At 70.5% G+C, this 200328-nt stretch carries 180 protein-coding genes, 4 tRNA genes, 1 pseudogene and 1 riboswitch (1 of these 186 only partly in view); of the genes and pseudogenes, 90 read left to right on the top strand and 95 right to left on the bottom strand.

Translation table 11 applies throughout. The annotated features are described in order from the left end of the window. The 4 genes from ACIBSV_RS27780 to ACIBSV_RS27795 form a co-directional block, all read left to right on the top strand. A protein-coding gene (locus tag ACIBSV_RS27780; protein ID WP_395867651.1) for a TetR/AcrR family transcriptional regulator crosses the window boundary here: on the top strand, window positions 1-630 show its 3' portion. It extends 75 nt beyond the left edge of the window; only the last 630 of its 705 coding nucleotides appear in the window; its start codon lies beyond the left edge, outside the window; its stop codon occupies window positions 628-630. Between the two features lie 59 nt (window positions 631-689). Continuing rightward, complete coding sequence (locus ACIBSV_RS27785; protein WP_395867653.1) at window positions 690-1577, top strand: LLM class flavin-dependent oxidoreductase; 888 nt, start codon at window positions 690-692, stop codon at window positions 1575-1577. Window positions 1578-1651: 74 nt separating this feature from the next. After that, window positions 1652-2455, top strand: coding sequence for an HAD family hydrolase (locus tag ACIBSV_RS27790; RefSeq protein ID WP_395867655.1), 804 nt, complete (start codon window positions 1652-1654; stop codon window positions 2453-2455). 170 nt (window positions 2456-2625) lie between these two features. Then, window positions 2626-3600, top strand: a complete 975-nt coding sequence (locus tag ACIBSV_RS27795) for a phosphotransferase (RefSeq protein WP_395867657.1) — start codon at window positions 2626-2628, stop codon at window positions 3598-3600. 149 nt (window positions 3601-3749) lie between these two features. On the opposite strand, the gene ACIBSV_RS27800 is transcribed toward ACIBSV_RS27795, so the two are convergent. From ACIBSV_RS27800 to ACIBSV_RS27875, 16 genes are all read right to left on the bottom strand, one after another. Further along, window positions 3750-5345, bottom strand: a complete 1596-nt coding sequence (locus ACIBSV_RS27800; protein ID WP_395867659.1) for a protein kinase — start codon at window positions 5343-5345, stop codon at window positions 3750-3752. A 394-nt stretch (window positions 5346-5739) separates the two neighbouring features. Next, window positions 5740-6876 (bottom strand): protein kinase, encoded by a 1137-nt coding sequence (locus ACIBSV_RS27805; RefSeq protein WP_395867661.1) that lies wholly within the window; start codon window positions 6874-6876, stop codon window positions 5740-5742. A 164-nt stretch (window positions 6877-7040) separates the two neighbouring features. Continuing rightward, the gene (locus tag ACIBSV_RS27810; RefSeq protein ID WP_395867663.1) at window positions 7041-7574 is read right to left on the bottom strand and encodes a bacterial proteasome activator family protein; all 534 of its coding nucleotides are present in this window, start codon (window positions 7572-7574) and stop codon (window positions 7041-7043) included. Between the two features lie 27 nt (window positions 7575-7601). Continuing rightward, window positions 7602-10442, bottom strand: a complete 2841-nt coding sequence (locus tag ACIBSV_RS27815) for an FtsX-like permease family protein (protein ID WP_395867665.1) — start codon at window positions 10440-10442, stop codon at window positions 7602-7604. After that, window positions 10439-11188 carry an ABC transporter ATP-binding protein gene (locus ACIBSV_RS27820; RefSeq protein ID WP_395867667.1) on the bottom strand — a complete coding sequence of 250 codons (750 nt, stop codon included), beginning with the start codon at window positions 11186-11188 and terminating at the stop codon, window positions 10439-10441. The genes ACIBSV_RS27815 and ACIBSV_RS27820 overlap by 4 nt, the downstream gene beginning before the upstream one ends. Beyond that, window positions 11185-11769, bottom strand: coding sequence for a PadR family transcriptional regulator (locus tag ACIBSV_RS27825; RefSeq protein ID WP_395867669.1), 585 nt, complete (start codon window positions 11767-11769; stop codon window positions 11185-11187). Before ACIBSV_RS27825 ends, ACIBSV_RS27820 begins: the two co-directional genes overlap by 4 nt. A gap of 164 nt (window positions 11770-11933) precedes the next feature. After that, on the bottom strand, window positions 11934-12752 hold the full coding sequence (locus tag ACIBSV_RS27830; protein WP_395867671.1) for a hypothetical protein: 819 nt from the start codon (window positions 12750-12752) through the stop codon (window positions 11934-11936). 144 nt (window positions 12753-12896) lie between these two features. Further along, window positions 12897-13634 (bottom strand): hypothetical protein, encoded by a 738-nt coding sequence (locus ACIBSV_RS27835; protein ID WP_395867673.1) that lies wholly within the window; start codon window positions 13632-13634, stop codon window positions 12897-12899. 144 nt (window positions 13635-13778) lie between these two features. Beyond that, the gene (locus ACIBSV_RS27840; protein WP_395867675.1) at window positions 13779-14759 is read right to left on the bottom strand and encodes an NAD(P)H-quinone oxidoreductase; all 981 of its coding nucleotides are present in this window, start codon (window positions 14757-14759) and stop codon (window positions 13779-13781) included. Window positions 14760-14769: 10 nt separating this feature from the next. Further along, window positions 14770-15918, bottom strand: coding sequence for a potassium channel family protein (locus tag ACIBSV_RS27845; RefSeq protein WP_395867677.1), 1149 nt, complete (start codon window positions 15916-15918; stop codon window positions 14770-14772). Beyond that, window positions 15915-17132: a molybdopterin molybdotransferase MoeA gene (locus ACIBSV_RS27850; protein ID WP_395867680.1), complete on the bottom strand. Its 1218-nt coding sequence runs from the start codon at window positions 17130-17132 to the stop codon at window positions 15915-15917. Before ACIBSV_RS27850 ends, ACIBSV_RS27845 begins: the two co-directional genes overlap by 4 nt. Next, entirely contained in the window at window positions 17132-17995 is an 864-nt protein-coding gene (locus ACIBSV_RS27855) for a DUF6457 domain-containing protein (RefSeq protein ID WP_395867682.1), read from the bottom strand. The genes ACIBSV_RS27850 and ACIBSV_RS27855 overlap by 1 nt, the downstream gene beginning before the upstream one ends. Continuing rightward, complete coding sequence (locus tag ACIBSV_RS27860; protein ID WP_395867684.1) at window positions 17992-18744, bottom strand: TrmH family RNA methyltransferase; 753 nt, start codon at window positions 18742-18744, stop codon at window positions 17992-17994. The genes ACIBSV_RS27855 and ACIBSV_RS27860 overlap by 4 nt, the downstream gene beginning before the upstream one ends. 113 nt (window positions 18745-18857) lie before the next feature. Beyond that, window positions 18858-20153: an HTTM domain-containing protein gene (locus ACIBSV_RS27865; RefSeq protein WP_395867686.1), complete on the bottom strand. Its 1296-nt coding sequence runs from the start codon at window positions 20151-20153 to the stop codon at window positions 18858-18860. Further along, a complete protein-coding gene (locus ACIBSV_RS27870; protein WP_395867688.1) occupies window positions 20140-20961 on the bottom strand; it encodes a DUF5819 family protein in 822 nt (273 codons plus the stop codon). The genes ACIBSV_RS27865 and ACIBSV_RS27870 overlap by 14 nt, the downstream gene beginning before the upstream one ends. 228 nt (window positions 20962-21189) lie before the next feature. Then, window positions 21190-22836 carry an AMP-binding protein gene (locus tag ACIBSV_RS27875; protein ID WP_395867690.1) on the bottom strand — a complete coding sequence of 549 codons (1647 nt, stop codon included), beginning with the start codon at window positions 22834-22836 and terminating at the stop codon, window positions 21190-21192. Window positions 22837-22958: 122 nt separating this feature from the next. Between ACIBSV_RS27875 and ACIBSV_RS27880 the strand changes: the two genes are divergently transcribed. Beyond that, window positions 22959-23648 (top strand): PaaI family thioesterase, encoded by a 690-nt coding sequence (locus tag ACIBSV_RS27880; RefSeq protein WP_395867692.1) that lies wholly within the window; start codon window positions 22959-22961, stop codon window positions 23646-23648. An 18-nt stretch (window positions 23649-23666) separates the two neighbouring features. Here ACIBSV_RS27880 and ACIBSV_RS27885 read toward each other — a convergent pair whose 3' ends face one another. Beyond that, entirely contained in the window at window positions 23667-23999 is a 333-nt protein-coding gene (locus ACIBSV_RS27885) for a rhodanese-like domain-containing protein (RefSeq protein ID WP_395867694.1), read from the bottom strand. 269 nt (window positions 24000-24268) lie between these two features. Continuing rightward, a complete protein-coding gene (locus ACIBSV_RS27890; protein WP_395867696.1) occupies window positions 24269-25081 on the bottom strand; it encodes a hypothetical protein in 813 nt (270 codons plus the stop codon). Between the two features lie 182 nt (window positions 25082-25263). On the opposite strand from ACIBSV_RS27890, the gene ACIBSV_RS27895 reads away from it, so the two are divergent. Beyond that, on the top strand, window positions 25264-25851 hold the full coding sequence (locus tag ACIBSV_RS27895) for a TetR/AcrR family transcriptional regulator (protein WP_020557109.1): 588 nt from the start codon (window positions 25264-25266) through the stop codon (window positions 25849-25851). A 63-nt stretch (window positions 25852-25914) separates the two neighbouring features. Then, a complete protein-coding gene (locus ACIBSV_RS27900) occupies window positions 25915-26760 on the top strand; it encodes an ATP-grasp domain-containing protein (RefSeq protein ID WP_395867698.1) in 846 nt (281 codons plus the stop codon). Window positions 26761-26767: 7 nt separating this feature from the next. Here the strand turns inward: ACIBSV_RS27900 and ACIBSV_RS27905 are convergent, their stop codons facing one another. Both ACIBSV_RS27905 and ACIBSV_RS27910 read right to left on the bottom strand, forming a co-directional pair. Beyond that, a complete protein-coding gene (locus tag ACIBSV_RS27905; RefSeq protein ID WP_395867700.1) occupies window positions 26768-28150 on the bottom strand; it encodes a DUF2252 domain-containing protein in 1383 nt (460 codons plus the stop codon). Between the two features lie 121 nt (window positions 28151-28271). Then, window positions 28272-28355: transfer RNA gene (locus tag ACIBSV_RS27910), tRNA-Leu, on the bottom strand. Window positions 28356-28742: 387 nt separating this feature from the next. Between ACIBSV_RS27910 and ACIBSV_RS27915 the strand changes: the two genes are divergently transcribed. From ACIBSV_RS27915 to ACIBSV_RS27950, 8 genes are all read left to right on the top strand, one after another. After that, window positions 28743-29633: an FhaA domain-containing protein gene (locus ACIBSV_RS27915; protein WP_395867702.1), complete on the top strand. Its 891-nt coding sequence runs from the start codon at window positions 28743-28745 to the stop codon at window positions 29631-29633. A 10-nt stretch (window positions 29634-29643) separates the two neighbouring features. Then, the gene (locus tag ACIBSV_RS27920) at window positions 29644-30180 is read left to right on the top strand and encodes an FHA domain-containing protein (protein WP_395867704.1); all 537 of its coding nucleotides are present in this window, start codon (window positions 29644-29646) and stop codon (window positions 30178-30180) included. Between the two features lie 5 nt (window positions 30181-30185). Continuing rightward, entirely contained in the window at window positions 30186-31766 is a 1581-nt protein-coding gene (locus ACIBSV_RS27925; protein WP_395867706.1) for a PP2C family protein-serine/threonine phosphatase, read from the top strand. Window positions 31767-31776: 10 nt separating this feature from the next. Continuing rightward, window positions 31777-33450 (top strand): FtsW/RodA/SpoVE family cell cycle protein, encoded by a 1674-nt coding sequence (locus ACIBSV_RS27930; RefSeq protein WP_395867708.1) that lies wholly within the window; start codon window positions 31777-31779, stop codon window positions 33448-33450. Between the two features lie 34 nt (window positions 33451-33484). Continuing rightward, window positions 33485-35014 carry a peptidoglycan D,D-transpeptidase FtsI family protein gene (locus ACIBSV_RS27935; protein WP_395867710.1) on the top strand — a complete coding sequence of 510 codons (1530 nt, stop codon included), beginning with the start codon at window positions 33485-33487 and terminating at the stop codon, window positions 35012-35014. A 206-nt stretch (window positions 35015-35220) separates the two neighbouring features. Next, window positions 35221-37119: a Stk1 family PASTA domain-containing Ser/Thr kinase gene (gene pknB / locus ACIBSV_RS27940; protein WP_395867712.1), complete on the top strand. Its 1899-nt coding sequence runs from the start codon at window positions 35221-35223 to the stop codon at window positions 37117-37119. A gap of 232 nt (window positions 37120-37351) precedes the next feature. Further along, a complete protein-coding gene (locus ACIBSV_RS27945) occupies window positions 37352-37489 on the top strand; it encodes a DLW-39 family protein (protein ID WP_020557117.1) in 138 nt (45 codons plus the stop codon). 135 nt (window positions 37490-37624) lie between these two features. Further along, window positions 37625-37697 (top strand) — tRNA-Ala (locus tag ACIBSV_RS27950). Between the two features lie 111 nt (window positions 37698-37808). On the opposite strand, the gene ACIBSV_RS27955 is transcribed toward ACIBSV_RS27950, so the two are convergent. Further along, window positions 37809-38411, bottom strand: coding sequence for a DUF5324 family protein (locus ACIBSV_RS27955; protein WP_395867960.1), 603 nt, complete (start codon window positions 38409-38411; stop codon window positions 37809-37811). Between the two features lie 201 nt (window positions 38412-38612). Here ACIBSV_RS27955 and ACIBSV_RS27960 point away from each other — a divergent pair, with 201 nt between their 5' ends. Both ACIBSV_RS27960 and ACIBSV_RS27965 read left to right on the top strand, forming a co-directional pair. After that, a complete protein-coding gene (locus ACIBSV_RS27960; protein ID WP_395867714.1) occupies window positions 38613-39143 on the top strand; it encodes a peptidylprolyl isomerase in 531 nt (176 codons plus the stop codon). Between the two features lie 62 nt (window positions 39144-39205). Beyond that, window positions 39206-40081 (top strand): rhomboid family intramembrane serine protease, encoded by an 876-nt coding sequence (locus ACIBSV_RS27965; protein WP_395867716.1) that lies wholly within the window; start codon window positions 39206-39208, stop codon window positions 40079-40081. Window positions 40082-40264: 183 nt separating this feature from the next. Here the strand turns inward: ACIBSV_RS27965 and crgA are convergent, their stop codons facing one another. Next, a complete protein-coding gene (crgA, locus tag ACIBSV_RS27970) occupies window positions 40265-40516 on the bottom strand; it encodes a cell division protein CrgA (protein WP_020557121.1) in 252 nt (83 codons plus the stop codon). Window positions 40517-40646: 130 nt separating this feature from the next. On the opposite strand from crgA, the gene ACIBSV_RS27975 reads away from it, so the two are divergent. The 7 genes from ACIBSV_RS27975 to ACIBSV_RS28005 all read left to right on the top strand — a co-directional run bounded on the left by ACIBSV_RS27975 (window position 40647) and on the right by ACIBSV_RS28005 (window position 46037). Beyond that, on the top strand, window positions 40647-41396 hold the full coding sequence (locus tag ACIBSV_RS27975) for a DUF881 domain-containing protein (RefSeq protein WP_395867962.1): 750 nt from the start codon (window positions 40647-40649) through the stop codon (window positions 41394-41396). Window positions 41397-41445: 49 nt separating this feature from the next. Continuing rightward, the gene (locus tag ACIBSV_RS27980) at window positions 41446-42138 is read left to right on the top strand and encodes a class E sortase (protein WP_395867718.1); all 693 of its coding nucleotides are present in this window, start codon (window positions 41446-41448) and stop codon (window positions 42136-42138) included. A gap of 88 nt (window positions 42139-42226) precedes the next feature. Beyond that, window positions 42227-42439: a hypothetical protein gene (locus tag ACIBSV_RS27985; RefSeq protein ID WP_395867985.1), complete on the top strand. Its 213-nt coding sequence runs from the start codon at window positions 42227-42229 to the stop codon at window positions 42437-42439. Continuing rightward, complete coding sequence (locus ACIBSV_RS27990; protein WP_395867720.1) at window positions 42436-43074, top strand: aminodeoxychorismate/anthranilate synthase component II; 639 nt, start codon at window positions 42436-42438, stop codon at window positions 43072-43074. Before ACIBSV_RS27985 ends, ACIBSV_RS27990 begins: the two co-directional genes overlap by 4 nt. A 500-nt stretch (window positions 43075-43574) precedes the next feature. Beyond that, window positions 43575-44558, top strand: a complete 984-nt coding sequence (locus ACIBSV_RS27995; protein WP_395867722.1) for a class E sortase — start codon at window positions 43575-43577, stop codon at window positions 44556-44558. Between the two features lie 65 nt (window positions 44559-44623). Next, complete coding sequence (locus ACIBSV_RS28000) at window positions 44624-45403, top strand: class E sortase (RefSeq protein WP_395867724.1); 780 nt, start codon at window positions 44624-44626, stop codon at window positions 45401-45403. A gap of 97 nt (window positions 45404-45500) precedes the next feature. Then, on the top strand, window positions 45501-46037 hold the full coding sequence (locus ACIBSV_RS28005) for a hypothetical protein (protein ID WP_395867726.1): 537 nt from the start codon (window positions 45501-45503) through the stop codon (window positions 46035-46037). Between the two features lie 273 nt (window positions 46038-46310). On the opposite strand, the gene ACIBSV_RS28010 is transcribed toward ACIBSV_RS28005, so the two are convergent. The 4 genes from ACIBSV_RS28010 to ACIBSV_RS28025 form a co-directional block, all read right to left on the bottom strand. After that, window positions 46311-47195: a phosphotransferase family protein gene (locus tag ACIBSV_RS28010; RefSeq protein ID WP_395867728.1), complete on the bottom strand. Its 885-nt coding sequence runs from the start codon at window positions 47193-47195 to the stop codon at window positions 46311-46313. Window positions 47196-47372: 177 nt separating this feature from the next. Next, entirely contained in the window at window positions 47373-48152 is a 780-nt protein-coding gene (locus tag ACIBSV_RS28015; protein ID WP_395867730.1) for a phosphotransferase, read from the bottom strand. 39 nt (window positions 48153-48191) lie between these two features. Continuing rightward, window positions 48192-48368: a hypothetical protein gene (locus ACIBSV_RS28020; RefSeq protein WP_395867732.1), complete on the bottom strand. Its 177-nt coding sequence runs from the start codon at window positions 48366-48368 to the stop codon at window positions 48192-48194. A gap of 412 nt (window positions 48369-48780) precedes the next feature. Next, window positions 48781-49179 carry a recombinase family protein gene (locus tag ACIBSV_RS28025; RefSeq protein WP_395867734.1) on the bottom strand — a complete coding sequence of 133 codons (399 nt, stop codon included), beginning with the start codon at window positions 49177-49179 and terminating at the stop codon, window positions 48781-48783. Between the two features lie 186 nt (window positions 49180-49365). On the opposite strand from ACIBSV_RS28025, the gene ACIBSV_RS28030 reads away from it, so the two are divergent. Beyond that, entirely contained in the window at window positions 49366-50568 is a 1203-nt protein-coding gene (locus ACIBSV_RS28030; protein ID WP_395867736.1) for a helix-turn-helix domain-containing protein, read from the top strand. A 136-nt stretch (window positions 50569-50704) separates the two neighbouring features. Here the strand turns inward: ACIBSV_RS28030 and ACIBSV_RS28035 are convergent. The 9 genes from ACIBSV_RS28035 to dnaA form a co-directional block, all read right to left on the bottom strand. Next, window positions 50705-50778 (bottom strand) — tRNA-Ile (locus tag ACIBSV_RS28035). Between the two features lie 50 nt (window positions 50779-50828). Beyond that, window positions 50829-51251: a DUF3566 domain-containing protein gene (locus ACIBSV_RS28040; RefSeq protein WP_395867738.1), complete on the bottom strand. Its 423-nt coding sequence runs from the start codon at window positions 51249-51251 to the stop codon at window positions 50829-50831. Window positions 51252-51650: 399 nt separating this feature from the next. Continuing rightward, the gene (gene gyrA / locus ACIBSV_RS28045) at window positions 51651-54275 is read right to left on the bottom strand and encodes a DNA gyrase subunit A (protein ID WP_391587269.1); all 2625 of its coding nucleotides are present in this window, start codon (window positions 54273-54275) and stop codon (window positions 51651-51653) included. An 82-nt stretch (window positions 54276-54357) separates the two neighbouring features. Continuing rightward, entirely contained in the window at window positions 54358-56394 is a 2037-nt protein-coding gene (gene gyrB / locus ACIBSV_RS28050) for a DNA topoisomerase (ATP-hydrolyzing) subunit B (RefSeq protein ID WP_395867740.1), read from the bottom strand. A 393-nt stretch (window positions 56395-56787) separates the two neighbouring features. Further along, complete coding sequence (locus ACIBSV_RS28055; RefSeq protein ID WP_395867742.1) at window positions 56788-57315, bottom strand: DUF721 domain-containing protein; 528 nt, start codon at window positions 57313-57315, stop codon at window positions 56788-56790. Beyond that, entirely contained in the window at window positions 57308-58450 is a 1143-nt protein-coding gene (recF, locus tag ACIBSV_RS28060; RefSeq protein ID WP_395867744.1) for a DNA replication/repair protein RecF, read from the bottom strand. The genes ACIBSV_RS28055 and recF overlap by 8 nt, the downstream gene beginning before the upstream one ends. A gap of 18 nt (window positions 58451-58468) precedes the next feature. Beyond that, window positions 58469-59410, bottom strand: a complete 942-nt coding sequence (gene gnd, locus ACIBSV_RS28065; protein ID WP_395867746.1) for a phosphogluconate dehydrogenase (NAD(+)-dependent, decarboxylating) — start codon at window positions 59408-59410, stop codon at window positions 58469-58471. Window positions 59411-59601: 191 nt separating this feature from the next. Continuing rightward, on the bottom strand, window positions 59602-60735 hold the full coding sequence (gene dnaN / locus ACIBSV_RS28070) for a DNA polymerase III subunit beta (RefSeq protein WP_395867748.1): 1134 nt from the start codon (window positions 60733-60735) through the stop codon (window positions 59602-59604). 843 nt (window positions 60736-61578) lie between these two features. Then, window positions 61579-63564 (bottom strand): chromosomal replication initiator protein DnaA, encoded by a 1986-nt coding sequence (gene dnaA, locus ACIBSV_RS28075; protein ID WP_395867750.1) that lies wholly within the window; start codon window positions 63562-63564, stop codon window positions 61579-61581. A gap of 350 nt (window positions 63565-63914) precedes the next feature. Between dnaA and rpmH the strand changes: the two genes are divergently transcribed. The 8 genes from rpmH (at window position 63915) to ACIBSV_RS28115 (ending at window position 69885) form a co-directional block, all read left to right on the top strand. After that, on the top strand, window positions 63915-64052 hold the full coding sequence (rpmH, locus tag ACIBSV_RS28080) for a 50S ribosomal protein L34 (protein ID WP_010849920.1): 138 nt from the start codon (window positions 63915-63917) through the stop codon (window positions 64050-64052). A gap of 16 nt (window positions 64053-64068) precedes the next feature. After that, window positions 64069-64572, top strand: coding sequence for a ribonuclease P protein component (gene rnpA / locus ACIBSV_RS28085; RefSeq protein ID WP_395867752.1), 504 nt, complete (start codon window positions 64069-64071; stop codon window positions 64570-64572). Beyond that, a complete protein-coding gene (yidD, locus tag ACIBSV_RS28090) occupies window positions 64569-64913 on the top strand; it encodes a membrane protein insertion efficiency factor YidD (RefSeq protein WP_020557146.1) in 345 nt (114 codons plus the stop codon). The genes rnpA and yidD overlap by 4 nt, the downstream gene beginning before the upstream one ends. A gap of 2 nt (window positions 64914-64915) precedes the next feature. Further along, a complete protein-coding gene (yidC, locus tag ACIBSV_RS28095; protein ID WP_395867754.1) occupies window positions 64916-66073 on the top strand; it encodes a membrane protein insertase YidC in 1158 nt (385 codons plus the stop codon). Window positions 66074-66141: 68 nt separating this feature from the next. Beyond that, complete coding sequence (locus ACIBSV_RS28100) at window positions 66142-66693, top strand: protein jag (protein WP_395867756.1); 552 nt, start codon at window positions 66142-66144, stop codon at window positions 66691-66693. A gap of 82 nt (window positions 66694-66775) precedes the next feature. Then, the gene (gene rsmG / locus ACIBSV_RS28105) at window positions 66776-67528 is read left to right on the top strand and encodes a 16S rRNA (guanine(527)-N(7))-methyltransferase RsmG (RefSeq protein WP_395867963.1); all 753 of its coding nucleotides are present in this window, start codon (window positions 66776-66778) and stop codon (window positions 67526-67528) included. Window positions 67529-67795: 267 nt separating this feature from the next. Further along, window positions 67796-68728 carry a ParA family protein gene (locus tag ACIBSV_RS28110; protein WP_395867965.1) on the top strand — a complete coding sequence of 311 codons (933 nt, stop codon included), beginning with the start codon at window positions 67796-67798 and terminating at the stop codon, window positions 68726-68728. Continuing rightward, window positions 68725-69885, top strand: a complete 1161-nt coding sequence (locus ACIBSV_RS28115) for a ParB/RepB/Spo0J family partition protein (RefSeq protein ID WP_395867759.1) — start codon at window positions 68725-68727, stop codon at window positions 69883-69885. Before ACIBSV_RS28110 ends, ACIBSV_RS28115 begins: the two co-directional genes overlap by 4 nt. Window positions 69886-70266: 381 nt before the next feature. On the opposite strand, the gene ACIBSV_RS28120 is transcribed toward ACIBSV_RS28115, so the two are convergent. From ACIBSV_RS28120 to ACIBSV_RS28160, 9 genes are all read right to left on the bottom strand, one after another. Then, window positions 70267-71445, bottom strand: a complete 1179-nt coding sequence (locus ACIBSV_RS28120; protein ID WP_395867761.1) for an N-acetylmuramoyl-L-alanine amidase — start codon at window positions 71443-71445, stop codon at window positions 70267-70269. A 238-nt stretch (window positions 71446-71683) separates the two neighbouring features. Next, window positions 71684-72010, bottom strand: a complete 327-nt coding sequence (gene trxA / locus ACIBSV_RS28125; protein WP_395867763.1) for a thioredoxin — start codon at window positions 72008-72010, stop codon at window positions 71684-71686. Between the two features lie 93 nt (window positions 72011-72103). Then, a complete protein-coding gene (gene trxB, locus ACIBSV_RS28130; protein ID WP_395867765.1) occupies window positions 72104-73045 on the bottom strand; it encodes a thioredoxin-disulfide reductase in 942 nt (313 codons plus the stop codon). 166 nt (window positions 73046-73211) lie between these two features. Continuing rightward, the gene (locus ACIBSV_RS28135) at window positions 73212-74153 is read right to left on the bottom strand and encodes an anti-sigma factor family protein (RefSeq protein WP_395867767.1); all 942 of its coding nucleotides are present in this window, start codon (window positions 74151-74153) and stop codon (window positions 73212-73214) included. After that, a complete protein-coding gene (sigM, locus tag ACIBSV_RS28140) occupies window positions 74150-74863 on the bottom strand; it encodes an RNA polymerase sigma factor SigM (RefSeq protein WP_395867769.1) in 714 nt (237 codons plus the stop codon). The genes ACIBSV_RS28135 and sigM overlap by 4 nt, the downstream gene beginning before the upstream one ends. 84 nt (window positions 74864-74947) lie before the next feature. Further along, window positions 74948-77092 carry a protein kinase family protein gene (locus ACIBSV_RS28145; protein WP_395867771.1) on the bottom strand — a complete coding sequence of 715 codons (2145 nt, stop codon included), beginning with the start codon at window positions 77090-77092 and terminating at the stop codon, window positions 74948-74950. A 239-nt stretch (window positions 77093-77331) separates the two neighbouring features. Continuing rightward, window positions 77332-79992, bottom strand: a complete 2661-nt coding sequence (gene murJ, locus ACIBSV_RS28150) for a murein biosynthesis integral membrane protein MurJ (RefSeq protein ID WP_395867773.1) — start codon at window positions 79990-79992, stop codon at window positions 77332-77334. A 52-nt stretch (window positions 79993-80044) separates the two neighbouring features. Continuing rightward, window positions 80045-82426 carry a DUF6049 family protein gene (locus ACIBSV_RS28155; protein WP_395867775.1) on the bottom strand — a complete coding sequence of 794 codons (2382 nt, stop codon included), beginning with the start codon at window positions 82424-82426 and terminating at the stop codon, window positions 80045-80047. Window positions 82427-82461: 35 nt separating this feature from the next. Then, window positions 82462-82923: an NUDIX hydrolase gene (locus ACIBSV_RS28160; protein WP_395867777.1), complete on the bottom strand. Its 462-nt coding sequence runs from the start codon at window positions 82921-82923 to the stop codon at window positions 82462-82464. 129 nt (window positions 82924-83052) lie between these two features. On the opposite strand from ACIBSV_RS28160, the gene ACIBSV_RS28165 reads away from it, so the two are divergent. After that, complete coding sequence (locus ACIBSV_RS28165; RefSeq protein ID WP_395867780.1) at window positions 83053-84540, top strand: CCA tRNA nucleotidyltransferase; 1488 nt, start codon at window positions 83053-83055, stop codon at window positions 84538-84540. A 33-nt stretch (window positions 84541-84573) separates the two neighbouring features. On the opposite strand, the gene ACIBSV_RS28170 is transcribed toward ACIBSV_RS28165, so the two are convergent. The 5 genes from ACIBSV_RS28170 to ACIBSV_RS28190 form a co-directional block, all read right to left on the bottom strand. Then, window positions 84574-85236, bottom strand: coding sequence for a hypothetical protein (locus tag ACIBSV_RS28170; protein ID WP_395867782.1), 663 nt, complete (start codon window positions 85234-85236; stop codon window positions 84574-84576). Window positions 85237-85380: 144 nt separating this feature from the next. Then, window positions 85381-85770: a hypothetical protein gene (locus ACIBSV_RS28175; protein WP_395867784.1), complete on the bottom strand. Its 390-nt coding sequence runs from the start codon at window positions 85768-85770 to the stop codon at window positions 85381-85383. Window positions 85771-86012: 242 nt separating this feature from the next. Next, entirely contained in the window at window positions 86013-87332 is a 1320-nt protein-coding gene (locus ACIBSV_RS28180) for an MFS transporter (protein WP_395867786.1), read from the bottom strand. A gap of 144 nt (window positions 87333-87476) precedes the next feature. After that, the gene (locus ACIBSV_RS28185; RefSeq protein WP_395867788.1) at window positions 87477-88556 is read right to left on the bottom strand and encodes an inositol-3-phosphate synthase; all 1080 of its coding nucleotides are present in this window, start codon (window positions 88554-88556) and stop codon (window positions 87477-87479) included. A gap of 48 nt (window positions 88557-88604) precedes the next feature. Further along, window positions 88605-89264: a PadR family transcriptional regulator gene (locus ACIBSV_RS28190; protein WP_395867789.1), complete on the bottom strand. Its 660-nt coding sequence runs from the start codon at window positions 89262-89264 to the stop codon at window positions 88605-88607. 372 nt (window positions 89265-89636) lie between these two features. Here ACIBSV_RS28190 and ACIBSV_RS28195 point away from each other — a divergent pair, with 372 nt between their 5' ends. After that, window positions 89637-92171, top strand: a complete 2535-nt coding sequence (locus tag ACIBSV_RS28195) for a transglycosylase domain-containing protein (protein WP_395867791.1) — start codon at window positions 89637-89639, stop codon at window positions 92169-92171. A gap of 97 nt (window positions 92172-92268) precedes the next feature. Further along, on the top strand, window positions 92269-93726 hold the full coding sequence (locus tag ACIBSV_RS28200; protein WP_395867793.1) for a glycosyltransferase family 87 protein: 1458 nt from the start codon (window positions 92269-92271) through the stop codon (window positions 93724-93726). Window positions 93727-93854: 128 nt separating this feature from the next. Here ACIBSV_RS28200 and ACIBSV_RS28205 read toward each other — a convergent pair whose 3' ends face one another. Both ACIBSV_RS28205 and ACIBSV_RS28210 read right to left on the bottom strand, forming a co-directional pair. Continuing rightward, a complete protein-coding gene (locus ACIBSV_RS28205) occupies window positions 93855-94886 on the bottom strand; it encodes an alanine racemase (protein ID WP_395867795.1) in 1032 nt (343 codons plus the stop codon). A 133-nt stretch (window positions 94887-95019) separates the two neighbouring features. Continuing rightward, entirely contained in the window at window positions 95020-96138 is a 1119-nt protein-coding gene (locus ACIBSV_RS28210; RefSeq protein ID WP_395867797.1) for a lipid II:glycine glycyltransferase FemX, read from the bottom strand. Window positions 96139-96380: 242 nt separating this feature from the next. On the opposite strand from ACIBSV_RS28210, the gene urtA reads away from it, so the two are divergent. The 5 genes from urtA to urtE all read left to right on the top strand — a co-directional run bounded on the left by urtA (window position 96381) and on the right by urtE (window position 101203). Further along, window positions 96381-97625 carry an urea ABC transporter substrate-binding protein gene (gene urtA / locus ACIBSV_RS28215; RefSeq protein ID WP_395867799.1) on the top strand — a complete coding sequence of 415 codons (1245 nt, stop codon included), beginning with the start codon at window positions 96381-96383 and terminating at the stop codon, window positions 97623-97625. Window positions 97626-97702: 77 nt separating this feature from the next. Continuing rightward, entirely contained in the window at window positions 97703-98596 is an 894-nt protein-coding gene (gene urtB / locus ACIBSV_RS28220) for an urea ABC transporter permease subunit UrtB (protein ID WP_395867801.1), read from the top strand. Next, the gene (gene urtC, locus ACIBSV_RS28225) at window positions 98593-99714 is read left to right on the top strand and encodes an urea ABC transporter permease subunit UrtC (RefSeq protein ID WP_395867803.1); all 1122 of its coding nucleotides are present in this window, start codon (window positions 98593-98595) and stop codon (window positions 99712-99714) included. The genes urtB and urtC overlap by 4 nt, the downstream gene beginning before the upstream one ends. Beyond that, the gene (gene urtD / locus ACIBSV_RS28230; RefSeq protein ID WP_395867805.1) at window positions 99711-100499 is read left to right on the top strand and encodes an urea ABC transporter ATP-binding protein UrtD; all 789 of its coding nucleotides are present in this window, start codon (window positions 99711-99713) and stop codon (window positions 100497-100499) included. The genes urtC and urtD overlap by 4 nt, the downstream gene beginning before the upstream one ends. A gap of 8 nt (window positions 100500-100507) precedes the next feature. Then, the gene (urtE, locus tag ACIBSV_RS28235; RefSeq protein WP_395867967.1) at window positions 100508-101203 is read left to right on the top strand and encodes an urea ABC transporter ATP-binding subunit UrtE; all 696 of its coding nucleotides are present in this window, start codon (window positions 100508-100510) and stop codon (window positions 101201-101203) included. Window positions 101204-101227: 24 nt separating this feature from the next. Here the strand turns inward: urtE and ACIBSV_RS28240 are convergent, their stop codons facing one another. Beyond that, entirely contained in the window at window positions 101228-101554 is a 327-nt protein-coding gene (locus tag ACIBSV_RS28240; RefSeq protein ID WP_395867807.1) for a hypothetical protein, read from the bottom strand. Window positions 101555-101799: 245 nt separating this feature from the next. Here ACIBSV_RS28240 and rpsF point away from each other — a divergent pair, with 245 nt between their 5' ends. The 9 genes from rpsF (at window position 101800) to ACIBSV_RS28285 (ending at window position 108155) form a co-directional block, all read left to right on the top strand. Continuing rightward, window positions 101800-102090, top strand: a complete 291-nt coding sequence (rpsF, locus tag ACIBSV_RS28245) for a 30S ribosomal protein S6 (RefSeq protein WP_020557172.1) — start codon at window positions 101800-101802, stop codon at window positions 102088-102090. Between the two features lie 76 nt (window positions 102091-102166). Further along, window positions 102167-102775: a single-stranded DNA-binding protein gene (locus tag ACIBSV_RS28250; protein ID WP_020557173.1), complete on the top strand. Its 609-nt coding sequence runs from the start codon at window positions 102167-102169 to the stop codon at window positions 102773-102775. Between the two features lie 66 nt (window positions 102776-102841). Further along, window positions 102842-103078, top strand: coding sequence for a 30S ribosomal protein S18 (gene rpsR, locus ACIBSV_RS28255; RefSeq protein WP_020557174.1), 237 nt, complete (start codon window positions 102842-102844; stop codon window positions 103076-103078). 17 nt (window positions 103079-103095) lie between these two features. Then, window positions 103096-103542, top strand: a complete 447-nt coding sequence (gene rplI / locus ACIBSV_RS28260) for a 50S ribosomal protein L9 (protein ID WP_020557175.1) — start codon at window positions 103096-103098, stop codon at window positions 103540-103542. 157 nt (window positions 103543-103699) lie between these two features. Beyond that, window positions 103700-105244, top strand: coding sequence for a phenylacetate--CoA ligase family protein (locus tag ACIBSV_RS28265; protein ID WP_395867810.1), 1545 nt, complete (start codon window positions 103700-103702; stop codon window positions 105242-105244). Continuing rightward, window positions 105241-105696 (top strand): DUF4188 domain-containing protein, encoded by a 456-nt coding sequence (locus ACIBSV_RS28270; protein ID WP_395867812.1) that lies wholly within the window; start codon window positions 105241-105243, stop codon window positions 105694-105696. The genes ACIBSV_RS28265 and ACIBSV_RS28270 overlap by 4 nt, the downstream gene beginning before the upstream one ends. Further along, window positions 105693-106805, top strand: coding sequence for a hypothetical protein (locus tag ACIBSV_RS28275; protein WP_395867814.1), 1113 nt, complete (start codon window positions 105693-105695; stop codon window positions 106803-106805). Before ACIBSV_RS28270 ends, ACIBSV_RS28275 begins: the two co-directional genes overlap by 4 nt. Next, complete coding sequence (locus ACIBSV_RS28280) at window positions 106802-107767, top strand: hypothetical protein (RefSeq protein WP_395867816.1); 966 nt, start codon at window positions 106802-106804, stop codon at window positions 107765-107767. The genes ACIBSV_RS28275 and ACIBSV_RS28280 overlap by 4 nt, the downstream gene beginning before the upstream one ends. A gap of 178 nt (window positions 107768-107945) precedes the next feature. Next, entirely contained in the window at window positions 107946-108155 is a 210-nt protein-coding gene (locus tag ACIBSV_RS28285) for a heavy-metal-associated domain-containing protein (protein ID WP_395867818.1), read from the top strand. A 217-nt stretch (window positions 108156-108372) separates the two neighbouring features. Here ACIBSV_RS28285 and ACIBSV_RS28290 read toward each other — a convergent pair whose 3' ends face one another. After that, entirely contained in the window at window positions 108373-109656 is a 1284-nt protein-coding gene (locus ACIBSV_RS28290; RefSeq protein WP_395867969.1) for an MATE family efflux transporter, read from the bottom strand. A gap of 588 nt (window positions 109657-110244) precedes the next feature. On the opposite strand from ACIBSV_RS28290, the gene dnaB reads away from it, so the two are divergent. After that, on the top strand, window positions 110245-112836 hold the full coding sequence (dnaB, locus tag ACIBSV_RS28295) for a replicative DNA helicase (protein WP_395867820.1): 2592 nt from the start codon (window positions 110245-110247) through the stop codon (window positions 112834-112836). Between the two features lie 65 nt (window positions 112837-112901). Here dnaB and ACIBSV_RS28300 read toward each other — a convergent pair whose 3' ends face one another. Both ACIBSV_RS28300 and ACIBSV_RS28305 read right to left on the bottom strand, forming a co-directional pair. Continuing rightward, complete coding sequence (locus ACIBSV_RS28300) at window positions 112902-113675, bottom strand: hypothetical protein (protein ID WP_395867822.1); 774 nt, start codon at window positions 113673-113675, stop codon at window positions 112902-112904. After that, on the bottom strand, window positions 113662-114573 hold the full coding sequence (locus ACIBSV_RS28305) for an ATP-binding cassette domain-containing protein (protein ID WP_395867824.1): 912 nt from the start codon (window positions 114571-114573) through the stop codon (window positions 113662-113664). Before ACIBSV_RS28305 ends, ACIBSV_RS28300 begins: the two co-directional genes overlap by 14 nt. 576 nt (window positions 114574-115149) lie before the next feature. Here ACIBSV_RS28305 and ACIBSV_RS28310 point away from each other — a divergent pair. The 3 genes from ACIBSV_RS28310 to ACIBSV_RS28320 are packed head-to-tail and all read left to right on the top strand — an operon-like array spanning window position 115150 to window position 117984. Next, the gene (locus tag ACIBSV_RS28310; protein ID WP_395867971.1) at window positions 115150-115974 is read left to right on the top strand and encodes an MMPL family transporter; all 825 of its coding nucleotides are present in this window, start codon (window positions 115150-115152) and stop codon (window positions 115972-115974) included. Window positions 115975-115996: 22 nt separating this feature from the next. Further along, the gene (locus tag ACIBSV_RS28315; protein WP_395867826.1) at window positions 115997-117319 is read left to right on the top strand and encodes a sensor histidine kinase; all 1323 of its coding nucleotides are present in this window, start codon (window positions 115997-115999) and stop codon (window positions 117317-117319) included. Next, a complete protein-coding gene (locus ACIBSV_RS28320) occupies window positions 117316-117984 on the top strand; it encodes a response regulator (protein ID WP_395867828.1) in 669 nt (222 codons plus the stop codon). Before ACIBSV_RS28315 ends, ACIBSV_RS28320 begins: the two co-directional genes overlap by 4 nt. 43 nt (window positions 117985-118027) lie before the next feature. Here ACIBSV_RS28320 and ACIBSV_RS28325 read toward each other — a convergent pair whose 3' ends face one another. From ACIBSV_RS28325 to ACIBSV_RS28340, 4 genes are all read right to left on the bottom strand, one after another. Further along, entirely contained in the window at window positions 118028-118489 is a 462-nt protein-coding gene (locus ACIBSV_RS28325) for an NUDIX domain-containing protein (protein ID WP_395867830.1), read from the bottom strand. Between the two features lie 98 nt (window positions 118490-118587). Further along, window positions 118588-119487 carry a LysR family transcriptional regulator gene (locus tag ACIBSV_RS28330; protein ID WP_395867832.1) on the bottom strand — a complete coding sequence of 300 codons (900 nt, stop codon included), beginning with the start codon at window positions 119485-119487 and terminating at the stop codon, window positions 118588-118590. Window positions 119488-119561: 74 nt separating this feature from the next. Further along, window positions 119562-120683: a cystathionine gamma-lyase gene (locus tag ACIBSV_RS28335; RefSeq protein WP_395867834.1), complete on the bottom strand. Its 1122-nt coding sequence runs from the start codon at window positions 120681-120683 to the stop codon at window positions 119562-119564. A gap of 93 nt (window positions 120684-120776) precedes the next feature. After that, window positions 120777-121154 (bottom strand): phage holin family protein, encoded by a 378-nt coding sequence (locus ACIBSV_RS28340; RefSeq protein WP_395867836.1) that lies wholly within the window; start codon window positions 121152-121154, stop codon window positions 120777-120779. Window positions 121155-121236: 82 nt separating this feature from the next. Here ACIBSV_RS28340 and ACIBSV_RS28345 point away from each other — a divergent pair, with 82 nt between their 5' ends. The 4 genes from ACIBSV_RS28345 (at window position 121237) to thiC (ending at window position 124608) form a co-directional block, all read left to right on the top strand. Further along, entirely contained in the window at window positions 121237-121554 is a 318-nt protein-coding gene (locus ACIBSV_RS28345; RefSeq protein ID WP_395867838.1) for a cupin domain-containing protein, read from the top strand. A gap of 121 nt (window positions 121555-121675) precedes the next feature. Further along, complete coding sequence (gene tenA / locus ACIBSV_RS28350; protein WP_395867840.1) at window positions 121676-122341, top strand: thiaminase II; 666 nt, start codon at window positions 121676-121678, stop codon at window positions 122339-122341. A gap of 144 nt (window positions 122342-122485) precedes the next feature. Beyond that, window positions 122486-122686, top strand: a complete 201-nt coding sequence (locus tag ACIBSV_RS28355) for a hypothetical protein (RefSeq protein ID WP_395867842.1) — start codon at window positions 122486-122488, stop codon at window positions 122684-122686. A gap of 52 nt (window positions 122687-122738) precedes the next feature. Further along, a riboswitch (TPP riboswitch) is annotated at window positions 122739-122847 on the top strand. Next, complete coding sequence (thiC, locus tag ACIBSV_RS28360; RefSeq protein WP_395867844.1) at window positions 122839-124608, top strand: phosphomethylpyrimidine synthase ThiC; 1770 nt, start codon at window positions 122839-122841, stop codon at window positions 124606-124608. (Overlaps the previous riboswitch by 9 nt.) Before the next feature lie 48 nt (window positions 124609-124656). Here thiC and ACIBSV_RS28365 read toward each other — a convergent pair whose 3' ends face one another. From ACIBSV_RS28365 to ACIBSV_RS28380, 4 genes are read right to left on the bottom strand one after another with little or no spacing between them, the layout of a single operon-like run. Continuing rightward, window positions 124657-125343 carry a response regulator gene (locus ACIBSV_RS28365; protein WP_395867847.1) on the bottom strand — a complete coding sequence of 229 codons (687 nt, stop codon included), beginning with the start codon at window positions 125341-125343 and terminating at the stop codon, window positions 124657-124659. Then, window positions 125340-126467 carry a sensor histidine kinase gene (locus ACIBSV_RS28370; protein ID WP_395867849.1) on the bottom strand — a complete coding sequence of 376 codons (1128 nt, stop codon included), beginning with the start codon at window positions 126465-126467 and terminating at the stop codon, window positions 125340-125342. The genes ACIBSV_RS28365 and ACIBSV_RS28370 overlap by 4 nt, the downstream gene beginning before the upstream one ends. Further along, window positions 126464-127183, bottom strand: coding sequence for an ABC transporter permease (locus ACIBSV_RS28375; protein WP_395867851.1), 720 nt, complete (start codon window positions 127181-127183; stop codon window positions 126464-126466). Before ACIBSV_RS28375 ends, ACIBSV_RS28370 begins: the two co-directional genes overlap by 4 nt. Beyond that, complete coding sequence (locus tag ACIBSV_RS28380; protein WP_395867853.1) at window positions 127180-128100, bottom strand: ABC transporter ATP-binding protein; 921 nt, start codon at window positions 128098-128100, stop codon at window positions 127180-127182. Before ACIBSV_RS28380 ends, ACIBSV_RS28375 begins: the two co-directional genes overlap by 4 nt. Window positions 128101-128218: 118 nt before the next feature. Here ACIBSV_RS28380 and ACIBSV_RS28385 point away from each other — a divergent pair, with 118 nt between their 5' ends. After that, on the top strand, window positions 128219-128341 hold the full coding sequence (locus ACIBSV_RS28385; protein ID WP_395867854.1) for a hypothetical protein: 123 nt from the start codon (window positions 128219-128221) through the stop codon (window positions 128339-128341). A 250-nt stretch (window positions 128342-128591) separates the two neighbouring features. Here ACIBSV_RS28385 and ACIBSV_RS28390 read toward each other — a convergent pair whose 3' ends face one another. From ACIBSV_RS28390 to ACIBSV_RS28410, 5 genes are all read right to left on the bottom strand, one after another. Continuing rightward, window positions 128592-130355 (bottom strand): GAF domain-containing protein, encoded by a 1764-nt coding sequence (locus ACIBSV_RS28390; protein ID WP_395867856.1) that lies wholly within the window; start codon window positions 130353-130355, stop codon window positions 128592-128594. A gap of 132 nt (window positions 130356-130487) precedes the next feature. After that, window positions 130488-130697: a hypothetical protein gene (locus tag ACIBSV_RS28395; RefSeq protein WP_395867858.1), complete on the bottom strand. Its 210-nt coding sequence runs from the start codon at window positions 130695-130697 to the stop codon at window positions 130488-130490. Between the two features lie 80 nt (window positions 130698-130777). Further along, window positions 130778-131401: a hypothetical protein gene (locus tag ACIBSV_RS28400; protein ID WP_395867860.1), complete on the bottom strand. Its 624-nt coding sequence runs from the start codon at window positions 131399-131401 to the stop codon at window positions 130778-130780. A gap of 167 nt (window positions 131402-131568) precedes the next feature. Beyond that, window positions 131569-132510, bottom strand: a complete 942-nt coding sequence (locus ACIBSV_RS28405) for a metallophosphoesterase family protein (RefSeq protein ID WP_395867863.1) — start codon at window positions 132508-132510, stop codon at window positions 131569-131571. Window positions 132511-132752: 242 nt separating this feature from the next. Then, on the bottom strand, window positions 132753-133772 hold the full coding sequence (locus ACIBSV_RS28410) for a LacI family DNA-binding transcriptional regulator (RefSeq protein ID WP_395867865.1): 1020 nt from the start codon (window positions 133770-133772) through the stop codon (window positions 132753-132755). 247 nt (window positions 133773-134019) lie between these two features. Here ACIBSV_RS28410 and hisC point away from each other — a divergent pair, with 247 nt between their 5' ends. From hisC to ACIBSV_RS28435, 5 genes are all read left to right on the top strand, one after another. Continuing rightward, complete coding sequence (gene hisC / locus ACIBSV_RS28415; RefSeq protein ID WP_395867973.1) at window positions 134020-135084, top strand: histidinol-phosphate transaminase; 1065 nt, start codon at window positions 134020-134022, stop codon at window positions 135082-135084. Between the two features lie 307 nt (window positions 135085-135391). Next, entirely contained in the window at window positions 135392-136828 is a 1437-nt protein-coding gene (locus ACIBSV_RS28420; protein WP_395867867.1) for a cytochrome ubiquinol oxidase subunit I, read from the top strand. A gap of 11 nt (window positions 136829-136839) precedes the next feature. After that, the gene (cydB, locus tag ACIBSV_RS28425) at window positions 136840-137877 is read left to right on the top strand and encodes a cytochrome d ubiquinol oxidase subunit II (RefSeq protein WP_395867869.1); all 1038 of its coding nucleotides are present in this window, start codon (window positions 136840-136842) and stop codon (window positions 137875-137877) included. Window positions 137878-137933: 56 nt separating this feature from the next. Further along, window positions 137934-141512, top strand: a complete 3579-nt coding sequence (gene cydD, locus ACIBSV_RS28430; RefSeq protein WP_395867871.1) for a thiol reductant ABC exporter subunit CydD — start codon at window positions 137934-137936, stop codon at window positions 141510-141512. A gap of 185 nt (window positions 141513-141697) precedes the next feature. After that, window positions 141698-143077 carry a flotillin family protein gene (locus ACIBSV_RS28435; protein WP_395867975.1) on the top strand — a complete coding sequence of 460 codons (1380 nt, stop codon included), beginning with the start codon at window positions 141698-141700 and terminating at the stop codon, window positions 143075-143077. 73 nt (window positions 143078-143150) lie between these two features. On the opposite strand, the gene ACIBSV_RS28440 is transcribed toward ACIBSV_RS28435, so the two are convergent. Next, window positions 143151-143807 carry a response regulator gene (locus ACIBSV_RS28440; protein WP_395867873.1) on the bottom strand — a complete coding sequence of 219 codons (657 nt, stop codon included), beginning with the start codon at window positions 143805-143807 and terminating at the stop codon, window positions 143151-143153. Between the two features lie 364 nt (window positions 143808-144171). Between ACIBSV_RS28440 and pdhA the strand changes: the two genes are divergently transcribed. The 4 genes from pdhA (at window position 144172) to ACIBSV_RS28460 (ending at window position 149172) form a co-directional block, all read left to right on the top strand. Continuing rightward, the gene (gene pdhA / locus ACIBSV_RS28445; protein WP_395867874.1) at window positions 144172-145299 is read left to right on the top strand and encodes a pyruvate dehydrogenase (acetyl-transferring) E1 component subunit alpha; all 1128 of its coding nucleotides are present in this window, start codon (window positions 144172-144174) and stop codon (window positions 145297-145299) included. A gap of 35 nt (window positions 145300-145334) precedes the next feature. Next, window positions 145335-146300 carry an alpha-ketoacid dehydrogenase subunit beta gene (locus tag ACIBSV_RS28450; protein WP_395867977.1) on the top strand — a complete coding sequence of 322 codons (966 nt, stop codon included), beginning with the start codon at window positions 145335-145337 and terminating at the stop codon, window positions 146298-146300. A 32-nt stretch (window positions 146301-146332) separates the two neighbouring features. Further along, on the top strand, window positions 146333-147721 hold the full coding sequence (locus tag ACIBSV_RS28455; protein ID WP_395867978.1) for a dihydrolipoamide acetyltransferase family protein: 1389 nt from the start codon (window positions 146333-146335) through the stop codon (window positions 147719-147721). A gap of 173 nt (window positions 147722-147894) precedes the next feature. After that, a complete protein-coding gene (locus tag ACIBSV_RS28460) occupies window positions 147895-149172 on the top strand; it encodes a nitrate/nitrite transporter (RefSeq protein ID WP_395867875.1) in 1278 nt (425 codons plus the stop codon). A gap of 16 nt (window positions 149173-149188) precedes the next feature. On the opposite strand, the gene ACIBSV_RS28465 is transcribed toward ACIBSV_RS28460, so the two are convergent. Continuing rightward, entirely contained in the window at window positions 149189-150001 is an 813-nt protein-coding gene (locus ACIBSV_RS28465; RefSeq protein ID WP_395867877.1) for a maleylpyruvate isomerase family mycothiol-dependent enzyme, read from the bottom strand. Window positions 150002-150150: 149 nt separating this feature from the next. On the opposite strand from ACIBSV_RS28465, the gene ACIBSV_RS28470 reads away from it, so the two are divergent. Continuing rightward, window positions 150151-150924, top strand: coding sequence for a carbon-nitrogen family hydrolase (locus ACIBSV_RS28470; RefSeq protein ID WP_395867879.1), 774 nt, complete (start codon window positions 150151-150153; stop codon window positions 150922-150924). A 21-nt stretch (window positions 150925-150945) separates the two neighbouring features. Here the strand turns inward: ACIBSV_RS28470 and ACIBSV_RS28475 are convergent, their stop codons facing one another. The 3 genes from ACIBSV_RS28475 to ACIBSV_RS28485 form a co-directional block, all read right to left on the bottom strand. Then, window positions 150946-151653 carry a hypothetical protein gene (locus tag ACIBSV_RS28475; protein WP_395867880.1) on the bottom strand — a complete coding sequence of 236 codons (708 nt, stop codon included), beginning with the start codon at window positions 151651-151653 and terminating at the stop codon, window positions 150946-150948. Beyond that, on the bottom strand, window positions 151629-152195 hold the full coding sequence (locus ACIBSV_RS28480) for a SigE family RNA polymerase sigma factor (protein WP_395867882.1): 567 nt from the start codon (window positions 152193-152195) through the stop codon (window positions 151629-151631). The genes ACIBSV_RS28475 and ACIBSV_RS28480 overlap by 25 nt, the downstream gene beginning before the upstream one ends. A 94-nt stretch (window positions 152196-152289) precedes the next feature. Next, window positions 152290-152829, bottom strand: a complete 540-nt coding sequence (locus ACIBSV_RS28485; RefSeq protein WP_395867883.1) for an LURP-one-related/scramblase family protein — start codon at window positions 152827-152829, stop codon at window positions 152290-152292. Window positions 152830-153000: 171 nt separating this feature from the next. Here ACIBSV_RS28485 and ACIBSV_RS28490 point away from each other — a divergent pair. Beyond that, window positions 153001-154449: pseudogene (locus ACIBSV_RS28490) on the top strand (thioredoxin-like domain-containing protein); the annotation flags it as partial. 201 nt (window positions 154450-154650) lie between these two features. Here the strand turns inward: ACIBSV_RS28490 and ACIBSV_RS28495 are convergent. The 3 genes from ACIBSV_RS28495 to ACIBSV_RS28505 all read right to left on the bottom strand — a co-directional run bounded on the left by ACIBSV_RS28495 (window position 154651) and on the right by ACIBSV_RS28505 (window position 158372). Continuing rightward, window positions 154651-154941, bottom strand: a complete 291-nt coding sequence (locus tag ACIBSV_RS28495) for a DUF6458 family protein (RefSeq protein ID WP_395867980.1) — start codon at window positions 154939-154941, stop codon at window positions 154651-154653. Window positions 154942-155079: 138 nt separating this feature from the next. Then, window positions 155080-156366, bottom strand: coding sequence for a M18 family aminopeptidase (locus tag ACIBSV_RS28500; RefSeq protein ID WP_395867885.1), 1287 nt, complete (start codon window positions 156364-156366; stop codon window positions 155080-155082). Window positions 156367-156545: 179 nt separating this feature from the next. Then, on the bottom strand, window positions 156546-158372 hold the full coding sequence (locus tag ACIBSV_RS28505) for an acyl-CoA dehydrogenase (RefSeq protein WP_395867887.1): 1827 nt from the start codon (window positions 158370-158372) through the stop codon (window positions 156546-156548). A gap of 217 nt (window positions 158373-158589) precedes the next feature. On the opposite strand from ACIBSV_RS28505, the gene ACIBSV_RS28510 reads away from it, so the two are divergent. Continuing rightward, complete coding sequence (locus tag ACIBSV_RS28510; protein WP_020549161.1) at window positions 158590-158988, top strand: SseB family protein; 399 nt, start codon at window positions 158590-158592, stop codon at window positions 158986-158988. A gap of 327 nt (window positions 158989-159315) precedes the next feature. Here the strand turns inward: ACIBSV_RS28510 and ACIBSV_RS28515 are convergent, their stop codons facing one another. The 4 genes from ACIBSV_RS28515 to ACIBSV_RS28530 all read right to left on the bottom strand — a co-directional run bounded on the left by ACIBSV_RS28515 (window position 159316) and on the right by ACIBSV_RS28530 (window position 164970). Beyond that, the gene (locus ACIBSV_RS28515; protein WP_395867889.1) at window positions 159316-160578 is read right to left on the bottom strand and encodes an ABC transporter permease; all 1263 of its coding nucleotides are present in this window, start codon (window positions 160576-160578) and stop codon (window positions 159316-159318) included. Beyond that, window positions 160575-162236, bottom strand: a complete 1662-nt coding sequence (locus tag ACIBSV_RS28520) for a peptidoglycan-binding protein (RefSeq protein ID WP_395867891.1) — start codon at window positions 162234-162236, stop codon at window positions 160575-160577. Before ACIBSV_RS28520 ends, ACIBSV_RS28515 begins: the two co-directional genes overlap by 4 nt. Before the next feature lie 186 nt (window positions 162237-162422). After that, window positions 162423-164123: an amidohydrolase family protein gene (locus ACIBSV_RS28525; protein WP_395867893.1), complete on the bottom strand. Its 1701-nt coding sequence runs from the start codon at window positions 164121-164123 to the stop codon at window positions 162423-162425. 220 nt (window positions 164124-164343) lie between these two features. Continuing rightward, the gene (locus ACIBSV_RS28530; protein ID WP_395867894.1) at window positions 164344-164970 is read right to left on the bottom strand and encodes a TetR/AcrR family transcriptional regulator; all 627 of its coding nucleotides are present in this window, start codon (window positions 164968-164970) and stop codon (window positions 164344-164346) included. A gap of 235 nt (window positions 164971-165205) precedes the next feature. On the opposite strand from ACIBSV_RS28530, the gene ACIBSV_RS28535 reads away from it, so the two are divergent. Next, window positions 165206-166285: a PP2C family protein-serine/threonine phosphatase gene (locus ACIBSV_RS28535; protein ID WP_395867896.1), complete on the top strand. Its 1080-nt coding sequence runs from the start codon at window positions 165206-165208 to the stop codon at window positions 166283-166285. Window positions 166286-166348: 63 nt separating this feature from the next. Here the strand turns inward: ACIBSV_RS28535 and ACIBSV_RS28540 are convergent, their stop codons facing one another. Then, the gene (locus ACIBSV_RS28540; protein WP_395867898.1) at window positions 166349-168118 is read right to left on the bottom strand and encodes an ABC transporter ATP-binding protein; all 1770 of its coding nucleotides are present in this window, start codon (window positions 168116-168118) and stop codon (window positions 166349-166351) included. A 76-nt stretch (window positions 168119-168194) separates the two neighbouring features. Between ACIBSV_RS28540 and ACIBSV_RS28545 the strand changes: the two genes are divergently transcribed. Next, window positions 168195-168785, top strand: coding sequence for a TetR/AcrR family transcriptional regulator (locus tag ACIBSV_RS28545; protein ID WP_395867900.1), 591 nt, complete (start codon window positions 168195-168197; stop codon window positions 168783-168785). Between the two features lie 45 nt (window positions 168786-168830). On the opposite strand, the gene ACIBSV_RS28550 is transcribed toward ACIBSV_RS28545, so the two are convergent. From ACIBSV_RS28550 to edd, 7 genes are all read right to left on the bottom strand, one after another. Next, complete coding sequence (locus tag ACIBSV_RS28550; protein WP_395867902.1) at window positions 168831-169187, bottom strand: VOC family protein; 357 nt, start codon at window positions 169185-169187, stop codon at window positions 168831-168833. A gap of 224 nt (window positions 169188-169411) precedes the next feature. Continuing rightward, window positions 169412-169711, bottom strand: a complete 300-nt coding sequence (locus ACIBSV_RS28555; RefSeq protein WP_395867905.1) for a hypothetical protein — start codon at window positions 169709-169711, stop codon at window positions 169412-169414. A gap of 229 nt (window positions 169712-169940) precedes the next feature. Beyond that, window positions 169941-170444 carry a nucleoside deaminase gene (locus ACIBSV_RS28560; protein ID WP_395867907.1) on the bottom strand — a complete coding sequence of 168 codons (504 nt, stop codon included), beginning with the start codon at window positions 170442-170444 and terminating at the stop codon, window positions 169941-169943. 130 nt (window positions 170445-170574) lie between these two features. Next, the gene (gene pucD / locus ACIBSV_RS28565) at window positions 170575-172902 is read right to left on the bottom strand and encodes a xanthine dehydrogenase subunit D (RefSeq protein WP_395867909.1); all 2328 of its coding nucleotides are present in this window, start codon (window positions 172900-172902) and stop codon (window positions 170575-170577) included. A gap of 800 nt (window positions 172903-173702) precedes the next feature. Next, the gene (eda, locus tag ACIBSV_RS28570) at window positions 173703-174323 is read right to left on the bottom strand and encodes a bifunctional 4-hydroxy-2-oxoglutarate aldolase/2-dehydro-3-deoxy-phosphogluconate aldolase (protein WP_395867911.1); all 621 of its coding nucleotides are present in this window, start codon (window positions 174321-174323) and stop codon (window positions 173703-173705) included. Next, a complete protein-coding gene (glk, locus tag ACIBSV_RS28575; RefSeq protein ID WP_395867913.1) occupies window positions 174320-175339 on the bottom strand; it encodes a glucokinase in 1020 nt (339 codons plus the stop codon). Before glk ends, eda begins: the two co-directional genes overlap by 4 nt. Beyond that, window positions 175336-177225, bottom strand: a complete 1890-nt coding sequence (gene edd, locus ACIBSV_RS28580; protein ID WP_395867982.1) for a phosphogluconate dehydratase — start codon at window positions 177223-177225, stop codon at window positions 175336-175338. Before edd ends, glk begins: the two co-directional genes overlap by 4 nt. A gap of 230 nt (window positions 177226-177455) precedes the next feature. On the opposite strand from edd, the gene ACIBSV_RS28585 reads away from it, so the two are divergent. The 6 genes from ACIBSV_RS28585 to ACIBSV_RS28610 all read left to right on the top strand — a co-directional run bounded on the left by ACIBSV_RS28585 (window position 177456) and on the right by ACIBSV_RS28610 (window position 183044). Continuing rightward, on the top strand, window positions 177456-178643 hold the full coding sequence (locus tag ACIBSV_RS28585) for an ROK family protein (protein ID WP_395867915.1): 1188 nt from the start codon (window positions 177456-177458) through the stop codon (window positions 178641-178643). Window positions 178644-178982: 339 nt separating this feature from the next. Next, entirely contained in the window at window positions 178983-179939 is a 957-nt protein-coding gene (locus ACIBSV_RS28590; RefSeq protein ID WP_395867917.1) for a pirin family protein, read from the top strand. 499 nt (window positions 179940-180438) lie between these two features. Beyond that, on the top strand, window positions 180439-180711 hold the full coding sequence (locus ACIBSV_RS28595; protein WP_395867919.1) for a hypothetical protein: 273 nt from the start codon (window positions 180439-180441) through the stop codon (window positions 180709-180711). A gap of 6 nt (window positions 180712-180717) precedes the next feature. Beyond that, the gene (locus ACIBSV_RS28600; RefSeq protein ID WP_395867921.1) at window positions 180718-181683 is read left to right on the top strand and encodes a hypothetical protein; all 966 of its coding nucleotides are present in this window, start codon (window positions 180718-180720) and stop codon (window positions 181681-181683) included. A gap of 102 nt (window positions 181684-181785) precedes the next feature. After that, window positions 181786-182079 carry a hypothetical protein gene (locus tag ACIBSV_RS28605; protein WP_395867923.1) on the top strand — a complete coding sequence of 98 codons (294 nt, stop codon included), beginning with the start codon at window positions 181786-181788 and terminating at the stop codon, window positions 182077-182079. Window positions 182080-182264: 185 nt separating this feature from the next. After that, the gene (locus tag ACIBSV_RS28610; protein WP_395867925.1) at window positions 182265-183044 is read left to right on the top strand and encodes an endonuclease/exonuclease/phosphatase family protein; all 780 of its coding nucleotides are present in this window, start codon (window positions 182265-182267) and stop codon (window positions 183042-183044) included. A gap of 409 nt (window positions 183045-183453) precedes the next feature. Here the strand turns inward: ACIBSV_RS28610 and ACIBSV_RS28615 are convergent, their stop codons facing one another. Further along, window positions 183454-183804: a hypothetical protein gene (locus ACIBSV_RS28615; protein WP_395867927.1), complete on the bottom strand. Its 351-nt coding sequence runs from the start codon at window positions 183802-183804 to the stop codon at window positions 183454-183456. 205 nt (window positions 183805-184009) lie between these two features. Between ACIBSV_RS28615 and ACIBSV_RS28620 the strand changes: the two genes are divergently transcribed. Continuing rightward, window positions 184010-184936: an alpha/beta hydrolase gene (locus tag ACIBSV_RS28620; RefSeq protein WP_395867929.1), complete on the top strand. Its 927-nt coding sequence runs from the start codon at window positions 184010-184012 to the stop codon at window positions 184934-184936. Between the two features lie 59 nt (window positions 184937-184995). Continuing rightward, entirely contained in the window at window positions 184996-185286 is a 291-nt protein-coding gene (locus ACIBSV_RS28625; protein ID WP_395867931.1) for an MTH1187 family thiamine-binding protein, read from the top strand. Window positions 185287-185382: 96 nt separating this feature from the next. Here the strand turns inward: ACIBSV_RS28625 and cspE are convergent, their stop codons facing one another. Beyond that, on the bottom strand, window positions 185383-185592 hold the full coding sequence (gene cspE, locus ACIBSV_RS28630; RefSeq protein ID WP_395867933.1) for a transcription antiterminator/RNA stability regulator CspE: 210 nt from the start codon (window positions 185590-185592) through the stop codon (window positions 185383-185385). 174 nt (window positions 185593-185766) lie between these two features. Here cspE and ACIBSV_RS28635 point away from each other — a divergent pair, with 174 nt between their 5' ends. The 4 genes from ACIBSV_RS28635 (at window position 185767) to ACIBSV_RS28650 (ending at window position 189712) form a co-directional block, all read left to right on the top strand. Beyond that, window positions 185767-186282 carry a SigE family RNA polymerase sigma factor gene (locus ACIBSV_RS28635; protein WP_395867935.1) on the top strand — a complete coding sequence of 172 codons (516 nt, stop codon included), beginning with the start codon at window positions 185767-185769 and terminating at the stop codon, window positions 186280-186282. Window positions 186283-186441: 159 nt separating this feature from the next. Continuing rightward, the gene (locus ACIBSV_RS28640) at window positions 186442-187794 is read left to right on the top strand and encodes a hypothetical protein (RefSeq protein WP_395867936.1); all 1353 of its coding nucleotides are present in this window, start codon (window positions 186442-186444) and stop codon (window positions 187792-187794) included. Between the two features lie 581 nt (window positions 187795-188375). Next, a complete protein-coding gene (locus ACIBSV_RS28645; RefSeq protein ID WP_395867938.1) occupies window positions 188376-189170 on the top strand; it encodes a hypothetical protein in 795 nt (264 codons plus the stop codon). A gap of 62 nt (window positions 189171-189232) precedes the next feature. Further along, the gene (locus ACIBSV_RS28650; RefSeq protein ID WP_395867940.1) at window positions 189233-189712 is read left to right on the top strand and encodes an RrF2 family transcriptional regulator; all 480 of its coding nucleotides are present in this window, start codon (window positions 189233-189235) and stop codon (window positions 189710-189712) included. 228 nt (window positions 189713-189940) lie between these two features. On the opposite strand, the gene ACIBSV_RS28655 is transcribed toward ACIBSV_RS28650, so the two are convergent. Next, window positions 189941-191113 (bottom strand): LysR family transcriptional regulator, encoded by a 1173-nt coding sequence (locus ACIBSV_RS28655; protein ID WP_395867943.1) that lies wholly within the window; start codon window positions 191111-191113, stop codon window positions 189941-189943. Window positions 191114-191323: 210 nt separating this feature from the next. On the opposite strand from ACIBSV_RS28655, the gene ACIBSV_RS28660 reads away from it, so the two are divergent. Then, window positions 191324-192400 carry a nitrilase family protein gene (locus ACIBSV_RS28660; RefSeq protein WP_395867945.1) on the top strand — a complete coding sequence of 359 codons (1077 nt, stop codon included), beginning with the start codon at window positions 191324-191326 and terminating at the stop codon, window positions 192398-192400. Between the two features lie 55 nt (window positions 192401-192455). Here ACIBSV_RS28660 and ACIBSV_RS28665 read toward each other — a convergent pair whose 3' ends face one another. Continuing rightward, window positions 192456-193445: a zinc-binding dehydrogenase gene (locus tag ACIBSV_RS28665; RefSeq protein WP_395867984.1), complete on the bottom strand. Its 990-nt coding sequence runs from the start codon at window positions 193443-193445 to the stop codon at window positions 192456-192458. Between the two features lie 488 nt (window positions 193446-193933). On the opposite strand from ACIBSV_RS28665, the gene ACIBSV_RS28670 reads away from it, so the two are divergent. After that, window positions 193934-195361 carry a hypothetical protein gene (locus ACIBSV_RS28670; protein WP_395867947.1) on the top strand — a complete coding sequence of 476 codons (1428 nt, stop codon included), beginning with the start codon at window positions 193934-193936 and terminating at the stop codon, window positions 195359-195361. A gap of 338 nt (window positions 195362-195699) precedes the next feature. After that, window positions 195700-196137, top strand: coding sequence for a helix-turn-helix domain-containing protein (locus tag ACIBSV_RS28675; RefSeq protein ID WP_395867948.1), 438 nt, complete (start codon window positions 195700-195702; stop codon window positions 196135-196137). A gap of 202 nt (window positions 196138-196339) precedes the next feature. Here the strand turns inward: ACIBSV_RS28675 and ACIBSV_RS28680 are convergent. Further along, a tRNA-Gly gene (locus ACIBSV_RS28680) sits at window positions 196340-196410 on the bottom strand. Window positions 196411-196566: 156 nt separating this feature from the next. Between ACIBSV_RS28680 and dcd the strand changes: the two genes are divergently transcribed. Both dcd and ACIBSV_RS28690 read left to right on the top strand, forming a co-directional pair. Further along, complete coding sequence (gene dcd, locus ACIBSV_RS28685; RefSeq protein ID WP_020557430.1) at window positions 196567-197148, top strand: dCTP deaminase; 582 nt, start codon at window positions 196567-196569, stop codon at window positions 197146-197148. A gap of 165 nt (window positions 197149-197313) precedes the next feature. Then, window positions 197314-197811: a phosphoribosyltransferase gene (locus tag ACIBSV_RS28690; protein WP_395867950.1), complete on the top strand. Its 498-nt coding sequence runs from the start codon at window positions 197314-197316 to the stop codon at window positions 197809-197811. A gap of 103 nt (window positions 197812-197914) precedes the next feature. Here the strand turns inward: ACIBSV_RS28690 and ACIBSV_RS28695 are convergent, their stop codons facing one another. Then, on the bottom strand, window positions 197915-198517 hold the full coding sequence (locus ACIBSV_RS28695; protein ID WP_395867952.1) for a bifunctional DNA primase/polymerase: 603 nt from the start codon (window positions 198515-198517) through the stop codon (window positions 197915-197917). Window positions 198518-198921: 404 nt separating this feature from the next. After that, entirely contained in the window at window positions 198922-199596 is a 675-nt protein-coding gene (locus ACIBSV_RS28700) for a Yip1 family protein (protein ID WP_395867954.1), read from the bottom strand. Between the last annotated feature and the right edge of the window lie 732 nt (window positions 199597-200328).

Raw genomic sequence — 200328 nt, forward strand, 5'->3', positions numbered from 1 at the left:
GCCGACGCACCGGCCGCACCGACCGACGCACCGGCCGATCCGGGCACGGTCCGACCCGGCGGACGCACCGCCCGGGTCCGCGAGGCGGTGCTGCGCGCGGCCGGGGATCTGCTCGCCGAGCGCGGCTTCGCCGGTCTCGACCTGGCCGATGTCGCGCAGCGCGCCGAGGTCGGCAAGACCACCGTGTACCGGCGCTGGGGCAACACCACGGGCCTGGTCGCGGACCTGCTGGTGGACATGGCCGAGAGCTCGGTGTCGCGCGCCGACACCGGGTCGCTGCTCGGCGACCTGCGGGCCAACGCGCACCTGGTCCGCCGCACGCTCACCGACGAGCGGCAGGGGGCGCTGTTCAAGGCGGTGATCGCCGCGGCGACCTGCGACGCGCGGACCTCGGAGGCGCTGCACGCGTTCTACGCGACCCGGATCAAGGAGTGGGCGCCCTGCGTCGAGGCCGCGATCGAGCGCGGCGAGGCGCCGCCGGGCACCGACCCGCACGAGGTGATCCGCGCGGTATCGGGGCCGCTGTACTACCGGCTGCTGGCCAGTGGCGACCCGTTGGACGAGGCAAGCGCGGAGCGCGCCGCGACGGCCGCCGCGGCCGCGGCCCGCGCGGGTGCCTACGTCCCGTAGCCGACGGGCCGGCCGGCCCGTCCGCCGGTCCCGCTCGGTCGGGCACGTATGGTCGACGGATGCGTTTGAGCACTGTGATCCTCCCGATCCACCGCTGGACCGAGGGCCAAAAGGTCTGGCGTCGCGCCGAAGACCTCGGCTTCCACGCCGCGTACACCTACGACCACCTGTCCTGGCGCAGCTTCCGCGAGCAGCCCTGGTTCGGCGCGGTGCCCACACTCACCGCCGCCGCGACGGCCACCGAGCGGCTGCGTCTGGGCACGATGGTCACGTCGCCCAACTTCCGGCACCCGGTCACGCTCGCGAAGGACCTCGCGGCGATCGACGACATCTCCGACGGTCGGCTGATCGCGGGCATCGGCGCGGGCGGCTCCGGGTTCGACGCGACCGCCCTGGGACAACGGGAGTGGACCCCGCGCGAGCGCGCCGACCGCTTCGCCGAGTTCGTTCCGCTGCTGGACCGGTTGCTCACCGAGCCGGCGGTGACCGAGCAGGGCGCGTACTACACCGCCCACGACGTCCGGATGATCCCGGCCGGCCGGCGGAGCCCGCGGCTGCCGATGTACATCGCGGCGACCGGCCCCCGGGGCATGCGGCTGACCGCGCGGCACGGCGAGGGCTGGATCAGCTACGGCGACCCCCGCGACCCCAAGGCCGTCCCGGCACAGGACTGCCCCGCCGTGATCGCCGGACAGTTGGCGCGGCTGTCCGACATCTGCGCGGAGGAGGGCCGCAAGCCCGACGAGCTGGAGAAGGTCCTGCTCCAGGGCTCGACGCTGGAGCGACCGCTGGACTCGGTGGACGCGTTCGTCGACTACGCGGGCCGCTACCGGGAGGTGGGCATCACCGAACTGGTGCTGCACTGGCCGGTGCCGGACTCCGTCTTCGAGGCGGACCCGACGGTCTTCGAACGCATCGCGACCGAGGGCCTGGCCCAACTCGACTGAGCCGATCCGTGCCGACGGGTCGGTCGGCCCGGCCCCCCGGACCGGGTGAATCGTTTCTGAGCGAGGATGTACCCGTGACGATCACGAATCGCCCACGCCTAGTGGCCACCGACCTCGACGGCACCATCGTGCGCGACGACGGATCCATCTCCGAACGCACCCTCGCCGCGCTCGAACTCGTCGAGTCCGCCGGCGCCGAGGTGGTCTTCGTGACCGGTCGGCCGCCGCGCTGGATGAGCCGCGTCGCCGAGGTCACCGGCCATCGCGGCCTGGCCATCTGCGGCAACGGCGCGGTGGTCTACGACCTGCGGGCCGAACGTGTGGTGGGCACCCACACGATGGACGTGACCGCCGCGCGCAAGGTGACCCGGCTGCTCCGCGAGGCGGTACCGGACGTGTCCTTCGCGGTCGAGACCGAGACCGGCTTCATGCACGAGCCCGACTACCCCGCGCTGGAGCGCGACGTGTCGATCGTGCACGCGGTCGGTCCGGTCGAGGAGTTGCTCACCGGGCCGGTGCTCAAGCTGCTCGCCCGGCACCACAGCCTGGATCCCGACGTGTTCCTCGCGCTCGCCCGCGACCGGGCCGGCGCGTACGCGGAGTTCACCCACTCCTCCTCGATCGCCCTGGTCGAGATCAGCGCGCTGGGGATCAGCAAGGCCAGCACGCTGGCCTGGTTCTGCGCGCAGCGCGGGATCCGTACCGAGGACGTGGTGGCGTTCGGCGACATGCCCAACGATCTGCCGCTGCTGGCCTGGGCCGGACAGGCGTACGCGGTGGCAAACGCGCACCCCGACGTGCTCGCGGCGGTGATCCGGCATACCGGGAGCAATCAGGACGACGGCGTCGCCCAGGTGCTGGAGAAGTTGTTCGGCTGAGCCGATCGCGCATCGCCCGGTATCGGTGTACGCACCAACCGCCTCCTCGAACGCGTGACAGCAAAGACACGCTTACGCGTGAAGGTTGCACAGAGTAGCAATATGATTGCTTTCCGTGACATAGATTGACGCCCGTGTACATCCCCTCCCGGCCAGGGTCCCCACTGGCTGTGACGATCGATCGCTACCGGGTCGGCAAGGCACTCTCGTTCCGACCCATCGCCGAGGGCCTACTCAACCGAGGCTACGAGGTCGTCACCACCAGGGGACGCTGGTTTCTCAAGCATTATCTGAACCAACGACCCGACACCATCCGCTTCCAGCACCACACCACCCAGCGGCTCGCCGCGTGCGGGATACCCGCGATCCCGCCGGTGGCCGACCGGCACGGGCGCACCGCACTCACCTCGCGCGGACGCTGGTTCGCGCTGTACCCCTGGGTGGACGGCGAGCACCGACGCGGCACGGAACTCGACGCCCGGGGCTGCGCGCGGGTGGGCGCGCTGCTCGGCGGCGTGCACGTGACGCTGCCGAAGTTGTTGCCGCCGATCCAGCAGCCGCTGCTGGTGCCCACGGCCGACCCGCACGAATCACTGGCCACCGTCGAGCGGCTGCTCACCCGGATCCGCGCCCGGCCCGGCCCGAACGCCTTCGACCGGCTCGCCGAGCTGCGCCTGATCGAGCGCCGCGCAATGCTCCTGCGGTACGCGCACCGCAGACCACGAGACCACGAGGCGCCGGGAACCGGCTACGTACACGGCGACTTCCATCCGCTGAACCTGCTGTACCGCGCCGGCGAACCGGTCGCGATCATCGACTGGGACCGGCTCGCGGCGCTGCCCGACACCGAGGAACTGGTCCGGGCCGCGCTGATCTTCTTCACCGATCCGATCTCCGGCACGCTCGACCTCGATCGGGTACGCGGTTTCGTGGACGGCTATCGCGCGGTGTTCGATCCGGGGCCCACCCAGCTCGCCGCCGCCGTGCACCGGCTGTGGTGGGAGCGACTGAACGACTTCTGGATGCTCACCCGGCACTACCTCGAGCACGACCCGCGCTGTGCCCCGCTCTTCCCCGCGTCCGCCGCGCTGATCGTGTGGTGGACGATGGCCTACGACGAGGTCCTCAAGGCGTTCCTGGGCTGACGAACCGGCCCCGCACGAGAAAACCCGCGCGCGCCACCGATCGTGGCTCGCGCGGGTTTCGCGTCTTCGGCCCTGAGGTCTCAGGCCCGCAGGTCGTGCGACCCGAAGGCCGTGCGACCCGGAGGTCGTGCGACTCGGGGGCCTACGACTCAGGGGGTCGTACCGCTGCCGCCCGCCGGATTGCCCCCGGCGGCGGCGCCGCCGGAGTCGGGCGGCTTCGTCTCGCCGCCGCCCTTGGTCGAACCCTGCGGCACGGTGGCCGACGTGCTCGGCCGGCTCGTCTCGGACGGCTTGTTCGACGGGGTCGAGGACGGCGAGTGCGACTGTCCCGAGGTCGTCCCGCCCGGATCGCGCGTGTTGGACGGCGGCGTCGTCTGCCGCCACGTCTGCGTCGGGTTGGACGGGGTCGCGCCCGACGTGCCCTTGGTGTTCGCGTCGGGGCTGGGCTGGTTGTTGTTGTTCCCCGGTTGCGCGCCACTGTCGTTGGTCACCGACACGGCGGGTCCGACCGGATCGTCATCCGAGGGGCTGTCCCCGTCCCCGGGCAGGCCCTTGACCAGGAGCACCGCACCGACCAGCACCAGGATCACCGCGAGCGCGGCCACCAGATAGAGCGGCAGCCTGCGCTTGTGCGCCGGCTCCTGCGGCAGGATCGGCAGTGGCCCGGTGCCGCCGTCGTTGGCCGGCGGACGCTGCTGCGACCCGGTGCCCGACTGCCCCGGCAGCGGTGGCATCGCCGCCGTCGCGTCGGTGGAGCCGGTGTGCCCCGCTGCCGCGGAACCCGCGGCGACCTGGCTCCACGAACCGAACTCGGGCCGGTTCTGCTGGGTGGGCACCCGCGGCGGAACGGCGACCGAGACCTGCTGACCGGCGAGCGCGCGACGGATGTCCATCCGCATCTCGTCGGCCGTCTGATACCGGTCGTCGGGGTTCTTCGCCAGCGCCTTCAACGCGATCGCGTCCAGGTGCGGAGGCACCCGGGGGTCCATCATCGACGGCGGACGCGGCTCGTCCTGGACGTGCTGGTACACCACCGACAGCGGCGTGTCACCGTTGAACGGCGGACGCAGCGCGAGCAGTTCGTAGAGCAGGCAGCCACTGGAGTACAGGTCGCTGCGCGCGTCGACGGTGCGGCCCAGGGCCTGCTCCGGCGACAGGTACTGCGGCGTGCCCATGACCATGCCGGTCTGGGTCATCGTGGTCGCCGCGCTGTGCATCGCGCGGGCGATCCCGAAGTCCATCACCTTGACCGCGCCCGAGTTGGTGATGATCACGTTCGCGGGCTTGATGTCGCGGTGGATGATGCCGTTCCGGTGGCTGTACTCGAGGGCCTCCAGGATCCCCTCCGTGACCCGGAGCGCCTGCTCCAGCGGTATGGGGTTGCCCTCGCCGAGCAGTTCCCGGACCGTGCGGCCCTCGACGCACTCCATCACGATGAACGGCACCAGTTCGTCGCCGACCTGGTCCTCGCCCGTGTCGTAGACCGACACGATCGCGGGGTGGTTGAGCGACGCCGCGTTCTGCGCCTCGCGGCCGAACCGCGAGCGCGCGACCGGATCCTGCGCGAGGTCCGGGCGCAGCGTCTTGACCGCGACGGTGCGACCGAGCCGCACGTCGTGGGCCATCAACACCTCGGCCATGCCGCCTCGGCCGAGTTGGCGACCGAGTTCGTAGCGGCCGGACCCGACCGTCTTCACCTGTGTGCCGGACGTCTCACGTTCGTCCGGTCCCGTCGGCGCGGTCATCGCTCCTCGCCCTGCGCGTCGGGGCGGCCCGTCCGGGGCCGCCGAACTGTGGCGATGGCGTCCGCCGCGAGCAGGGGAGAGCGGAAAGCACCACGGGAGCGGGGGAGCACGACGGTTCCAACGATCGGCCGGCCACAAAGGCACGCCGATTCGGGCGTCAGGGTTGCGGCCGGGGACTCGGAGCTCATCCTCGACAGTCCCCTCACGTGGCGCCGGGGCGTTGGCCCGCGCCGGTGTGCAGATGAAATGTGGCGCATCCTCGCGTCAAGTCCCGAAACGATACCGGGATCAGCGGTACTCCGTGTGAATTGCCCATGGTAACGGGATTCCGGATCCCCGGCCGATGCCTTGTGTGCTCCGGGCACCGCCCACCCGCGGGATCCGGCCGACTCGATCAACGCAACATCAGGATCGAGGCGAGCACCGCCAGCACGCCGAGCACCGTCGCCGCGAACGCGGCGCCCACACCGGTCTTGCGGCCGTACGTCCCCGGCGCGCTGTGCGCGCCCGCCGAACGGGCCCGGGGTCCGAACCCGGACAACACCCGCGCCCACGGCGGACCGCCGGCGGACGGACGGGCGGGCCGCTGCGGCGTCGGCGTCCCCGGCGGCCGCCCGGACTGCGCCGGGACGCCGGCGCCGTACAGGACCGAGTCCCAGACGTCCGCGGGCAGGATCCGACGCACCGACTCGCGCATCCGCCCGGCGGTGTCGAAGCGCAGGTGCGGGTCCTTGCGCAGCGCGTGCAGGACCAGGTCGTCGACCGCGCCGGGCACGTCGGGCCGGTACACGGACGGCGGGGTCGGCTCCTCGCGCATGTGTCGATAGGCGATGTGCACCGCCGTACCGCCGTCGAACGGCGGCACCCCGACCAGCAGCTCGTGCAGCAGGCATCCCACCGAGTACAGGTCGCTGCGGGTGGACGCGGGATGTCCGAACGCCTGCTCGGGTGAGAAGTACTGCGGGGTGCCCATGATCCGACCGGGGTCGGTGAGCGCGCCGTCGGTGACGAACAGCGCACGGGCGATGCCGAAGTCCATCACCTTGACCGCGCCGCCCGGGGTGATCATCACATTGACCGGCTTGATGTCGCGGTGCACCAGGCCGCGGTCGTGGCTGTACTCCAGCGCGTCCAGCACCTTCGCGGTGATCGCGAGGGCACGCGGCCACGGCAGTGGACCGTGTGCCTCCAGCAGATCGCGCAGGGTCAGCCCCTCGATCAGCTCCATCACGATCCACGGCACCAGCACGCCGTCCTCGCCCGGGTCCGCACCGGTGTCGAACACCGAGACGATCGTGGGGTGGTTCAGCGCCGCCGCGTGCTCGGCCTCGCGGGCGAACCGCGAGCGCGCGACGGTGTCCTCGGCCAGGTCGCTGCGCAGGCGTTTGACCGCGACGAGCCGATCGAGCACCAGGTCGTGGGCCTCGTACACCACGGCCATGCCGCCGCCGCCGATCCGGCGCCCGGTGCGATACCGCCCGCCGCCGAAGACACGCCCGTTCGCCCGAGCCGGGTCTCCCGAAACGGTCACCGTCAGGCCGCCCTCCACGCCGCACGACTCGCGCACGACCCCGGCACGAATCGACCTACCGAAAAGCGCTCCCGTCGCACCGCCGACAGCCTGTCAGAGACGCGACGGGAGCGCACCGGGTCGGCGCCATCGAGCACCGCTCCGGGGTACGCCCCTCCCAAACGCTAGAGGTACGGACCCGACTGGGTGTGCGGCGGCTCACCCTGGCCACCGGGGACCACGCCGGGCGGGAGTGCCCGACGCATCGTCTCCAGTTGCGCGCGCGCCGCCATCTGCTGCGCGAACAGCGCGGTCTGGATGCCGTGGAACAGACCCTCCAGCCAGCCCACCAGCTGTGCCTGCGCGATCCGCAGCTCGGACTCGCTGGGTACCGAGTCGTGCGTGAACGGGAGCGAGAGCCGCTCCAGCTCCTCGACCAGTTCCGGGGCGAGTCCCTTCTCCAGCTCCTTGATCGAGCTGGCGTGGATCTCCTTGAGTCGCACCCGGCTCGCCTCGTCGAGAGGAGCCGCGCGCACCTCCTCCAGAAGCTGCTTGATCATGCTGCCGATGCGCATGACCTTCGCGGGTTGTTCAACCATGTCGGTCACCGCGAGTTCACCGCCCTCTTCACCGAGGCCGCCGCCGAGCGCCATGCCATCCGGCCCGACGATCACCACCTGCGGGTTCTCACCATTCGCTTCGCTGTTCGGCGTGTCCATACATCTCATCCTAGGAGCGCCGAGGGCTTAAGCCGTCCTGCCGCGCACCACCGCACGCGATCGTGTCAAAAGCGCCGCGAGCAGGGCCGCGAGGATCGGCAGCACGATCAGCGCGAGGCCCAGTTGCGACCACGGAATCACCAGTTCGGGAGCGTGCAGCCGACTCTTGGCCTCGGCCGGCATCACGTCCCACACGGCCGACTTCTGTCCTCGCCGTACGACCACCCCCGCGAGTACGCCCGCCGCGAGTCCCAACGCGGTCCCCAGGAACGCGATCACCCCGCTCTGGAACGCGGACAACCGGCGCCGCACACTCGGCGGCGCGCCCACCGCACCGAGCGTGGCCAGGTCCTTCTGCGCGTCGGCCAGTGCCAGCCCGGTGGCCACCCCGGACGCGCCGACCGTGACCACCAGCGCGAACACCGCGAGCAACAACATCCGCGCGTCGCTCATCGGCTGGAATCCGCGCTCGACGAAGACGAAGCCCTGCTCGGAGACCTTCGCCACCTGCTCCTCCAGCCGCTGCTTCTGCGCGTCCGAGGGCGAGCGCCCGGCGTCGTAGACCAACCCGGCCGGTTCGACGACGGCCCCGAGCACGCGCGCCGCCTCCGGCGAGGCGAACATGCCGGACAGGCCGAAGGGGGCTTGCACCGACACCGCGGGCAACCGCACACCCGGACGTTCCGACTCTGCCGCTCCCGGGGAGGGCATGTGGACCGATCCGAGGCCGGAGAACACCTCCTGTGACTTGACCTCCGCCTTGCCGTCCGGCCCGACGTACCCGTCCTCGAACAGGACCACCCCGCCGCGGGACAACACCTCGATCGCGCGTGGGTCGTCCGCGCCGGTCAGCTTGCGCAGCAGATCCGCGTCCCCGACCACCGACTGGAAGAAACCGTTCCGGGCCCGGGTCTCGTACCGGCATCTGGGATCGTCACGCCACCGGTCGTCGCCGGGGCGGGCCGGGCAGCGGGCCTCGGGCAACTTCTCCGGCCGGAAGGTGACGCACCTGCCTTCCTGCACACAGGTTCCGCCCAGCGTGCCCAGTGGTCCGCCCTTCGCGTCGGGCAGGATCCGCTCGACCGCCCGCCGGATCTCCTCGGCTCCACGCGTGCTCACCGCCGTCTCGCCCGGCGGCCCGCTCCCCGGCACACGCCCGGGGAAACCGATCAGGACGTGGTTCTCCTGGGCGTTGGGGCGGTACCTGTTCCGTTCGTCCGCGTTCTGGCTCGACCAGACCACCGCGATCACCACCGAACCCGCCACCGCGGCCATCACCGCCGCCACCGCCGGCGCGCTGCGCGGGCGGCTGCGGGCCGCGTCGCGCAGCGCCAATCGGGGGCTCAGCGGCAGGAAGCGACCGAGCTTCGCGGTCGCTCCGATCAGTGCCGGGCAACACGCGACCAGGCCCAGTTCGGCCACCACCACACCCGCGACGATGACCTTGTCGTTCGCGCCGTCCGCGCCGTACAGCGCGATGGCGACGCCGAGCGCGGCACCGAAGACCCCGGCGATCGGCAGCACGCGCGAACCTCGGCGCACCCCTCGGCGGCCGGACAACGACGCGGCGATGTCCTCACGGGCCGCGAGCCAGGCCGGGATCAGCGCGGCGAGTACGCCGACCGCCACCCCGACCGCGCCGATGCCGAGCAGTTCGAGCGCGCGCACGTCGTAGCGGCCCAGCAGCCGGCCGGACTTCTCGGCGAACCACGGCCGCAGCAGGGCCGCGACCGCCATGCCCAGGGCCGTGCCGAGCAGAGCGCCGACCGCGCCGAGCACGACACCACCGCCGAGCACCACCCCGCCGATGTGTCGACGGCTGCCACCCGCGACGCCGATGAGCCCGAGTTCGCGCCGCTTGCGGCGCGCGCCCACCGCGAAGGCCGGGCCGGCGAGCAGGATCATCTCCAGCAGGCCCAGGCCCACGCCGATGCCACCGAGCCTGAGCGCGCGCGAGTCGACCCACTGGCGCGGGGTCTCGTACTGCAACTCGTCGCTCGCGGGCGGATCCTCGAGTACCACGGCGGACTTGACCACAAAGCCCTGCCGGTTGGCCTCCTTGACCTTCGCCCACGACACCCCGCCCGGCACCCGGATCAGCTCGTCGACCTGCTCGGCGAACGAACCACTCGCCCCCGGCAGGGCACGCATCGCGTCGAGCACCGCGCCCGGCCGGCCGATCACCACGGACTTGCGCAGATGGTTCGGCAGATCGACCGTGCCGACGATGCGAAACGTGCGACCGGTGGACTTCTCGGTCAGTCGCCCACCGACCCGGTATCCGCCCGAACGACGCAACTCCTCGGTGACGACCACCTCGTCGAGGGCTTGCGGGGCCCGCCCCCGACGCTGGAACACCATGCCTTCGGCGAGCGGCGCGGTGTAGTCGAACTCGCGGATCTGTACCTCGGTCCGACCGTGCTCCGTGGACACCGTCCCGTACCCGAAGCGGTCGATCAGTCGCTCGGTCACCCCGGGAATCGCCGCACTCGCCGCCCGGGAAGCCGGCCGATCGGGCAATCCGCCGGTCGGCAGCAGTGTTACGGACTGCCCGGGCGGCGGCCGATCCAGGTCGGCCGGACGCCACTCGTCGCCTTCGACATCCTGTCGAATCGCGACCGCGGGCGACGAGGTCCCGTCGCCCTGCCGCTCCGAAGCGGTATCCCGCACCAGGGCGTCCGCCTGCCCCATCGAGCGCGAGATCACCTCGTCGGTGTCCAACTGCACGCTGCGCCAGGACACGTCGGCCGCGCTCATCCCCAGTACCGGAAGCGCGATCATCGCGACGATCAGCGCGCTGCGTCCCTTGGCCCGCAGCGCGTCCCGACGGGCGATCCGCAAGGTCGCCCGCCACGAGCCCACGCTCATCGCGAACCACCCCGGGACAGCAGCGACTCGGCGTCGGCCGTGGAACCGGTGTCGTCCACGAGCCGACCGTCGCGCAGGAACACGATCCGGTCCGCCCACGCGGCGTGCCGGGCCTCGTGGGTCACCAGGACCACCGCCGCACCGGCCTCGCATCGCGCCCGCAGCACCCGCAACACCGCCTCGCCCGTGGTCGAGTCGAGCGCGCCCGTCGGCTCGTCGGCCAGCACCAGTCGGCGCTCGCCGACCAACGCGCGGGCGATCGCGACGCGTTGTTGCTGGCCGCCGGACATGTCGTCGGGAAAGCGGTCGCCGAAGTGTTCGAGACCGACCTCGGTCAGCGCCGCCTGCGCGGCCTGCCGGGCCCGGCGGATCGACACGCCGTCGAGTTCGAGCGGCAGCGCGACGTTCTCCGCGGCCGTCAGTGCCGGGACCAGGTTGAGGTCCTGGAAGACGTAGCCGACGCTGCGCCTGCGCAGCGCGGCCATCCGGCGCCGGTTGAGCCCGCCGAGTTCCTGCCCCTCGACCAGGATCTCGCCGTGGGTGGGCCGGTCCAGTCCGCCCGCGAGCATCAAAAGGGTCGACTTGCCCGACCCGCTCGGTCCCATCACGGCGAGCATCTCGCCCGGCGCGACGGCCAGATCCACCTCGGCCAGGGCTTCGACGCGCACGTCGCCCCGACCGTGGATCCGGCCCACCGACCTGAGTTCCAGTACCGGTTCCACTGTGCCCCCTGTGCCCTTGGTCATCGACGCGCCCCGCGCTTGCGGACGGGTGCGGGTCGCTCGTCCGCGGGAGTCGGTGCCGGCTCCCGCTCGGCTGCCCGGCGGGCCAGCCGCGCCTCGCAGTGGTCGAGCCAGCGAACCTCGGCCTCCGCGTGGAAGATCAGTGATTCCAGGACGAGTTGCCACGCGAGGTCGTCCTCGGCGGCGCGGGTCTTGAGCCGGGTGTAGTCCTGCAACGCCCGCAACGTGTGCGCGCGCTGTCCCTGGACCACCGACCGGACGTCGATCCCGGGCACCGTGACCGCCATCGCGAGCTTGATCGCGAGTTCGTCCCGGGGCGGGCTGGTGCGCGAGACCGGCGCCTCGAACCACTCGCGCAGTTCGGCCCGACCCTTGTCGGTGATCCGGTAGAAGACGTGCCCCTCGTCGTCCTCGCCGTCGGGTGCGACGAGTTCGTCGCGGTCCAGGCGGCCGAGCGTGGTGTAGACCTGACCGACGTTGAGCGGCCAGGTGGATCCGGTCCGGGCCTCGAATTCGGTCCGGAGCTGATAGCCGTATCGAGGGCCCTGATCGAGCAATGCGAGCAGACCGTGCTTGATGGACATACCGAGTATGTATACCCGGTATGCTCAAGAGCGCAAGACCGGCACGCGGTGGGAGCGTCCCGGGAAACCGCCGGCGGAAGGAGGCTTGGTCGCGACCGACGACGAGGCGAACGACCCGCCCGCGGCCGAGCCGAGCCCGACCGGGCTCGACCGGCGAACGAGGGTCAGCGGTCGTTGGAGGGGGAGCCGCCCCGGCAGTTGAAGTTGAACGTGTACCGCTCGGTCTGCGCGTTCGCGACCGGCTGGAGGATCAGCAGTTGCAGGACACCGCTCGCCTCACCGAACAGTTGCGGCGGGATCGCCCAGGTGATCGGGATACTCGCCTGGCGCGGGCCGGAGCCGGTGAAGTGCAGGATGTCCTGCGGGAGCAGCAGCCCTCTCTCGTACACCCACTGGAAGACGATGTCGCCGGGACCCACCCCGTCCACGAGCACCGTTCCGACGAACGTCACCTGATCGAGTCCGTTGCAGCGCACGTAGGAACCGTTGGCGCGGTCGGCGCTGAGCCGTACGTCGCTCACCCGGAACCGCTGACCCAACGGCGGCGGCGGGGTGGGTGTCCGGCCGCCGGAGCCGGTCGTCGCGGCGGCGCCGCCGGATCCACCGGACTGTCCGCCGGGGGCGGGGGTGCTCGTCGTGTTCCCGGTCCGGCCACCGGAACCGGGCGCGTTCCCGGGCGGTGCCGTCACCGTCTCGGTCACGGTCACCGTGGGCACCGGAACGGGCTGCCCACTCGTGGGCGCCGAACCGTCGGGCGCGGGCGTGGCACCGCCGGTCGGTGCCGGGCCGGCCTCGATGCTCTGGTCCTGGGCGGGCAGTTGCGGCGGGATGTCGGCGGGCGAGGGCCCGCTCCGATCGTGTCGGGCCTGCACGCCGGGGCCGGAGCCGCAGATGTTCGTGAGTACGAGCAGCGTGATCAGGGCCAGCGCGATGATCGTCGGGCCCAGCGGTATCCGCCGGTGAAACCCGCCGATCGACCACATCACGCCTCCTTCCCCCACCACCGGTCGGACGTTGCCGGAAGGTACCGCTGTATCACGATTCGCATCCTCGACGAGCCTGCACCCTTCATCCGCGATGCGCCAGACACCCAGTCTGACCGGCGGGACCGACGTCCATCCCGCCGGTCAGCGTCGTCGCGGTGCCGGGAAACACCGGACGAGCAGTCCACCGGCGCAGACGATACCGGCTCCCCCGAGGCCCATCAGAGTCAAATTCACAACGGATGGACCGGTTTTGGGCAGCGTGGGCGGCGCATCGAAGACCGAAGAGGTGACCGGAGCCGAGGGGTCGGTCGGGGCGTGCGGGTCGGACTCCATCAGGTAGCGCGCGACGATTCGGCCGCCGGAGCGCACCGCGTACACCCCGGGTCGATCGTCCTCGGCGACCTCCGCCCCCCAGGACCGCAGCGCGTCCAGGCCGGCGGCGCCGCCGGTGAGCACGAGTTCGTTCTCGACGTCGAGCACCGCCCGGCCCGACTCGTCGGTCACCGGGCGGGCGCCGTGTCGGGCCAGCCGGTCGAGCAGTCGTTCCCACTCCTGCTGCGTCGGCGCGTCCGTGACCGGCGCGGGTCGGGGCGGCCCGGTCGGCTCGGCCGGCGCGTCCACGTGCACCGGCGGATCCGGGCGCAACTCGGGCGCGGCCGGCGGCCGGCCGCGCGGGGACGCCCCCGGGTCCGGCTCGTCGGCCGGCGGCCGTGACCCGTCGACCGCGCCGGCCGAGGGCAGGGGTGACGGGCCCGCGAGCGCCGGGGCATCGGGCAGCACCGACGCGCCGGGGAGCGCCGAGGCACCGGATAGGACGAGGGCCGCCGTGAGCACACACCCGGCAGCCAGTCGACGCGCGAAGCCGCCGGGGGTAGGCATGCGGTCAGACTAAGGAAAATCGACAAAAGACCCGTTCAGCGACATTCGGCGCAATGGAATGGTCATCCGATTTTCATTCGTCCGGACCACACCGCCCGGACCGCGCCGGCGCGTCGTCTGCCGCGCCGGCGGCCCCGGACCGCGTCAACGCACCTTCAGCAGGACCTTGCCGATGTGTCCGCTCTCCTCGAGCACCCGGTGCGCGTCGGCCGCCTCGGCCACCGGCAGCACCCGATCGACGATCGGCTCGACCCGGCCCGCGTCCAGGAGCGGCCACACGTGTTCGCGTACCGCCGCGACGATCGCGGACTTCTCCGACATCGGGCGGGCCCGCAGCGAGGTCGCCGCGATCGCGGCCCGCTTGGTCAGCAGCTTGTTGAGGTCCAACTCGCCACGGGCGCCGCCCTGGAGGCCGATCACCACGAGCCGGCCGTTGACCGCGAGCGCGTCCACGTTGCGATCGAGATACTTCGCGCCCATGTTGTCCAGGATCACGTCCACGCCGGCCCCGTCGGTGGCCTCGCGGACCCGGGACACGAAATCCTCGTCCCGGTAGTTGATCGCGACCTCGGCGCCGAGTTCGCGGCAGCGCTCCAGCTTGACCGCCGAGCCCGCCGTGGTGAACACCCGCGCGCCCGCGGCCGAGGCCAGCTGGATCGCCATCGTGCCGATCCCGCTCGACCCGCCGTGCACCAGAAAGGTCTCGCCCTTGCGCAGGTGGGCGACCATGAACACGTTCGACCAGACGGTACAGACCACCTCGGGCAGCGCGGCGGCCGTGATCAGGTCCATGCCCGCGGGCACGGGCAGCAGTTGGCCGGTGGGCACCCGGACCCGCTCGGCATAGCCGCCGCCCGCCAACAGCGCGCACACCCGGTCACCGACCGCCCAGCCGGACACGCCCGCGCCCACCTCGACGATCCGACCCGACGCCTCCAGGCCGGGGTAGGCCGAAGCGCCGGCCGGCGGCTGGTAGAAGCCCTGTCGCTGCAACAGATCGGCCCGGTTGACCGCCGACGCGGCCACCTCCACCAACACCTCGCCGGGTTCGGGTTTCTCGTCCGGGACCTCGGTCCAGTTCAGTACCTCGGGTCCGCCCGGTTCGGCAATCGTGATCGCAAACATGGCCACCAGCCTATGAGTCGCCCGTCTTCGGCTGCGGCTTATGCGTCTTGATCACCACGAGTCGGTCACCCGCGCCGAGCACCGCCGCCTCCGGGTCGTCGTGCCGCAGCGTGCGGTGTCCGCGCACCACGGCCACCACCAGATCGCCGCACTCGCCCGGCGACTTGCCCGCCTCGCGCTTGTCGATCGGCCGCTCGATCAGGTCCATGCCCTCGCCGTAGTGCATGAGGTCCTCCATCACCTCGCCGACGTTCGGGCTGAGCATGGAGACTCCCAGCAGCCGGCCCGCCGCGCTCGCGGTGGTGACCACCGAGTCGGCCCCGCTCTGCCGGATCAGCGGCGCGTTCTCGTCCTCGCGGACCGCGACCACGATCCAGGCCCGCCGATTCAACTGCCGCGCGGTCAGCGTGACCAGGGCGGCGGTGTCGTCCCGGTTGACCGAGACGATGATGTTCCGGGCCCGCTCCACCTCGGCCCGGCGCAACACCTCGGCCCGGGTGGCGTCGCCGGAGACCACCACGAGCTTGTCGTCGTCGCTCGCCTCGGTGACCGCCTCGGGGTCGGAGTCGACGATGACGATGTTCTCGCGCGAGACCCCCTGCGCCATCAGCGTGTGCACCGCGCTGTACCCGGTCGTGCCGTAGCCGACCAGGATCGTGTGGTCGCGCAACGTGGACCTCCAACGGTTGAGCCGCAACTGCTCCCGCGTGCGCTCGGTGAGCACCTCGAGGGTCGTGCCGACCAGGATGATCAGGAAGATCACCCGCAGCGGGGTGATCACGACGACGTTCACCAGGCGGGCGCCGTCGCTCGCGGGGGTGATGTCGCCGTAGCCGGTCGTGGACAGGGTGACCGTCGCGTAGTAGACCGCGTCGAGCAGCGAGACGTGCTCGTCCACGGTGTCGCGGTAGCCGTCCCGGTCGAGATAGACGACCAGGATGGTGACCGCCAGAACCAGCAGCGCCATCCCGAACCGGCGCAACACCTGCATGAGCGGACCGGGACGGTCCTTGGGGATGTGCACGGTCGCGCCCGCCTGACCGGCCAGGCCCGCCGGTCCGTCGGTACGTTTCTTCAGTGCCGGCAGCGGCCGGGCCAGCGCACCGCGCGGCCCGCGCCGATCGGCCGGTCGGTCGTCGGGGAAGCGCACGGTCTTCATCGCGGCGCCCCGAGCACCTCTACCCGATCGCCCGCGCGCACGCCGCCCGGCGGCACCACCGCGATGCCGTCGGCGACCGCGAGCCCGCGCAGCATCGCCGGGCCGGAGAAGGCCAGCGGCCGATCCGCGCGCATCGGCACCAGCCGAGTGTCCCTCGGGTGGCCGGCGATGTCGGCGCCGACCCGGATCCGGCGCGGGCGCGGCTCCGGGCGGCCGGAGAGCCGGCGCAGCAGCGGTACCGCGAGGGTGAGCATGCCGGCCACCGCGGCCAGCGGGTTGCCGGGCAGGCCGACCAGGTAACGCCCGGCGCCGGGACGCTCGCCGGGCAGGTGCGCGAGCAACATCGGATGACCCGGGCGGACCGCGACGCCGTCCACGAGCACGTCCGCCTCCAGGTCGGCGAGTAGCGGGTGCACATGATCACGCGGGCCGTCGGCGGTGCCGCCCGTGGTGATCACCACGTCGGCGCGGGACGTGCTCACGTGCCCGCGCAGCGTGTCCAGGCTGTCTCCCACCCGGCGCACCCGCAGCAGGTCGGCGCCGAGGGTGCGCAGCCACGGCGTGATCAACGGGCCGAGCGCATCCCGGATCCGGCCTTCCCTGGGCAGCCCGGAGTCGAGCAACTCGTCGCCCAGCACCAGGAGTTCCACCCGAGGCCGGTCGACCACCACCAGTTCGTCGTAGCCGGAGGCGGCGGCCAGCCCGGTGACCCCCGGCGTGACCGTGGTGCCGGCCGGCAACAACTCGTCGCCGCGGCGGCACTCCTGGCCGCACGCGCGGATGTCGGTGCCCTGCTGGATGTGCACGTCGCCGAACAGCGTGCGGCCCTCGACCCGGCTCTGTTCGCTGCGCAGCACGGCGGTGGCCCCGCGCGGCACCCGCGCTCCGGTGGCGATCTCCACCGCGTCGCCGTCGCGCATCACGCCGATGCCCTCGCCGGCCTCGCCCGCGAGCAACCGGCCGCGCACCCGCCACGGCCCGGGTCCGGCGACCGCCCATCCGTCCATCGCCGAGGTGTCGAAGGAGGGCAGGTCGGTGAGCGCGACGATGGGCCGGGCCAGCACGTGGTCGCGCGCGTGGTGCAGGGTGCGCGAGACCACGGGCAGCGGTCGGCCGGCCGCGCGGGCCGTGGCCCGGGCCTCGGGCCAGCCCAGTGCCTGCGGCTGGTGCGACTCGGAGCGCGGCATGGTGGCCCGGTCCTCCCGAAGGGTCATCAGGCGCCCGGCTCCGCGCCGGCGCGTTCGGCGAGCTCTCGTGCCTGCCGCAGCGCCTCGGCCACGGCGGCCGCGCCGCCGCCGCGACTGGCCGCCGCGTAGCCGACCAGGAAGGAGGTGAGCGGCGCGGCCGGTCGCTGTACGTTGTGCGCCGCCACCCGGGTCATGTCCAGCAGCGCCGCGATGTCCACGTCCAGTTCGATGCCCAGCTCCTGTTTGACCGCTTCCGTCCACTCTTCCAAGCCAGTCATGTCTCTCCTCTTCGGGGCTGTGTCCATCCTCCCCGACCGGGCTCGCGCGCCGCGCACATCCGCCCAGGTGTCGCAGTCGAAGACGGCGTCGGGATCGGCCCGGATCCGGTGCAGCGCGAGCGGCTCGACCACCCGGCGCAGCGGCGCCCCGGCCGGTTCGGGCAGGGCCGCGACGCCCGCCCGCAGGGCCGCGGTGCGGTAGGCGGCGAGCAGGATCTGATCGCGCCCGTCGGCGTCCACCGCCACCGCGCCGGCGTACCCGTCGCCTCGATCCACCGCCGGCTCCAGGGCGGCGACCAGGCGGTCGATCAACGCGGTGGGCACGAACGGCAGATCGGCCGCGAGCAGCACGACCGTCTCGGCGCGAACCAGCGGCAGCGCGGCGGCCAGCGCGGCCACCGGTCCGCCGCCGGGCGGGTCCTCGCGCACCCACACCACCTCGCGCCGGGTGTTCCGGCGCGGACCGGCGACAACGGTCCGCTCGGCTCCGGCCGCGGCGGCCAGCACCCGGTCGAGCAGCGAGACGCCGGCCACGAGCAGGCCCGGCTTGTCGGCGCCGGCCAGCCGGCGGGCCGCGCCGCCGGCCAGGACCACCGCGTCGTAGCCGCTCACGTGGGCGCGTTCGCGGAGGTCTCGGACCAGCGGAAGAGGGTCATCCCGACGCTGGTGGCGAGGTTGTAGCTGGAGACCCTCGGTCGCATCGGGATGGCCACGCGCCGGTCGGCGCGCCCGCGCAGCGCCGCCGAGACGCCGTGCCGCTCGGTGCCGAAGGCCAGGATCGCGTCGTCCGGGATCTCGGTCGCGCGCAGGTCGACGCCCTCGGGGTCGAGCACGAACAGGGGGCCGGTGGGCAACGCGTCCGAGTCCACCCGGGCGACGCCGGTCGCGAAGTGCAGTCCGGCGCTGCCGCGGACCACGTTCGGGTGCCACGGGTCCAGGTCGCCGGTGGTCAGCACGGCGGCGACGCCGAATCCGGCGGCGAGCCGGACGACCGCGCCGACGTTGCCGAGGTTGCGCGGGTTCTCCAGGAGCACGATCGGCGCGGTGCGCGCGGGTTCGCCGGAGGGGCCGGCCTCGGGGCGGCGGGCGAGCGCGACCACCCCGGTGGGGCCGCCGCGCGGGATCAACTCGCGCAGGAACGGCACGGACACCTCACGCGCCGTCTCCTCTATATAGCCGCCCACGTCGGCCGCGAGTTCGTCGGCGAGGGCGCGCACCGCCGCCCGGTCGGTGGTCAGCACGACACGGATCTCGGCGCCGAATCGCAGTGCGTGCTTGACGGCGTGGAACCCGTCCAGCAGCACCGCGCCGGGCGACGCGGCCCGCCACAGCGCGAGGGTCTCCATCTCGTGCGCGTTCATGACAGCAGCGTAGGACCTGCCGCGCACGGGTCTCGGCCGGCCGGCGGGCGGTGCGCGCCGGCCGGCCGCCGGGTCCGCGACGGGCGGGATCGCCCGCCGACGGTCGAGAGCGATCAGACCCGACCCGAGGTCGAGGCCACTCCTTCGAGTCCGCCGGGTACCGGCGGGGCGGGCGCCGCCTCGCGGCCCGCGGGCGTCGGGGCCGGCCCGGTGGGTCCGCGGCGCAGCCGGTCCATCAGTCGGCCGACCACTCGCGAGCGGGTCCAGATCAGGAACGCGGTGGGCAGGAACAGCGCGTCGCCCACCGACATCGACGCGGAGAAGGCGGGCAGTCCCAGCAGGATCGCGATGCCGAAGTGCATGCCGAGCAGGATCACGATCGCGACGTACTTGACCCGCTTGGCGAACAGCATGAACACGAAGCCGACCTGGATGAAGACCGTGAGGTAGCCCATCAGGACGCCCATCTGGGCGTTCTCCCCAAGCGTGAGACTGAGCCCGGGCCACGGTGCGAAGTACTCCAGGTTCAGCACGTAGTGCATGGCCGTGCCGTCCTGCCAGTACGAGCCCTGCACCTTGTACAGCCCGGCCGCGCCGTAGATGAAGCACACCTCGGCGGCGATCACGAACAGCGCGCAGTTGTGCACGACGGTGACCAGGCCGGCCCGTACCTGTTCGGCCGCACGCGGCAGCCGCCACAGCGCGCCGAAGACGATCGCGATGCCGGGGATCCAGATCCACTGGCAGACGAACGCGAAGGAGAACTCGGGCTCCGGGGTCCACGAGTCGGCTCGGCACGTGGTGCCGAGCGCGACCATCGCGAGCAGGCCGACCAGCACGCCGACCTCGTGTCCGGGACCGGTGCCGGGGCGGATCCCGGTGCGCCTGGCCCGGCGTGCGTCCAGCGACCACACCCGTCCACAGGCGGTGAACGCGAGGTAGATCGACATCAGCAGCAGGACGGTGTCGCCGCCGTCGGTCATCAGGATGGACCGGCTGTTGAACGAGACGACCATGACCGCGAACAGCACGCTCATCGCCCGGGTGTGCCATCCGAGCACGAACAGCGCGCTCACCACGATCGCCGCGAGGTAGACGCCTTCGAACCACCAGCGCGTGTCGCTCTCCAGGAGCAGGCTCACCCCGTCGATGCCGCTGAGCAACTCCCTGGCCATCTCCGGCGACCACGCGGACCGGTCGCCCCAGATCTCCCGGCGGTTGAGGTATTCGCGGATCAGGCCGACCAGGAAGACCAGGCCGTAGCCGATCCGCAGCAGCGCCGCCTGGTGCACGGCGAAGGTACGGGTGCTCACCGTGTCCAGGGCGGACACCAGTCGACGGGCGACGGCGTCCTCCACCCGGCGGTACGGGCTCGCCGCGACGCGCGGCGTCGGGTCAGCGGAAGTCATCGGGCTTCGTCTCCCACCAGCCGAGCATGCGGTACGAGGTCTCCGGCTTGGTCTTGGCGTCCGGCCTGCCGATCGGCGTGGTGGCGACCCGGACCCGGACGGATTCGACCGAGCGGTTCGCTCCCGCGTCCTGGAACCGGTGCACCACGATGCGCCGCAGGTAGTTCTGGGTCAGCGGGCCGCGCGCGCCGATCGCCGATTCGTCCTTGGCGTCGTGCGCGTCGGCGTAGCTCGACCACGCGCGTCGGATCATGTTCTGGTCGGCCTTGCTCGGATACGGGTTGCCCCGGATGTGCTTCAGGTCGTCCCCGGTCAGGTCGGACCAGTCGGACTCGACGACGGTGCCGTCCGCGTTGCGCACCCGCGACTGGGCCTGCACGCGGAAGTTCTCCGACATCGGGTTGGGCGCGAACAACGCCCAGTTCTGCTCGAAGTAGGGGTAGATCCAGGTGCCGGTCGGCTTGCGGTAGTCCTGGGTCAGCGTGTTGTTGGGCGCGACGTGCAGGAACACGAAGAACACGTGGACCAGGGTGACCAGGATCGCGAGCACGGCGAACAGCGCGGAGATCGAACGCACCGCGGTCGAGCGCCGTTCGTCCGCGGGCACGGCCGTGTCGATCGGCACGTCCACGGGGGAGCGCTCCCCCGACTGTTCCGGGATCCGGGCGATCACCGGGTCCGGGTCGGACTCCGTGCCCCGACCCGTCGCCGGGCCGGCGGCCGAGACGCCCACCGTCGCACCGGTCTCGGATCCGGGCCTCGACCGGTCCGCCGGTTGTCCGGGCACCGCGTCGTCAGGCGACTGCATGCCTCTCCCGTGGTCGATGGGTCCACCGGTCCGGACCCGTGCTGCCGGCACGCTACCGGGTCCGGTCCGTCGCACGTACCGAAACCGTCGCCAACCAAGCCGTCGAGGCGATTTCGGTGACCCACGACCACGTTCCACGCCCGAGCGCCGGCCCCGACCCCGGTCGCGGGTACGGACCCGCCGGGTCGAGGCGGCGCGGCCGCTCGGCTCACAGGTCCAAGGCGCGGCTCACAGGTCCAGGACGCCCTCCCGCCCGTGCGCGCGGTAGCGGTCGAGCAGTTCCGCCCGCCCCGCGTCGTCGAGCAGGCCGTACCCGGCGCCGCGCGCGGGCCGCCACCACACCGGCCCCGCCGCCCGAAAGCCCGCCCGCCGCAGACCGACCTTGTGCACCTTGTTGGTCGCCGTGGTCGGCACCTCGTCCACCACCCGCACGAACGTCGGCGCCATCTTGGCGCCCAGGTCCGACTGCTCCGCCAGGAACGCGGCGAACTCCTCCGGATCGAACACCGCGCCCTCGCGCACCTGTACGGCCGCCATCACCTGATCCCCGGTCACCGGATCCGGCACCCCGTAGACGACCACGACCTCGAACGGCGCAAAGCGCGCCAGGATGCCCTCGATGCCGGCGACCGCCAGGTTCTCGCCGTCCACCCGCAGCTTGTCGTCCGAGCGGGCGGCGAAGTACAGATATCCGGCGCCGTCCCGGTAGAAGTGGTCGCCCGTCCAGTACTGCCCGTCCCGGGCCCGGGCCGCCGACGCCTCCTCGTTGCGCCAGTACCCCTCGAAGCCGTTGCGCCCGGTGTTGACCAGCTCGCCGATCGCGGCGTCCCCGTTGACCAGCCGGCCCGCCGCGTCGAACTCGGCCCGGGCGCACTCCTTTCCGGTCGCCGGATCCAGCACCGAGGCGTTCTCGGGACACGGCCCGACCGCACCGGCGGGGGTGCCCGGCCGCCAGTTGACGCTCATCCCGCCCTCCGACGAGCCGTACCCCTCGGTCAACGCGCACCCGAAGCGCGCCTCGAAGCGCGCCATGTCCACCGCGCCCGCCTCGGTGCCGAATCCGGCGCGCAGTGGGTTGTCCCGGTCGTCGGGCCGCTCCGGGGTGGCCAGCAGGTAGGAGATCGCACGGCCCACATAGGTGAAGTACGACGCGCCGTAGCGCCGGATGTCGGGCAGGAACGCGGACGCCGAGAACCGCCGGCGCAGCGCGACCGCGCCGCCCGCGCGCAGCGCCGGCGACCAGTTCGCCATCAGCGCGTTGCCGTGGAACATCGGCATGCAGATGTAGTTGACGTCGTCCGGCCCGAAGCCGAACTGCTCGGACAACACGGTCCCGGCGCCGGCCAGCCGGCCCTGCGAGCAGATCACGCCCTTGGGCGCCCCGGTGGAGCCGGAGGTGAACACGATCAGCAGCCGGTCCGAGGGGTCCGCGACCAGTGCGGGCAGCGCGGCGTCCGCGTACGGCCGCAGTCGCTCGTCGTACCCGGGATCGTCGACCACCAGGATGCGCTCGGCGGGGATGCCCAGGTCGAGCCCGTCCAGCAGCGGCAGGTGCGCGCGCTCGGTGACGATCACCGCGCACTCGGCGTGCGTGATGTCGCGCGCCAGTTCGGCGCCGCGCCGGGTGGAGTTGACCCCCACCAGGGTGGCGCCCGCCACCGCCGCGCCGGAGAGCCAGATCGGGAACTCGGGCACGTTGTCGAGCAGGACTCCCACGTGCGGCTCGGCCCCGCCCGGCAGCAGGTCGGCCAGCAGCGCGGCCCGCGCGGCGGCGGCGCGGGCGAGTTCGTGGTGCGTCCAGGTTCGATCCTCGAAGTAGAGCCCGGTCCGTTGGTCGCCCCACTGGTGATGGACGAGTTCCGCGATCGTCACCATGCCGCACTCCCTCACCGAGATCCGGTCGGGCCGGATCTGATAGACCGTTAGATCTGATGCACCGTCATATTCTTTGCCCGCATTCTTGGCAAGATCAAGAAAAGTGTCACGGAGGTACGGGTATGAACTCGAACACCAGGCCGCTGCCGCCGGCCTCGGCCACCGCCCTCGCCGAACTGATGGCCGGCACGCTGCCCGGCCCCGAGAGCGTGACCCCGCAGGCGCTGGAGCTCGCGGATCGGGTGCGGGACCTGGTCGAGGCGGTGGTGTGGACGGACGTGGACCCGGCGACGCGCGCGGACGCGGCCCGGCGGGTCGCCGAACTGACCGCACTGCTGGGCGCCGCCCGACGCCCGCAGGCGGTGTCGCTGATCCGGTATCCGAACGGCAGGCTGGAGCACCTGACCCAGATGGGCTCGGGCCGGCTCAATCCGCAGGCGCCCAGGCTGGTGTTCGAGGAGGTCGCGCCGAGGCCGGACCCCTCGGCCGAGCCGGAGTCGATCGAGATCCACGCCCGCTGCACGCTGACCGCGGCACACGGCGGTCCGCCCGCCCGCGCGCACGGCGGGATCGTGGCGGTCGTTCTCGACCAGTTGCTCGGCGTCGCCGCGTCCGCTGCCGGGGCGCCCGGGCTGACCGCCGGGCTGGACATCCGCTACCGCCGGGCGACGCCCTACGACGTACCGCTGGAGCTGACCGGACGCTGGACCGGTCGCGAAGGGCGCAAGAGCTTCGCGACCGGCGAGATCCGCGCCGACGGCGAGGTGACCGCCGAGGCGACCGCGGTGTTCATCGCGGAACGCCGCTCCTGATCGGGGCGGTGGCCGCGATCACACCACCACCGGGGCGAGGGTCGTCTCACTCACCATGGGTCGCCCGGCGGCCTCCCACGCGAGCATCCCCCCGTCGACGTTGATCGCTTCCCAACCCTGCTGCCCCAGATAGTGCGCGACCTGGGCGGAGCGCCCGCCGACCCGGCACATCACGTACACACGCGTGTCGTGCGGAACCTCGTCGATCCGCTCCAGGAGCGTGCTCATCGGGATGTGCCGGGCACCGGCCACATGACCGGCGTCCCATTCGTGCACCTCCCGTACGTCCAGGACGAAGGCGTCGTCAGGGACCGCGGCGGCGGGGACGGCCGGCGGGGGCGACAGGTGCATCGGATCTCCGGTGGGTCGGGCGCCCGGAACCCGTCCGGCCGCGCTCATCGCACATTGTCGGTCATCGGCGCCGCGCACAGGTGCCTCGAAAGAGCGAACCGTCCGGCCGTCATCCGCGACACGCGGCCGAAATGACGGCTGTGTACCGCCGCGGCGAGCAGGGTGGGCGGCAACCTCCCCGGGCCGACCGACGCCCATCCGGCCGGCCCGGGAGGGGTCCAGGCCCGGACGGGCAGCCGGCCCGGGCGATGCGGCGAGCCGAGCCCCGATCAGGACTCGACGAGCGTGCCGAGCACCTTCTCCTTCTCCGCGATGTCGTGCAGGAGCTGATCGGCCAGGTGCTCGAGCAGTCCGTCCGGGTCGTGCGGGGCGAGCTGGAGCAATTGCCCCATCGCGCCCTCCATCAGCTGATCGCGCAGGCCGGCCAGTTCGGACCGCCGGTGGGTGAGCCAGGCCAGCCGGCTGCGCAGCCACTGCCCCCGACTCTCCGCGTCCGGGCCGATCGCACCCTCCGGGGAAGTGGCCCATTCCGTGCCGAGGGCCAGCAGCTCGGTCACGTCGCCGCGCGCGTAGGCGGCGTTCACCCGGGCGATGAAGGTGCCTCGGCGCTGCTTCTCCTCGGGATCCTGGACCAGGTCCGGGTGCGCCCGGCGGGCCAGCTCGCGAAAGAGCTTGCGGGCCTCGGCTCCGGGGCTGACCCGGTGCACCTCCGGCACCGGCAGCGGCTCGTCGGCCGCCTCGCCCGGCTCGCCGCCGCCCGCGCCGTCCAGGGCACCCAAAAGCGAGTCCAAGTCCGGCATGTCCGTCACCACACCACGCAATTCGACCGCACGCCGGATGTCCGCCGGATCGCCGGTGTGCGCCGCGATCGCCTCCGCGATCAACGCGTCCAACTCGTCGAGCCGCTCGTACAGCGGCCCGAGCCGGCGGTGGTGCACGATCGCCAGGTTGTCCAGCTCGACCTGAAGGGTCGTCACATCGACTTCGTCGTCGAGCAGCGCGGTCTCCGCCGCGGCGACCTGTCGTTCCAACTCGGCGATTTCGGGGTCCGACCAGGGGGTCGGCGCGCTGACCTCGTCCATCACGTCCCTTGTGTGCTGTTCTGTTCCCGCGCGACACCGGCCGGCGGGCGCGTCTGCCGGACTTTGAAGATCAAATCACTCGCAACACCCCCCAGCAGCCTATGTGGTAGGGCAGCATGGTCAGGCCGTCCCTGGCCAGTCGATCCAACAAAGCAGTTGGCTAGAGGGGATAAGATCCAGCCATGCCGCCCGACACCGCACGCACCCGAGCCAAACTTCTCGACGCCGCCCGCGCGGAGTTCGCCGAGCACGGCATCGCCGGCGCCCGCGTCGACCGCATCGCCCTGCGCGCCGGGGTGAACAAGGAGCGCATCTACGCGTACTTCGGCAACAAGGAGCAGCTCTTCCAGCACGTGCTGACGGAGTCGCTCCAAGAGCTCAACACGGTCGTCACGATGCCCAACGACGACCCGGCCGAGTACATCGCCCAGGTCTACGACTTCTACTGCGCCCGCCCGGAGCTGCTCCGGCTGCTGGTGTGGGAGGCGTTGTACTACGGTCACGACCCGGTTCCGGACGAGGAGCGGCGAGTCACGAGCTACGCCGCCAAACTTCAGGAGTTCGCCGACCATCTCGGCGTGAAGCCCTCGCCCGACGTCGCCCAGTTGCTCTTCTCGCTCATCGGCGTCGCCGCCTGGCAACAGACGATGCCGCAGATGTCGCGGGTACTGCTCGGGGCCGACTCGGAGTCCGAGGAGGCCCGGGCGAACCGGCGCAAGCACCTCATCGAGTTCACGCGAGCGTCCATCGCGTCGATGAAGCAGTCATAGGGCGCACGGCCGGATGAAGGGTCCACCCTTCATCCGGCATGCCCACGCAATACCGTCCTCCCCATGACACCACCCCCGGGGGAGGGCGCACCCGAGGTCCTGCTCGTCCCCACGGACCCCCTGAACCCCCGCCGCACCGACCCCCACTTCGCCCCCGAGGCCGAGGCAGCGCTCGCGCTGGGGATCCCGGTGGCGCGCGTGGACCACGAGGCCCTCGTGCGCGGCGACGCGCACGAGGCGGTGCGACGCGTCCCCCACGACCGGGGACCGCTGCGCTATCGGGGTTGGATGATCCCCGGGCCGCACTACGCCGCGCTGGACGCGGCGCTGCACTCGCGTGGGGCGAGCCTGGCCACCTCGCCCGAGCACTATCGGGCGGCCCACGAACTCCCGGGTTGGTATCCCCGCTTCCGCGACCTGACGCCGCGCACGGTGGAGGACCCCGCGCTGCTCGGCGCGGGCCCCGCGATCGTCAAGGACTGGGTGAAGTCGCGCAAGCACGAATGGCACGAGGCGTGCTTCGTGCCCGATGTCGCCGACGTCGCGCACACCCGCTCGGTGGTGCGCACCTTCCTCGAACGGCAGGGCGCCGCATTGCAGGGTGGCGTGCTCTATCGCGCGTTCGAGGAGTTCACCGGCGCCGAGACCCGGGTGTGGTGGGTCGACGGTGTCCCCGTGCTGAGCACGGCGCACCCCGACACACCCGCCGGGCACACCGAGCCGCCGGACCTGACCGCGGTCCGCACGGCCGTCGAAGAGCTGGGCTCGCCGTTTTGCACCACGGACCTGGCCCGGCGCCGGGACGGCGCGTGGCGGGTGATCGAGGTCGGCGACGGGCAGGTCTCGGACCTGCCCGCCGGCGTCCCGCCCCGGGCGCTGCTGGAGCCCTTGTTCGCCGCCCGCCGCTGACCCCGGGTCAGACCCCGGTCTCGGCCGGCAGCCGACCCGAGCGCACGGCCGCGAGCAGTTGCTCGTGGTCGGCCTCGGTGCGATCCGCGTAACGCACCGCGAACTTGGCGAACGCCTCCTCCAGCTTGTCGCTCTTGCCGCAGTAGCCGGCCAGCACCTTGGGGTCCACGGAGTGGCTGTGCGCGCGGGCCAGCAGCGCGCCGGTCATCCGCCCGTAGTCGTCTATCTCGTGCGCGGCCAGCGCGCTCGGGTCGATGCTCCCCTTCATGTTGCGGAACCGCCGCACCATGTACGCGCGCCCGTCGATCGAGGTCCACCCCAGCAGCCCGTCGGTATGGGCCTGCATCCACTTCTGGCCGACCACGACCCGGCGCCCCTCGTGCTCGACGTGGGCGGGCGGCAGATACGGCGCGAGCGCGGAGGGCCGCGCCTCCTTCACCTGGAGCACCAGCGGTTCGTCGCCGTTGCCCAGCAACAGCACCACGTACGCCCGGGTACCCACGCTGCCGGTGCCCACCACCCGAAACGCCACGTCCTCGATCGCGAACCGGGCCAGCAGCGGCCGCCGTTCGGTGGAGAGGGTGTCCACGTAGCCCTCCAGGCCGGCGGCCACCGCGCGGGCGAGGTCGTCGTCCACCGCGGTCAACACCGGCGGCTCCGGAACGAAGTGCCAGGTGCCGTCCGAGCGTTGCCGGGTCGACTTGGCCGCGAACCGGGCGCTGGTGTTGCGCCGGGCCTTCGCGGTCACCTGGGCCAGCAGCCCGGACAACTCGCCCGCGTCCGCGTGCGCCACCAGCGACTCGTCGGCGATCGCGTGCCACGCCTGCAACACCGGCATCCGGGCCAGCACCGCCATCGTCCTGCGATACGAGGCGGCCGCGTCGTAGGCGGCCGCACGGCACGCGTCCGTGTCCAGGCCGCCCACCCGACCGGCCACCACCAGCGACGCGGTCAGCCGCTTGAGGTCCCACTCCCACGGACCCTGCACGGTCTCGTCGAAGTCGTTGAGGTCCATCACCAGGCGTCCCTCGGCGGTGCCGAACACCCCGAAGTTCCCGGCGTGCGCGTCACCGCAGATCTGCCCGGTCAACCCGGTGACCGGCTGCGCGGCCAGGTCGGCCGCCATCAACCCGGCCGACCCGCGCAGGAACGCGAACGGCGAGGCCGCCATCCGTCCGATCCGCAACGGCACCAGGTGCTCGAGCCGCCCGGCGTTGGCCCGCTCGACGCTCTCCACGACACCGGGCCGATCCACCGCGGGCTCGAAGTCGGCGTGCGCGCCGCGCGACACCCGCTCGCGCAGCCCCTTGCCCAGCGCCTTCGACGCCACATCGGACCTGTCCCGAAAACCCGGGACGACGAATTCCCGCCCCACCGCAGTACCCGACATCTACCGATCCTCCCCGGAGCCGGCGCACGGCCCACCGCCAAGACCCGCCACGACACCACCGGACCTACCCGGCAGGGCATACAGAAAGGCCCCAGGTCGATGACCTGGGGCCTTTGCTCGGTGCGCGAGGGGGGAGTTGAACCCCCACGCCCTTTCGGGCACTGGAACCTGAATCCAGCGCGTCTGCCTATTCCGCCACCCGCGCGAGCAATCAAAGATTAGCACGGGCGCGAGGTCCGATACGAATCCATACCCGCAGGCCGCACCGCTCACACCATGAGCATCCGTATGGACACCCAGAGCAACCAACGGTTCATCTTTGTGGACCGGGATCCCCACGACCCCCGCCTCTCCGGCATGCTTGCCCTGCACCGTACGGTGAACGGGGTTCGACCCCGGCCACGCACACGGTCGCGGCACAACTACTGCAAGCGAGCCACGGAGGGGGCAACAGGGTGTAGGAATCCCTGTGAAAGCCAACACTCCTTACAGTGGCCACGGTAGGGAACCGCGCCCGTTTCCCACGCGTGGATACGATCAGTGAGCAGACTGTAGGACCGGACCGGCCGATCGCGTACGGAAGGAGGTGCCCGTGGGTCCCCTGAAGAAGTTCGAGCAACGGCTTGAGGGCCTGGTCAACGGCGCCTTCGCCAAGGCGTTCAAGTCGGATGTCCAGCCCGTCGAGATCGCCAGCGCGCTCAAGCGCGAGTGCGACAACAACGCGACGATCTGGAACCGCGACCGAACCATGGTCCCGAACGACTTCGTCGTCGAGCTCGGCCAACACGACTATGAGCGCCTGAGTCCGTACGTGCAGCAACTCGGCGGCGAGCTGGCGACCGTGGTGCGGGATTACGCGCAACAACAGCGCTACTCCTTCATCGGTCCGGTCGAGGTCCACTTCGAGCATGCCGACGACCTGGACACGGGTCTGTACCGTGTGCGCAGTCAGGCACTCGCGGGCAGTCAGTCGCACCATGAACAACAGCAGCCCCCACACCAACCGCCCTTCCCGGGCGGGGGGCCGCAACCGGAGCAGCCACCACAGGGTTATGGATACGGTCGACCCGGCGGGCCACCCCCGCCCGGGGTGCCCGCACCACCGCCCTTCGGCCCGCCCGGGACCCCGGGAACGCCGACGCCTCCCCGGCCGCAGCCGGGGGAGCAGGCAGCCTACGGTCAGAGTCCGCCGCCGGCACCACGGCTGCGTACCTGGCTGGAGGTCAACGGGGTGCGTCACGAGCTCACTGCCCCGGTCGTGAAGTTGGGCCGCAGCACCGATGTGGAAGTTCGCGTGGACGATCCGAGCGTCTCGCGGCACCACGCCGAGATCCGCATCGGCGCTCCCGCGTCGATCACGGACCTCGGTTCGACCAACGGGATCGTCGTCGACGGTCAGCACTGTCAGCGTGCCGGTCTGCGCGACGGATCCCGCATCGTGCTCGGCAGCACCACTGTCGTGTTCCGCCAAGCCGAGGGGTGACAACGGGCGCATGTCTGAGCTGACCCTCACCGTTATGCGGTTGGGTTTCCTCGCTGTGCTGTGGTTGTTCGTGATCGTCGCCGTACAGGTGATCCGTAGCGACCTCTTCGGCACTCGCGTGACCCAACGACCCGCGCGGCGCAGAACCGCCGCGCCCGCCGCCGGTGGAGGAGGTGCCGCTCCGCCCTCGCAGGCGCAGCCGGCCCCGCCTCCGCAGCGGCAGCAGGCCCGGCCCCGCCGCGGCCAGCGCAACAACCCCAGCAAGCTGGTGATCACCGAGGGCTCGCTGACCGGCACGACGATCAATCTGACGGATCAGCAGATCACCATCGGCCGGGCGCACGACTCGACCATCGTGCTCGACGACGACTACGCGTCGAGTCGGCACGCCCGCATCTACCCTGCGCCCGACGGCAGCTGGGTGGTCGAAGACCTCGGGTCGACGAACGGTACCTACTTGGACCGTACGCGCCTGACCGGTCCGACCCCCGTGCCGCTCGGTGCGCCGATCCGCATCGGCAAGACCGTTATCGAGCTGCGCAGGTAGCCTGAATGAGCCTCTCTCTCCGCTTCGCCGCCGGATCCCACAAGGGCATGATCCGCGAAGGCAACGAGGACTCCGGCTATGCCGGCCCTCGGCTGCTCGCGGTCGCCGACGGCATGGGCGGGCAGGCAGCGGGCGAAGTCGCCAGCTCCGAAGTCCTGTCCACCATCGTCGAACTCGACGAGGACGTGCCCGGAGCCGACCTGCTGGACGCGCTGCGTTCGGCGGTCGATCGCGCCAACGACCGACTGCGTGTGATGGTCGACGACGATCCCCAGCTCGAGGGCATGGGGACCACGCTGACCGCGCTGTTGTGGACGGGGAGCCGACTCGGCCTCGCCCACATCGGCGACTCCCGTGCCTACCTCCTGCGTGACGGCGCCCTGGAACAGATCACCCAGGACCACACCTGGGTGCAACGCCTGGTCGACGAGGGCCGGATCACCGAGGAGGAAGCCGACCACCATCCGCAGCGCTCGCTGCTGATGCGTGCCCTGGACGGGCGCGGCCACGTCGAGCCGGACCTGTCGGTGCGCGAGGCCCGCCCCGGCGACCGCTACCTCATCTGTAGCGACGGCCTGTCGGGGGTGGTCAGCCGGGAGACGATGGAGGGCACCCTCCTCACCTACCCCAACCCCAACGACGCGGTGCAGGAGCTGATCCAGCTCGCGCTGCGCGGCGGCGGCCCCGACAACATCACGTGCATCGTCGCGGACGTCGTGGATCCGTCCGACCAGCCCTCGGACAGCCCGATCGTGGTCGGCGCGGTGGCCAGCATCGTGGACGACACCACGACCCTGCCGACCACACCCGCCTCCCGGGCCCGCGAGCTGACCGCCGGCGAGTACGAGACCGAGGCGCTGGTCTCCGAGCCGGGCAGCCGGCGCAAGCCCAAGCCGAAGTCCACGCTGCGCAGGACCCTGCCGATCTGGGGCGGTGTCGCGGTGCTCGTGGCCGCGCTCGGCGGCGCGTACTACTGGACCCAGACGCAATACTTCGTGGCCGACAAAGGAGACCACGTCGCGATCTACCGGGGGATCGACTCGAAGATCCTGGGCCTCAACCTCGCGAGCACGTATCAGAGCTACGACGACGTGAAGCTCACGATGATCGGCCAGACCAACCGGGACGCGGTCAACAGCACGCTCGACGCGGCCAGTCTGACCGAGGCCCGGCACACCATCGACCGGCTCAAGCGGCAGGCCGACGTGTGTCGCAGGGCCTACGCGGCGGACGACGCGAAGAAGGTCGAGGGTGTCCCCGGCGCCCAGCCCGCCGGCAGCGTGGACCTGTTCCCGCAGCAGAACCTGGGCACGCCGGCCGCGCTCCAGACCAACGCACCGGTGGGCAAGCACACCCCGACCACCGCGTCGCGCAGCGGCCGCTCGTCGGCACCACCGACCGAACCGGGCAGCAAGGGCAGGGGTCTGTCGACCACCAGCCCGAGCGCGCCTGCCGGATCGGCGCCACCGAGTTCCGCACCGCCGGCCACGGCGCCGGAGGCACCGGGATCGGGGCTCACCGCCGAAGAGGCCGACCTGGCCAAGCAGTGCTATCCGCGACCGCCCGGAACCACCGGAACGAACTGAGGGGAGCGCCGTGAGCAACACGACGATCACCCCCCAAGCCGCACCGAATCGCCGCAACACCGAGTTGATGATGCTCGGCTTCGCGGTTCTGGTGCCGATGCTGGCTTATGCCAACGTGGGACTGGCGGGGGACGGGTCACTGCCGTTGGGGAGCCTGGTCAAGTACGGGCTCGGCCTCGGCGTCTTCGCGGGCCTCGCCCACCTGCTGGTGCGCAAGTTCGCGCCGTACGCCGACCCGCTGCTGCTGCCGTTGGCCACGTTCCTCAACGGCATGGGCCTGATGTTCATCAGTCGGCTCGACCTGGACATCGTCAAGGGGATCGGCCTCCCCAACAACGTCAAGGGCACCGCGGCGGCCTCGTCCCAGTTGATGTACTCGGCGATCGGCATCGCGCTGTTCGCGGGCGTCGTGGTGATCATGAAGGACCACCGGCTGCTCCAGCGCTACACCTACTCGTTCATGGCGCTCTCGCTGGTCCTGCTGGTGTCGCCGATCCCGTTCCCCGGCGACATGTACGGCGCCAAGATCTGGATCCGGCTCGGCCCGTTCAACTTCCAGCCCGGCGAGTTCACCAAGATCGTGCTGACGATCTTCTTCGCGGGCTACCTGATGGCCAAGCGGGACGCGCTCGCGCTGGCCAGTCGCAAGGTGATGGGGCTGTACTTCCCGCGTGGTCGGGACATGGGCCCGATCGTGGTGGTCTGGCTGCTGAGCATCCTGATCCTGGTGTTCGAACGCGACCTGGGCACCTCGCTGCTGTTCTTCGGCCTGTTCGTGGTGATGCTCTACGTCGCCACCGAGCGCACGAGTTGGCTGCTGTTCGGCGTGATCATGGCGGTCGGCGGCGCGACCATCGTCGGAACCTTCGAGCCGCACGTGCACGACCGCGTGGCGGCCTGGCTGAACCCGTTGGCGGTCTACAAGGGCGACGGCTCGGTGCAGTCCGAGCAGCTCGCCCAGGCGCTGTTCGGCTACGGCACCGGCGGTCTGCTCGGTACCGGCCTCAACCAGGGCCACCCGACCGAGATCGGCTTCGCGGCGCGCAGCGACTTCATCCTCACCACGGTCGGCGAAGAGCTGGGCCTGGCCGGGATGATGGCCGTCTTCATGGTGTACGCGCTGCTGATCGAGCGCGGCCTGCGCACGTCGCTGGCCGCCCGCGACCCGTTCGGCAAGCTGCTCGCGGCCGGTCTGTCGGTCTCGGTCGCGCTCCAGGTCTTCGTGGTCGCGGGCGGCGTGACCGGCCTGATCCCGCTGACCGGTATGACGATGCCGTTCCTGGCCCAGGGCGGCTCGTCCGTGATCACCAACTGGGCCCTGATCGCGATCCTGATCCGGATCAGCGACACCGCCCGCCGACCCGCCCCACCGGCCGGGGCGTTCGACCCGAGCGAGGGCGTCGCGCCCCGGCGCGGCTCGCACGCCTCCAACCGCGGTGGCACCCCCGCGGCCGGCACACCCACCCCGTCGACGCCGAGTTCGACGCCGGCCGGCGGTTCCGCCTCGCCCGAGGCGCTGACCGTGGCGGGCGGGGTGCCCAGTGCCCCCGGCGGCCCCGGCGCGACACCGCCCGCGGGCGGATCCGGAACGCCACCCAGACCCTTCGTTCCCCCGCCGAACCCCGGCGGCGGCACTCCGTACGGCCCACCGGGCCAGAGCGGCACCGGCGGGCAGAACCCGTGACGGCCGCAACGCACGTCCAGGGGAGGGACATACCGTGAACAAGCCTTTGAGGCGGGTCTCCGTCTTCTGCCTGATCCTGGTCGCGGCGCTGATGCTTCGGGCCAACTGGGTCCAGGTCGTCAAGGCCGACGACTATGCGAGCAACAGCCACAACAAACGGGCGATCTACGAGAAGTATTCGCACCCGCGCGGCGACTTCCTGGTCGAGGGCAAGCCGATCACCAGCTCGGTCAAGACCGACGACAAGCAGTACGAGTTCCTGCGCAAGTACGAGTTCGGCCCGATGTACGCGCCGGTCACCGGCTACATCTCGCCGTTCGTCGGCAAGAACCTGCTGGAGAGCATCGACGACGACATCCTCAGCGGCAAGGACAGCCGGCTGTTCGTCCGCAAGGTGCTGGACACGGTGACGAACAAGGGCACCCGGGGCGGCAACGTCGCGCTGACGATCAACGCCAAGGCGCAGGAGGCCGCGTACAACGGCCTCAAGGACAAGACCGGCGCCGCGGTCGCGCTCGACCCGGAAACCGGCAAGGTGCTCGCGATGGTCAGCACACCGTCCTACGACCCGAACGTCCTCGCCCAGAACAACCGCAACGAGGTGGCCGAGGCGTACGACCAGCTCACCTTGGACACGGACAAGAACCGCAAGAAGCCGGACACCAAGTTCGACCCGAAGATGCCGATGGACAACCGGGCGATCCGGTACACCTATCCGCCCGGTTCGACCTTCAAGCTCATCACCGCGGCGGCGGCGCTGTCCGAGGGCAAGGCCAAGCCGAACGAGGCACCGACGGTCCCGCTCAAGGGCGACACGCTGTTCTACCCGTCGTCGACGCAGGGGTTGAGTGAGAAGAACCACCCGGGGTGCATCGGTGCGACCGTGCAACGAGCGCTCGAGCTGTCCTGCAACACGGTCTTCGCCCAACTGGGCACCGACGTGGGCGAGGCCAAGTTGAAGGAGCAGGCCGAGAAGTTCGGCTTCAACAACTTCGGCAAGGGCGCCAACGACAACCCGCTCGACATTCCCAGCCGGGTCAAGCCCAGCCTGTTCCCGGGCGGCAACGACGGCGGACAGCTCATGCGGTCCTCGATCGGCCAGGAGAGCGTGGCGTCCACGCCCATGGAGATGGCCATGGTCGTCGCCGCGATCGCCAACAACGGCAAGGTGATGAAGCCGTACGTGGTGGACGAGTTGCGGGCGCAGAACCTCTCGGTGCTGGAGAAGACCCAGCCGCAGATGCTCAGCGAGGCCGTCTCGACCGAGGTCTCGGCGCAGTTGCGGGACATGATGCAGGGCGTCGTCAAGGACGGCACCGGCAAGCCCGCCGCGATCCAGGGCGTCGAGGTCGGCGGCAAGACCGGTACCGCGCAGCAGGGGTTCAACAACGGCAAGAAGCCGTACGCGTGGTTCGTCTCGTACGCCAAGGGCGCCGACGGCAAGAAAATCGCCGTCGCGGTCGTGGTCGAGCCCGACGACAACGTCGAGCGGGACGACATCGCCGGTGGCCAGCTCGCCGGCCCGATCGCCAAGTCCATCATGGAAGCCGTGGTCAAGAAGTGAGCCATGGCCCGCGATCGCACACCTGATCACTCCGACCACTACTGCAATCAGATACCGACGTGCCCTCGTGACTCGGGTGTGACGGTCCCGCGGGGCGTCGCACCGGTACCGTGTCGGAGAACGCGCCGGACCGGTCGGGCAACCGACCCGGTCTCGGCCGGCCGAAGACCGAAGGCCGTGGACCGGTAAGGGAAGGGCTGGAAGTTATGGAAGAGCCGCGTCGCCTCGGCGACCGGTACGAGATCGGCGCGGTCCTCGGCCGTGGTGGCATGGCCGAGGTGTACATGGGCCGTGACATTCGTCTGGGACGCAGTGTGGCCGTCAAGACACTGCGCGCCGATCTCGCCCGTGACCCTACGTTCCAGGCCCGGTTCCGACGCGAGGCACAATCCGCCGCCTCGCTGAACCACCCGGCGATCGTCGCGGTCTACGACACCGGTGAGGACTACATCGACGGGATCTCGATCCCGTACATCGTGATGGAGTACGTGGACGGCTCGACGCTGCGCGAGCTGTTGCACTCCGGCCGCCGGTTGTTGCCGGAGCGCGCGCTGGAGATGACCGCCGGTGTGCTCCAGGCGTTGGAGTACAGCCACCGCAACGGGATCATCCACCGCGACATCAAGCCCGCCAACGTCATGCTGACGCGGCAGGGCACGGTCAAGGTGATGGACTTCGGCATCGCGCGGTCCATGGCCGACAACGGCATGACGATGACGCAGACCGCGGCCGTGATCGGCACCGCCCAATACCTCTCCCCGGAGCAGGCGCGCGGCGAGACCGTGGACGCCCGCACCGACCTGTACTCCACCGGTTGTCTGCTCTACGAACTGCTCACCGAGCGTCCGCCGTTCATCGGCGACTCGCCGGTCGCGGTGGCCTATCAGCACGTGCGCGAGGATCCGCTGCCGCCGAGCACCTTCGATCCGGAGGTCTCGCCGACGATCGACTCGATCGTGCTCAAGTCGTTGGCCAAGAACCCGGACAACCGGTACCAGAGCGCCGATGAGATGCGCGCCGACATCGAGCGAGCCCTGCACGGGCTGCCGGTGGGCGCGCCGAGCGTGATGGCCGCGCCGATGGGAGCCGACCCGGCGACGCAGTACCTGCCGCCGACCGCGGGCGGGGCGACCCAGGTCATCCCGGCACACGGTCAGGGGCCGAACACCGGACAGTACGAGCTCGACGACAACGATCGGCGCCGGGACGAGCCCGGGAAGTCCCGGGGCGGTGCGTGGATCCTGCTCGCCCTGGCCTGCATCGCCGTCCTGGTCGCCGCGTTCTTCGTCGGCAAGACGCTGATGGGCGGCGACGAGGACAAGTCCGCGAGCGCGCCGGTCCTGGTCGGCAAGACCGTGGACGAGGCGAGCAGGGCGGTCGAGAACGCCGGCTTCAAGCTCAAGATGAACGACGATCCGACCCAGTGCCCGCAGGTCGCCGGCTCCGTGAAGGGGAACATCTGCAAGCAGATCCCCGAGGCCGGGGCGAGTGCCAAGAAGGGCGACACGATCCAGGTCTGGGCCTTCGGCGGTCCGAAGAAGACCACCGTCCCCACCGGTCTCAAGGGGCTGTCCGACGAAGAGGCCACGGCCAAGCTCAAGGCCGCGAACCTGGTCGCCGAGGTGCAGCGCAGTCAGACGCTGACCAACTGCACCCGCGACACCGTGTGTTCGACCAGCCCCGACTCCGGCACCGAGCTGAACGAGGGCGACAAGGTCACCCTCAACGTCTTCAGCGGCAAGCCGCAGCACGACATGCCGAACGTGGTCGGCTCGTCCTATGACGACGCCAAGGCACAGTTGGAGAACCTGCAGCTCAAGGTGACCAAGTCCGAGCAGTACAGCGCGGACAAGCCGGTGGGCACGGTGATCAAGCAGAGCCAGAACCCGGGCGGCAAGGTCACCGAGGGCAACACGATCAACCTGACCGTCTCCAAGGGCCCGCAGCCGGCCACCTCGTCGCCGCCGCCCTCCTCGGGCAGCCCCGGCGGCAGCACCGGCGGTGCCACCACTCCGCCACCGTCCACGGGCGATTCCCGTGGTGGCGGCGGCAACCCGATCATGGGCGGCGACCTCCGCGGCGGCCACGGCAACTGGCCCAACTGACCGAGGACATCCGCACACGGCAGGGCAGAGGGCCCCGGAGGCAACCGCCTCCGGGGCCCTCTGCTTCTCCCGCCCCGCCGGCCCGGCGGGTCACCGACCGGCGCCTGACCGGGGCTTTCGGTATTGGTCGGTGCCTCCGTGCACCTGTTATTGTCGAGCCCAACCCGGCCGCGGCGCTCCGGCGTACGGACAGGTGCACGAACGTCACTCGCAGGACGGAGAGGCCACGCTGATGAAGAAGCTGATCCTGGTGGCTTTGGCTGCTGTAGGTGGCCTGTTGGTCTACCGCCAGATCCAGGCGGATCGGGCCGAGCAGGATCTGTGGACCGAGGCGACGGACGCGGTTCCGGCGGGCACTGCCACCCGCTGAACAGATCTTGCGGGAGACCCCGCAAAAGCTTGAACCCATCCGGGGGAAGGGCGCGTTTCACGTGAAACGTCCCTTTCCCCGAGTGAGGTGTTGTCCACCCCGACCCGGATTACCGGTAATCTGGTTCGGCACCGAGGGGCCTTAGCTCAGCTGGTAGAGCGCTGCCTTTGCAAGGCAGATGTCAGGGGTTCGACTCCCCTAGGCTCCACAGACCGCGCACCCGAGGTGCGCACGACGAAGGGCCCGCCGCACCATCCGGTGCGGCGGGCCCTTCGTCGTATGCCGTGAGTCGACTGTTGTGAGTCGACGCGGGTCGCGGTCAGTCGGTCTTCGGCGCGGTCGAGCGGAACTCGTCCTCGGCGGGCTTGACCTCGTTGTCGAGCGTCTCGACGGTCGTCGGCGTGGTCGCCGAGCCCTGCGGCGCCACATCCGGTTCGTCGGTCAGCCACTCGGGCTGCGCGTTGCGCCGCCGCCACCACGTGAAGACCACGTAGCCGCCGCCCGCGACCGCGGTGATCAGCAGGAACCGACGGCCTCGGCCGCGGCGCCGCTTCTTTCGGGTGACCTTCTCGATCTCCGCCGCGGTCACCTCGCCCTTGATCACCGACAGCGCCGCACCGGCCCGCGAGAGGGCCTCGTCACGGACGGGCTCGGCCGCCTCCCTGGCCTGGTCGACCACCAGGTGCACACGCGGCACCACGTCGTGGCGGACCCGGTGGCGGGCCATCTCCACCGCGTGCTCCACCCGCGGGGCGGCGTTCTCCTTGGCCTGCACCAAGGCGGGGACCACTCGTTCGCGGGTGGTCTCCACCGCTCGATCACGAGCCGCGCCCGCGTAGTGGGCCGCCGCGTCCTTCGCGTTGGCGGCGTGTGGGGCGAGCCGCTCCCTGGTCCTGCCGGTCGCCTCACGTACCGGATCCATGCGGGTCACGACATCCTCCTACTCGCCGGGTTCATCCGCTATCTGTTCCCGACGATCCCGGGATCATGCGCCGCGTATCCGCCCGGGATCCGTACGGTGGAACCGTGCCGGGGGCGGCCTCGTGGCAGGAGCCGCCCGCAGCATGCGAGGATTTCGAGGATTCAGGAAGACCGTCCGTGCAACCGTAGGGAAGGCGCATCAGTGGCCGAGGATCTTTTCGCCACCATCAAGACCAACCACGGGGACATCCGCATCCGGTTGTACCCGAACCACGCGCCGAAGACGGTCGCGAACTTCGTCGAGCTGTCGCAGGGGCAGCGCGAGTGGGTCCACCCGGGCAAGGGGCAGAAGACCACCGAGCGCCTGTACGACGGCACCGTGTTCCACCGGGTCATCTCCGGCTTCATGATCCAGGGCGGTGACCCGCTGGGCACCGGTACCGGCGGCCCGGGCTACCGCTTCGCCGACGAGTTCCACCCGGATCTGCAGTTCTCCAAGCCGTACCTGCTGGCGATGGCCAACGCGGGACCGGGCACCAACGGCTCCCAGTTCTTCATCACCGTGGGTGCCACGCCGCACCTGAACCACAAGCACACCATCTTCGGCGAGGTCGCCGACCCGGAGAGCCGCAAGGTCGTCGACGCGATCGCCGGCACCGAGACCGACATGCGTGACCGTCCGGCCTCCGACGTCGTGATCAACACCGTCGAGGTCGAGACCGTCAAGTCCTGAACCCCGAGCACACGGGCCGGGGCCTTCGGGTCCCGGCCCGCGTCGCGTGCCTGAAGGTGAGCATGAGCCCCGACCAGCAACAACCGGGCGCGGCGGGTCCGGCCGGACCGCCCGTGTGCTACCGGCATCCCGACCGCGAGTCGAACATCCGCTGCACGCGCTGCGAGCGCCCCGTCTGCGGCGATTGCATGGTCAGCGCGTCGGTCGGTTTCCAGTGCCCGGACTGCGTACGGCAGGGCACCCGGCAGGTACGCGAGGCACGCACCGTGGCCGGCGGCCGGATTGCGCCCGCGAACGCGATCGTGACCAAGACCCTGATCGGGCTCAACCTCGCGGTCTTCCTGCTGGTCCTGGTGGTCGGCGACAAGTTCGTCGACCGGATGATCCTCTTCGGCCGCTACTTCATGGGCGGCGAGTGGCAGGGCGTCGCCGAGGGTCAGTGGTACCGGCTGCTCACCGCCGCGTTCCTGCACCAGCAGATCTGGCACATCGCGCTGAACATGATCGGCCTGTGGATGCTGGGACCGCCGCTGGAGGCCGCGCTGGGCCGGATCCGGTTCATCGCCCTGTACCTGGTCTCCGCGTTCGGCGGCACCGCGCTGTCGTACCTGATCGCGGACCCCCATCAGGCCTCGTTGGGCGCGTCCGGGGCGCTGTTCGGGCTGTTCGGCGCGATGATCGTGCTCGGTCGCCGGCTCCGGTACGACCTGCGCCCGCTGCTCATCCTGCTGGCGCTCAACCTGATGATCACGTTTCTGAACATGAGCGCGATCGACTGGCGCGCGCACATGGGCGGGCTGGTCGCGGGCACTCTCACCGCGATCGGGATGGTCTACGCACCGCAGCGCAATCGCACGCTGATCCAGGTGGGGACCGTGCTCGCGGTGACCGCGATCATCGTGGCGATAGTGCTGATCAGGACCGCACAGATCACCTGATCGATGTCACCCGATGAATCTGCCTAATGACCCACGGTGATGAATCCGGGATGCAAGCCGTTACTCGCATCCCGGTCACTCGTTGGACCGTAAGGGGTTATCCACAGGATCTGCTCGGTTATCCCCACTGTGGATAACTCTGTGGAGTCCTCCTTGGAAAACCCGCTGAACTGCGCCGACGCGCTACTTCCACTGCGTGGAGACGCCGAAGCCGGCGGCGATGAAGCCGAAGCCGACGACGATGTTCCAGTTCTTCAGGGACTCGACCGGGAAGCGCATGTCGGTCACGTAGAAGACCACGATCCACAGCAGGCCGATCGCGAAGAGAGCCAGCATGAACGGCGCCACCCAGCGGCGCGAGTCCAGCTTTATGGTCGTCTTCTTGGGCGGCGGCGGGGTGAAGTCGTCCTTCTTACGGATCCGGGACTTCGGCACGAGAGTCTCTCCTGTCGATGTAGCCGGACGAGTGGGTGCGCAGCACACGCGACACGATCCGGTGATGTGTCGGTTAGCGTAGTCGCTGTCAGGTCCGGAAGGAGGGTACGGCGACGTGCGTATCTCCGCCATGCGGCCGTCCGGGATGTCCTGGCGTGCGATTGTACCCCGGTTGTCCGCTCTTGTGGTTTTCGCCCTGGCCGGTCTGCTGTTCTGGATCAGCGCCGACACCTCACACGGCACCAATCTGCGCAGCGACGCGCAGATGCTTCGGCTCTCCGACGTGATCCGGGACCAGGGCCGGCGCAACGAGAGTGCCCAGCACGACCTGTCCAAGCTGCAGCGGGACGTCGACTCCCTGGTCCAGGAGCAGGCCAACGACCCCCAGGCACGCGGCCGGATCGACGCGGTCGCGGACCCGGCCGGAGTCACCCCGGTGTCCGGCGAGGGTCTGACCGTGACCCTGACCGACGCCCCGCCGGACGCGAAGTCGCGGGTGCCCGGGGTGCGCGAGCCCACCGCGGACGACCTGGTGGTGCACCAGCAGGACATCCAGGGCGTGGTGAACGCGCTGTGGAGCGGCGGCGCGCGGGCGATCCAGATCATGGACCAGCGCATCGTGGCCACGTCCGCCGTGCGATGTGTCGGCAACACGTTGATCCTGCACGGTCGGGTGTACTCGCCGCCGTACGTGATCTCGGCGGTGGGCGACACCGGTGCCCTGCGGCGCGCCCTGGACGAGAGCAAGAGCGTGTCCAACTACACCGACTACGTCGAGGCGTTCGGACTCGGTTGGAAGGTCGAGGACAAGAAGCGCCTGGACGCACCGGGGTACACGGGCCCGCTTGGCCTGGAGTATGCGAAAGTCTCCGGGACGTGATCGACAGCGGTGAACCGAGGGGAGTCTGACGACAGTGTTGCGGACCGCGATGCGAGGCCTCGGGGAGGTCTTCATCACACTGGGCGTCGTCATCCTGCTGTTCGTCGTCTATCAGCTCTACTGGACCGGAGTACTGGCCGATCGGGCGCGCGCCGACGAGATGCACAAGCTCGACGAGGCGCGCAAGCGGACCGTGGCGGCGGCGCCCAAGAACGTGCCGGTCGCGCAGACGCCCCCGCCGGCCCCGTACGAGGACGGCGAGCCGTTCGGCACCATGTACGTGCCGCGGTTCGGGAGCGACTGGTACAAGACGATCCGGCCCGGGGTCACGCCGAAGGAGCTGCAGAAGGGCCTGGGTTGGTACAAGGGCAGCGCGCAGGCGGGCGAGGACGGCAACTTCGCGATCGCCGGGCACCGCAAGACCTACGGCGACCCGTTCCTGAACGTACCCAAGCTGCAGGTGGGCGACAAGATCGTGATCGAGGGCATCACCGAGTGGTTCGTCTACTCGATCGACAAGCCGGTCAGCCTCTCCGGTGACAAGGCGGTCCTGAAGACCATCCCCGAGGACGTGCACGTGCTCGACCCGGTGCCGGAGAAGGCCTATACGACGGCCGGGAAGTACATCACCCTGACCACCTGCGAACCTGAGTTCGGCAGCACGCACCGGTTGATCGTCTGGGGCCACCTGGAGTCGCGCACTCCGTTGGCGGCCGGCAAGCCGGCGGCGTTGCAGGGATGAGCGAGTCGAGCCGCGCGGGCGGCGAGCGAGAGAGGGCCTGGGCCTGATGTACGGCTGGATCTGGCGCACTCTGCCGGGGAACGCGTGGGTGAAGCTGTTGATCTCCCTGCTCCTGGTGTTGGCGATCGTGTACGCGCTGTTCACGTGGGTCTTCCCGTGGGCGGAACCCCTGCTGCCGTTCAGCGATGTGACGGTGGATCAGGACAGCGTCACGAACACCACCGGTCCCGGCGCGCCGCGCCCGGCCGGTGCGACCGGTGCGACCTCCCCCACGACCCTGCCGGGAGGGCTGCCCGGATGAGCGCGCGCATTCTCGTCGTGGACAACTACGACAGCTTCGTCTTCAACCTCGTGCAGTACCTCTACCAACTCGGCGCGACCTGCGAGGTGCGCCGCAACGACGCGGTGACCGTGGAAGAGGCCGAGGAGTTCGACGGCGTCCTGCTCTCGCCCGGTCCCGGGACGCCCGAGGGCGCCGGGATCTGCATGGAGATGGTTCGTCGCGAGGGCGGCCGGGTGCCGGTCTTCGGGGTGTGCCTGGGGATGCAGTCCATCGCGGCGGCGCACGGCGCTACCGTTGGCCGGGCACCCGAGCTCCTGCACGGCAAGACCAGCCCCGTGCTGCATGAGGGGTCGGGCGTCTTCGCCGGCCTGCCGTCGCCGTTCACCGCGACGCGCTATCACTCGCTCGCGGTGGACCCGGACACGATTCCGGCCGAACTGGAGGTGACCGCATGGACCGAGACCGGCGTGATCATGGGCCTGCGGCACCGCGACCGACCGGTCGAAGGCGTGCAGTTCCACCCGGAGTCGGTGCTGACGGAGTACGGCCACCGGATGCTGGCGAACTGGCTGGTGACATGCGGGGACCCGACGGCGCCGACGCGCTCGGCGGGACTGGCTCCCGTCGTCGGGCGCACGCCGCTCCCGGCCTGACCGAGCCCCCGATACCCGACGGCGGGTACGGATCGGCCGAGATCGCGCCGTACGCGCCCGGAACGTATGCGGGCGACCTGGTGGAGCCCGGCTTCGCCGCACCGCCCACAACGGCCCTTCCCGCCGTTTCCGAGCCGATTCCGGGTGGCCGCGCCGCCCGGCGGCGGGCCGCGCAGGCCCGACAGGCCGAGGCGGCGGCGGGAAGCCCGCTTCCACCGCCGACCGGAAGCCCGCTGCGGCCGCCGACCGGAAATCCGCTTCGGCCGCCGATGGGTGGCCCGGTCCGGCCGCCGACGGGGCCGCCCGCGGACGCGTTCCACGGGGCTCCGGCGCCGCCCGGGGTATCGGGGCCCCGGGTATCGGAGCCCGGTGCGCCGAGGCACAGGGCGGTGGGGCCCGGGACGCCGGGGCCGGGAGCGTTGGGGCCCCCGGCGCCGGGGCCACGGGCCCTCGGACCGGCGGGTGTCGAGCATTCGTCGGCCGCCGCGGCCGACCCCGCCGTGTGGTTTCGGGAGGAGGCGGGAACGGCGATCGCGGGCCCGACGCCGGTTCCCGCACTCGACCCCGCGTACGACCCGTCCCTGGGTGCCACGTCCGTCCTGCCTCCCGTACCGAGCGCCGCGGCCGTGCCGAGCGCCGCGACCGTCTCCGGTGGCCGGGCGGCCCGGCGCAAGGCACAGCGGAAGAAGGGCGGCCGAGGAGCCGCCGACCGCCCGCCCGCCGGCCCGGCGGTCGCCGAGGGGGCCGGTCGGGCCGCGCGGCGCCGGGCGGCCAAGCCGTCGGTGGGCTCACGCGTGCTGACCGCCGGTGCCCGACTCGTCGGCGAACTCGCCATGACGGTGGGCGTACTGCTGGTGCTGTACGTGGTCTACCTGACCTGGTGGACGAACATCGTGGCGGCCGAGAAGGCCCGGGAGGAGGCGCAGGACATACAGCAGAGCTGGAACAACACGCCCGGTCAGGTGGTCGACCCGCGCAACCCCGGCCAATACGTCGCGCCGAACAAGGGGTTCGCGCTGATGTACATCCCGCGGATCGGGATGGAGAAGCAGGCGGTGGCCGAGGGCACCGATCGGGCCAAGGTGCTCAACAACGGCCTGGTGGGCCACTACACGGACCCGCAGACCGCGATGCCCTGGGACGCCCAGGGCAACTTCGCGGTGGCCGCGCACCGCAACGGGCACGGCGAGCCGTTCCGCTACATCAACAAGCTCAAGCCCGGCGACAAGATCGTCGTGGAGACCGCGACGACGTACTTCACGTACACCGTCGACGCCGACCTGCCGGAGACCTCGCCGCAGCACATCGAGGTGATCGACCCGATCCCGGACAAGGGCCCGTACAAGAAGGCCGGCCGCTACATCACGCTGACCACGTGCACTCCCGACGGGGCGTCCACATACCGCCTGATCGTCTGGGGACACCTGGAGGAGGAGCGGCCCCGATCGCAGGGCAAGCCGGACGCGCTGCTCCCGGCCAAGTGAGAACACGTCACATTCCGGCCTCCGGGTCCTGACCTAACTGCTTGTCTATGCCAAGCTGTCGACCCATGGGCGTTGTGCGCAAAACGATTCGCGTCGGGGCGGAACTGCTCCTGACACTCGGCCTGGTCGGGCTGCTGCTGTGTGTACACCAGCTCTACTGGACCAACTTCGAGGCCCGCGCCGAGGCCCGCAGCGAAGTGGAGCAGCTCCGCAAGGACTGGGCCAAGGCGGGCACCCCCAGCGCGCCGGAGGCACAGGAGGAGGCGCCCCAGGCGCAGCCGCCGACCGACATCCTCACCGGCCCCACCGACGTGAGCACGGACGGCGGCAAGGACGGCCAGCAGGTGCCCGGTTCGCGCGGCAGCATCCGCGGCGACACGATGGCCGTCCTGTGGATCCCCAGGCTCGGCTCGAACTGGTTCCAGCCGATCATCGAGGGCTCCAGCCTGGCATCGCTCGCGAAGGGCGTCGGCCACTACACCTACCCGCCCTACGTCGGCCCGGGCGGCGCGGGCAACTTCGGCCTCGCCGGGCACCGCAACGGCCACGGCGAGCCGTTCCGCCACCTGAACAAGCTCAGGGCGGGCGACAAGGTGGTCGTGGAGACCAAGACCCAGTGGTTCACGTACACGATCGTCAAGGGCCCGTTCATCACCAAGCCCTCCAACGGCTCGGTGCTCACCGCACGACCCCCGGACCTGGGCGGACCGGCCGGCCGCCGGCTGATCACCCTGACCACGTGCGATCCGGAGTTCACCTCGCGAAACCGAATGATCTACTGGGGCGAACTCACCGTCACCGAAGCCAAGGTCGGCAACACCAAGCCGGCCGCCCTGCGCAACTGACCCACCGAGGGCGGCCCGACCCACACCCCCACCCGACCGGGAACGACGGCCTCATCCCACGGGGCACCACGGGCCATCGGTTGTAACATCCTCGCTCATGCTCAGGAGACGATGGCCGTGGCGTGGTGGCAGGCAGGGCGAAGCCGATTCGTCCTCGCCCGGAGACCGCCCCTTGGTCGCGCTGGTCTCGCTCGGCACACGGCCGTCCTTCCCGAGTGACCGGATACGGATGTGGCTCGTGGAGTACGTCCGCCTCCTCGGGTTGCGGTGCGACGACGTCACCATCGACGCCGGCGCCATGCCGCGAGCCGGCGAATCCGCAGCCTGGGCCGAGCAACTCGCGCCCCGACTCGACGGCGCCGACGTCGTGCTGCTCCTGCGCCCGCAAGGTCCGCCCGAGGCGTGGAAGGTCACCGACGAAATGGTGAAACTCGCCTGCGACGCGGTCCGAACACGCTGGGCGGCGAAACCCTTCGGCGAAGTCGTCTACACCCACAGACGACTCAAGGTCCTGGACGTGCCCGACCCGCACGACGCCTGGTTCCGCTTCCGCGACAGAGGCAGCCCCTGGTATCCCCAGGACGTCGTCGCCGCGGTAGGACTACGACTCCGCACCCTCCTCGAACGCGCCTAGGGCGTGTCCTCGATCCCCCTCCGAACTCCACGACGCCGGAGCCGCCGCCCCGCGTGCCTGGGCCTGCCCGGTCCGGCAGGGCGGGGACGGTTCGATCGGCCGCTGCGGTGCGTACCGGTCGCCCGCATCGGGGCGGACGTCCGAGCACCCATGCGCGTAAGCGGGCAATAGTCTCCGTCCTGGCTTGTCAGCTTCTCTTCAGGGATCGCTGATCGGCTCGGCCCAGGGCCGTTAGGCGACGGTCCCCGGGCGCTTCGTTCGCGGGTCGTGGTGTCAGTCGAGCCGGTATCGGGCCCATTCCCGGGCGGTGTCGGCGAGTGCTCGGGAGTGCGGCCGTGCCCGGGGGGATCGGGTGATGAACTCCCACATCCCGGACAGCTTCGCGGCGAACGCGTCGATCACCCGGTCGGGCGCCTTGGCGAAGGCGGGCACGTGCATCGCCCACGCTTCGGCCGCTTCGGGTGTGTGGCCTTCGTGCATGAGGCGGACCACCACGTACGCCGCATCGATCCACGCGGCACCTCGCGCCGACCACGCCCAATCGATCACGCGCACCCGATCGTCCTTGGTGAGCATGTTCGCCGGGTGCAGATCGGAATGAACGAGGGTGTCCCCGTCAAGGAACGCGCCCCGTTCGAGCGTCGCGAGCACCCCTATGTGCGCGCGCGCCCAGGGATCAAGGTCATCGGGTGACTTCGTGTAGACGGCAGCCCACCCGGGGGCGGCGCCCCATCGGTCGGCGATCGAGTGCAGGGCGGCGGAGGGACACGGCGTCAACGTCTCGGCCATCGTGACGACCAGGTCGCCGATCACGTCCAGGTCGCCGGACGTCGGCGACAGCGACGGGTACCGCCCGGGCACGTACTCGAACCCGAGCATGTGCCACCCGTCCTGCACCACACTCCACAGCAGCGCGGGGGCGAGCGACACGGGCAGGAACGGCGCGACGGCGGCTTCGTTGCGGTGCGTCCACGAGTACGGCCGGTCCGCACGAACCCCCTTGCAGAACACCCGGCCGTCCCGCGTCTCGAGCGTCGCCGAGAACTCCGACGACTTGCCGAACTCGGGGGCGTGCATCGAAAGAACGGGGCCGGTGTGCTGCCGGATCTTCTCCCGGACCGACTCGGGTAGTTCGGTCCAGGCATGGCGACGGGGCATGGTCGATGCTCTCTCGCTTCAGGGTGGGCGGGATGAAAGAAGGGGCACCCCCGCCCGCTACGGATCCCGATTCGGGGGCGCTCTTCACCCACGGGTGATCACGGGCTGTCGTGCCATCCCCATGGCGTTCGGGTTACTGAACGTCGAGGTGTGAGGTGGAATACGTGCGTTCGGTATCTACGGATCCAGGAGCGTGGCCCACCGCGCGGCGTGTTCCGGGGCGGTCTCGCACTCGGCCGTCGCTCCAGCGACGTAGGCCCGGACGGCGGCGCGGCCGGCCATGCGCCATGCGGGGAATCGGTCGAGCCATGCTCGGGCGGCTTCGGGAGTATGGCCGGAGAACAGCAGCCACATGTACAGCCCGGCGTACTCCGCCCACGCGGGGCCGAGAACCGCGCGGCCCCAGTCGACCAACACGACCTGCTTCGTATACCCGGCCTGCCGCACCATCACGTTCGACGGCACAAGGTCGTTGTGTAGGAGGTGGTTGCCGGACAGCAACGATCGTTGCTCAACGTTCAGGTACTTGGCCCATTGGTCGGCGAGGGACGGCAGGGCGATCCCGTGTGGCGGGCGCACCCGTTGAACGTCCCGCAGCGTCGCGGCGAGATATCCGAGGTCGATGGAATCCGGCGACAGATCGGCGTTGCCGCCTTTGACGTAGCCGAACAGAAGCAGTGTCCACCCGTCCGCGGCGACGTGTCCGATCAACGGCGCGGCGAACGCGGTCACGATCGGGGCAACCAGCGTTTCGCGGCGGCGCTGTTCGGCTGCTTCGGCGTCGTCGGTCGGCGCGCCCTTGACGAATACCCGTCCGGTTTCGGTCGTGAGCGTGGCCACGAACGAGGTGGAGCCGTGCCAGGTGGTGATGTCGTCGGATTCGAGTACCGGCCCCATGACCGACTCGACAGCGGACCGGATCCCATCCGGGAGATCGGTCCACGACTGCTGTTTCATGTCGCCCTTTCATCGGTCACGGGGTCGGATTCCCGCTCCCTACGTAGTCGTTCGCACCGCTCCGCAGTGCTTGCACCGGTCCGCGTGGTTGTAGTGCCAGAAATCGTGGTTGCAGTTGGGATTCCCGCCGGTGATCACGGTCTCGGCGCGCCGGATCGCGGGGGCACCCGGTTTCGGGGGCTTGACCTTGTGCGGCGGTACTTCCTTCCGTGCCATATGCCCTACCTCTCGTCTCTCGGTAGTGCTCGGATGGTGCGGACTCCGCCCGGACGCTCTTCCCCAGGCATCCGGGCGGGGATCTGTGGGGGGTCAGCTCGGCGGCTTGGCCCGGTACAACTCGCGCCCTGATGCCACAACCGGACCAAAGGAGGCGACATCAGGGCAGATCACTATTCGGCGTGCAGGTAGCGGCAGTTCGCCGAGCATGCGCACGGGGGCTCGGCGATGGCCGCGCCATCTCCCCAGGGCCATGGCATCGAAGTGATTCCGGCGAACAGGGTCGAACTCGGCACTTCGCGAGTGCCCGCCCGGTCGGTGCGTCGGATTCCGATCGTGATCCCATGGCCCGGCGACACCGGGGGTTCGTCGGCGTGGGTCGTTCCCTCTGCCGCATCCATGAGTTCGCCGTTCAGGCAGGCCGTTGCGGAAGCACGGCCAGGAAGGCGCCGGCACGGCGCAACGTCTCTTCCACGGAGGTCCCATCGGTGTCGACGGGCGAGATCATCGATCGGTGCGCCGTGACGATGCCGACGATGGTTCGCTCGGCCACCATGGACAACGCGCGAGTCAACTCGGGACGTTGCGGTGGCGGTTCGTTCGTGGTTTCGCGCAAGACTTCTTCAACGTGCCAGTCATGCAGCTCGGCGTAGTCACGGCAGGCGCGGGCCGCGGTGGAACGGTCCGGCGTGAGCGTGGACACGTAGACCACGACTTTCACACGCTCGATGCGTCCACGACTCGCGGCCGCCAAGGCCGAGCGTCGAAGCTGATCGTGTGGGCTCCGGGTGATCTTGCCTTGAAGGGCCATAAAAGCGAGCGTGACAGAGTGATCACATTCGGTGAACATTCGACGTGTGGGACTACCAAGAGTCGTATCACCGCTACTCGCACGGAGCGTAGGAGTTCCCCCCGGGATCGACCAAACGATCTCTTGTCCGGCATGCCTCCCTGCCTACAGTGGCTTCAGGCGTCCGATCGCTACTCAGGGGCAGACATGGTGGCTTGGTCCGAATACACGTCCGGCGAGCGCGTCAAGATCCTTCGCGGCGCCGAACTCACCCAACTGGCATTGGCCGAAGCCGCCGGGGTTTCGCTCTCCTTGATCCAAAAAGTCGAGCAAGGCGGCACGGTAACGGTCGGCTCCCTGGTCAAGATCGCGAACGCCCTCGGTACGGACACGTCCGTGCTGCTCGGCGAGCAGGCCCCGCGCCGCGCCATGCGCCACGCCGAGCGGTACGTCGTCCGAGCCCTGTCGCGCGCCGTGCACAACAGCGCCCTCGGCCTGACCGACGTCGACGTCGACCCCGGGAGCGTTGCGGAACTCGAAGCGGTGCGGGCAACGATGTGGGCGGCCTACTGGGAGGGTGACTACGTCGAGTTCGGCTCACTGACCAGTCAACTGCTGCCCGAAGCGAAGAACCGCTTCGACGCGTCGACCGGTCCCGAGCGGGAACGAGCCGCAGTGATCCTCGCCGACGCCTACCAGGCCGCCGCTTGCGTGGCCAACGTTCTCGGAGCACGCGACCTCGCGTTCGCCTCCCTGGTGTACGCGGGCAACGCAGCAAACGAATCCGGCGACGAACTCATGACCGCCGTGCTCTCCGCGACCCTGGCATGGGTGCACATGCGCGACAGTCGACCGGGCGACGCGGTGCGCGTCTGCGAGGAGGCCGCCCTTCGCATTCAACCCACATTCTCGGAACCCGCCCCGGAACGACTGGCCGTCTACGGGCGGCTCATGATCCGCGGCGCCGTGGCCGCGTCACGCTGCGAAGATCCCGACAGGGCGCACGACTACCTGTCCCAGGGGCACGCGGCGGCAGCCCGGCTGGGGCAGGACGTCAACCACTACCAGACCGGGTTCGGCCCGACCGACGCGCGCATCCAAGCCGTCACCGTGGCCCTGGCGTTGAAGGAGAACGGCAAGGCCCTGGAGCTGATCAAGCACACTCGCATTCCGCGCCACATTCCCATCGTGGCTCGGTCGCGGTACGCCCTGGACGTCGCGCTCGCCCAATGCGAAGCCAAGCAATGGGACTCGGCAACCCGCACCCTTCTGGACATCGCTCAGGAAGCACCCGACTGGATTCGTCACCAGGCACTCTCAGGCGCCATCGTTCAGCGTCTCGGTGAAGTATCGACCTCGAAGGTCGCGAAGCTGACCCGCGCCATCGGCGTTCCGCTCGTTCTGCGATAGGGCGGACATCACCGGTCATTGCCGACCTGCAAGAGGGGCAAGCAGCCCGAGTCACCCGGCCCTATATGAGCCCCGAGACGATCAAGGGCCCTTCCCCGAGACACGGGGAAGGGCCCTTGATCTGCACTTTTGAGAGTGGGCCTAACAGGACTTGAACCTGTGGCCTCTTCCTTATCAGGGAAGCGCTCTAACCGTCTGAGCTATAGGCCCGCGTGCGTGCTCGAAGAGAGTACCGCACCGCTTGCCCGCCACCAAAATCCTTAGTCCTCCTCGGCCAGCGTGACCTCGATGCCTCCGGTGAAGGACGCGGTGAGGTTGTAGAGGAAGGCTCCGAGAGTGGCCAGCGCGGTCACCAGGATGACGTCGACGATGGCCACGATGCCGCTGAAGAAGAGCGTGTTCTTCAGGGACAGGAAGTGCTGGAGGTCGAAGCCGGCGTTGTTCTCCGACTGGGTCGCCTCCTTGACCGTGTCGCCCACCGAGGTGAACACGCCGAGGCCGTCCAGGACCAGCCACAGCACGCTCACCGCGACCATCAGCACCACGCCCAGTGCCAGGGACAGCAGGAAACCGACCTTCATCACCGACCACGGGTCCACCCGCGCCGCCCGCAGTCGGGCCCGCCGGGATCGCGCGCTCGGTCGAGGCTGCGCCTCCGGCCCGACCCGCCCTTGCTGCGCCATGGACCGCCCCGCTGGGTGACCGGCCGACGGAGTCCCGCCGGCCGGGGTGCCCCGGGTCGGGCGCGGCGTGGTGATCGTGCCGCCGGCCGTCGGGCGGGCGGCGGCGGGTGTGCCGTTGACCGCGGCCGGCGGCCGCTCCGTACCCTCGCTCGCCGCAGACGCGGGAGGGAAGGGGGACGTGAACGGGGTGGGCGCCGAGGGACGCGGCGGACGTGCCGCCGCGTCCTTGGCGGGCCCGGTCCCCTTCACGGGAGGTGGTGCGACCGGCTTCGGCGGCACCGGCCCCGTGGGGGGCGGTGCCGCCTCGCTACGGCTCGTGCTGTCAGCGCGCCCGCCGGCCCGACCCCGGTCGGCGCGCTCGCCTCTCCCGCCGGCCGACTTCCGGTCTGTGCTCACGCGTCACCCTTCCTGCCCGCCGGGCGCGACCTCCCCTTCGACGGTGGAGGTCGGCTCGTGCGTGCCATCGGCCGCACCGGCTTCGGCCCCGTCGACCTCAGGGTCGATCTCGGCCTCGGGCTCAGGTTCGGCGTTACGTGCGATGCCGACAACGGCGTCGCCCTTACCCAGGTTGATCAGCTGCACACCCATCGTGTCACGTCCGGTGTGCCGGACACCCGCGGCGCGGGTACGGATCACTCCACCGCCGAGGGTGATGGCGAGGATTTCATCCGTGTCGTCCACGACGAGAGCCCCGACGAGTGAACCTCGGTCCTCGACGATCTTGGCGGCCTTGATGCCCAGGCCCCCACGTCCCTGGACGCGATACTCGTCCACACTGGTTCGCTTCGCGAAGCCGCCATCGGTGGCCGTGAACACGAAAGTACCCTCGCGCACCACGTTCATCGACAGCAGTTCGTCACCTTCGCGGAAGCTCATCCCCTTCACCCCGGATGTCGCCCGACCCATCGGCCGCAGCGTCTCGTCCGTGGCGGTGAACCGGATCGACTGCGCCTTCTTGCTCACCAGCAGCAGATCGTCGTCCGCGGAGACCAGTTCGGCGCCGATCACCTCGTCGTCGTCACCGGCCTCGTCCGAGCGCAGGTTGATCGCGATCACGCCCGCCGCGCGGTTGGTGTCGTACTCCTTGAGCGCGGTCTTCTTCACCAGACCGGCCTTGGTGGCGAGCACCAGGTACGGCGCGACCTCGTAGTCGCGCAGGTCGAGCACCTGGGCGATCTTCTCGTCCGGCTGGAACGCCAGCAGGTTGGCCACGTGCTGACCACGCGCGTCCCGACCGGTGTCCGGCAGCTCGTACGCCTTGGCCCGGTAGACCCGGCCCTTGTTGGTGAAGAACAGGATCCAGTGGTGCGTGGTGGTCACGAAGAAGTGGTCGACGATGTCGTCCTGCTTGAGCTGCGCGCCGCGCACCCCCTTGCCGCCGCGCTTCTGCGAGCGGTACAGGTCGGTCCGGGTGCGCTTGACGTAGCCGCCGCGCGTGATGGTGATGACGATGTCCTCTTCGGCGATCAGGTCCTCGATGGACATGTCACCGTCGAAGGGCACCAGCGCGCTGCGCCGGTCGTCACCGAACTTGTCGACGATCGCGGCGAGTTCCTCGCTGATGATCTGCCGTTGCCGGTCCGGCGAGGCCAGGATCGCCTGATAGTCGGTGATCTTCGCCATCAGCTCGTCGTGCTCGGCGGTGATCTTCTGGTGCTCCAGGGCGGCCAGCCGGCGAAGCTGCATCTCCAGGATCGCGTTGGCCTGGATCTCGTCGATCTCCAGGAGCCCGATCAGGCCCGTGCGCGCCTCGTCGACCGTGTTCGAGGCCCGGATCAGCGCGATGACCTCCTCGATCGCGTCCAAGGCCTTGAGCAGACCACGCAGGATGTGCGCGCGCTCCTCGGCCTTGCGCAGCCGGAAGCGGGTCCGCCGGACGATCACCTCGATCTGGTGCTCCACCCAGTTGCGGATGAAGAGGTCGATCGAGAGCGTGCGCGGGACGCCGTCCACCAGCGCGAGCATGTTCGCGCCGAACGTGTCCTGCAACTGGGTGTGCTTGTAGAGGTTGTTCAGCACGACCTTGGCCACCGCGTCGCGCTTGAGCACGATCACCAGGCGCTGGCCGGTGCGCGAGGAGGTCTCGTCGCGGACGTCGGCGATGCCGCCGATCTTGCCGTCCTTGACCAGGTCGGCGATCTTCTGCGCGAGATTGTCCGGGTTGACCTGGTACGGCAGTTCGGTGACCACCAGGCACTGCCGGTTCTGGATCTCCTCGACCTCGACCACCGCGCGCATCGTGATCGAGCCGCGGCCGGTGCGGTACGCGTCCTCGATCCCGCGTCGGCCGACCACCAGCGCGCCGCTGGGGAAGTCCGGGCCCTTGATCCGCTCGATCAGCGCGTCCTGGAGTTCCTCAGCCGATACGTCCGGGTTCTGCAGGAACCACTGCGCGCCCGACGCGACCTCGCGCAGGTTGTGCGGCGGGATGTTGGTCGCCATGCCGACCGCGATGCCCGCGGAGCCGTTGACGAGCAGGTTCGGGAAGCGCGCCGGCAGGACCGTCGGCTCCTGGTTGCGGCCGTCGTAGTTGTCCTGGAGATCGACGGTGTCCTCGTCGATGTCCCGGAGCATCTCCATGGACAACCACTTGAGCTTGCACTCGGTGTACCGCATGGCCGCGGCCGGGTCGTTGCCCGGCGAGCCGAAGTTGCCGTTGCTGTCCACCAGCGGCATCCGCATCGACCACGGCTGGGCCAACCGGACCAGCGCGTCGTAGATGGAGGTGTCGCCGTGCGGGTGGTACGTACCCATCACGTCGCCGACGACGCGGGCGCACTTGTAGAAGCCCTTCTCGGGGCGGTATCCGCCGTCGTACATCGCGTAGAGCACGCGGCGGTGCACCGGCTTGAGGCCGTCGCGCACGTCGGGCAGGGCGCGCGAGACGATCACGCTCATCGCGTAGTCGAGATAGCTGCGCTGCATCTCGGTCTCGAGCCCGACGGGCTCGATCCGCAGACCGCCGGTACTGTTCACCGCGTCCGCCGGGTCGCCTTCGGGCGCCGGGGTGTTCTCTTCGGCCATTGCTGGTCAAAGTCCTTTCGAGGTGTGGCGTGGGGCCGACTCGGGTGTGGACATCCGCGCCGCGGCGGATCCCCCCGGCTGGTCAGATGTCCAGGAACCTGACGTCCTTGGCGTTGCGCTGGATGAACGACCGGCGGGCCTCGACGTCCTCGCCCATGAGCACCGAGAACAGTTCGTCGGCCTGCGCCGCGTCGTCGAGCGTGACCTGGCCCAGGACTCGGTGGTCGATGTCCATCGTGGTCACCCGCAGCTCCTCGGCGTTCATCTCGCCGAGACCCTTGAAGCGCTGGATCGAGTCGTCCTTGGCGCGCTTGCCGGCCTGTCGGCCCAGTTCGAGCAGCGCGTCGCGCTCGCGGTCCGAGTAGGCGTACTCGAAGTCGTCCCGGCTCCACTTGATCTTGTAGAGCGGCGGGCGCGACAGGTACACGTGTCCGGCCTCGACCAGCGGGCGCATGAAGCGGAACAGGAAGGTCAGCAGCAGGGTGTTGATGTGCTGACCGTCGACGTCGGCGTCCGCCATCAAAATGATCTTGTGATAGCGCAGCTTCTCGATGTCGAAGTCCTCGTGCACACCGGTGCCGAAGGCCGAGATGAGCGCTTGGACCTCGGTGTTCTGCAGGATCTTGTCGATCCTGGCCTTCTCGACGTTCAGGATCTTGCCGCGGATCGGCAGGATCGCCTGGTACATCGGGTCGCGGCCGGACTTGGCCGAACCACCGGCCGAGTCGCCCTCGACGATGAAGATCTCGCACTTGGACGGGTCGTTGCTCTGGCAGTCGCTGAGCTTGCCCGGCAGCGACGCGGTCTCCAGCAGACCCTTGCGCCGGGTCAGGTCGCGTGCCTTGCGAGCCGCCATGCGCGCGGTCGCGGCCTGGATCGACTTGCGGATGATGTCCGCGGCCTCGGCGGGGTTGCGGTCGAGCCAGTCGGTGAGGTGCTCGTGCACGACCCGCTGTACGAAGGTCTTGGCCTCGGTGTTGCCCAGCTTGTCCTTGGTCTGGCCCTCGAACTGCGGGTCGCCGAGCTTGACCGAGATGATCGCGGTCAGACCCTCGCGGATGTCCTCGCCGGCGAGGTTCTCGTCCTTCTCCTTGAGCAGCTTCTTCTCCCGCGCGTAACGGTTGATCAACGCGGTCAGCGCGGACCGGAAGCCCTCTTCGTGGGTGCCGCCGCCGTGCGTGTGGATCGTGTTGGCGAAGCTGTGCACACCCTCGGTGTACTGCGAGTTCCACTGCATCGCGACTTCCACCGAGATGGTCCGACCCTTGTCCTCGGCCTCGATGTCGATCACCGACGGGTGCACCAGCTCGCCCTTGCGCGAGTTGAGATAGCGCACGAAGTCGGCGATGCCGCCCTCGTAGTGGTACGTGACCGAGAGCTGCTCGCCCTTCTCGTCCACGTGGTCCGGGCGCTCGTCGGTGAGCGAGATGGTCAGGCCCTTGTTGAGGAAGGCCATCTCCTGGAAGCGCCGGGACAACGTCTCGAACGAGTAGACGGTCGTCTCGAAGATGTCCCCGTCGGCCCAGAAGGTGACCTGGGTGCCCGTCTCGTCGGTCGCCTCGTGCCGCTCCAGCGGCGCGGTGGGCGTGCCCAGCTTGTAGTCCTGCGTCCAGCGGTAGCCGTCGCGGCGGATGTCCACCGCCAGGCGCGAGGACAGCGCGTTGACCACGGAGACACCGACGCCGTGCAGACCGCCGGAGACCGAGTAGCCGCCGCCGCCGAACTTGCCGCCCGCGTGCAGGATGGTCAGCACGACCTCGACCGCGGGCTTCTTCTCGACCGGGTGCATGTCGACGGGGATGCCACGCCCGTTGTCGACCACCCGCACGCCGCCGTCGGCGAGGATGGTCGCCTCGATGTGCGTCGCGTGCCCCGCGAGGGCCTCGTCGACCGAGTTGTCCACCACCTCGTAGACCAGGTGGTGCAGGCCGCGCTCACCGGTGGAACCGATGTACATGCCCGGGCGCTTCCGGACCGCGTCCAAGCCCTCCAGGACCTGGATGTCACTCGCGCCGTACGACGCCGAGTTGCTCGCGGCAGAGGTTTCCGGCGAGCCGGCCACGTCATTCTCCTTGGGGTTGCCGGAATCGGCCACGAAGCGCCCTTTCTGGCACAGCACGGCTCCCTGCCCGGGAGCAGGATCGGCAGGGAGCGTCGGACGACCGGCCGGCCGGCCCGACACGCCCCCGGGCACGGAGCCGCGGAAGTCGAAACAGGATCCGCATGAGCGGTATTGCTGGTTCAGTCTACCGGTCGGGGCGACACAAAGATGGGTTCCCAAGGGGCCTGTGTCCGCGTGTGGCGCCCTGATGTGCCCTGTCGCATGTCCCCCTACTTGCCCCGGGGTCCCGAATCGCTCTCATGCCTGTCCACGCGGCGCGACCGACTCGGACGGTAACAGCGTGTCAGACCGGTATGACACCGGACACATCGCCCCGGTCGGCGGCGGTCATGGGCGCCGCGGCCCGCCCACGGGCGGGCGCGAGCCCGATCACCCATGGCCGAAAACCGACTAGGGCTGCGCGCGCCACTGTCCCCGGCGGCGTTCCTGCGCCGGTCCCAGGACCCGGATGAACGTGACGGTGCCATCGCCGAGTTCCTGGTTGAGCCGGGCCAGCAGTTTCGGCGCGAGCCACCGCACGTGGGTCGCGTAGTTGTCGGATTCGGCGCGAACGACCAGTTCGCCGTCCTCGAAGCGCTCCGGGCGGCAGTTTGCCGCCAGCGCCGGTCCGACGATTTCCGGCCAGCGCTGCAGGACACCGTGCACCGCCGCCGGGGTCTGCCAGCCGCGCTCGGTGACCAGGCGCCCCATGATCTGCCGCAGCGGCTGGGGGTCGCGATCGTCGGGACCGGAACCACTGCGTTTCAAGCCACGTCGGGCCTGTGCCTGGTCCTGTCGAACGTCGTGGCGGGTCCGCGCCTGGGCCCGGGCCTGAGTCAGCGCCGCGCGGGCCAGGTCGATCCCGCGAGTCGGCTCGGCGGGCGGCTGCTCGGCCCGCCCGGGGCCGCCGGCGGGCGGGATGTGGGCCTCGTCACTCATCCCCGACCCTCCGAACCTCGCCCGCGGCGACGTCGTAGCGCGCGCCCGAGAGCGCGGCCGGCACGTCCTCGGCCACGGCGGCCGTGACCAACACCTGCTCGCCGTGCGCGACCATCTCCGCGAGCCGCGCCCGCCGCGTGACGTCGAGCTCGGCGAACACGTCGTCGAGCACCAGAACCGGCTCGCCGCCGTCCGCGCGCAGCAGTTCGTAGGAGCCCAGCCGCAGCGCCAGCGCGTACGACCAGGACTCGCCGTGGCTGGCGTAGCCCTTGGCGGGCAGCGGGCCCAGGCGCAGGACGAGATCGTCGCGGTGCGGGCCGATCAGCGTCTGGCCGCGCTCCACCTCCGCCGCCCGGCCCGCCGCGATCGCCGCCGTGAGCACCGCGTGCACGCCGGCCCGGTCGGTGGGCAGCGGATCCTCCGACATCGAACTGCGGTAGTCCAGGACGATCGGTCCACCGCCTGTGGACAACGCGTCGTAGGCCTTGTCCACCAGCGGTTGCAGCGCGGCGACCAGATCGAGCCGGGCACAGGTGAGTTCGGCGCCGGTCGCGGCCAGGTGCTCGTCCCACACGTCCAGCGTGCTCAACGCTCCGCTGCGACCGCCGCCCGCCCGCCGGGCCAGGGCCGCGGTGCGCAGCAGCGTGTTGCGCTGCTTGAGCACCCGGTCGTAGTCCTGGCGCACGCCGAGCAGGCGCGGGGTGCGCGCGGTCAGCAACTCGTCCAGGAACCTGCGGCGTTCGCCCGGGTCGCCCTTGACCAGCGCCAGGTCCTCCGGCGCGAACAGCACGGTGCGCAGCAGGCCGAGCAGGTCGCGAGGCCTGGTCGCGGCCGAGCGGTTGATCCGGGCGCGGTTGGCCTTGCCGGGATTGATCTCCAACTCGGCCAGCGCGCTGCGGCCGTCCTCGCGGACGATGCTGGCCCGTACGTACGCCCGCTCGGCGCCGAGCCGGACCAGGGGCGCGTCGGAGGCGACCCGGTGGCTGCCGAGGGTGGCCAGGTATCCGATCGCCTCGACGAGGTTCGTCTTGCCCTGGCCGTTGGGCCCCACGAACGCGGTCACGCCCGGTTCGAGGGGAACCTCGACCCGGGCGTACGACCGGTAGTCGACGAGTGAAAGGTGCGCTACATGCATGGGCGGGCGGGCCGGCGATCAGCCCGCGTCGGCCTCCTTCGGCGGCGTGGTGTCGGCACCCGGGGCGTCGGCCCCCTTGTGCGTCGACGCGGCGGTGACCGCGTGGCCACCGAACTGGTTGCGCAGCGCCGCGACCATCTTCATCTGCGGCGAGTCGTCCTGACGGGAGGCGAACCGGGCGAACAGCGACGCGGTGATCGCGGGCAGCGGGACCGCGTGGTCGATCGCCGCCTCCACGGTCCAGCGACCCTCGCCGGAGTCCTCCGCGTAGCCGCGCAGGCCCTCCAGGTGCTCGTCGTCGTCCATCGCGCGCACGGCCAGGTCGAGCAGCCACGAGCGGATGACCGTGCCCTCCTGCCAACTGCGGAACACCTCCCGCACGTCGGTGACCACGTCGGCCGCCTCCAGCAGTTCCCAGCCCTCGGCATAGGCCTGCATCAGCGCGTACTCGATGCCGTTGTGCACCATCTTCGCGAAGTGCCCGGCGCCGACCTTGCCCGCGTGCACGAAGCCCGCCGGACCCTCGGGCTTGAGCGCGTCGAAGATCGGCTGGACCTTCGCGATGTTCGCGGCGTCGCCGCCGCACATCAGCGCGTAGCCGTTGTCGCGACCCCAAACGCCGCCGGAGACACCGCAGTCGACGAAGCCGATGTTCTTCGCGGCCAGCGCCTCGGCGTGCTTGATGTCGTCCGTCCAGCGGGAGTTGCCGCCGTCGACGACCACGTCACCGGGGGACAGCAGTTCGCCGAGCTCGTCGACCGTGGCCTGGGTGGCCGCGCCCGCCGGCACCATCACCCACACCACGCGCGGCTCGGGGAGCGCGTCCACAAGTTCCTTGAGGCTGTGCACATCCGCGACGTCCGGGTTGCGGTCGTAGCCCACGACCGTGTGGCCCGCGCGCCGCAGACGCTCGCGCATGTTGCCACCCATCTTGCCGAGGCCGACGAGTCCGAGCTGCATCCTGAAATCCTTCGTTCGCTGCTGCGATGCCGGGTGGGGCACCACCGAGGCCGCTTCCACACCCCTTGTGGGGGCTTTTCACCGCGTCGACGGTACGCGGGTAGCGGTTGCCCGTGCTGCTGCGGGGTCATGCACGGTGGTCGCGGCCGAACCCGGGTGTGGATCGTGCCCGGTTCGGCCGCGGCCCGGCGTCAGCCGGACAGGCGCACCGGCATGATCAGGTAGCGGTACTCGTCGGTGGCCTCGGCCTCGACGTCCGGCTTGCCGGTCATCACGGCCGGCTTGGTGGACGTGGTGAAGGAGATCTGGGCGACCGGGGAGCCGATCGCGCTGAGCCCTTCGAGCAGGAACGTCGGGTTGAAGGCGATCGAGATCTCCTCGCCCTCCAGCGTCGCGTCGATCGCCTCGGAGGCCTGCGCCTCGTCGCCGGAGCCGGCTTCGAGCACCAGCCGACCGTCGGAAAACGACAACCGCACGGGGGTGTTGCGCTCGGCGACCAGGGACACGCGCTTGACGGCGTCCACGAACGGGGCGGTCTCCACCGTCGCGACGGTCTCCGACTGCTCCGGGAACAGCGCCCGGTACTTGGGGAATTCGCCTTCGAGCAACCGCGTGGTGGTGCGTCGACCGGCTCCCTCGAAGCCGATCATGCCCTCGCCGATCTTGTCCCCGGAGAGCGCGATCTGCACGCTGTCGCCCTGGGTCAGCGACTTGGCGGTGTCGTTGAGGGTCTTGGCGGGCACCAGGGCGACCGCCGAGGAGAGGCCGTCGGCCTCGGGCTTCCAGTGGAACTGGCGGACCGCGAGCCGGTATCGGTCGGTGGCGGCGAGGGTGACCAGGTCGCCCTCGATCTCGACCCGGACGCCGGTCAGCATCGGCAGCGTGTCGTCGCGGCCGGCCGCGATGGCCACCTGGGCCACGGCGGCGGCGAACACGTCCCCCTCGACCGTCCCGGCGGCGGTGGGCATCTCCGGCAGCGCCGGGTAGTCCTCCACAGGCAGGGTGGGCAGGGTGAATCGGGCGCTGCCGCAGACCACGGTCACCTTGGAGCCGTCGGTGGACACCTCGACGGGGCGGTTCGGCAGGCTCTTGGAGATGTCGGCGAGCAGTCGCCCGGACACCAGCACCCGGCCCGGTTCGTCGATCTCGGCCTCGACGCCGCCTCGGGCGGAGACCTCGTAGTCGAAGCTGGACAGCGTCAGTCGCTGGTCCGCCGCTTCCAGGAGCAATCCGGCGAGGACGGGAACCGCCGGCCGCGCCGGGAGACTCCGCGCGGTCCACGCCACCGCATCAGCGAGAACGTCACGCTCGACCCGGAACTTCACCGGTTCACCGCCTCCTGCCGTTACCGGCCGTCTGTCTGTCGTCTGTCTGCCGTTCGTTGGTTCGGCATCGGTGCCGGGCCGTCGGGGCCTACCACCGGGACACAGTCTGACGCACCGGGCCGACAGCCCGCGCAGCCCCCGGCAAACCCGCAGTCCACAGATTCGGGCCGACCCGACCGTTTTCCGTGGATCTCTCTTGAACTCCGTGTGGTCGTAGTAGTAGGGGGTGTGGATACCGTGGATAACCGGTATATGCACAGGTCAGAGGCTGTTTTTTGTCCACTTCGAGGTGTGGGTGGACCAGTGGATAAACCCCCTGTGTCTGTGGATGCCCGAATTGGCTCCACAGGCCGTCCCCAGCCGTACCCGTACTTGTCCCCAGTCAATCCCCAGGTTGAGGGCCACTTGTCCCCACCCTCTGCGGACGCCGCTCGGCACGGGATTCACCGTAAGGGGTGAAACCGGCCCGACTGTGGACAGATCCGTGGACAACCTGGGGACAAGCTCGGAATTTCGGTGGACGGGACGTGGACAACCAGACAACACGGCGGTGGACGACGCGCGAAGGAAAAGTTATCCACAGTCTGTGGAGGAATCCGCTCCACATCACCACAGGAACCTGACCTGCCGGCTCGCCGGCGTTTTCCCCAGGATCCCGGAGCCATTGTGGGGAACTCGACGGCAAACGCGTCATCCCCATGGTGTGGACGCCCAAGTCGGCGCCGATCGGTGGATAACTCGGCCTCCGTGGAGACGATGAGACGAAGGTCACATCGGACATGCGAAGGCCGGCGGCCCCGAAGGGGAACGCCGGCCGGTACGAAGCGGTCTCGAGACGCCGAATCAGCTCTTGATGCGGTTCGTCAACTCGGTCACCTGGTTGTAGATCGAGCGCCGCTCGGCCATCAACGAGCGGATCTTGCGGTCCGCGTGCATCACGGTCGTGTGGTCGCGCCCGCCGAACTGGGCCCCGATCTTGGGCAGCGACAGGTCGGTCAGCTCACGGCACAGATACATCGCGATCTGGCGCGCGGTGACCAGCACCCGGCTGCGCGAGGTGCCGCACAGGTCCTCGACGGACAGGCCGAAGTAGGCGGCGGTGTGCGCCATGATCGTGGTCGCCGTGATCTCCGGCCCCGCGCTGTCCGGGATCAGGTCCTTGAGCACGATCTCGGTGAGCTGCAGGTCCACCGGCTGGCGGTTCAGGCTGGCGAACGCGGTCACCCGGATCAGCGCGCCCTCCAACTCGCGGATGTTCCGGGAGATCTTGCTGGCGATGTACTCCAGTACGTCCGGCGGCGCGTTGAGCCCCTCCTGGATGGCCTTCTTGCGCAGGATCGCGATCCGGGTCTCCAACTCGGGCGGCTGCACGTCGGTCAACAACCCCCACTCGAACCGGTTGCGCAGTCGGTCCTCCAGCGTGACGAGCTGCTTGGGCGGCCGGTCCGAGGAGATGACGATCTGCTTGTTCGCGTTGTGCAGCGTGTTGAAGGTGTGGAAGAACTCCTCCTGCGTCTGTTCCTTGGTCTCCAGGAACTGGATGTCGTCCACAAGCAGCACATCGACATCGCGGTAACGCCGGCGGAAGCCGTCGGCCTTGCCGTCGCGGATCGAGTTGATGAATTCGTTGGTGAACTCCTCGGAGCTCACGTAGCGCACCCGAGTGCCCGGATACAGACTCTTCGCGTAGTGCCCGATCGCGTGCAGCAGGTGGGTCTTGCCCAGGCCCGACTCGCCGTAGATGAACAGCGGGTTGTACGCCTTCGCGGGCGCCTCGGCCACCGCCACCGCCGCCGCGTGTGCGAACCGGTTGCTGGACCCGATGACGAACGTCTCGAACAGGTACTTGGGGTTCAGCCGCGCGGCGGGTTCGTGTTCGACCACGCCGTGCTCGCGCCCGGTTCCGGGCCGGGCCAGCCGCAGCGGTCGCCCGCCGGGCACGTCGGCCGGTGGTACGGGCGGTGCCTGGTGGGGCGGCTGGGACTGCTGGGGCGGCTGCGAGGCGCCCGGCGGCTGCTCTCTGTCGCCGGATTGATGTGTCGAATTATCCACAAAGCTGTGGACGGACGGTGTGGAAAAGCCGGGCGGTCCGAATAGGTCCTCGCGATCCGCGAAGAGCGTTCCGTCGGACGGCGGAATTCCCGGATGATCCGAGGGGGCGCTCGGGCTGCCCCCGTACCCGTATTGATCACGAGAATCCCGCGGGTCGCGCGCGTCGCGCGGATCGCGGGTGTCCCGGGGCTCACGCGGCTCGCGGGGATCACGAAGATCCCGCTGCTCACGGCCGTCCCGACCGTCCCGGGGATCGCGCTGCTCGCGCGGGTCACGCTGATCCCGGTACGGTCCCGGCGCGTAGCGCTCGTGCGGGTAGTCCTGCTGGTACTGCGGCTCGGCGTACGGATCACGGTCCTGGCGATACGCCTGCTGGCCGTAAGGCTCCTGGGGGTAACCGTCGCGGCCGTAGCGGTCGCCGCCATAGGAGGAGCGTCCGTACGGGCCGGGGTTGTAGTCGTCGTGCCGGGGCGAGCGGTCGTGCCGCTCGGGCACCGGCTCGGGTTCGCCGGCTCCCGGCTCGACGCTGACCGCGAACCGGATCGGCCGGCCGAAACCGTGGCTCAACGCGTCCGTGACCACCTGGCGGAGCCGGGTCTCCAATACTTCCTTGGCGAACTCGTTCGGCACCGCCAGCAGCGCGGTGTCGGAGAAGAGGGTCAGCGGCTGCGTCCGCTGGAGCCATCCTTTGTCCTTGGCCGTGACCGAGTCGTCGGTGGCCAGTCGTTCCAGGAACCGTGCCCAGACTGCGGCGAGGTCGCTGGTGATGTCAGCCACAGTGCACGCTCTTTCATTGCATCGACGCAGGTCTCGGGAGGGCTCCCAGTGTCCCGGACCCCGGGAGCGAGCGCTCCGGTCCGACCCACCTGTTCACGGTAGTGGCGCCCGGTAACCTGCTCAACCCGTTGTCCACAGCCTGTGTACAGCCTGCTCGATACTGTGTTTTCGCAGGTGGGCGACGTGCCCCGGATCCCCCATTTGACCCCGTCGCCTATTGGTACGTACCGTGGGCCGGTCTAGTTGTCTGACGACCGCTGCCGCATGTCCGAGATCATGTCGATGCGGACGTACGGTGGTGGCCGGCGGTCTTTTCTGCCGGCCCACGATTCAAATCCTGGAGCCCCCGAGTGAGCAAGCGCACCTTCCAGCCGAACAACCGTCGCCGGGCGAAGACCCACGGGTTCCGGCTGCGCATGCGCACCCGTGCCGGTCGCGCCATCCTTGCTGCCCGTCGCCGCAAGGGCCGCGCGGAGCTTTCCGCCTGAGTTCGCGGATCTCTCCGTGCTGCCTGCCGATAACCGGCTGAGGCGGCGCGAGGACTTCGCGATCGCGGTTCGCCGCGGGCGTCGAGCCGGCCGTCCGAACCTGGTCGTCCACCTGCATCGCCAGGAGACGAGTGGGCTCGTGACGTCCGAACGCACCCCGGTGACCGCACGGCCGTCCGAGCCGGACACCCTGCGCCAATCTGTGGCAGAGGACCCGCACGCGGATGTGGAGCACGCTCCACCACCGCGTGCGGGTTTCGTCGTGAGCAAGGCTGTCGGCCCCGCGGTTGTCCGTAACGTCGTCAAGCGTCGGCTACGCCACCTCATACGCGATCGGATGGCCCTGCTCCCGGCAGGTAGCCTGGTCGTGGTACGGGCATTGCCACCTGCTGCCCAGGCGGAGCACTCCGCCCTGGCACGGGATCTGGACGCAGCGTTCGACCGGCTTCTGGGCCGGGCCGGGCGCCCTGTCGCGGTTCGCACGGACGGACCCGCGGCCAAGCCGGGAGCGACGGCGTGAAGTACCTGTTCATGGGGTTCATTCGGGTCTATCAGTGGACGATCAGCCCGATGCTGGGGCCGGTGTGTCGCTTCTACCCGTCGTGCTCGCATTATGGGTATGAGGCGATGTCCGTCCATGGCGCGTTCAAGGGCACCTACCTCACCGTGTGGCGCATCCTGCGCTGCAACCCCTGGAACTCTGGCGGTGTCGATCCTGTGCCGCCGCGCACACGCCGACCGTGGCGACTCCCCGAACGGAAGTCGCGCTCGGAGTCGGAGCCGCACGAGCGGCAGCAGACGTCCAGCACCGGCCGTACCGAGCCCGCGCCCGGTGCGAACACCACCGCCCGAGGAGCTTGACTGTGGGGATTCTTAACCCCCTATATACCGCCGTATCCTGGATCATCGTCCAATTCCACTCGTTGTTCAGCCCGATCTTCGGCAAGGACAGCGGTTGGTCCTGGGGCTTGTCCATCGTCTGCCTCGTGGTCGTCATCCGGATCTGCCTGATCCCGCTCTTCGTGAAGCAGATCAAGGCAACCCGCGGACTCCAGGCGCTGCAGCCGCGGATCAAGGAGGTCCAGAAGCGGTACAAGGACGACCGTGAGCGTCAGTCCCAGGAAATGATGAAGCTCTACAAGGAGACGGGTACCAACCCGCTCTCGAGCTGCCTTCCGATCCTGGTCCAGTCGCCGTTCTTCTTCGCCCTGTTCCACGTACTGCAGCGGATCTCGCAGAACCGCACGGTCGGTGTGATCGACCGTGACCTGGTGAACAGCGCGCAGCAGGCGCACATCTTCGGTGCGCCGATCGCCGCCAAGTTCACCGACTCGGCGGCCAAGATCGCCGGCCTCGGGGCCGACCTGACCACCGTGCGCATCGTCACCATCGTGATGATCGTGCTGATGTCCGGGTCGCAGTTCTTCACTCAGCGCCAGCTGATGACGAAGAACACCGACCCCGCTTCGCTCGTGGGCAACCCGTTCGCGAAGCAGCAGAAGCTGATGATGTACGCGTTCCCGATCATGTTCGCGGTCTTCGGCATCAACTTCCCGGTCGGTGTGCTCGTCTACTGGCTGACCACCAACGTGTGGACGATGGGCCAGCAGCTCTTCGTGATCAACCGCAACCCCACCCCGGGCAGCCCGGCGTTCAAGGTGCGGCAGGAGAAGCTCGCGGAGAAGGCGCGCAAGCAGGGCAAGGTGCTGCTTCCCGACGGCAAGGTGATGGACGCCGCCGAGTACGAGGCCCAGCAGGCCGAGCTCAAGGCCCAGGCCGCCCGGCGCCAGCAGCCCACCAGGCTCACCAAGTCGCAGCGCAAGGCCCGGGCTCGGGAGGACGCGGAAGCGGCGGGCAAGGACGCCGAGGAGACCTCGGAAGCCGGTACCGCGGCGAGCAACGGCACCGCCCGGTCGAACGGCTCGGTCAAGGGCTCGACCGCGCGGACCCCGCACTCCGGTGCGCGTAACGCCGGCCCGCGCAAGCAGACCCAGAGCCGGAAGCATCCGAGGAAGAAGTGACCACCCTCGAAGGGCCGGCCGCCGCCCACCCCAACGACTCGCTCACTCGTCCACAAAGGAGTTCCCCTGTGACGGAAGGCACGACCCCCGCCGTCGACTCACCCGCCGCCTCGCGTCGGATCACGCTCACCGCGGAGGAGATCAGCCGTCTGGAGCAGGAGGGCGAGATCGCCGCGGACTACCTGGAGGCCCTGCTCGACATCGCCGACCTCGACGGCGACATCGACATGGACGTCGAGGGCGGGCGCGCGTCGGTCTCGGTGATCGCCGGGGACGAGAGCGAATCCTCCGGCGCAGACCTCAAGCGTCTGGTCGGCCGCGACGGTGAGGTCCTGGAGGCTCTCCAGGAGCTGACCCGGCTGGCGGTTCACCGGGAGACCGGCGAGCGCAGCCGGCTGATGCTCGACGTGGACGGGTTCCGTGCCGCCAAGCGGGCGAACCTGGCGGAGATCGCCACCGAGGCGGTGGCAGAGGTCAAGGCTGCGGGTACCTCTCTCAAGCTCAAGCCGATGACCCCGTTCGAGCGCAAGGTCGTGCACGACACCGTCGCGGAGGCCGGACTGCGCAGCGAGTCGGAGGGCGAGGAGCCCAATCGCTGCGTCGTCGTCCTGCCCGCCTGATCGGGTCCACGGATCCGTTTCCGCAAACCGTCGCGCCGGCCCCACCTGCATCACAGGTGGGGCCGGCGCCGTTCCTGGGATGATGTTCCACGTGAAACGTCAGGACGACACGACCCCCGATCCGCCGGTGGACGAGCGCGCGCCCGAGGCGCCGGAGGCGGCAGGCCGCCTCTTCGGTGCCAACCTGGACCGCGCGATTCGCTATGCCGATCTGCTGGCCGGGCCCGGTGTACGCCGGGGCATGGTCGGCCCACGCGAAGTCGGCCGGCTCTGGGAGCGGCACCTGCTCAACTGCGGGGTGGTCGCCGAATTGATCGCGGAGAACGCGATCGTGCACGACGTCGGTTCGGGCGGTGGCCTGCCGGGCATCCCGCTCGCGCTGGTCCGACCGGACCTGCGGATCACCCTCGTCGAGCCGTTGTTGCGGCGCACCACGTTCCTCGACGAGGTGGTCGAGGAACTCGGCCTGGACAACGTCGAGGTGTTGCGCGGCCGCGCCGAGGAACTGCGCGGCCGTACCGCCGCCGACGTGGTCACCGCGCGCGCCGTTGCGCCGTTGGCCAAGCTGGCCGGGTGGGGGCTGCCGCTGCTCGGTTCGGGCGGCGAGATGCTCGCGCTCAAGGGCGACTCGGCGGCCGAGGAACTGCTGGAGTCCGAGGCGGACCTGCGCAAGCTCGGCGCGGTCTCGTGGCGGGTCGAGCACGCCGGGGCCGGGATCGTCGATCCGCTGACCACCGTCGTGCGGGTGCGGATCGGCACCGTGTCGGCCAAGGAGTCCAAGACGACGAAGGCGCGGCGGGCCGCGAAGACGACCAGGCGGCGTCCCGGGAAGTAGTCCGTCCCGGGTTGGGCCGGACGGCTGAAACGCCGTTCCTGCCCGCTCGGGGTGTGTCGTGAGCGTGCTCCCACCGCGATACCCGAGATCGTGTTTCACGTGAAACGCCTTCCGTGGAAACGCTTCTACTCACCTGAGGCGCGCCGGAACGTGACACCCTCTGAGGGTGCCGCCGCAGTGCGTGGTCATTCCGTCGGCCCGAGTTCCCATGTCGCCGCGGCAGGAGAGGAGAGTGGACCGTTGCCGTCCGAGTACCCGACAGCCTCGATGCCGGCGCCCCGAGTGGGTGCCCCCATCGACGTTTCACGTGAAACAGAGGCGCCCGGTATCGAAGACACACCCATCGCCCGAGCGGCCAGACAGGCCGTCGAGACGATGGGCCGTGCTTCGGAGGGGCTTCCCCGCCCGGAGCGCACCCGGGTCATGGTGGTCGCGAACCAGAAGGGTGGCGTCGGCAAGACCACGTCGACCGTGAACCTCGCGGCGGCGCTGGCCATGCACGGTGCCCGTGTCCTGGTGATAGACCTCGACCCGCAGGGCAACGCCTCCACCGCGCTCGGGGTGGACCATCACGCGGGCACGCCGTCGATCTACGAGGTGCTGGTCGAGGGCCGCGACCTGGCCGAGGTCGTCCAGCCCGTGCGCGACGTCGAGGGCCTGTTCTGTGCGCCGGCCACGATCGACCTCGCCGGCGCCGAGATCGAACTCGTCTCGCTGGTCGCTCGGGAGAGCCGGCTGCAACGCGCGATCGCGGCGTACGAGCAGCCGTTGGACTACATCCTGATCGACTGCCCGCCGTCGCTCGGCCTGTTGACCGTGAACGCGCTCGTGGCCGGTGCCGAGGTGGTCATCCCGATCCAGTGCGAGTACTACGCGCTGGAGGGCCTCGGGCAGTTGTTGCGGAACGTGGAACTGGTCCGGGCGCACCTGAACCCGAACCTGGCGGTGTCGACGATCCTGCTCACCATGTACGACGCCCGGACGCGGCTGGCCTCCCAGGTGGCCCAGGAGGTGCGCGACCACTTCCCGGACGAGGTGTTGCCCACCGCGATTCCGCGTTCGGTGCGCATCTCCGAGGCACCCAGCTACGGGCAGACCGTGATGACCTACGACCCGGGTTCCACCGGGGCGTTGTCGTATCTTGAAGCGGCTCGGGAGATGGCGCTGCGCGGCGTGGCGAAGGCGAAGGAGGAAGTATGAGCGGACAACGCAGGGGATTGGGCAAGGGGCTCGGATCGCTCATCCCCCCTCGACCGTTGCAGCCCTCGTCCTCCGCTGCGGCGACCCTGCGCAAGATGGCGGAGATAGCGACGGACGAGTCGGCGCTGTCGCCGACGTCGGTCCCGGTGCAGGATTCACCGAAGACCGAACCCGCGCCCGCCGCCGCGCTGTACGCCGAGTTGTTGCTCGATCTGATCGTGCCGAACTCCCGCCAGCCGCGTGAGGTGTTCCACGAGGACGCGATGGCCGAGCTGGTCCAGTCGATCCGGGAAGTGGGCGTCCTCCAGCCGGTCGTGGTTCGGGCGACCGCCGAGGGCACCTACGAGCTGGTGATGGGCGAGCGGCGGTGGCGGGCCTGCCGCAAGGCCGGGCTGACCCACATCCCGGCGATCGTCCGGGTGACCGACGACGACAAGCTGCTGCTCGACGCGCTTCTGGAGAACCTGCACCGCTCCGAGCTCAACCCGCTGGAAGAGGCGCTGGCCTACCAGCAGTTGTTGGAGGAGTTCGACTGCAAGCAGGAGGAGCTGGCCGACCGGATCGGTCGCTCGCGTCCGCATCTGACCAACACGATGCGGCTGTTGAAGTTGCCGGTGGAGGTCCGCTCCAAGGTCGCGGCCGGCACGTTGCTCGCCGGTCACGCGCGGGCGTTGTTGGCGCTGGAGGATCGACCCGACGAACTGACCAAGCTTGCCAAGCGGATCATCGCCGAGGGCATGACCGTGCGGACGGTCGAGGAGATCGCCCGCTCGATCAACAACGAGGGTCCGGCCAAGTCCAAGGCGCACAAGCCGCGTGCCGGTCGGATCGTCGCGCCCGCGTTGAACCATCTCGCGGACCGGCTCAAGAACCGCTTCGAGACGGAGGTGAAGGTCGTCCTCGGGCAGAAGAAGGGGAAGATCGTCGTCGAGTTCGCCTCGATCGAGGACCTGGAGCGCATCCTCGCCTCGATGGCACCCGGCGAGGGCGACCACTTCGCCAAGCGGCTGTCCGAGCCGGAACTGCCCGGTCAGACCGGGCCCGTTCGGGCCGGCGCGGCTTCGGCGGACGCGGCGGACGTGGACCCGGAGGACGCGGACCGGGAGGCGGATTCGACGTCCGCAGCCGGCACGGAAACCTCGTTGCTCGTCCCGTAGTCGGCAAAGGAACGCGGGAAGGGGCCCTCGGTCGTTGACCGAGGGCCCCTTCCTTGCTTGTGTTTCACGTGAAACGTGTCGTCCGGCCCGCCGTGCGCGGTGTCACTGTTCGCGCCGCGTTTCACGTGAAACGCGGCACCACCCGTGGAGGGGCGATGAGATCGATGCGCTGGGTCGTCGCAGGTCTCGGAGTGGGTGCCGTCGGCGGATTCGTCGGCGGGCTGCTCGCCGGGTCGCCGGGTCCGCGAGGGCCGGTCCCGACGCCGTGGACGCCGGACGGGCCCGCGATCCCGGTCCACGCGCTGCCGCGGGGTTCACGCCGGCCGGTGGATCCGGTCGTACCCGAGGACCCGACGTGCGATCGGGCGAAGGCCGATCGGCTCAGGTGAAGACGGGCAGCCGCAACATCCCCGTGGGGACGTCCTCCTCCGGCGGCAGGTAGAGCCGCTGGAGCGCCACCACCACCGACTCGGCGGCGTGGTCGCGGAATTCCGACGAGGCCAGTCGGGCCGCGTCCTCCGCGTTGGTGAGGTAGCCCACCTCGATCCGTACGGCGGGCATCCTGGTGCGCCGCAGCAGCGTCCACGCCTTCCCGTGCGTGCGGCCGTCCACCATGCCGGTGCGCGCCACGAGTTCGCGCTGGACCAGGCTCGCGAAGTGCTCCCCGGTCGGCGAGCGCCGCCCGTACCGGTCGCTGCCGCTGCCGTAGTAGTACGAGGAGACGCCCGCGGCGCGCGGACTCTCGTTGCGGTCCGCGTGCAGGGATATGACCAGGTCCGCGTCCGTGGCGTTGGCGAAGGCCGCGCGCTCCTCCTCGCCGATGCCGTCGGAGTCCAGGCCTCGGGTGAGGTACGCCTGCACGCCCAGGGCGGACAGCCGGCCCTCCAGCCGCCGGGCGAGGTCCCAGACGATCTCGGCCTCGGTCAGCCCGTGCGCCGTCACGCCCTGATCCGTGCCGCCGTGGCCCGGGTCGATGACCACGGTCTTGCCGGCCAGCGAGGGGCCGGAGCGGTGCAGCAGCTCCGACTCGCGCATCGCGTGCGGTTGGCCGCCGACGACCGTGCGCGCGAGCCGGTCGAGGGCTCGGAACGTGGCCGGTCCGCACGTACCGTCCGCGCCGAGTCCGTAGTTGCGCTGGAATTCGCGCAGGGCGCGCTCGGTGGCCGGGCCCAGGATGCCGTCCACCCGGCCGCAGTCGAAGCCCATGTCGAGCAGTCGCTGTTGCAGGGTGGCCACGTCGTCCCCGACCGTCGGGTGACCGATCGAGTAGGACAACATGCGGTCGCCCAGGCGCCACCGTGCCTCGTCGAGGTGACGGTAGGTCTCCGGGCCGACGACGCCGTCCACGGTCATCGCGCGCTGCTGCTGGAAATGCCGGACGGCCAGGTCCACGGAATCGTCGAACACCGCGTCCGCGTAGCCGCCGTGGCCGTCCGTGTCGCCGGTGCCGTGGACGGCGTGGGCACCGGCGGGCAGGAGGCCGAGCAGCACCAGTTTGGACCTGATCTCGGCCACTGCGGGGCCGGTGTCACCGCGTCGGTACCGCCGCTGCATGGTCATGGAAAGGAGTCCTCCCGAGTTTTGACGCAACACTCGATCGTACGCGCGCATTCGGCCGTTCCCGTACCGGAGCGGGGCTCTCGGGGCCCGGATTCCGGCTCGAGCGGGCGGGGTGTGCGGCTCGCGTTCGCCGCCCACCCGCCGGTCGACGGTACGCCCTGACACGCACGAGGGGCGCTTCCCGGTTCCGGGAAGCGCCCCTCGTGTGCCGTGCGGCCGGTGCGTGGAACGCGTCGGCTCAGACGTACTCGGCAAGCTCCTTGAGCAGCATCGACTTCGGCTTCGCGCCGACGATCGTCTTGACGATCTCGCCGCCCTTGAACACGTGCAGGGTCGGGATCGACATCACGCCGTAGCGGGTGGTGATCTCCGGGTTCTGGTCGATGTTCAGCTTCGCGACGGTGAGCTTGTCGGCGTTCTCCTCCGCGATCTGCTCCAGGGCGGGGGCGATCTGGCGGCACGGGCCGCACCACTCGGCCCAGAAGTCGACGAGCACGGCCTTGTCGCTCATCAGGACGTCGGTGTCGAAGGTCTTGTCGGTGACGGTGGTGGTGGCCCCGGCCATGGTTGCTCCTCGGTGTGCTCGGGTGGCGGTCTGCTCGGGTGGCTTGTGCTCGACTGCGGGAAGGCGGAACGAAAACCGCCGGACGGGTGTGCCTCAGGCGCCGTCGGCGAGCGAGGCGAGGTAGCGCTCGGCGTCGAGGGCGGCGGCACATCCGGTGCCGGCCGCGGTGATCGCCTGTCGGTAGGTGTGGTCCACGACATCGCCCGCCGCGAAGACACCGGTGAGGTTGGTGTGCGTGGTCGGCGCGTCGACCCTGATGTAGCCCTCGGCGTCCAACTCGATCTGGTCCTTCAGCAATTCGGTGCGCGGGTCGTGGCCGACCGCGATGAACAGACCGGTCACCGCCAGGTCGCGCAATTCACCTGTCACCGTGTCGCGCAGCTTGACGCCGGTGAGCTTGCCGTCGCCCACGATCTCGGCGACCTCGCTGTTCCACGCGAAGGAGATCTTCTCGTCGGCGAACGCGCGGTGCTGCATCGCCTTGCTCGCCCGCAGTTCGTCCCGGCGGTGGATCACCGTCACCGAGCGGGCGAAGCGGGAGAGGAACGTGGCCTCCTCGATCGCCGAGTCGCCACCGCCGACCACGGCGATGTCCTGGTCCCGGAAGAAGAAGCCGTCGCAGGTGGCACACCAGGAGACGCCCCGACCGGACAGCGCGTCCTCGTTGGGCAGGTTGAGCTTGCGGTACGCGGACCCCGTCGCCAGGATCACCGCGTGCGCCTTGTGCACGGTCCCCGCGCCGTCCGTGACGGTCTTGACGTCGCCGGTCAGGTCGACGGCCACGACATCGTCGGGGATCAGCTCGGCGCCGAAGCGCTCGGCCTGCTTGCGCATGTTGTCCATCAGGTCCGGACCCATGATGCCGTCCGGCCAGCCGGGGAAGTTCTCGACCTCGGTGGTGTTCATCAGCGCGCCGCCCGCAGTGACGGCGCCTTCGAAGACCAGCGGCTTCAGGTCCGCGCGTGCTGCGTAGACGGCGGCCGTGTACCCGGTCGGACCCGATCCGATGATGATCACGTTGCGGACGTCGCTCACGCTGAGCCTTTCCTGGTTCCTTGTCGAGCCTCGTGCCGGTGACCGGCGTCGGCTGTGCGGGTCTGCGAGCCCCGCGCCCCGATGAGATGCGGTGTCTCGTTCGACAACGGATCCTAGGTGCGCACCATTCCCGGGTCCCAACGCCGCGGGCGCGGCGTGCCGGGGATCACCCTCGGGCGACCTCGGTGCTCAGCAGTACCGAGCCCGCGAACGTGCTCGAAGGCGCCGCCGAGTGCGCTCGGGTGCAGGACGAGTCCACGATGACCACCTTGACCCGGCCGGCGTTCGAGCCGTCCAGGACCACCACCCAGGCCGGGACGCCGGCATAGGTACCGGTGTCGACGGCCAGCGCTCGCGCCGCGTTCGGGCCGACCGCGGTCGCGACGCACCCGGGTAGTTCCCGGGTCGGCGGGACGGTGCCGCGGCGGAGCAGTTGCGAGATCTGTTGCGGCAGTCCGGCGGCGGTGTACTCGCGGGGCGCGGCGATGGACGGCTTCTCCAGGCTCGGCGCCTGTTCCTCGGACTTCGCGCCCGGTTGGTCGCCGGCCTTGGCGCTCGCCCCGGCCCCGCCCTGGGGCGCGGACACGGCGGAGTTGTCCCTGGCGGCGGCGGGGCGGCCGGACGAGTCGCGGTCCTCACCACCGGTGCCGACCACGACCGTGACGCCGAGGGCCACCGCGGCCACGGCGGCCGCCGCGAGCAGCAGCGGACCGCGCCGGCGCCGCCGGCGGGCGGAGTCGAGCCGGACGACGTTGTCGTCGCCGGCCCCGGTCCGGGCGTCGGCCGGGGCGGACGGCGGGACCGGAGCAACCGGGGTCGGCAGGGCGAAGAGTTCCGCGGTGGGGATCCCCACCGAGGGTGCCTCGGCGGGTCGCGGCGGCGGGAGCGCGGCCAGAGCGAGCGCCTGGTCGATCCGCGTGATCACGTCGGCCGGCATCGGTTCGGGGGGTTGACCGCCGAGCAACTCGCGGACCTCCGCGAGCGCGTCCCGGGTGTCGCGGCACTCGGCGCACTCGGCGAGGTGCGCGTCCAGGGCGGCCGCGCGCTCCGGGGTGAGCAGTCCTTCGACGAGGTCGGACAGCACCTCGACGTCGATGTGCTCGCTCATCGTGCGCCACCTCCCTCCATGCTCGTGCCACCCGTGTCGGGAGTCGGACCGCCGGCTCTCGGGCGGCCGTCCGTCGATGGGACGGATTGTCCGGCTCCGGGGTTCCCGTGTGCCCGATCCGCCCCGGGTGGTCCGGCCTCGCGCAGGTGCCGCACCAGCGGCAGCAGCTTGGCCCGGCCCCGGGCGCAGCGGCTCTTGATGGTGCCCGACGCGACCTGGAGGATCCGGGCCGCCTCCTCGACGGGATAGCCCTCCATGTCCACCAGCACCAGCGCGGCGCGCTGTTCGGCCGGCAGCGTGGCCAACGCGGCGAGCACCGCCGCTCGGGTCTCGCCGCGAATCGCCGGATCCTCGTGCACGGGCGCGGGCAGTCGCTGGTCGAGATCCTCGGGCAGCGGTACGGCCGGCCGGGCGGCCTTGCGCCGGGCCCGGTCCAGGCAGGCGTTCACCACGATCCGGTGCAGCCACGTCGTGACGGCCGAACGGCCCTCGAACCGACCCGCGGCACGGTACGCGGAAACCAGGGCGTCCTGGAGGGCGTCAGCGGCTTCCTCGCGGTCTCCCAAGGTGCGCAGGGCCACCGCCCACAGCCGGTCGCGGTGTCGGCGGACGAGTTCGCCGAACGCGTCGGGGTCGCCGCCGCCGTGCCGGGAGAGCAGATCGGCGTCGGTGACGTCCGCGTATGCCGATCCGGTCTGCTCGGTGCCCACTGCCTACCTCCCCCTGTGCCGGGATCATCCTGGCACGGGCCGGCCACCGGTTGGCGAGGGGTTCGCCTCGATCGTCGCGACGGGTCAGCCGAGCGTGGTGAAGGTGACCTCGCGCCAGGCGTTCTGGTAGCCGGCGTTGTAGATCTGGTAGTCGCCGACACTCGCCTCGACCTTGGGCATCGCGGTCATCACCAGCAGGACGTACTGCGCCTTCACGGGCTTGGCCGCGGTGATCCTCAGGCTGTTCTCGGAGGTCGACGCCTGGCCGACCTCGACCCGGAACGCGCTTTCGGAGGTGGGCATCGACTTCGCGTCGGGCGCCGCCATCAGCTTCATGTCGGTGCGCGGTCCACCCGCGCCGAGTTGGATCTCGACGCTCTGGATCTCGTGCACCGCGCCCAGGTCGTAGACGATGCCGTAACCCTTGCGGTTGTAGGTGATCGCCGGGCCGTCGACCATGTAGTTCGTGCGCCAGTAGGTCGCGGGGTTCCCGTCGATGGTCAGCTTCGCGGCGTCCGCCTGGGTCGGCGAACCGCCGCCGATGGAGATCTCCCGGGCGTTCTTGGGCGTCGACGTGACCGGAGTCGGGGCCGCGGTGCTCGGCGGCGGGACCGACGACGAGGTGCCCCCCTGCGGCTTCAACGGGTCCTCCTTCTTCTCCCCGTCGCCAAGATGGCTGGCCACCTGCCAGGTCACCAACACGATCGCGAGTACCACCAGTACCGCGACCGCGCCCTTGACCGTCGCGCCGAACCGGCCGCCCAGCGGCGGCGGTGGCGCGATCGGAGGCCGGACCGAGCCGTTCGAGCCGCCGCCGTAGCCGGCCGAGGTGTAGACGGTCCGGGTCGGCGTCGGCGTGTAGACGGGGTACTCGTCCTGCTCCGGGCCGCCGACGATCTCGCCCTGCTCGGGCGGATGGATCTCCGGGATCGCGGCGATCGCCGCGGAGAGTTCGCCCGGAGTCTCGAACGCCGGGTCGTGCTTGACCTCGTGGCCGAGCGCGCGCATCGCCAGCGCGGCCAGCGTGTCGTCCACACCGGCCCGGATCTGGCCGGGTGCGCACAGCTTGCCGCCGGTGAACGGCGCGGCCTGGAGCCCGTATTCGGTGCCGTCGACCCAACGCCGGGTCAGCGCCGCGTACATCAGCATGCCGACCGCGTGGGTGTCGTCGCGGGCCGCGTCGGTGGTGTCGTGGCCGTACAGGGCGGCCTCGACGGCCAGGCCGACGATCTTGTACTGGCCGGTGTGCATGCGCAGCACGTTCTCCGGCGTCAGGCGCAGGTGGGAGAGGCCGGCCCGGTGGGCGACGGACATCGCCTGGGCGACCGCGCGGGAGAGTTCGTAGACCTCGTGCGGCGGCAGCGGCGCGCTCTCGAAGACCTTGGTGAGGTTGTCCGCGTCGGGCAGCCACTCCTTCACCACGTAGATCAGGCCGTCCTGTTGGGCGCAGTCGAGCACCTGGACGAAGCGCGGGTCGCCCATCAGCGCGGCGGCGCGGGCGGCGGCGATCACGGCGCGGCCGTGCTCTCCTCCGGCGGGCACGATGTGCACGCCCACCGCGCGCCGCAGCTTCTCGTCGACGGCGCGCCAGGTCTCGCTGCGGCCGTTCTGGGAGAGGCGGTGTTCGAGCCGGTAGCGGTCGGCCAGTCGGGTGCCCCGGCTGACGGCGACCCGGGGCGGCGCCGGTTCCGGGGCGGGATCCGGCGCGTCCGCCGCGGCGTCCACGCCGGTGCGCGGGGTGGCGGGCTCGGTCTCGCTCGGCTTCGCGGTCGCGGTGTCGTCGGGCGTGGGGTCCGCGGCCGTGGTCTCGGCCCTCGCGGGTTTGCGCTTCGCCCGTTTGTGGGTGACCGGTTCGTCCTCGACGGGCGCGTCCGGTGCGGGTGTGGCGGAGGCGGGCGTGGCTTCGGCGGCGGGGAGCTCCGCGGCGGGTGCGTCCGCGGTCTCGGGCGAATCGCCCTTCCCGGCGCCGCCGTTCGCTGATTCGGTGACCGCGCCGGCCGCGACTTCCTCGACCGAATCGGATTCGGGCTCGGTACCGACGGGCAGAACCGTGGTGGTGTTTCCGGAGACCTTGCCGTCCGAACCGACCGGATTGTCCGACGATGTATCAGAAGCCTTTGTCGGTACGGGGTTTGCCTCGTCCGTCGCTAGGTCGACGGATCCTGCGGTTCGGTCCGTCACCTCGGCCTCATCCTCCTCGTCGGCGTACTCATCGTAGAGGTGAGCCATCTCCGGCCGTTGGCCAGGGACGACCTCCACACAACATGAGACTCCCGGACCGCGCCTCGGGTTGCCTCGTCACAAGATCCGAAAGGAAACCGAGACCGGCGTATCGGGAGCTTTACCCCGGTTCAGGCGCACGGCACACCCTCACTCGCCCATGGTGGTACATCCCCCACGGATCCGCCCGCCGAATTCCCGGTGGGGGATTCGGCGGGCGGATGTAGACACTCCGGACGGGCTCGCGGTCAGCGGCCGAGGCGACCCTTGATCATCCCGGTCATCGCGCTCATCTCCTCGACCCGCATCCGGTTCGCCGCGATGAAGAAGACCACGAACATGGTCACGATGCCCGCGCCCACGGCGATCGCCGAGCCACCCATCGCCGAGCCGAAGTGGCCGGTGCACATCCGGGCCACGAAGAACGCCGCGGCGCCGCCGATCCCGGCGGCGATCAGCAGCCGGGTGTACGTCCGGGTCACCCGTCGGCCGTCCAGGTCGCCGAGTCGTTTCTTGAGCCGCTGCGCGGCCAGCACCACGCCCACGAGGTAGGCGAGGCTGTAGCCGCCCGCGATGCCGACACCGGCCCACTTGGTGGGCAGCGCGATGAACGCCAGGCCCGCGAACGCGGCCTGGGCGCCCGCGATCCAGACCGTGTTCAGGAACGGCGTGCGGGTGTCCTCGTACACGTAGAACCCGCGCAGCAATACGTACTGCGCCGAGTACGGGATCAGGCCCAGGCCCAGCGCCATCAGCATGTAGCCGATCCAGTGCGCGCTCTGTTCGCCGGTCGGGGCGAAGATGAAGCCGCCGATGTCCCGGCCCAGCGCCACGAAGATCGCCGCGCACGGGATCATCGCCACCGCCGACAGGCGCAATCCGGAGGAGATGTCGCCGCGCACGCTGGCCAGGTCGCCGTCGGCGGCGGCCCGGCTCATCCGCGGCAACATCGCGGTCATCACCGACACGGTGATCACCGCCTGCGGCAACTGCCAGATCAGCAGTGCGCTGCTGTACGCGGTGAAGCCGACGCCGTACTGGATGTTCTCGTCCCGGGCGTTGACGTCGATCGCGGTCGCGAGCTGGGTCACCACCAGGTAGCCGGCCTGGTTCGCGAGCACGAACAGGAACGTCCACTTGGCCAGTCCGAGCGCCTTGCCCATCCCCGAGCCGCGCCAGTCGAACCGGGGCCGGAAGCGGAACCGGGCGGCCTTCAGATACGGGACCATCGCCATCGACTGCACGATCATCCCGAGCAGCGTGCCCAGGCCGAGCAGCCGGATCTCGTCCGGGGTGATGGTGTCCGAGTTCTGCCCGGTGTTCTTCGCGGTGCCGGCGACCCAGATGTAGAGGCCGAACGTGGCGATGATGACGATGTTGTTCAGGACCGGGGTCCACATCATCGGGCCGTAGCGCTCGCGCGCGTTGAGGATCTGCCCGAACAGCACGTGCAGACCCATGAAGAAGATGATCGGCAGGCAGTAGCGGGCGAAGGTGATCGCCAGCTCGTAGTCCTGATGGTGTTTGGCGAGCGAGTTCGCGAAGGCCCGGATCAGCAGCGGCGCGCCCAGCCAGGCGATCACCACCAGCCCCGCCAGCACCGTCATGACCAGGGTGAGCAGACGGTTCGCGTACGCCTCGCCGCCGTCGTCGTCCTGGCGCATCGCGCGCACCAGCTGGGGGACGAAGACCGCGTTCAGCGCGCCGCCGCCGACCAGGATGTACAACAGCGTCGGCATCGTGTTGGCGACGTTGTAGGTGTTCGCCAGGATCGCCGTGCCCAGGGCCGCCGCGGCGACCAGGTTGCGCACGAAGCCGGTCATCCGGGACACGATCGTGCCCGCCGCCATCACGGCGGAGGATCGCATTATCCCGCCGAGCTTGCTGCCCTTCTTGCCTTCGCCGCCGACCGGGATGCCGGCCATGCGCTCCTCGGCGCCCGAGCCGGGCATCCGGTAGACGGGCGACGTGGACGGGTTCAGCGGCACCGGCGGGGCGTCCAGGACCGCGCTCGCGGACATCGACGCGGCCGCGGCCTCGGCCCGGTGCTGGGTCTCGTAGCGCTGGTAGGCCTCGGTGTAGGAGGGCATGCCCGCGATGTCGCCGGCCAGGCCGAGGTTGATGCCGGTCAGCGTCTGGTCCATCAGCCAGCCGCCCGGCCGGTCGTAGTCGCCCCAGCCGCCCTGCCCCTGCTGCGGGCTCGGCTGCTGCGGGACGTACGCCTGCTGGTGCACCGGCTGCTGGTGCGCCTGCTGCTGATGGGGCTGCTGGTGCGGCTGCTGTGGGGGGTAGTTCTGGGCCGGTGGGACCTGGTGCTGCTGCTGGTACGGGTCGCCCGAGCCGTAACCGCCGCCGTACTGCTGGGCCTGGTGCGGCTGCCCGCCCTGCCCGGACGGGTCGTACGGCGGGGACGGGTCGTAGTACTGCGGGGCCTCCGGTGTGAAGAGCTCGTCCACGCCCACGTACGGGTCGTTCGCCGGCGGATCGCTCAACTCGTCCCGGAACCACGCGCCGCCGCCGTCCTGGGCGGCCTGCTGCGGGGGCTGCTGCTGCGCGTACGGGTCGTAGCCGCCCTGACCCGACCCGGAGCCGTACGGATCCCCGTAGACCGGTTCGGGCCCGCCGCCGTAGCCGCCCTGGCCCGGATAGCCGCCCTGCTGCGGATAGGGCTGCTCGCCGTACCCCGGCTGTGGCGCGTTGGGGTCGTGGTAGCCAGGGTCGCCCGGCTGCGCGTACGGATCGTGCGGCTGCGCGGCGTAGGGATCGGCCGGCTGTCCGTACGGGTCGACGTACTGCTGCAGGTACGGGTCGGCGGGCGGCCGACCCCGGTAGGGATCGTCGTGCGCGCCGTCGTCCGGCTCGGCGGAGCCGCCGGTGTACGGCTGACGTTCGTCGCTCCGGTCGCTCATGCGGGCGGGCCCTCGTCTTCTCGGTCAGGTTGAGTGTCCGGTGCCCACTTTCTCATTCGGGGCGGTCGGTCGTGGATCTCGACGGTGTGTGTCCGCGCGGGTCGGCCGGATCGGGCGGTCCGTTTCCGCCGGCGTGGGGTGCCACGGGATGGGGTGGCGGCCACCCGGAGGTCGGTTCGTGCCGGTCGTTTTCGGTGTCGTCGAAAGAGTCGGGATCCGACGGCGCGTCGTCGCGGTCCTCACCATCCTCGCCGTTCGTGTCCGGGGCAAGGGCCGCTTCCCGACGTTTGCGCAGGAACGCGCGGAGCGAGAAGACCGCGAGCAGGAAGGCGAGGCCGCCGATGATCCAGCGGGTCAGCGCGTCGATCGTGGTCGTGTTGACGAAGAACGACTCGGGCGTTTTGACCGCTCTCCCGTCCGGGGTGAGCAACTGGACGTCGACCATGACCTTGCCGTTCGCGGCCGACTTCGCCGAGATCGGCACCTCCCGGCGGCGCCCGTCGGGCACCGTCACGGTGGTCGCGTCGCCCAGCTTGAGCCGGTTGGGCTGATGCGAGACGGCCGCGATCCGTACGGTGACCGGCTGCTGGAGGTTGTTCACCACGGTGACCGGGATATTGCCCTCCTCGCCGGAGAGCGTCACACCGGTTCTGCGGATGATGTAGACGAGTGATTCGAGTTCGCGCAGGCCGCGGGTGACGCCGAGTCGATAGCGGTCCGCCCCCCGGGGGTCGCCGCGCCACTGGGTCGACAGCAGGCGCAGCAGCGCGGGGTTGAACGGGCCGGTGACCCGCTCGGGCCGGGTCAGGATCGAGGCGAAGGTCTGCATCGACCGGACCAGGTTGTCGGTCTCGGCGATGTACTGCTCGGACGGCTCGCCGGCGCGGACGTCCTTGGGGTAGCCGGCGAGCTTGCGCGCGGGCAGCGGGGCGGGCTCGGCGGCGAGCTCGGCCAGGGTGGCGCCGTGGGTCCAGTCGACCGAGGCGTTCATGACGTCCTTGAGCACGCCGGCCAGCGAGGCGTCCATGGTGCGCGGCGGGGCGATCAGCAGGCTGCGGGCGGGCTTGAGGGTGGGCTCCTGGAGCGCGATGGTCAGCAGCTCGGCCAGCAGCTGCTGGGTGGTCAGCACGCTCTGTCCCGGCGCCCTGGTGTCCGCGGTCAGGGTCTTGTCGATGTCCGGGTCGGTGACCAGCGCGGTGCCCTTGTCGGCTCCCGGCAGGGCCGCGGTCGCCAGGGGGGTGACGTTGAGTTCCTTGGTCGGCGGCAGGCTCGCCCCGGAGGTGAGCACGGTGCTCGCGCCGTTCCCGATCGCGAGGTCGACGATCGAGGGGTCCAGCGCGCCGCCGGCGGGCCACGCCACGTCGTTGCGTACCGGGCGGGCGAACGTGCGCTGCATGACGGTGGCGGCTTCGGCCTGGGCCTCGCTCAGTTGCGGGCGCAGGTCCGCCTTGCCCGCGTCCAGCGCGTGCGCGACGGCGGCCAGGTCGGGGTCGGCGTAGGGCAGGGCGATCACCGGCTGGGCGCCGATGCCGGTCTTGAGCCGATCCAGCCATCCGGCGGCGACCTGGCCGCCGCCGCCCGCGAGCGTGTTCTCGATCTGGTTCGGCGTCGCCTTGGCGGTGTCCTCGTCGCTCGGGGTCTTGCCGTCCCGGGACTTCTTCGGCTTGTCCGGATCCAGGCTGCCCGGCGGCGCGACCCGATAGCCGCCGGCCATCCGGGTGGCGGAGTCCAGCAGCTCGGGGTCGACGACCCAGTCGACCTTCATCCCGGTGCCGATGTTCACCAGGTCGTACAGCCGCCCGCCCGGCGCGAACAACGCGGCCAGGTCGTCGTCGCGAAAGACCGGCGTCTGGGCCTCGTCGCCGAGCGTGGTGCCGTCCCGGTGCGGCCGATCGACCAGCGGCCAGACCATGCCGATCCGCATGCTCTTGACGTCCTTGAGGCCGTTCTTGGGGATCCACGGCAGGAAGGTGCGGGCCGCGCCGATCGTCTTGCCGCCGGCCCTGGCCTCGATCGCGAGCGGATAGGCGCCGGCCTCGACCAGGCCGAGCGGGTCGGCGCGGAAGGTGAACGTCCACGGTTGGGCCGTGCCCGGTGCCAGGTTGCGCAGCGTCACCGGCTTGGGATCGCGCAGCAGGGTGCCGCCCGACTGGGCGTCCTCGGCCGAGCTGATGCCGCTGCGGAAGAGCGGTTCGGAGGTGCGGAGCCGGACCGCGACCTCGGCCGAGTCGATCGTCTTGGTGCCGGAGTTCAGCACCTGACCCTCGATGGTGATGGTGCCGCCGGCCTTGGCCACCGGCGTCATCCTGGTGATCAGGACCTGGATCCCGTCGCCGTCGGCGGCGCGCGCGATGTTCGGCGGCATCATCGACAACAGCCCGGCGGCGAGCGCCAGGATCAGTATCAGGATGGCGGCCGGCCGGCCGCGGGGCACGTTCGTCGGGGTCCCGGATCGGAACCGTCCATCGCTCACGCGCTGTCCGCCAACAGTTCCGGGGCGAGCGTGACCAATCGCCGCTCGTCGGGGTAGGCGAGACGCGCGGAGAGCGCGCCGAGCGGAACCCAAGCCACCGCTTCGACCTCGATGTCGTCGTCCGACAGATCCCCGCCCGCCGCCTCCATGAGGTAGTGGTGGACGGTCTTGTGCACCCGCCGGTCCGGCGCGGTGAACCAATAGTCGATCACCCCGAGCGGGGCCAGCACCCGACCCACGATGCCGGTCTCCTCCTCGACCTCGCGCAACGCGGCGTCGACCACACTCTCGCCGTTCTCGATGTGCCCCTTGGGCAACGACCACAACAGCCGGCCGCGTCGGTCCCGGCGCGCGATCAACGCCGCGCGCAACGTGAGTCGATCGACCACCAGACCACCCGCCGAGGTCTCCTCGACCACCTGCAGCCGACGGCGCGGCGGCGTGGTCTCGGAAGGCATCCGCCAAGCTTAGTGCGACATGCGCCACGCCATAACGCCATGATCACTCCATCGCGCGGCCCGCTCGCGGCCTCGGCTGCGGCGTAATGCGCGCGAGACCCGCGGCCTCGACCCGTAACCTTGTCTCCCGTGCCGAACGCCAAGAACACACCCCACCCGGACGACCCGCCGGCCACCGGCGAACTGAGCGCCGTACAGCGCCGCGCCGTCACCGAACTGTTGCGCGTCGCCCCCGTCGCCGACGACCTCGCCCGTCGCTTCGAGGCGGCCGGGCACACGCTCGCGCTGGTCGGCGGCTCGGTGCGGGACGCCCTGCTCGGCCGGCTCGGCAACGACCTCGACTTCACCACCGACGCCCGCCCCGAACAGGTGCTGGCGATCGTGCGCCCGTGGGCGGACGCGGTGTGGGACGTGGGGATCGCGTTCGGCACGGTCGGTTGCCGCAAGAAGCTCGCGGACTCGCCGGACTACCAGATCGAGATCACCACCTACCGCTCCGAGGCCTACGACCGCGCCTCGCGCAAGCCCGAGGTCTCCTACGGCGACTCGATCGACGACGACCTGGTCCGCCGAGACTTCACGGTCAACGCGATGGCGGTCGCACTGCCCGGGATCACCTTCGTCGACCCGCACGGCGGGCTGGAGGACCTGGCCGCGCGGGTGCTGCGCACGCCGGGCACGCCCGAGGCGTCCTTCGGCGACGACCCGCTGCGGATGATGCGGGCCGCGCGCTTCGCCGCGCAGCTCGACTTCGAGGTCGCGCCCGAGGTGGTCGCGGCGATGACGGACATGGCCGAGCGGATCGACATCGTCTCCGCCGAGCGGGTGCGGGACGAGCTCAACAAGCTGATCTGCTCCGACCACCCCCGCAAGGGCCTGGAACTGCTGGTCTCCACGGGGCTGGCCGCGCGGGTGTTGCCCGAGCTGCCCACGCTGCGCCTGGAGGTGGACGAACACCACCGGCACAAGGACGTGTACGAGCACACGCTCACCGTGCTCGAGCAGGCGATGGCGCTGGAGGCGCCGGGCGAGCCGGACCTGATCCTGCGGCTGGCCGCGCTGCTGCACGACATCGGGAAGCCGCGCACGCGGCGCTTCGAGCCGGACGGCCGGGTCTCGTTCCACCATCACGAGATGGTCGGCGCGCACATGACGCGCAAGCGGCTCAAGGCGCTGAAGTACCCGAAGGACGTCACGGACGACATCACGCGCCTGGTCGAACTGCACCTGCGCTTCCACGGCTACGGCACGGGAGAGTGGACCGACTCGGCGGTGCGCCGCTACGTGCGGGACGCGGGGCCGCTGCTGGAGCGGCTGCACAAGCTGACCCGCTCGGACTGCACGACCCGCAACAAGCGCAAGGCGGCCACGCTCGCGCGCGCCTACGACTCGCTGGAGGAGCGGATCGCGCAGCTCGCCGAGCAGGAGGAGCTGGACTCGATCCGGCCGGACCTGGACGGCAACGCGATCATGCGACTGCTGGACGTGCCGCCGGGCCCGCTGGTGGGCAAGGCCTACCGGCACATGCTGGAGATGCGGCTCGAACACGGCCCGATGGACCACGACACGGCGGTCGCGGCGCTTCGGGAGTGGTGGGCCGCCCACGGGAGCGCGTGAGCGGGCCACCACCGGATTCGGGCGGGGGCTGCCTCAGCTCCCGCCCAGCTCCTCGAGCTCCTCGTCGCTGACCTTGCCGTCGGCCATGATCTTCTGGATCTGCGCGATGACGGAGGGGGTGAACGTCGTGCTGGCACCGGGCACGCCCGAGAACGACTCCGGGGTGGTGTGGTCGGTGACCGTCACGCACAGTAGGCCCTTGTCGGAGCCCTTGCGGTAGAGGCCGAGCACCGAGCCCTTGCGGGCGATCTCCTCGGTGTTGCACTTCTCGGTGTCCGAGGTGTCGGTGAACTTGGCGACGACCTTGAACGCGGCGTCCGACTTGGAGCAGGAGACCACCTTCGGGCTCTTGTTCTTGGTGCCGGTGATGCAGTCGCCGACATTCGCCTTGTCGACGGCGTCCTTGTTGAACACGCCGGTGCCGACTACCGCGCCGATGACCGCCACCACCAGGACGACAACGCCGATGACGATCCACTTGGCCTTGCTCTTGCGCGGCGGGGGCGGCGGCGGGCCGCCGTAGAAGCCCGGCTGACCGCCCTGGGGGTAGCCGCCCGGCGGGAAGCCACCCTGCGGCGGTTGGCCCGGCTGCTGCCCCCAAGCCTGCTGGGGCTGCTGCGGCTGACCCGGCTGCTGGTTCCAGCCCTGGTTCGGCTGCTGGGGACCGTTGGGGTCGGGCGGGAAGGGATTGGACATGGGGACGATCTCCGTTGCAGGGGACTGGTGAGACAGTCCGGAACACTAGGGCTCCGGCCGGACACCCGCAGCGGGGATTCCCCTTGTCCCGGTCGAATGTGAGCGGAATAACGGGCATAAAGAGCTAATCGCAGGAGCGATGCGTCATTTCCGCTCGGCGAGACACAACACGAAGCTCTCCACGGTGGGATCCGAGGTCAACGCGATGGGGTCCCCGGGTACCGAGTCGCAGACGCCCGCGAACGTGGTGCCCTGCACACGCTCGACCACGATGAACCGGGCCGCGGAGTCCTCGCAGCGCACCGGGTCCTGGTCGATCCCGGTCTTGTCCCGCAGACAGTCGCCCTCGTGGATGCGCGGCCCGTCATCCTCCTTCTGCACGTACCACCAGCCCCCGGCGGCGGTACCGCCCACCAGCAGCACGGCCAGCACCGCGACCAGCACCCCGCGCCCACGCCGGGCCGGCCGGGCCGCCTCGCGGCGCGCCGCGCGCCCGTCGACCGGTGCCCGGCGTACGACGGGCGCATGCGGCATCGACGCTTCCTGCGGAGGAAGCGGGAGCCCGTGCGGCGGGGTGTTCTCGGTCCACGCCGGTATGTACGGCAAAGGATCGTTTTCACCCGAACCGGCGTTATTGGACATGGAGTATCTCCAGAGGTGCCGAAAGTCGCTGGATGTGCAGGTTAGAACCTCGGCCTCGGTAATGCACTACCCGCAGGTAATTTCCTGGGGATACCGCCGGGTGAAATAAGCCGTGATCGGCATCAAAAGGGATATTACGGCCGGCGGTCGTCCGCCGGGACGGTCTGCACGATCACCGGAGGGTGGCGACGCGCTGCCAGCGTGTACAGGGCGCCGGTCAGCGCGTACACCCCGGCCACCCCGAGCAGCACCGCCGGGGACCGGCCGTCGTCGGGCAGCCCCAGCGCCGCGACGGCGGCGGCGCCCACGAACGCGACGTTGAAGAGCACGTCGTATACGGAGAACACCCGACCCCGATACGCGTCGTCGACGGTGGTCTGCACGATCGTGTCGACGCCGATCTTGGCGCCCTGCGAGGTCACCCCGAGCAGGAAGGCGCCCACCACCATCGGCGCGAACACGAAGGGCAGGCCGAGCGCGGTCTGGCAGACCGCCCCCGCGAGCGCGCAGGTGCCGATCCAGGGCGCGACGCCGATCCGGGTGGTGATCGCGGGCGTGGCCACGGCCGCGACGAAGAAGCCGAGCGCGGAGACGCTCACCGTGACTCCGAAGGTGGCCAGCCCTCCGTCGGTGTCCGCCGGATCGTTGAACGTGTTGCGGCAGAGCAACACGGTCATCACGGTCAGCACGCCGTAGCAGAACCGCATCGCGGTGATCGCGGCCAACGCGTGCGCCGGCGCCCGACGCCGCCACACGTGCACCGCCCCCTCGCGCAGCCCGCGGGCCACCGAGCGCAGCGCCTCCCCCGCGCCGGGCAACACCCGATCGGGATCGGGCCCGAGCAGATCGGCCGGCATCGTCGCCGCGACCGCCGCCGAGCCCAGGTACAACACCCCTGACACCACGATCACCAGCGCGGTCGCCCCGGAGCCCTCGGCCAGGAACGCGTGAACCAGCAGCGCCGACCCGCCGCCGACCGCCGCCGCGACCGTGCCGGCCGTGGGCGACACCGAGTTCGCGGTCACCAGCCGCTCGGCCGGCACCACGCGCGGCAGCGACGCGGACAGCCCGGCGAGCACGAACCGGTTCACCGAGAGCACTACCAGCGCGGCGGCGTAGAAGATCGGGTCGGGCACCCCGAGCAGCACCAGGCCCGCGGTCACCGTCACCAGCGCCGCCCGCAGCAGGTTGCACAGCACCAGCACCTGGCGCCGCCGCCACCGGTCGAGCAGCACCCCGGTGAAGGGTCCGACCAGCGAATAGGGCAGCAACAGGACCGCGAACGCGGTCGCGATGTCGGCCGCCGAGGTCTGCTTCTCCGGCGAGAAGAACGCCTGGCCCGCGATGGCCACCTGGAACGCCCCGTCGGAGAGCTGCGAGGTCAGTCGGGTGGCGAAGAGCCGACGGAAGTCGCGCAGCTTCAGCAACGAGCGCAGATCACGGATGAGGGCCACGGCGCCCACCGTAGCCGGCCCCGGCACGCGGACCGGAGACCGGCACCGATCGGACCCGGGCACGCCGAAGGCCCGGCTCCTGGGCGGGAGCCGGGCCTTCGATCAACCCGAGGTCACCCGGCCGGATCGGCCGAGTGAGGTGGGTCAGCGCTCGATGTCGCCCTTGATGAAGGACTCGACCGCGTTGCGGGCCTCGTCGTCGAAGTACTGCACCGGCGGCGACTTCATGAAGTACGAGGACGCCGACAGGATCGGGCCACCGACGCCGCGGTCCTTGGCGATCTTCGCGGCACGGACGGCGTCGATGATGACACCGGCCGAGTTCGGCGAGTCCCAGACCTCGAGCTTGTACTCCAGGTTCAGCGGAACGTCACCGAAGGCGCGACCCTCGAGGCGCACGTACGCCCACTTGCGGTCGTCGAGCCACGCGACGTAGTCCGACGGGCCGATGTGCACGTTGTCCGCGCCGAGGTCACGGTCGACCTGCGAGGTGACGGACTGCGTCTTGGAGATCTTCTTCGACTCCAGGCGCTCGCGCTCGAGCATGTTCTTGAAGTCCATGTTGCCGCCGACGTTGAGCTGCATGGTGCGCTCGAGCAGGACACCGCGGTCCTCGAAGAGCTTCGCCATCACGCGGTGCGTGATCGTGGCGCCCACCTGCGACTTGATGTCGTCGCCGACGATCGGCACGCCCGCCTCGGTGAACTTGTCCGCCCACTCCTTGGTCCCGGCGATGAAGACCGGGAGAGCGTTGACGAACGCGACCTTGGCGTCGATGGCGCACTGGGCGTAGAACTTCGCCGCGTCCTCGGAGCCCACCGGGAGGTAGCAGACGAGGACGTCGACGGCCTGGTCCTTGAGGACCTTGACCACGTCGACGGGGGCCTCGGTCGACTCCTCGATGGTCTCGCGGTAGTACTTGCCGAGACCGTCCAGGGTGTGCCCACGCTGCACGGTGACGCCCGACGGCGGCACGTCGCAGATCTTGATCGTGTTGTTCTCGCTGGCACCGATGGCGTCCGTAAGGTCGAAGCCGACCTTCTTGGCGTCCACATCGAAAGCGGCCACGAACTCGACGTCACGCACGTGATACTCGCCGAACTGCACGTGCATCAGGCCGGGGACGCGGCTGTTCGGGTCGGCGTCCTTGTAGTACTCGACGCCCTGCACCAGCGAAGCGGCGCAGTTGCCCACGCCGACGATGGCTACGCGAACCGAACCCATTCCGGTTGCTCCCTGTGATCTCGACGAAGCCGCCATGAACCGGCGACCTCAGTTGTTGGATGCGGACGGGTCCGAGGCCACGTCCTGGGTGGGGGTCCGAAGCCGGTCGGCGTCCTTCGACGCGTCGACCGGGGTTTCGGGACCGGCGGCGTCCGGAGTGGCTCCGGCGTGCCGCTCGGCGGTGATGAGCTCGTTCAGCCAGCGCACTTCGCGCTCGACCGACTCCAAGCCGTGTCGCTGCAACTCGAGGGTGTACCCGTCGAGCTTCTCCCGCGTCCGGGTCAGCGACCCGCGCACCCGGTCGAGGCGTTCCTCGAGCCGGCTGCGCCGACCTTCGAGGATACGCATGCGTACCTCGTGGTCGGTTCGACCGAAGAAGGCGAAGTGCACGCCGAAGTTCTCGTCCTCCCAGGCCGAGGGCCCGGACTCGGACAGCAGTTCTTGGAAGTGCTCCTTGCCCTGTGCCGTCAGCTGGTAGACGATCCGGGATCGCTTGCTGCCGGCGAGTGCCGTCACCTCCGGAACCTCCTCCGCGAGCCAGCCCCGTTCCAGCAGGGACTTCAGGCAGGGGTAGAGGGTGCCGTAGGCGATGGCACGGAACGAGCCGAGCACGGTGTTGAGCCGCTTGCGCAGTTCGTAACCGTGCATGGGGGAGTCGTGCAGCAGGCCGAGGATCGCGAATTCGAGGACGCCACCGCGCCTGCTCATCGCCTTCCTCCATCCATGCTGACCGGGCCGGACGTGGGTCCCTCCGTGATCGTGGGATACGGTCGCAGCCGACCTTCGTCCGGCCGGGGCTCCTGTGCCCCCGGCTCGATGTACCGGCCCGATGTATCGAACCGATACATCGAGACGATAGGTCTCCTTGCCGTGTGGTGGCAAGGCGGCCGCCGGTGACTCGGGTCACAGGCAGGTCACAGTGAGGTCGCGAAAGCGGTTCCGCGTAGTCTGTTCCGCCGTGTGGTACCTCAAGCCCCGCTTCCTGCGGAACCGCCCCCCTCGCGCGTGCGTCCTGGGGAGCGGAGAGCCACGACCCGTGCGTCCGACCTCCGCGTCGTACGGCCGAGGAGTAGCGAACGCATGAGTGAACATCGCCGTAGATCACAGCAGCCGCGTCCCGAGGGGCGCGGTGACTCGTATTCGGGGGGCGCGGCCGGCGCCGGGGGCGGGACGCCGCCCGGCGGCTCGTCGCTGCCCGCCGGGCCGGGAGGAGACGACGAGGAGCGCCCGCTCTCGCGTGTGGAGGCCCGAGCGGCCGCCCGCGGGGGCGGTCGACGCGCCGCCAACGGCACCGCGGCCGGCGGCCGATCACGGGCCAACGCCGGTCCGCCCCGGAAGAAGCGGTTCATCGACTACCCGAGGTACGGCAAGACCGGCGTGCGCCGCTGGTTGCCGTCCTTCAAGCAGATCCTGGCGATGATCCTGTTCTTCCTCGCGTCGATCATGGGCCTGGCGGCCCTGGCGTACGCGATGGTCAAGGTGCCGGACCCGAACGCGAACACGACGTATCAGTCGAACATCTACTACTACGCCGACGGGAAGACCGAGATCGGTCGGACCGGTCAGGTCAACCGGCAGAACGTGACGGTGGACCAGATCCCCAAGCACGTACAGCGGGCCGTGATCGCGGCGGAGAACCGGTCGTTCTACAGCGACTCGGGCGTCTCGCCGAAGGGCCTGCTGCGCGCCGGGGTCACCATGGTCAAGGGTGGTGACACGCAGGGTGGTTCCACGATCACCCAGCAGTACGTCAAGAACACCTATCTGACCCAGGAACGCACCTTCAAGCGCAAGTTCAGCGAGATCTTCATCGCGCTCAAGGTCGACCGGCAGATGCGCAAGGACGACATCCTCGTCGGTTACCTCAACACCGCCTTCTACGGCCGCAACGCGTACGGCATCCAGGCCGCCGCGCAGGCCTACTACGGCAAGAACGTCGGCGAGTTGAACGTGGCCGAGGGCGCCTATCTGGCGACCCTGCTCAACGCGCCCGGCATCTACGACGTGATCGAGTTCCCCGGTCAGATCGAGAAGGTCAAGGGGCGCTGGGCCTACGCCTTGGACGGCATGGTCAAGGAGGGCTGGCTGACCAAGGCGGAACGCGACACGCTCCAGTTCCCGATGCCGATCAAGCCCAAGCCGGCCGCGAACAAGGCCGGCCAGGCCGGATACCTGATGAAGGTGACCGACCAGTACCTCAAGGCCAACAACGTGATCCCCGAGGCCGAACTCGCGCGCGGCGGCTTCAAGATCGTCACCACGTTCGACAAGGCCAAGCAGGACGCGGCGGTCGCGGCGGTCAAGGACCAGTTGACCTCCGAGCTGAAACCGGAAAAGAACGAGGCGGACCGCTACATCCGCACCGGCCTGGCCTCGGTGGTCCCCGGCGACGGGGCGGTGGTAGCCCTCTACGGCGGTCCGGACTTCGTCCAGCAGGAGTACAACGACGCGGTCAGACGCGACATCCAGGCCGGTTCGACGTTCAAGTTGTTCGTGCTCGCGGCGGCGCTGCGCGACGGCGGGGCGGACGCGAAACCGATCGGCCCGGAAAGCATGTACAACGGCGACAGCAAGATCCCGATCAAGCTGCAGAACGGTCAGATCTTCAAGGACGACAAGTCCGGCAAGGAGTATCTGGCGCCGAACGAGGGTGACGTCGACTACGGCCCGGTCCCGATCACCAGAGCCATGGAGAAGTCGGTGAACACCGTCTTCCTCCAACTCGCCGCCGATGTCGGGCCGGAGAAGGTCAAGAAGGCCGCGATCGACGCCGGTCTGCCGCCGGACCTGGGCTCGTTCGAGCCGACCCCGACGATGGCACTCGGTGTCGCGCCGCCGAGCGCGCTGGACATGGCCGAGGCGTACGCCACCTTCGCGGCCCGCGGCCTGCACGCGGATCCGTACTGGATCAAGGAAGTCACCCACGGGGGCTCCAAGGTCGAACTGCCCAAGCGCGAGACCAAGCAGCTCTTCCCCAAGAACGTCGCGGACACCGTCAACCAGGTCATGCAGCGGGTGGTGGACAACCCGCCGCTCGGCGACGGCACCGGCCGCGCGGCGAAGGCGCTGAACCGGCCGGTGGCCGGCAAGACCGGTACCACCGACGGCAACAACTCCGCGTGGTTCGTGGGGTACACGCCCAACCTGGCCACGTCGGTGGCGCTGTTCCGGGAGGACCCGAACACGCACGCCCGGCTGTCCCTCAAGGGTCTGGGCGGTCGTGACTCCGTGCACGGTGGTGACGTCCCCACGCTGGTGTGGACCGCGTACATGAAGAGCGCGATGCAGGGGATGCCCACGTCCGACTTCGCCACGCCCGGCGAGAAGTTCGAGGACAAGGACAAGGTGACGCTGCCGCCGACGACCGCGCCGCCGACCACCCGCGCGCCCACGACGCCGCCGCCGTCGTCCACCGCGCCGCCGACCTCCGCGGCGCCGCCGTCGTCGACCTCGCCCGGTGGATCGCAGGGCAGTACGGGTGATCCCGGGGGTGGTGGGCACACCACCAAGCCGCCGAGCAGCAGCAGGCCGCCGAGCACCGATCCGCCCGGTGGCTCGCAGGGCAACACTCGCGGCGGTTCGAACGGCTTCATCATGGGCGGCCGGGGCGGTTGACCGGCGTTAGCCTTACGCGTGCCCCATCGCTTCGGCGGTGGGGCACGCGTTGTCGTATCCGGCTGGCGAGGGCGACCTCCTCGTGGATCGCGAGAGGATGGGCGCCATGACGCCGACATCGACCGAACCCGTCCTGCCCACTCGGGACGATCCGGTGGTCCGCGCCGGCAGCGAACTCGTCGGTGGTCCGGCCGGGCGGCGGATTCGTTTCGCGCCGAACCGGTGGTGGACCCCCGTCCGGGTGCTCGTGCTGCTCGCGGTGGTCTGCTTCGCGCTCGGGATCATGCAGAAGAAGCCCTGCTACGACGGGGGTTGGTTCTCCGGCAGCACGCAGTACTCGCACGCGTGCTACAGCGACATGCCGCACCTGTACATCAATCGCGGTCTCGCGGACGGGAAGATCCCGTACTTCCAGGAGACCGGCGACAAGGACATGAAGTTCCTGGAGTACCCGGTGATCACCGGTGGGGTGATGGCCTTCGCCGGGACCCTGGCGCGCGCGGCCGGGGACATCACCGACGGCGATCTCCAGGACGAGCAGTTGTGGTTCGTCATGATCAACGCGTTGATCATGATGGCCTGCGCGGTGGTGACCGTGGTCGCGGTCAAGGGCACGTCCGGGCGGCGGCCCTGGGACGCGGCGATGGTGGCCTGCGCGCCCGCGTTGGCGCTCAACGGGCTGATCAACTGGGACCTGGTCGCGGTCGCGCTGACGGCGGTGGCCATGTGGACGTGGGCGCGGCGCAACATCGTGGTCGCCGGGGTGATGATCGGCCTGGCGACCGCGGCGAAGTTGTATCCGGTGTTGTTGCTGGCACCGTTGTTCCTGCTGTGCCTGCGCTCGGGCCGGCTGATCCCGTTCGCCAAGACCGCGGCGGCGGCGATCGTGTCCTGGCTGGTGGTGAACCTGCCGGTGATGCTGGTCTACGACGGCCATTGGTACGAGCGGCGCGACTGGTACATCCGTGAGGGCTGGAAACTCTTCTACACGTTCAGCCAGGACCGGCCCGCCGACTACGGGTCGATCTGGCTGATCATCCAGCAGCGCGACGGCAGACCGCTGGAGCACCTCAACAGCTACGTCACGGCGAGCCTGGTGCTGTGCTGCCTCGCGATCGCCGCGCTGGTGATGTTCGCGCCGCGGCGGCCGAGGTTCGCCCAGGTGGCGTTCCTGATCGTGGCCGCGTTCGTGCTGACCAACAAGGTCTACTCGCCGCAGTACGTGCTGTGGTTGATCCCGCTGGTGGTGCTGGCCCGGCCGCGCTGGCGGGACTTCCTGATCTGGCAGGCGTGCGAGGTCACGTACTTCCTCGGCGTGTGGATGTACATCGCCTCGTTCTCCGGCAAGGGCCTGTCGCAGAACGCGTACCACGTGGTGATCCTGCTGCACCTGCTCGGCACCGCGTACATCTGCCTGGTGGTGGTGCGTGACATCCTGCGCCCCGACCGGGACCCGGTGCGCGCGGACGGCAGCGACGACCCCTCGGGCGGGGTGCTCGACCGCGCGCCGGACGTCTTCGTGCCGACCTCGGTCCTGGTCCGCGCGGGTCGCTGAACACCACGAGGCGGGGGGGGGGGGGGGGGGGGGGGGGGGGCGGGCCCCCCCCCCGCGCCGGGGGGGGGGGGGGGGGGGGGGGGCCCCCCCCCCCCCCCCCCCGGCCCCCGCCTCGTCGTTCGGACGGCTCAGCGCAGGGCGATCCGGTCGAAGTGTGTCGTGGTGTGCCGCAGCGCGGCCTCCAACTCGTCGCCGGGCTTGGGCGGCGCCACGTCGTTGGCCAGGAACAGCAGGCTGACCTGCATGTGCGGCGGCTCGGCGAACCAGCGCTGCTTGCCCGCCCAGGTGAACGGGGACAACGAGCGGTTGACGGTGGCCAGGCCGGCCCGGGCCACGCCCTTGGCGCGCGGCATCACCCCGCGCACGGTCTTGGGGGCCTCCAGGCCCACACCCTGCGCGGTGCCGCCGCTGACCACCACCAGGTGCCCGTCACTGGGCGCCTTGCGCTGGCGATAGCCGAACCGCTCGCCGCGCGCGATGCGCACCACGTCCAACACCGTCCCGCGACTGGCCAGCACGTCGTGGTCGCCCAGCCACAGGTCGGTGCCGATCCGCGGCCGGAACTCGGTGTCCGGGTGCCGCTCGCGCAACGCCGCGAGCTCGGCCGCCTTCAGGTGGCTGACGTACATCGTGCGCACCGGCAGCCGCGCCGCGCGCAGCCGCTCGACCCAGCCCACCACCTCGGCCACCGGGTCGTACCCGTCCGGGTGGTCCAGCGGCAGGTGCAGCGAGAAGCCCTCCAGGCGCACGTCGTCCATCCCGGTGCGGAGCTTGACCAGCTCCTCCTCGGTGACCCCGTCGCGCTTCATCGTGGTCATGCACGCGACCACCACCCGGCAGCCCACCAGGTCCCGGGCGGCCTGCACCGAGGACACCGTGCGGATGGTGCGGTCCGGCAGCGGGACCGCCTCCTCGCCGCGCAGATACGGCGTGAGCACCAGCACCTTGCCGTCGAAGTGGTCCTTGACCACCGCGGCCTCGTACGTGGTCCCCACGGCCACGGTGTCCACGCACATCCGGGTGGCCTCCTCGGCCAGCCTGGGATTGGTGAACCCGTACCCGTTGCCCTTCATCACCGGTACGAGACCGGGGAACGTGTCGCGTACCTCGTCCTGGTGCTTGCGCCAGCGGGCGGCGTCGACGTAGAGCGTGAGCGACATGGGCGCTTCGGGGCCTTCCGTGTGCGGGGCTTGCCCTTGGGAACACAGGGCGGAGGCGGGGGACACGCGACGCCGGCCGCGTCACGATGATCATCACGTAACAGCCGACGACACAGGTGCCGCCGGCGTTGCGTCAGCGACGCGACATGTACATGTCGAGTGCCTTGTGCAGCATCTTGTTGAGCGGGAAGTCCCACTCGCCGAGGTATTCGACGGCCTGGCCGCCGGTGCCGAGCTTGAACTGGATGAGACCGAAGAGGTGGTCGTTCTCGTCCAGGGTGTCGCTGATGCCGCGCAGGTCGTACGCCGAGGCGCCGAGCGCGTACGCGTCGCGCAACATCCGCCACTGGATCGCGTTCGAGGGACGCACCTCGCGCTTGTGGTTGGCCGAGGCGCCGTACGAGTACCAGACGTGGTCGCCCACCGTGACCATCGTGGTGGACGCGAGCACCTCGCCCTCGTGCTTGGCCAGGTACAGCCGCATGCGTTCGGGGTCCTCGGCGTTGAGCGCCTTCCACATGCCCTGGAAGTAGGCCAGCGGGCGCGGCGTGAAGTGGTCGCGCACGGCGGTGACCTTGTAGACCTCGTGGAAGACGGGCAGGTCGTCGTAGCCGCCCTGGACCACGTCGACGCCGGCCTTCGTGGCCTTCTTGATGTTGCGTCGCCACAACTGGTTGAAGCCCGCGTGCACGTCGTCGAGGCTGCGCCGGACCAGCGGCACCTGGAACACGTAGCGCGGCTGCACGTCGCCGAAGCCGGCGCCGCCCGACGCGTCCTGCTGCCAGCCCAGGCCGCGCAGTTGCCGCTCCAGCTCCGCGCCGCGCTCGTCGGTCCAGTCCGGGGTCAGATCGCGCAGTCGGTTCGCCGACTTGGCCGCGATCGCCTTCTTGATCGTGTCCGCCTCCCAGCGGGCGATCACCACCGGCGGGCCCATCTTGACCGAGAACGAACCGCGGCTCTTGAGATGCGCGAGCATCGGGTCGAGCCACTTGCGCAGATCGCCGTCGAACCAGTCGATGACCGGCCCCTCCGGCATGTACGCGAGATAGCGCTTTATCTTCGGCAGTTGCCGGTACAGCACGAGTGCCGCGCCCACCACCGCGCCCGATTCGTCGATCCAACCGATGCTCTCGGACCGCCACTCACTCTTCACCGCGCCCCAGGAAGGGCACTGAAGAAAGCTCACGGAGGGCCTGCCCTTGATGAAGGCGAGATGCTCCTCGGCGGTGAGCGTCCTCAGGCGCAAAGACATGTAAGAGCTCCTCGAAATCGGTTCGGCCGTGACAGAGGTTACTGCGCCTTTGGGCGCTATGGATCGTGCCGGGCGGCACACGCGGGACGGTACGCGAACAATTCGGTCTTTCGGCGTCGAAACAGACGCTTGACCGTGTCAGTAATCAGCAATCGTCGCTTAACAATCGCGACTCGGCGGGGAAACCGCGTCTCGCCAGACTCCGGTACGTCATCCCCCGGAACCGAAAGAGTCCCGGCATCGTGCGGAAAATCACGGTTTACCGACCCTGGGCGCGCGTCGCCGCCCTGTCGCTGGCCGCCCTGCTCGTCACCTCCTGCGCCGCCGACGAGAGCACCGCGAAGAAGGGTGCCGCCGGTCCGGACGTCGGCGGGGACTCGATCAAGGTCGGAGTGCTGCACTCGCTCAGCGGCACCATGGCCATCTCCGAGGTGACCGTGAAGAACTCGGTCCTGCTCGCGATCGACGAGATCAACGCCAAGGGCGGCGTGCTCGGCAAGAAGATCTCACCGGTCACCGAGGACGGCGCCTCCGACTGGCCGACCTTCGCCGAGAAGGCGCAGAAGCTGATCTCCCGGGACCGGGTCGCGGTGACCTTCGGCGGGTGGACCTCGGCGAGCCGCAAGGCGATGTTGCCGGTGTTCGAGAAGAACCGACAACTGCTCTTCTACCCCGTGCAGTACGAGGGACTGGAGAGCTCGCCGTACATCTTCTACACCGGGGCGACCACCAACCAGCAGATCGTGCCGGGCCTGGACTACCTCAAGAGCCAGGGCAAGAAGAAGATCTTCCTGGTCGGCAGCGACTACGTCTTCCCGCGCACCGCCAACAAGATCATCAAGGCGTACGCGAAGGCGAACGGCATGGAGGTGGTCGGCGAGGAGTACACGCCGCTGGGCCACACCGAGTACAGCACCCTGATCAACAAGGTCGAGTCGGCCAAGCCCGACGCGGTGTTCAACACCCTCAACGGCGACAGCAACGTGGCCTTCTTCAAGCAACTGCGCGGCAACGGCGTCGGCGCGGCGAGCATGCCCGTGCTCTCGGTCAGCGTCGCCGAGGAGGAGGTCCGGGGCATCGGCCCGGACAACATCGTCGGTCAGCCGGTCGCCTGGAACTACTACCAGAGCACCGAAACCCCGCGGAACACCGAATTCGTCGCCGCCTACAAGGCCAAGTACGGCGCGGACAAGGTCACTTCGGACCCGATGGAGGCCGGCTACAACTCGGTCCACCTGTGGAAGGCCGCGGTCGAGAAGGCACAGAGCTTCGATCCCGAGGCGGTGAAGAAGGCCGCGGACGGCGTCTGGATCGACGCGCCCGAAGGCCGGGTCACCATCGACGGCGCGACCCAACACGTGCACAAGACCGCGCGGATCGGTGTGGTCCAGCCGGACGGCCTGATCAAGGAGGTCTGGAACTCCGGGGCGCCGATCAAGCCGGATCCCTACCTCAAGGCCTATCCGTGGGCCTCGGGCCTGTCCTAGTCGGGTGACGCGGCCGGTCCGGCGACGCGACCCGGGAGACAGGCACAGGGGACCACGGAGACAGGAGGTATCACCCGGTGCACGCATTCCTGAACCAATTGCCGATCGGCCTCGCGATCGGCGCCGTCCTGCTGCTGATCGCGCTCGGCCTGACCTTCACCTTCGGTCAGATGGGCGTGATCAACATGGCCCACGGCGAATTCATCATGGCCGGCGCCTACACCGCGTACATGGTGCAGGCGCCGGTGGCGGCACTCGGTCTGAAGGGTCAGGCCGTACCGGTCGCCCTCCCCGTGGCGTTCGTGGTCGCGGGCACCATGGGACTGATCCTGGAGCGGGTGCTGATCCGCCGCTTCTACGGCCGGCCGCTGGACACGCTGCTGCTCACCTGGGGCGTGTCGCTGGTGCTCCAGCAGGTCGCGCGGGATCTGTTCGGTGCCCCCAACGTCCAGGTGGTGGCGCCCGATTGGCTGGTCGGCGGGAACGAGGTGTTCGGCGTCCGGATCCAGTACGCCCGGGTGTTCATCCTGGTGCTGGCGCTGCTCTGCGTGGCTGCGATCCGGATCTACCTGGACCGCACCCGCCAGGGTCGGCGGATGCAGGCGGTGATGCAGAACCGCCGGCTCGCCGCGTGCGGCGGGATCGACACCGGGCGGGTGGACCAGCGCACCTTCTTCATCGGATCCGGCCTGGCCGGCGTGGCCGGTGTCGCGCTGACCCTGGTCGGCCCGGTCGGGCCCTCGCTCGGCACGTACTACATCGTCGACGCGTTCCTGGTGGTCGTGGCGGGTGGGCTGGGCCGGCTGGAGGGCGCGGTGATCGCGGCCTTCGCGCTGGGCCTGATGAACAGCTACCTGGAGTACTGGTCGGACGCCTCGCTGGCCAAGGTGCTGGTCTTCGCGGTCGTCATCGGCTTCCTGCAACTGCGTCCGCAGGGCCTGTTCGTGCTGCGCTCGCGGGCGCTGACGTGAGCGGCCGCGCGGGCGGACGATGGGCCCGATCCGAGAACTGGCGCGGGACGGTCGGCTTCATCGCCACCGCCCTGCTCGTGTTCGCCGTCGCACCCGCGACGTTGAGTCCCTTCCGCCTCGAACTCCTGGCCAAATACCTGTGCTTCGCGATCGCCGCGCTCGGCATCGGGCTGGCCTGGGGCAAGGGCGGGATGTTGACCCTGGGCCAGGGGGTGTTCTTCGGCCTCGGCGGCTACGCGATGGCGATGCACCTCAAACTCGCCGAGGCGGGTCCCGGGCAACTGCCCGACTTCATGGTCTGGAGCGGGGTCGACCGACTCCCGATGGTGTGGGAGCCGTTCCGCCAACCATGGTTCGCCCTGGCCATGGTGGTGCTGCTGCCGGGCACCGTCGCCGCGCTGCTGGGCCTGCTGGTCTTCGGCCGTCGGGTACGCGGTGCCTACTTCGCCATCCTCACCCAGGCGCTCGCCGCCGCGTTCACCATCTGGCTGGTCGGTCAACAGGCCCTGACCGGCGGCACCAACGGGCTGACCGACTTCGGCACCTTCTTCGGCCTGGACCTGGCCGCCGACGCGGACCGGCGCACGTTGTACTTCGTCGTGGCGATCGTGCTCGGCCTGCTCTATCTGGGCTTTCGGCAGGTCGTGGCGAGCCGGTTCGGCCGGCTCCTGGTGGCGGTGCGCGACGGCGAGGACCGGGTGCGCTTCCTGGGCTACGACCCGGCGCTGGTCAAGACCGTCGCCTTCACCCTGTCCGCGATCTCCGCGGGCATCGCCGGCGCGCTGTTCGTTCCGGTGGTCGGCATCATCTCGCCCGCCCTGCTGGGGGTGGTGCCCTCGCTGGAACTGGTCTTCGCGGTCGCGGTCGGCGGTCGGTACGCGTTGGCCGGCGCGATCCTGGGCGCGGTCCTGCTCAACTACGCCAAGACCACGTTCTCGGAGAACTACGCGGACGGCTGGCTCTACCTCCAGGGCGTCCTGTTCATCGTGGTGATGGCGTTCGCGCCCAAGGGTGCCCTCGGCCTGGTCGGGCAGATCCGGGACACGATCGCCCGCCGCCGCTCGACGCGCACGAGTGCGCCGGCGCGCCCCCGTACCGCCGAGGAGGTGTCCGGATGAGCGAGCCACTGCTGAGCGTGCGGGGTCTGGGTGTGGTGTTCGGCGGATTCCGCGCGATCGACGGCGTCGACCTGACCGTCGAGGAGGGCGAGCTGCGCTTTCTGATCGGTCCCAACGGGGCGGGCAAGACCACCCTGATCGACATCGTCACCGGTCTGACCCGGCCCACCGAGGGCAGCGTGCGCTTCGCCGGCACCGAGTTGGTCGGCCGGCGCGAGCATCAGGTGGTCCGGGCGGGCATCGGTCGCACCTTCCAGACCGCGGTGGTCTTCGAGGAATTGACCGTCGAGGAGAACGTCGACCTGGCCGGCTCGTTCCGGCTCGGCCTGCACCGTCTGCTGCGACGACGGCGCGGACGCGGCACCGCGGTCGAGGCGGCGCTGGCGGACACCGGCCTGATCGACCTGGCCGACCGCCCGGCCGGCGTGCTCTCGCACGGGCAGCGGCAGTGGCTGGAGATCGCCATGCTGCTCGCCCAGGAGCCGCGCCTGCTGCTGCTCGACGAGCCGGTGGCGGGCATGTCCCGGGACGAGCGCGAGCGCACCGGCGCACTGCTGACCGCGATCGCCCGGGACCGCACGGTGATCGTGGTCGAACACGACATGGAGTTCGTCCGCACCTACGCGTCCACGGTGACGGTGCTGCACGAGGGGCGGGTGCTCACCGAGGGCGACATGGCCTCGGTCCAGGCGGATCCGACCGTGCGGGAGGTCTATCTCGGCCGCTCGCGCGAGGCGCGGACCCGGACGGCCGGCGAGGCCCACGAGCGGGAGGCGGTGTCCTGATGGACGCGATGTTGGAGGTGGCCGGCCTGGAGGCCGGCTACGGCCGGGCCCGGGTGTTGTTCGGCGTCGACCTCACCGTTGCCGCGGGCTCGCTCGTGTGCGTCATGGGCCGCAACGGCGTCGGCAAGACCACGCTGCTCGAAACGATCATGGGCGTGTTGCCGGTACGCGCCGGCCGAATCCGGTTCCGCGGCCGCGACATCACCCGGCTGCCGACCCACGAGCGGGTCCGGCTGGGCCTGGGCTACGTGCCGCAGGGGCACGAGAGCTTCGACCGGCTCAGTGTGCGGGAAAACCTGCGGGTGACCCGGGAGGCGAGCGGCGGCCGGGACGCGGGCGTGCCGGACGAGGTGTTGGATCTGTTCCCGCGTCTGCGCCCGCTGCTGAACCGACCCGCCGGCTTCCTCTCCGGCGGCCAGCAACAACAGCTCGCCATCGCCCGCACCCTGGTCACCGAACCGGCGATGCTGATCCTGGACGAGCCCACCGAGGGCATCCAGCCCTCGATCGTGACCGAGATCGAGGACGTCATCGAGCGGCTGCACCGCGAGCGCGGCCTCGCGGTGCTGCTCGTCGAGCAGTATCTGGACTTCGCGGAGCGCCTGGCGGACCGCTTCACGGTCCTGGACGCGGGCGTCGTGGTGCGCGAGGGCGCCGGCCGCGAACTGGCCGAACCGGAGATCCGGCGACTGCTGGCCGTGTGAGTCGCCGGATACGGGTGCGGGTGCTCAGTACAGTCCGCCGTGGAACATGTTCATGAACAGGGCGACGGCGGACACACCCAGCGCGAGCACCGTGACCACACGCTCCGCGGTGGTCGCCGAGAACATCTGACTGACCAGTCCGGTCAGCACGCCCGCGAGCGCGGTCCACGCGCCCAGGATGTGCATCCCCTCGAAGAACGCGCAGATGCCCGCCACCAGCGCGAACAGCACCACCGCGGCCACCAGCGCGTTCTCGCGCGGATGGGCACGGCCGTCGGAGTTGAGGGTCAGCCGGGGCCGGTGCGCTCCCGCGGTCGCGGCGGTTCCCGTACGGCGGATCGTATGTGCCATCACGCACCTCCGGTGAGTGACTGCGGTACGGACCTTTTGTCCGTATATCCATCCCCCAGGGTGACGGGCGTCATGCTCGGATTTCAAGAGTGTGTGTGGGGCCGGGTACGCTGTACCGTCCGCTGCCTTCTCGGCACCCCCGTGCGTTTTCGGATCGGGGGCCGCCTTGGCGTGGCGGCATTTACGCAAGCCCTCCTGCCACGGAGATTCCGTGGCCGATCAGTCCACAGGAGGTGGGTGTTCACATGCGTAGCTACGAACTCATGGTCATCCTCGACGCGGACCTCGAAGAGCGCGCGGTCACGCCGCTGCTCGAGCAGTTCCTCAATGTCATCCGCAACGACGGTGGCAAGGTCGAGAAGATCGACACGTGGGGCCGTCGCCGGCTCTCGTACGAGATCAAGAAGAAGTCCGAGGGCATCTACGCCGTCGTGGACCTGGCCGCGGAGCCCGCGACCGTCAAGGAACTCGACCGTCAGATGAACCTCAACGAGTCGGTGCTGCGGACCAAGGTCCTGCGCCCCGACCAGCGCTAGTCCGAGCTCGCGCGCACCACCAACCACACCGCACGTCGAAACGCAGCACTGCGCTGAAATCAGCGAAGGGGTCAGCATGGCAGGCGAGACCATCATCACTGTTGTCGGAAACCTGACTGCCGACCCGGAACTGCGCTTCACGCCCAGCGGTGCCGCTGTCGCGAACTTCACCGTGGCGTCCACGCCGCGCACGTTCGACCGTCAGACGAACGAGTGGAAGGACGGCGAAGCGCTGTTCCTCCGTTGTTCGGCCTGGAAGCAGCTGGCGGAGAACGTCGCGGAATCCCTCCAGCGCGGCACGGGCGTCATCGTCCAGGGCCGGCTGAAGCAGCGGTCCTACGAGACCAAAGAGGGCGAGAAGCGCACCGTCGTGGAGCTCGAGGTCGACGAGATCGGCCCGACCCTGAAGTGGGCCACCGCCAAGATCACCAAGACCAGCCGCGGAGGCGGCGGCCAGGGTGGTTACGGCGGCGGTCAGCAGCAGGGCGGTGGCGGTTACGGCGGCCAACAGGGCGGCGGACAGCAGGGTGGCGGTGGCTACGGCGGCCGTCCCCAGCAGGGCGGTGGCGCACCCGCCGACGACCCGTGGGCCACTCCCGCAGGGGGCGGCCAGCAGCAGGGCGGCGGCGGCGCGGGGGGCTGGGGTCCCCCGCCGGGCGGCTACTCGGACGAACCCCCCTTCTAGGCCGCAAGGCCGAGGGATCGGTTCGCACCCCGAGCTGAAGACTTCTGAAACGATCTGGAGAGCACAATGGCGAAGGCGCCTGCGCGCAAGCCTAAGAAGAAGGTCTGCGTGTTCTGCAAGGAGAAGATCTCCTATGTGGACTACAAGGACACCAACCTGCTGCGGAAGTTCATCTCCGACCGCGGGAAGATCCGCGCTCGTCGCGTGACCGGTAACTGCACGCAGCACCAGCGTGACGTCGCCGTGGCTGTCAAGAACAGCCGCGAGATGGCGCTGCTGCCGTACACCAGCACTGCTCGCTGAGAAAGGGTGATCTTGTCATGAAGCTCATCCTCACCCACGAGGTGACCGGTCTCGGTGAGCCCGGCGACATCATCGAGGTCAAGGACGGCTACGGCCGCAACTACCTCATCCCGCGCGGCTACGCGATCCGCTGGAGCCGTGGCGGCGAGAAGGACGTGGCGGCCATCCGTCGCGCCCGCAAGGTCCGCGAGATCCGCACGCTCGACCAGGCCGCCGAGGTCAAGGGTCAGCTCGCGGGTCTCAAGGTGACGCTCCAGACGCGCGCCGGCGAGACGGGCCGACTCTTCGGCTCGGTCACCGTCGCGGACGTCGTGTCGGCCATCAAGGCCGCCGGCGGTCCGGACATCGACAAGCGTCGCGTCGAGATCGGTACGCCGATCAAGACCGTCGGGTCGCACCGCATCACGGTCCGCCTCCACCAGGAGGTTTCGGCCGCGCTCGACCTCGACGTCGTGCCCGCCTGACCTGAAGCACCCGAACGGCCCGACCCCTTCCGGGGTCGGGCCGTTCGGCGTTTCCGAGTAGTCGACTGAGTAGTGGTACTCATGTCCCGAACACCCCTTCCGTCGCACGCTGGAGACACACGCCGGGCGGTCCGGCGGGGCAAAGGGGCGGACGGTCATGGCCAGGTTCATCCGACAGTGGTTGCTGCGTGTGGTCAGCTTCGCGCTGACCGGTCTGTATCAGCTCTACCGCGTCCATCCCGTCGTCTGGCGCTGGACCGCGCGCAACTATCGGCCGTGGATGCAGCGGTTCGCCCGCCGGCACGCGTGGATGACCTGCCAGTTCGCCGCGCTCGACGTGCCCGCGTACCGCGACTTCCTGCGCCGGCACCGTTGGCGCTTCCGCTGGTTCGACCTCACCTCCTACCCGGAGACGTCCAAGGAGAACTACGTCAAGGCGTACCCCGAGGACACCCGGTGCTGGCTGGGCACGCTGGAGGTGGCCGGGACGGTCGTGGACGAGTCCTCCGGCTCCTCCGGGACACCGCACAACTGGCTGCGCTCGCGGCGCGAACTCAAGTCGGTGCACCGCAACGTGGCCGGCTACACCTCGCTGGTGTTCCCCCGACGCAAGTTGTTCGTGATCAACGCCTACTCGATGGGCGCGTGGGCCACCGGGACCAACACCGGCATCGCGATGGCCCGGGTGGCGATGGTCAAGAACACCGGGCCCGACATCGACAAGATCGTGGACACGCTGCGCCACTTCGGGCCGCGCTTCACCTACCTGGTCACCGCGTACCCGCCCTTCCTCAAGCATCTGCGCGACCGGCTCGACGCCGAGGGCTTCGACTGGCGGCGGCACGCGATGTACGGCTTCGTCGGCGGCGAGGGCATGACCGAGGCGTTGCGCGACTATCTGGAGGAGCGGTTCGTCAAGGTGCGCTCGGGCTACGGGGCCTCGGACCTGACCATCGGGATGGCCGGCGAGAGCGACGCGACGGTGTGGCTGCGCAAGCGGCTGCTGACCGACGAGCGGCTGCGGGCGCGCGTGCTCGGGCCGGACGAGGGGCGGGTGCCGATGGTGTTCCAGTACAACCCGCTGGAGACGTACCTGGAGACCAACGCCGACGACGAGGTGATCTGCACGATCAACTCGACCGCGGTGATGAGTCCCAAGGTGCGCTACAACATCGGCGACGAGGGCCGGCTGCTGACCTTCGCCGAGGTCGAGGAGATGATCCGGCCGGACGCGCAGGCCTGGGTCGGCTGGGAACGCGCGGCGCGGGTCGAGGGCATGCGGCTGCCGATGTTGCTGCTGTTCGGGCGCAAGGACAGCACGATCTCCTACATGGGCGCCAACATCTATCCGCAGGACGTCGAGTACGGGCTCTATCAGGACAACCCGATGGCGGCGCACCTGGAGGGTTTCTGCCTGACCGTCGACGAGTACGCCGACCTGGAGAGCCGGCCCGTGGTCAACCTCCAACTGCGCGACGGGACCTCGCTCGACGACGCGGACCGGGAGAAGCTTGCCCGGGTGTGCCGGGAGGGTGTGGTGCGCCATCTGGCTCGGGTCAGCCGGGATTTCGCCCAGTCGCTCGCGGAGGACCCGACGGCGGCCGACGTGCGGGTGCTCGTACACGACTTCGGCACCGGGCCGTTCCTGCACGGCACCACCAAGATCAAGAACGTCTACCTCGTGGAGGGGGAGCAGCGATGAGGACCACCGACTTCTCGGCGGCACCGCCGCAGGCGCGCGGCGAGGCGTTGTTCATCGGAGCCACGCACTACAGCGGGCTGCGGTCGTTGTTGTCGTTGGCCCGGCCGTGGTTGCGGATGGTGCGCACGATGAAGCGCATGGAGGGCTACCGCTGGCACAAGGTCTACCGCCAGGGCCCGTTCACACTCGGTACGGTCGCGGTGTTCGCGGATCAAGACGCGATGTTGCGGTTCGCCCGTTCCCAGGCGCACCGCGACCTGATGTGCTGGATGACCGATCACGACGACCGCAACGGCACGGCGGGCTTCATCCGGCTCTTCGACGCGCAGCCGGCCGGCTACAGCAACGGCGAGTGGCGGGCCGAGGGCGACGGCATGGCGCACATCGAGGAGTTCACCCCGATCGGCCGCGAGGAGACCGGCGCGCCGGTGCACCGGAAGGCGAAGTCGTGATACCGACGGTGGAGCGGGTCGAGTCCCGGCGCGCGCTGCGCGACTTCTGCGAACTCCCGCTCCGGCTGCACCCGAAGGACCGCTACGTACCGGTTTTGCGCGGTCAGGTGCGGCAGTGGCAGCGGGCCGGGATCGAGTTGTACGTGGTGCGGGATCGGGCCGGGCGCGTCGTGGGGCGGACCTGCCTGCACACCGACGGGCGCTTCGACGCCAAATTGCGCGGGCGGCATCAGCTCTTCGGGCTCACCGAGTTCAGCGACGATCCCGAGGTGTTCGCCGTCCTGGTGGACCTGATGGAGCGGCGGGCCGCGCGGGCCGGTCGCGACCGCCTGTTCGGACCGGTGGCGCTGTTGCCGAACCAGACCGGCGGGGTGATCACCTCCGGGTTCACCGAGCGCGGCTTCGTGGACTCGGCGTGGAATCCGGCGCGTTATCCCGAGACCTACGAACGGGCCGGCTTCGCGAGGAGGTTCTCCGCCTCCACCTGGATCTGCCCGGATCTGCGCGAGCGCACCGACGACCCCGACGAGACGTACGTGTTCGACGACGCGCGGATCGCCACCGAGCGGTTGGTGATCCGGCGCGGATCACGTCGTCGGCTGGCCGAGCAACTGCCGATCCTGCACTCGATGTTGAACGCGAGCTTCGGGCAGCTCGGCTACTACACGCCGATCGAACTCGACGAACTGCGGGCGCAGACGGACGGCTTGGCGCATCTGTTGGACGAGTCGCTGCTGCTGTGGCTGGAGCGGGCGGGCGAGCCGATCGCGTTCACCCTCGCGGTGCCGGACATCTCGGAGTTCCTGATGCGGATCGGCGGCGATCTGCACCTGGGCAACCAGCTACGTCTGCTGGCCACGCGCGGGCGCCATCGCCGCGAGGCCGTGCTGATCATCAAGGGGACCGTGCCGGCGGCCCAGGGGCGCGGCTATCTGACGCTGCTCGCGCGCGAGCAGTACCGGGCGCTGCGGGCGGGCGGCTACCACGCGTTGCGCAGCACCTGGGTCGAGGACGACAACAAGGCCTCGGCGGCGCAGTATCGCCGGATCGGCGGACGCGAGCTGCACGGGCATACGTTCTACGTGCGATCGCCGGGGAGCGCGTCGTGAGCGGGCAACTCGAGGAGCTGTTGAGGGCGGCCGGGCGGGCGCCGAGCGCGCACAACACCCAGCCGTGGACGGTGTCGCCGAGCGGCGCCCTGGGTTACGCGCTGTCCTGGGACGCCGCGCGCGAGCTGCCGGTCGGCGACCCCACCCGGCGGGACCTGTTCCTGGCACTCGGGGCGTTCACGGAGGCGTTCCTGATCGCGTCGGCGGACCTGGGCGTGCCGCTGCGGGTGGAGTGGACCGGCGCGTCGGAGCGGGGCCCGGTGGCTCGTTTCGTGCGGGCGTACGAGTGTCATCCGACGCCGTTCACGGCGGCGGACCTGGCGGGGCGGCGCAGCGCGCGCGGGGCGTACGAGCCGGGGGCGCTGCCGGACGCGGTGTTCGCGGAGGCGGGCGACGCGTTCGCCGGGTCGGCCGGGCTGTGGCGCGGCGGGACCCGGGCGCTGGCGCCGTTGTCGGAGGAGGCGGACCGGTGGTTGTTCGCGGATCCGGCGCTGGTCGCCGAGTTGCGGCGGTGGTTGCGGCTGCGGCCGGTGCCGGCCGGGCACCCGGACGCGCGGGACGGGCTGACCGGGCCGGCGCTCGCGCTGTCCCGGGTCGAGGAGCGGGCGTTGCGCGCGGCGCTGAGTCCGGCCGCCCATCGGGTGCTGCGCCGGGTCGGGTTGGCCCGGGCGTTGGCGGCGGCGTCGCGGGGGGTGATGCGCTACGACGGAACCGTGCTGGTGGTGACCGCGCCGACGGTGCCCGCCGAGCCGAAGGACCTGCTCGAAGCGGGGCGGGGGCTGTTGCGCTGCTGGTTGACGTTGGCCCGGCACGGGTACGCGACGCATCCGCTCAGCCAGCTCATCGACTGCGGGCGCACCTGCGGGGAGTTGGCGGATCGGGTGGGGGCGGTTCCGTGGGCGGTGTTTCGGGTCGGACGGCCGGTGCGGGAACCGGTGCGGTCCGCGCGGCGGACTGACTGAGCGGGGGCGACACCGGGTGGGCGGGCGTGATCCGGGCGGGCGGTGGAGTTCGGGCGGTGGGGTGGTCGGAATCCCACGGACGGGTGGGTCCGGCGACTTGCCTGGATACCCTAGGGGGGTATAAATTCATCGTCGTGGGGCCGATCATGGTCCTCGTATCGACGAAAGGATCACCGTCATGAGCACCGCCACCTTCACCGTCAGCGGGATGACCTGCGGCCACTGCGTATCGTCCGTCACCGAGGAGGTCTCCGAGGTCTCGGGCGTGACCGACGTCAAGGTCGAGTTGGCCTCCGGCCTGGTGACCGTGACCTCCGAGGCGCCCGTGGACGCGGACGCGGTGCGCGCGGCCGTCGTGGAGGCGGGCTACGAGGTCGTCGGGGCGTGAGTCCGAGCCGGCGGTGTTCGTGGTCGGCAACCCACCGCGACTGCGCCGGTTCACGTCGACGGCGGGCATGCCCGGCGTCGGGGACGCGACGGGGACGGGGTGCGGGAGTCGGCGGCGCGTCGAGGTCCGGCCTTCCGGCCCCGGTCGGATGTTCGCGAAGCCCGGTCCGGCCGCTCTCGGCCCGACCGCCGTGCGTGCCGCCAGGGTGTGCCCGACCTCAGCGTTTGCCCGTCACCAGCCACGCGTCGCCGTGCGCGCGCCGGCCGAGCACGACCAGGCGGGTGAGCATGAACGTGCCGATCGCCCACCACCAGACCGCGATCAGGCCGCCGCCCAGGGCCAGTACGGTGCCCAGCACCGCGCAGAAGACGGCCAGCACGATCGGCATGGTGAGCGCGAGGTAGCGGCCGTCGCCCGCGCCTATCAACACTCCGTCCAGCACGAACACCGCGCCGGCGAGCGGCTGGAGCACGGCGACCGCGAGCAGCGTGCCCGCCAGCAGGTCGCGCACCGCCGGGTCGGCGGTGAACAGCGGGATGTACAGCGGGCGGGCCAGGACCACCACGATCGCGAACGACACGCCGGTCCAGACCCCCCACACCAGCATCCGGCGAGTCGCCGCGCGGGCCCCGGCCGCGTCCCCGGCGCCCAGCGCCCGGCCCACTATCGCCTGGGCCGCGATGGCCAGGGCGTCCATCGCGAAGGCGAGGAAGGTCCACACCTGCCAGGCGACCTGGTGCGTGGCGATCGAGGTGTCGCCCATGTGGGTGGCGGCCACGGTGGCCACGACGAGGATCGCGCGCAGGCTGACGGTGCGTACGAACAGCGGCGCGCCGGCGCTCGCGGACGCGCGTATGCCGGCGGGGTCCGGTCGCAACGACGCGCCGTGTCGGCGGGCGCCGCGGACGACGCGGACCAGGTAGACCAGGGCCATCCCGGTCTGCGCGAGCACCGTGCCCCACGCGGATCCGGCGATGCCCCAGTGCAGGCCGTACACGAACACGATGTTGAGCAGCAGGTTGGCGCCGAAGCCGAGTACCGCGACCACGAGCGGGGTCCGGGTGTCCTGGAGCCCGCGCAGCACGCCGGTGGCGGCGAGCACGATCAGCATCGCCGGGATGCCCAGCGAACCGATCCGCAGATAGGTCACCGCGTGCGGCGTCGCGCTGTCCGAGGCGCCGAACGCCGCGACCACCCACGGGGCGGCGACCAGGCCGACCACGAGCAGGGCGGTGCCCAGCAGTGCGGCCAGCCACAGCCCGTCCAGGCCCTGGCGGATCGCGGCGCGCGGGTCGCCCGCGCCGATCAGGCGGGCGACGGCGGCGGTGGTCGCGTAGGCGAGGAACACGCACAGGTTGACCAGGGTGGTCAGCACCGCGCCCGCGACGCCGAGGCCGGCCAACTGGGGTGTGCCCAGGCGGCCGACGATCGCCGAGTCGACGAGCACGAACAGCGGCTCGGCGACGAGGGCGAAGAAGGCGGGTATCGCCAGGCGCAAGATGTCGCGGTCGTGTGCGCGGCGCCGGGCCCGGTCGGCGGGCGCCGGCGGGGTCGCGGGCTCGCGGGTGGGCTGCTCGGTGCCGCGATCCCCGGTGCCGAGCCGCTCGGGGACGGGCGGCTCGCCGGTGGGCGGCTCTGGGGGTGGGGACGGGACCGTGGACGGCACGCGTCCACCGTAGTCATCCACAGGTAAGGGTCACAATGCGCTCCTGGTCATTACCGGCGAGCGCGGGGCGTACGCGGGTGCACACGTGGGGCGATAGCCGCATGATTCGCCCAACAGTTTTTCACATACACAGCCGGTGGATAGAGAAATCGCAGGTCAGACCGGGTTTGTGCACATGATTGCGAAGCGTTGGCGGTCGACTGCGCACAGCTTGTGCACAGCTCGACCCGCCTCTCTCCACAGGTTATCCACAGTTATCCACAGGGCCTGTGTATGACCGTCTTGGCGGTCCCAGGGTCCACCCGTACGGTGAAGGGCCGCATGCCGCGTCGTGCGGCGGAACTGTCGGCCGTGTGGCGTATGAAGGACACGGTGTATTGCGGTGCGATCTCGCGCGAGCCTTTGTGAAAGGAGACCCCGGGCATGAGCGTCTCCGAGTTCGAAGAGGCCAGGCCCGAGCCGGCCCGCGAAGGATTCGAGCGGACCCCACCCCAGGACATCGCCGCCGAACAATCGGTCCTCGGCGGCATGATGTTGTCCAAGGACGCGATCGCCGACGTCGTGGAGAACCTCAAGCCGATCGACTTCTATCGGCCCGCCCACGAACTCGTCTACAACGCGATCCTGGACCTGTACGCCCGGGGCGAACCGGCCGACGCGGTCACCGTCGCCGCCGAACTGACCAAGCGCACCGAGATCGGCCGGGTGGGCGGCGCCCCGTACCTGCACACCCTGATCTCGTCGGTGCCCACGGCGGCGAACGCCGAGTACTACGCCCGCATCGTGCGCGAACAGGCGGTGCTGCGCCGCCTGGTCGAGGCGGGCACGCGCATCGTGCAGATGGGTTACGCGGCCGACGGCGAGGTCGACGACATCGTCAACAACGCCCAGGCCGAGGTCTACAAGGTCACCGAGCAGCGCACCACCGAGGACTACGCGCCGCTGGCCGACATCATGGAGGGCGCGCTCGACGAGATCGAGGCGATCAGCTCTCGCGGCGGCCAGATGTCCGGCATCCCCACCGGCTTCACCGACCTCGACTCCCTCACCAACGGCCTCCACTCCGGCCAGATGATCGTCATCGCCGCCCGTCCGGCCATGGGCAAGGCGCTGGCGCTGGACACTCCCCTACCGACGCCGACCGGGTGGACCACGATGGGTGAGGTGCGGGTTGGCGACCTGCTGATCGGAGCCGACGGGGCGCCGACCCGGGTGGTGGCGGCGACCGAGATGTTGATCGATCGACAGTGCTACGAGGTCGAGTTCTCCGATGGTGCGGTGATCGTTGCGGACGGCGCCCACCAGTGGGTGACCCAGACCCGGGCCGAGCGTCGCGCGGTCCACGGCCGGACCGACGCGCCGGCGGTAGCCGGGACGGTCCGGACCACCGAGGAGATCGCGGCCACCGTGCGGTGCGAGACGGCCGACCGGCGGTTGAACCATGCCGTCCGGGTGGCCGCGCCCGCGCGTTTCCCGGAGCGGGACCTGATGTTGCCGCCCTATGTGCTGGGGGCCTGGTTGGGCGACGGGCACAGCGCGGGGAGCCGGTTCACCACGGCAGATCCGGAAATAATCGACAACATCGAGCGGAGCGGCATTCGAGCCGTCCCGACCGGGAGTCCCCTGCTGTACAACCTACGCCTTCCGGAACCGGCGGCCGTCGAGGAACGTGCGTGCGTGGTCTGCGGAAAGCCGTTCGTGCCCCGCACCTCGCAGGTGCGCTCGTGCGGCAAGTCCTGTGGTGGCAAGGCCAAGGCGGTCTCGGCGCCGGTCGGCGATCCGTCCTGCCCCGACTGTGGAGGACCCTCCAGCGGATTGCTGCGGTGTCAGTCCTGCCGCGACCGACACGGTACGGTTCCGGCCATCCTGCGCACGCTTGGTGTCCTGCACGACAAGCACATTCCCGAGGTCTACCTGCGGGCCTCCGAACAGCAGCGGCGCGATCTCCTCGCCGGACTGCTCGACACCGACGGGTACGTGAGCCCGAGCGGCACCGTGCAGTTCGCGGTGACCAGCCGCAGGCTCGCCAAGGGTGTTCTCGAACTCGTGCTGAGTCTGGGCTATCGCGCGACGATGCGTACGAAGCCGGTCAAGGGCCGCACTGCCGAATCGTCGGTCTGCTACCAAGTGAACTTCACGCCGGCGGACAAGGTCTTCCGGCTGCCGCGCAAGATCGCCCGGCAGAGCACCCTGGCCTACCCGACCACTCGGCTGCGCTACATCAGCGCGGTGCGGCGCGTCGACTCGGTACCGGTGCGCTGCGTGGAGGTGGACAACGACAGCCACCTCTACCTGGCGGGCCACTCGTGGATTCCCACCCACAATTCCACCCTCGGATTGGACATTGCACGTGCGTGTTCGATCAAAAACAATCTTGCGAGTGTGATCTTCTCGCTGGAGATGGGGCGCAACGAGATCATGATGCGTCTGCTGTCGGCGGAGGCTCGGGTCGCGTTGCACCACATGCGCTCGGGGAGCATGACGGACGACGACTGGACGCGGCTCTCGCGCAAGATGGGTGAGGTCACGGCGGCGCCGATGTACATCGACGACTCGCCGAACCTGTCGATGATGGAGATTCGGGCCAAGTGTCGCCGGCTCAAGCAGAAGCACGACCTGCGGCTGGTGATTATCGACTACCTCCAGCTCATGCAGTCGGGCGGCTCGCGGCGGGCCGAGAACCGCCAGCAGGAGGTCTCCGAGATGTCGCGGAACCTCAAGCTCCTGGCCAAGGAGCTGGAGGTCCCGGTGGTCGCGATGTCCCAGCTCAACCGTGGCCCGGAACAGCGCACCGACAAGAAGCCGATGGTTTCCGACCTTCGTGAATCAGGATCTATCGAACAAGATGCCGACATGGTCATTTTGTTGCACCGCGAGGACGCCTATGAGAAGGAGTCGCCGCGGGCCGGGGAGGCGGACCTGATCGTGGCCAAGCACCGTAATGGGCCGACGGCGACGATCACCGTGGCCTTTCAGGGGCACTATTCGCGGTTCGTGGACATGGCGCAGAGCTGACTGGAGGGACGGGACGACCCCACCCCAGGCGTGCCCGGGGCGGGGGTCGGTCGGCGCGGCGGTGGTCAGATGTCGCGGCGGTGCAGGGCTGCCCAGCCTGCGACTTGGGCGGCCATGGCCCAGGCGGCGAGAATCGCGGCGGCGGTGGCGTCGCCGTCGAGGAGGTTCATTCCGGCGCGGCCGGGGAGGATGTCGGCGGCTTCGGTGGCGATCAGCATCGGGAGCGCGAGCATCATCGTGAGCACGACGCTCAGCGTGGCCACCGGGCTGCGCAACAGGGCGCCCAGGCCGACGGTCAGGATCGCGGTGAGCACCAGGTAGGCGGTGATCGCGGCGATGTCGCCGGCCACCGCGCCGGACGAGGTGATGGCGTACGAGCCGAGCGTGAAGCGGCCGATGCCCACGCCGGCGACCGCGAGCAGCGCGGCCAGCGGTGTGGTCACCGCGACCACGACCGCCGTCTTCGCGAAGAGCATCCTGCCCCGGCGCGGGTCGGCGGTCAGTGTGGTGCGGATGGACCCGGTCGCGAACTCGGCCGTGATCACCGCCATCGCGAGTGCGACGACGGCGAATTGGGCGAGCAGGACCGAGCCGGTCGCGGGTTCGCCCACGGCCATGGTCAGACCGTCCTTGGTCTCCCCGCGCTCCACGTCGTTGGCGAAGTCCATGCCGATGATTCCCGCGCACACGGTCATCAGGAACACCGAGGCGGCGACCGACCACCACGTGGAGCGCACCGACCACAGCTTGATCCATTCCGAGCCCACCGCGGAGCGCAGCGCGAGCGGCCCGCCCCGACCCTGTTCCCAAACCCGGGTTCGCGCCTCAGCCTGCCGCATACTCCACCGCCTTCGCCGTCAGTTCCAGGTATGCCTGCTCCAACGAGGCCCGCCGGTGGCTCAGTTCGTACAGCGGCACGCCGAGTGCGTGTGCGGCCCGGCCGACCTCCTCGATCGAGGCGCCGGTGTAGCCGCGGGAGTCCTCGTCGGTCGGCACCATCCGGGCGCCGGTTTCGAGCAGGTACTCGGTCAGCCGGTCCAGACCCGCCCGGTCCGGGCTGCGGACCAGCACCCCGGAGGCACCGGCCGCGTCGATCACCTCGGCGATCGGCGCGTCGGCGATCAGCCGTCCCCGGCCCACCACGACGAGCCGATCCGCGGTCTGCTCCATCTCGCTCATCAGGTGGCTGGAGACGAACACCGCCCGCCCCTCCGCCGCGAGGGAGCGGATCAGCTCGCGGATCCAGCGCACGCCGTCCGGGTCGAGGCCGTTGATCGGCTCGTCCAGGATCAGCGTCCGGGGGTCGCCGAGCAGTGCGCCGGCCACGCCGAGCCGTTGGCTCATGCCGAGCGAGAACAGGCCCGCGCGGCGGTTCGCGACCTCGGTCAGGCCGACCCGGTCCAAGACCTCGTCCACCCGTCGGAGCGGGATCTCGTGGGTCCGCGCCAACGTGCGCAGGTGTGCTCGCGCGGTCCGCCCGGGGTGCACCGCCTTGGCGTCGAGCAGCGCGCCGACCTCGTGCAGCGGGCGGTGCAGGCGGGCGTACGGGCGGCCGTCGATCGAGGCGTGTCCCGAGGTCGGTCGGTCCAGGCCCAGGATCATCCGCATCGTGGTCGACTTGCCCGCGCCGTTGGGACCCAGGAAGCCGGTCACCAGTCCGCCCTCGACGGTGAGCGTGAGTGCGTCGACGGCGGTGTGTGCGCCGTAGCGTTTGGTCAGTCGTTCCAGCCTGATCATCGTGCTCCTTTGTCGTCCGGGACGACGCTAGGAGCCGGCCTCGGGGCGCGGCATCGCTCGTTCGACAGGGCTCCAGCACGACTTTCGGCAGAGGCGCGGGCCGGCGCAGCTCTGGATCCGCGCCATGGGGCGGCCACGCCATGGACCGGGGCCCGGGCGGGTGCGCCGAGCGGGAGTGGATCTGGACCCACCTCGGGTCGAGGGTTCGGCGCAGTGTTCGCCGTACGGCGCACCGGCAGACTCGTCGATGTGGGGCCGAGGTGGTCTCGCGGGGGCAACGGCGAGAGGACATCGCGATCATGGACCCCGCGGGGACATTCGGCGCCAGGGTCGTCGCCCCGCCGGCACTGCCACCGCCACCGCAAGCACCGCAACCGCCGCCCGCCGGACACCCCCGTCCCGGTGGGCGGCGGCGGGCGTGGCCGGGTCTCGGCGGGCGGCGGGTGCCGGGGAGTTGGGTCCGGAGCCCCTCCCCCCTCGGAAGGCTCCGAACCGCTCCCGGTGCGGCGGGCCCGATCACGGGGTTGCCGGGCCCGCCGCATGCCTTCGATCATGGTCGGCGCCGCTTGGGATCGAATGGGCGCCGGCTTGGCGCGCACTGTCGCGGTCGGTCCCGGCCCCGCGCCCTTTTCGTTCTTGGGGCCGCCGCGGGCCGGTGGCCCGCGTGGTTCGCCCACCGGGACGAGTACATGTCGTGCATCCCCGGGCGCGAATTTTCGATACTCCCGCTGTAGTACGCCGCCACTCCCACGTCTGAGGGGGCGGTGCACCCTTGTAGTCCCGGGGGCGGAACTTGTGTGCGCGGCCCCGATTTCAATTGAAGTGTCCGTTCCGGCCCGCCTACCGTCGAGGCCGACACCACCGGCGTTCTCTCGGCTCGTGCGCGATCGGCGCTTTGTGAATTCGATCACAAGGTGTGCTCGGGGGCCGGTCACACCGTGGGATCGCGCACGCAACCGAGGAGAGACCGATGTTCGGGCGACTGGGCCGACTCGTCGTTCACAACCCCTGGAAGATCACCGCCGGCCGGTTGATGGCCGCGGGGCCCGGGTCGTGTTCGCGCCGATCTGCGCGACTTCGTGCACGCGCACCGGCCCGACGGCACCCGGGCGATGGTCGGCGGCCGGACCGCGTCCTTCACCGACCGCCGCCGCAGGTGTCATCCTGGCGGGGACGTTCGCGTCGCCCAGGATGGCCGGCATCGACATGATGACCCGGATGGGCTTCGCGGTCTCGGTCGGGATCTGCGTCTCGGCGTTCGTGGTGTCGATGTTCCGGGTTCCCTCCGTGACCGCGTTGATCGGGCACACGGCGTGGTGGCCCGGACACGCCGATCGTGCGCCGAAGCCGGCGGGCCGAGGCGACGAGGACAGGGAGCCGGTATTCACCGGGGACCGCTGACCCGGTGGACCGAGGAGAACGCATGCCCAAGGAAGGCCCCGCGCGAGCCGCCGTGCGGGGCCTTCCCGCGTCCGCGGCGGGCCCCCGTACGAGCGAGCCGGTCGAGCCCTGGCTGCTGCCGGCGCCCAAGACCTTCGCGCGCTGGTTGCCCTGTCGACCCTGGGTCGGCGAGGTGTGCCTGGTCGCGCTGGTGTTGATGTGCGTGATCGGCGGCTCGGTCGGCGGCTCCACCCAGGACCACAACGTCGGGCACCCCGACGCGCTCAACCTGAGCATCGCCGGCCTCACCTGCCTGGTGCTGTTCGGCCGGCTGCGGTGGCCGCTCACGGTGCTGGCGCTGACCGAGGCGGGCCAGGTGTTCTACCTGGCCGCCGACGGCCTGGACGGCCCGATCCTGATCCCGACCATGGTCGCGTTGTACACGGTGGCGGCCAGCGGGCAACTGCGCCGCTCGGTGCTGATCGCCTCGGCGGTCGCGGTGGTGCACACCGGGATGCGGATAGGTCTGACCCCGGACGGGTTCCTGTCCCCGGAGAAGTACCTCTCCGGGATCTGGATGTACCTGCCGGTCGCCATCGGCGAGGCGGTCCGCGCCAAGCGGGCCTACTGGGCCGAGGTGCAGGCGCGACTGGCCCGCGCCGAGCACGAGCGCGAGGACGAGGCCCGACGCCGGGTCACCGCCGAGCGCATGCGGATCGCCCGCGAGTTGCACGACGTGGTCGCGCACAGCATCGCGATGATCAACATCCAGGCGGGCGTGGCCGCGCACGTGATCGACCGGGACGTGCCGCAGGCCAAGGAGGCGCTGGTGCACATCAAGGTGGCCAGCCGGGACGCGCTGGCCGAGCTGCGCACGACGCTCGGCGTGCTGCGCCAGGACGGCGACAACGACCTGCCCACCGAACCGACCCCGGGGGTGGACGACGTGGACGCGCTGGTGGCGTCCTACCGCAACGCGGGTCTGCCGGTGCTCCTGGAGGAGTCCGGCGAGGCCCGGACCCCGTCCGCGCCGGTCGGCCTCGCGCTGTACCGGATCGTCCAGGAGTCGCTGACCAACGCGATGAAGCACGGCGGCGACGGCGCGTCCGCGATCGTGCGGGTCGTGTACGGCGAGCACGCGGTCGAGGTCGACGTGCTCGACGACGGCCGGGGCACGCCCCAGACGGGACGGGGCAAGAGCGCCGACGGCACCGGACACGGGCTGCTCGGCATGCGGGAACGGGCGGTCGCCGTCGGCGGTTCGCTCGCGGTGGGACCCGGCCCCAATGGCGGTTTTTCGGTACACGCGGTGCTGCCGCACCACAAGGGCGCGCTCACCGCGCGTCGGGACGGAGATTCCTCATGACGGTGCGCGTGCTGATCGCGGACGACCAACTGCTGGTCCGGTCGGGCTTCAAGGTGCTGGTCGGCAGCGACCCCGAGCTGGAGGTGGTCGGCGAGGCGGCGAACGGCGCCGAGGCGCTCACCCTGGCCAAGGAGACGCGGCCGGACGTGGTGCTGATGGACATCCGGATGCCCGGCATGGACGGCCTGGAGGCCACCCGCCGGATCGTCCACGACGACGAGCTCGCGGGCGTACGGGTGTTGGTGCTGACCACGTTCGAGGTGGACGAGTACGTCTTCGAGGCGCTGCGGGCCGGGGCCAGCGGCTTCCTGGTCAAGGACACCGATCCCGAGGACCTGCTCAAGGCGATCAAGACCGTGGCGACCGGCGACGCGTTGCTCTCGCCGGGGGCCACCCGCGCGCTGGTGGCCCGCTTCCTGTCCCAGCCCGAGCCCAAGGTGGCCGCGCCGGACCGGCTGGAGGCGCTCACCGACCGCGAGCGCGAGGTGCTCTCGCTGGTGGCGGCCGGGATGAGCAACGACGAGATCGCCGAGCACCTGTTCGTCTCGCCGTTGACCGCCAAGACCCACGTCAGCCGGGCGATGGTCAAGCTCGGCGCGCGCGATCGCGCGCAGCTCGTGGTGATCGCCTACGAGTCGGGCATGGTCCGGCCGGGACGCGGCTGAGCACCGCGCCCCGCCGCGCTCCCGGGGCGGGACCCGGACCGCTCTAGCCCAGGTCGCCCGCGAGCAGGGTGTGGATGCCCTCGATGTTGGCCCGCAGGTAGGCCGCCAGGCTCGCCGGCACCAGGCCCACCGAGGCCAGCCCGGCGGGGGTGAAGGGCACCCGGACGATGTCGTACTCGCCGTTCGGTTCGTCCACCTCGGGGCCGTGCCGCAGCGCGGGATCCATCGATTCGAGCCGGCAGGCGAAGAAGTGTTGGACCTTGACCCCGCCCGGCTCGGGCACGGTGTCCACGAACGCGGGCACCGGACGGCCGATCTTGCCGCCGAGTTCCTCGAACACCTCGCGCCGCAACGCCTCGGACACCGTGGTGTCCTCGGGCTCGACGCCGCCGCCGGGGGTGATCCAGTACGGGGGGCTGTCCGGCTTGGTGCGTTTGATCAGCACCATGTGATCCTCGTCGTCGAGCAGGATCGCGCGTGCCGTCCGCTTCACCACTGAACGCATCGTCGGTGCCCTCTGCTTTCTTGCGGCGTTGCCCCCGTCTGAAGTCTCCCTTTCCGGCGACACGGGGGGTTTATGCCTGCGCGGCCGCACGTTCGGGATCACGCCCAGCGCGCGGCGCGCGCGATCAGCTCGCCGTGCAGGTGCGCGATGTGCGGTTGGCTCAAAGTACCCTCCCGCACCGCCAGGAACACCGTGTGCAGTGGCGGCAGTTCCGGCTCCAGGAGGGCGACCACCGCGCGCCGGTCCAGCGCCTCGGCGCACAGATAGCGCGGCAGCACCGCGATGCCGTGCCCGGCGCGTACGCACTCCAGTACGGCACGTAGGTCGGGCACCGTCACCGCGGCCGGGGCGGTGGGCTTCGCGTCGAACACGCTCGACCAGTAGCGCCGGATCAGCGGCTGCTCCTCCGCCTCGCAGACCAGCGGCACCCCCTCCAGGGCGGTCGGCCCCTGGGCCAGGATCCGGCTCTGCGGCAGCCGTGCGGCCCAGTGCGGCGCGCCGATCAGGACGTACTCCTCGTCGGTGAGCGGCGTCCCCACTATCCCGCGTGCCCGCGGTCGCACGTCGGAGATCACCAGGTCGTGCCGGGCCGCCGCCAGGCCCGTGAGCAGCACGTCGCCGGGGCCCAGGGTCACCCGTAACCGCAGACCGCGCCGGACCAGGTCGGCCAGCGACGGCAGCACACGCAGGGCGGTCAGTTCGGTCGGGCCGCCCAGGTGCACGGTGCGCCGCATCGGGTCCACGCCGCGCACCTCGCGGGCCGCGATCTCCTCGATCGCGTCCAGGTGCGGCGCGAGCCGGCGGGCGAGCTCGTCGGCGGGGCCGGTGGGCGCGACCCCGCGCGGCAGCCGCTCGAACAACTGCTTGCCGACCTGCTTCTCCAGCGTGCGGATCTGCGCGGTTATCGCCGGCTGCGAGAGCCCGAGCGACGCGGAGGCCCGGGTGAACGAACCCGCGCGGTGTACGGCCAGGAAAGTGCGCAACAGCGTCAGGTCCACGGGTCCCCCGTCTCGTGTCCCCCGACCACTCCCGAGAGTCGGGGACATCACGTGATCTTGCCCGAAGTCGCAGGTCAGCCCGGGGAGGCGGCGTCCAGGGCGCGCAGGATGTCCGCGATGAGATCCGCGGTGTCCTCGCAACCGGCCGAGAACCTGACGAATCCCTCCGGCACATCGTTGCCGGCCCAGCGCGCGCGACGTTCGGCCATACTGTGCACGCCACCGAAACTGGTGGCGTCGGCGACCAGTTCGAGGGCGCCCAGGAACCGGCGAGCGGTGTCCGCGTCGGCGAGCGTGAAGCCCACGACGCAGCCGAACCGCCGCATCCGACGGGTTGCCACATCGTAGGCCGGATCGCCCGCGAGTGCGGGGTGCCGAACGTCGGCGACGTCGGTGCGGCCGAGCAGCGCCTCGGCGACGGCCAGCGCGTTGGCCGCCTGGCGGTCCACCCGCAACTGGAGGGTGGACAACGAGCGATGCGCCAACCAGGCCTCCATCGGCCCGGGCACCGCGCCGGTGAGCGAGCGCCAGGACCGCACGCGGGCGGCGAGTTCGGCGTTCGCGCAGGCGACGTACCCGAGCAGTAGGTCGCTGTGCCCGGTCAGTGCCTTGGTGCCGCTGGCCGCGGAGATGTCCGCGCCGAGCGCGAGCGGGAGTTGGCCCAGGGGGGTGGCCAGCGTGTTGTCCACGGCCACCAGGGTCTCCCGCGCGTGGGCGAGCGTGGCGATCCGCTCGATGTCGCACACGTCCAGGCCCGGGTTGCTCGGTGTCTCCAGCCACACCAGGCGGGCGCCGGGCAGGGCCCCTTCGAGTTCGGCGCCGGCGGTCGGCACCAGGCGCACGGTGATCCCGCGTGCGGCGAGGTGCTCGCCGAGCGTGCGGGTGGCCGGGTAGCCGTCGGACGGCAGTACGACCACGTCGCCCGGCGTGGTGAGCCCGATCAGGACGGCCGAGACGGCGGCCATCCCGGACGCGAACGTGACGGTGTCGGCGGCGCCCTCCAGGTCGCCGATCGCCGCCTCCAGGCCGGTCCAGGTCGGGTTCGCGTAACGCCCGTATTGGTAGGGACCGTTCACCTCGCCGGGCAGGTGGTACGTACCGGCGAAGACGGGTCCGGGCAGGAAGGGGTCGCCGGGGGCGTGGCCCGGACTGCCGGCCCGGACCGCCCGGGTACCGTCGCTCCACTCGGTGGCCATCACGACTCCTTCGCTGCCTGTTTCACGTGAAACGTTGCGCGGCTCCTCGGCGTGCCCTCGGGCGACGCCGTGCCGAGACCGCGCCCGCGGACCTCAGTCGCGGTCCAGGATCAGGCTCAGGAACCAGCTCACGATGCTGATCACCAGGGCGCCGAGCAGCGCGGCCCAGAAGCCGTCGATGTGGAAGTCGAGGTCCAGCTTGTTCGAGATCGCCTCGGTCAGCCACAACATCAACGCGTTGATCACGAACGTGATCAGTCCGAGGGTGAGCACGAACAGTGGGAGTGAGAACAGCTTCACCAGCGGTTTGATGACGGCGTTGACGATCCCGAAGATGAGCGCGACCACGACTATCGTCTTGGCCTTGCTGCCGGCCGACGCACCGTCGGCGAGATCGATTCCGTGTACGAACCAGCTGGCGAACCAGATGGCCAGCGCGTTGACAACCAGTTTGACGACCAGGCTTTTCATATCTTGATGCTGGCATCCGGTGGATGCCTCCCGCTTGAGCATGATGGGAAAGTCTGTTCGTGTCGGTAAGGAGTTTGGTCACATGAAGGTCTTTCGCCTCGATGATCTGGACGCCGAGCGCGCGTTCGAGCAGGGCGCGTACCTGAAGTTCCTCAGCGAGCGGAACTTGTCGATGGGCCTGTACGCCCTCGAACCGGGCGAGACCGACACGCAGAAGCCGCACCGTCAGGACGAGGCGTACGTGGTGATCAGCGGTCGGGCCACGCTGACCGTCGGCGACGAGTCCACCGACGTCGCGCGCGGCAGCGTCGTGTACGTACCGGCCGGCGTGCGGCACCACTTCCACCGGATCACCGAGCCGCTGCGCGTGTTGGTGTTCTTCTCGCCGCCGGAGGGCTGAGCGCGATGCGCGCGGCGCGCGCGAGGGGCGCACCCACGGGCGGGCCCGGACCCGTGTACGACAATCGCATCTTGGGATCCGGGATTCGGATCCCGGGATCCGACGATCGGGAGTAGACCTGATGGCGCTGCGCGACGAGCTCTGGGCCGCGATCGAGGACGTCTACGCGGCGATCCTCGAGCACCCGTTCATCCACGGGCTGACCGACGGCACGCTGCCGCGCGAGGCGTTTCGGCACTACGTCGTGCAGGACTCGCACTACCTGCGCGACTACGCCAAGGCGCTCGCGGTGTGCGCGGCCAAGGCGCCGGACGAGGCGACGACCGTGCAGTTCGCCGGCGACGCGGCCGGTGCGATCGCCGCCGAGCGCTCGTTGCACGAGGGCTTCATGGTCGACTTCGGCAGCTCGGTGGCGGACGCGACCGCGACCGAGCCGGTGTTGCCCAGCACCCGGGCCTACGTCAGCTACCTGCTCGCCACCGTGCACAACGGCTCGTTCGCCGAAGGTGTGGCCGCGGTGCTGCCCTGCTACTGGATCTACGCCCGCGTGGGCGACGCGCTGCTGGCCAAGGGCTCGCCCGACGAGCTGTACGGGCGGTGGATAGCCACCTACGGCGCCGAGGAGTTCCAGGAGACGGTGCGCGCGGTGCTCGATCTGGTGGACCGGATCGGCGAGGACCTCTCGGCGACCGAGCGGGCTCGGATGATCGAACACTTCACCACCACGGCCCGCTACGAGTGGATGTTCTGGGACGCCGCGTGGCGCGGCGAGCGCTGGCCGGTCTGAGCGGATCGGGCCGGTCGTCGCGACGCCCGGCCGGCCGGATTCGGTCCGGCCGGAACCGGTCCGCCCGGATACGACGTGTCCTTGCGGGGAATGTGGTCCCCGCACGCACGTCTCGCGTGGGATCGCGTGACTGGGGGTTGAACGATGGAGACATGGCCGCAGTGGGTGCGGGTCGGTGTGCCGGTGCTCGCGCTGGTGCTGCTGTGCTGGTTGCTGATCTGGCTGTTCTCGGCCTTCCTGATGCTCATCGTCAAGGGTGTCGTGGGGCTGCTCGTCACGGTCGGGATGGTCGTGCTCGCGCGTACCGCGGTGGTCGGCCGCGAACCGCGGGATCCGCTCGGCTGAAACCCGACGCTGGTCGTGCGACCGACGGTGTGTCAGGGTGGGGGCGCACCACACGGAGATACACGGGAGCTCGGGGCACCGGGCTGAGAGGGCGCTGAGGCCGCGCCGACCGCAGAACCTGACCGGGTAATGCCGGCGTAGGGAGCCTTTCCATGACCTCGCACGACACATCGCTGCCCGCTGTCCCGGTTGCCGACCCGGCCGCCGCGGACACGGTCACCAGCGGACCGATTTCCCCCGCCCACCACCGCGGCTACGTCCCCGGATCGCGCGAGGACCTGCGCGTTCCGGTACGCACGGTGCATCTGACCAACGGCGAGACGGTTCGCCTGTACGACACCTCGGGCCCGTACACCGACCCCGCCTTCGAGGTGGACGTGCGGCGCGGCCTGCCCGCGCTGCGGGAGGCCTGGATCGAGGAGCGCGGCGACACCGTCCGCTACGACGGGCGGATCGGCGCGCTCACCCCGGCCGGTTTCGCGGTGCCCGGCGCCGGGGCCCGGCCCAGGCGCGCGTCCGGGGCCGAGGCGGTGACCCAACTCGCCTACGCGCGGCGCGGACTGGTCACCCCGGAGATGGAGTTCGTGGCGATCCGCGAGGGCCTGACGCCCGAGCTGGTCCGGGACGAGATCGCCGCCGGTCGCGCGGTGCTGCCCGCGAACATCAACCACCCGGAGATCGAGCCGATGGTGATCGGCAAGAACTTCCTGGTCAAGGTCAACGCGAACATCGGCAACTCGGCGGTGACCTCCTCGATCGAGGAGGAGACCGACAAGCTGGTGTGGGCGATCCGGTGGGGCGCGGACACGGTGATGGACCTGTCCACCGGCAAGGACATCCACACCACGCGCGAGTGGATCGTGCGCAACTCGCCGGTCCCGATCGGCACGGTGCCGCTGTACCAGGCACTGGAGAAGGTGAACGGCAAGCCCGAGGAACTCACCTGGGAGCTCTACCGCGACACCGTGATCGAGCAGTGCGAGCAGGGCGTGGACTACATGACGGTGCATGCAGGCGTGCTGCTGCGCTACGTGCCGCTGACGGCCCGTCGCAAGACCGGGATCGTCTCGCGCGGCGGCTCGATCATGGCCGCGTGGTGCCTGGCGCACCACCGGGAGAACTTCCTCTACACGCACTTCGCCGAGCTGACCGAGATCCTGCGCGCGTACGACGTGACCTACTCGCTCGGCGACGGTCTGCGCCCGGGCTCCATCGCGGACGCCAACGACGCGGCGCAGTTCGCCGAGTTGGAGACGCTGGGCGAGTTGGGCCGGATCTCCCGTTCGATGGACGTCCAGGTGATGATCGAGGGCCCCGGCCATGTGCCGATGCACAAGATCAAGGAGAACGTCGACCTCCAGCAACGCATCTGCGACGAGGCGCCGTTCTACACACTCGGTCCGCTGACCACGGACGTCGCCCCCGGCTACGACCACATCACGTCGGCGATCGGCGCGGCGATGATCGGCATGTGGGGCACCGCGATGCTCTGCTACGTGACGCCGAAGGAGCACCTGGGCCTGCCGGACCGCGACGACGTCAAGGCGGGCGTGATCGCCTACCGGATCGCGGCGCACGCGGCGGACCTGGCCAAGGGGCACCCGGGTGCGCAGGCCTGGGACGACGCGCTCTCCGACGCCCGTTTCGAGTTCCGTTGGCAGGACCAGTTCGACCTGGCGATGGATCCGGACACCGCGCGCGCCTACCACGACGCGACGCTCCCGGCGGAGCCGGCCAAGACGGCCCACTTCTGCTCGATGTGCGGACCGAAGTTCTGTTCGATGCGGATCTCGCACGACATCCGCGCGGAGCACGGCGATGGTGCCGTCGCGTCGGAGGTGGACGCCGAGGCCGGGATGCGGGCCAAGTCGCAGGAGTTCGCCGCCTCGGGCAACCGCGTCTATCTGCCGTTGGCCGACTGACGCACGCGTCGGCGACGTCCCGGGAGCGGGCCGGCTTCCGGGGCGTCGTCAGGCCGGTCCGGGCCGGGCGCTCTCGCCGGCGACGATGACGCCGTGCTCGTAGGCGAAGACGACCGCCTGCGCGCGATCCCGCAGGCCCAGTTTGGCGAACATGCTGCCCACATGGCTCTTCACGGTCGCCTCGGTGACCACCAGACGGGCGGCGATCTCGCTGTTGGACAGGCCGCGGGCGACCAGGAACAGGGCTTCTCGTTCGCGCGGGGTCAGGCCCGCCAGGAGCGCGGGCGAGGAGCGGAGCGGTTCGGTGCGGGTGGCGAAGTTCTCGATCAGGCGGCGGGTGATCGAGGGCGAGAGCAACGCCTCCCCGTCGTGGACGACGCGGATGGCCTCCACGAGGCGGGCGCGCGAGGCGTCCTTGAGCAGAAACCCCGCGGCGCCGGCGCGCAACGCGCCGAAGACGTACTCGTCCAGGTCGAACGTGGTCAGGATCAGCACGCGCGGCGGTGGCGAGATGCCGGCGGCGTGCAGGCGGGCGGTGGCCTCGACGCCGTCCATCCGCGGCATCCGGATGTCCATGAGCACCACGTCCGGACGCAGGGCGCCCGCCAGTTCGATCGCCTCGTCGCCGTCCTCGGCCTCGCCGACCACGACGAGGTCGTCCTGCGTCTGCAGGAACAGGCGAAGGCCGGTCCTGATCAGCTCCTGGTCGTCGACGATGAGCAGGCGGATGCTCATGCGGGATCCCCCAGCGGCAGTCGGGCCGCCACCTCGAACCCGCCGTCCGCGCCGGGCCGGGCCTCCAGTTCGCCGCCGAGGACACCGATCCGCTCGCGCATGCCGACGATGCCGTGGCCGCCGGACGAGGGTGCGGACACCCGCTCGCCGTCGTTGACGACCGCGACCCGCAGATGGGTGCGGTCGAAGTCGAGCGTTACCGCGACGTGCGTGGGGCGGGCGTGTTTGAGCACGTTGGTCAGTGCCTCCTCGACGATGCGGTAGACCGACAGCTCGACGCCGCCGGCCAGCGGTCGGGACGTGCCGGTGACCTCCAGGCGCGCGGGCAGCCCGGCCTCGCCGTACGAGGCGACGAGCGCGGGCAGTTGGGCCAGCGAGGGCTGCGGACGCATCCGCACACCCTGGTCCGGCTCGCGCAGCAGGAGCAACATCCGGCGCAACTCGACCAGGCTCTGCTCGGCGTTGCTCTCGACCCGCCCCAGGGTGTCGTCGGCCACGTCCGGCGCGGTGCGCAGTACGTCGCGCGCACCGCGTACGCCCACCAGGGTCACGGTGACCGAATGGGCGATGATGTCGTGCAGTTCGCGGGCTATCGCCGCGCGCTCGCGCTGCGCCACGATCACCGAGAGCTGCTCGCGCTCGCGCTCCAGGTGGGTCGTGCGCTCCTCCAGGGCCTCGGTGTAGCGCCGTCGGGTCTGCGCGTAGGTGCCCAGGCCCCACGCGACGACGGAGACGGGGATCGAGGCGATGCTCGCCAGCATCAGGACCAGCGCCGTCGGCGCGAGGGCGGCCACCGAAACACGCCGATTCCGCAGTTCGGCGACGGTGTAGAGGGCCACCAACACCGGCGCCCCGCCGGGGTAGGCGCCGGTCGCCGCGAGCAGCGCCTCGATCGAGCAGACGAGCACCAGCACGGTGAGGGTCGCGCGCCGTCGGGCGAGCAGGAGCGCACCGGTGAGGAAGACGAGTGCGAGGGGCAGCGTCGGGACGGGTGTCGAGTCCTCGAAGGTCAGTCCGACCTCGACGCTCGTGGTCACCACCGCGACGACGGCGTCGAACACGGCCGAGCGGCGCGCTCGGATCCACCGGCGCGCCGCTCGCACGTACCGGAGAACCGGGTTCATGCCAGGTCACGCCGACGCTCGCCGGCGACGGCCGCGATCACCAGCGCGACCGCCCAGGCGCCGAGGACCACCGCGGCGGCACCGGCCGACAGCGTCGTGTGGTGGGTCGACCGCGCCAGCACACCGGCGGCCCCGAACGGCGTGTAGTTGGCGGCGGATTCGGCGACATCGGCGACCAGCGGAAGCACCGCGAAGTTCACCAGCAACACCACGACCACCCCCACGACCGGGCTGCGCACCATCGCCCCGATGGCGGCACCCATGATCGCAGACAGCACGAACGCGGCCAGGTTGCCCGCCGCGACCGAGGCGACCTCCCCCGGGGCGAGGTCGGCTCCCGGATGGTCGGCGAGCAGCGGCAGGGCGAGCCCGACGGACACGGCGACCAGCAGTGCCCCGATCGACAGACCCGTCACCGCGTAGGCGCCGATCCGGGCGAGCAGGACCAGGCCGCGGTCGCGCCGGGCCACCAGCGCCGCGGGTGCGGCGGTGCGGTGGCGGTACTCGCCGGCCGCGCCGACGAGTCCCCACAACATCAACAGGACCGGCAGCCCGGCCAGCGCCTCCTCCTTCTCGGCCACCTCGTCCAGCCGGCCCGACGCCACCGCGACGATCACGACGTTGAGCACGGTGAACGCGACGCCGCCGGCCACGAAGCCGTGGATCGAGCGGGTGGTGAGGGTCTTGAGCAACTCGCCTCGCAACAGCCGGCTCATGCGCTTCGGCCCTTCGTCGGAGCTTGCGTCCCGCCTTCGGTCAGATCGAAGAACACGTCCTCCAGGGAGGCGGTCCGTGCGGTGATCTCCTCCAAGGGGATGTGTTCGCGCAGGGCCAGCCCGGCGACCTCCGCGGCGGTGAGCCCTTCGATCCACAACCCGCCGGTGTCCGCGGGCCGGATTCGTCCGCCGGCGCCTTCGACGAGTGCCGAGAGCCGCTCGGGCTCGGGGGTGCGTACCGAGAGGGCGCCCTGGTCGAGATCGCCGATCGTGCCGGTGTGGATCAGTCGACCCTTGTCGATGACGACGACGTCGTCGACCGTCTGCGCGGCCTCGCCGAGCATGTGGCTGGAGAGCAGGGTGGTGCGACCGCGAGCGGCCCGGTCGCGGAGCAGGGTGCGCAGCCGGCGGATCGCCTGGGGGTCCAGGCCGTTGACCGGCTCGTCCAGGACGAGCACCTCGGGGTCACCGAGCAACGCGCCGGCCAGGCCGAGGCGTTGGCGCATGCCCAGCGAGTACTTGCCGACCCGCCGCCCGGCGGCCTGCTCCAGCCCGACGGTTTCCAGCACCTCGTCGACCCGGCCGGCCGGCAGCCCGGCAAGCAGCGCCAGGGCTCGCAGGTGGGCCCGGCCGGTCCGGCCGGGATGGGCTCCGCACGGCTCGATGTGCACACCCAGCGCCCGGGCGTCGGCGGGCACCGGGCCGCCTTGAAAGGACACGTGACCGGCGGTGGGCCTGGCCAGCCCGACGATCGTCTTCAACACGGTCGTCTTGCCTGCCCCGTTGGGACCGAAGAACCCGGTCACCGCGCCCTCCCGCACGGTGAAGGAGAGCCGGTCGACCACTGTCGTCCGCCCGTAACGCTTGGTCAGTTCGTGGACCGCGATCGCCGCGGTCGGTGATGGCACCGAAGTCATACCGAGAGCATCGACGCCACCGATCTCCCGGTCCTCAGCCAAAAGATCAAACCCGACCTGCCACCGAAGGAGGAGCCGGCCGGCCGGAGGCGCCGTTCGGGCGCTGTCCACGGATCTGATGGTCTGTGCGATCGCGGCCCATCACGGGCTGGTCGTGCTGCACGACGACAACGACTTCGTTGCCGCGGCCGGCGTCCTGCCCGACGTTGTGCAACGCAACATCCGCGACATCCCGGCGTAGCCGGCCGTGGGCGTCCGGGGTCATGGGCGGGGGCGGGTTCCGGGTGATGGGGTGCGGGTGGCTCGGGGTGGGGGTGTGGGGCCCGGGAGGTGGGGCGGGCGGGCGGAGGTCGAGGTGCCCAGGGCGAGGGTGGTCATCAGGGTGGCGCTTGCCCAGTGGGACGGGTTGGTGAGGGAGCGGTTCAGGCGCATGACGGAATCCCTTGTGTGGGCGAGGCGGGGGTGTCCAAGCATCGGTCGGGGTCTCCCGGCTAGGACCCGCGCTGGAGCGGCACCGACCAGGTCACCGTGGTTCCGCGGCCCTCCGGCCCCGGTCCGAACGCCGCCCGACCGCCCAACTCCTCCGCGCGGGCGGCCAGGTTGACCAGCCCGCTGCGCCGACCGCCGGGAGCGATGCCCACACCGTCGTCGGTGACCGTCAGCTCGACCGTGCCGCCGGTCACCGCGAGGCTCACCTCGACCCGGGACGCGTGCGCGTGGCGGGAGGCGTTGGACAGGGCCTCGCGCAGTGCGGCGAGGAGTTGCTCGGCGACCTCGTCCGGGACGGTCGAGTCGACCGGGCCCGTGAAGGTGACCGTCGGCTCGAAGCCGAGTGTCGCGGCCGACGTGCTCGCCTCGCGCAACACCCGGCCGCGGACCCCGGTCGTCCCCTCACGCGGCGGGTTCTGCAACGCGAAGATGGTGCTGCGCACCTCGCGGATCGTCGCGTCGAGTTCGTCCACCGCCTGGTTGATCCGGGCGGTCACCGCCGGCACCCGCGCCAGTCTGGCCGCGCCCTGGAGCATCATCCCGGTCGCGAACAGCCGCTGGATGACCAGGTCGTGCAGGTCCCGGGCGATCCGATCGCGGTCCTCGAACACCGCCAGCCGCTCCCGGTCGCGCTGCGCGCTCGCCAGCATCAGCGCGATCGCCGCCTGGCCGCCGAACGCCTGGGCCATCGAGCGCTCGGTCCGGTTGAACGGCACCGCGCCGATCCGCTTGTCCAACTCCAGCGCGCCGAGGATGCGTTCGTTGGCGATCAGCGGTACGAACAGGCCCGGCCCGAAGCAGCGGGACTGGTCCAGCATCACGTTCGGGTCGGTGCTCATGTCCGCGATGAAGATGCTGCGCCCGGTGTTGATCGCCTCCGCGACCGGGCTGCCCTGCGCGACCACCGTGCCGCCCAGGCCCGCGAGGTCCTCGCCGGAGGTGACCTCGACCAGGTACGAGCCGTCCGGCTGCGGCAGGTACATCGCGGCGAAGTCCGCCTCGGCCAGGCTGCGCGCGCGTTCGGCCACCACCGCGAGCGCCTCGTCCGGGTCCTGCGTGGTCAGCAGCGCCGTGGTGACGTCCGCCGAGCCCATGATCCACTTCTCCCGGCGGGCCGCGCTCTCGAACAGGCGCGCGTTCTCGATGGCCACCCCGGCCGCCGCCGCGAGGGCCCGGACGACCTGCTGGTCCTCGGCGCTGAAGCCCGGTCGGCCGCGCTTCTCGGTGAGGTACAGATTGCCGAACACCTCGTCGCGCACACGGATCGGCACACCCAGGAACGAGTGCATCGCGGGGTGGTTCGGCGGAAAGCCGTAGGACGCCGCGTGTCGGGCCAGATCGTCCAGGCGCAGCGGCTCCGGGTGCTCGATCAGCAGGCCCAGGATGCCTCGCCCGTGCGGGAGTTCGCCGATCCGCTCGCGATCCGCGTCGGCGATGCCGACGGTGATGAAGTCGGACAGGTTGTTCTCCGTGCCGATCACGCCGAGCGCGGCGTAGCGCGCGTCCACCAGATCGGCGGCGGCCTCGACGATCCGGCGCAGCGTGGTGTGCAGGTCCAGGTCGGCGCCGACCGCGATCACGGCTTCGAGCAGCCCTTGGAGCCGCTCCCCGGCCGCCGCCGCCGAGCCGAGCCGCTCCACCACCTCGGCCACCAGGTCGTCCAGACCGAGCGAGGCCGGCGCGGCCGGTCCGGGCGTGGGATCGGAGCGACCCGCCCCGCCGGGCTCGTCGGCGCTGTCGGCACTGCTGCCGGTGGCGTTCACCATGAACGCAGCCTACGTGGGCGAATCCGGATGAAACCACCAAATCACCCCGGACACGCGTACGGATCCCCTCGCACGGTGCACGCCTACCGGTCCGCACACGCGGATGCACGCGCCAATGCCCGCCGCCCCGGCTCAGCCGAAAGCCCCCGCCACGTACACCGTGCGGGGCGGCAGGTATTCCACGATCACCACCAACGAACCCACCGGGTGCTCCTCGCCCGGCAGCGCCGGGTACGCGAGGAACGCCTCCACGCCGCCGCGCACCTCGATCATGACCTCGCCCACCAATCCGGGACCGATTCCCCCGGTGACCTTCCCGCGTTTGCCGACCATGTCGACCATTGTGTGGCCCGGCCCGCCCCGGACGGCGTGATCCGGCTCTCCCGCCCCGGGCGGGTGGGAGAGCCGGCGCCGACGGTCGGTCAGCCGAGGAGGGTGGTGCCCTCGTCGGAGACCTCGCGCAGACGCGAGCGCATGAACGGCAGGATGCCCCGGTGCAGGATCGCCCGGCGCCATTCCTCGCGGGCCAGGTACACCTCGACCTCGCCGGTCGGCCGGGCCCGATTGCGCGCGGCCACCGCCAGCATCGCGAGTCCCCCGATCGCCGCCGCCCCGAGCGAGATGCCCACGGCCGCGATCGAGGCGAGTTGCATCGTGTGCTGCATGGACGAGTCGTCCATCGTGAGCGGCAACAGCACGTAGCCCACGATCAGGAAGACGACCGCCGAGATGCCGGCCACGATCACCGCCATGGCGGTGGCGAGCGCGAACCAGCCGAAGCTCTCGCCGGCCTCGATCATCGAGGCGCCGAAGTCCTGTCGGATCCCGGACTCGAAACGCTGCTCTGTACGTTCGTAGCGGTCGTACTCGTCGCGTGCCGCGTCCGCGATCGACGGGGTCGCGTCCAACGTGGCCGTCCGCAACTGCTCGACGTTCAGGTTGGGTACCGCCGCAAGACCGGAGAGGGTCTCCTCCAGGTGCAGCGCGTCATCGACGAACTGCTCGTACTGACGGCGGTGCTCGTCACTTCCAAACCAGTGTTGCATCGGATCCCCCGAATGAGGCCGCGCGGGCGTGTCCCGCGTCCGCCGGGCCCGTCAGGGGACCCGTGCAAGCTGTCGGTGGATCAACGACCCGCAAAAGCACCTGACGGTGTCGAGGCGGATACTTATTGATGATAGGGTGCATCCCCCGCTTTTGGGCAGGGAGTTCCCTACGACCGCGGCTCGTCTCCGGTGTTGCCGCCGAGGGCGCCCAGGTCGTATTCGCGACCCTGCGTCTCCTCCAACGAACCGGCCGCCGCGCTCGGCGGCGTGGCGGTCAGCGGCAGGCGCGCGACCAGACACGGGCCGCCCAGGTAGATCCCGCCGTCCAGGTTGACCACCTGTCCGTCCGCGTACACGCGCGGCTCGACGATCGTCGTGGGGTCCTCGCCGGTCTGGTACGGGATCGGGGTGTGGCCGTGCACGATGCGCCGGCCGCCCAGCTCGCTCAACAGGTCGGCCGCCGCGTACGGGCCGACCTCGCCCATGAAGGCGCCGCGACGGGTCAGGTTACGGAACAGGTCCCACCACGAGAGCGGATCCGGCTCGCGCAGTATGTCCGCGACCGCGCCGTCCACCTCCTCGATGGTGTCGCCGTATTCGAGGTAGGCGTTGCTGTCCGAGTGGATCAGCAGGTGCCCGTCGACCACCGCGGCGACCGGCTGCGCGGCCAGCCAGCCGGCCTGTTCGTCGGTGAAGCGGTCCAGGTCGGACTGCATGCCGCCGTTGCGCAGCCAGATCTCGCGGAACGTGGTCGAGCCGCCCGCCACCGGCACCGGGTGGTCGCCGAAGCGGAACACCCCCAGCAGCAGGATCTCGTGGTTGCCCAGCAACATCCGGGTGCTGCCGCCGACCTCGGCGGACTCGCGGGCCAGCGCCATCGCCAGTTCGACCACGCCGATGCCGTCCGGGCCGCGGTCGGTGAAGTCGCCGAGGAACCACAGCCGGGCCCGGCCGCCGCACCAGTGCGCGTCCGCGTCGATCAGGTCCCGGGCGCGCAGGGCGGCCTTGAGCTCCTCCAGATGACCGTGGACGTCACCGACCACGTACAGCGGGGCGTCCAGCTCCGCTGCGGCGCCCATCGGGGCCGGTGTAGCCGAGACGTTGCTCACCAGAAGGGTCCTTTCTTCAGATCCGCACCACCGTACGGCGGCGATGCCGACACCCGTCGTGAACCAAGACGCACGCGGGCCGGGTTCGGCTGCGGCTCACCCGGTCCGATTCGGATGATTCCTGGACCGTATCTCTCGTGCGGGCACGGCGGAACGGACCACGCTCAATTGTGCGCGCAGCGGTGCCCGTCCCACCGGGCGGCCCCGACCCGAGCCGACCGGGCCGCGCGGGTGCCCGGCGGTCAGCGGCGAGTGGACGAGTCGCGCACCGAAAGCCGGGTGGGCACGGTGCGCTGGGCGGGCAGCAGCGGCCCGGCCCCGGCATCGTCGATCACGCTCACCAGCAGTTCCACCGCCCACGCGCCGGCCAGCGCCGGTTGCAGGCTCAGCGAGGTCACCGACGGATCGGCCCCCTCGCCGCAGCAGGCCAGGAGCAGGTCGTCGGGCACCCGCAGTTCGCGTGCCCGGGCGGCGGTGAGCAATTCGGCCGCGCACCCCTCGTGCAGCCCGAAGACCGCGTCCGGGGCCAGGTCGAGCAGCCGGGTCGCGGCGGCCCGACCGGCGCCGGGCGTACGCGCCTCGTACTCCTCGGTGATCGGCGACACACCCCGATCCGCGCACCACGCGCGGTAGCCCGCGACGCCCTTGGCCGCACCCGGGCCGTCCGAGGCGGCCAGCAGCCCGATCCGGGCGGCGCCCGCGTCGGCGAGGTGGTCGAGCACCGAACACACCGCGGCCACGTGGTCGTTGTCCACCCAGCCGTACACCGGGGTGGAGCCCGGATGACCGCCGCTGACCACGGGCACCCCCCGGCGCAGCAGCTCGTGCACGAGCGGATCGTCGTCCGCGGGATCGACCACGATCGTGCCGTCCAGCGCGACGTTGCCCCACACGTCGTGCGGCGAGGACGCGGGCAGCACGACCAGCGCGTAGCCCAGGTCCAGGGCGGTCGCGGTGGCCGAGCGGACCAGTTCGGCGAACCACGCGAACTCGGTGAGCGCGAACGGCTCGGTGGAGCGCATGGTCGTGGTCAGCCCGAGCAGCCCCGAGCGACCGGTGCGCAGTGTGCGCGCCGCGGCCGAGGGCCGGTAGCCCAGCCGATCCGCGACCTCGCGCACGTGCAGTCGGGTCGTGTCGGGCAGTCGGCCCTTGCCGTTGAGCGCGTCGGAGACGGTCGTGATCGACACCCCGGCGGCCGCCGCGACGTCCCGGATGCCCACCCGGATCCGCCGCCCCACACGCGGTACATCTGGCGCTGTCATCGTCCCGACACTAGGCCGAATGCGCCGCCCTGGCCGGGTTCATGTCATTGCTTTACGAAGAAACGTATCGCCCCATACCTACCGCTGAACCTTCGGCGACCGACTCGTGCGGCCCGACAATGCCCTCCCCGGCCGGCGGACCATAGAGTTGACACGACCGGGACGTGCGCCCAGGCACCCCGACCAGTATGCGAGGAGGACGGGCGTGACCCAGCACAACGCCCCAGGTAAGGACGACGGCGCCGCTGTGAGGTTCCGGGCGGCCCTGGCGGGGGTGCCCGTCTACAAGGCGGGCAAGGCGCCGGTGGTGGAGGAGGGCCTGCCGTCGTACAAGCTCGCCTCCAACGAGAACCCGTACCCGCCGCTGCCCAGCGTGCACAAGGTGGTGGCCGACGCCGTCGGCGAGATAAATCGCTACCCGGACCCGAGCAACGCGGAGTTGGCCGAGGCGCTGGCCGAGCGATTCGGGGTGCCCGCGTCGCACATCGTGGCCGGTACCGGATCGGTGACGGTGGCGCAGCAGTTGGTGAACGCGACGGCCGGCGAGGGCGACGAGGTCGTCTTCGCGTGGCGTTCCTTCGAGGCGTACCCGCTGCTGGTGCTGCTGGCAGGCGCGACGCCGGTGCCGGTGCCGCTGCTCGCCGACGAGAGCCACGACCTGGACGCGATGGCCGCCGCCGTCACCGAGCGGACCCGGCTGATCTTCGTGTGCAACCCGAACAACCCGACCGGCGTGGTGATCCACCGCGCCGAGCTCGAGCGCTTCCTGGACCGGGTGCCGCGTGACGTGCTGGTCGTGCTCGACGAGGCGTACCGCGAGTTCATCCGGGACGAGCAGGTCCCGGACGGGGTGGACGTCTACCGGGACCGGCCCAACGTGGTGGTGCTGCGCACGTTCTCGAAGGCGTACGGTCTGGCCGGCCTGCGGGTGGGCTTCGCCATCGCGCACGAGCCGGTGGCGGCCGAGCTGCGCAAGACCGGGATGCCGTTCTCGGTGAACCGGCTGGCCCAGGTGGCAGCGATCGCCTCGATCGGCGCCGAGGGCGAACTCCTGGAGCGGGTCGACGCGTTGGTCGCCGAGCGGGAGCGGGTGCTGGAGACGCTGATCGGCCAGGGCTGGACCGTCTTCGACTCCCAGGCCAACTTCGTCTGGCTGCGACTGGGCGAGCGCACCGACGAGTTCGCCGCGCTGTGCGAGGCGGCCGGGGTGACCGTGCGTCCGTTCTCGGGCGAGGGTTGCCGGATCACCATCGGCGAGACCGAGGCGAACACGATCTTCCTGGAGCAGGCCGCGCGGTTCATGTCCGCCTAGCGCGCTGCCGGCGCGGTCGGCGAGCCGTCGTCGTTTGGGTCCGTTCGGACCACTTCGAGCCCTCTCGGGTACCCCCCTCAAGGGGTCCCCGAGGGGGCTCGCTAGTGTTTGTGAACGGATGCACAAGCTCGACTTTGTGAACCCATTCACAAAGTTTTGCCGTGGTGGGTCCGCGCTTCACGCCCGGTTCGTCCGGGTTTGTTCGATCAAGTGTCGGGCGGGATGCGCGGAGGCGCCGTGTGCATCGTGAACCAAACGTGCGCTCGCGTGCGAGACACGACCGGCGATCAGGAGGAATGAGGGGCCCATGGACCTCGCCGTCGAAACACTCGACGTAGCCCGGTGGCAGTTCGGCGTCACGACCGTCTACCACTTCCTCTTCGTCCCGCTCACGATGGGTCTGTCCATCCTTGTCGCGTGTCTGCAGACCGCGTGGGTGCGCACCGGGAAGGAGCACTACCTCCGGGCCACCAAGTTCTGGGGCAAGCTCTTCCTGATCAACTTCGCGCTCGGCCTGGTCACCGGCATCGTGCAGGAGTTCCAGTTCGGGATGAACTGGTCCGACTACTCGCGCTTCGTCGGCGACATCTTCGGCGCCCCGCTCGCGATCGAGGCCCTGGTCGCGTTCTTCCTCGAGTCGACCTTCCTGGGGTTGTGGATCTTCGGCTGGGAACGACTGCCGAGGAAGATCCACCTGGCCACCATCTGGGCCGCCGCGATCGGCACGATCCTGTCGGCCTACTTCATCCTGGCCGCGAACTCGTGGATGCAGCACCCGGTCGGCTACCGGATCAACCCGGAGACCGGCCGCGCCGAGCTGACCGACTTCGTCGCGGTGCTCACCAACAACACCGCGATCGCCGCGTTCCTGCACATCCTCCCGGCCGCGTTCCTGGTCGCCGGCGGCTTCCTGATCGGGATCAGTTGCTGGCACCTGCGCAAGCGCAACGAGGTCGCGGTGTTCCGCCCGTCGCTGCGGCTGGGCCTGTGGGTCTCGGTACTGGCGGGCATCGGCCTCGCGCTCACCGGTGACATGCAGGGCAAGCTGATGTACGAGCAGCAGCCGATGAAGATGGCCTCGGCCGAGGCGCTGTGGGAGACCTCGAAGCCGGCGCCGTTCTCGATCTTCTCCTACGGCGACGTCAACAGGGGCCACAACAAGGTCGCCATCGAGGTCCCCGGCGCGCTGTCCTTCCTGGCCAAGAACGATCTCGACGCCGAGCTGCCCGGGATCAACGACCTCCAGGAGCAGTCGGTGGTCAAGTTCGGCCCCGGCGACTACCGCCCCAACATCTTCGTCACCTACTGGTCGTTCCGGCTGATGATCGGCGTCGGCATGGTCACCGCCGGCATCGGGCTGGTCGGCCTGTGGTTGACCCGGCGGAAGCGCGAGCTGCCGACCAACCCGTGGGTGTACCGGATCGGCCTGTGGACCATCGCGTTCCCGTTCGCGGCCAACTCGTTCGGCTGGATCTTCACCGAGATGGGCCGCCAGCCGTGGCTGGTGTTCGGCGTGCTCAAGACCGAGGCCGGGGTGTCGCCGAGCGTGTCCACCGGTGAGGTGCTGACCTCGCTGATCGTGTTCACGCTGCTGTACGGGGCACTCGCGGTGGTCGAACTGGGCCTGATCCGGCGCTACGTCAAGGCCGGTCCCGAGCCGATCAAGCCGCCCGTGAGCAAGGACTCCGACGATCCGTCGGGCGACGGCGAGGGCGCCGAACGTCCGCTCGCCTTCGCGTACTAAGGGAGAGTGTCATGGGACTCAACGAATTCTGGTTCCTGCTGATCGCCGTCCTGTGGATCGGCTACTTCTTCCTCGAGGGCTTCGACTTCGGCGTCGGCATCCTGACCAAGGTGCTGGCTCGCAACGAGACCGAGCGCCGGGTGCTGATCAACACCATCGGCCCGGTGTGGGACGGCAACGAGGTCTGGCTGATCACCGCGGGCGGGGCCACCTTCGCGGCCTTCCCCGAGTGGTACGCCACCTTGTTCAGCGGCTTCTACCTGCCGCTGCTGCTGATCCTGGTCGCGCTGATCCTGCGCGGGGTCGCGTTCGAGTACCGGGCCAAGCGCGACGAGGACCGCTGGAAGCGCGGCTGGGAACAGGCGATCTTCTGGGGCTCGCTGGTGCCCGCGTTCCTGTGGGGCGTGGCCTTCGCGAACATCACCCGCGGGGTGAAGATCGACGCGGAGAAGGAGTACGTCGGCAACCTGTTCGACCTGCTCAACCCGTACGCGCTGCTGGGCGGCGTGGTCACCACGGTGCTGTTCACCTTCCACGGCGCGGTGTTCGTCGCGCTCAAGACCGACGGCGACATCCGGGCCCGGGCCAACGCGCTGGCCGGCAAGGTCGGCTTGGCCACCGCCGTGCTCGCGGCGGCGTTCCTGATCTGGACCCAGGCCCAGCACGGCAACGGCCGCACCCTGGCCGCGCTGATCGTCGCGGTGCTCGCCCTGGTCGCCGCGCTGGCGATGAACCGGATCGGCCGTGAGGGCTGGGCCTTCGCGCTGTCGGGCGTGACAGTGATCGCCGCGGTGGCGATGCTGTTCCTGTCGCTGTTCCCGAACGTGATGCCCTCCAGCCTGGACTCGGCGTGGAACCTGACCATCCACAACGCGTCCTCGACGCCGTACACGCTCAAGATCATGACCTGGGTCGCCGCCTTCATGACCCCGATCGTGCTGTGCTACCAGGCCTGGACGTACTGGGTGTTCCGCAAGCGGATCAGCACGAAGAGCATCCCGACCAAGCCGGCCTTCGGTGCCGCGGCGGCCGACCTGGTCGGCAAATAGCCGACCACGGCACCGTGTAGGACCGCGCCGAAGACGCACCGACGAAAGAGCGGCTCGTGAAGCCTGTAGATCCGCGCCTGCTGACCCACGCCCGTGCCACCCGGGGCTTTCTGGCCCTGACCGTGGTGCTGGGCACGGCGGGCGCGGGTCTCGTGCTCGTCCAGGCGGGCCTGCTCGCCCGAGTGATCGTGGCGGCCTTCGAGGAAGGGGCCGCGGTCGCCGACCTGTGGCCGGAGCTGGGCCTGCTCGCCGCGGTGGTCGCGGCCCGCTCGGCGATCTCCTGGCTCACCGAGGTGATCGCGCACCGCACCTCGGCGGCGGTGAAGTCGCAACTGCGTTCGCGACTGCTCGCGCACGTGGTCCGGCTCGGCCCGGCCTGGCTGGACAACGAGCGCTCGGGCGAGTTGACCACGCTGGCCACCCGGGGGGTGGACGCGCTCGACGGCTACTTCGCGCGCTACCTGCCGCAGCTCGTGCTGTCCGTCACCGTGCCGGTGGCGGTGCTCGCGCGGGTGGTGTTCGGCGACTGGATCTCGGCGGTGACGATCGTGATCACCCTGCCGCTGATCCCGCTGTTCATGGCGCTGATCGGGATGGCCACCCAGAAGTACATGGACCGGCAGTGGAGCGTGCTGAACCGGCTCGCCGGACACTTCCTGGACGTGGTCGCCGGGCTGCCCACGCTCAAGGTGTTCGGCCGGGCCAAGGCCCAGGCCGCGTCGATCCGCACGATCACCGACGACTACCGTCGGGCCACCCTGAAGACGCTGCGGATCGCGTTCCTGTCCTCGTTCGCGCTCGAACTGCTCGCCACCATCTCGGTCGCGCTGGTCGCGGTCGGTGTCGGCCTGCGCCTGGTCGACGGCGATCTGAGCCTGGAGACCGCGCTCGTGGTGCTGATCCTGGCGCCCGAGGCATACCTGCCGCTGCGTCAGGTCGGCGCCGAGTACCACGCCAGCGTCGAGGGAGTGAGCGCCGCCGAGCGGGTGTTCGCGGTCCTGGAGACCACACCGGACGCACCCGCCGGGACCGCGCCGGTGCCCGACCCGCACTCGGCCGAGCTGGTACTGACCGGCCTGAGCGTGCGCCGGCCCGGCCGCCCGGACGCGGCGCCGGCCGATCTGGACCTGACCGTGCGACCGGGCGAGACGATCGCGCTGACCGGGCCGAGCGGGTGCGGCAAGTCCACCGTGCTCGCGGTGCTGCTCGGTTTCGTCCGGCCGACGGCGGGCCGGATCACCGTGGGCGGCGTGGACCTGGCCGAGCTGGACCCGGACGCGTGGCGGGCCCGGATCGCGTGGGTCCCGCAGCGGCCCTACCTGTTCGCGGGCACGATCGGGGCCAACGTCCGCCTGGCCCGACCGGACGCGGGCGACGCCGAGGTACACGACGCGCTGGTCGCGGCCGGGGCGGCCGAATTCGTGGCGGCCTCGGGCGGCCTGGACGCGCCGCTCGGCGAGGACGGCGCGGGCCTGTCCGCCGGGCAGCGGCAGCGCCTCGCGCTGGCCCGGGCGTTCCTGGCCGACCGGCCGATCCTGCTCCTGGACGAGCCGACCTCGAACCTGGACGGGGCCGGCGAGGCGGACATCGTCGACGCGGTCCGGCGGTTGGCGGTCGGGCGTACGGTCGTGCTGGTCGCGCATCGGCCGGCGCTGCTGCCGTTGGCCGACCGGGTGGTGGCCGTGGGCACGGGGGCTTGTGCGGGGGCTTCGGAGGGCGCGCATGCGGCGGTCGCGGCCCGGGCGCGGGTCGAGGCCGCGCGGGCGTCGGAGGCGTCGGGAGAGGTGCCGGCGGTCGGGCAGCCCGTCGAGCCATCCCCGAAGGAGCCCTTCCGGACGCCCTTCGAGCAGCCTTCGGCGGACCGGTCGGTCGGCGCCGGGATCGGTCCCGGTCGCCGACTGCTCGCGCTCGCCCGACCGTTGCGCGGACGGCTCGCGCTCGCGGTGTTGTGCGGGGCGCTCGCGCTGGGCAGTTCGGTCGGGCTGATGGCCACCTCGGCGTGGTTGATCTCGCGTGCCTCGGAGCATCCGCCGGTACTGACCCTGATGGTCGCGGTCACCGGCGTGCGCGCGTTCGGCGTCTCGCGCGCGGTGTTCCGCTACGCCGAGCGGCTGATCGGCCACGACGCGGCGTTTCGGATCCTGGCCCGGCTGCGGGTGCGGGTCTACGAGCGGCTCGAGCGGCTGGCGCCGGCGGGGTTGCCCGCGTTCCGGCGCGGCGACCTGCTCTCGCGACTGGTCGCCGACGTGGACGCGGTACAGGACTTCTTCCTGCGCGCGCTGTTGCCCGCGTGTGTGGCGGCCGTGGTCGGCGCGGGCGCGGTGCTCACCGTCGCGCTGGTGCTGCCCGAGGCCGGCGGCGTCCTGCTGCTCGGCCTGCTCGCCGCCGGGATCCTGGTGCCGTGGCTGGCCGGCCGGGTCGCCCGGCGGGCCGAACGCCGGGTCGCCGCGGTCCGCGGCGAACTCGCCGGCGCCGTGGTCGACCTGCTGCGCGGCACCCCCGAACTGATCGCGGCGGGCCGCGCGCCCGCCCGGCTGGCCGAGGTGGACGCGGTGGACGCGCGGTTGCGTGCGACCGAGGCGGGACAGGCCCGGGGCGCGGGCGTCGGGGCCGGGCTGGCCGCGCTGGTGTCCGGCGCGACGGTGTGGGCATCCGCGCTGGTGGGCGTCGCGGCGGTGCACGCCGACCGGTTGAGCGGCGTGCTGCTCGCGCTGGTGGTGCTCACCCCGCTCGCCGCGTTCGAGGCCACCGTCGTGCTGCCCGCCGCCGGCCGACACCTGCAGAGCTCGCGCCGGGCCGCGGCGCGGGTGTTCGAGGTGATCGACGCGCCGGAACCGGTGGCCGAGCCGGCCGCTCCGCTGGGGCTGCCCGCCGCGCCGCGCCCGCTGGTGGTGCGCGACCTGCACGCCCGCTGGACGCCGGACGGCCCGCCCGCGCTGGCCGGCGTCGACCTCGAACTCACCCCGGGCAAGCGGCTCGCGGTGGTCGGGGCGAGCGGCTCGGGCAAGACCACGCTGGCCAACGTGCTGCTGCGCTTCCTGGACCCGGCCGCGGGCTCGGTGACCCTGGCCGGCGTGCCGATCACCGATCTGGCCGGGGACGACGTGCGGCGGGTGGTCGGGCTGTGCGCGCAGGACGCGCACGTCTTCGACAGCTCGCTGCGGGAGAACCTGCGACTGGCCCGCCCGGACTGCGACGAGGACGCGATCCGCGCGGCGCTGGCCCGCGCCCGGCTGCTGGACTGGGTCGACACGCTGCCCGAGGGGCTGGACACGATGGTCGGCGAGCACGGCGCGCGGCTGTCCGGCGGTCAGCGGCAACGACTCGCGCTGGCCCGCGCGTTGCTCGCCGACTTCGAGATCCTGCTGCTGGACGAGCCGGCCGAACACCTCGACCTGCCCACGGCCGACGCGCTGACCGCCGACCTGCTGGACGCGACCCGTGGCCGCACCACACTGCTGGTGACCCACCGACTCACCGGCCTGGACGCGGTGGACGAGATCCTCGTGCTGGCCGAGGGCCGAGTGCTGCAACGCGGCACGTGGGCGCAGGTGAGCACCGCCCCCGGCCCGTTCCGGGAACTGCTGGAGCGCGAGCACGCGGTGGGCGCGGTCACGGCGACGACCTCGGGCTGAGCGCGACCGGCAGGGACCGGCCGCGACCGGCCGGCGGGGTGCAACTGCCCCTGGGGAGCTCCCTCTTGGCGCGCACTCCGGGGGCGAGGACACTCCGGAACAGGCCAAAGGGGGAATGCTCCGTGCTCTATACCGTGCTCGCCGTGCTCGGTCTGCTCGTGATCCTGATCGTGGTCTTCAAACTCATGTGGCGCGTCGCCGAACCCAACGAGGCGCTCGTTATCTCCGGCTCCCGGCACCACACCGAGGGCCTGGGCGAGGGCATGGGATTTCGCATCGTCACCGGACGCGGCACGCTCGTGCTGCCGTTCGTGCAGGCCGTGCGCAAGCTCTCGCTGGATCTGAACGAGGCGGAGCTCTCGGTCGAATGCGTCACCACCCAGGGCATCCCGCTGCGCGTGCAGAGCGTGGTCATCTTCAAGATCGGCGACGACTACGTTTCGATCGCCAACGCGGCCCGTCGCTTCCTGGACCAGCAGAAGCAGATGGAGTCCCGGGTCCGTAAGGTGCTGGCCGGCCATCTGCGCTCGATCGTCGGCGGGTTGACCGTCGAGGACATGATCCGCGACCGGGAGAAGCTCACCGCGCACGTGCGCGCGGCCTCCGGATCGGACATGGAAAAGCTCGGGCTGATCGTGGACAGCCTGCAGATCCAGGAGATCGACGACCCGACCGGCTACATCAAGAACATGGCCGCGCCGCACACGGCCGCGGTGATCCGGGACGCGCGGATCGCCGAGGCGCTGGCCACCCGCAAGGCCACCGAGGCCGAGCAGGACGCCAAGGCGCGGATGGCCCAGGCCACCCGGGACAGCGAGATCCAGCAGGCCGGATACCAGGCCGAGCGGGACGAGGCCACCGCGCGCTCGCGCCAGGCGGGCCCGCTCGCGGACGCCGCCGCGAAGCAGGAGGTGGTGGTCCAGGAGACCCGGGTCGCCGAGTTGGAGGCCATGCGGCGCGAGCAGCAACTTCAGGCGGACGTACGCAAGCCGGCCGACGCGAAGGCGTACGAGACCCGGACCAGGGCCCAGGCCGAGCGCGACGCGCGGATCTCGGCGGCCGAGGCGAGCGCCAGGGAGACCGAGTTGGCGGCGATCGCCGACGCGGAGGCGACGAAGGTGCGCGGTCTGGCCGCGGCCGAGGCGACTTTGGCGACCGGCAAGGCGCAGGCCGAGGCGGCCAAGGCCAAGGGCCTCGCCGAGGCGGCCGCGATCGCGGCCCGCGCGGCGGCGCTGGCCGAGAACCAGGAGGCCGTCGTTGCCCAACAACTCGCGGAGAACTGGCCGGAGATCGTCCGGGCCGGTGCCGAGGCCTTCGGCAACGTGGACCACATGGTCCTGCTCAACGGCGGCGACGGCATGGGCGACCTGTTCGCCAAGGCCCTGACCATGGGCGGCACCGGTCTGGGCATCGCCCGCCAACTCCTGGCCGCCACCAACCCCGCCCCCGCCAAGCCGGCCCCCACCATCGACGTCAGGGAATCCGTTCGCATCGAGGTGGAGGCGGACCCGGACCCGACCCCCGACCACCCGGACCTCGCCCTCACCAAGACCCCGGACAACTGATCCACCCCATCACCGTCGGAGCCGGGCCCCCTCACGGGTCCGGCTCCGACGTTTCCCGACCGCGTCGAACGGGCTATCGGCCCTGTTCCGCCTTCTGGCGGGCCACGTATGCCGCTGCCTGGGTGCGGCGTTCCATGCCGAGCTTGGCGAGGAGGCTGGAGACGTAGTTCTTGACCGTCTTCTCGGCCAGGTGCATCTCGGTGCCGATCTGGCGGTTGGTCATGCCCTCGCCGATCAGGTCCAGGATGCGGCGCTCCTGGTCGCTCAGGGCCGCCAGGCGCTCGTCGCCTCGGGTGCCGCCGCGCAGACGTTCCAGGACGCGGGCGGTGGCCGCCGGGTCGAGCAGCGACTTGCCGGCGGCCACGTCGCGGACCGCGCCGACCAGGTCGGAGCCGCGGATGTCCTTCAGCACGTAGCCGGAGGCGCCCGCCATGATCGCGTCGAACAGCGCCTCGTCGTCGGCGAACGAGGTGAGCATCAGGCAGCGCACCTCCGGCAGTTGCGAGCGGATCTCGCGACACACCTCGACCCCGCTCCCGTCCGGGAGACGCACGTCGAGCACCGCCACCTGCGGTCGGGTCGCCGGGATGCGCACCAGCGCCTCGGCGGCCGTGCCGGCCTCGCCGATCACGTCGATGTCGTCCTCGAGTGACAACAACTCGTGTACACCCCGACGCACCACTTCGTGATCATCGAGGAGGAATACCCGGATACTGCCTTGATCGCTCACTTGTACAGGTTCGCACGCATATCGTCCGGGGTCTCGGTGGCACCGCCGGAAGGGTTGGGAACGGGTCGCCTCCGCGGCCATTTGTCGGGGAGCGACAAACAGTGCCGCCACGTTCGGGTCGGTCGCCACTACGTGCCGGGCGGACTGGTGGGTAACGTTGCGGTGTGCGGTTTCCGAACCGCATGCCTGTGCGCAGGTGCCTCCCGGATTCACCCGGGAATTCCTAGGAAATCCTAGGAAGTACAGCCACCAATCGCCGTGTCTGCACATCAAGGTAGCCGCGCACACCCCGCGCGGAACCGGGCCCGGCGATCCGGACCCGGTCCACGGCGACCCCGCGGACCGGACAGACGGAGGAGAGAACGTGGCAGTGGACAGTACGGACGGGACATTGTTTCCGCCCGAATCCGGAGCCGGTCCAGAACTGATCCAGTTGCTCACCCCCGAGGGTGAGCGGGTCGAGCACCCCGATTACTCGATCGACCTGTCCGATGACGAATACCTGGGTCTGTACCGTGACCTGGTTCTCGTGCGTCGCTTCGACGCCGAGGCCACCGCGCTGCAACGCCAGGGCGAACTGGGCCTGTGGGCCTCCCTGCTCGGCCAGGAGGCCGCGCAGATCGGGTCGGGCCGTGCGCTGAGCCCGGACGACTATGTGTTTCCCACCTACCGTGAGCACGGCGTCGCGTGGTGTCGCGGCGTGGATCCGTTGAATCTGCTCGGGATGTTCCGCGGCGTCAACAACGGTGGTTGGGATCCCCGTGAGAACAATTTCCATCTCTACACGATCGTCATCGGCGCGCAGACCCTGCACGGTGTCGGATACGCGATGGGCATGCAACGCGACGGAGGCGACGGCGCGGTCGTCACCTATTTCGGTGACGGCGCCTCCAGCCAGGGCGATGTCAACGAGGCATTCACGTTCGCCGCGGTGTTCAACGCGCCCGTGGTGTTCTTCTGCCAGAACAATCAGTGGGCCATCTCCGAACCCAACGAGCGGCAGATGAAGGTGCCGCTGTATCGGCGCGCCGCCGGATTCGGCTTTCCCGGAGTTCGGGTCGACGGAAACGACGTGCTCGCGTGTCTCGCGGTGACCAGGGCGGCATTGGCCCGGGCCCGGCGCGGCGAGGGCCCGATGCTGATCGAGGCGTTCACCTACCGAATGGGCGCGCACACCACTTCCGACGACCCCACCCGCTATCGGTTGAACGCCGAACTCGAGGAGTGGAAGCACAAGGATCCGATCGAACGGCTCAAGGCATACCTGCACAAGCAGGGAATCGCCGACGCCGCCTTCTTCGCCGCCCTGGAGGCCGAGAGCGAGGAACTGGGTAAGCGCGTACGCAACGGTGTGCGCACGATGCCGGATCCGGATCCGGTGTCGATGTTCGCGCACGTGTACGCCGATCCGCACACGCTCGTGGACCGGGAACGGGCCGAGTTCGAGGCTTATCACGCGTCCTTCGTCGACGCCGGGGAGGACGGGCACTGATGGCTCCCGCACAGTCGACGGGCACGACCCGTCAGATGTCGATGGTGCAGGCGCTCAACACGGGACTGCGCAAGTCCCTGGAGAGCGACCCCAAGGTTTTGATCATGGGCGAGGACATCGGCAAGCTCGGTGGTGTCTTCCGGGTCACCGACGGTTTGCAGAAGGACTTCGGCGAGGACCGGGTGGTGGACACCCCGCTCGCCGAGTCCGGCATCGTCGGCACCGCGATCGGCCTGGCCCTGGCCGGCTACCGGCCGGTCGTGGAGATCCAGTTCGACGGCTTCGTCTACCCCGCGTACGACCAGATCGTCACCCAACTGGCCAAGATGCACGCGCGTTCGCTCGGCTACGTCCGGCTGCCGATCGTGATCCGCATCCCCTTCGGCGGCGGGATCGGCGCGGTCGAGCACCACAGCGAGTCGCCCGAGGCGTACTTCGCGCACACCGCGGGCCTGCGGGTGGTGTCCTGCTCGAACCCGGTGGACGCCTACTGGATGATCCAGCAGTCGATCGCCTCCGACGACCCGGTGATCTTCCTGGAGCCCAAGCGGCGCTACTGGACCAAGGCCGAGGTGGACACCGCGGCGACGCCGGACCCGCTGTACGGCTCCCGCCTGGTCCGCCCGGGTGACGCGTGCACCGTGGTGGCCTACGGGCCGATGGTGGCGACCTGCCTGGAGGCCGCCGCGGCCGCCGCCGAGGAGGGGCGCGAGCTGGAGGTGATCGACCTGCGCTCGTTGTCCCCGCTGGACTTCGACGCGGTCGCGGAGTCGGTCAAGCGCACCGGTCATCTCGTGGTCGTGCACGAGGCCCCGTCCTTCCTGGGCATCGGCGCGGAGGTCGCCGCGACCATCACCGAGCGCTGCTTCTACCACCTTCAGGCGCCGGTGCTTCGGGTCGGCGGCTATCACACGCCGTATCCGCCGTCCCGGGTCGAGGAGGAGTACCTCCCCGACCTGGACCGTGTGCTCGATGCCGTCGACCGCTCCCTGGCCTGGTGAGGAATCTCGTGTCCGAGGTGAAGAAGTTCCTGATGCCCGACGTCGGCGAGGGCCTCGAAGAGGCCGACATCGTCGTATGGCACGTCAAGGTCGGCGACGAGGTGAGCGATGGCCAGGTCATGGTCGAGGTGGAGACGGCGAAGGCCCTGGTCGAGCTGCCGTGTCCGTTCGACGGGGTGGTGACCGAACTCCTGGCCGCCGAGGGCGACACGGTCGCGGTCGGCGCGCCGATCATCGCCGTGGCGCCGAGCGGTACGCAGGTGCCCACCGGTGCCGGCGCGGCCGAAGTGAAGGCCGACACTCGGGAGGAGGCGCTCACGGCGGACCTCGTGCCCGAACCGGCCGAACCCACCGAGACCGCCGCCGAGCCGGAGAAGAAGGACACCCGTACGGCGGTGCTGGTCGGCTACGGCGTGCGCACCACGTCCGGCCGGCGCCGGGCCCGCAGGACGGACACCCCCGCGCCCGCGGTGCACGCGGCCAACGGTTCGGGCCACGCGGTGCCGCCGACGTCGGGCTCGCCCGGCAACGGCTCGATCGCGCTCGCCAAGCCGCCGGTCCGCAAACTGGCCCGGGACCTGGGCGTGGATCTCGCGTCGGTGCGGCCCTCGGGCCCCGGCGGAACCGTCACGCGCGAGGACGTGCACGCCGCCGCGCGTCCCGCGCCCACCACCGCGGCCCCGGCCGCCTTCGCGGCGACCGGACCGGGCGAGACCGTCGCGGGCGAGCGCCGCGTTCCGGTCAAGGGCGTGCGCAAGGCGACCGCGCAGGCGATGGTGGCCAGCGCGTTCTCCGCGCCGCACGTCACCGAGTGGGTGACGGTCGATGTGACCCGCACGGTCAGGCTGGTGCGCAAGCTGCGCGAGTTGCCCGACTTCGCGGACACCAAGGTGAGTCCGCTGCTCCTGGTCGCCCGGGCCCTGCTGGTGGCGATCGCCCGTCATCCGGAGATCAACGCCTCCTGGGACGAGCCGAACCAGGAGATCGTCATCCGCGATCGCATCAACCTGGGCATCGCCGCCGCGACGCCGCGTGGGTTGATCGTGCCGAACATCAAGGACGCGGGCGGCAAGAGCCTGGTCGCGCTGGCCGGCGCGCTCACCGAGTTGGTGGCCACCGCCCGGGACGGGCGCACCTCGCCAGCCGACATGGCCGGCGGCACGGTCACCATCACCAACGTGGGTGTGTTCGGGGTGGACGGCGGTACGCCGATCCTCAATCCGGGCGAGGCCGCGATCCTGGCGGTGGGCGCGATTCGTGAGCAGCCGTGGGTGCACAAGGGCAAGGTCAAGCCCCGGCAGGTGACCACGCTCTCGCTGTCCTTCGACCACCGGATGGTGGACGGCGAGTTGGGCTCGCGGGTGCTGGCCGACGTGGCCCAGATGCTGGAGCGGCCCAAGTTGCTGTTCGTGCGCGGCTGACCGTTCGTTCCGAGCGCGTACGGTTCGCGTGCGGTTCGTGTACGGCCCTGCGGCCGGGCCCTTTTCGGGGCCCGGCCGTACGTATGTCCGGGGGCGTCCCCTAATGTGTATGTACTGTGAAACCATCCGCGGATCCTGCTCCCTTCCGGCCCGGTGGAAGTCTTGCCTGGATCATGTGGGCGGTCGCGGCCTCGGTATACGTCGTCGCGGTCTTCCATCGCAGCAGCCTGGGCGTGGCCGGGATCGACGCACAGGAGCGGTTCGGGGTCTCCGCCTCGCAGTTGTCGCTGTTCCCGATGCTGCAACTGCTCGTCTACGCCGGCCTCCAGATACCCGTCGGCGCGCTCACCGACCGGTTCGGGGCCAAGCGGGTGCTCACCTGCGGCCTGGTGCTGATGACGGCGGGTCAGTTCACCTTCGCGTTCGCGCACGGGTTCACCGGCGCCGTGCTCGCCCGGGTGCTGGTCGGCATGGGCGACGCGATGACGTTCGTCAGCGTGTTGCGGGTGGTGGCGGTGTGGTTCCCGGCGAACCGCGTTGCCGTACTGACCCAGTTGACCGCGCTGCTCGGGATGGCCGGCAACCTCGCCGGTGCCACGCCGCTGGCCGGGGCGCTGCACGCGTTCGGCTGGAGTCGGACCTTCGCGGTCTCCGCCGGGGTGGGCGTGGCGGTGCTGGTCGTGGTCCTGTGCGTGCTGCGCGACAATCCCGGCGCGGCGCGTCGGGTGCGGCCGGTCGGCGGGCCCGGCATGTGGTCCCAGGTCCGCGCGGCGTGGGCCGAACCCGGCACCCGGCTCGGCCTGTGGGCGCACTGGGCGTGCGGCTGCCTGCCGCAGGTCTTCCTGATGTTGTGGGGCTTCCCGTTCCTGGTCGAGGGCCAGGGGCTGGCCAAGGGCACCGCGAGCGCGCTGCTCACCGTCGCGATCGTGATCAACATGTTCGCGTGCCTGGTGGTCGGCCCGCTGGTGACCCGCCGGCCGGGCAGCAGGCTGGTGTTGTGCGTGGGCCAACCGGTGCTGGCCGCGGTGTTGTGGGCGGCCGTGCTGATCCCGAGCGAGCCCTCGCCGCTGTGGCTGCTGGTCGTGCTCGCGCTGGTGATCGGCCCGGGTGGCGCGCTGTCCCTGGTCGGCATGGAGTTCGCCCGGGCGGGCAACCCGCCGCAGCGGCTGGGCACGGTCTCGGGCATCGTCAACGTCGGCGGGTTCGCCGCCGCGACCCTGTGCCTGTTCGCGATCGGTCTGGTCCTGGACCTGGTCGAGCCGAGCGCGGGCGCGCACGGCCTGAACGCCTATCGTGTCGCGATGGCCGTCCAGGCCGTGCCGGTACTGCTGGGCGTGGTCCAGGTGTTGCGCTACGCCCGCAAGGTCGCCGGTCGCGGTCGCGCGACCGAACCCGTGTGCGTGGTGGCCGGGCGGGTGCCAAAACGCGAGAGTGTCCCCGACGCCGGCTGACCCCCGCCCGATCCGCTCACGGTGTGACGGCCATGTTGTCCAGGATCCGCCGCGCGAGATCGGGGTCGCCCTCGATCTTGGCGTCGGCCCGGGCGGCCGCGACGCGACCGCACATCAGCCGTACGAACGTCTCCCAGTCGGTGGAGATCGTCACCAGCGGTCCCAGCGGGACCCGCCCGTCCAACCGGCCCCGGCCGTTCTCGTCGACGGTGACCGTGCGCATGAACTCCACCGGCCCGGTCACGTCGAACACCACCGACGCACCGGCGGGCGCCTTGGCGTCCTTGGCCACCACCCGGGCCAGCCCGGTCAGCAGGAAGTCGCGGGTGATCAGCGCGGCGGGCGAGTCCAGGTTGCCGGGCATCCCGATCGCGCGCCGCACGTCCTGTTCGTGCACCCACACGTCGAACACCCGCTGGGTGAGCAGGAACCGGTACGGGACGCTGCGGCCCATGATGCCGCGCACCTCGTCCTCCGGGCCGCGGTCGGACTCGTCCAGCATCCGACGCCGACGCAGGATCACGTACTCCAACTCGCCGGTCATCTCCGGTGAGGTGTGGCAGCGCCGGACGTCCACGGGTATCTCGGTGTAGCGACTGAACTCGTCGTGCACGTGCCGCAGATCGCGCGGCAGCGTGTGGATCGGTCGTGGATCGCCGAGCAGTTCGAGCTCGATCCCGATCACGTGCGACACGATGTCGCGGACCGACCAGCCCGGACATTCGGTCGCGCTGCTCCACCGGCCCTCGGTCAGGGTGGAGACCAGATCTTTGAGGGAGCGAACCGAGTGCTCCCAGGCGTCGGCGTGCGTTTTCAGGTCGTTGCTCACGTACTACCTCTTGTCGCTGCGTCGTCGGTCGACGGGACGGGTGCGACCGTTGCTTTGACGTGGTCCCGGATCCTGGCAGGCACGTTACGCTGCCGAAGATCCTGCGGTCAGCCCGTTCGCGGGAAGCAAGCGGTGTAGGTGAGGGGAAAGTGCGCGTTTCGCTCGTACAACTCGACGTCGACCCGACGGTGCCCGCCCAGGACCGCCTGGCCGAGGTCTCCGCCCTGGTCCGAAGCCGGCGCGGCGACCACCTGGTGGTGCTGCCCGAGTTGTGGTTGCACACCGGCTGGGTCTACGACGACTGGGAGGCGGGCGCCGAAGGCGTGCGTGGACCCGTCGCCCAGACCATGGCCCGCGCGGCCCGCGACGCCGGCGTGTGGTTGCACGCCGGCAGCATCATCGAGCGCGGCGCGGATGAGAACCTGTACAACACGTCGTTGGTCTTCGACCCGGACGGCACGCTGCGCGGCACGTACCGCAAGATCCACCGCTTCGGCTTCACCGGCGGCGAGGCCGCGTTGATCTCGCGCGGCACCGAGACCGCGCAGGTGCGCATGCCGTGGGCCGAGGTGGGCCTGGCGACCTGCTACGACCTGCGCTTCCCGGAGCTGTTCCGGCGGATCCTGGACGCGGGCGCGGAGGTGCTGGTGCTGCCCGCCGCGTGGCCGGCGCGGCGGGTCGAGCACTGGCGGGTGTTGTCCCGCGCCCGCGCGATCGAGAACCAGATGTTCGTGCTCGCCTGCAACGCGACGGGCACCCAGGGCGGCGAGGCGATGGGCGGCCACAGCATGGTGATCGACCCGTGGGGCGAGATCGTCGCCGAGGCGGGCACCGAGGCGACCGTGCTCACCGCCGAGATCGACCCGGCGCTGGTGGCCAAGACCCGGGAGGACTTCCCGGTCCTGCGGAACCGGGTGCTGTGAGCGCGCCGCGCCGCGGCGGTCCTACAGGTGGATGTTCTTCACCTCATTGCCCGCCGCGTCGTACGCCTTGAGGTCGTACGCGGGGTCGGACGTGCGCGCGGTCACCACGAGTACGTACACGCGTGTGGTGGGGTCGATCTGCACGGGCCGGATCACCACCGGCTCCCGGTGACCGCGCCAGGTGACCTCCAGGTGGTCCACGTCGGGGGACACCTCGCCCTGGACCGCCGCCGCGTACAGGTTCGCCTCACCCGCCACCCGTCCGAACCTGCCGCCGCCGCCGAAGCGGTTCCGGTCGGTTGCCTTGTCCTGTGCGGTGCGGCCGGGCCGGACATCACACATTGTCCCCGCCGCGTCGAACACGCCCCGCTCGACCTGCTCGAAGCAGGTCCGTTCCGGACCCTCCGTCCAGGCCCGGTACTTCCACGGCTTCCCGGCCACCACGCCGGCGCCCACGATGTCCGGGCCCGCGCCGGGCGGCCTGGTGCCGGCGTCGACCGAGACGATGTCGGTGGACCTGCCGTCCTCGTCCAGCACACCCCCGGCGATGACCGCACCGCCGCCGCCCACCACCAGCGCGGTCGCCACAGTCGCCCCCAGCGTGAACGCCCGCCGGCCGCGGCGCCTGCCCGCCCGCTCGATCGCCGCCTCCGCCGTGGGCGGGGTCAGCTTCGTCGCCCGAATCTCCGCCATGAACGCCTCCCTCAGTGCGGTGCCGTCGTCGGCCATGGCCGCACCTCCGTGTCCGAAGTAGAGGGGGTTTCCGTCTGACATGGGATCAGATCGGCCAGTTGGGGATCCTTGCGGAGCTGGGCGAGCCCCTTGAACGTCTGACTGCGCACCGTGCCCACCGCGCACCCGAGGATCTGCGCGACCTCGGACTCCGAGCGGTCCTCCCAGTAGCGCAGCACCACCGCCGCCCGTCGACCCGCCGGCAACCGGGCCAACGCGGCCATCAGCACGCTGCGTTCGGCCACCCGGCCGGTCGAATCGGGCCCGGCGCGGTCCGGCATCCGGTCGGTGAGAAAGTGCGTCACCCGACGTCGGCGGACCCGGGACAGATTGGTGTTCACCAGAATGCGGCGCACGTAGGCGTCCGGATTCTCCACCTCGGCCACCCGCGCCCAGGACGTGTACGTCTTGGTCAGCGTGGTCTGGGCCAGGTCCTCGGCCTCGTCGCGATCGCCGCACAGCAGGTACGCGGTGCGCACCAGGGCTGTTCGACGGTCCTCGACGAAGGTCCGGAACTCGTCTTCCCCGTGGGATCTCAACCGTGCCCCCTTCCACCCGAACAGACGTGTGGAAGGGGCTCGTTCTATGCCGCGTTCGGAGACCCGCCGGCGCGAACGGCCGGCCGTCCCCGGATCAGTCGTCGTCCTCGCTGCTCAACCGGTCCACGCACACCGCGATGGCGATGATCAGCGCATGGTCCCACCCGGGTGCGATGTCGACACCGTAGGTGTCCCGGACCCGCAGCCACTTGCGGGTGATCTGCGCGACCGGCCCGTTCGGCCCGGCGATCCCGTACTCGTGGTGGAACATGTCGCCGCGCACCGACAGTTCGACCCCGACCGCGAGGTCGACCTCGAATGCCTCGTGCAGCGGGGTGAACATCTTCTTGCGCACCGTGGCGACCGTCTCGCCGGTCGCGTCCTCGACCTTCATCGCGTGATGGATGCTCATGATCTTCTTCTTCACGGTCGCCAGGACCGTGCCGGCGGTGTCCTTGAGCTCCAGCCGGTCGTGCAGGGTCAGTGCCTTGCCGTCGACCAGGTAGACCTTCTCGCCGGATTCCGTCGTGACCCAGAAGTCGTCGCCGATCGCGAACATCTTCTCGCGCACGAGATAGCGCCCGGGAGCCACTCCCGGATAGAGCTGGGCTCCGTCGTACTCGTCCCCGAACACTGTGCCTCCACGATGACTACGCGTTGTCGGGCAGACTGCCCGAAATGCCGGCGTTCAGTCGCCTTGGGGAACGCCGGTGTGCGGCCGCGGATACACCCGGTTGGGTGGGGTGCGGCCCGTACACGCGCCGGCCGGCGGCCTGTGGCCGACCCGGATGGTTCACTTCGAACCATGAGCAGCACCGCACGCCGAGCCCGGGTCCGGGCCCCCGAGTTGTCCGGTTCCGGCGGCTGGATCAACACCGACGGCCCCGGCCCGACGCTGGCCGAGCTGCGCGGGCGGATCGTGGTGCTGGACTTCTGGACCTCGGCGTGCGTGAACTGCCACCACGTGCTGGCCGAGTTGCGGCCGCTCGAGGAGCGCCACCGCGACGTGCTGACCGTGATCGGCGTGCACTCGCCCAAGTTCGAACACGAGGCCGAGCACGGCGCGGTGGTCTGCGCGGTGCAGCGACACGAACTGCGCCACCCGGTCCTGGACGACCCCGAACTGAGCACCTGGAAGCAGTACGCGGTGCACGCGTGGCCGACCCTGGTGGTGGTCGACCCGGAGGGCTACGTGGTCGCGCAACTGTCCGGCGAGGGCCACGCCGGCGAACTGGAGGTGATGATCGCCGACCTGGTGGTCGAACACGAAGGCAAGGGCACGCTGCGCCGGGCCGCCGAGGAGTTCGAGCGGTCCGAGAGCCCGCGTACCGACCTGCGCTTCCCGGGCCACCTGCTGCGGCTGCCCTCCGGGGCGCTGCTGGTCGCGGACACCGGGCACCACTCGCTGGCCGAACTCTCCGACGACGGCCGTACGGTGCTGCGCCGGATCGGCACCGGGCGCCGCGGACTGCTCGACGGCGGGCCCCGGCACGCGATGCTGGCCGAGCCGCACGGCATGGCCCTGCTGCCGCCCGAGGTGGCCGCGCACGTGCGGTACGACGTCGTGGTCGCGGACACCGCCAACCACGCGCTGCGCGGCGTCTCGCTGGCCACCGGTTCGATCCGTACCGTCGCGGGCACCGGGCGCCCGCGCCGACGCGGCACCGAGGACCACGGCGCGGCCCGCACGATCGACCTCTCCAGCCCGTGGGACGTCGCGTGGTTCGGCGGCCGGATCATCGTGGCGATGGCGGGTGTGCATCAACTCTGGGAGTTCGACCCGGTGGGCGAGGGGGTCGGGGTGCTGGCCGGCACCACCGACGAGGGCATGGAGGACGGACCGGTCGACACCGCCAGCTTCGCCCAGCCCTGTGGCCTGGCCGTCTCGCCCGACCAGCACACGTTGTGGCTGGTGGACGCGGAGAGTTCGGCGCTGCGTCGGCTGGTGGACGGCGGGATCGAGACCGTGGTCGGTCGAGGGTTGTTCGACTTCGGCCTGCGGGACGGCCCGGCCGAGCACGCGCTGTTCCAACACCCCCTGGGCGTGGACACGTTGCCGGACGGCTCGGTGGTGGTCGCGGACACCTACAACGGCGCGCTGCGCCGCTACGACCCCGCGGACGGGTTCGTGACGACCCTGGTCGAGGGCCTGGCCGAGCCGGCCGCGGTGGCGGTGGTCGCGGATCTGGACGAGGAGCTCTACCTGACCGTGGTGGAATCCTCCGCCCACCGGGTGCACAAGCTGCGCATGCCGCACACGTGACGTCGGCGGCCGGGCGCCCCGCCGACCCGCGTCGCCGTGCTCCCCGAGCGCGGCCGCCCCGAGCGGTCGCGCGAACGAGAACGAGGGTGCCCGGCAACGTCCTTCCCGTGAACGGCGACGACCGCGGCTCCGGAGCGGGAGGGGGAGGGCTCCGGAGCCGCGGTCTTCAGGGGGGTGGTGCCGAAATGGTCCTCAGCGTCGGTAGTAGCGGCGGGTCGGCCGTTCCTCGACGATCCGCTCGACCGGCGGCTCGACGTAGCCACCCGTGACGGGCGGTTGCACGTAGCCGGCCGGCGGCGGGTTCAGCGGCGTGTTGCGTCGCCGGGGTCCCCACACCATCAGGAACAGCGCGATGCCCACGACTCCGGTGATCATCAGTACGACGCCGACCACGTCGAGGTTGACCCCGGACACGCTCCAGTCGGTGGCGAAAGTCAGGATCGCGCCCACCGCGATCAACAGGATGCCCGCTCCGATGCCCATGAGTTCGTTCACTCCGATCCGCTGACGTGCGGCGGGTATGCGCTGCGCCCGATTTGCCTGTCGGCTCGCGCCTACCCGGAGTCCTCCGACCCATGCCCACCGATTCGCGGCGGCGTTCGGCCGCGGTGCGGCCCTCGCTCAGCCCTCCAGGAACGCGGCGGCTGCCGAGGCGAGCAGGAACGGGTCGTCGGCGCCGCACAGTTCGCGGGAGGAGTGCATGGACAGGCACGCGGTGCCGACGTCCACGGTCTCGATGCCCAGCCGGGTCGCGGTGATCGGGCCGATGGTCGAGCCGCAGGGGATCGAGTTGATCCCGACGAAGATCTGCGAGGGCACCCCGGCACGTTCGCAGGCCGCGGTCCACACGGCCCGGCCGCGCGCGTCGGTGGCGTAGCGCTGGTTGGTGTTCACCTTCAGGATCGGGCCGCCGCCCGGCACCGGGTGGTGGCCCGGCTCGTGCCGGGAGGCGTAGTTGGGGTGCACGGCGTGACCGACGTCGCTGGAGAGGTGGAACGAGTCGGCGAACGCGCGGGCGCGGTCGTCCGACGTCCCGCCGCGGGCGCTGACGATCCGGCTCAGCACCGTCTCCAGGAGCGGCCCGGCCGCGCCCGTGGTGGACTCGCTGCCGGTCTCCTCGTGATCGAACGCGCCGAGCACCGGGATGTGCGCGACGCCGTCGTGCGCGGCCGCGAGCAGCGCGGCCAGTCCCGCGTGCACCGACAGCAGGTTGTCCAGCCGGGGCGACGCGAGCAGTTCGCGATCGCGCCCGAGGTAGCTCGGCCGTTGCACGTCGTGGACCATCAGGTCCCACCCGGTGACGTCGCCGGCGGCGACCCCGGCCTCCTCGGCCACGAACCGGATCAGCGCGCCCTCGTCGACCGGGCCCAGCCCCCAGACCGGGGTCATGTGCTGCTGCTTGTCCAACTTCAGGCCCGCGTCGTTGACCGAGCGGTCGAGGTGGATCGCCAACTGCGGTACCCGCAGCAGCGGTCGGTCCACGAACACCAGGTGCTCGCTGCCGTCGCGCAGCACGATCCGGCCGGACAGACCGAGGTCGCGGTCGAGCCAGGAGTTGAGCAGCGGCCCGCCGTAGATCTCGACGGCGACCTGCCGCCAGCCGACCGCCCCGGTGTCGGGCTGCGGCTTGACCCGCAGGGTCGGCGAGTCGGTGTGCGCCCCCACGATCCGGAAGCCGCGCGTGCTCTCGGTGCCCTCCGGTACGTACCAGGCCACGATCGCGCCCCCGCGCAGCACGTACCGCCCGCCGGCCCCGCCGTCCCACGCGGCCGTCTCCACCAGCCGCCGAAAGCCCGCGGCCTCCAGTCGCGCGGCCACGTTCGCCGCCGCGTGGTACGGGGACGGACTGGCCGCGACGAACTCGATCAAGTCGTCGGTGTGACTCCGGTCGAAGCGAGGCGAGGGCATACATACTCCAAGGTCCGCGGCCGCCCGGCCGCGAAGATCGTCACGGTCTCTCCGCCCCGAGACTACGCCCCACCCGGAGCGCCGCCGCCGTGCGCTCCCGCTGCCGCGGCCGCACGAAACGGGCCGGCGGCGAGGTCGTCCACAGGACGCCCTCGCCGCCGGCCCGATCCGCGGAAGGACTAGAAAGCCGCTTCCGGGAGTTCCATGATCGCGTTGTCGATCTGCTCCACCATCAGGCGTTGCGGCGTCAGCAGCGGCAGGATCTCGCGGGCGAAGTGCTTCGCCGCGGCCACCTTGCCCTGGTAGAACGCCTCGTCCCGACCGGGCGTGCCGGCCAGCTTCGTCAGCGCCACCGAGGCCTGACGCAGCAGCAGCCAGGAGACCACCAGGTCACCGGCGGCGATCAGGAGCCGTGTGGTGTTCTGGCCGACCTTGTAGATCGAGTCGATCTCCTGCTCGGACGCCATCAGTTGGTTGATCATCGCGGCGACCATGCCCTGGACGTCCTCGGCGGCCGTCGCGAGCAGCCCGACCTCGGCGGCCAGTTCGCCCTCGGCGTGCGCGGCGATGAACTCCTGGATCTCGCCGGCCACCACGGTCAGCGCCTTGCCCTGGTCGCGGACGATCTTCCGGAAGAAGAAGTCCTGACCCTGGATCGCGGTGGTGCCTTCGTAGAGGGTGTCGATCTTGGCGTCCCGGATGTACTGCTCGATCGGGTATTCCTGAAGGAAGCCCGAGCCGCCGAAGGTCTGCAGCGACTGCGCGAGCTGCTCGTACGACTTCTCCGAGCCGTAGCCCTTGACGATCGGCAGCAGCAGGTCGTTGACCCGGTCCGCGGTCTCGTCGCTCTCACCGGCGAGCGCGGCGCCCTCGATCCGGTCCTGCCACGAGGAGGTGTACAGCACGAGCGCGCGCATACCCTCGACGTACGCCTTCTGGGTGAGCAGCGAGCGGCGCACGTCCGGGTGGTGGGTGATGGTCACGCGGGGCGCGGCCTTGTTCGTCATCTGTGCGAGGTCGGCGCCCTGGTAGCGCTCCTTCGCGTACTCGAGCGCGTTGAGGTAGCCGGTGGACAGCGTCGCGATGGCCTTCGTGCCGACCATCATCCGGGCGTACTCGATGATCTTGAACATCTGCGCGATGCCGCTGTGCACCTCGCCGACCAGCGTGCCCACCGCCGGGACGCCGTGCTCGCCGAAGGTGAGCTCGCAGGTCGTGGAGACCTTGAGGCCCATCTTGTGCTCGACGTTGGTGACGAAGGCGCCGTTGCGCTCGCCGGGTTCGCCGGTCTCCGGGTCGAAGTGGAACTTCGGCACCACGAACAGCGACAGGCCCTTGGTGCCGGGACCGGCACCCTCCGGGCGTGCGAGCACCAGGTGGATGATGTTCTCGGTCATGTCCTGGTCACCCGAGGTGATGAAGCGCTTGACGCCCTGGATGTGCCAGGTGCCGTCCTCCTGCCGGACCGCCTTGGTACGACCCGCGCCGACGTCCGAACCCGCGTCGGGCTCGGTCAGCACCATGGTGGAACCCCACTGGCGGTCGACCATGAAGCCTGCGACCTTGCGCTGCTCCTCGGTGCCGAGCGTGTGCAGCACCTGGGCGAAGTCGGGGCCCGCCGCGTACATCCACAGCGCCGGGTTGGCGCCGAGCACCAACTCGGCCACCGACCAGCGCAGCGAACGCGGGCAGTTGGTGCCGCCCATGCTCTCGGGGAGCGCGAGGCGCCACCACTCCGAGTCCATGTATGCCTTGTACGACTTCTTGAACGCCTCGGGCAGCGTGGCCGAGTGCGTCGCGGGGTCGAACACGGGTGGGTTGCGGTCGCCCTCCGCGAACGAATCGGCGAGGTCGTTCACGGCGAGGCGTTCGACCTCGGCCAGGATCGACCTGGCGGTATCGACGTCCATTTCCGCGAACGGACCCGTGCCATAGACCTGCTCGCGCCCGAAGACCTCGAACAGGTTGAACTCCAGGTCGCGGAGATTCGACTTGTAGTGACCCATGACAGGCTCCGCCCGTGGTTGCGTCTCGTGGACTGCGCTGATTGAACTGAACGACCGAACTGAACTTGGACCCAGTGTACTGGTCAGTAACATAATGATCGTACCCATGGGTAACTTTTTCAATGCCCGAGAGGTTCCCATCCGGTTACCACCAGGTACATGTGACCGTCTCGACGGAGGGCTCAAACCCGGGCCGGAGACCCGCTAGCCTCGTGGTGTGTACGGCTACGCAACGGAAGAATCCCAGGCCCGGGCGGAGGCGCCGGCGCTCACCGACGCCGTGCGCGCGTTCGCCACGGGCGTCATGAACGGCGAGGACTTCCAGTCCATCTTCATAGCGTCGAAGGTCTTCTGCCCGAGAGGTGATCGCCCGGGCTTCCTGGCCCTGCACAACACCCCCGAGCCGGTGATCCCGATGTTCAGCTCCCTCGCCGAACTCAAGAAGTACGCCGGTGAGGAGTCGCGTCACTTCACGGTCACCGGCGCCGAGGTGCTCGACCTGCTTCCCAACGGCTACGGCTTCGTGCTCGACCTCGACGGCGAACACCGGGTGATGTTCGACGCGAAGGCCATAGAACAGATGATCGCCTTCGCGATGCGCCGGATGTACGGCTGAGCCGTCCGTTCGACCGGGGCGGCGTGCACGGTCGAACGCGCCGACGATCGTGCCGCTCGGGGCACCGACGGTGACCGGGTGGTCGCGTCTCGTCGATGTCGGGCGGCCGAGGGTCGGCGCGCTCGGGACGGTGCTTCGATCAGGCCGGACGATGGCCGTGGTTGGCTCTGTTCTTGCGACGGGACTTGCGCTTGCGGGTCTTCCTCGACATCGCGCCCCCTTGTTCGTCGTGCCGCATGCTTACCCGCGCCCGGTCCGCGTTCATGCCCGAAGTTTCACGTGACCCGCGACCCGCGACGTTCGACGCCGGCCCTCCACGCCCTCGGCTCAGCGGCGCAGCGCGGCGGCGGGTTCGATCCGGGCGGCGTGCCACGCGGGGGGCAGGCCGGCCAGGAGTCCGATGGCGAGGCCGATCAGGGGTCCCGCGGCGAGCATGGCGGGGTCGACGACCGCGGGCCAGTGTTTCGCGGCAGCGGTGACGACGATGGTGATCGTGCCCAGGGCGGTGCCGACGAGGCCGCCCAGTGCCCCGAGGCCGGCGGATTCGAGGAGGAATCGGCCGGCGATGTCGCGGCTTCCGGTGCCGAGGGCGCGGCGCAGGCCGATCTCGCGGGTGCGTTCCAGGACGGCGACCAGCGTGGTCCCGGCGATGCCGACGGCGCCGATGAGCAGGCAGAGCCCGGCCAGGACGAGGAACGGCGCGGCGCGGTCGTCGGTGCCGTGGCCGCGCAGGGTGCGCGGATCGGGCGGCGGGATCGACCGGAACGCGTCGACGGCGTCGGGGCGCAGCGCGTACGGGGCTTCGCCGGCGACCTGGCGGGCGGCGCCGTTCCTCGTGGTGACCAGCATCCTGGCCCGGTCGGCGCCGCCGGGTGGGCCGTAGACGCGTTCGGCGGTGGTGCGGGGGATGAGCACGGATCGGAGCAGGTCGGCCCGGCGGTCGGCGCCGGCGAGGATGCCGACGACGGTGAAGGGGGTGTCGCCGACGAACACGGCCGGGGCGGTGTCCAGGGTGCCGACGCCGAGGCGCTCGGCGACGTCCGCGCCGAGGACGGCCACCTGTTCGGCGCGCCCGTCGTGGAAGGTGTCGTAGCCGCGGCCGCTCGCCCAGTGCGGCCCGGCGGCCCGGAGGAAGCCGGGAGAGGCGGCGAGGACGGGGATCCGCGGGGCGTTCGGGTCGCCGCCGACGGGAGCGGCGCGCACTTCGGTGCCCGGCGGGAGTTCGACCGTCCACTGCACACCGGCGTGTTCGACGCCGTTGAGGGCGGCGACGCGCCGGTCGGCGTCGGCGCTGAACATCAGCGGTTCGTTGGCGGGGTCGGCGCCGCCGGTGTCCTCGATGGTCACCTCGGTGGCGGCGCGCACGTCGAAGCGGTCGTCGAGCCGGCGGTCGGCACCGGCGGTCAGACCCACGACGGCGACGAGGGTGCCCACGCCCAGGACGGTGCCCAGGGCGGTGAGGATCGAGCGGGCCGGTCGATGGAGCATGTCGGCGAGGGCCTGGGAGAACAACGCGCGCAGGCGTCGGCGGGACCGGGCGGTCCGCTGTACCGGTTCGCCGGTCGGTGCCCGCCGGGCCCCGCCCGTCACGGGTGCGCACCGGCGCGGACGGGTGCCGCGACCTTGCGGTTCGCGCCGACCACCACGCGGTCGCCCGGGGACAACGCGCCCGCCATCGGCGCCACCTCCACGTATCCGTCGCCGGAGGTGCCCGCACGGATCTCCACCCGCCGCCGGGCACCGCTGGATTCGAGCACCGTCACCATGGTTCGACCGTCCGCGCCCGCGGACACCGCGGACACCGGCACGACCAGCACGGGTCCGTCCGACGAGGTCGCCTCGATGCTCAGCCGCACCTCCCGCCCCGCCAGTTCGGGATCCAACGCCGCCGTGGGTACGACGATCACCGGATAGCCCCCTCCGCCGGCGGCCGGCGTGGCGGCGACACCCTGCGCGGGACCCTCGTCGCTCCCGGCGGTCGGGGTGTCCGCGATCGACCGGACCTCGCCGGTCGCCTCGATTCCGGACGACTCGACCAGGATCCGCACCCTCAGGCCGGGGCGTACCAGGTTCTTCTCGTGCGGCGCCAACGATCCCCGCACGATCGGATCGCCGACCGAGAGCGTCAGGGCCCTGTCCTCCACCTCGTCGCCGACGACCGCCCGCATCGTGTCGACCCGGGCGGGGAAGCGGCTCAGGAAGACCACCTCGGCAGCTGGCACCATCGCACCGGACCTGGCCCTGAGCTCGGCCAGCGCGGTCCTCGCCCTGGTCAGGTCCTCGTTCGCGTAACGCACCTGCCGAGCCGTGGCCGCCGACGAAGTGGCCGTCGACCCACTCGACGTCGACTCACCCGAAGTCGACTCACCCGCGGTCGACGCGGCACCCGTCGACGTCACGTCGCCCGCCTCGACCCCGTCCCCCGTCCCTGCCCCGTCCCTGGCCCGGGCCAACGCGCGTTCCGCGCCGGTGACCCGGTCCTCGGCGGCCGCGATCGCGTCGTCCTCGCCCGTCACCGGCACCTCGTACCCGGTCGCCCGGTAGAACGCCGCCACGGCCGTCCGCGTCCCGGCCCCGTAGGTTCCCGCCCGGTCCGTCCCGACCCCGTACCCGAGTCCCTTCAAGGCGGCCTGCAACTGCTCGACATCGCGGCCCTCGCCGCCCGGTCGCAGATCCCGGTACACCGGCAGTTCCCCGGGCAGCACGAAGATCGGCCGCCCGGACACCTCCAGCAGCACCTGCCCGGCCTCGACCACGTCCCCGGCCCGAACCCGAACACCGGTCACCACCGGTTTCGTCGTACCGCCGCCGTCCTTGCCCGCGCCCGTCGACACCCGGGGCGCCACCGTGACCGTGTGCTCCGCCGCGACCGTCCCGCGCAGCACCACGGTGTCCGTGAGCACCCGGCGGTCCACCGTCGCCGAGATCACCGATCGAGCCGGCGCCTTGGCCTCGGCGGCCCGCTCTTCGGGCGACCGGACGAAGCGCGCGGCCGTCCATCCGCCGACGATCGACACCAGCGTGATCACGATCAGCACGATCAGGACGCGCCGCCGGCGCGTCTCGGGCGTGCGCGCGGGGGCGGATTCCGGCTCGACCGGATCGAATCCGAGGTCACGGGACGTTCCGATGGCAATCCTCGCTTCGCGCAGAGCGACACCACCGCCCACTCGGCGGTTGCCGCCCAGACTGCCAAGCCGAAGCCGTGCCCCGCACGAGGACGCGCGGTCGGTGGTGCGGTCGTCCACCGCATGGCCGATACCCGGACCGCCACACGTGCGGGGTTCGTCGACCCACCCGGCGGGCCGTCGGCGCTTCGGCGGGCGGGTCGGCCGCGGAACCGCGAAGCGCCGACGATCGGGTGCCGTGCGCCCCCACGGGCGGCGCGCGGCGCGCGATCGTCGGCGCCGGTGGGTGGACGGGGAGGGGTCGGGTCAGCGGGCGCGCCGGCCGTGACGCAGCAGTTCGCCGCTGTGCACGCCGGTGGGTTCGTCGTTCTCGATGGTCACCCGGCCGTTGACCAGGATGTAGCGATAGCCCTTGGCATCGATCACCGTGCGGAGTTGGCCGGCGGGCAGATCGTGTACGAACATGGGGTCGCCGTAAGCGAGTTCGTCGTAGTCGTAGACGATGATGTCGGCCGCGGCGCCCTCGGTGAGCACGCCGCGGTCGGTGAAGCCCGCACAGCGGGCGGGCAGACCCGAGAGCCGCCAGTGCGCCTGTTCGAGCGAGGTCCAGGCGTGCTTGCGGACGTACTCGACCAGGTACTCCGTGCCGTACATGCCCGCGCTCAGCGTCTTCAGGTGCGCGCCGCCGTCGGACAGGCCGGGCAGCAGGTACTCGTAGTCGACGAGTTCCTTCAGGCCCTCCAGGGTCGCGTTGAACTGACCGGTGTGCACCTGTGTGGTCAGCCCGTCCGCGATGGTGACGTCGCACAGCACGTCCACCGGGTGTCGGTCCAGCTTCGCGCCGATCTCCTTGAACGACAGGCCCTCGTACTGCTTGTACTCGGCGGTGAAGGTGCGGTGCAGCTTCATGTCCGGGTACAGGTGGTAGAACAGCGGGTCGAACTCGCGCAGTTCCGCTCGCACGGCCGGGTCGTTCAGCATCGCGATCTTCTCCTCGACCGTCTCGGCCGCGAAGATGTCCGCCACCGGCGGGCGGGTGGACACGCCGCCGTACAGGAAGCTGAACGGCACCGGGACGTCGGTCGTCATCGCCTGGCCGTAGATCGGGATACCGCGTTCCTGGCAGCGTCGCAGCCATTCGATCTTGCGCTTGTACAGGCCGCCGCTGCGCGAGTTGGCGATCACCGCGTTCCAGATCAGCGGTCGGCCGCTGACCTCGACCAGGTTCTCGTACTCCTCCTCGGTGATCTGCGTTCCGGACACCTGCATGAAGCCGCGTCCCTGCCGGCCCAGCGCCTCGGCCAGCGCGAGGCGGGTCTGCGGCCACATGATGTCGGTGGGCATCGGCGTGCCGTCGAAGTCGCCCTGCATCAGTCGGCCGTTCGGGTTGCCCGGCTCGCCCAGACACTGCGCGGACCAACCGCATGCCCCGGCGTCCATCGCCTCCTCCAGCAGGCGGGCGAGTTCGGCGTGCTCGGCGTCGGTGGGTTCGGCGCCCGCCTTGGCCCGCTCCAGGCCGAGCACCCAGATCAGCAGCGGGTTCACCGGCACGTACGGCAGTACGTTGACCGCCTTGGGCGTGCGGTCGACGCTGTCCAGGTAGTCGGGGAAGGTGACCCAGTCCCACGGCATGCCCTCGCGCAGGGTCTCGGTGGGGATGTCCTCGACGGCGGTCATCGACAACATCGCGCGCTCGCGCATCTCCTCGCGCACCGGCGCGAAGCCGAAGCCGCAGTTCCCGGTGACCACCGAGGTCACGCCGTGCGGGCCGGACGTGGTCAGGTACGGGTCCCAGAAGACCTGGCCGTCGTAGTGGGTGTGCAGGTCGATGAAGCCGGGCGCGACGATCAGGCCGGTCGCGTCGATCACCCGATCCGCGTCCTCGGCCGGGATTCGCCCGATCCGGCTGATCACGCCGTCGGTGATCGCGATGTCGCCCCGGAAACGCGGGTTTCCCGAACCGTCGACGACGATGCCGCCCTTGATGACCACGTCGTAGTTCGTCATGGCGTCCCTTCCCTCGTCCTTCGGTAGAGCCCTTGATGCAGTTAATTAAAAAGTGTGTTTAATACGAGGGGTCGAAGGAGTCAAGGGATTCCGGGGCGTGGCCGCGGCGGCCGGGCGGAGCGGGTGCGAGGGGGGATCGGCGGGCGGTCGGGCGGGCCGCGGCAAGCGAGGGGTGGGCCGGCAGGCGGCCCGGGCGGGTGGGCGGGATGGCCGAACCCGCTCAGCCGCCGGCGAGCGCGCCCGCGACGATCGCGGTCAGGTGGTCGTCGAAGGCTTCCGGGCCGAGCAGGCCGGTGGCGACGATCCCGTCCGGCCGGGGCGGCTGGGTGTGCCGCGCGGCGCGGGCCGCGCACAACATGCCGACCATCTGGGTGACCAGGAAGGTCCGGGTCTGCAACGCGGTCACGGCCGATTCGGGGCGGGCCGCCGCGACCGCGTCCACCACGTCCTGGACGTCCTCGCCGCCGAGCAGCGGAGTGATCGGCGAGGTCGCGTCGCGCAACAGCTCCACCGAGATCTGGAGGTACGCCCGGTCGGCCGGCGACCCGTTGAGCAACTCGGTGATCGGCAGCACGATCGCGCGGGCGTACCCGGACATCTGCTCCGGTCGCTCGCGGGCGGCGGCCAGCAGTGCCTGGCGCCGCGCGTACACGACCGGGACGTGCTGTTCGACGATCGCGCGCAGCAGCCCCTCGCGACCGCCGAAGTGGTAGTGGATCGCGCCGGCGTTGCGTTGCCCCGCCGCGCGGGTGATGTCCTGCAACGGCACGTCCAGACCGTGCCGCGCGAACAGGATCTCGGCGGCCTCGACGATGCGGCGCCTGGTGGGGCCGGAGTCACGGGGCATGCGCGCAGCATATGGCCTGGGTGGGGCCCGGGTTCGGCCACGAATGGCGGCGTTGTCAAGTGCCTGTTTGGCCAGGTTTGGATACGTTTTAGACCTTATGGGACCTTCGCCCCTGTCCGTGTGCCTCGGCGCACGTGACGATGGACGGAGTCGGCGTCGGTCCGTCCCCCTGCGCGTCAACGAAAGGTCCCGACACATGCCTGCCATGGCCCTTCCCGCCAGCCGAGCAGTTCCGGTGGCAGTGGGTTTGTACGTGGCAGTGCTGGTGAGTCGGGTGTTCGCTCCGGACTACCTGGACATGCACGCGGTGCTGATCGCCGTGCCGGCCGTGGTGGCGATGGCGTATCGGCCCTGGATGACCGCGGTGGCCGGCCTGGTCGCGCTGATCACCCGTCTGCTGTTGCGGCCGGAGATGTACAGCGGCGACCACGGCGACTACAAGCACTCCACCGGCGTCTCGGCGGCGATCCTGATCGTGACCCTGTTCGGGTGCTGGGTGGGCAGGGAGCGGCGGCGGCAGGACGCCCGCCTGCATCGTGTGCAGTCGGTGGCCGAGGTGGCCCAGCGTGCCCTGCTGCGGCCGGTGCCCAGGACGATCGGCCGCTTCGGCTTCGCGGTCCGCTATCGGGCGGCGGCCGAGGAGGCGTCCATCGGCGGCGACCTGTACGAGGTGTTGGAAACGCCGTACGGGGTGCGGGTGCTGCTCGGCGACGTGCGCGGCAAGGGTCTGGAGGCGGTCGACATGGCGGCCCGGACGCTGGGCGCCTTCCGCGAGGCGGCCTACGAGGCGCCGACCCTGGCGGAGGTCGGCATCCGGGTGGATCGCAGCCTCAACCGGCAGCTCGGCGGCGAGGACTTCGTCACCGCGGTGATGGTCGAACTGTGCCCCGGCGAGGGCACCATGCAGGTCCTGGCGTGCGGCCATCCGTCGCCGTTGCTGGTCCGCGGCGGCACGGTCGGCGAGGTGATCGCCGAGGCGGGACTGCCGCTGGGCATGGGCCTGCTGCCGGCGACCACCACGCGCACGGTGGAGCACGTGCGCTTTCGGCCGGGTGACGTGTTGTTGCTGCACACGGACGGGGTGACCGAGGCGCGGGACACCTCCGGCACCTTCTACGCGCTGGGCCGGCACCTGACCACGCACGCGCACAACGACGCCGCGGCGATGCTGGACGCGGTCGAACAGAGCCTGCTGGCGCACGTGGGCGGCAAGCTGGAGGACGACGCGGCGATGCTCGCGGTGACCCTGACGGGGCCGCTGATGAAGGTGGTCAAACCGGCCCGGGCGCTGGAACCGATCCGGCACCCGGCCTGACCCAAGGCAGCGGGCACACGAATCGGGCACACCGCTCGCGCACGGCGGGCTCACGGTCGGCGGTCACGCGGTCGGCGTCGGGTCCGGTGTCGTGGAGATGCGGAGCGCCGCGACGAGTTCCTTGTACAACTCGTCCGTGGCCAGGAGCTGGTCGTGGGTGCCGGTGGCCCGGAGCCGGCCGCCGTCCATCAGCAGGATGCGGTCCGCGTCCACCACGGTGGACAGCCGGTGCGCGATGGTGACCACGGCGCCGTGCTCGGCCACCTCGCGCATGACGTCGTGGATGGCGGCCTCGGTACGGCCGTCGAGTTGTGCGGTGGCCTCGTCCAGCAGCAGCACCTCGGGGCGGCGGACGATGGCCCGGGCCACCGCGATGCGCTGGCGTTCGCCGCCGGAGAGACTGGTGCCGGCGACCGGCTCGTGCAAGCCGCCCGGAAGCCGCCGAACGGTCTCCTCCAGGTGCACCGCGCGCAGCGCCGTCCACGCCTCCTCGTCGCTCGCGTCCGGGTGCCGGAAGAGCACGTTGTCCCGGACCGTCCCGGCCAACAGCGGCGTCTCCTGCTCGACATAGGCGATCCGGGACCGCACCGCGCCGATGCTCAGCCGCCGGTACGGCACGCCGGCCATGTCGATGCGTCCGCCGTCCGGCTCGTAGAACCGCAGCAGGAGCGAGAAGATCGTGGTCTTGCCCGCCCCCGACGGGCCGACGATCGCGATGTGGCCGCGGTGCGGGACGTCGACGCTCAGCTCGGACAGGGCCGGTCGTTCGGCTCCCGGATAGGTCACCGACACTTTGTCGAGGGTGAGCGCGGCGGGGCCGCAGTGCCGTGCCGGGGCCGGCTCGCCGTCGGTGAGGTCCTCGGTCCGGATCGACTCGGCTTCGCGCAGCCGCGCCGCCGCCGCCACACCGGCCTGGAGTTGGGCCACATTGGTGGTCAACTCGCCCACCGGTTCCGCGATTTGGAAGGCGTACAGCAGGAACGCCACGAGGGTGGACACGGCCATCCGTCCCTCGCCCACCCGCCACGCGCCGTAGGCGAGGATCACGATGATGGCCAACTGGATGCCGCTGCCGGCGATGGTCCAGGCGATTGCCTCGGTGCGTACCGCCCGCACGCTGTGCCGGGCCGCGTCGCGGGACTCGGCGATCACCCGGTCGCCCTCGCGCTGCTCGGCGCCGCTGGACTTGACCGTCCGGACCGCGCGCAGTCCGCCTTCGAGGATGCCGCCGAGGTTGCCCAGCGACTCCTGGGCCTGCCGTTGGGCCCGCGCGATCGGCGGCATCAGCAAGCCGACCAGGACCGCGATCAGGACGAGCGCGACCAGCGTGCACAGCAGCAGCGGTACGTCGAGCACCGCCATCAGCACGATCGTGCCCACCAGCGAGACGGTCCCGTTGACCAGGTCGACCAGGCTGGAGGAGGCGGCCTCGCGCAGCAGGACGGTGTCCGAGGTGACCCGGGTGACCAGTTCGCCGGGCGGCCGGAACTGGAGGTCGGGCAGCACGCCTCGAAAGAAGCGCCGGACCAGTGATTCGCGTGCGTCGAAGACGATCCGCTCGGCGAGCCGACCCAGCATGATCCACTGCACGAGCCCGAACCCGGCGCCGAGCACGAGCAGTCCGGCCAGCAGGCCGATCGGCCCGACCAGCGAGTTCGGCGAGTCGATCGTGTCGAGGATCCACTTGGTGGCGAGCGGGGTCGCCAGCGCGGTGCCGGTGTAACCCAGGCCGAGGAGCAGCGCGAGGGCCAGCCGCGCGCGATGCGGGCGGACGAAGCTCCAGAGCAGGCGGGCGTTCGGCCGGCGCTCGGAAGGGATGGCGGGCTGCGTCATGCTTCGAGTGGAACATGACTGTTCCATTTTGGTCAAGCAGATTTCCATTACGGGTCATAGTGGTACCTTTGCCGGCATGACCAAAGACGCTGCGGAAACCGGCACCCGACTCCGCACCAGGACCGCGATCCTGGACGCGGCCGCGAGGGTGTTCGCGGCCTCCCCCGCCGCGTCGCTCGGCGAGATCGCCGCGGCGGCCGAGGTCGGCCGCACCACGCTGCACCGGTACTTCCCCGAGCGGCACGACCTCCTGCGCGCCCTCGCCCGGCACGTCATCACGCTCAGCGAGGCCGCCGTGGCCCGGGCCCGCCCGGACAGCGGGCCGCCACTCGCGGCGCTGCGCCGGGTCGTCGAGGAGCAGTTCGCGCTGGGTCCGATCCTGTTGTTCATCTACAACGAGCCCACGCTCGTCGGCGACACCGACCTGTGGGACGAACTGATCGGCGGCGACGATCCGGTCGACACGATCCTCACCCGCGCCGGCGGGCCGACCGCCCCGGCGCTCCCCGCCGGGTGGGCCCGCCGTACTTTCTGGGCCCTGCTCTACACGGGCTGGGAGGCGGCGAAGGAGGACGGCCTGCCCCGCCACGAGGTGGTCGACGCGATCATGACCAGCCTGACCCGAGGCGTCCTCGCCCCGGAACCGACCGATCCGCGTCCACACTGACCCGCGGGCTCACCGACCGGCCGTCGGCGACGCCGTGCCAACCGCTTACGGCCCGTCCAGCCCGAAGACGAAGCCGAAGGGGTCGGTGAGTTGGCAGATCCGCCGCCCGGCCTCGACCACCAGTGGGCCGCGATGATGCGCACACCCGGCCGCGAGAAGCCGATCCCGGACCACGTCAAGGTCGTCCACACCCCAGTACGGAACGGTGCTCGCGCCCGGCGGATTGCGCTCCGGATCGGCCGGGTGGAAGCCGAGTTCGACACCGGCGATGTCCACCCACGCGTACACCGACTCCCCGTCGATGTCGAAGCGGGCCGGGACGTCGAGCACCTCGGCCCACCAACCGGCACTCCGGCGCGGATCGGCGGCGAAGACGAGGACGGTCCGAACGCCACGAAACACGGTCTCTCCCACACGATCACGGGCCCGGTCGCCCCACACGAGCCGGTGAAATCCCCGATTATGGCGCAACCGGCCGGTCGGCCCGCCGTCGCGGCGCCCACCATGCCGCGCCGCTCCACGCCACATCGAGCCGGTCGACTCGGCGGCCCCGTGCGCGCCGGCCGCAGCCGGCTGGACCGGTCGATTTCGGCTGCGCGGTCGGCCCGTCGGCCCAGCCGGCCCGGTCAGCCCGGTCCGCGGTGCGCGGTCGCGACGAACCGCGCCTGCCGCCGGGCACGTTCCACACCCGTGCGGCGCCGTTCGGCGAGTTCCTCCGGCGACATCGGATACGACCCGACGACCTTCGTCGCCGCCGGCACGGGCGGGTCGTCGACGGGAGCGGGCGGTACGAAGTCGGGCCACCCGCCCGGGCGCGCGGCCGGCCCGCGAGGCCCGCTCGGGCGCGCGGTGCGCTCGACCTCGACCTCGTGTGGGCCGCTCGGATCGGGACGGCTCGATCGCAGCGCCCAGGCGAGGACACGCACGACAACATTCACCAACCCCATGTGCTCATCGCGTCCCTTCGGGGCACCACATCGGGAACCTCGGACGCGCGGACCATGTACGGCATATCGGCGCCGCCGGCCCGAACCATGAGCGTTGGACCCCCTGCCGAGCCCGACGCACGTCTCGGCCCGCCCGACCGGACACCCCCGGCGGGGATCGGCAAAGCGCGCCGACGCCCGGGCGAAGGCGCGCATGTCACCCGTGTCCTCAGTAGGCGACGCGGTCGGACTTGGCCAGCCACGCGTCGAAGGGGGCCGTGCGGTGCGGCAGGTCCAACCGCTCGACCCGGGTCGGCCACATCGACTTGGGCTTCTTCTCGAACAGGTCGTAGAACTTGCGGTCGTCGAAGCCGGCCACCGCCGCGTCGTGCCGATCGGCGGCGTAGACGATCCGGTCCACGCGAGCCCACAGGGCGGACGAGAGGCACATCGGACACGGCTCACACGAGGTGATCAGGACGCAGCCCTCGAGCGAGAAGACGTCCAGTTGCCTGCAGGCGGCGCGCATCGCGCTCACCTCGGCGTGTGCCGTCGGGTCCAGGGTCGCGGTGACCTGGTTGTGCCCGATCGCGACAACCACGCCCTCCTTGGCGACCAGTGCGCCGAACGGACCACCACCATTGGTCACGTTGTCGGTGGCCAACCTGATCGCCTCGTCCATCCAGGCGCGCTCGAGGTCCCGGATGCTCGTTCCTTGGGTGTGCGTGGTCACGGTCACTCCTAGCGACGGTGTGGGGATCCCCGGATGCGCTGTCGACGCGGAACACCGCACGCACCGGGGTGACAAGTGGGCCTGCGGGTGCCGTCCCGAGTTCACCTCGGCCGGCGACACCCGCGGGTGTTCATGACGGCCGGACGCCGCAGATGTGCTCCGGAGCGACCGGAGTGTGGGTCAGGTTCAACCCCGTCGCGTTGCGGATGGCGTTCACGATCGCCGGGGTCGCGGAAATGGTGGGCGGTTCGCCGACCCCACGCACCCCGTACGGCGAGTTCGGGTCGGCCCTTTCGATCACGTCCACCGTCATCGGCGGCATGTCCATGATGGTCGGGATCAGGTAGTCGGTGAACGACGCGTTGCGGATCTTCCCGTCCCTGACCTGGATCTCCTCCATCACGGCCAGGCCGAGCCCTTGCGCGGAACCACCGTGGATCTGCCCGACGACGGCGTCCGGGTTGATCGCCTTGCCGACGTCCTGCGCGCAGTCCAACTGCACGACCTTGACCAGACCCAATTCGGTGTCCACGTCCACCACCGCCCGGTGCGCGGAGAAGGCGTGCTGGACGTGCACCCGCGGGCTCTGCCCGCTCACCGGGTCCAACTCGTACGTCCGCAGGTGGTGGTATTCCCTGGTCTCCTCGATCACGTCGTCACCGAGCACGTCGACGAGATCGGCGAGGACACCGGTGACTTCGGAGACGACCTTGCCCCCGGCCAGCGACAGGTCCCCGGGCTTCTCGCCGAAACGCCGGGCGACCCGCTCGAAGAGCACCTCGCGGACGGCCTCACACGCGTTCTTGACGGCGCCGCCGGTGATGTAGGTCTGTCGGGAGGCCGAACTCGACCCCGCGTCGCCGACGTTGGTGTCGTTCGGGTGGATGTTCACCCGCTCCACGCCGAGTTCGGTGCGGGCGATCTGCTGCTGCACGGTGATCAGACCCTGCCCGACCTCGGCCGCCGCGGTGTGCACCATCGCAACCGGGTTGCCGGCGATGGCCTGCAACCGCACCCGCGCCGTGGAGTAGTCGTCGGCGCCTTCCGCGTAGGAGATGTTCTTGATGATCACGCTGTAGCCGACGCCCCGAACGACACCCTCGCCGTGCGTGGTGTTGGCCGCGCCGCCCGGCAGCTCCCGGATGTCCACCGGTCCGCTCCGGCCGTCCGGCGGCAGCGGGATGTTTTCGACCCGGTCCAGCAACTCGGCGACCGGCGCGGGGTAGTCCAGCACCTGCCCGGTGTGCAGGGTCGAGCCCTCCTCGATGGCGTTGAGCCGGCGCAACCGCACCGGGTCCATGTCCAACGCCTTGGCGAGTTTGTCCATCTGGGATTCGTAGGCGTAGGCGGGCTGCACCGCGCCGAGGCCACGCATCGCGCCGCACGGCGGGTTGTTCGTGTACAGGCCCCAACCCTCGATCCTGACGTTGGGTACCTCGTACGGCCCGATTCCCAACGACGTGGCGTTGCTGACCACGACCGGGGTCTTGGAGGCATACGCGCCGCCGTCGAAGTACATCCGCGCCCGGACGTAGACGAGCCTGCCGTCCTTGGTCGCGCCGTGCTCGTAGTACATCTTCGCCGGGTGCCGATGGACATGCCCGTGGAAGGACTCCTCCCGGCCGTAGACCATCTTCACCGGCCTGCCGGTGCGCAGCGCCAACATGCAGCAGTGGATCTGCATGGAGAGGTCCTCGCGGCCACCGAAGGCACCGCCGACGCCGGACATGGTGAAGCGCACCTTCTCGACCGGGAGCCCGAGCGCCCGCGCCGTCTGCCTCTGGTCCACGTGCAGCCACTGGGTGGCGATGAACAGGTCGACCCCGCCGTCCTCGGCCGGGATGGCCAAACCGGACTCCGGCCCCAGGAACGCCTGGTCCTGCATGCCCATGGTGTACACATCGGACACCACGACGTCGGCCTCGGCCTCCGGATTGCCCCGGACGATCGGCTGATAGCGCACCACGTTGCCGCCGGGGTGCAACCTGGGCAACGTGTCGTCGTGCGCGGCCCGTTCCGGGTCGGTGATCGGCTCGAGCACTTCGTACTCGACCACGATCCTCGCCAGCGCGCGCCGGGCCGTCTCGGGGTGATCCGCGGCGACCAGGGCCACCGGCTCGCCCTGGTAGCGCACGATGCCCTCGGCCAGCACGGGCGTATCGGCGACCTTCAGGCCGTAGATGTTCTCACCGGGGACGTCCTCGTGGGTCAGCACCGCGTACACACCGGGGTGCCCGAGCGCGGGCCCGATGTCGATCGACCTGATCCGCGCATGGGGATGCGGACTCCGCAGTGTCGCGCCCCAGAGCATGTCCTCCGCCCACAGATCCGACGAGTAGGCGTACTGCCCGCGCACCTTGAGCGTCCCGTCCGGCCGCAGTGGGCTGTCGCCGATGCCACCACCGACCAACTCGTCGAGGTCCTGCGGCGTACGAGCGGGAGAAGTCTGTTCGGTCATCAGGAAAGTCCCCCACGGTCTGGACACTCGGCAACCAGAGTTCGGTCGGAGTGAGTCGAATCGGCCCGCATGGCAGGCAGTTATCCGATGCCCGCGACTCGCGCGGGAAATGCCGATCCCCAATGCGGGTCATCGCGGTGCGCTGCACCTACGAGAAGTACACAGTCACCCGAGTGGAGCCAACCAGGGGTGGAAGAAATGAAAGCGCCCACACCCCGCACCCACCTCTTCGTAGACTCCTACAAGAGCCGGCCGCCCACATCCCCCGATTCAACCCCCACCCCGGGCAAAGGGTCCTCATGCGCGGCGGCGCCGAGCCACGAGGTCCTCGGCCGGGCCCGCTCATCTCGCGCACGACACCCAAGCCGCACAACCCCAACGGCCACACCCCGAGCCCAACGCCACCCCAACGCCGCCCCCCCGGCGCGTCAGCGCCCCCGCCCCCCGCCCACCCCAGTGATCGACGCGCGAAGCGCGGAGAGCGGCGGAGCCGCAAGTTTGGGCTTCGTGCCCCGGAGCGAAGCGGAGGGACACGAAGCCCCGAGCGAGGCCCCACCTTTTTTCTCGGAGGAGCGAAGCGGGGGAGAGAAAAAAGGTGGGGCCTCGCGAGCCGGCGACGAAGTCGCCCAAAAAAGAAGAGACCCGCTCTCCTCGCCGAAGAGCGGGTCCCTATTCGCGGTCTCCGCAGGTCGAACCCTCATACGACCTGCTCGTTCGTGGGCCGAACCCTCATACGGCCCACCATCCGCGGTCCGTGCCCCTGGCGCACCTCAGGGCAGAGCGCGCCAGGGGACGATTTATTACCCGCGCAGCCCCGAGGCTTCGCGAGCGAGCTTTTCCACCCGCGCCCAGTCGCGCGAGGCGACCGCGTCCGCGGGAAGCATCCAGGACCCGCCGACGCACGCCACGTTCGGCAGCGCCAGGTAGGTCGGGGCCGAGGCCGGGGTGATTCCGCCCGTCGGGCAGAACCGCACATCCGGCACCGGCGAGGCCAGCGACTTCAGGTACGGCGCGCCGCCCGAGGCCTCGGCCGGGAAGAACTTCATCTCCCGGACCCCGAGTTCGCGCAGCCCCAGTACCTCGGACACCGTCGACGTCCCGGGCAGGAAGGACAGCCCGGTGTCCACCAGCGCCCCGTACAGCGTCTCGGTGCAGCCCGGCGTGACCAGGAAGCGCGCGCCGGCCTCGGCCGCCGCCTTCGCCTGATCCGGCGTCAGGACCGTACCGGCGCCCACGAACGCGCCCTCGACCTCGGCCGCGATCCGCTCGATCGCGCCGAGCGCGGCCGGCGTGCGCAGGGTGACCTCGACGGCGGGCAGTCCACCCGCCACCAGCGCGCGCGCCAGCGGGACGGCCGACTCCACGTCGTCCACGATCACCACCGGGATCACCGGGGCCAGGTCCAGAGCGGACGTGCTCACGCCGCCACCTCCACGAGTCGAGTGCTGCGCGCGTCCAGCCACGCGGACGCGCCGCGCAGTGCCGGATGCGGGGCCACCACGAGTGCGGTGGAGATGCGGTGCAGGTACGGCGCCATCGTCGGGTTGGTCTCGAAGCCCATCCGGAACTCGCTCTTGAGCAGCACGTCGATGATCCGGGGCAGGATGCCGCCGGCCAGGAAGACGCCGCCGCGAGCGCCCATGGTCAGGGCCACCCCACCGGCGAACGTGCCGAGCAGTCGGCAGAACGTCTCCACCGTCGCGACACACACCTCGTCGCTGCCGTCCAGCGCGCGCGAGGAGATGTCCGCCGGGCTGAGCGCCTCGGCCGGGACTCCGCGCACCGCGGCCGTGCAGCGGTGCAGGCGACACAGTCCGGGGCCGGACAGCACGTGCTCGGCGGTCACCGTGCCCAGGCCGCCGCGCTCGTCGCGCAGCACCTCCAGGGCCGCGGCGTCCGGACCGTGCGCCGGACGGAGCAGGACGTGTCCGCCCTCGCCCGGCAGCGGCACCCAGCCGCCGCCCGGGATCGGTACCAGACCGGCCACGCCGAGTCCGGTACCGGGGCCGAGCACCGCCATCGGCAGCGTCGGGTCGGGCAGTCGGTCGCCGACCACGATCAGGTCGTCGCCCGCGAGGTGCGGCAACGACAGTGCCAGCGCCTCGAAGTCGTTGATCAGGTGCAGATCCGGGACGCCCAGCTTGACCCGGGTCTCCGCGATGGACAGCACCCACGCGCCGTTGGTCAGCCGGAACCGGTCGCCGTGTACGGGGCCCGCGACCGCCGCGCAGATCGCGCTCGGCCGGGCCGCGCCGGAGCGGTCCAGGTAGTCCTCGATCGCGGCGGCCAGGTCCACGTGGTCCTCGCTCCGCAGCCCGAGCACGTGTTCGGGCCGGCCGCCCGGCTCGGAGACCACGGCGAAGCGCGCGTTGGTGCCGCCGATGTCGGCGACCAGCCACGGGCTGTCGGGGGTCGGCTGTGCCACGGTGCCACTCACGCTGTTCCTCCTGCAAAAGTCCCAGCGTCGAAACTTGCGGCCGCGACCGCGCCGAACACGCCTGCGCCCAGGTCGGCCGGGCCGACCCCGGCGCGCAGCGCGGTGAACAGTTCACGTCCCGTACCGACCCACTCGGCGTCGGTCGGGGCCGCGCCGGCGACCTCGCGCACGCTCAGGTCGGCCTCCGTCGTCAGCGTCCCCGCGACCGCGTCCACCGTCACGATGTCGCCGTCGCGGATCCTGCCGATCGGGCCACCGGCCGCCGCCTCGGGCGTGCAGTGGATCGCCGCCGGGATCTTGCCGGACGCGCCGGAGAGCCGGCCGTCGGTGACCAGTGCCACGTGGTGGCCCCGGTCCTGCAGGACGCCGAGCGCGGGGATCAGCTTGTGCAGCTCGGGCATGCCGTTCGCGCGCGGGCCCTGGTAGCGCAGCACCGCGATCAGGTCGTGGTCGAGCTCGTTGTTCTCGAACGCGGCGAGGAACTCGGCCTGTCCGTCGAACACCCGCGCGGGCGCGGTCACCACGTGGTGCGACGGGTCGACCGCGGACACCTTGATCACCGCGCGACCGAGATCGCCGTGCAACATCCGCAGCCCGCCGTCGGGCGCGAACGGCTTGTCGTACGGCCGCAGCACCTCCAGGTCCAGGCTCTCGGTCGGGCCGTCCACCCAGACGATCGAGCCGTCCTCGGTGAGCTGCGGCTCGCGCCGGTACCGGTTCAGCCCGTCGCCCGCGACGGTGCGCACGTCCTCGTTGAGCAGCCCGCCGTCGAGCAGCGTGCCGATCAGGAACGCGGTGCCGCCCGCGGCGTGGAAGTGGTTGATGTCCGCCGGACCGTTCGGGTACATCCGGGTCAGCAGCGGGACCACGGTGGACAGCTCGGCGAAGTCGTCCCAGGTCAGCGTGATCCCGGCGGCGGCGGCCATCGCGACCAGGTGCAGCGTGTGGTTGGTGGAGCCGCCGGTGGCCAGCAGCGCGACGACCGAGTTCACCCAGGCCTTCTCGTCGAGCACCTCGCCGATCGGCGTGTACTCGCGGACCAGCGACGTCGGGTCGCCGAGCGAGGTGGTGGCCGCGACCCGGCGGCCCGCCTCGTCGGTCAGCGCCTTGCGCAGCGGCTGGTCGGGGTGCACGAAGCTGGCGCCCGGCAGGTGCAGACCGAGCACCTCCATCACGAGCTGGTTCGTGTTGGCGGTGCCGTAGAAGGTGCAGGTCCCGATGCCGTGGTAGGCGCCGGCCTCGGCGTCGAGCAGTTCCTCGCGGGAGACCTTGCCCTCGGCGAAGCGCTGCCGGACCCGGGCCTTCTCCTTGTTGGGCAGGCCGGAGGACATCGGACCGGCCGGCACGAAGATGGTCGGCAGGTGCCCGAAGGACAGCGCGCCGATCACCAGGCCGGGGACGATCTTGTCGCACACGCCGAGCATCAGCGCGCCGTCGAACATGTCGTGCGCGAGCGCCACCGCCGCCGCCATCGCGACCACGTCGCGGCTGAACAGGGAGAGCTCCATGCCCGCGCGGCCCTGGGTGATCCCGTCGCACATGGCGGGTACGCCGCCCGCGAACTGGGCCACGCCGCCCGCCTCGGCCACCGCGGCCTTGAGCTGCTCGGGGTAGGTGCGCAGCGGCTGGTGCGCGGAGAGCATGTCGTTGTACGAGGAGACGATCGCGACGTTCGGCTTGACCGGGCCCTGGGGGCCGGTGCCGCGCAGCCCGAGCTTCTCGCTGGGCGAGCAGGCGGCGAAGCCGTGGGCGAAGTTCGCGCAACCGAGCTGACCGCGTGCGGGGGCCTCGGAGGCCGCCGCCCGGATCCGCTCCAGGTAAGCCGTACGAGTGGCGGCACTGCGGCGCGCGATGCGCTCCGTCACTGCGGCCACCGTCGGGTGGATCCTCTGCTCGCTCACGATCTTCGTGCCCCTGCTGTCGGCGGCTGCTCTGCCGGTTCGGGTACCAAACTAGGGGTACTTTTGCCTCTTGGCAAGCAAAAGAGTGACGCTCGGGTGTCGAAGTAGTGAACTTAGGGCTTTGACCGAGGGAAAGCTGCCCTGGTTCACTGGATGGCATGGCCCGACGCGCGAACCCCATTCCGCACAGCAGTGCAGGCGAGGTGCTTCGCCTTGTGCGTGAAGGGGATGCCGAGACCCGGGCGGACGTCGCCCGGCTGACCGGGCTGTCCCGATCCGCGGTGGCGGCCCGGATCGACGAACTGGTCGACGCGGGCCTGCTCGCCGAGCGCGCCGACGGCGTGTCCACCGGCGGCCGACCGCCGATCCGCCTCGAACTCAACCCCGACGGCGGCTTGGTGCTCGCCGCGTCGCTCGGCAGCAGCCGAGGTCAGTTGGCGGTCTGCGACCTGACCGGCCGGGTGTTGGCCAGCCGGGAGACCCAGATGGCCGCGCAGGGCGGACCGGACGCGGTGCTCACCGGACTCCCGGACTGGATCGACACGATGCTGGCGGAGGAGGGCTTCGACCCGGCGCGTGTGCGCGGAGTCGGGGTGGCCGTTCCCGGGCCGGTCGAGCTGGACACCGGGCGCGCGGCCGGCGCGCCGACGCTGCCCGGCTGGGACGGGGTGGCGATAGCCCCCACGCTGCAACGCCGGTTGCCGGTACCGGTGTACGTGGACAACGACGTGAACGTGATGGCGCTCGGCGAGTACCGGGCCCGGGCCGACGCCGGCGATCTGGTGTTCGTCAAGGCGTCCACCGGTATCGGCGCGGGCATAGTCGCCGACGGAAAGGTGTACCGCGGCGCACTCGGCGCGGCGGGCGAGATCGGGCACATCCCGGTCGCCGGCGGCACCGGCGTGCGGTGTTGGTGCGGCAATGTGGACTGCCTCGAAGTGCTGGCCAGCGGACGGCACTTGATCGAGACGCTGGCCGCGCACGGGGCACGGTTCCCGGACGGTCGCGAGGTCTCCAGCGTGCGGGACGTGGTGGCCTTGGCGGCGGCCGGTCAGCCCGAGGCGGTCCGGCTCGTGCGCGAGTCGGGTCGCATGCTCGGCGAGGTGCTGGCGAGCGTGGTCAACGTGCTCAACCCGGCGGTCGTGGTGCTGGGCGGCGACCTGGCCGACGCGGGTGATCCACTGCTCGCGGGCGTGCGCGAGGTCGTCTACAAGCGGTCCACCGCCGTGGCCACGCGCGAGCTGCGGATCGTGCCGAGCGTGCTGGGTGAGGCTGCGGGTCTGACCGGCTGCGCCTTCATGGCCCTGGATCAGATCCTCTCGCCCGACTCGGTGGACGCCACGCTCGCGCGGCTCGCGGGCCAGCGGTCGTTGCCGAGCGTCAACCGGGCGCTTCCGGCCTGAAGCCGGGCTCGGAGCCGGGCCTGAATCCGGCCCGAAGCCCGGCGGGATCCCGGCCGGAAGCCCGTTCCGAAGCCGGGCCTGTAGCGCGATTTCTCGAAGCCGGGCTCGCAGCCCAATCCAAAGCCGGGCCCGAAACCCGCCCCGGATGCCGGCCCGAGCCATTCGGGCCCTCTTCGTGCCCTCCACCACCCCTGGACCGGCCGCGTGCCGCGCCCACCCGGCCGCTTCCGCATGCCCGAAAGAGGATCCTCCGCGCGGGGAATGTTGAGAGGGCAACTATCGTTGAGGCGAGCAAGACCCGGGAAAGCCGGGACCGCACTCGTCCTCGAGGAGCAGGCCATGCCCGCCGTCACCGTTTCCAACCCGCTGGCCCTGCCGCGTCTGCCGGAACCCGGTCTCGACGCGCGGCCGCGTCCCGTACTCGCCGTCACCACCGCGCCGAGCGGTGTCGAGGGTGAGGGTTTCCCGGTGCGGCGCGCCCTCGCGGGGGTCAACCAGACCTACCTCGACCCGTTCATCATGATGGATCAAATGGGCGCGGTGGACTACGCGCCGGGTGAGCCCAAGGGCACCCCGTGGCACCCGCACCGCGGCTTCGAGACGGTCACCTATCTGATCGACGGCGAGTTCGTACACCAGGACTCGGCGGGCGGCGGCGGTGTGATCACCGACGGCGACACGCAGTGGATGACGGCCGGCTCCGGTCTGCTGCACATCGAGGCGCCGCCGGAGGCGCTGGTGGCCAGTGGCGGTCTGTTCCACGGCATCCAGTTGTGGGTGAACCTGCCGTCCGCGCAGAAGATGACCGATCCGCGCTACCAGGACATCCGCGCGGGCGACGTCAAGCTGCTCGCGTCGGACGACGGCGGCGCGCTGGTCCGGCTGATCGCCGGCTCCGTCGGCGGCTTCGACGGTCCCGGCATCACCCACACCCCGATCACGTTGCTGCATGCCTCGGTCAATCCGGGCGCACGACTTTCGCTGCCCTGGAACAAGGACTACAACGCGCTGGTGTACGTACTCGCGGGTTCCGGCACCGTCGGCACCGATCGGCGACCGATCGAAACCGGCCGGCTCGCGGTGTTCGGTGCCGGGGACACGATCGACCTCCAGGCCGACACCCGGCAGGATTCGAACAAGCCCAACCTCGAGGTGATCGTCCTGGGCGGGCAGCCGATCGGCGAGGAAGTCGCCTGGTATGGCCCGTTCGTGATGAACACGCACGCCGAACTGGCTCAGGCGTTCGACGACTTCAAGGCCGGTCGGATGGGACGGATCCCGGCGGAGCGGATCTGACGGCAGATCAACAGTGGCCGAAGATCATCGGCAGGGTATCTGACGGTTCGTCAGAGCCCTTAGAGTGCAAGGGAATGCCTCGAAGGGGCGAGCGCTGGGCTACGCAACGCAGCCGAGCGGTCGCCCCTTGACGCTGTCCCGCCCACTGGCCACACTGAACAAGGTCAAATGGAACGTACCGGTTTGCCGCGCTATGAGTGCGGCCTGCGGAAAGAGGAGTGGAGCCGTCACCTCACCACCGTGAGCTCCGCCGCCGGGTCGAAGTGGCCCCGGTCGACGGGCGCGATGCGACACCGGACGAGAGGAGTCCGCGTATGTCCTGGCCCTCCCGGGTGGCACACGGCATCGGTGACGGTGACCGACGGCCGCCCCACGCTTCATATTTCGCCAATTCACCGACCGGTTCTCCGACGTTCGGTGTGGTCGTGACCGGTGTACCGCCGACGGGTGCCTCGGTGATCGACGCACGGCTCGGTACGACCGAGCCCTGGGGGCCGTGATGGCCGGCGACTGGCGCAAGAAGTTCGTCGAGAGCACGGTCAAGACCCGTACCTCGTCTTCGAATTGGATCGCGCTCAAGATCGTTCACTCGAACGTGCTGACCATGCTCATCCTGGGCACCGCCGCGGTGTTCGCGGTGGTGCTGCATCTCAAGGGGCGCGCGCGCGACGGTGAGTTCTTCGCGATCGGGATAGCCGCGCCGTGGATACTGGCGGCATACCGGCACAGCCGCGCCTGCAAGCCGTGCCCACGTCAGTCGGGAGGGGGATAACAGGCGATGAGTGCGTACGAGCCGCCACCACCCCCCGAGGCACGCGGACTTCGACTCGGTGACCTGGTCCGTCGCCGTCATCTCGCCGACCCCGACGACGAGGAACCGGCATTCCCGGCCCCTCGTGAAGAACGCGTGAGCGAGCCCGGACGCGGCTCCTCGCGCGGCACCCGCGCGCCGCGCCAGGACGACGAGCCGTCCTGGCGGCGGGACTTGCGGGAGCGTCGGAAGCACGAGCGGGACGCGGCCGAGGCCCGGCGTACGACCGAGCGCGCGAGCGGGTCGGGCGCGCGCCCCGGGCGAGCCGACGAGCGCCGCGCCGATGCCGCCCGAAGCGCCGACGCGCAACGGTCCGAGCGCGGCCCCGGGGCCGCCGACCCTCCCACGCGCCCCACGGTGCGGCACGTGATGAAGCCTCGCGACCCGGGCCGACACAACGCCCCCGCGACCCCCGTCGAAAGCGCGCGCAAGCTGCCGTGGCGCAAGCCCGCGAAGGCGACCGGCTCGGGAGCGGGCGCGGCCGGGGCCGGCGCCGCGGCCGACGCCGCGAGCACCTCCGCCGGCGCCTCCGGCCTGGCCAGGTTCGTCCGCAAGGGCCCCGCGGCCGGCGCCGGAGACGACTCCACCGGACCGGCCGATTCCGGTACACAGGGTGGGAGTTCGGGCATACCCAAGGTGCCGGCGCCGTTCGCGGGCGGTACCGACGGGAGTACCGGGTCCAGCTTCGGTCCGTTCACCGGGACCGACCTGGCCATGCTGATTCCCGCCGGATTCGCCGCCTATTACGGTGCGGGGCTCCTCGTGAGCTGCTCGTCCGAGGCAGGCTTCATGGCGGCCTTTTGCCTGTGGCTCATGATGGGCTTCTGGATCGTGATCGTCAGCGCGAAATGGCCGTTGATGCGGCTCATGCGCTGGGCCTGGGTGCTCGCCGGTCTGATGGCCGGCGCATCCATCCCCATCGGTGGCGGGTGACGGTGCGTGCGACGTGAGTAGCTTACGAACCGTCATATCACGGGTACGCCAAGGCAAACAGGGACCGGCGGACGACCGCAGGACCGGAGGGGAATCATGCACATGTCGCTGAGCGCCGTGGCCGCTGCCGCGCCCGACTCCATCGTCGAGCTCCAAATGGCGGTGACCACCGAGACGAGCAGCGTCGGTCGCGGGGTGACCGTCGGTGTCCCGATCCTGATCATCTTCATTCTCTTCTACCTGGTCACCCACAAGAACTACAAGATCGGTGGCCTGATACTGGCCTTCGTGGCCGGTGTGATGTTGTCCGGAACCCAGGTGGCGTCCTCGCTCTCCGAGTTGGTCGACCACTTCGTCACGGCCGGCGTCAACGCGGTCAGCGACGTGTTCAGCTGAGCCTGGGCCGTGCGGGTCGGGGGCGTGGGTCGAGTCGGGCCGGGCCGGCCCGACTCGGGTCGAGCAGGCCGGAGCCGAAGGGGGACGGGCCGAAACGGGCCCGTCCCACGGCCCGGTCCCGAACCCGCACGGGTGGTGGGTGACCTGCGGCGTGCCACCGTCGTCCCGGTGGTAGTCCCCAGGACATGAGCGACCCCCTGCACGTGATGACCTTCAATCTGCGCGGCCCGGAGAATCCGACGCCGAACTCGTGGCGGGAACGCCGCCCGCTCGTGCTGGAGCTGATCCGCCGCGAGCGTCCGCACGTGCTCGGCACCCAGGAGGGGCGCTGGCATCAACTCCGGCCGCTGGCACGCGAACTGCGGGCTCGGTACGACTGGATCGGCCTCGGTCGCGAGGGCGGCAGCCGGTCCGAGTTCTGCGCGGTCTTCTACGACGTCGAGCGACTGGAACCGCTGGCCTTCGATCACGTGTGGCTGTCCGCGTTCCCGCGCCTGATCGGATCGCGCACGTGGGGCAATTGGCGCCATCCCCGGATGATGACCTGGATTCGCTTCCGGGATCTGGCCACCGACACCGAGTTCGGCTTCGTGAACACGCACTGGGACCACGTCTCGGCCAACGCGCGACGCAGGAGCGCGCACGCGACGCGGGCCCTGTTGGCCCGCCGGTTCGCCGGGGAACCGGCCGTCGTGGTGGGCGACTTCAACGTCGGCGCGGCCAGTGCTCCGCACGCCGTTTTGACCGCCGGTGGTCTGCTGCGCGACACCGGTGCGGCCGACGCGACCCGGACGTACAACAACTGGGAACCGCCCGTGGACGGCGAGCGCATCGACTGGATCCTGGCCACCGCCGACTTCGACGTCGTCGACGCGCGCACGCTGACCTGGACTCGGGACGGCCGCTGCCCGTCCGACCACTGGCCGGTCCAGGCCCGGCTGAGCCTGCGGGCGCCGGCCTCGTGAGCCGGCCTCGAGCGCCCCGGTGGGCCTCCCCTGGCTCGCGCCGCGCAAGATCCGCCGATCGGACGGCCTCCCGGGCCTGGACGATCGCCGGGTAGCGGGCGGTGGAGGCGAACATCGAGGGGGACGAGGGCTCGCTGTCGGTCTACGGGGAGATCCCGCTGGAATACGGGCTGCGCTGTCGCAGGTGCGGCGCGAGTGGGCGGAATGGGCGGCCGAGCAGGTGGCTCGGACGGAGTGACCGGCCGGGTGCGGCGGGCGCGTGGGGTGCTGCCGCGATACGCACGAACGGCGCGGGCGGATCCGGTGTCCCGGGTCGGCCCGCGCCGTACGTGTCTCGGATGGGCGCTCGGTCGTTCGTTCGTGTGCGCGGCCGCTCGGCCGGCTCGTGGTCGGCCGAGCGGTCGCGGGGTCAGCGGAACTCGTGCACGACTTCGATCGGTCCCACGATGTGCCGATTGAACTCGGTCAACTCCTCGGCGGGGACCCACAGTTCCAGGATGGTTCGGCCACCCGCCTGCCGTACCGGGTAGCGGATCACGAACTCGGTCTCGATCCGAAAGCGGGTCACGTAGCCGACCCCGGAGGCCGGTACGTTCCAGTCGCGCGCGATCTTGATCGCGTAGTCCTCGTTCAGCACCGGATAGAAGATCGGCTGGTCGGGCAGCCTGGCCGGCCACGCGGTCCAGCCGGACTCGCGCACGAGCTCCAGTTCGGCCGGTCCGGTCGGCCGCCAGAGCGTCGTGGTGGGGATGGCGTTCATGGCCACATGGTGCGTCCGCGGGTGGTCCGGGTGAAAGCGGATTTCGCAGGTGGGGGCGGTCGCCGGCCCGCGGTCCGGGGGGTGCCCGCGGGCGGCGGGCCGATCGCCGGCCCGGGTGCCGCGGGGGAGTGACTTCCGCCTCGCTTCGCCCGGATCTGACGCACCGTCATAGAAGTTGGCGGCGTGCGCTGCTACTTTCCGCGGCATGGAACACCGCATCGACCCCGAATTGCTCGCGGTCCTCCCGTACCTGCCGATCGTGGACATCTCCGACCCGGTCGCCTTCCGCGCGGCGCAGCGGGCCCGGACCCAGCCGGTGCAGCGCCCGGACGGCCTGCTGATCGAGGACCGGATCGTGGCCGGGGACGTCCCGGTGCGGATCTACACGCCGAAGGAGGCGGCCGAGGCAGCCGGTCCGGACGGCTTGCTCGGCGTGCTGCTGTGGTTCCACGGCGGCGGCTTCGTGTTCGGCGACATCGACAGCTCGGACGGCAGCTGTGTGGCGACCGCGCTCGAGGTCGGCTGCGTCGTGGTGAGCGTCGAGTATCGGCTCGCGCCCGAGTACCCGTTCCCGGCCGGCTTCGAGGACGCGTGGGCGGCGCTGCGGTGGGTGGCCGAGCACGCGGCCTCGTTCGGCGGCGACCCGGCGCGGATCGCGGTGGGCGGGGTCAGCGCCGGCGGTGGTCTGGCCGCCGCGCTGGCGCTGCGGGCCCGGGACGAGGGTGGGCCGGCGCTGGTTCACCAGGTGTTGGACACCGCCGTCCTGGACGACCGCCTGGACACGCCGTCGATGCTCGAGTTCGAGTCGGCGCCGCTGTGGGACCGCCGTCAGGCGGCGCTGAGCTGGCGGTACTACCTGGCGGGCGCCGAGCCCACCGCCTACGCGGCCCCGGCTCGGGCCGAGGACGTGGCGAACCTGCCGCCGGCGTACATCACCGCCAACGAACTCGACCCGCTGCGCGACGAGGCGATCGAGTACGCGGGCCGGCTGATCCGCGCGGGCGTCCGGGTGGAACTGCACCACCGGCCCGGTACCTTCCACGGCTCCAACGCGATCCCGACCGCCGACGTCTCGCGCCGTGCGATGGCGGACATCCGCCGCGCGCTGCGGACCGCTTTCGAGGTCGCGTAGCGGTGCCGGCCTCGGCCTAGGCTGGGGGCGTCGTTGTTCGGGCTGCGGAAGGTGTTGTCGTGATCGTCGCGTTCTCGGTGTCCCCGCTCGGTGTCGGTGAAGACGTCGGGGAGGCGGTCGCGGAAGCCGTCAAGGTGGTGCGGGCCAGCGGCCTGCCGAACCGGACCGACGCGATGTTCACCTCGATCGAGGGCGAGTGGGACGAGGTGATGGCCGTGGTGAAGGCGGCCGTCGAGGCGGTCAAGGCGCACTCGAACCGGGTCAGCCTGGTGCTCAAGGCGGACATTCGCGAAGGCGTCGTCGACGGGCTGACGGCGAAGGTCGAGACGATCGAGCGGTACCTGGCGTAGAGGTCGCGGCCCACCGGGCGCGGTCTCGCACCGTCGTGGCCACGGATCGGCGAGCCGACCTCGTGGCCACGATCGGGGTTGTCCCGGTCGACGGCGTCAGATGGCCAGCACGTTGGCGGCGCTCGGGCCCTTCTGGCCGTCCTGTACCTCGAACTCGACCGCCTGGCCCTCGGCGAGTGTCTTGAAGCCGTTGCCCTGGATCGCGCTGAAGTGCACGAAGACGTCCTTACTGCCGTCCTCCGGGCTGATGAAGCCGAACCCCTTGGCTTCGTTGAACCACTTCACGCTCCCCTTGATCCTGGCCATCCGGTCGCCTCTCCCCAACTCCGAAGTACCGCGTGGTACGCGCGCCTCGAGCCTGCCCAACCCGATGGGCACCGGAAACCAGGAACCCGGTCGGCCGGGCCGTGTCGGGCGGGCTGTAACGGATCGACGGGCCCATCCCATTCCCCTGGTGACGTCGACGAACGGGGGCATCGGATGGCAGGCGCGAGCGACGCGAGCTTCCAGGAGTTCGCCGCCACGCACAGCCGCAGGCTGTTCCGTACCGCGTGCCTGCTCACCTCGGGTGACTGGCACGGCGCCGAGGACCTGCTCCAGGAGACGCTGGGCAAGCTGTACCCGAGATGGCGCAAGGTCAGCCGGATGGACTGGCCGTTCGCCTACGCGCACACCACCCTGGTCCGCCTCTACATCGAACAGCAGCGCCGCAAGAGTTCCACCGAGCGCACCACCGACTCGGTGCCCGAACACGCGGTCCGTCCGACGGGGGATCCCGAGCTGCGGCTCACCCTCCTGGACGGCCTGGCCGCACTCGCGCCGAAGGATCGGGCGGTGCTGGTCCTGCGCTACTGGGAGGACCGCTCCGTGGAGCAGACCGCCGACGCGCTGGACATGTCCGAGGGAGCGGTACGGGTGCGCGCGCATCGCGCCCTGGATCGGCTTCGGGCGTTGCTCGGCGATCAACTGGCGGGACTTGCCCTCGACCGGGCGTGAGGGGACCGACTTCGAGCGGTCGTCGCTCGTGCGTTCGTTGCGACCCTTCCACGCTTCCGCGCTTCGGGTGTCGAGGGACATATCCCACGTTCACCCCCAGGTTTTCCGCATCTTCGCTGAGCTCTCGTTACTTCTACCGAAAGGACCGGTGATCGCATCGTGGCCGCTGACCACCCGGGCTGGACCTCCCGGGGTTCGGATCGGCAAGTTCCCGACTCGGACCGCGACTTCGAGCGGGATCTGCCCGGCGCGTTGAGCACGCTGGCCGACACGTTCCCGGAGCACGACCCCGGGGTGATCCCTCGGGGCCTGGCCCGTGGCAGGCAACTGCGTCGGGTCCGGCGCCTGCGGATCGGTGCCGCCGCGTGTGCGATGGCGGTTGCCGTGGTCGGCGGCGGGGTGGCGCTCGATCGGGGCCTCGCGGCCGACGGGTCGCCGGCCTCCCGCCGTACCCTCCCGGATACGGACCTGCCGACGGGGTGGCCGGTGACCGGGAACCAGATGATCTCCGTGCTCACGAGCCTGTTGCCGGCCAAGGGGGAGGTGAGCGACGCCCTCGGTACGGGGTCGCAGCTCACGCCCAAGGACCCGCCGATGATCGCCAAGAACCCGACCGCGCAGCTCGTGTACCGCGACGGGACCGGTGCGACCGGCGTACGGGTCAAGCTGTCGCGCCCGGCACCGAACACCCCCGACGCCCGGCTCACCGACTGTGGCGCCGTCGACGGGCGCAAGCCCTACGACGAGTGCAAGACCACCAAGCGGCCGGACGGCTCGAAACTGACGGTCGCCAAGACGCACCTCGACGCGTGGGGGGAGGAGCGGCAAAAGCATTGGCGGGTCATCCTGGATCGACCCGACGGCGGCCGGATCGCGGCGGATGTCTACAGCGGAGGGGCCCGCGACCAGCACATCGGTTCGGACAAGGGCACCATCGGGATCAAGGAGGATCCGCGACTGTCGATCGCGGACCTCACCCGGATCGTGACGGACTCACATTGGGAGAAGGCCGTCACCGCGCTTCCCACACCGGACAAGCGCATGCTGGCGATCTTGGAGAGCGTGCTTCCCCCGGGGCTGAACATCACGACCAAGGGTGAGCCGGACTACGGCGCGTCGATGATCATCACGGACGTGCGAGGGGTGTCGGGCGTCAGCGCGAACGTGCGGATCACGGACGAGCCGCTGCAGTCCTGCGCCGGGATCCCGGACTGCCGAACCCGGACCCTGCCCGACGGCACCACGACCTTCGCCGCACGGCAGCCGGTGGGCAACGCGCCGCCCGAGTTCGTCCAATGGCGCGCGGGGGTGCGCTATCCGGACGGGCGCACGGTGTGGGTCGACGCGGGGAACAGCTCCAGCGGCCGAACGGTCATGACCTCCGCGGACGAGGACATCGAGGGGGCCCTGTTCGAACCCGAGCTCGGCCCACACAGGCCGTCCCGCGACGAACCGGTACTGACCCTCGACCAGCTCGAGGCGATGGCCGGCGACCCGCGCTGGACCCGGTAGTCCTGCGAAGTAGCCGCCGCCCGAAGTCCTCGGTGGTCCCGACGGGCCACCGAGGACTTCGGCACATTCGCGCCGGGACTCTGCTCGGGCCGCCGCTGGGACCGTCGGGGTCTTTTGCCCGCTCCGTCGTGAGCGTTGCCCGGAGTTCGTCGTGCGCGCGCGTTGTCGGGAGTCTCACCGTGCGCGTTGTCATCCAAGGCAGGCCGGGGACGCCGGTCGGGGATCGCGCCTCGAACGTGTCGCGTCCGCCCCCGATTTCCCGCCGGGTGGATTTCCCGACGCACATGAAATCCGTTGTACGGAGGGGTGGTCCGGGGATCTGCCCGGTTGCCGAGGTCAGCCCGTAAGTGCGGTTTTCCGTTGTGCGGACGCGGTGTTCTCTAGGACCCACTAGGCCGGCCGCCCCTTCGGGCGGCGGCCGGCCCTGGGTGGGGGAAGATCACTCGGGAGGGTGATTGACGGTAACCGCGCTGGCACTGTCTGCTGTTCCCCGTATCCAAAACGTAAGTCGGCCCCCGCTGGTGCTACGAACACCGATGCGAGGGCCTGACCACCGAACGAGGAAAGAGCCCACCTCGCCCATGGCTGTATCCCAGCGTATCGATGCCCCCACCCCTGTCCAGGACCCTGTCGTCACCGTGTTGGCCCAATATGGCGGCCTTTCGGGGCGCGCGTTGGAGGCGGCCCTCCGCTACCACGTCATGCCCGCGGACACCCCGCTCACGGTCGACACCATCCGCGAACTCCTCGGCGTGGGCGCCCACATCGCCCGCCGCGTGCTTCGTGAACTCACCGAGGCCGGCATCGCGGTGGCCAAGCGGTTACGGGACTCGGCGACCGGGCGGATGCTCGGCCGCCTCACGGAGTGGTCCGGGCCGCGCACGTCCGGAGACGCTCCCGAGTCCACTGCCGCACCTACCGCATCCGACGCCACCACCACCGTCTCGGCCGTCGACGATCCCGCCGTGCGCGCGCTCGCGCTGCTCCGTTCCCTCGCCGATGTGGACGAGCGATTGGCCTTCAAGGAGCGGGAGTTGCGCACCCTCGTCCCGTTCCTGGTGGACCGTCTGGCCGGCGGCGACACCCACGTCGAAGCCGAGGTCTTTCGCGAACTCACCGAAGACCTACCGCCACCGGGCCGAGCGATCAAGACCGGTCTGCTGCACTACCGCCTCACCAAGGCTCCGAAGCAACCCGTGATCCCGTCCCAGGCGCGCCGCCCGCGCCTGGTCGAATGCGCCGACTGCGGCCGCCCCGGCCCCGACCTGATCCCCGGCGACCTCTGCCGGCACTGCCGCACCGGCACCGACCCCGCGCCACTCGACGGCGCGGCCCGGGCCAGACGACTCCTGCAACTCGCCGCCCACCCGCTCTGACCTTAGGCCGATCGGGGGAGTGGGAGTTGTTCCGGCTATTCTGGATGGGTAGCGTCCAGCATATGCAGATGAGCGAAGGCGTGGAGTGGGCGCTGCACAGTTGCCTCAACCTGGCATGGGCCGAGTCGGGTACGGCCGTCACGGCCACGAAACTGGCCGCCTTCTACGGCCTGCCCGCCGCGTACCTGAACAAGCAACTCCAGGCCCTCGCCCGCGCCGGCATCGTCACCTCGACCTCCGGCCCACGCGGCGGCTTCCGCCTCGCCCGCGCGCTCAAGGACATCACCCTGATGGACGTGGTGGTCGCGATCGAGGGCCCCGACCCCGCGTTCCGCTGCCAACAAATCCTGCACAACGGCCCCGACGCCGACCCCACCGCCGACTACCGCACCTCCTGCGCCATCGCCCAGGCCATGTCCCGAGCCGACCTCGCCTGGCGCCACGAACTGGCCGGCCAAACCCTCGCCGACCTCAGAACCACCGTCGAATCCCGCTCCCCGGAAACCCCGGAACTGACCCGAGCCCGCCTCGCCAAGAAGTAACCCCCGACGGCGGCGCCTCGGGCGCGGCGGCGATCCGGACGCGGTGCCCTGGGGGTGTGGAGCCCTGGACGCGGTGCCCTGGGGTATGGAGCCCTGGACGCGGTGCTCTGGGATGCGGGGGCTTGGGACGCGGCACGGCGGCCGAATGCGGCCCCGCACGCGGCGACCCGGCGGCAGCGCCCGGCCGCGGTGCCCTGCCACGTCCGAACCCCGGTCCACACGCAAACGTCACCCGGCGAACCCCGCCGGGCCGCCGGTCCTTCCACCACCGCGTCGTGGGCCGCGTCCGGCTTTCCTCCTGGCACCCGACCACGTCGACTCCGCGTCGGCGGCCCATCGATCGCGCCCGCGGCCGAGTTCGTCGCGCCGACCCGCGAGTTCCTGGACGACGACGAGGAAGTTGTCCCGTACCCGAGTGGCCCGAGCGGGATCCCAGACCGCGCCGATCCGCCAGGAAACCGCGTCCGACCTGCCGGTCGACCCACTACCGGCCCCACCACCGGCCCCACCACCGGCCCCACCACCGGTCCTACCTCCGGCCCCACCACCGGACCCTTCGGCGGACCTCCCGCCGGACCCGTTCTCGCGCCCACCGCCGGACCCGCTTTCCCATCCACTCTCGGACTCGATCGGCGTCACCGTGACGGTCGCCGACGCGATGCCGGCGGCGCCCGCCGGTACCAGGGCCGCACCCACCCCGGCCGCCACCAGGGCCAGCACCGTCTGCAGGTCGGAGGCCTCTTGTACCGGTTCCGGCCGGGCTCCGAACTCCTCCTCGAACCGCTCGATCTGCCGCACCAGCCCCGGCCCCTTGGCACGTGTCAGCCGCACCACCGGCCGCCCGCGCAACCACGCGGCGACTCCCGCCGGATCCGTCGGCGGTGGATCCTGATCCCCGGGTGAGGCCACCGCCAGGGTGTCGACCAGTACGACGAGCCGCCCCAGGTCCTCCGGCGCCGGCAGCCGTACGAACCCCACGTCGAGGTCGCCCGCCCGCACCGCCTCTACCTGTGCGTTCGACGACATGTCCTCCAGCGTGATCTCGACCCCCGGAAAGCGCCGTCGAAAGGCCGCCACGGCCTGTGGCGCCAGATCGATCCCGGACAGGCCGAATCCGACCGCCAGACTTCCGGCCTCCCCGCGCTTGAACTGCGCGGCGCGGCGGCTCAACGCGTCGACGCGCCGCACCAGTTCCCGCGCTTCCGGCAACAGCGCCTGCCCGAGCCGGGTCGCCTCGGCCCCTCGCCGCCCACGCGTGAACAGCGCGCCGCCGACCTCCGCCTCCAACGTCTGAATCTGCTTCGTCAACGCAGGCTGGGTGATCGACAACCGCCCCGCCGCAACCCCGAACCCACCACAGTCCGCCACCGCCACCAGCGCCCGCAGCAACCGCACGTCCATGACCGAAGCCTAGATCGCGTTCCATTCCATCGGGTTATCGAAACGCACCGAACATTCATTGGACCGCAGCCGGTGTCCCCGACTGTGATGAGAGAACACAGAACGCAATCGAATCGAAAACCGAACCGAACCGAACCGAACCGAACCGGATCGCACCCAGTCGGACCGGACCCGGTCGGATCGCACCGAACCAGAAATCGGGAGTGATCGATGGAGCAAACCCTGCGGTGCGCGTCGGTACAGTTCGAGCCGCGCCCGGACGACAAGTCGTACAACCTCGCCCGCGTCGAACACTTCGTCCGCGAGGCCGCCGCCGACGGAGTCCGCCTGGTCGTACTGCCCGAGATGTGCCTGCTCGGCTACTGGCACCTGCGCCGACACACCCCCGAACGCCTGCGCGAACTCGCCGAGCCACTCTCCGGCCCGTCCGTCACACGGGTACGTCGGCTCGCGATGGACCTGGACACAGCGGCCGGCCTGGGCTTCCTCGAAATCGACGAGGCCGACGGCCGCCTCTACAACGCGTACGCCGTCTGCCTGCCCGACGGCCGAGTGCACTGCCACCGCAAGCTCCACGCTTTCGAACACGAGGCCATCTCCAGCGGCGACCGCTACACCGTCTTCGACACCCCGTGGGATATCCGCGTCGGCATCCTCATCTGCTGGGACAACAACCTCGTCGAGAACGTCCGCGCCACCGCGCTCCTCGGCGCCTCGATCCTGGTCGCCCCGCACCAAACCGGCGGCACCGCCTCACGCAGCCCACACTCGATGCGCCCGATCCCGATGGCCCTGTGGGAGGCCCGCCACCGCGACCCCGCCGCGATCGAGGCGGCCTTGCGCGGCGACAGCGGCCGCGCCTGGCTCCTGCGCTGGCTCCCGGCCCGCGCCCACGACAACGGCCTGGCCCTGATCTTCAGCAACGGCGTGGGCCGCGACGACGACGAGGTCCGCACCGGCAACGCGATGATCCTCGACCCCTACGGCCGAATCCTCACCGAGACCTGGTCGCCCGAAGACACCATGGTCACCGCCGACATCGACCTGTCCCTGATCCCGATGTCCACCGGCCGCCGCTGGCTCAAGGGCCGCCGCCCCGACCTCTACACCATCCTCACCCAGCACTTCGGTGACGAACGAGACCCCCGAACCGCCCGCTTCTCCACCACCCCACCCACCCTCAACCCCGCACCCGCGCCCTCATCCGCGCCCTCGCCCGCGCCCTCATCGGCACCCCGGCCCGCCCCGGACTCCTCGGCCGCACCCCACGCCCGCCACGAGCGGTAGACGCCGCCTGCCTCCACGAGTCAATGCCGTCGCGCCCACCACCCGGCACGCGCGCTCACGGACCGGTCAGCACAACCAACTTGCCCACGGTGTGGCCCATTTCCATGTCGGTATGAGCCTGCCGGATGTCGTCCATTCGATAGACGTGCGTCGGCCCCAGCGAAATCCGCCCCGCGGCGATCTCGTCCAGGTAGCGCTGCAACACCTCCTCCGGCAGATCACCGCTCTCGCCCCCATAGGCCGTCAACCGAACCCCCTTCGGCAGATACCCAATGGGATAGAAGTCGCGCACGAGCCACTCGTTGGACAACATCCCGGTGAAACACACCGTCCCGTGCACCCGCGTGGCGGCCAACGTGTCCGGCAACGTCGGCGTACCCACCAACTCCAGCGCCGCGTCCACCCCAGCCGGATACAAAGCCCGCACCGCGCCGGCCACATCCCCGTCATCGATCAGAACGTGGTCGACCCCCTGCGCCTTCAGCACATCCACGTTCCCGGCCTTGCGAGTGGTGGCCAAAACCGTCGCCCCAAGCCCCTTGGCCAACGCGGCGGCAGCCAACCCAACCGAGGAAGTCCCCCCGCGTACCAGCAGAGTCTGCCCGGCAGCCAAATCCAGCCCGGTCGTCAGCGACCCATAGGCCGTCTGCAACGTCTCCGGTACCGCTCCGACCACCTCCCACGGCAACTCCGACGAAAAGGGAATGACCTGCCCCACCGGCACCAACGTGTACTCCGCGTACCCACCGTCGTAGGTCCGCCCCATATTGCCCATCATCGTCACCACTTGCTGCCCGACCGCCGGCCCAGACCCCGCATCGGCCGGATCAAGCGCGTCCACAACCCCCACAGCCTCGATCCCCGGCACCCGCGGAAAGCTGACCCCCTCCGCCAACCCCAGCCGCGTATGCAACTCCGACCGATTGAGCCCAAAGGCCCGAACCGCAACCCGAACCCACCCGGCCCGCACCTCCGGAACCGGCACGTCCCGAACCACAAGATTCCCGACCGGCCCGGGCCCACTCAACACAACAGCCCGCATCATCCCGACCACCAACCCCTCCAACCCTCACCAAAACCGCCGCCCCCCAACCACCCCACCCAACATCACCAACCCGCCCACCACCGCCCAACGCCACACCGACCCCAACCCCAAACATCACGCCCGCCCGCCCGCAGGCATCCGAGACCCGCCGAAATCTGCGTGCAGGACGTCGAACAAATGTCCGGCTTGACGTCTGGGCGGGTGCATCCGCAAAGTACAACGCGACCACCAACGCCCCTTCCTCCGAGGCGAGAACCCCCGGCCGACCCTGCCGCGAGGCGCCAAGTGCGTGACTGCTCAGAGCCCGAACAGCCCGAACCGGCTCCCGGCACCGTGGTACTCCCGACCCGGTGCACCCGGCACCGCCTCACGATCGGCACACGAAACGACCCGCATGCCCTGACCGCCGCACCCACACCTCCCGAGTCGCGCCGAAACCCCACAACGGGCCCCGTCGCCCGAAGGCCCGATTCCCGAGTGAGTGCGACGTGAACAACGAAAGTGGCTCTCGATTTCCCGAGATCTACGCGGCCACAACCCACCGCGCGGTCGCACGTGCCCTGAAGCGCCACCTCGATGAGATTTTCCAATTCTCGATGTCGCCAGAGTTTCATGTATTCGGGCGCCAAAATGATCTGGAGGCAGCCCTGGAAGCCGCCGGGGGCCGGGCGGCCGCCATTGCGTCGGATGGTCTGCTGGAAAGACCCGAGCTTCCATGGCGCGGCGATATCAGGACGCTTCATGAGATCACGGATGGGATGCTCCGAACGTCCGAATTGTTTTCGAAGGGCGCTCGCGGGAACATACTGCCGTTCAACATCTATGCATCGGATGGTGCCGATTGGGAGCAGAAAGATGGTGCTGTGACCCGGACTCTTTCAGCGGATCGTCCGGTGAAAGGAAGCGAGCACGCGAATTACGTCAACCTGGGTGTCTCAGTCGTCCTCAGCGACTATTGGACCAGCCCTGGACAACGTGAGGAGTTGCAGTCGCTCTCCCAGCGAGACTTGGATCCCAAAACCACGGCCATTCGGATCGGAGCTCACGAGATGGCGCATGTAATGGAGATGAATGCCCATCCCGAATGGAGAAATGCCGGCGTCCTTCCGGATTATCCAAATTCCATGTACGACGATCTCCGGGAAATCATCGGTGGGCAAATCGGAAAACCCGCCGGTCTGGTCACTCTCGAGGATCTGACCCAGGTGTTGTGGTACAGCCCGGGTATGACCGTGGCAGCCGACGAGGTACCCGCATACGCGGTGGACAACGTGGTCATGGAGGGCTCGGAGGCCAATTCCGCCAACGCCTACATCACCGAACGTCTCGGCAGCGCGATCGCCCCATTCAAGCCTGGAAGCGGGGCGGTTCTGCAGGAATGGCGCGGGCGGGCGCACACCCTGTCGGCCGCGCAGCATCAGTTGCACCGCGAACGCGCCTTTCCGGTGATGGGCCCCATGCCGGCGAATCGCAAGGCCCTCGCCCGCTCCGGCCGGCACGTGGCCCGACCGCACCAGCCCGCAGTCCGATCGCACCGGGACCCCGCACGGCGACCGACCCAGGGCCAGGCCGCGACAGCCGCTCACAGGACGAAGACGACGCCCGCGCCGGCTCGGGACCAGGCACAACCGTCGACCGCACGGGGCCCCGCCCCCACCGCGCCACCCCCGGCCGGGCGCAACGTCGCGTCGACGGCCGCCATCGAAGTGGCACGACAACACCAGGCGCAATCACCCGTGCCGTCCCGCCACTTGGACTTGGCCCGCCTGATCGGAGGCTCATTCGGCCCACTGTCGTCATCGCCGCCGGCTCCCCGCGTCCCCGCCCCTTCCTCCACCGCGCCCACCAACGCCCCCGCCACATTCCGCTCCGCCCCCCGACACCAGGACCCCACAACCCGCGACATCGGGCGCTGAAGCCCATCCCACACCTCTGACGGCCCAGAAACGCAGGCCGCATCAGGCAGTCCGCCCCGCCCGCAAACCGTCAGCCGACCTGCGCGCCCCACCCGCCCCTCCGCGCCTCAACACATCCACCCACCGCATAACCAACCGCTCACCGCGCATCCAACCCGCCCCCAGCCGCTGGAACTGGGCGGCCGGTGACGGTGGCTGGTGGCAAACCGGGAAGATCGACGGCCGCGACAGACGAGATGACTGACGGGGGCAGGACGATGACTGCGCGTGAGGCATTGCGTCGCAGGGCCGCGAAGGCCGCTGCCGAACCCGTCCCCGAGACGTCCCACGCGGACGCGATGACCACGGGCGAGGTCGAGGAGTTCGACCAGGCGTATGCGGAGGCCGCGCTCGCTGACGCGATGGCCCAAGCCGTTTACGACCGCCGCGTTGCACTCGGCTGGACGAAGGCAGAACTCGCCTGCCGTGTGGGGATGAACGAGCGGGTCATCCGCCGTCTTGAGGACGGCGGCCGACCGGTGACCCCACCAACACTGCTCCGACTGGGACGGGCCTTGGAAGGGCACTTCACAGTCGCATTGCTCACTGACAACTCGGTGGTGACCTTCGAACCGGCCACCCGCCGGGCAATCCGTTCGACGACTCGGTCGGCTTGTCACGCCCCCGCAACTTCAACGACGCGCGGAGGTCAATCCCTGCTGACCGGGCTCCCCCGCAAGCCTCCCAGCGCCACCACTGCCGGAAACACGGCGCATCGGCTCAGGGTAAATGTCTAACGGGCAAGGCCGGACGTTGCGTCGAAGGCGGCAGCGGCGCTGCCAAGCCGCTCCCCGACGTCATCGCGAAGCGGCTCAAAAAGCTTCAGGGCCGACATCGACGCGCATCCGGCACGGACCCCGCCCGCAAGGGCGTAGCGAGCTGAAAACGACGAAGGCCCAGGTTGCGGATCATGTCCGTGACCTGGGCCTAAGCCTCACGAGCGGGCGACGAGAATCGAACTCGCGTTCTAAGCTTGGGAAGCTCATGTTCTACCATTAAACTACGCCCGCATCAGGCGCCCCACGGGGAGCCCTGCTCCGTCACTCTACCGGATCGTCGCGCGTGGTCGCAGCACCGATTCGGGTGAGGGGACAGCGGGGATCGGAGGGGCGCGAGGGCGGTCGCGCGTTTGGGTGGATCCGGGTGGCTGCGATTACCCTTTCCCCGTGCTTCTATCGGACAAGGACATTCGCGCGGAGATCGACTGCGGTCGGGTTCGGATCGATCCCTACGAGCCGGCCATGGTTCAGCCGTCGAGTGTGGACGTTCGACTTGACCGGTTTTTTCGGGTCTTCGAGAACCACAAGTACCCGCACATCGACCCCGCCGTCGAGCAGCCGGATCTCACCCGCATGATCGAGCCGCCCGAGGGCGAGCCGTTCATCCTGCATCCCGGTGAGTTCGCGCTGGGCTCGACGTACGAGGTGGTGTCGCTGCCGGATGACGTGGCGTCGCGGTTGGAGGGCAAGAGCTCGCTCGGGCGGCTCGGGCTGCTGACGCACTCCACCGCCGGGTTCATCGACCCGGGCTTCTCCGGGCATGTGACGCTGGAGTTGTCGAACGTCGCGACCTTGCCGATCAAGTTGTGGCCGGGGATGAAGATCGGCCAGCTGTGCATGTTCCGGCTGTCGTCGCCGGCCGAGTTCCCGTACGGGTCCTCGGTGTACGGGTCGCGGTATCAAGGACAGCGCGGGCCGACCCCGTCCCGCTCGTTCAAGGACTTCCACCGGACGAACGTCCGCGACTAGACCGCACGACCGGGCGGCGCGACAAGACGGTGGCCGCCGAGACGGTGGCAGCCGAGTCGGCACCCGCAAGCGCAACCGCGTCACCACCCGAAACCGCAGCACCACCCGAGACCGCGTCGGCACCGCGACCGCGAACCCCCGAACAGAAGATAGGCATACCCGGACATGAGTGACGTGCGCGAAAACCTCACCTGGCCGCTCTTCGGTCAAGCTACGCGCGAGCTGGCCATGCAGGTCGCGGAGGACGGGTACGAGCCCGACATCATCCTGTCGATCGCCCGGGGCGGGGTGTTCGCGGCCGGTGCGCTCGCGTACGCGCTGGACGTGAAGAACCTGCACCTGGTCAACGTCGAGTTCTACACCGGGATCGGCACCACGCTGGACATGCCGGTCATGCTCGCGCCGGTACCGGACGTGGTCGACTTCTCCAACAAGAAGGTGCTGATCGCGGACGACGTCGCGGACACCGGCAAGACGCTGCTGCTGGTCCGGGACTTCTGCGAGGGCAATGTCGCCGAGGTGCGCTGCGCCGTGGTGTACGAGAAGCCGCAGTCGCTGGTGAAGTGCGAGTACGTGTGGAAGCACACCGACGACTGGATCAACTTCCCCTGGTCGGTACAGCCGCCGGTCGTCACCCGCCAGGGCCAGATCCTCGACGCCTGAGCCTCGACGCCCAAGCCTCGACGCCCAAGCCTCCACACGGCGAGCAACGCCCGAGCCCGCCGCGCGCGACCCCGCGCCGCCGCGCCTCAGCGCGCCCCGCGCCTCAGCGCGACTGCGTGCTGAACCGCATCAACGCCCCCAGCACGTCCACCGCCCCCGGCAGTCCCCGCTCGATCGGGTCCGGGGGGACCGCCCAGCGGGTCCGCCCGCCGCACGCGGTGGAGGATGGCGGGGCCGGTACGAAATGGCCGACCGCGTGGTGGCGGACGTCGAATCGGGCCGTGTCGTTGTGGTCGACCGTGTACCAGAACAGGTTGCGCGCGCCCGGGTCGACCAGGAACAACAGCCGCTCGTCGGGCAGATGCAGGACCGGCCCGAGGGGCAGGCCGACCACCTCGAGCTGGCGGATCGCCGCGTAGCCCACCTTCGCCGGAGCGTCCAGGACGTCGAACTCCAGGCCGCTCGCGAGCAGGACCGTGTACGGCTTGCTGCTCCACCACTCCCAGACGTCGTCGGTCGATCGAGTGGCCCGGGTCAGCCCGGGCTCCGCGGCCGGATGGGCGCCCGGGTCCGGGCATTCGGTGTCGCCGCACGAACATCGGCCGTCTTCGACGTAGGCACCGGGCAGGACGGGCCAACCCCGATCCACGACGTAGAAGAGGGCGGCGGCCTGAAGCGCAGCCCGGGTGCGTTGCCGCACAAGCATGTCCGTTCCGTTCCTCGCAACCGCGATTACGACGAAATGTCGAGCGCGGATAGGTGTACTTCTACGAGTACACCGCCCGAAACGGTTGCCGAACAGATCCGCAACGCGGCCTGACCGTGCCGCTTGTGGTCCACCCGGTCCACTGCCGGCACGCTTTGGCCGCCACCTGACCCGACGTCAGGACCGTGGCCCGCCCACCCCACGTCCGGCGAAGGGCCCCGCAGCCACCAGGCGACCGCCCCGCGAGCCATCCCCAACCATCGCCCACCCGCCACGCGAGCCGCCGAAGGCGCGCCGCCCGCCCACCGTCACAACACACCCGCCGCCGCGACGCCCCGCCACCGCAACGCCCGAAGCCCCGAAGCCACAACGCTCCGAAGCCCCGAAACCCCGACCCCGCAACCTCACGAAGCCAGCGGCAACTTCAGCACCAGCAGCAACGCGACCAACTCCACCGCCACACACCCCAGCGCGCGCGGCCACGGCAGTTCGTGCACGCGCGTCATCAGCATGGTCAACAGCCACGCGGTCAGCGCGAACGACGCGATGCCGATGGCGGCCACGATCGCGTTGTCGTCGGGCGCGAACATCGCGACCACCAACCGAGGCGCGTCCGCGATCCAGACCAGGATCATCGACAGCGTGATGAACGGTGTCGGCGACCCGTTCCCGCCGAACTGGGTCGCGAGCGCGTGCGACACCAGCCCGAGCAGCGCGCAGAACGCGGGCACGATGACGATCACCATGCCGAGCGCCGGCACGCTCGTGGCGAGCGTCGAGTCGACGATCTCCTTGCGCGACGCGTCGTTCGCGAACACCGCGAGCGCACCGCCGAGCGCGGACATGATCAGCGCCGGCCACCACACCGCCTGGTCGCGGACCGCGTCCATCGTGCGCAGCGGGCGCAGCGTGAGCCCACTCAGCACCTCTTTCCAGTGCAGGCGCCTCGGCGGCGGGCCGCTGAACTGCTGCGGCGGCTGCTGGTACGGCTGCTGCTGCCGAGGTGACACCGCGGGCGTGACCGTCGTGTACTCCTCGGGCGGCGCGCCGTAGATGTACAGGCTCGTCTCGTCCGGCAACGACAGCGGACCGTAGTTCGGATCACCCGAGCCACCGGATCCGGACCCGGACCCGGTACCGGACCCACCCGATCCCGAACCGCCATACCCGCCCTGCCCACCCTGAGGCGGCGGAGGCGGCGTCCCCTGTTGCCCGTACCCCGGCTGTCCAGACCCCTGCTGTCCATAGCCGGGCTGTCCAGACCCCTGCTGTCCATAGCCGGGCTGTCCAGACCCCTGCTGTCCATAGCCAGGCTGCCCATACCCGGGCTGTCCGTACCCCGGCTGCCCATACCCCGGCTGCCCATTGCCCGGTTGCCCATCCCCAGGCTGCCCGTACCCCGGTTGCCCGTTGTACGGGCCACCGCCGTACTGATCGCCATAAGCCCCGCCATGCTGAGGTGGGTAACCCTGGCCGGCAGGCGGGGGCTGTTGCCGGTACGGGTCGTAGGGTCCATTGCCAGTCACATCAATGACGGTACCGGCAGTTCGACCCCCTGCGTCGTCCCGGGAAGGTCGTAATTCGGGCACAAAAACCAAAGCCGAACCCGACCCGCGAAAAGCGATCGCCGCCGACCCCTCCAGGGGCCGACGGCGATCACGGCACGTGCGAAACCGGTCCTACTTCACTGCCGCGTCCGCCGGCACCTCATCCGCTGCCGGTGGTTCGGGGAGTTTGACCGATTGCAGGAGCAGTTGTGCGACGTCGACGACCCGGAGGTCTTCCTTGGCGTCGCCGGCCTGCTTCTTGGC

The organism is Embleya sp. NPDC050154, assembly GCF_044460165.1.
In the GTDB taxonomy this organism is placed as follows: domain Bacteria; phylum Actinomycetota; class Actinomycetes; order Streptomycetales; family Streptomycetaceae; genus Embleya.

Excerpts from the sequence above, each read along its gene's own strand:
- ACIBSV_RS28210 (WP_395867797.1), bottom strand. The coding sequence starts at position 96,138 with ATGTCTTTGCGCCTGAGGACGCTCACCGCCGAGGAGCATCTCGCCTTC.
- rplI (WP_020557175.1), top strand. The coding sequence starts at position 103,096 with ATGAAGCTCATCCTCACCCACGAGGTGACCGGTCTCGGTGAGCCCGGC.
- ACIBSV_RS28460 (WP_395867875.1), top strand. The coding sequence starts at position 147,895 with ATGTGGGCGGTCGCGGCCTCGGTATACGTCGTCGCGGTCTTCCATCGC.
- ACIBSV_RS28195 (WP_395867791.1), top strand. The coding sequence starts at position 89,637 with ATGAGTGAACATCGCCGTAGATCACAGCAGCCGCGTCCCGAGGGGCGC.
- ACIBSV_RS28320 (WP_395867828.1), top strand. The coding sequence starts at position 117,316 with ATGACGGTGCGCGTGCTGATCGCGGACGACCAACTGCTGGTCCGGTCG.
- ACIBSV_RS28455 (WP_395867978.1), top strand. The coding sequence starts at position 146,333 with ATGCCCGACGTCGGCGAGGGCCTCGAAGAGGCCGACATCGTCGTATGG.
- ACIBSV_RS28205 (WP_395867795.1), bottom strand. The coding sequence starts at position 94,886 with ATGTCGCTCACGCTCTACGTCGACGCCGCCCGCTGGCGCAAGCACCAG.
- ACIBSV_RS28595 (WP_395867919.1), top strand. The coding sequence starts at position 180,439 with ATGGCCGGCGACTGGCGCAAGAAGTTCGTCGAGAGCACGGTCAAGACC.
- ACIBSV_RS27980 (WP_395867718.1), top strand. The coding sequence starts at position 41,446 with ATGCGAGGCCTCGGGGAGGTCTTCATCACACTGGGCGTCGTCATCCTG.
- ACIBSV_RS28200 (WP_395867793.1), top strand. The coding sequence starts at position 92,269 with ATGGGCGCCATGACGCCGACATCGACCGAACCCGTCCTGCCCACTCGG.
- ACIBSV_RS27880 (WP_395867692.1), top strand. The coding sequence starts at position 22,959 with ATGAACTCGAACACCAGGCCGCTGCCGCCGGCCTCGGCCACCGCCCTC.
- ACIBSV_RS28110 (WP_395867965.1), top strand. The coding sequence starts at position 67,796 with ATGCCGGCGCCCCGAGTGGGTGCCCCCATCGACGTTTCACGTGAAACA.
- ACIBSV_RS28375 (WP_395867851.1), bottom strand. The coding sequence starts at position 127,183 with ATGAGCCGGCTGTTGCGAGGCGAGTTGCTCAAGACCCTCACCACCCGC.
- ACIBSV_RS27820 (WP_395867667.1), bottom strand. The coding sequence starts at position 11,188 with ATGACCAAGGGCACAGGGGGCACAGTGGAACCGGTACTGGAACTCAGG.
- ACIBSV_RS28500 (WP_395867885.1), bottom strand. The coding sequence starts at position 156,366 with ATGCCCTCGCCTCGCTTCGACCGGAGTCACACCGACGACTTGATCGAG.
- cydB (WP_395867869.1), top strand. The coding sequence starts at position 136,840 with ATGGGACTCAACGAATTCTGGTTCCTGCTGATCGCCGTCCTGTGGATC.
- dnaB (WP_395867820.1), top strand. The coding sequence starts at position 110,245 with ATGAGCGTCTCCGAGTTCGAAGAGGCCAGGCCCGAGCCGGCCCGCGAA.
- ACIBSV_RS27895 (WP_020557109.1), top strand. The coding sequence starts at position 25,264 with ATGCCGCCCGACACCGCACGCACCCGAGCCAAACTTCTCGACGCCGCC.
- ACIBSV_RS28400 (WP_395867860.1), bottom strand. The coding sequence starts at position 131,401 with ATGCAACACTGGTTTGGAAGTGACGAGCACCGCCGTCAGTACGAGCAG.
- ACIBSV_RS28420 (WP_395867867.1), top strand. The coding sequence starts at position 135,392 with ATGGACCTCGCCGTCGAAACACTCGACGTAGCCCGGTGGCAGTTCGGC.
- urtD (WP_395867805.1), top strand. The coding sequence starts at position 99,711 with ATGAGCGAGCCACTGCTGAGCGTGCGGGGTCTGGGTGTGGTGTTCGGC.
- ACIBSV_RS27955 (WP_395867960.1), bottom strand. The coding sequence starts at position 38,411 with ATGGATCCGGTACGTGAGGCGACCGGCAGGACCAGGGAGCGGCTCGCC.
- ACIBSV_RS28505 (WP_395867887.1), bottom strand. The coding sequence starts at position 158,372 with ATGGGTCACTACAAGTCGAATCTCCGCGACCTGGAGTTCAACCTGTTC.
- ACIBSV_RS28495 (WP_395867980.1), bottom strand. The coding sequence starts at position 154,941 with ATGGGCATCGGAGCGGGCATCCTGTTGATCGCGGTGGGCGCGATCCTG.
- ACIBSV_RS28025 (WP_395867734.1), bottom strand. The coding sequence starts at position 49,179 with ATGGCCCTTCAAGGCAAGATCACCCGGAGCCCACACGATCAGCTTCGA.
- ACIBSV_RS28615 (WP_395867927.1), bottom strand. The coding sequence starts at position 183,804 with ATGAACGCCATCCCCACCACGACGCTCTGGCGGCCGACCGGACCGGCC.
- ACIBSV_RS28000 (WP_395867724.1), top strand. The coding sequence starts at position 44,624 with ATGGGCGTTGTGCGCAAAACGATTCGCGTCGGGGCGGAACTGCTCCTG.
- ACIBSV_RS28610 (WP_395867925.1), top strand. The coding sequence starts at position 182,265 with ATGAGCGACCCCCTGCACGTGATGACCTTCAATCTGCGCGGCCCGGAG.
- ACIBSV_RS28015 (WP_395867730.1), bottom strand. The coding sequence starts at position 48,152 with ATGAAACAGCAGTCGTGGACCGATCTCCCGGATGGGATCCGGTCCGCT.
- ACIBSV_RS28315 (WP_395867826.1), top strand. The coding sequence starts at position 115,997 with ATGCCCAAGGAAGGCCCCGCGCGAGCCGCCGTGCGGGGCCTTCCCGCG.
- ACIBSV_RS27900 (WP_395867698.1), top strand. The coding sequence starts at position 25,915 with ATGACACCACCCCCGGGGGAGGGCGCACCCGAGGTCCTGCTCGTCCCC.
- ACIBSV_RS27865 (WP_395867686.1), bottom strand. The coding sequence starts at position 20,153 with ATGACTTCCGCTGACCCGACGCCGCGCGTCGCGGCGAGCCCGTACCGC.
- ACIBSV_RS27965 (WP_395867716.1), top strand. The coding sequence starts at position 39,206 with ATGAGCCCCGACCAGCAACAACCGGGCGCGGCGGGTCCGGCCGGACCG.
- ACIBSV_RS28635 (WP_395867935.1), top strand. The coding sequence starts at position 185,767 with ATGGCAGGCGCGAGCGACGCGAGCTTCCAGGAGTTCGCCGCCACGCAC.
- trxA (WP_395867763.1), bottom strand. The coding sequence starts at position 72,010 with ATGGCCGGGGCCACCACCACCGTCACCGACAAGACCTTCGACACCGAC.
- ACIBSV_RS28020 (WP_395867732.1), bottom strand. The coding sequence starts at position 48,368 with ATGGCACGGAAGGAAGTACCGCCGCACAAGGTCAAGCCCCCGAAACCG.
- ACIBSV_RS28325 (WP_395867830.1), bottom strand. The coding sequence starts at position 118,489 with ATGCGTTCAGTGGTGAAGCGGACGGCACGCGCGATCCTGCTCGACGAC.
- ACIBSV_RS28270 (WP_395867812.1), top strand. The coding sequence starts at position 105,241 with ATGAGGACCACCGACTTCTCGGCGGCACCGCCGCAGGCGCGCGGCGAG.
- ACIBSV_RS28540 (WP_395867898.1), bottom strand. The coding sequence starts at position 168,118 with ATGACGCAGCCCGCCATCCCTTCCGAGCGCCGGCCGAACGCCCGCCTG.
- ACIBSV_RS27990 (WP_395867720.1), top strand. The coding sequence starts at position 42,436 with ATGAGCGCGCGCATTCTCGTCGTGGACAACTACGACAGCTTCGTCTTC.
- ACIBSV_RS28170 (WP_395867782.1), bottom strand. The coding sequence starts at position 85,236 with ATGTCCAATCCCTTCCCGCCCGACCCCAACGGTCCCCAGCAGCCGAAC.
- pucD (WP_395867909.1), bottom strand. The coding sequence starts at position 172,902 with ATGACCGAACAGACTTCTCCCGCTCGTACGCCGCAGGACCTCGACGAG.
- ACIBSV_RS27875 (WP_395867690.1), bottom strand. The coding sequence starts at position 22,836 with ATGGTGACGATCGCGGAACTCGTCCATCACCAGTGGGGCGACCAACGG.
- rpsF (WP_020557172.1), top strand. The coding sequence starts at position 101,800 with ATGCGTAGCTACGAACTCATGGTCATCCTCGACGCGGACCTCGAAGAG.
- ACIBSV_RS28590 (WP_395867917.1), top strand. The coding sequence starts at position 178,983 with ATGCCCGCCGTCACCGTTTCCAACCCGCTGGCCCTGCCGCGTCTGCCG.
- ACIBSV_RS28410 (WP_395867865.1), bottom strand. The coding sequence starts at position 133,772 with ATGACAGCGCCAGATGTACCGCGTGTGGGGCGGCGGATCCGGGTGGGC.
- ACIBSV_RS28010 (WP_395867728.1), bottom strand. The coding sequence starts at position 47,195 with ATGCCCCGTCGCCATGCCTGGACCGAACTACCCGAGTCGGTCCGGGAG.
- ACIBSV_RS27810 (WP_395867663.1), bottom strand. The coding sequence starts at position 7,574 with ATGGACACGCCGAACAGCGAAGCGAATGGTGAGAACCCGCAGGTGGTG.
- ACIBSV_RS28240 (WP_395867807.1), bottom strand. The coding sequence starts at position 101,554 with ATGGCACATACGATCCGCCGTACGGGAACCGCCGCGACCGCGGGAGCG.
- ACIBSV_RS28385 (WP_395867854.1), top strand. The coding sequence starts at position 128,219 with ATGGTCTGTGCGATCGCGGCCCATCACGGGCTGGTCGTGCTGCACGAC.
- ACIBSV_RS28545 (WP_395867900.1), top strand. The coding sequence starts at position 168,195 with ATGACCAAAGACGCTGCGGAAACCGGCACCCGACTCCGCACCAGGACC.
- ACIBSV_RS28450 (WP_395867977.1), top strand. The coding sequence starts at position 145,335 with ATGTCGATGGTGCAGGCGCTCAACACGGGACTGCGCAAGTCCCTGGAG.
- urtE (WP_395867967.1), top strand. The coding sequence starts at position 100,508 with ATGTTGGAGGTGGCCGGCCTGGAGGCCGGCTACGGCCGGGCCCGGGTG.
- ACIBSV_RS28390 (WP_395867856.1), bottom strand. The coding sequence starts at position 130,355 with ATGGTGAACGCCACCGGCAGCAGTGCCGACAGCGCCGACGAGCCCGGC.
- ACIBSV_RS28695 (WP_395867952.1), bottom strand. The coding sequence starts at position 198,517 with ATGCTTGTGCGGCAACGCACCCGGGCTGCGCTTCAGGCCGCCGCCCTC.
- ACIBSV_RS28675 (WP_395867948.1), top strand. The coding sequence starts at position 195,700 with ATGACCACGGGCGAGGTCGAGGAGTTCGACCAGGCGTATGCGGAGGCC.
- ACIBSV_RS28120 (WP_395867761.1), bottom strand. The coding sequence starts at position 71,445 with ATGACCATGCAGCGGCGGTACCGACGCGGTGACACCGGCCCCGCAGTG.
- ACIBSV_RS28005 (WP_395867726.1), top strand. The coding sequence starts at position 45,501 with ATGCTCAGGAGACGATGGCCGTGGCGTGGTGGCAGGCAGGGCGAAGCC.
- ACIBSV_RS28305 (WP_395867824.1), bottom strand. The coding sequence starts at position 114,573 with ATGATCAGGCTGGAACGACTGACCAAACGCTACGGCGCACACACCGCC.
- ACIBSV_RS28475 (WP_395867880.1), bottom strand. The coding sequence starts at position 151,653 with ATGGCCGACGACGGCACCGCACTGAGGGAGGCGTTCATGGCGGAGATT.
- ACIBSV_RS28620 (WP_395867929.1), top strand. The coding sequence starts at position 184,010 with ATGGAACACCGCATCGACCCCGAATTGCTCGCGGTCCTCCCGTACCTG.
- rsmG (WP_395867963.1), top strand. The coding sequence starts at position 66,776 with ATGTTCCACGTGAAACGTCAGGACGACACGACCCCCGATCCGCCGGTG.
- ACIBSV_RS28300 (WP_395867822.1), bottom strand. The coding sequence starts at position 113,675 with ATGCGGCAGGCTGAGGCGCGAACCCGGGTTTGGGAACAGGGTCGGGGC.
- ACIBSV_RS28285 (WP_395867818.1), top strand. The coding sequence starts at position 107,946 with ATGAGCACCGCCACCTTCACCGTCAGCGGGATGACCTGCGGCCACTGC.
- ACIBSV_RS28250 (WP_020557173.1), top strand. The coding sequence starts at position 102,167 with ATGGCAGGCGAGACCATCATCACTGTTGTCGGAAACCTGACTGCCGAC.
- ACIBSV_RS27845 (WP_395867677.1), bottom strand. The coding sequence starts at position 15,918 with ATGAAGACCGTGCGCTTCCCCGACGACCGACCGGCCGATCGGCGCGGG.
- ACIBSV_RS28435 (WP_395867975.1), top strand. The coding sequence starts at position 141,698 with ATGTGGCGCGTCGCCGAACCCAACGAGGCGCTCGTTATCTCCGGCTCC.
- ACIBSV_RS27885 (WP_395867694.1), bottom strand. The coding sequence starts at position 23,999 with ATGCACCTGTCGCCCCCGCCGGCCGTCCCCGCCGCCGCGGTCCCTGAC.
- ACIBSV_RS27800 (WP_395867659.1), bottom strand. The coding sequence starts at position 5,345 with ATGACCGCGCCGACGGGACCGGACGAACGTGAGACGTCCGGCACACAG.
- recF (WP_395867744.1), bottom strand. The coding sequence starts at position 58,450 with ATGCATGTAGCGCACCTTTCACTCGTCGACTACCGGTCGTACGCCCGG.
- ACIBSV_RS28665 (WP_395867984.1), bottom strand. The coding sequence starts at position 193,445 with ATGATGCGGGCTGTTGTGTTGAGTGGGCCCGGGCCGGTCGGGAATCTT.
- ACIBSV_RS28530 (WP_395867894.1), bottom strand. The coding sequence starts at position 164,970 with ATGCCCCGTGACTCCGGCCCCACCAGGCGCCGCATCGTCGAGGCCGCC.
- ACIBSV_RS28370 (WP_395867849.1), bottom strand. The coding sequence starts at position 126,467 with ATGAACCCGGTTCTCCGGTACGTGCGAGCGGCGCGCCGGTGGATCCGA.
- ACIBSV_RS28650 (WP_395867940.1), top strand. The coding sequence starts at position 189,233 with ATGCAGATGAGCGAAGGCGTGGAGTGGGCGCTGCACAGTTGCCTCAAC.
- pknB (WP_395867712.1), top strand. The coding sequence starts at position 35,221 with ATGGAAGAGCCGCGTCGCCTCGGCGACCGGTACGAGATCGGCGCGGTC.
- ACIBSV_RS27830 (WP_395867671.1), bottom strand. The coding sequence starts at position 12,752 with ATGTGGTCGATCGGCGGGTTTCACCGGCGGATACCGCTGGGCCCGACG.
- ACIBSV_RS28145 (WP_395867771.1), bottom strand. The coding sequence starts at position 77,092 with ATGGCTCACCTCTACGATGAGTACGCCGACGAGGAGGATGAGGCCGAG.
- ACIBSV_RS28030 (WP_395867736.1), top strand. The coding sequence starts at position 49,366 with ATGGTGGCTTGGTCCGAATACACGTCCGGCGAGCGCGTCAAGATCCTT.
- ACIBSV_RS28365 (WP_395867847.1), bottom strand. The coding sequence starts at position 125,343 with ATGAGCATCCGCCTGCTCATCGTCGACGACCAGGAGCTGATCAGGACC.
- ACIBSV_RS27835 (WP_395867673.1), bottom strand. The coding sequence starts at position 13,634 with ATGCCTACCCCCGGCGGCTTCGCGCGTCGACTGGCTGCCGGGTGTGTG.
- ACIBSV_RS28135 (WP_395867767.1), bottom strand. The coding sequence starts at position 74,153 with ATGAGCGAGCACATCGACGTCGAGGTGCTGTCCGACCTCGTCGAAGGA.
- ACIBSV_RS28115 (WP_395867759.1), top strand. The coding sequence starts at position 68,725 with ATGAGCGGACAACGCAGGGGATTGGGCAAGGGGCTCGGATCGCTCATC.
- ACIBSV_RS28345 (WP_395867838.1), top strand. The coding sequence starts at position 121,237 with ATGAAGGTCTTTCGCCTCGATGATCTGGACGCCGAGCGCGCGTTCGAG.
- ACIBSV_RS27975 (WP_395867962.1), top strand. The coding sequence starts at position 40,647 with ATGCGGCCGTCCGGGATGTCCTGGCGTGCGATTGTACCCCGGTTGTCC.
- ACIBSV_RS27920 (WP_395867704.1), top strand. The coding sequence starts at position 29,644 with ATGTCTGAGCTGACCCTCACCGTTATGCGGTTGGGTTTCCTCGCTGTG.
- ACIBSV_RS28660 (WP_395867945.1), top strand. The coding sequence starts at position 191,324 with ATGGAGCAAACCCTGCGGTGCGCGTCGGTACAGTTCGAGCCGCGCCCG.
- thiC (WP_395867844.1), top strand. The coding sequence starts at position 122,839 with ATGACCTCGCACGACACATCGCTGCCCGCTGTCCCGGTTGCCGACCCG.
- ACIBSV_RS27815 (WP_395867665.1), bottom strand. The coding sequence starts at position 10,442 with ATGAGCGTGGGCTCGTGGCGGGCGACCTTGCGGATCGCCCGTCGGGAC.
- gnd (WP_395867746.1), bottom strand. The coding sequence starts at position 59,410 with ATGCAGCTCGGACTCGTCGGCCTCGGCAAGATGGGTGGCAACATGCGC.
- murJ (WP_395867773.1), bottom strand. The coding sequence starts at position 79,992 with ATGAGCGACCGGAGCGACGAACGTCAGCCGTACACCGGCGGCTCCGCC.
- ACIBSV_RS28055 (WP_395867742.1), bottom strand. The coding sequence starts at position 57,315 with ATGAGTGACGAGGCCCACATCCCGCCCGCCGGCGGCCCCGGGCGGGCC.
- ACIBSV_RS28655 (WP_395867943.1), bottom strand. The coding sequence starts at position 191,113 with ATGGACGTGCGGTTGCTGCGGGCGCTGGTGGCGGTGGCGGACTGTGGT.
- ACIBSV_RS28190 (WP_395867789.1), bottom strand. The coding sequence starts at position 89,264 with ATGAGCAGGCGCGGTGGCGTCCTCGAATTCGCGATCCTCGGCCTGCTG.
- ACIBSV_RS28645 (WP_395867938.1), top strand. The coding sequence starts at position 188,376 with ATGGCTGTATCCCAGCGTATCGATGCCCCCACCCCTGTCCAGGACCCT.
- ACIBSV_RS28160 (WP_395867777.1), bottom strand. The coding sequence starts at position 82,923 with ATGCCTTCCGAGACCACGCCGCCGCGCCGTCGGCTGCAGGTGGTCGAG.
- ACIBSV_RS28340 (WP_395867836.1), bottom strand. The coding sequence starts at position 121,154 with ATGAAAAGCCTGGTCGTCAAACTGGTTGTCAACGCGCTGGCCATCTGG.
- ACIBSV_RS27890 (WP_395867696.1), bottom strand. The coding sequence starts at position 25,081 with ATGGACGAGGTCAGCGCGCCGACCCCCTGGTCGGACCCCGAAATCGCC.
- ACIBSV_RS28310 (WP_395867971.1), top strand. The coding sequence starts at position 115,150 with ATGGGCGCCGGCTTGGCGCGCACTGTCGCGGTCGGTCCCGGCCCCGCG.
- ACIBSV_RS28175 (WP_395867784.1), bottom strand. The coding sequence starts at position 85,770 with ATGCCGCATGCGCCCGTCGTACGCCGGGCACCGGTCGACGGGCGCGCG.
- ACIBSV_RS27825 (WP_395867669.1), bottom strand. The coding sequence starts at position 11,769 with ATGTCCATCAAGCACGGTCTGCTCGCATTGCTCGATCAGGGCCCTCGA.
- ACIBSV_RS28690 (WP_395867950.1), top strand. The coding sequence starts at position 197,314 with ATGAGTGACGTGCGCGAAAACCTCACCTGGCCGCTCTTCGGTCAAGCT.
- ACIBSV_RS28525 (WP_395867893.1), bottom strand. The coding sequence starts at position 164,123 with ATGACGAACTACGACGTGGTCATCAAGGGCGGCATCGTCGTCGACGGT.
- ACIBSV_RS28380 (WP_395867853.1), bottom strand. The coding sequence starts at position 128,100 with ATGACTTCGGTGCCATCACCGACCGCGGCGATCGCGGTCCACGAACTG.
- ACIBSV_RS28600 (WP_395867921.1), top strand. The coding sequence starts at position 180,718 with ATGAGTGCGTACGAGCCGCCACCACCCCCCGAGGCACGCGGACTTCGA.
- ACIBSV_RS27870 (WP_395867688.1), bottom strand. The coding sequence starts at position 20,961 with ATGCAGTCGCCTGACGACGCGGTGCCCGGACAACCGGCGGACCGGTCG.
- ACIBSV_RS27840 (WP_395867675.1), bottom strand. The coding sequence starts at position 14,759 with ATGTTTGCGATCACGATTGCCGAACCGGGCGGACCCGAGGTACTGAAC.
- ACIBSV_RS27785 (WP_395867653.1), top strand. The coding sequence starts at position 690 with ATGCGTTTGAGCACTGTGATCCTCCCGATCCACCGCTGGACCGAGGGC.
- ACIBSV_RS27850 (WP_395867680.1), bottom strand. The coding sequence starts at position 17,132 with ATGACCCTTCGGGAGGACCGGGCCACCATGCCGCGCTCCGAGTCGCAC.
- gyrA (WP_391587269.1), bottom strand. The coding sequence starts at position 54,275 with ATGGCCGAAGAGAACACCCCGGCGCCCGAAGGCGACCCGGCGGACGCG.
- cspE (WP_395867933.1), bottom strand. The coding sequence starts at position 185,592 with ATGGCCAGGATCAAGGGGAGCGTGAAGTGGTTCAACGAAGCCAAGGGG.
- ACIBSV_RS27945 (WP_020557117.1), top strand. The coding sequence starts at position 37,352 with ATGAAGAAGCTGATCCTGGTGGCTTTGGCTGCTGTAGGTGGCCTGTTG.
- ACIBSV_RS28395 (WP_395867858.1), bottom strand. The coding sequence starts at position 130,697 with ATGGTCGACATGGTCGGCAAACGCGGGAAGGTCACCGGGGGAATCGGT.
- ACIBSV_RS28605 (WP_395867923.1), top strand. The coding sequence starts at position 181,786 with ATGTCGCTGAGCGCCGTGGCCGCTGCCGCGCCCGACTCCATCGTCGAG.
- ACIBSV_RS27905 (WP_395867700.1), bottom strand. The coding sequence starts at position 28,150 with ATGTCGGGTACTGCGGTGGGGCGGGAATTCGTCGTCCCGGGTTTTCGG.
- rpsR (WP_020557174.1), top strand. The coding sequence starts at position 102,842 with ATGGCGAAGGCGCCTGCGCGCAAGCCTAAGAAGAAGGTCTGCGTGTTC.
- ACIBSV_RS27860 (WP_395867684.1), bottom strand. The coding sequence starts at position 18,744 with ATGAACGCGCACGAGATGGAGACCCTCGCGCTGTGGCGGGCCGCGTCG.
- tenA (WP_395867840.1), top strand. The coding sequence starts at position 121,676 with ATGGCGCTGCGCGACGAGCTCTGGGCCGCGATCGAGGACGTCTACGCG.
- ACIBSV_RS28265 (WP_395867810.1), top strand. The coding sequence starts at position 103,700 with ATGGCCAGGTTCATCCGACAGTGGTTGCTGCGTGTGGTCAGCTTCGCG.
- ACIBSV_RS27925 (WP_395867706.1), top strand. The coding sequence starts at position 30,186 with ATGAGCCTCTCTCTCCGCTTCGCCGCCGGATCCCACAAGGGCATGATC.
- ACIBSV_RS28040 (WP_395867738.1), bottom strand. The coding sequence starts at position 51,251 with ATGGCGCAGCAAGGGCGGGTCGGGCCGGAGGCGCAGCCTCGACCGAGC.
- ACIBSV_RS28355 (WP_395867842.1), top strand. The coding sequence starts at position 122,486 with ATGGAGACATGGCCGCAGTGGGTGCGGGTCGGTGTGCCGGTGCTCGCG.
- ACIBSV_RS28185 (WP_395867788.1), bottom strand. The coding sequence starts at position 88,556 with ATGGGTTCGGTTCGCGTAGCCATCGTCGGCGTGGGCAACTGCGCCGCT.
- ACIBSV_RS28335 (WP_395867834.1), bottom strand. The coding sequence starts at position 120,683 with ATGGCCACCGAGTGGAGCGACGGTACCCGGGCGGTCCGGGCCGGCAGT.